The organism is Ammoniphilus oxalaticus (assembly GCF_003609605.1).
Lineage (GTDB): Bacteria > Bacillota > Bacilli > Aneurinibacillales > RAOX-1 > Ammoniphilus > Ammoniphilus oxalaticus.
Genome location: NZ_MCHY01000008.1, coordinates 574,914 through 805,599, shown reverse-complemented (window position 1 = coordinate 805,599; position 230,686 = coordinate 574,914). Strand labels below are relative to the sequence as shown.

241 protein-coding genes, 1 other RNA gene, 1 pseudogene and 3 riboswitches (2 of these 246 only partly in view) are annotated in these 230,686 nt (G+C 44.4%); of the genes and pseudogenes, 58 read left to right on the top strand and 185 right to left on the bottom strand.

From position 1 onward, the window contains the following. A protein-coding gene (locus BEP19_RS10370; protein WP_245983469.1) for an EamA family transporter crosses the window boundary here: on the bottom strand, window positions 1–716 show its 5' portion. The gene continues 199 nt to the left of window position 1, outside the view; 716 of the gene's 915 nt are visible here — the first part of the coding sequence; it begins with the start codon at window positions 714–716; its stop codon lies off the left edge, out of view. A 134-nt stretch (window positions 717–850) separates the two neighbouring features. On the opposite strand from BEP19_RS10370, the gene BEP19_RS10365 reads away from it, so the two are divergent. After that, on the top strand, window positions 851–1,132 hold the full coding sequence (locus tag BEP19_RS10365; protein ID WP_120189797.1) for a hypothetical protein: 282 nt from the start codon (window positions 851–853) through the stop codon (window positions 1,130–1,132). Further along, the gene (locus BEP19_RS10360) at window positions 1,092–1,466 is read left to right on the top strand and encodes a hypothetical protein (RefSeq protein WP_147393787.1); all 375 of its coding nucleotides are present in this window, start codon (window positions 1,092–1,094) and stop codon (window positions 1,464–1,466) included. Before BEP19_RS10365 ends, BEP19_RS10360 begins: the two co-directional genes overlap by 41 nt. A 609-nt stretch (window positions 1,467–2,075) precedes the next feature. Here the strand turns inward: BEP19_RS10360 and mnhG are convergent. The 12 genes from mnhG to BEP19_RS10300 all read right to left on the bottom strand — a co-directional run bounded on the left by mnhG (window position 2,076) and on the right by BEP19_RS10300 (window position 13,474). Next, window positions 2,076–2,453: a monovalent cation/H(+) antiporter subunit G gene (mnhG, locus tag BEP19_RS10355; protein WP_120189795.1), complete on the bottom strand. Its 378-nt coding sequence runs from the start codon at window positions 2,451–2,453 to the stop codon at window positions 2,076–2,078. Next, window positions 2,437–2,721: a Na(+)/H(+) antiporter subunit F1 gene (locus BEP19_RS10350; RefSeq protein WP_120189794.1), complete on the bottom strand. Its 285-nt coding sequence runs from the start codon at window positions 2,719–2,721 to the stop codon at window positions 2,437–2,439. The genes mnhG and BEP19_RS10350 overlap by 17 nt, the downstream gene beginning before the upstream one ends. Beyond that, window positions 2,721–3,197, bottom strand: coding sequence for a Na+/H+ antiporter subunit E (locus tag BEP19_RS10345; RefSeq protein WP_120189793.1), 477 nt, complete (start codon window positions 3,195–3,197; stop codon window positions 2,721–2,723). The genes BEP19_RS10350 and BEP19_RS10345 overlap by 1 nt, the downstream gene beginning before the upstream one ends. Window positions 3,198–3,203: 6 nt before the next feature. Continuing rightward, window positions 3,204–4,694 (bottom strand): Na+/H+ antiporter subunit D, encoded by a 1,491-nt coding sequence (locus tag BEP19_RS10340; RefSeq protein ID WP_120189792.1) that lies wholly within the window; start codon window positions 4,692–4,694, stop codon window positions 3,204–3,206. Next, complete coding sequence (locus BEP19_RS10335; protein WP_120189791.1) at window positions 4,687–5,025, bottom strand: Na(+)/H(+) antiporter subunit C; 339 nt, start codon at window positions 5,023–5,025, stop codon at window positions 4,687–4,689. Before BEP19_RS10335 ends, BEP19_RS10340 begins: the two co-directional genes overlap by 8 nt. Window positions 5,026–5,030: 5 nt before the next feature. Continuing rightward, window positions 5,031–5,456 carry a Na(+)/H(+) antiporter subunit B gene (locus BEP19_RS10330; RefSeq protein ID WP_120189790.1) on the bottom strand — a complete coding sequence of 142 codons (426 nt, stop codon included), beginning with the start codon at window positions 5,454–5,456 and terminating at the stop codon, window positions 5,031–5,033. Further along, the gene (locus BEP19_RS10325) at window positions 5,453–7,861 is read right to left on the bottom strand and encodes a Na+/H+ antiporter subunit A (protein ID WP_120189789.1); all 2,409 of its coding nucleotides are present in this window, start codon (window positions 7,859–7,861) and stop codon (window positions 5,453–5,455) included. Before BEP19_RS10325 ends, BEP19_RS10330 begins: the two co-directional genes overlap by 4 nt. A 178-nt stretch (window positions 7,862–8,039) precedes the next feature. Further along, window positions 8,040–9,236 carry an ABC transporter permease gene (locus BEP19_RS10320; RefSeq protein WP_120189788.1) on the bottom strand — a complete coding sequence of 399 codons (1,197 nt, stop codon included), beginning with the start codon at window positions 9,234–9,236 and terminating at the stop codon, window positions 8,040–8,042. After that, entirely contained in the window at window positions 9,226–10,368 is a 1,143-nt protein-coding gene (locus tag BEP19_RS10315) for an ABC transporter permease (RefSeq protein ID WP_120189787.1), read from the bottom strand. Before BEP19_RS10315 ends, BEP19_RS10320 begins: the two co-directional genes overlap by 11 nt. Continuing rightward, window positions 10,365–11,546, bottom strand: a complete 1,182-nt coding sequence (locus BEP19_RS10310; protein ID WP_120189786.1) for an HlyD family secretion protein — start codon at window positions 11,544–11,546, stop codon at window positions 10,365–10,367. The genes BEP19_RS10315 and BEP19_RS10310 overlap by 4 nt, the downstream gene beginning before the upstream one ends. Continuing rightward, entirely contained in the window at window positions 11,543–12,133 is a 591-nt protein-coding gene (locus tag BEP19_RS10305; protein WP_120189785.1) for a TetR/AcrR family transcriptional regulator, read from the bottom strand. Before BEP19_RS10305 ends, BEP19_RS10310 begins: the two co-directional genes overlap by 4 nt. A gap of 132 nt (window positions 12,134–12,265) precedes the next feature. Then, a complete protein-coding gene (locus BEP19_RS10300; RefSeq protein WP_211329334.1) occupies window positions 12,266–13,474 on the bottom strand; it encodes a cytochrome P450 in 1,209 nt (402 codons plus the stop codon). Window positions 13,475–13,721: 247 nt separating this feature from the next. Between BEP19_RS10300 and BEP19_RS10295 the strand changes: the two genes are divergently transcribed. Then, window positions 13,722–14,648 carry an AEC family transporter gene (locus BEP19_RS10295; protein ID WP_245983513.1) on the top strand — a complete coding sequence of 309 codons (927 nt, stop codon included), beginning with the start codon at window positions 13,722–13,724 and terminating at the stop codon, window positions 14,646–14,648. 1,100 nt (window positions 14,649–15,748) lie between these two features. On the opposite strand, the gene BEP19_RS18160 is transcribed toward BEP19_RS10295, so the two are convergent. The 19 genes and pseudogenes from BEP19_RS18160 to ppc form a co-directional block, all read right to left on the bottom strand. Then, window positions 15,749–15,880, bottom strand: a complete 132-nt coding sequence (locus BEP19_RS18160; protein WP_281269290.1) for a hypothetical protein — start codon at window positions 15,878–15,880, stop codon at window positions 15,749–15,751. Window positions 15,881–15,963: 83 nt separating this feature from the next. Beyond that, a complete protein-coding gene (locus tag BEP19_RS10285; RefSeq protein WP_120189782.1) occupies window positions 15,964–16,620 on the bottom strand; it encodes a Tad domain-containing protein in 657 nt (218 codons plus the stop codon). Then, the gene (locus BEP19_RS10280) at window positions 16,620–17,018 is read right to left on the bottom strand and encodes a TadE/TadG family type IV pilus assembly protein (RefSeq protein ID WP_120189781.1); all 399 of its coding nucleotides are present in this window, start codon (window positions 17,016–17,018) and stop codon (window positions 16,620–16,622) included. Before BEP19_RS10280 ends, BEP19_RS10285 begins: the two co-directional genes overlap by 1 nt. A gap of 9 nt (window positions 17,019–17,027) precedes the next feature. Then, window positions 17,028–17,714 (bottom strand): hypothetical protein, encoded by a 687-nt coding sequence (locus BEP19_RS10275; RefSeq protein WP_147393786.1) that lies wholly within the window; start codon window positions 17,712–17,714, stop codon window positions 17,028–17,030. A 15-nt stretch (window positions 17,715–17,729) separates the two neighbouring features. After that, window positions 17,730–18,557: a hypothetical protein gene (locus BEP19_RS10270; RefSeq protein WP_120189779.1), complete on the bottom strand. Its 828-nt coding sequence runs from the start codon at window positions 18,555–18,557 to the stop codon at window positions 17,730–17,732. Window positions 18,558–18,583: 26 nt separating this feature from the next. Further along, complete coding sequence (locus tag BEP19_RS10265; protein WP_120189778.1) at window positions 18,584–19,810, bottom strand: hypothetical protein; 1,227 nt, start codon at window positions 19,808–19,810, stop codon at window positions 18,584–18,586. 89 nt (window positions 19,811–19,899) lie between these two features. Further along, window positions 19,900–20,112 (bottom strand): hypothetical protein, encoded by a 213-nt coding sequence (locus BEP19_RS10260; protein WP_245983467.1) that lies wholly within the window; start codon window positions 20,110–20,112, stop codon window positions 19,900–19,902. Between the two features lie 28 nt (window positions 20,113–20,140). Further along, window positions 20,141–21,076 carry a type II secretion system F family protein gene (locus BEP19_RS10255; protein WP_120189777.1) on the bottom strand — a complete coding sequence of 312 codons (936 nt, stop codon included), beginning with the start codon at window positions 21,074–21,076 and terminating at the stop codon, window positions 20,141–20,143. Window positions 21,077–21,080: 4 nt separating this feature from the next. Next, on the bottom strand, window positions 21,081–22,007 hold the full coding sequence (locus BEP19_RS10250) for a type II secretion system F family protein (RefSeq protein ID WP_120189776.1): 927 nt from the start codon (window positions 22,005–22,007) through the stop codon (window positions 21,081–21,083). After that, window positions 22,004–23,338, bottom strand: a complete 1,335-nt coding sequence (locus tag BEP19_RS10245) for a TadA family conjugal transfer-associated ATPase (protein WP_425452748.1) — start codon at window positions 23,336–23,338, stop codon at window positions 22,004–22,006. The genes BEP19_RS10250 and BEP19_RS10245 overlap by 4 nt, the downstream gene beginning before the upstream one ends. A gap of 14 nt (window positions 23,339–23,352) precedes the next feature. Further along, a complete protein-coding gene (locus BEP19_RS10240) occupies window positions 23,353–24,498 on the bottom strand; it encodes a CpaE/TadZ family protein (protein WP_120189774.1) in 1,146 nt (381 codons plus the stop codon). A gap of 29 nt (window positions 24,499–24,527) precedes the next feature. After that, window positions 24,528–25,262 (bottom strand): Flp pilus assembly protein CpaB, encoded by a 735-nt coding sequence (cpaB, locus tag BEP19_RS10235; protein ID WP_120189773.1) that lies wholly within the window; start codon window positions 25,260–25,262, stop codon window positions 24,528–24,530. 402 nt (window positions 25,263–25,664) lie between these two features. Then, on the bottom strand, window positions 25,665–26,615 hold the full coding sequence (locus tag BEP19_RS10230) for a siderophore ABC transporter substrate-binding protein (RefSeq protein ID WP_120189772.1): 951 nt from the start codon (window positions 26,613–26,615) through the stop codon (window positions 25,665–25,667). A gap of 70 nt (window positions 26,616–26,685) precedes the next feature. Then, a complete protein-coding gene (locus BEP19_RS10225; RefSeq protein ID WP_120189771.1) occupies window positions 26,686–27,444 on the bottom strand; it encodes an iron ABC transporter ATP-binding protein in 759 nt (252 codons plus the stop codon). After that, window positions 27,441–28,388, bottom strand: coding sequence for an iron chelate uptake ABC transporter family permease subunit (locus BEP19_RS10220; RefSeq protein ID WP_120189770.1), 948 nt, complete (start codon window positions 28,386–28,388; stop codon window positions 27,441–27,443). Before BEP19_RS10220 ends, BEP19_RS10225 begins: the two co-directional genes overlap by 4 nt. Further along, window positions 28,378–29,330: pseudogene (locus BEP19_RS10215) on the bottom strand (ABC transporter permease). The gene BEP19_RS10220 and the pseudogene BEP19_RS10215 overlap by 11 nt, the downstream one beginning before the upstream one ends. Before the next feature lie 374 nt (window positions 29,331–29,704). Beyond that, window positions 29,705–30,880, bottom strand: coding sequence for a S1C family serine protease (locus BEP19_RS10210; RefSeq protein ID WP_245983465.1), 1,176 nt, complete (start codon window positions 30,878–30,880; stop codon window positions 29,705–29,707). Window positions 30,881–30,893: 13 nt separating this feature from the next. Next, window positions 30,894–32,039, bottom strand: a complete 1,146-nt coding sequence (locus BEP19_RS10205; RefSeq protein ID WP_120189769.1) for a zinc-ribbon domain-containing protein — start codon at window positions 32,037–32,039, stop codon at window positions 30,894–30,896. 484 nt (window positions 32,040–32,523) lie between these two features. Beyond that, window positions 32,524–35,289, bottom strand: coding sequence for a phosphoenolpyruvate carboxylase (gene ppc / locus BEP19_RS10200; protein WP_120189768.1), 2,766 nt, complete (start codon window positions 35,287–35,289; stop codon window positions 32,524–32,526). A 279-nt stretch (window positions 35,290–35,568) separates the two neighbouring features. Here ppc and crcB (BEP19_RS10195) point away from each other — a divergent pair, with 279 nt between their 5' ends. Both crcB (BEP19_RS10195) and crcB (BEP19_RS10190) read left to right on the top strand, forming a co-directional pair. After that, window positions 35,569–35,961 (top strand): fluoride efflux transporter CrcB, encoded by a 393-nt coding sequence (gene crcB, locus BEP19_RS10195; RefSeq protein ID WP_245983463.1) that lies wholly within the window; start codon window positions 35,569–35,571, stop codon window positions 35,959–35,961. Beyond that, window positions 35,958–36,326 (top strand): fluoride efflux transporter CrcB, encoded by a 369-nt coding sequence (gene crcB, locus BEP19_RS10190; protein ID WP_120189767.1) that lies wholly within the window; start codon window positions 35,958–35,960, stop codon window positions 36,324–36,326. Before crcB (BEP19_RS10195) ends, crcB (BEP19_RS10190) begins: the two co-directional genes overlap by 4 nt. On the opposite strand, the gene BEP19_RS10185 is transcribed toward crcB (BEP19_RS10190), so the two are convergent. After that, on the bottom strand, window positions 36,311–36,658 hold the full coding sequence (locus BEP19_RS10185; protein ID WP_170145334.1) for a DUF2512 family protein: 348 nt from the start codon (window positions 36,656–36,658) through the stop codon (window positions 36,311–36,313). The genes crcB (BEP19_RS10190) and BEP19_RS10185 overlap by 16 nt on opposite strands. A gap of 194 nt (window positions 36,659–36,852) precedes the next feature. Between BEP19_RS10185 and BEP19_RS10180 the strand changes: the two genes are divergently transcribed. Then, the gene (locus BEP19_RS10180; protein WP_120189765.1) at window positions 36,853–37,371 is read left to right on the top strand and encodes a DUF3231 family protein; all 519 of its coding nucleotides are present in this window, start codon (window positions 36,853–36,855) and stop codon (window positions 37,369–37,371) included. A gap of 52 nt (window positions 37,372–37,423) precedes the next feature. On the opposite strand, the gene BEP19_RS10175 is transcribed toward BEP19_RS10180, so the two are convergent. The 7 genes from BEP19_RS10175 to BEP19_RS10145 all read right to left on the bottom strand — a co-directional run bounded on the left by BEP19_RS10175 (window position 37,424) and on the right by BEP19_RS10145 (window position 49,151). Beyond that, entirely contained in the window at window positions 37,424–37,789 is a 366-nt protein-coding gene (locus tag BEP19_RS10175; protein ID WP_120189764.1) for a group I truncated hemoglobin, read from the bottom strand. Window positions 37,790–37,948: 159 nt separating this feature from the next. Then, window positions 37,949–38,440, bottom strand: coding sequence for a hypothetical protein (locus BEP19_RS10170; protein WP_120189763.1), 492 nt, complete (start codon window positions 38,438–38,440; stop codon window positions 37,949–37,951). A 238-nt stretch (window positions 38,441–38,678) separates the two neighbouring features. Then, complete coding sequence (locus BEP19_RS10165; RefSeq protein WP_120189762.1) at window positions 38,679–42,329, bottom strand: UvrD-helicase domain-containing protein; 3,651 nt, start codon at window positions 42,327–42,329, stop codon at window positions 38,679–38,681. Further along, entirely contained in the window at window positions 42,313–45,858 is a 3,546-nt protein-coding gene (locus BEP19_RS10160) for a PD-(D/E)XK nuclease family protein (protein WP_120189761.1), read from the bottom strand. Before BEP19_RS10160 ends, BEP19_RS10165 begins: the two co-directional genes overlap by 17 nt. A gap of 593 nt (window positions 45,859–46,451) precedes the next feature. Continuing rightward, entirely contained in the window at window positions 46,452–46,949 is a 498-nt protein-coding gene (locus BEP19_RS10155; RefSeq protein WP_120189760.1) for a hypothetical protein, read from the bottom strand. A gap of 404 nt (window positions 46,950–47,353) precedes the next feature. Then, a complete protein-coding gene (locus BEP19_RS10150; protein WP_120189759.1) occupies window positions 47,354–47,992 on the bottom strand; it encodes a hypothetical protein in 639 nt (212 codons plus the stop codon). A gap of 19 nt (window positions 47,993–48,011) precedes the next feature. Then, window positions 48,012–49,151 carry a M20 peptidase aminoacylase family protein gene (locus BEP19_RS10145; RefSeq protein ID WP_120189758.1) on the bottom strand — a complete coding sequence of 380 codons (1,140 nt, stop codon included), beginning with the start codon at window positions 49,149–49,151 and terminating at the stop codon, window positions 48,012–48,014. A gap of 170 nt (window positions 49,152–49,321) precedes the next feature. On the opposite strand from BEP19_RS10145, the gene BEP19_RS10140 reads away from it, so the two are divergent. Then, a complete protein-coding gene (locus tag BEP19_RS10140) occupies window positions 49,322–50,326 on the top strand; it encodes a DUF3231 family protein (RefSeq protein WP_120189757.1) in 1,005 nt (334 codons plus the stop codon). A gap of 40 nt (window positions 50,327–50,366) precedes the next feature. On the opposite strand, the gene BEP19_RS10135 is transcribed toward BEP19_RS10140, so the two are convergent. Beyond that, on the bottom strand, window positions 50,367–50,615 hold the full coding sequence (locus BEP19_RS10135) for a hypothetical protein (RefSeq protein WP_120189756.1): 249 nt from the start codon (window positions 50,613–50,615) through the stop codon (window positions 50,367–50,369). Between the two features lie 60 nt (window positions 50,616–50,675). Next, window positions 50,676–52,013, bottom strand: a complete 1,338-nt coding sequence (locus BEP19_RS10130) for a hypothetical protein (RefSeq protein ID WP_120189755.1) — start codon at window positions 52,011–52,013, stop codon at window positions 50,676–50,678. Window positions 52,014–52,095: 82 nt separating this feature from the next. On the opposite strand from BEP19_RS10130, the gene BEP19_RS10125 reads away from it, so the two are divergent. Together BEP19_RS10125 and BEP19_RS10120 are read left to right on the top strand one after the other, a co-directional pair. Then, entirely contained in the window at window positions 52,096–52,404 is a 309-nt protein-coding gene (locus tag BEP19_RS10125) for a hypothetical protein (protein WP_120189754.1), read from the top strand. A gap of 526 nt (window positions 52,405–52,930) precedes the next feature. Continuing rightward, on the top strand, window positions 52,931–53,560 hold the full coding sequence (locus tag BEP19_RS10120; RefSeq protein ID WP_120189753.1) for a hypothetical protein: 630 nt from the start codon (window positions 52,931–52,933) through the stop codon (window positions 53,558–53,560). Window positions 53,561–53,616: 56 nt separating this feature from the next. On the opposite strand, the gene BEP19_RS10115 is transcribed toward BEP19_RS10120, so the two are convergent. From BEP19_RS10115 to BEP19_RS10095, 6 genes are all read right to left on the bottom strand, one after another. Then, a complete protein-coding gene (locus tag BEP19_RS10115; RefSeq protein ID WP_120189752.1) occupies window positions 53,617–53,889 on the bottom strand; it encodes a hypothetical protein in 273 nt (90 codons plus the stop codon). 93 nt (window positions 53,890–53,982) lie between these two features. Then, window positions 53,983–54,669, bottom strand: a complete 687-nt coding sequence (gene rpiA / locus BEP19_RS10110; RefSeq protein WP_120189751.1) for a ribose-5-phosphate isomerase RpiA — start codon at window positions 54,667–54,669, stop codon at window positions 53,983–53,985. Between the two features lie 119 nt (window positions 54,670–54,788). Next, on the bottom strand, window positions 54,789–54,965 hold the full coding sequence (locus tag BEP19_RS17670; RefSeq protein WP_170145333.1) for a hypothetical protein: 177 nt from the start codon (window positions 54,963–54,965) through the stop codon (window positions 54,789–54,791). Window positions 54,966–55,153: 188 nt separating this feature from the next. Further along, window positions 55,154–55,873, bottom strand: coding sequence for a YebC/PmpR family DNA-binding transcriptional regulator (locus BEP19_RS10105; RefSeq protein ID WP_120189750.1), 720 nt, complete (start codon window positions 55,871–55,873; stop codon window positions 55,154–55,156). A 385-nt stretch (window positions 55,874–56,258) separates the two neighbouring features. Then, window positions 56,259–58,022, bottom strand: coding sequence for a phosphomethylpyrimidine synthase ThiC (gene thiC / locus BEP19_RS10100; RefSeq protein WP_120189749.1), 1,764 nt, complete (start codon window positions 58,020–58,022; stop codon window positions 56,259–56,261). Between the two features lie 161 nt (window positions 58,023–58,183). Continuing rightward, window positions 58,184–58,296, bottom strand: a riboswitch (TPP riboswitch). Between the two features lie 57 nt (window positions 58,297–58,353). Then, window positions 58,354–58,533 (bottom strand): H-type small acid-soluble spore protein, encoded by a 180-nt coding sequence (locus BEP19_RS10095; RefSeq protein ID WP_120189748.1) that lies wholly within the window; start codon window positions 58,531–58,533, stop codon window positions 58,354–58,356. Window positions 58,534–58,751: 218 nt separating this feature from the next. On the opposite strand from BEP19_RS10095, the gene BEP19_RS10090 reads away from it, so the two are divergent. Continuing rightward, the gene (locus BEP19_RS10090) at window positions 58,752–59,279 is read left to right on the top strand and encodes a hypothetical protein (RefSeq protein ID WP_120189747.1); all 528 of its coding nucleotides are present in this window, start codon (window positions 58,752–58,754) and stop codon (window positions 59,277–59,279) included. A 132-nt stretch (window positions 59,280–59,411) separates the two neighbouring features. Continuing rightward, the gene (locus tag BEP19_RS10085) at window positions 59,412–59,837 is read left to right on the top strand and encodes a GNAT family N-acetyltransferase (protein ID WP_120189746.1); all 426 of its coding nucleotides are present in this window, start codon (window positions 59,412–59,414) and stop codon (window positions 59,835–59,837) included. A gap of 106 nt (window positions 59,838–59,943) precedes the next feature. On the opposite strand, the gene BEP19_RS10080 is transcribed toward BEP19_RS10085, so the two are convergent. The 4 genes from BEP19_RS10080 to BEP19_RS10065 all read right to left on the bottom strand — a co-directional run bounded on the left by BEP19_RS10080 (window position 59,944) and on the right by BEP19_RS10065 (window position 63,622). After that, a complete protein-coding gene (locus BEP19_RS10080; protein WP_120189745.1) occupies window positions 59,944–60,708 on the bottom strand; it encodes an ABC transporter permease in 765 nt (254 codons plus the stop codon). A gap of 4 nt (window positions 60,709–60,712) precedes the next feature. Continuing rightward, a complete protein-coding gene (locus BEP19_RS10075; protein ID WP_120189744.1) occupies window positions 60,713–61,684 on the bottom strand; it encodes an ABC transporter substrate-binding protein in 972 nt (323 codons plus the stop codon). 26 nt (window positions 61,685–61,710) lie between these two features. Next, complete coding sequence (locus BEP19_RS10070) at window positions 61,711–62,496, bottom strand: ABC transporter ATP-binding protein (protein WP_120189743.1); 786 nt, start codon at window positions 62,494–62,496, stop codon at window positions 61,711–61,713. A gap of 64 nt (window positions 62,497–62,560) precedes the next feature. After that, window positions 62,561–63,622 carry an acyl-CoA dehydrogenase family protein gene (locus tag BEP19_RS10065; protein WP_211329333.1) on the bottom strand — a complete coding sequence of 354 codons (1,062 nt, stop codon included), beginning with the start codon at window positions 63,620–63,622 and terminating at the stop codon, window positions 62,561–62,563. Between the two features lie 526 nt (window positions 63,623–64,148). Between BEP19_RS10065 and nfsA the strand changes: the two genes are divergently transcribed. Further along, window positions 64,149–64,883, top strand: coding sequence for an oxygen-insensitive NADPH nitroreductase (gene nfsA / locus BEP19_RS10055; protein WP_120189740.1), 735 nt, complete (start codon window positions 64,149–64,151; stop codon window positions 64,881–64,883). Between the two features lie 436 nt (window positions 64,884–65,319). Here nfsA and BEP19_RS10050 read toward each other — a convergent pair whose 3' ends face one another. From BEP19_RS10050 to BEP19_RS09985, 14 genes are all read right to left on the bottom strand, one after another. Then, a complete protein-coding gene (locus BEP19_RS10050) occupies window positions 65,320–65,538 on the bottom strand; it encodes a hypothetical protein (RefSeq protein ID WP_120189739.1) in 219 nt (72 codons plus the stop codon). 113 nt (window positions 65,539–65,651) lie between these two features. Next, complete coding sequence (locus tag BEP19_RS10045; protein WP_170145332.1) at window positions 65,652–66,305, bottom strand: NUDIX hydrolase; 654 nt, start codon at window positions 66,303–66,305, stop codon at window positions 65,652–65,654. Between the two features lie 240 nt (window positions 66,306–66,545). Further along, window positions 66,546–67,253 (bottom strand): ABC transporter ATP-binding protein, encoded by a 708-nt coding sequence (locus BEP19_RS10040; protein WP_120189992.1) that lies wholly within the window; start codon window positions 67,251–67,253, stop codon window positions 66,546–66,548. Continuing rightward, the gene (locus tag BEP19_RS10035) at window positions 67,246–68,034 is read right to left on the bottom strand and encodes an ABC transporter ATP-binding protein (RefSeq protein ID WP_120189737.1); all 789 of its coding nucleotides are present in this window, start codon (window positions 68,032–68,034) and stop codon (window positions 67,246–67,248) included. Before BEP19_RS10035 ends, BEP19_RS10040 begins: the two co-directional genes overlap by 8 nt. Beyond that, window positions 68,012–68,962 carry a branched-chain amino acid ABC transporter permease gene (locus BEP19_RS10030; protein WP_120189736.1) on the bottom strand — a complete coding sequence of 317 codons (951 nt, stop codon included), beginning with the start codon at window positions 68,960–68,962 and terminating at the stop codon, window positions 68,012–68,014. The genes BEP19_RS10035 and BEP19_RS10030 overlap by 23 nt, the downstream gene beginning before the upstream one ends. A 9-nt stretch (window positions 68,963–68,971) precedes the next feature. Continuing rightward, window positions 68,972–69,847: a branched-chain amino acid ABC transporter permease gene (locus BEP19_RS10025; protein ID WP_120189735.1), complete on the bottom strand. Its 876-nt coding sequence runs from the start codon at window positions 69,845–69,847 to the stop codon at window positions 68,972–68,974. A 71-nt stretch (window positions 69,848–69,918) separates the two neighbouring features. Then, on the bottom strand, window positions 69,919–71,115 hold the full coding sequence (locus tag BEP19_RS10020; RefSeq protein ID WP_120189734.1) for an ABC transporter substrate-binding protein: 1,197 nt from the start codon (window positions 71,113–71,115) through the stop codon (window positions 69,919–69,921). Between the two features lie 344 nt (window positions 71,116–71,459). Beyond that, window positions 71,460–71,646: non-coding RNA, 6S RNA (ssrS, locus tag BEP19_RS10015), on the bottom strand. Between the two features lie 117 nt (window positions 71,647–71,763). Beyond that, window positions 71,764–73,086, bottom strand: coding sequence for an MFS transporter (locus BEP19_RS10010; RefSeq protein ID WP_120189733.1), 1,323 nt, complete (start codon window positions 73,084–73,086; stop codon window positions 71,764–71,766). Next, window positions 73,079–74,689 carry a PEP-utilizing enzyme gene (locus BEP19_RS10005; RefSeq protein WP_120189732.1) on the bottom strand — a complete coding sequence of 537 codons (1,611 nt, stop codon included), beginning with the start codon at window positions 74,687–74,689 and terminating at the stop codon, window positions 73,079–73,081. Before BEP19_RS10005 ends, BEP19_RS10010 begins: the two co-directional genes overlap by 8 nt. Window positions 74,690–74,702: 13 nt before the next feature. Next, the gene (locus tag BEP19_RS10000; RefSeq protein ID WP_170145331.1) at window positions 74,703–75,596 is read right to left on the bottom strand and encodes a PEP/pyruvate-binding domain-containing protein; all 894 of its coding nucleotides are present in this window, start codon (window positions 75,594–75,596) and stop codon (window positions 74,703–74,705) included. A 161-nt stretch (window positions 75,597–75,757) separates the two neighbouring features. Beyond that, complete coding sequence (locus tag BEP19_RS09995; RefSeq protein ID WP_120189730.1) at window positions 75,758–76,528, bottom strand: alpha/beta hydrolase family protein; 771 nt, start codon at window positions 76,526–76,528, stop codon at window positions 75,758–75,760. A gap of 70 nt (window positions 76,529–76,598) precedes the next feature. Further along, window positions 76,599–77,000, bottom strand: a complete 402-nt coding sequence (locus tag BEP19_RS09990) for a lecithin retinol acyltransferase family protein (protein WP_147393785.1) — start codon at window positions 76,998–77,000, stop codon at window positions 76,599–76,601. Between the two features lie 128 nt (window positions 77,001–77,128). Then, on the bottom strand, window positions 77,129–79,621 hold the full coding sequence (locus BEP19_RS09985; protein WP_120189728.1) for a bifunctional diguanylate cyclase/phosphodiesterase: 2,493 nt from the start codon (window positions 79,619–79,621) through the stop codon (window positions 77,129–77,131). 216 nt (window positions 79,622–79,837) lie between these two features. Here BEP19_RS09985 and BEP19_RS09980 point away from each other — a divergent pair, with 216 nt between their 5' ends. Further along, window positions 79,838–80,629: an HAD family hydrolase gene (locus BEP19_RS09980; RefSeq protein WP_120189727.1), complete on the top strand. Its 792-nt coding sequence runs from the start codon at window positions 79,838–79,840 to the stop codon at window positions 80,627–80,629. Between the two features lie 76 nt (window positions 80,630–80,705). Here BEP19_RS09980 and BEP19_RS09975 read toward each other — a convergent pair whose 3' ends face one another. Further along, window positions 80,706–80,924: an alpha/beta-type small acid-soluble spore protein gene (locus BEP19_RS09975; protein WP_120189726.1), complete on the bottom strand. Its 219-nt coding sequence runs from the start codon at window positions 80,922–80,924 to the stop codon at window positions 80,706–80,708. 115 nt (window positions 80,925–81,039) lie between these two features. Between BEP19_RS09975 and BEP19_RS09970 the strand changes: the two genes are divergently transcribed. Beyond that, window positions 81,040–81,567, top strand: coding sequence for a hypothetical protein (locus tag BEP19_RS09970; protein ID WP_120189725.1), 528 nt, complete (start codon window positions 81,040–81,042; stop codon window positions 81,565–81,567). Window positions 81,568–81,905: 338 nt separating this feature from the next. Here BEP19_RS09970 and BEP19_RS09965 read toward each other — a convergent pair whose 3' ends face one another. The 3 genes from BEP19_RS09965 to BEP19_RS09955 are packed head-to-tail and all read right to left on the bottom strand — an operon-like array spanning window position 81,906 to window position 87,284. Then, window positions 81,906–83,687 (bottom strand): acyl-CoA dehydrogenase family protein, encoded by a 1,782-nt coding sequence (locus BEP19_RS09965; RefSeq protein WP_120189724.1) that lies wholly within the window; start codon window positions 83,685–83,687, stop codon window positions 81,906–81,908. 15 nt (window positions 83,688–83,702) lie between these two features. After that, window positions 83,703–84,884, bottom strand: coding sequence for an acetyl-CoA C-acyltransferase (locus BEP19_RS09960; RefSeq protein WP_120189723.1), 1,182 nt, complete (start codon window positions 84,882–84,884; stop codon window positions 83,703–83,705). 36 nt (window positions 84,885–84,920) lie between these two features. Beyond that, window positions 84,921–87,284 (bottom strand): 3-hydroxyacyl-CoA dehydrogenase/enoyl-CoA hydratase family protein, encoded by a 2,364-nt coding sequence (locus BEP19_RS09955; protein WP_120189722.1) that lies wholly within the window; start codon window positions 87,282–87,284, stop codon window positions 84,921–84,923. Between the two features lie 202 nt (window positions 87,285–87,486). Between BEP19_RS09955 and BEP19_RS09950 the strand changes: the two genes are divergently transcribed. Beyond that, window positions 87,487–87,672: a hypothetical protein gene (locus BEP19_RS09950; protein ID WP_120189721.1), complete on the top strand. Its 186-nt coding sequence runs from the start codon at window positions 87,487–87,489 to the stop codon at window positions 87,670–87,672. A 170-nt stretch (window positions 87,673–87,842) separates the two neighbouring features. On the opposite strand, the gene rarD is transcribed toward BEP19_RS09950, so the two are convergent. From rarD to deoD, 3 genes are all read right to left on the bottom strand, one after another. After that, entirely contained in the window at window positions 87,843–88,742 is a 900-nt protein-coding gene (rarD, locus tag BEP19_RS09945) for an EamA family transporter RarD (protein WP_120189720.1), read from the bottom strand. Window positions 88,743–88,852: 110 nt separating this feature from the next. After that, window positions 88,853–89,011: a hypothetical protein gene (locus BEP19_RS17665; protein WP_170145330.1), complete on the bottom strand. Its 159-nt coding sequence runs from the start codon at window positions 89,009–89,011 to the stop codon at window positions 88,853–88,855. Window positions 89,012–89,171: 160 nt separating this feature from the next. Beyond that, a complete protein-coding gene (gene deoD, locus BEP19_RS09940; protein WP_120189719.1) occupies window positions 89,172–89,879 on the bottom strand; it encodes a purine-nucleoside phosphorylase in 708 nt (235 codons plus the stop codon). A 187-nt stretch (window positions 89,880–90,066) separates the two neighbouring features. On the opposite strand from deoD, the gene BEP19_RS09935 reads away from it, so the two are divergent. The 4 genes from BEP19_RS09935 to BEP19_RS09925 all read left to right on the top strand — a co-directional run bounded on the left by BEP19_RS09935 (window position 90,067) and on the right by BEP19_RS09925 (window position 92,673). After that, window positions 90,067–90,831 (top strand): N-acetylmuramoyl-L-alanine amidase family protein, encoded by a 765-nt coding sequence (locus BEP19_RS09935; protein WP_120189718.1) that lies wholly within the window; start codon window positions 90,067–90,069, stop codon window positions 90,829–90,831. Between the two features lie 110 nt (window positions 90,832–90,941). Further along, window positions 90,942–91,193, top strand: a complete 252-nt coding sequence (locus BEP19_RS09930; RefSeq protein WP_120189717.1) for a hypothetical protein — start codon at window positions 90,942–90,944, stop codon at window positions 91,191–91,193. A gap of 144 nt (window positions 91,194–91,337) precedes the next feature. Next, complete coding sequence (locus BEP19_RS17660) at window positions 91,338–91,487, top strand: hypothetical protein (protein WP_170145329.1); 150 nt, start codon at window positions 91,338–91,340, stop codon at window positions 91,485–91,487. Between the two features lie 166 nt (window positions 91,488–91,653). Then, complete coding sequence (locus tag BEP19_RS09925; RefSeq protein ID WP_120189716.1) at window positions 91,654–92,673, top strand: aldo/keto reductase; 1,020 nt, start codon at window positions 91,654–91,656, stop codon at window positions 92,671–92,673. Between the two features lie 48 nt (window positions 92,674–92,721). Here the strand turns inward: BEP19_RS09925 and BEP19_RS09920 are convergent, their stop codons facing one another. The 11 genes from BEP19_RS09920 to BEP19_RS09870 all read right to left on the bottom strand — a co-directional run bounded on the left by BEP19_RS09920 (window position 92,722) and on the right by BEP19_RS09870 (window position 101,654). Further along, on the bottom strand, window positions 92,722–93,279 hold the full coding sequence (locus BEP19_RS09920; RefSeq protein WP_211329332.1) for an HPP family protein: 558 nt from the start codon (window positions 93,277–93,279) through the stop codon (window positions 92,722–92,724). 40 nt (window positions 93,280–93,319) lie between these two features. Then, window positions 93,320–93,763 carry a universal stress protein gene (locus BEP19_RS09915; protein ID WP_120189715.1) on the bottom strand — a complete coding sequence of 148 codons (444 nt, stop codon included), beginning with the start codon at window positions 93,761–93,763 and terminating at the stop codon, window positions 93,320–93,322. 215 nt (window positions 93,764–93,978) lie between these two features. Next, window positions 93,979–94,515: a ribonuclease H-like YkuK family protein gene (locus BEP19_RS09910; RefSeq protein WP_120189714.1), complete on the bottom strand. Its 537-nt coding sequence runs from the start codon at window positions 94,513–94,515 to the stop codon at window positions 93,979–93,981. A gap of 381 nt (window positions 94,516–94,896) precedes the next feature. Further along, window positions 94,897–95,589: a hypothetical protein gene (locus tag BEP19_RS09905; protein ID WP_120189713.1), complete on the bottom strand. Its 693-nt coding sequence runs from the start codon at window positions 95,587–95,589 to the stop codon at window positions 94,897–94,899. Next, window positions 95,586–95,942, bottom strand: coding sequence for a FixH family protein (locus BEP19_RS09900; RefSeq protein WP_120189712.1), 357 nt, complete (start codon window positions 95,940–95,942; stop codon window positions 95,586–95,588). Before BEP19_RS09900 ends, BEP19_RS09905 begins: the two co-directional genes overlap by 4 nt. Then, the gene (locus BEP19_RS09895; protein ID WP_120189711.1) at window positions 95,939–96,607 is read right to left on the bottom strand and encodes an ABC transporter ATP-binding protein; all 669 of its coding nucleotides are present in this window, start codon (window positions 96,605–96,607) and stop codon (window positions 95,939–95,941) included. Before BEP19_RS09895 ends, BEP19_RS09900 begins: the two co-directional genes overlap by 4 nt. Further along, on the bottom strand, window positions 96,600–97,403 hold the full coding sequence (locus tag BEP19_RS09890) for a copper ABC transporter permease (RefSeq protein ID WP_245983461.1): 804 nt from the start codon (window positions 97,401–97,403) through the stop codon (window positions 96,600–96,602). The genes BEP19_RS09895 and BEP19_RS09890 overlap by 8 nt, the downstream gene beginning before the upstream one ends. Next, window positions 97,400–98,704: a nitrous oxide reductase family maturation protein NosD gene (gene nosD, locus BEP19_RS09885; RefSeq protein WP_120189710.1), complete on the bottom strand. Its 1,305-nt coding sequence runs from the start codon at window positions 98,702–98,704 to the stop codon at window positions 97,400–97,402. Before nosD ends, BEP19_RS09890 begins: the two co-directional genes overlap by 4 nt. Beyond that, window positions 98,701–99,267, bottom strand: coding sequence for a hypothetical protein (locus tag BEP19_RS09880; RefSeq protein ID WP_120189709.1), 567 nt, complete (start codon window positions 99,265–99,267; stop codon window positions 98,701–98,703). The genes nosD and BEP19_RS09880 overlap by 4 nt, the downstream gene beginning before the upstream one ends. Before the next feature lie 65 nt (window positions 99,268–99,332). Further along, window positions 99,333–101,204 (bottom strand): Sec-dependent nitrous-oxide reductase, encoded by a 1,872-nt coding sequence (gene nosZ / locus BEP19_RS09875; protein WP_120189708.1) that lies wholly within the window; start codon window positions 101,202–101,204, stop codon window positions 99,333–99,335. Window positions 101,205–101,231: 27 nt separating this feature from the next. Further along, on the bottom strand, window positions 101,232–101,654 hold the full coding sequence (locus BEP19_RS09870) for a c-type cytochrome (RefSeq protein WP_120189707.1): 423 nt from the start codon (window positions 101,652–101,654) through the stop codon (window positions 101,232–101,234). A 306-nt stretch (window positions 101,655–101,960) separates the two neighbouring features. Here BEP19_RS09870 and BEP19_RS09865 point away from each other — a divergent pair, with 306 nt between their 5' ends. Further along, complete coding sequence (locus BEP19_RS09865) at window positions 101,961–104,150, top strand: DNA topoisomerase III (RefSeq protein ID WP_120189706.1); 2,190 nt, start codon at window positions 101,961–101,963, stop codon at window positions 104,148–104,150. Between the two features lie 97 nt (window positions 104,151–104,247). Here BEP19_RS09865 and lpdD read toward each other — a convergent pair whose 3' ends face one another. Further along, a complete protein-coding gene (gene lpdD, locus BEP19_RS09860; RefSeq protein ID WP_120189705.1) occupies window positions 104,248–104,595 on the bottom strand; it encodes a prenylated flavin chaperone LpdD in 348 nt (115 codons plus the stop codon). Between the two features lie 184 nt (window positions 104,596–104,779). On the opposite strand from lpdD, the gene BEP19_RS17655 reads away from it, so the two are divergent. Continuing rightward, entirely contained in the window at window positions 104,780–104,926 is a 147-nt protein-coding gene (locus tag BEP19_RS17655; protein ID WP_170145328.1) for a hypothetical protein, read from the top strand. Window positions 104,927–105,120: 194 nt separating this feature from the next. Next, entirely contained in the window at window positions 105,121–105,471 is a 351-nt protein-coding gene (locus tag BEP19_RS09855) for a DUF1516 family protein (RefSeq protein WP_120189704.1), read from the top strand. Here the strand turns inward: BEP19_RS09855 and BEP19_RS09850 are convergent. The 5 genes from BEP19_RS09850 to BEP19_RS09825 form a co-directional block, all read right to left on the bottom strand. Next, entirely contained in the window at window positions 105,468–105,713 is a 246-nt protein-coding gene (locus BEP19_RS09850) for a hypothetical protein (RefSeq protein WP_120189703.1), read from the bottom strand. The two genes, BEP19_RS09855 and BEP19_RS09850, sit on opposite strands and share 4 nt — an antisense overlap. A gap of 40 nt (window positions 105,714–105,753) precedes the next feature. Beyond that, the gene (locus tag BEP19_RS17975; protein ID WP_245983459.1) at window positions 105,754–106,284 is read right to left on the bottom strand and encodes a hypothetical protein; all 531 of its coding nucleotides are present in this window, start codon (window positions 106,282–106,284) and stop codon (window positions 105,754–105,756) included. A gap of 635 nt (window positions 106,285–106,919) precedes the next feature. Then, window positions 106,920–107,882: a peptide-methionine (R)-S-oxide reductase MsrB gene (gene msrB / locus BEP19_RS09835; protein WP_120189989.1), complete on the bottom strand. Its 963-nt coding sequence runs from the start codon at window positions 107,880–107,882 to the stop codon at window positions 106,920–106,922. 153 nt (window positions 107,883–108,035) lie between these two features. Continuing rightward, on the bottom strand, window positions 108,036–108,947 hold the full coding sequence (locus BEP19_RS09830) for an STAS domain-containing protein (protein WP_120189702.1): 912 nt from the start codon (window positions 108,945–108,947) through the stop codon (window positions 108,036–108,038). Window positions 108,948–109,188: 241 nt separating this feature from the next. Beyond that, window positions 109,189–109,941 carry a sulfite exporter TauE/SafE family protein gene (locus BEP19_RS09825; RefSeq protein WP_120189701.1) on the bottom strand — a complete coding sequence of 251 codons (753 nt, stop codon included), beginning with the start codon at window positions 109,939–109,941 and terminating at the stop codon, window positions 109,189–109,191. A gap of 320 nt (window positions 109,942–110,261) precedes the next feature. On the opposite strand from BEP19_RS09825, the gene BEP19_RS09820 reads away from it, so the two are divergent. Then, window positions 110,262–111,674, top strand: coding sequence for a PASTA domain-containing protein (locus tag BEP19_RS09820; protein WP_170145327.1), 1,413 nt, complete (start codon window positions 110,262–110,264; stop codon window positions 111,672–111,674). Window positions 111,675–111,777: 103 nt separating this feature from the next. Here the strand turns inward: BEP19_RS09820 and mobA are convergent, their stop codons facing one another. Further along, window positions 111,778–112,368, bottom strand: coding sequence for a molybdenum cofactor guanylyltransferase (gene mobA, locus BEP19_RS09815; protein ID WP_120189699.1), 591 nt, complete (start codon window positions 112,366–112,368; stop codon window positions 111,778–111,780). Window positions 112,369–112,382: 14 nt separating this feature from the next. Beyond that, the gene (locus BEP19_RS09810) at window positions 112,383–113,189 is read right to left on the bottom strand and encodes a YihY/virulence factor BrkB family protein (RefSeq protein WP_245983458.1); all 807 of its coding nucleotides are present in this window, start codon (window positions 113,187–113,189) and stop codon (window positions 112,383–112,385) included. A 160-nt stretch (window positions 113,190–113,349) separates the two neighbouring features. On the opposite strand from BEP19_RS09810, the gene BEP19_RS09805 reads away from it, so the two are divergent. Continuing rightward, window positions 113,350–114,564, top strand: coding sequence for an aminopeptidase (locus BEP19_RS09805; RefSeq protein ID WP_120189988.1), 1,215 nt, complete (start codon window positions 113,350–113,352; stop codon window positions 114,562–114,564). Window positions 114,565–114,621: 57 nt separating this feature from the next. Here the strand turns inward: BEP19_RS09805 and BEP19_RS09800 are convergent, their stop codons facing one another. The 3 genes from BEP19_RS09800 to BEP19_RS09790 all read right to left on the bottom strand — a co-directional run bounded on the left by BEP19_RS09800 (window position 114,622) and on the right by BEP19_RS09790 (window position 115,712). After that, window positions 114,622–115,017: an ankyrin repeat domain-containing protein gene (locus tag BEP19_RS09800; RefSeq protein ID WP_120189697.1), complete on the bottom strand. Its 396-nt coding sequence runs from the start codon at window positions 115,015–115,017 to the stop codon at window positions 114,622–114,624. A 153-nt stretch (window positions 115,018–115,170) separates the two neighbouring features. After that, window positions 115,171–115,428: a DUF2621 family protein gene (locus BEP19_RS09795; protein WP_120189696.1), complete on the bottom strand. Its 258-nt coding sequence runs from the start codon at window positions 115,426–115,428 to the stop codon at window positions 115,171–115,173. A gap of 104 nt (window positions 115,429–115,532) precedes the next feature. Continuing rightward, on the bottom strand, window positions 115,533–115,712 hold the full coding sequence (locus tag BEP19_RS09790) for a hypothetical protein (protein WP_120189695.1): 180 nt from the start codon (window positions 115,710–115,712) through the stop codon (window positions 115,533–115,535). A 172-nt stretch (window positions 115,713–115,884) separates the two neighbouring features. Here BEP19_RS09790 and BEP19_RS09785 point away from each other — a divergent pair, with 172 nt between their 5' ends. Genes BEP19_RS09785 through BEP19_RS09775 form a run of 3 tightly spaced genes read left to right on the top strand, consistent with a single transcriptional unit; the run spans window position 115,885 to window position 116,795 of the window. Continuing rightward, on the top strand, window positions 115,885–116,106 hold the full coding sequence (locus BEP19_RS09785) for a hypothetical protein (RefSeq protein ID WP_120189694.1): 222 nt from the start codon (window positions 115,885–115,887) through the stop codon (window positions 116,104–116,106). Between the two features lie 20 nt (window positions 116,107–116,126). Further along, a complete protein-coding gene (locus BEP19_RS09780) occupies window positions 116,127–116,414 on the top strand; it encodes a hypothetical protein (RefSeq protein WP_120189693.1) in 288 nt (95 codons plus the stop codon). Window positions 116,415–116,468: 54 nt separating this feature from the next. After that, on the top strand, window positions 116,469–116,795 hold the full coding sequence (locus BEP19_RS09775; protein WP_120189692.1) for a YojF family protein: 327 nt from the start codon (window positions 116,469–116,471) through the stop codon (window positions 116,793–116,795). A 158-nt stretch (window positions 116,796–116,953) separates the two neighbouring features. Here BEP19_RS09775 and BEP19_RS09770 read toward each other — a convergent pair whose 3' ends face one another. Then, window positions 116,954–118,636, bottom strand: coding sequence for a formate--tetrahydrofolate ligase (locus BEP19_RS09770; protein ID WP_120189987.1), 1,683 nt, complete (start codon window positions 118,634–118,636; stop codon window positions 116,954–116,956). Window positions 118,637–118,966: 330 nt separating this feature from the next. On the opposite strand from BEP19_RS09770, the gene BEP19_RS09765 reads away from it, so the two are divergent. Both BEP19_RS09765 and aspA read left to right on the top strand, forming a co-directional pair. Next, window positions 118,967–119,425: a DUF441 domain-containing protein gene (locus BEP19_RS09765; RefSeq protein WP_120189691.1), complete on the top strand. Its 459-nt coding sequence runs from the start codon at window positions 118,967–118,969 to the stop codon at window positions 119,423–119,425. A 48-nt stretch (window positions 119,426–119,473) separates the two neighbouring features. Further along, entirely contained in the window at window positions 119,474–120,898 is a 1,425-nt protein-coding gene (gene aspA, locus BEP19_RS09760; protein WP_120189690.1) for an aspartate ammonia-lyase, read from the top strand. 134 nt (window positions 120,899–121,032) lie between these two features. On the opposite strand, the gene BEP19_RS09755 is transcribed toward aspA, so the two are convergent. Further along, entirely contained in the window at window positions 121,033–121,227 is a 195-nt protein-coding gene (locus BEP19_RS09755) for a hypothetical protein (RefSeq protein WP_120189689.1), read from the bottom strand. A gap of 350 nt (window positions 121,228–121,577) precedes the next feature. Between BEP19_RS09755 and BEP19_RS09750 the strand changes: the two genes are divergently transcribed. Next, window positions 121,578–123,335, top strand: coding sequence for a methyl-accepting chemotaxis protein (locus BEP19_RS09750; protein WP_120189986.1), 1,758 nt, complete (start codon window positions 121,578–121,580; stop codon window positions 123,333–123,335). Between the two features lie 68 nt (window positions 123,336–123,403). Here the strand turns inward: BEP19_RS09750 and BEP19_RS09745 are convergent, their stop codons facing one another. Beyond that, window positions 123,404–123,634, bottom strand: coding sequence for a DUF2249 domain-containing protein (locus BEP19_RS09745; RefSeq protein ID WP_120189688.1), 231 nt, complete (start codon window positions 123,632–123,634; stop codon window positions 123,404–123,406). A gap of 96 nt (window positions 123,635–123,730) precedes the next feature. Then, the gene (locus tag BEP19_RS09740) at window positions 123,731–124,996 is read right to left on the bottom strand and encodes a DNA polymerase IV (protein WP_120189687.1); all 1,266 of its coding nucleotides are present in this window, start codon (window positions 124,994–124,996) and stop codon (window positions 123,731–123,733) included. A 297-nt stretch (window positions 124,997–125,293) separates the two neighbouring features. Here BEP19_RS09740 and BEP19_RS09735 point away from each other — a divergent pair, with 297 nt between their 5' ends. From BEP19_RS09735 to BEP19_RS09725, 3 genes are all read left to right on the top strand, one after another. Further along, a complete protein-coding gene (locus BEP19_RS09735) occupies window positions 125,294–125,872 on the top strand; it encodes a non-ribosomal peptide synthetase module (protein WP_120189686.1) in 579 nt (192 codons plus the stop codon). 244 nt (window positions 125,873–126,116) lie between these two features. Further along, entirely contained in the window at window positions 126,117–126,329 is a 213-nt protein-coding gene (locus BEP19_RS09730) for a hypothetical protein (RefSeq protein ID WP_120189685.1), read from the top strand. 374 nt (window positions 126,330–126,703) lie between these two features. After that, window positions 126,704–126,811 (top strand): GapA-binding peptide SR1P, encoded by a 108-nt coding sequence (locus BEP19_RS09725; RefSeq protein WP_120189684.1) that lies wholly within the window; start codon window positions 126,704–126,706, stop codon window positions 126,809–126,811. Window positions 126,812–126,865: 54 nt separating this feature from the next. Here BEP19_RS09725 and BEP19_RS09720 read toward each other — a convergent pair whose 3' ends face one another. Beyond that, window positions 126,866–127,087 carry a hypothetical protein gene (locus BEP19_RS09720; RefSeq protein WP_120189683.1) on the bottom strand — a complete coding sequence of 74 codons (222 nt, stop codon included), beginning with the start codon at window positions 127,085–127,087 and terminating at the stop codon, window positions 126,866–126,868. 182 nt (window positions 127,088–127,269) lie between these two features. Here BEP19_RS09720 and BEP19_RS09715 point away from each other — a divergent pair, with 182 nt between their 5' ends. After that, window positions 127,270–127,554, top strand: coding sequence for an LSm family protein (locus BEP19_RS09715; protein ID WP_120189682.1), 285 nt, complete (start codon window positions 127,270–127,272; stop codon window positions 127,552–127,554). 301 nt (window positions 127,555–127,855) lie between these two features. Next, window positions 127,856–128,041 (top strand): hypothetical protein, encoded by a 186-nt coding sequence (locus tag BEP19_RS09710; protein ID WP_120189681.1) that lies wholly within the window; start codon window positions 127,856–127,858, stop codon window positions 128,039–128,041. Window positions 128,042–128,088: 47 nt separating this feature from the next. Here BEP19_RS09710 and BEP19_RS09705 read toward each other — a convergent pair whose 3' ends face one another. The 7 genes from BEP19_RS09705 to BEP19_RS09675 all read right to left on the bottom strand — a co-directional run bounded on the left by BEP19_RS09705 (window position 128,089) and on the right by BEP19_RS09675 (window position 133,467). Beyond that, window positions 128,089–128,736, bottom strand: coding sequence for a LytS/YhcK type 5TM receptor domain-containing protein (locus BEP19_RS09705; protein WP_120189680.1), 648 nt, complete (start codon window positions 128,734–128,736; stop codon window positions 128,089–128,091). 157 nt (window positions 128,737–128,893) lie between these two features. Continuing rightward, entirely contained in the window at window positions 128,894–129,361 is a 468-nt protein-coding gene (ribH, locus tag BEP19_RS09700; RefSeq protein WP_120189679.1) for a 6,7-dimethyl-8-ribityllumazine synthase, read from the bottom strand. 19 nt (window positions 129,362–129,380) lie between these two features. Further along, complete coding sequence (locus BEP19_RS09695; protein WP_120189678.1) at window positions 129,381–130,574, bottom strand: bifunctional 3,4-dihydroxy-2-butanone-4-phosphate synthase/GTP cyclohydrolase II; 1,194 nt, start codon at window positions 130,572–130,574, stop codon at window positions 129,381–129,383. Between the two features lie 14 nt (window positions 130,575–130,588). Further along, window positions 130,589–131,230: a riboflavin synthase gene (gene ribE / locus BEP19_RS09690; protein WP_120189677.1), complete on the bottom strand. Its 642-nt coding sequence runs from the start codon at window positions 131,228–131,230 to the stop codon at window positions 130,589–130,591. Beyond that, window positions 131,230–132,333, bottom strand: coding sequence for a bifunctional diaminohydroxyphosphoribosylaminopyrimidine deaminase/5-amino-6-(5-phosphoribosylamino)uracil reductase RibD (ribD, locus tag BEP19_RS09685; protein WP_120189676.1), 1,104 nt, complete (start codon window positions 132,331–132,333; stop codon window positions 131,230–131,232). The genes ribE and ribD overlap by 1 nt, the downstream gene beginning before the upstream one ends. Before the next feature lie 280 nt (window positions 132,334–132,613). Next, window positions 132,614–132,774, bottom strand: a riboswitch (FMN riboswitch). Between the two features lie 127 nt (window positions 132,775–132,901). Further along, window positions 132,902–133,165, bottom strand: a complete 264-nt coding sequence (locus tag BEP19_RS09680) for a hypothetical protein (protein ID WP_120189675.1) — start codon at window positions 133,163–133,165, stop codon at window positions 132,902–132,904. Window positions 133,166–133,203: 38 nt separating this feature from the next. After that, a complete protein-coding gene (locus tag BEP19_RS09675) occupies window positions 133,204–133,467 on the bottom strand; it encodes a hypothetical protein (RefSeq protein WP_120189674.1) in 264 nt (87 codons plus the stop codon). Between the two features lie 218 nt (window positions 133,468–133,685). On the opposite strand from BEP19_RS09675, the gene BEP19_RS09670 reads away from it, so the two are divergent. After that, window positions 133,686–134,036 carry a hypothetical protein gene (locus BEP19_RS09670; RefSeq protein ID WP_147393784.1) on the top strand — a complete coding sequence of 117 codons (351 nt, stop codon included), beginning with the start codon at window positions 133,686–133,688 and terminating at the stop codon, window positions 134,034–134,036. 46 nt (window positions 134,037–134,082) lie between these two features. Here BEP19_RS09670 and BEP19_RS09665 read toward each other — a convergent pair whose 3' ends face one another. The 5 genes from BEP19_RS09665 to BEP19_RS09645 all read right to left on the bottom strand — a co-directional run bounded on the left by BEP19_RS09665 (window position 134,083) and on the right by BEP19_RS09645 (window position 137,772). Next, entirely contained in the window at window positions 134,083–134,331 is a 249-nt protein-coding gene (locus tag BEP19_RS09665) for a DUF3243 domain-containing protein (RefSeq protein ID WP_120189672.1), read from the bottom strand. A 112-nt stretch (window positions 134,332–134,443) separates the two neighbouring features. Beyond that, on the bottom strand, window positions 134,444–135,361 hold the full coding sequence (locus tag BEP19_RS09660) for an HD domain-containing phosphohydrolase (RefSeq protein ID WP_120189671.1): 918 nt from the start codon (window positions 135,359–135,361) through the stop codon (window positions 134,444–134,446). A gap of 183 nt (window positions 135,362–135,544) precedes the next feature. Further along, complete coding sequence (locus tag BEP19_RS09655; protein ID WP_120189670.1) at window positions 135,545–136,909, bottom strand: MATE family efflux transporter; 1,365 nt, start codon at window positions 136,907–136,909, stop codon at window positions 135,545–135,547. Window positions 136,910–137,077: 168 nt separating this feature from the next. Further along, window positions 137,078–137,329 (bottom strand): 3D domain-containing protein, encoded by a 252-nt coding sequence (locus BEP19_RS17970; protein WP_245983455.1) that lies wholly within the window; start codon window positions 137,327–137,329, stop codon window positions 137,078–137,080. Window positions 137,330–137,448: 119 nt separating this feature from the next. Next, window positions 137,449–137,772, bottom strand: coding sequence for a coiled-coil domain-containing protein (locus BEP19_RS09645; RefSeq protein ID WP_120189668.1), 324 nt, complete (start codon window positions 137,770–137,772; stop codon window positions 137,449–137,451). A gap of 250 nt (window positions 137,773–138,022) precedes the next feature. On the opposite strand from BEP19_RS09645, the gene BEP19_RS09640 reads away from it, so the two are divergent. The 3 genes from BEP19_RS09640 to trhA all read left to right on the top strand — a co-directional run bounded on the left by BEP19_RS09640 (window position 138,023) and on the right by trhA (window position 140,905). After that, on the top strand, window positions 138,023–138,610 hold the full coding sequence (locus BEP19_RS09640) for a DNA-3-methyladenine glycosylase I (protein WP_120189667.1): 588 nt from the start codon (window positions 138,023–138,025) through the stop codon (window positions 138,608–138,610). Window positions 138,611–138,714: 104 nt separating this feature from the next. Continuing rightward, window positions 138,715–140,010 carry an aminotransferase class I/II-fold pyridoxal phosphate-dependent enzyme gene (locus tag BEP19_RS09635; protein ID WP_120189666.1) on the top strand — a complete coding sequence of 432 codons (1,296 nt, stop codon included), beginning with the start codon at window positions 138,715–138,717 and terminating at the stop codon, window positions 140,008–140,010. Window positions 140,011–140,257: 247 nt separating this feature from the next. Beyond that, the gene (gene trhA / locus BEP19_RS09630) at window positions 140,258–140,905 is read left to right on the top strand and encodes a PAQR family membrane homeostasis protein TrhA (RefSeq protein ID WP_120189665.1); all 648 of its coding nucleotides are present in this window, start codon (window positions 140,258–140,260) and stop codon (window positions 140,903–140,905) included. A gap of 18 nt (window positions 140,906–140,923) precedes the next feature. Here the strand turns inward: trhA and helD are convergent, their stop codons facing one another. From helD to BEP19_RS09605, 6 genes are all read right to left on the bottom strand, one after another. Further along, the gene (helD, locus tag BEP19_RS09625; RefSeq protein ID WP_170145326.1) at window positions 140,924–143,152 is read right to left on the bottom strand and encodes an RNA polymerase recycling motor HelD; all 2,229 of its coding nucleotides are present in this window, start codon (window positions 143,150–143,152) and stop codon (window positions 140,924–140,926) included. 220 nt (window positions 143,153–143,372) lie between these two features. Then, window positions 143,373–143,753 (bottom strand): helix-turn-helix domain-containing protein, encoded by a 381-nt coding sequence (locus BEP19_RS09620; RefSeq protein WP_170145325.1) that lies wholly within the window; start codon window positions 143,751–143,753, stop codon window positions 143,373–143,375. Window positions 143,754–143,845: 92 nt separating this feature from the next. Continuing rightward, entirely contained in the window at window positions 143,846–144,091 is a 246-nt protein-coding gene (locus tag BEP19_RS09615; RefSeq protein ID WP_120189662.1) for a hypothetical protein, read from the bottom strand. A 20-nt stretch (window positions 144,092–144,111) separates the two neighbouring features. Next, window positions 144,112–146,109 carry a PAS domain-containing sensor histidine kinase gene (locus BEP19_RS09610; RefSeq protein WP_170145324.1) on the bottom strand — a complete coding sequence of 666 codons (1,998 nt, stop codon included), beginning with the start codon at window positions 146,107–146,109 and terminating at the stop codon, window positions 144,112–144,114. Window positions 146,110–146,226: 117 nt separating this feature from the next. Further along, window positions 146,227–146,391: a hypothetical protein gene (locus BEP19_RS17650; RefSeq protein WP_170145323.1), complete on the bottom strand. Its 165-nt coding sequence runs from the start codon at window positions 146,389–146,391 to the stop codon at window positions 146,227–146,229. Window positions 146,392–146,408: 17 nt separating this feature from the next. Beyond that, a complete protein-coding gene (locus BEP19_RS09605; protein ID WP_120189660.1) occupies window positions 146,409–146,993 on the bottom strand; it encodes a superoxide dismutase family protein in 585 nt (194 codons plus the stop codon). Between the two features lie 203 nt (window positions 146,994–147,196). Here BEP19_RS09605 and BEP19_RS09600 point away from each other — a divergent pair, with 203 nt between their 5' ends. The 5 genes from BEP19_RS09600 to BEP19_RS09580 all read left to right on the top strand — a co-directional run bounded on the left by BEP19_RS09600 (window position 147,197) and on the right by BEP19_RS09580 (window position 151,426). Continuing rightward, window positions 147,197–147,529, top strand: coding sequence for a hypothetical protein (locus BEP19_RS09600; protein WP_120189659.1), 333 nt, complete (start codon window positions 147,197–147,199; stop codon window positions 147,527–147,529). Between the two features lie 98 nt (window positions 147,530–147,627). Then, entirely contained in the window at window positions 147,628–148,200 is a 573-nt protein-coding gene (locus BEP19_RS09595; protein WP_245983454.1) for a lysophospholipid acyltransferase family protein, read from the top strand. Between the two features lie 132 nt (window positions 148,201–148,332). Beyond that, window positions 148,333–150,015 (top strand): single-stranded-DNA-specific exonuclease RecJ, encoded by a 1,683-nt coding sequence (gene recJ, locus BEP19_RS09590; protein ID WP_120189657.1) that lies wholly within the window; start codon window positions 148,333–148,335, stop codon window positions 150,013–150,015. A gap of 150 nt (window positions 150,016–150,165) precedes the next feature. After that, complete coding sequence (locus BEP19_RS09585; protein ID WP_245983452.1) at window positions 150,166–150,396, top strand: stage VI sporulation protein F; 231 nt, start codon at window positions 150,166–150,168, stop codon at window positions 150,394–150,396. A 106-nt stretch (window positions 150,397–150,502) separates the two neighbouring features. Next, complete coding sequence (locus BEP19_RS09580) at window positions 150,503–151,426, top strand: S66 peptidase family protein (RefSeq protein WP_120189656.1); 924 nt, start codon at window positions 150,503–150,505, stop codon at window positions 151,424–151,426. A 383-nt stretch (window positions 151,427–151,809) separates the two neighbouring features. Here BEP19_RS09580 and BEP19_RS09570 read toward each other — a convergent pair whose 3' ends face one another. The 5 genes from BEP19_RS09570 to BEP19_RS09550 form a co-directional block, all read right to left on the bottom strand. Beyond that, window positions 151,810–152,298, bottom strand: a complete 489-nt coding sequence (locus BEP19_RS09570) for a hypothetical protein (RefSeq protein ID WP_120189654.1) — start codon at window positions 152,296–152,298, stop codon at window positions 151,810–151,812. 91 nt (window positions 152,299–152,389) lie between these two features. Then, the gene (locus BEP19_RS09565; RefSeq protein ID WP_120189653.1) at window positions 152,390–153,364 is read right to left on the bottom strand and encodes a YpdA family putative bacillithiol disulfide reductase; all 975 of its coding nucleotides are present in this window, start codon (window positions 153,362–153,364) and stop codon (window positions 152,390–152,392) included. Between the two features lie 169 nt (window positions 153,365–153,533). Further along, window positions 153,534–154,472 carry a beta-ketoacyl-ACP synthase III gene (locus BEP19_RS09560; protein ID WP_120189652.1) on the bottom strand — a complete coding sequence of 313 codons (939 nt, stop codon included), beginning with the start codon at window positions 154,470–154,472 and terminating at the stop codon, window positions 153,534–153,536. Between the two features lie 430 nt (window positions 154,473–154,902). Continuing rightward, the gene (locus BEP19_RS09555) at window positions 154,903–155,760 is read right to left on the bottom strand and encodes a C40 family peptidase (protein WP_120189651.1); all 858 of its coding nucleotides are present in this window, start codon (window positions 155,758–155,760) and stop codon (window positions 154,903–154,905) included. Window positions 155,761–155,981: 221 nt separating this feature from the next. Beyond that, the gene (locus BEP19_RS09550; protein WP_245983450.1) at window positions 155,982–156,080 is read right to left on the bottom strand and encodes a sporulation protein YjcZ; all 99 of its coding nucleotides are present in this window, start codon (window positions 156,078–156,080) and stop codon (window positions 155,982–155,984) included. 228 nt (window positions 156,081–156,308) lie between these two features. After that, a riboswitch (cyclic di-AMP (ydaO/yuaA leader) is annotated at window positions 156,309–156,480 on the top strand. Window positions 156,481–156,489: 9 nt separating this feature from the next. Between BEP19_RS09550 and BEP19_RS09545 the strand changes: the two genes are divergently transcribed. Continuing rightward, window positions 156,490–157,041 carry a C40 family peptidase gene (locus BEP19_RS09545; RefSeq protein WP_245983448.1) on the top strand — a complete coding sequence of 184 codons (552 nt, stop codon included), beginning with the start codon at window positions 156,490–156,492 and terminating at the stop codon, window positions 157,039–157,041. A gap of 48 nt (window positions 157,042–157,089) precedes the next feature. On the opposite strand, the gene BEP19_RS09540 is transcribed toward BEP19_RS09545, so the two are convergent. The 4 genes from BEP19_RS09540 to BEP19_RS09525 all read right to left on the bottom strand — a co-directional run bounded on the left by BEP19_RS09540 (window position 157,090) and on the right by BEP19_RS09525 (window position 161,772). Beyond that, window positions 157,090–159,228, bottom strand: coding sequence for an ATP-dependent helicase (locus BEP19_RS09540; RefSeq protein ID WP_120189649.1), 2,139 nt, complete (start codon window positions 159,226–159,228; stop codon window positions 157,090–157,092). Between the two features lie 16 nt (window positions 159,229–159,244). Next, window positions 159,245–159,781, bottom strand: a complete 537-nt coding sequence (locus BEP19_RS09535; protein WP_120189648.1) for a hypothetical protein — start codon at window positions 159,779–159,781, stop codon at window positions 159,245–159,247. Window positions 159,782–160,014: 233 nt separating this feature from the next. Then, a complete protein-coding gene (locus BEP19_RS09530) occupies window positions 160,015–161,262 on the bottom strand; it encodes a TolB family protein (RefSeq protein ID WP_170145322.1) in 1,248 nt (415 codons plus the stop codon). 99 nt (window positions 161,263–161,361) lie between these two features. Beyond that, window positions 161,362–161,772 (bottom strand): PH domain-containing protein, encoded by a 411-nt coding sequence (locus BEP19_RS09525; protein WP_120189646.1) that lies wholly within the window; start codon window positions 161,770–161,772, stop codon window positions 161,362–161,364. A gap of 139 nt (window positions 161,773–161,911) precedes the next feature. Here BEP19_RS09525 and BEP19_RS17390 point away from each other — a divergent pair, with 139 nt between their 5' ends. Beyond that, window positions 161,912–162,115 (top strand): hypothetical protein, encoded by a 204-nt coding sequence (locus tag BEP19_RS17390; RefSeq protein WP_147393783.1) that lies wholly within the window; start codon window positions 161,912–161,914, stop codon window positions 162,113–162,115. A gap of 330 nt (window positions 162,116–162,445) precedes the next feature. On the opposite strand, the gene BEP19_RS09520 is transcribed toward BEP19_RS17390, so the two are convergent. The 5 genes from BEP19_RS09520 to BEP19_RS09500 form a co-directional block, all read right to left on the bottom strand. Next, window positions 162,446–164,137: a methyl-accepting chemotaxis protein gene (locus tag BEP19_RS09520; protein ID WP_120189645.1), complete on the bottom strand. Its 1,692-nt coding sequence runs from the start codon at window positions 164,135–164,137 to the stop codon at window positions 162,446–162,448. A gap of 176 nt (window positions 164,138–164,313) precedes the next feature. Continuing rightward, complete coding sequence (locus tag BEP19_RS09515; RefSeq protein WP_120189644.1) at window positions 164,314–164,745, bottom strand: hypothetical protein; 432 nt, start codon at window positions 164,743–164,745, stop codon at window positions 164,314–164,316. 39 nt (window positions 164,746–164,784) lie between these two features. Continuing rightward, window positions 164,785–166,623 carry a glutamine--fructose-6-phosphate transaminase (isomerizing) gene (gene glmS / locus BEP19_RS09510; protein ID WP_120189643.1) on the bottom strand — a complete coding sequence of 613 codons (1,839 nt, stop codon included), beginning with the start codon at window positions 166,621–166,623 and terminating at the stop codon, window positions 164,785–164,787. 135 nt (window positions 166,624–166,758) lie between these two features. After that, a complete protein-coding gene (locus BEP19_RS09505) occupies window positions 166,759–167,070 on the bottom strand; it encodes a hypothetical protein (RefSeq protein WP_120189642.1) in 312 nt (103 codons plus the stop codon). Window positions 167,071–167,174: 104 nt separating this feature from the next. Further along, a complete protein-coding gene (locus BEP19_RS09500; protein ID WP_120189641.1) occupies window positions 167,175–168,080 on the bottom strand; it encodes a 50S ribosomal protein L11 methyltransferase in 906 nt (301 codons plus the stop codon). 107 nt (window positions 168,081–168,187) lie between these two features. Here BEP19_RS09500 and BEP19_RS09495 point away from each other — a divergent pair, with 107 nt between their 5' ends. Both BEP19_RS09495 and BEP19_RS09490 read left to right on the top strand, forming a co-directional pair. After that, a complete protein-coding gene (locus BEP19_RS09495) occupies window positions 168,188–169,348 on the top strand; it encodes a YheC/YheD family endospore coat-associated protein (RefSeq protein ID WP_120189640.1) in 1,161 nt (386 codons plus the stop codon). Window positions 169,349–169,438: 90 nt separating this feature from the next. After that, window positions 169,439–170,791 carry an S-layer homology domain-containing protein gene (locus BEP19_RS09490; RefSeq protein ID WP_120189639.1) on the top strand — a complete coding sequence of 451 codons (1,353 nt, stop codon included), beginning with the start codon at window positions 169,439–169,441 and terminating at the stop codon, window positions 170,789–170,791. A gap of 49 nt (window positions 170,792–170,840) precedes the next feature. Here the strand turns inward: BEP19_RS09490 and purF are convergent, their stop codons facing one another. The 3 genes from purF to BEP19_RS09475 form a co-directional block, all read right to left on the bottom strand. After that, window positions 170,841–172,220, bottom strand: coding sequence for an amidophosphoribosyltransferase (purF, locus tag BEP19_RS09485; protein WP_120189638.1), 1,380 nt, complete (start codon window positions 172,218–172,220; stop codon window positions 170,841–170,843). Between the two features lie 97 nt (window positions 172,221–172,317). After that, window positions 172,318–173,163 (bottom strand): alpha/beta fold hydrolase, encoded by an 846-nt coding sequence (locus BEP19_RS09480; RefSeq protein ID WP_120189637.1) that lies wholly within the window; start codon window positions 173,161–173,163, stop codon window positions 172,318–172,320. A gap of 12 nt (window positions 173,164–173,175) precedes the next feature. Then, on the bottom strand, window positions 173,176–173,910 hold the full coding sequence (locus tag BEP19_RS09475) for an MBL fold metallo-hydrolase (protein WP_120189636.1): 735 nt from the start codon (window positions 173,908–173,910) through the stop codon (window positions 173,176–173,178). A gap of 176 nt (window positions 173,911–174,086) precedes the next feature. Between BEP19_RS09475 and BEP19_RS09470 the strand changes: the two genes are divergently transcribed. After that, window positions 174,087–175,232 (top strand): conserved virulence factor C family protein, encoded by a 1,146-nt coding sequence (locus BEP19_RS09470; protein ID WP_120189635.1) that lies wholly within the window; start codon window positions 174,087–174,089, stop codon window positions 175,230–175,232. Window positions 175,233–175,543: 311 nt separating this feature from the next. On the opposite strand, the gene BEP19_RS09465 is transcribed toward BEP19_RS09470, so the two are convergent. Next, window positions 175,544–177,469 carry a heavy metal translocating P-type ATPase gene (locus BEP19_RS09465; protein WP_120189634.1) on the bottom strand — a complete coding sequence of 642 codons (1,926 nt, stop codon included), beginning with the start codon at window positions 177,467–177,469 and terminating at the stop codon, window positions 175,544–175,546. A 512-nt stretch (window positions 177,470–177,981) separates the two neighbouring features. Here BEP19_RS09465 and BEP19_RS09460 point away from each other — a divergent pair. The 3 genes from BEP19_RS09460 (at window position 177,982) to BEP19_RS09445 (ending at window position 180,189) form a co-directional block, all read left to right on the top strand. After that, window positions 177,982–178,362, top strand: coding sequence for a potassium channel family protein (locus tag BEP19_RS09460; protein WP_120189633.1), 381 nt, complete (start codon window positions 177,982–177,984; stop codon window positions 178,360–178,362). 341 nt (window positions 178,363–178,703) lie between these two features. Further along, a complete protein-coding gene (gene cax, locus BEP19_RS09450) occupies window positions 178,704–179,756 on the top strand; it encodes a calcium/proton exchanger (RefSeq protein ID WP_120189631.1) in 1,053 nt (350 codons plus the stop codon). Window positions 179,757–179,865: 109 nt separating this feature from the next. Beyond that, complete coding sequence (locus BEP19_RS09445) at window positions 179,866–180,189, top strand: DUF3846 domain-containing protein (RefSeq protein WP_120189630.1); 324 nt, start codon at window positions 179,866–179,868, stop codon at window positions 180,187–180,189. 51 nt (window positions 180,190–180,240) lie between these two features. Here the strand turns inward: BEP19_RS09445 and BEP19_RS09440 are convergent, their stop codons facing one another. The 5 genes from BEP19_RS09440 to argJ form a co-directional block, all read right to left on the bottom strand. Next, window positions 180,241–181,167, bottom strand: coding sequence for an MBL fold metallo-hydrolase (locus tag BEP19_RS09440; RefSeq protein WP_120189629.1), 927 nt, complete (start codon window positions 181,165–181,167; stop codon window positions 180,241–180,243). 75 nt (window positions 181,168–181,242) lie between these two features. After that, window positions 181,243–183,156, bottom strand: coding sequence for a vWA domain-containing protein (locus BEP19_RS09435; RefSeq protein ID WP_120189628.1), 1,914 nt, complete (start codon window positions 183,154–183,156; stop codon window positions 181,243–181,245). Between the two features lie 8 nt (window positions 183,157–183,164). Further along, the gene (locus BEP19_RS09430; RefSeq protein WP_120189983.1) at window positions 183,165–184,082 is read right to left on the bottom strand and encodes an ATP-binding protein; all 918 of its coding nucleotides are present in this window, start codon (window positions 184,080–184,082) and stop codon (window positions 183,165–183,167) included. A 115-nt stretch (window positions 184,083–184,197) separates the two neighbouring features. Beyond that, entirely contained in the window at window positions 184,198–184,935 is a 738-nt protein-coding gene (locus BEP19_RS09425) for a Cof-type HAD-IIB family hydrolase (protein ID WP_120189627.1), read from the bottom strand. A 128-nt stretch (window positions 184,936–185,063) separates the two neighbouring features. Next, window positions 185,064–186,278 (bottom strand): bifunctional ornithine acetyltransferase/N-acetylglutamate synthase, encoded by a 1,215-nt coding sequence (gene argJ, locus BEP19_RS09420; RefSeq protein WP_120189626.1) that lies wholly within the window; start codon window positions 186,276–186,278, stop codon window positions 185,064–185,066. 168 nt (window positions 186,279–186,446) lie between these two features. Here argJ and BEP19_RS09415 point away from each other — a divergent pair, with 168 nt between their 5' ends. The 3 genes from BEP19_RS09415 to BEP19_RS09405 all read left to right on the top strand — a co-directional run bounded on the left by BEP19_RS09415 (window position 186,447) and on the right by BEP19_RS09405 (window position 187,622). Beyond that, window positions 186,447–186,689, top strand: a complete 243-nt coding sequence (locus BEP19_RS09415) for a DUF1653 domain-containing protein (protein WP_120189625.1) — start codon at window positions 186,447–186,449, stop codon at window positions 186,687–186,689. Between the two features lie 111 nt (window positions 186,690–186,800). Continuing rightward, window positions 186,801–187,016, top strand: a complete 216-nt coding sequence (locus BEP19_RS09410) for a hypothetical protein (RefSeq protein ID WP_120189624.1) — start codon at window positions 186,801–186,803, stop codon at window positions 187,014–187,016. Window positions 187,017–187,142: 126 nt separating this feature from the next. After that, window positions 187,143–187,622 (top strand): CcdC family protein, encoded by a 480-nt coding sequence (locus tag BEP19_RS09405; protein WP_342767406.1) that lies wholly within the window; start codon window positions 187,143–187,145, stop codon window positions 187,620–187,622. A gap of 76 nt (window positions 187,623–187,698) precedes the next feature. On the opposite strand, the gene BEP19_RS09400 is transcribed toward BEP19_RS09405, so the two are convergent. The 4 genes from BEP19_RS09400 to thiD form a co-directional block, all read right to left on the bottom strand. Then, the gene (locus tag BEP19_RS09400; RefSeq protein ID WP_120189623.1) at window positions 187,699–187,899 is read right to left on the bottom strand and encodes a hypothetical protein; all 201 of its coding nucleotides are present in this window, start codon (window positions 187,897–187,899) and stop codon (window positions 187,699–187,701) included. Window positions 187,900–187,995: 96 nt separating this feature from the next. Then, window positions 187,996–188,367 carry a hypothetical protein gene (locus tag BEP19_RS09395; protein WP_120189622.1) on the bottom strand — a complete coding sequence of 124 codons (372 nt, stop codon included), beginning with the start codon at window positions 188,365–188,367 and terminating at the stop codon, window positions 187,996–187,998. 60 nt (window positions 188,368–188,427) lie between these two features. Continuing rightward, window positions 188,428–189,066, bottom strand: coding sequence for a thiamine phosphate synthase (thiE, locus tag BEP19_RS09390; protein WP_120189621.1), 639 nt, complete (start codon window positions 189,064–189,066; stop codon window positions 188,428–188,430). Next, window positions 189,063–189,857, bottom strand: a complete 795-nt coding sequence (thiD, locus tag BEP19_RS09385; RefSeq protein WP_120189620.1) for a bifunctional hydroxymethylpyrimidine kinase/phosphomethylpyrimidine kinase — start codon at window positions 189,855–189,857, stop codon at window positions 189,063–189,065. Before thiD ends, thiE begins: the two co-directional genes overlap by 4 nt. A 206-nt stretch (window positions 189,858–190,063) precedes the next feature. On the opposite strand from thiD, the gene BEP19_RS09380 reads away from it, so the two are divergent. Together BEP19_RS09380 and BEP19_RS09375 are read left to right on the top strand one after the other, a co-directional pair. After that, window positions 190,064–190,696, top strand: coding sequence for a cyclase family protein (locus BEP19_RS09380; RefSeq protein ID WP_120189619.1), 633 nt, complete (start codon window positions 190,064–190,066; stop codon window positions 190,694–190,696). A gap of 137 nt (window positions 190,697–190,833) precedes the next feature. Continuing rightward, window positions 190,834–191,325: a GNAT family N-acetyltransferase gene (locus tag BEP19_RS09375; RefSeq protein ID WP_120189618.1), complete on the top strand. Its 492-nt coding sequence runs from the start codon at window positions 190,834–190,836 to the stop codon at window positions 191,323–191,325. A 60-nt stretch (window positions 191,326–191,385) separates the two neighbouring features. Here BEP19_RS09375 and BEP19_RS09370 read toward each other — a convergent pair whose 3' ends face one another. Further along, complete coding sequence (locus BEP19_RS09370) at window positions 191,386–191,601, bottom strand: hypothetical protein (protein WP_120189617.1); 216 nt, start codon at window positions 191,599–191,601, stop codon at window positions 191,386–191,388. A 316-nt stretch (window positions 191,602–191,917) separates the two neighbouring features. Here BEP19_RS09370 and BEP19_RS09365 point away from each other — a divergent pair, with 316 nt between their 5' ends. Then, entirely contained in the window at window positions 191,918–192,097 is a 180-nt protein-coding gene (locus BEP19_RS09365; RefSeq protein WP_425452759.1) for an HTH domain-containing protein, read from the top strand. 35 nt (window positions 192,098–192,132) lie between these two features. Here BEP19_RS09365 and BEP19_RS09360 read toward each other — a convergent pair whose 3' ends face one another. The 39 genes from BEP19_RS09360 to yfmF all read right to left on the bottom strand — a co-directional run. Next, window positions 192,133–192,528: a hypothetical protein gene (locus BEP19_RS09360; RefSeq protein ID WP_120189615.1), complete on the bottom strand. Its 396-nt coding sequence runs from the start codon at window positions 192,526–192,528 to the stop codon at window positions 192,133–192,135. A gap of 138 nt (window positions 192,529–192,666) precedes the next feature. Further along, complete coding sequence (gene speD, locus BEP19_RS09355) at window positions 192,667–193,071, bottom strand: adenosylmethionine decarboxylase (RefSeq protein WP_120189614.1); 405 nt, start codon at window positions 193,069–193,071, stop codon at window positions 192,667–192,669. A 200-nt stretch (window positions 193,072–193,271) separates the two neighbouring features. Next, window positions 193,272–194,084: an NAD kinase gene (locus tag BEP19_RS09350; RefSeq protein ID WP_120189613.1), complete on the bottom strand. Its 813-nt coding sequence runs from the start codon at window positions 194,082–194,084 to the stop codon at window positions 193,272–193,274. A gap of 149 nt (window positions 194,085–194,233) precedes the next feature. Beyond that, the gene (locus tag BEP19_RS09345) at window positions 194,234–194,416 is read right to left on the bottom strand and encodes a hypothetical protein (RefSeq protein WP_120189612.1); all 183 of its coding nucleotides are present in this window, start codon (window positions 194,414–194,416) and stop codon (window positions 194,234–194,236) included. Between the two features lie 53 nt (window positions 194,417–194,469). After that, window positions 194,470–194,736, bottom strand: coding sequence for a YqkE family protein (locus BEP19_RS09340; protein ID WP_120189611.1), 267 nt, complete (start codon window positions 194,734–194,736; stop codon window positions 194,470–194,472). Between the two features lie 58 nt (window positions 194,737–194,794). Further along, entirely contained in the window at window positions 194,795–195,898 is a 1,104-nt protein-coding gene (gene ispG / locus BEP19_RS09335; protein WP_120189610.1) for a flavodoxin-dependent (E)-4-hydroxy-3-methylbut-2-enyl-diphosphate synthase, read from the bottom strand. Between the two features lie 113 nt (window positions 195,899–196,011). Beyond that, entirely contained in the window at window positions 196,012–196,812 is an 801-nt protein-coding gene (gene yjbM, locus BEP19_RS09330; protein WP_120189609.1) for a GTP diphosphokinase, read from the bottom strand. Window positions 196,813–196,960: 148 nt separating this feature from the next. Next, window positions 196,961–197,134: a hypothetical protein gene (locus BEP19_RS17645; protein ID WP_170145321.1), complete on the bottom strand. Its 174-nt coding sequence runs from the start codon at window positions 197,132–197,134 to the stop codon at window positions 196,961–196,963. A gap of 78 nt (window positions 197,135–197,212) precedes the next feature. Continuing rightward, the gene (locus BEP19_RS09325; protein WP_120189608.1) at window positions 197,213–197,521 is read right to left on the bottom strand and encodes a DUF4870 domain-containing protein; all 309 of its coding nucleotides are present in this window, start codon (window positions 197,519–197,521) and stop codon (window positions 197,213–197,215) included. Between the two features lie 150 nt (window positions 197,522–197,671). Beyond that, complete coding sequence (locus BEP19_RS09320; RefSeq protein WP_245983446.1) at window positions 197,672–198,334, bottom strand: methionine ABC transporter permease; 663 nt, start codon at window positions 198,332–198,334, stop codon at window positions 197,672–197,674. Beyond that, window positions 198,324–199,352 (bottom strand): methionine ABC transporter ATP-binding protein, encoded by a 1,029-nt coding sequence (locus tag BEP19_RS09315; protein ID WP_120189607.1) that lies wholly within the window; start codon window positions 199,350–199,352, stop codon window positions 198,324–198,326. The genes BEP19_RS09320 and BEP19_RS09315 overlap by 11 nt, the downstream gene beginning before the upstream one ends. 84 nt (window positions 199,353–199,436) lie before the next feature. Beyond that, window positions 199,437–199,670 carry an RNA chaperone Hfq gene (gene hfq / locus BEP19_RS09310; RefSeq protein WP_120189606.1) on the bottom strand — a complete coding sequence of 78 codons (234 nt, stop codon included), beginning with the start codon at window positions 199,668–199,670 and terminating at the stop codon, window positions 199,437–199,439. 46 nt (window positions 199,671–199,716) lie between these two features. Beyond that, a complete protein-coding gene (gene miaA / locus BEP19_RS09305) occupies window positions 199,717–200,652 on the bottom strand; it encodes a tRNA (adenosine(37)-N6)-dimethylallyltransferase MiaA (protein ID WP_120189605.1) in 936 nt (311 codons plus the stop codon). Between the two features lie 16 nt (window positions 200,653–200,668). Next, complete coding sequence (locus BEP19_RS09300) at window positions 200,669–201,442, bottom strand: class I SAM-dependent methyltransferase (protein WP_120189604.1); 774 nt, start codon at window positions 201,440–201,442, stop codon at window positions 200,669–200,671. A gap of 3 nt (window positions 201,443–201,445) precedes the next feature. Beyond that, window positions 201,446–203,323 (bottom strand): DNA mismatch repair endonuclease MutL, encoded by a 1,878-nt coding sequence (gene mutL / locus BEP19_RS09295; protein ID WP_120189603.1) that lies wholly within the window; start codon window positions 203,321–203,323, stop codon window positions 201,446–201,448. Between the two features lie 37 nt (window positions 203,324–203,360). Beyond that, on the bottom strand, window positions 203,361–205,991 hold the full coding sequence (mutS, locus tag BEP19_RS09290) for a DNA mismatch repair protein MutS (protein ID WP_120189602.1): 2,631 nt from the start codon (window positions 205,989–205,991) through the stop codon (window positions 203,361–203,363). Between the two features lie 37 nt (window positions 205,992–206,028). Further along, window positions 206,029–207,471 carry a putative amidoligase domain-containing protein gene (locus BEP19_RS09285; protein WP_170145320.1) on the bottom strand — a complete coding sequence of 481 codons (1,443 nt, stop codon included), beginning with the start codon at window positions 207,469–207,471 and terminating at the stop codon, window positions 206,029–206,031. Window positions 207,472–207,640: 169 nt separating this feature from the next. Continuing rightward, window positions 207,641–208,204, bottom strand: coding sequence for an outer spore coat protein CotE (gene cotE / locus BEP19_RS09280; RefSeq protein WP_120189600.1), 564 nt, complete (start codon window positions 208,202–208,204; stop codon window positions 207,641–207,643). 260 nt (window positions 208,205–208,464) lie between these two features. Further along, window positions 208,465–208,911 (bottom strand): YlbF/YmcA family competence regulator, encoded by a 447-nt coding sequence (locus BEP19_RS09275; protein ID WP_120189599.1) that lies wholly within the window; start codon window positions 208,909–208,911, stop codon window positions 208,465–208,467. 3 nt (window positions 208,912–208,914) lie between these two features. Then, the gene (gene miaB, locus BEP19_RS09270; protein WP_120189598.1) at window positions 208,915–210,432 is read right to left on the bottom strand and encodes a tRNA (N6-isopentenyl adenosine(37)-C2)-methylthiotransferase MiaB; all 1,518 of its coding nucleotides are present in this window, start codon (window positions 210,430–210,432) and stop codon (window positions 208,915–208,917) included. 228 nt (window positions 210,433–210,660) lie between these two features. Then, the gene (locus BEP19_RS17640; RefSeq protein WP_170145319.1) at window positions 210,661–210,825 is read right to left on the bottom strand and encodes a hypothetical protein; all 165 of its coding nucleotides are present in this window, start codon (window positions 210,823–210,825) and stop codon (window positions 210,661–210,663) included. A 113-nt stretch (window positions 210,826–210,938) separates the two neighbouring features. After that, window positions 210,939–211,511 (bottom strand): tRNA 5-(aminomethyl)-2-thiouridylate-methyltransferase MnmM, encoded by a 573-nt coding sequence (gene mnmM, locus BEP19_RS09265; RefSeq protein WP_120189597.1) that lies wholly within the window; start codon window positions 211,509–211,511, stop codon window positions 210,939–210,941. 173 nt (window positions 211,512–211,684) lie between these two features. Beyond that, the gene (locus BEP19_RS09260) at window positions 211,685–212,551 is read right to left on the bottom strand and encodes a 2-oxoacid:ferredoxin oxidoreductase subunit beta (protein WP_120189596.1); all 867 of its coding nucleotides are present in this window, start codon (window positions 212,549–212,551) and stop codon (window positions 211,685–211,687) included. A gap of 2 nt (window positions 212,552–212,553) precedes the next feature. Then, window positions 212,554–214,287 carry a 2-oxoacid:acceptor oxidoreductase subunit alpha gene (locus tag BEP19_RS09255; protein WP_120189595.1) on the bottom strand — a complete coding sequence of 578 codons (1,734 nt, stop codon included), beginning with the start codon at window positions 214,285–214,287 and terminating at the stop codon, window positions 212,554–212,556. 221 nt (window positions 214,288–214,508) lie between these two features. Then, complete coding sequence (locus BEP19_RS09250) at window positions 214,509–215,453, bottom strand: dipeptidase (RefSeq protein ID WP_120189594.1); 945 nt, start codon at window positions 215,451–215,453, stop codon at window positions 214,509–214,511. A gap of 150 nt (window positions 215,454–215,603) precedes the next feature. Further along, window positions 215,604–215,864: a stage V sporulation protein SpoVS gene (spoVS, locus tag BEP19_RS09245; RefSeq protein WP_120189593.1), complete on the bottom strand. Its 261-nt coding sequence runs from the start codon at window positions 215,862–215,864 to the stop codon at window positions 215,604–215,606. Window positions 215,865–215,985: 121 nt separating this feature from the next. Next, window positions 215,986–216,780, bottom strand: a complete 795-nt coding sequence (locus tag BEP19_RS09240) for a TIGR00282 family metallophosphoesterase (RefSeq protein WP_120189592.1) — start codon at window positions 216,778–216,780, stop codon at window positions 215,986–215,988. Between the two features lie 98 nt (window positions 216,781–216,878). Beyond that, window positions 216,879–218,426, bottom strand: coding sequence for a ribonuclease Y (gene rny / locus BEP19_RS09235; protein ID WP_120189591.1), 1,548 nt, complete (start codon window positions 218,424–218,426; stop codon window positions 216,879–216,881). 256 nt (window positions 218,427–218,682) lie between these two features. Further along, on the bottom strand, window positions 218,683–219,345 hold the full coding sequence (locus tag BEP19_RS09230; protein ID WP_120189589.1) for a regulatory protein RecX: 663 nt from the start codon (window positions 219,343–219,345) through the stop codon (window positions 218,683–218,685). A 102-nt stretch (window positions 219,346–219,447) separates the two neighbouring features. Beyond that, entirely contained in the window at window positions 219,448–220,506 is a 1,059-nt protein-coding gene (recA, locus tag BEP19_RS09225; RefSeq protein ID WP_120189980.1) for a recombinase RecA, read from the bottom strand. Window positions 220,507–220,708: 202 nt separating this feature from the next. Continuing rightward, a complete protein-coding gene (locus BEP19_RS09220) occupies window positions 220,709–222,295 on the bottom strand; it encodes a DEAD/DEAH box helicase (protein ID WP_120189587.1) in 1,587 nt (528 codons plus the stop codon). 23 nt (window positions 222,296–222,318) lie between these two features. Beyond that, window positions 222,319–223,557: a competence/damage-inducible protein A gene (locus BEP19_RS09215; protein ID WP_120189979.1), complete on the bottom strand. Its 1,239-nt coding sequence runs from the start codon at window positions 223,555–223,557 to the stop codon at window positions 222,319–222,321. 17 nt (window positions 223,558–223,574) lie between these two features. Further along, window positions 223,575–224,150 (bottom strand): CDP-diacylglycerol--glycerol-3-phosphate 3-phosphatidyltransferase, encoded by a 576-nt coding sequence (gene pgsA / locus BEP19_RS09210; protein WP_120189585.1) that lies wholly within the window; start codon window positions 224,148–224,150, stop codon window positions 223,575–223,577. Further along, on the bottom strand, window positions 224,151–225,494 hold the full coding sequence (gene rimO, locus BEP19_RS09205; RefSeq protein WP_120189583.1) for a 30S ribosomal protein S12 methylthiotransferase RimO: 1,344 nt from the start codon (window positions 225,492–225,494) through the stop codon (window positions 224,151–224,153). Window positions 225,495–225,611: 117 nt separating this feature from the next. Further along, window positions 225,612–226,448: a helix-turn-helix domain-containing protein gene (locus BEP19_RS09200; RefSeq protein WP_170145318.1), complete on the bottom strand. Its 837-nt coding sequence runs from the start codon at window positions 226,446–226,448 to the stop codon at window positions 225,612–225,614. Window positions 226,449–226,483: 35 nt separating this feature from the next. Then, window positions 226,484–227,266 (bottom strand): DUF3388 domain-containing protein, encoded by a 783-nt coding sequence (locus BEP19_RS09195; RefSeq protein WP_120189579.1) that lies wholly within the window; start codon window positions 227,264–227,266, stop codon window positions 226,484–226,486. Between the two features lie 263 nt (window positions 227,267–227,529). After that, complete coding sequence (gene ymfI, locus BEP19_RS09190) at window positions 227,530–228,258, bottom strand: elongation factor P 5-aminopentanone reductase (RefSeq protein WP_120189577.1); 729 nt, start codon at window positions 228,256–228,258, stop codon at window positions 227,530–227,532. Between the two features lie 85 nt (window positions 228,259–228,343). Then, window positions 228,344–229,627, bottom strand: coding sequence for an EF-P 5-aminopentanol modification-associated protein YfmH (gene yfmH / locus BEP19_RS09185; RefSeq protein ID WP_120189575.1), 1,284 nt, complete (start codon window positions 229,625–229,627; stop codon window positions 228,344–228,346). Then, on the bottom strand, window positions 229,624–230,686 hold the 3' portion of the coding sequence (gene yfmF / locus BEP19_RS09180; RefSeq protein ID WP_245983442.1) for an EF-P 5-aminopentanol modification-associated protein YfmF. 221 nt of this gene lie beyond the right edge of the window; the window shows 1,063 of its 1,284 coding nt (coding positions 222–1,284); its start codon lies off the right edge, out of view — the gene reads right to left on this strand; it ends in the stop codon at window positions 229,624–229,626. Before yfmF ends, yfmH begins: the two co-directional genes overlap by 4 nt.

Sequence of the window (230,686 nt, the reverse complement as noted above, 5' to 3'; positions counted from 1 at the left end):
AAGTGTGGGGCGCTGATCGAGAAAAGCAGCGGTGGAATGATCGAGCCGAACAATGCCGTTCCTGAGCTGTACAGCCAGACCGAACTTTTAATCATCTCCGTTGTCACAAACATCGAAGGGAAAATGACGATCGCCATGATGAGCGAACCTGAAATCATGAATGTCGTCCGCATAATCGGATCAACCTCGGGCGCCACTTTTCCATTAACATAGATAAAACCCGCATAAGTAAAACCAGAAATAAGTCCAAAAACGAGTCCTTTTACAGATAAACTCTTAAATTCGCCGCCGAGCATATTCGCCGCTAACACGACACCGAATAACGTGAGAATGAGGGATAGAAAAGTGAGTTTCGTCGGAACGCGGCGATCGAAAATCCATTCATAGAAAATTCCGATCCAAACGAATTGGAAGAGTAGAATAATCGCAAGCGAAGCAGGTAAATATTGCAAAGAAGCATAATAAAACACACCTGTCAGACCTGATAACGTGCCAGACGCCATCAGCTTAACGACCGCTAATTTCGTTAACCGACGCCAATCTGGCTTTCTAAGTAATGTAAGCATCCACAAAATGAGTGTCGACAACAGCATCTGCGAGCCGATGATTTGCCCCAGCGAACACCCCGCTAAAAAGCCAAGCTTGGAAAAAATAGGCGTAAACCCAAAACACGCCGCCCCAAAAGAGAAAATCCAGATTGATTTTTGTCTGCTCAAAGTCGGTCATCCCTATCTATTAAAGTTAGTCTACACTCTATCATAACAGATGCGGCCCTCTATTTAAAAGGAAACGAATCTTCTAAAAATAAGGAGGTTGGGAAGGAGTTGGGAGGAGTCGGGAGGGGTGATTTTTGGGAAATGAGGGACGTGGCGCCAATGTTCGGGGAGCAGCCGCTCTAACGGGAGTTGAGACCACTACAAAGGGCGGATCCGAATTAATCCCGATGCAGCGGGAGATGAGGCCGTTACAGGAGGGAGCGATGCAGCGAATTGAGGAAAGCAGCCGCTCTAACGGGAGTTGCGACCACTACAAAGGGCGGATCCGAATTAATCGCGATGTAGCGGGAGATGAGGCCGTTACAGGAGAGAGCGATGCAGCGAATGAGGGGGACAACCGCTCTAACGGGAGCTGAGACTGCTACAGAGGGCGGATCCGAATTAATCGCGATGCAGCGGGAGATGAGGCCGTTACAGGAGAGAGCGATGCAGCAAATGAGGGGAACAGCCGCTCTAACGGGAGTTGAGACCACTACAAAGGGCGGATCCGAGATAATCGCGATGCAGCGGGAGATGAGGCCGTTACAGGAGAGTGCGGGGCAGAATTTGAGGGGGACAACCGCTCTAACGGGAGTTGAGACCGCTACAGAGGGCGGATCCGAAATAATCCCGATGCAGCGGGAGATGAGGCCGTTACAGGAGGGAGCGATGCAGCGAAATGAGGAGAGCAGCCGCTCTAACGGGAGTTGAGACCACTACAAAGGGCTCATTCCCGATGATGGCCCTTCGGATGGGATTACTCACAAGACAAGGTCTTCATCCTCTAATTTCAATCCCCAGGAAACGAACGTTTCCTTTCCTTCTTCGTTCTTCTCCTTCATTGCTCCGCAAGGTGAGCATCACCAAGCGAACAACGAAATTCCGAGCTCAAACACGTCATGAGCATTGATCTGACGAGATTTTGAGCCCGACTGCCATGCGGAACCCCGTTACCAAGCAAACCAATTACAGCACACCTTTATCTTGAATAAATTTTACAGGTCGTTGATCCAGCGGAAATTGGTACCAAAAAAAGTTAGTACTTTTTTTGCTTTAAATGCCGAGTTAAACTGAATCTAACTTCATAAAAAGGGGTGAAGATTTAATTGATAAACACTTGGAGTATTATGGTTGCAGTTGTTATTTTTGTAATCGCAATCATGAAGTCGGAAAGCAATCTACTTTTTTATATCTCCATTTTCATTCTACTAATATTTTTATTCAGTATATTTCCGCAGATCAATTTTGCGCCATAAATCACCCGTTCAATCTACTGCCCTACAACCAGATGTTCGCCCGCCCACTAACCTTTCTCCCCGCCTACGAACCACCAGCCTCCCCCCTCGCCTCCGCTTGTTTCAGATCATCGATCGCCAAATCATCTTCGACGGTGCCTTCCCAAAGAGGAACGCCGGTATAATAAGCGGCGCGGCTAACGAGGTGGCCCCCGATTGGCAGTGTAACAAAGATAAACAAGATGCCGAGCAACACTTTGGCGCTTAACACGCCGTCGACCGCCCAATAGTAGATAAACACGCCAAACAGGACACTCATCGTCCCAAGTGTCGCCGCTTTCGAAGCAGCATGGGAACGATTGTAAACATCAGGCAAGCGCAACAATCCGAGTGTCGATAACAAACAGAGCGCCGCCCCAATCAGGAGCAACAGCGCAACGATCCCTTTAGCGATGGCGATCATACACAATCACCTCTCCTCTTTCTAAAAATTTGGCGAAGGAAGTCGTGCCGATAAATGACAGAATCCCAATCAGCAAAATTGTATCCAAAAAAGCGTGGGTATCAAATTTAATCGACAGGATGGCAACGAAACAGACAACATTAATTCCGATCGAATCGAGGGCAATTACCCGATCAGGCACGGACGGACCGATGAACACCCGATACGACACAGCTAAAACGGAAATAGAAATGAGCGCCAACGCAATATTGACACATAACGCAAACATTAGCGGGTCACCTCCATAATCGCTTTTTCAAACGTGTTCTGAATTTGGGCGATCGCCTCGTCCCGATCCGATAGATCCATCGCATGAATGTAAAGAGTTTGTCCATCGTCCGATACTTTTAAAGTTAGCGTGCCCGGCGTCAATGTGATAAGACTCGCCAACAACGTAATTTCGACATCGCTTTTTAATTGGGTCGGCAAGGCAAAGATGCCAGGACGCAAATCCATCTTGGGACTCAATACCACTTTAATCACACTCCACGTCGATAAAACGAGTTCTCGCATGAAAATCAACAACAGCTTCATCACCGCAATCACTTTTCGAAAGTAAAAGCCCCCTTTAAAGAAGCGACGAAAAATGTACATCATGCCTAACCCGAGCAAAAAGCCAATGATCATGGCAGTCGGGCTCCAATCGTCGTTGAGAAACATCCACACAAAAGCTAACGAAAAGTTAAGTAATATTTGTAGGGCCATGCTAATCTACTCCTTTAACACCGCATCGATATAGATATACGGGTCCAGCAACGTCCCAGCGGCCGCTTCAATGTACGGAATCATCCACTCTACGCCGAGCCCCATCACGACGGACAGTCCAATCAACACCGCGCACGGCGCCAACAGCCCTTTTAAAGCGCCGCCCCCTTGTGACTCACCCCCAATCGGACTCTCACCCGTTTCTCCCCAAAAACTGTTCATGAAGATTTTCATAACCGAATAGAGGACAAACAAACTGGACACTAAACTAATCCCGACAATCCCATACATTTGCGCTTGGATACCGCCTTGAACGAGTTGCAACTTGCCGATAAACCCGCTCAATGGGGGCACACCCGCTAAAGCAATCGCCGCGAGGAAAAATAGCCAGCCTAACAACGGATGACGTCTGATTAAACCGCCCATTCGCTTCAATTGACTCGTGCCCGCGATCCCGATCACCGCTCCTCCGAGCAAAAACAATGCCGCTTTAATGATCATGTCGTGCAACAAATAGAAAATGGCTCCTTGCAAGGAAGCGGACGTCATCGCCGCCAAGCCAAACACGATGAACCCAACCGCAATGACCACGTTGTAAACGAGGATTTGCTTCACATCCTGATAAGCGATCGCCCCGATCGCGCCCGCAATCATCGTCAGGGCCGCCATCCAAGCGATCAGCTGATGCGTAAAGCCAGGGTCATGATAAAAAATAAGCGTAAACGTTCGAAACAAGGCATAGATCCCAACTTTGGTCAGCAACGCGGCAAACACAGCGGCAATCGCCGTCGGCGGGGCGCTGTATGAACCTGGTAACCAAAAGTACAAAAACAAACCCGCTTTTAAACTGAACACGATTAAAAACAACACCGCGATCACGTTCAAGATCCCTTGTTGCCCCGCTTCCGCCACACGCAGCGACAGATCCGCCATATTCAACGTCCCTAACACCGAATATAAATAGGCGAGGGCGCACACGAATAGCGTCGATGACACCGAGTTGATCAAAATGTATTTCATTGTCTCCCGAAGCTGGATGTTCGTCCCGCCGTGCGCAATCAATACGTAAGAAGCCATCAGCATCACTTCAAAAAAAACAAACAAATTAAAAATATCGCCCGTTAAAAAGGAGCCGCACACCCCCGTCAGCAAAAATTGAAAAAGCGGATAAAAATAATAGCGCTCGCGCGGGTTTCCAATTGAGCGAAACGAAAACCATAAACAGCATAAAGCGACGATTGCGGTCGTTAACACGAGCAGCATCGCGAACATATCGGCAACGAGCGCAATCCCAAACGGCGGGAGCCAACCGCCCGCGTATAGCGTTTGAATCCCCTCCTGTTTGACCTGTTGCATCAATAAAAAGGAAATCACGATTAATACTACAACTGAAACGAGACTGAGAAAACGCTGGACAATGATTTGTTCCCGAAAAAAGATAAGGACCGCTCCCGTCAGCAAGGGAAGAACGATTGGCATCACAACGAGGTTATTCATGTTCTTCCCCCCTCAATTCGTCCATATCATCGGTTCCAAGTTCCCGATAAGAACGATAAGCCAATACAAAGAAAAATCCCGTTACGCCAAAACTGATCACGATCGATGTCAAAATCAACGCTTGCGGGAGCGGGTCGGTAAACACCGTCGCCTGTTCGCTTAGCAACGGGGCCGCCCCTCTTTTTAATCCGCCCATCGTTAAAATCAACAGGTGAGAACCGTGACTCATAATCCCTGTTCCTAAAATAATCCGCAAAATACTCCGACTTAAAATGAGGTAAGTACCGACCGAAAATAAGATTCCGATCGCGACTGACATTAATAATTCCATCTCGGTTAATCATCATCCTCCGCAATAGCCAACATAATCGTCATCGTTCCCCCCACCACCGTCAGATAAACTCCAAGATCGAACATCACCGCCGTCGCCAACTCGGTCTCGCCTAATAGCGGCAAGCGGAAGTAGCCGAATGAATGGGTTAAGAACGGAACTTGAAAAATAAACGAACCGAATCCTGTAAAAACGGCAATCGTCAAGCCGAGCGCAACCATTTTTCTAAAATCGATGGGAATCATGTTGTCAACCGTTTTCATATCAAACGCAATATAAAGTAGAACGAGCGCCGCGCTGGTCATTAAGCCCCCGATAAACCCGCCCCCTGGTTGATTGTGTCCCGCCAAGAACAAGTAAAGGGAGAAAATAAGGATGATAAAAGCGACCGCTTTCGTATACGTTTGTAAAATAACATCGTTCACCTTCATGGTTCATCCCCCTTTGCCAGCCGCAGCTTAATCAACACATACACCCCGAGCGCCGCCATCCCCAACACGACGATTTCAAACAACGTATCGAATCCCCTAAAATCGACGAGAATCACGTTGACGACGTTCAGCCCGCCCGCTTCCTTATAACTGGTTTCCAAAAAATGTGTAGAAATCGGCTCGAACCCGTTTGTCCCAAACGAAGCGAACGCGACGAGCGTCACAACGAGTCCCACACCAAGCGAGATGAGCAGATTGGTCAGTTTAAATGACAGTGACGATCCCTCTTTTTTAAGTTTAGGCAAATGGAAAAAGCAGAGTAAAAACAAAGCGACCGAAACCGTTTCCACGATCAATTGCGTTAAAGCCAAATCCGGGGCCCGAAAGAGTACGAAGAACAAAGCCATCATGTATCCGACCGAACCTGTCGCTAAAATCGCGGTCAACCGTGTTTTCGAGAAAATAACAACGCAAGCGGCAATCACCATCACGACCGCTAACACCGCCTCATACACCCCAATTGGCGCCGCGTGGTCTGTTTCAAACACAAACCCGTTTGACAAGAACAAGGTGGACCCCACGATGATGATCACAAACCCAAAGATGTACACCAAATAATCGCGAACGAGCCCTGTCATGTGTAGCCGCATCACCTGATTCGCGCGTCGTTCCAATCCGATTAACATTTGATCATAGGCTTGGTTCAGCGCGAGCTTTTGGGGAAACAGGCGATACAAGCCAATCCACTTTGGCAAGCTCAAATACAACAACGTTCCAACGGCGATTACACCGATGGTCATCCACAATTCAGGAGTGAAGCCGTGCCAAAGCGAAAGTTGCGCCTCAAAAATTTCACCAGGCGAAAGCAATTGCGGCAAAATGGAAGCCAGCGCGGGCCCGATCAAGCTGGATGCCAGCATATTAGGGAACAATCCAAAAATGACGACGAGAGCGACCAAAATGAGCGGGGCCAGCAACATCCCAAACGGCGCTTCCCGCGGCGTCTTTTCTAATTTATCAGGCTGGAATTTTCCCCTGAATGTTTTAAACACGAGGATCGCGCAATACACAAAAGTGAACACACTGCCGAGCCAGGCCAAAACTGGGAACAAAATGCCCCACGTTTGCATGTTAAACAACGAGAGCTGACTGGCCTCGAGCACACCCGTAAAAAACATCTCTTTACTCAAAAAGCCGTTTAAGGGCGGCAACCCTGCCATCGAAGCGGCGCCGAGCAAGGCAATCGTGAACGTAATCGGCATCAGGCTCATCAATCCTCCGAGCTGACGAATATCGCGCGTGCCTGTTTCGTGGTCGATAATACCGACGATCATAAACAAACTCCCTTTAAACGTGGCATGGTTAATCAGATGAAAGACAGCGGCCAACGTCGCTGTTGTATAAAGAACGTTATTCCCCTCTAGACCGAAGTAGACAGCGGCTGAGCCAAGTCCGAGCAAGCACATGATCAGGCCTAATTGGCTGATCGTGGAAAAAGCGAGAATTGCTTTTAAATCCGTTTGCTTGACCGCATTGAATGATCCCCAAAACAGGGTCGCGATTCCGAACCCAGCGACGAGCCAAAACCAAACTGCCTGTCCCGCGAAGATAGGACTAAGCCGAGCGACGAGGTAGATTCCGGCTTTGACCATCGTCGCCGAGTGCAAATAAGCGCTCACCGGTGTTGGGGCTTCCATCGCGTCCGGCAACCAAATATGGAACGGAAACTGGGCCGATTTCGTAAAGGCTCCGATTAACAGCAACACCATCGCGGGCAGGAACATCGCGTGTGTTGTGATGGAGTCCCCTTGCCCGATGATTTCACGAACACTAAACGTACCCGTGATTTGTTGTAAAAGGACGATCCCAGCCAACATCGAAAAGCCGCCGAAGACGGTAATCAATAACGATTTTTGGGCCCCATAGCGCGATTTTTCCCGATCATGCCAAAACGCAATGAGCAAGAAGGAAGCCATGCTCGTTAATTCCCAAAACACATACATGACACCCAAATTATCGGATAAAACAACACCGAGCATCGACCCCATAAACAGCAGCAAATAAACATAGAAATAATCGAGCGCTTCGGTCTCTTTTGATAAATAATAAATAGAATAGAGCACAACCAAAGCGCCGATCCCTGTAATGAGCAAACTGAACAACAAGGCCAGTCCATCAACGTATACGGTGAAATTAATCCCTAATGAAGGAATCCAAGCAAGGTCTTTTTGGACCGTCTCCCCATTCGCTATCGTCGGAATCATCCGCGCAAAAGTTGAAAACAACACAATTGGCAACATCACCACGAGCCAACCTGTATGGATTTGCCTCCCCTCTTTGTACAAAAATGGGACAAAGCCCGCGTAAATAAAGGGGGCCATGATCACCAGATGTAACAAGTCCACGTACAATCTCCCTCCCCAGCGCAAACCATTTAATCCCTAGCGTTGACGTAAAAAACATCTTCTAGACACTTCCGCATAAAATACAAAAAAGTCTGCCGCCAACGGCCCACATCCTTTCTTTTTTAAAAGAGAAAAGACGTAGACAATCAATTGGAGACAGACTTTTTATAATGGGAGATTAGATCGTACTCTGAAAAGAGTTTTCTAATTCAGGTAACTCATTGCTCGCTTCTGATTTTTTCTGCATCGCCTTCTGCCTAAATAACCGAAACGCGGTTAACGAGAATGTGACTGCGCTAATTAGCCCTAACGCAATTAAATCAGACTGAAGCGCTGCCCAGCCGTGTCCTTTCAACGCGATTTCCTGAACCCCATGCAGAAAGTACGTTAACGGCATCAACCGTCCGACAAACACGAGGGCATCCGGCATCGCGATAAACGGCCACGTATAACCTGATAAAGGAAACGATAATAACGCGATTAACATCGAAATTTGCGTCGCTTGCAATCGATCGGGCGTAAAGGCGGACACAAGCAGCCCTAACCCGAGTAAGCTAACCATGAACACGATCGATAGAACGAGCATCCAACCCGCTTGACCGACAAATGGGAAATGATATTTGTTGATTAAAAGGGCAAAGCAGAGCCCGAATTGAATGATGCCAATCAGAAAGTAGGGCATACTTTTTGCGTATAACCAGCGGACAACCCCGACCTCGCTTAACCGTTCAACAAACACACCCGCATTTCCTTTTTCACGATGTCGAACGATGCATAACGCAATCCCAAGCATCAGCGCTTGTTGAATCGCCGCGCTAACTAACCCTAATGGCATGAAAATTCCGTAATGAAGCGTCGGGTTATAGAGCATGCGGTAACCTGAACGGAGGCTAAATAGCGTATCCTGGTCGATTCCTTTCGCTTCCATCCGCTTGATCGCGATCCCGCCTGAAATCGTCTGAACAACTTCATTCGCCCCTTGCAAAGCGCTGTTTACAACAGCTAGGTTACTCCCGTCCACAAAGGTTAGCAATTGCCCCGTTTCACCGCGCCTCACTCTTTTCTCCATTCCCGATGGTAACACAATACCAAGCGTCGCTTGTCCTTGCTGAATTCGTTCGCTCAATTCCGCTTCAGAATGAACCGGCGCGACAATTTCAAACGTTTCCGACGCTTGAAAAGCTTGGATGACCTGCCGACTCAACGCCGATTGGTCTTCATCAAAATAAACGGTCGGCAATGAATGGAGTTTCCCCTCACTATAAGCGGCGCCAAACAACACGGTAAACACGAACGGAACGAGCAACAGAATCACCAACAACCGTTTATTTTTCCACAAATACACCCATTCTTCCATCATCGATTTAGACACCATACCGTTTCCGCCTTTCAACAAGCCCTGGCCCCAATGAGATGAGCAGGGTCACGCTTGCAAACAGCGCTAAGCGCGTAACATCCGCGACGATAAACGACCAGGGATTGCCCTTGATCGCCAATTCCCGAATCCCATGCAAAAAAGGAGAAATCGGCAACATCTTCCCGATGGCGCTCACCCATTGCGGCATTGAAGTAAAGGGCCATGAAAATCCAGACAAGAAAAAAGACGGATAAACGAGCAACATCGTCAGCTGGGTCGCCTGCAGTTTCGTTTGACTTACGCTGGCAACAAGGAAGCTAAACCCGATCAAACTCAACATATAAGCGACGGCTAACGGAATCAATAACCAAATCACACCGGCGAACGGAACTTGAAACACTTGCGTCAATACGGCAGCGGCGACGATCGCGTTAAACAGACCGATCAAAAAGTACGGGACCGCTTTCGCGTAAAGATATTTAAGCGATTGAACGAACGTTTTCTCAACGAAAGGACCTTGCCCTTGTTCCTTATCACCCGTTAAACTCAACGTCATTCCGAGCATCGTGACCGATTGCAAGACCGTGCCCATCAAGCCGAGCAGCAAATAGATCGAATAACTGTTGCCTGGATTAAATAACGTTCGGTAGCCCATTTGGATTGCGACGCGGCTTTGCGGATCGACCCCCTTCGCCTCCAACTTTTTCATTGTAATCCCTTGCGAATACGTCTGCGTGACTTCATTTAAGCCGCTGATGACACGGTTCGCGATAATTAAATTGCTGCCGTCGATCACCGTTAACAGCTCGCCTTGCCTATTTTGCGTCACCTTTTGCGACAGTTGATTCGGAATAATCAGACCCGCGTAGGCTTCTCCCGCCGCGACGCGATCGATCAGTTCTTGTTCAGAATGGGCTGTTCCCGCCAATGAAAATGTTTCGGAGGCCGCCAACCCTTGAATGATTTGCTCGCTTAGTCCGCTGTTATCCTGATCGATATAGAGCAGCGGGATGTTTCGAACCTTATCTTGACTGTATAAATGACCGAATAAGAACATGTACCCCAACGGCAACAGGAGCAAAATGGCGAACAACCTGCGATCTTTTAATAAATTTCTCCACTCTTGGATCACCATTTCTCCTATTTTCATTCCGGTTGATCCCCTTGCCAAACGGCCGTCATCCCCGCTAAGATTTGCTCCGTATGTTCTGTGATTTTCACCCTAACTTCAAACGAACGCACATCGGTTTCATTCAAATGGTTTGTCGCTTTTTGAACGGCAAATTGTGGAGCGGGATTCACTGATTCCACGATGCCAGACGTTTGGACCTCGATCGCTGGAACGGATAAGTTGATCTGCTGTCCTGTCTGCAACCCTTTCAACTGATTTTCAGGAACGAAAAACTTAACCGATTTTGCATCGGGTTGAGCCAACGTAATCGCGGTAAAACCCTCGCTGACCATTTCGCCCGCTTTTACATTTTTGCGAACAACAATTCCATCGACGGGCGCTCGTAATTCGGTATATGACAAATACGTTAACGTCTCTTCTAATGTCGCCTGCGCCTGGGCAAGCTGTCCTTTGGCAATCTGGATATCGTCGCTGGAAAGTTGAACTTGTCCTTTGCCACTGAGCGCCTCATGCAACGCTCCACGCGCTTGTTCCGCCTGATATGTCGCCTTGTCGAGATCTTCCTGACGAGCCCCTGCCCGGGCCATTTCCAATTCTTTTTGGGCGACTTCATATTCCGCTTTCGCTTTTTCTAAAGCGAGCTCTGTTTCATCTTTTTGCGTTTGTGGGATCGCCCCCGCTTCAAAAAGCTGTTGCATTTTTCCGAGCATCTCCTCCGCGTGACGATACCCCTTTTCCGTGGCTGTCACCTTGGCTTCCAGTTGTTTCAATTGTTCAGGCCGAACCCCATTTTTTAACGCTGTCACTTGCGCTTCCGCTGTTTTCAAGGCGGCTTGGGCCTGTTCAACTTTTGCTGCCGTCGCTTTGTCGACCACGCCGACACCTGTTACCGCCTTATTCACATTCGCTTCAGCAAGCGCAACGGCTGCCTGGGCTTGATCGACTTTGTTTTGCCATTCACCTTTTTCCAAATAACCGATTACGTCCCCTTGTTTGACGGCTTGCCCCTCCTCAACCGACAGTCCGCCGACGCGTCCGCCGATCTTGAAGCTCAATTGGTATTCCTCCTGCTCCACAATCCCGCTAAATGAGCTCGGTTGTTCCTTCGATGATGCCGCAGGTTTAAAGACAAACCCGAAAATCAATGCGACACTAAGCAACGCGCCCAAACTAATTAACCATCTTTTTAGATTCAATTTGTTTCTCCCCTTTGCAACGAACGCAAGACAATGTGTGTAATCGACGTTACTCTTGCGGGCTCATTGATCTGTTGATCGCGCAGGACCGCCCGAAACGCGGGCATCGTCACCATCCCAAAGAGCGCCCCTGACACCGTTTGTACATCTAATTCCGAATCGATAACCGAACGAAACTGGTCGTCAGCCAGAGCTTCATCCAGCTTTCGAAAATAATCTTTAAGCAATTCCTGCGGCGTGAGTTGTCCCGACAAATTCGCTGGGCCCCACACGTTTTGCATCAGCAACCGAAAGAACGAACGGTGCTCTTCAAAATAATCAAGCTGCGCTGCGACAATTTTGGCCCATTTGCTCGGTTCTCCCGCCGCTCGCTCGATCGCTTCCCCAATTTCCTCCGTTAATTTCTCAATCCCTCTCCTCATTACATAACTGAACAAGGCCTCTTTATTTTTAAAATTGTAGTAAAGCGTGCCCTTCGCGACTCCAGCCTGTTCAGCAATATCATCCATCGTCGTTTCGCTAAAACCTTTTCCCGAAAAGGCTTCAATCGCGCCATAGTAAATTAAATCCTGTGTGCTGCGCGCCATCCTATCACCTCAATCTTTATTTGTACTGGATATTCTAAAATTATACTATATAGTTCAAAAAAAGTATAGATTGTGGTTATGAAAAATGAAAAAGCTGCCAAGTTAGCAGGACGCTAATCAGCAGCTTTTAGATTAAACATAAGGATTAAAGGTCACAGGGATCGCTGGATAGCCGTACACAAACGTACTTTGCAACGGTTGAATAGTAGAAGAATCGCGCAGCGCCATCGTTGGCGCTTGTTGCAATAGCGTGTGCAACGCAACCCGCGCTTCCAAACGAGCCAAAGCCGCCCCTAAACAAAAATGAATGCCATGTCCAAAGGCGATATGTCTGTTCGGATGCCGTTTGTACATAAATTGATCGGCATTTTCAAATTGACGTTCATCCCGATTCGCCGAACCGAGCCAAATGATGACGCGATCCCCCGCCTTCAGCTGTTGGCCATTCAGAACGGTGTCCGTTGTGACGCGACGACTTAAACTTTGCACGGGGGAGCGAAATCTCAATACTTCTTCGATTGCGGTCGGTAGCAGACTGCGATCCGCGCGCAACTTTTCCATCAGTTGCGGTCGTTCTAAAAAAGTAAGCATCGCATTTCCGATTAAATTTGTCGTCGTTTCATTCCCAGCAACGAGCAATAACAAGCAAAAGCTAAGCAATGCTTGCTCATCAAGCGATTGCTCTTCAATTCGCGCCTGGAGTAAAGCGGAGATCAAATCATCTTTCGGGTGTTTGCGATGTTCTTCGACGACCGAGCCGAAATAGTGATACAAGTCCTCAGCCACTTTTTGTTTCCGTTCCAACAATTCCATCGCCGTTTGTCCTTTGGCAATATCCACATCCGCGACTAACGCATCAGACCACTTCTTAAACAACTCTCGATCTTCCGCCGGGACACCCAGCATTTCCGCAATCACTATGACAGGCAGCGGAAAAGCGAGGTCAGCGATGATATCCATTTCCCCCCGAGCAACACGGGCGCTTAACAACTCTCGGGCAATTTGTTCAATGCGCGGTTCCATCTTTTCGATCGAAATCGGTGTAAAAGCTTGGGCAACAATCGATCGGTATAACTTATGTTTTGGGGGATCCATCCCAAGTAAGCTAATCTCCCCGCCGCCCATCTGCGAAGAAAATGTTTTGTAATCCGTCAACGTTTTTTGGGCGCCTTCATAGCAGAAAACATCCCACGTCTGCCGCTCCTCGTCATAACGAACAGGAGACACTTTACGCATCTCTTTAAACCATTCATAAGCATCCGTCGCTTGCAGCAACTCTTTTGGGGGAATCATACCTCCCGTCTGTGTTCCTGTATCTTGTTCCTGATTCATCTCCATCATGCCAGCGGCCTCTCTTTCATTACCATTTTCCCCCTTAGCATCTCCAAAACATTCCTGGATAAACAAAAGAAAGTGAGTCAAGCGAGGGTAAATGAGCCTGGAGGAGGAATTGTTCAAGTATGGGAATTTCTGTTGTGAATAAGGTCTCTAGCATGTGAAGGTTTAAATGATACTTTCTAATACGGAACGCTCATGGATGTTCGTGTGTATGATGGCAACAGGAAAAGGGGGAGTTGCCTTGGATAGCATGTGGCTATTGTTTCAAGAGCTGTCGATTCTTTATGCCATTTGCTTGATTGGTTTTATCGCTAAGCGAGCCAAGTTGTTAACTCAACACGCTGACCAAGTTCTCACTCAACTGATTCTATCGATCACACTGCCGGCGCTGATCGTGTATGCCATGAACTTCTCCTTTGGCGGAGATGACTGGCTTGCTTTTGGACAATTAATCTTCTTATCGGCATACGCGCTAGGGATCGCCATTATGCTCGCTTGGCTGTTGAACAGACTCACAAGCATCGAACAGGAAAAATTGGGGATCTATCAATCGCTCATTATTTTTGGCAATCAAGGATTTATCGGGTTTGCGCTCTGCTATATTCTATTTGCTGAAATCGGAATCGCTTATGCCGCTGTGTTCAATTTAATCTACCTTATTCTTATTTGGACGTATTGTCCCTATTTAATAGGAAGAAACAAGACTACATTCACGTGGAAACACATGCTGTTCAATCCGGGGATCATCGCAACGTTCGTCGGGTTCGTCTGCTGTTTGCTGCCAGCGCCATTACCGACGCCATTGCTGTCCTTACTGGAGCAGATTGGAAAAATGACAATTCCACTGTCGATGTTGTTAATCGGCGGCCTATTGGCTAACCTTGCGTGGAAGGAATTGGGCCGCTATGCTCGCGACAAATGGATTTGGACCGCAAGTTTCGCTAAGCTGATTGTCATTCCGCTGTGCTTGTTTCCAATGTTGCTGCTGCCGTTTCCGTTTACTGTAATCGCCATCGCCACGCTAATCACCGCCAGCCCAAGCGCCCCAACCACCTCTCTTTTTGCGCAAAAATATAGCGGGGATATCTACTTCGCTTCGGCAGGTGTGTTCCTCTCAACCGCGCTGGCTGGCATCACCATTCCGCTAATTTATTTGTTGTTGCTTTGGTTGCGTTAATGAGCGCAACTGAAGAGATCGAGATCAGGCTATGACACCTTTCGCGGGAAAGTGACCAATGATATCCACTTTTATTTTACTTAGATTGATTTTGCTTGGCCAGCGCTTGTAGGATCAGTAGACGTTGACGCTTACTTATGCGATTCCAAAATCCTATACGTACCTTCACTCAATTCTCCTCCCTTTCAGAGATACCCTATTAGATGAGAGTCTCTATTGCTCATCCTTGATCGGACTTTTACTTTTCGAATGGGTTTAATTACAATGCCTATGCGCAGAACCCACTTGCGAGTATGGATGCACTTGGTGTACATTAAAGATAAACTTGATTAAGTCACACAAAACTAAAATTTCGTATTCTGTTAATTCTAGGGAGATGTAAAGATTGACGATAATTATTGATAGAGTTTATAGATCTAATATTAATAACATACACATTGATTTTAGAGTTGTTGGCAATGGTCTTAACTTAAATAGCACTACGATATTAACTTTGGATGAGTACGCAGCGAACCTGAACGGTATTGAATCCTATGTCTACAATAAAGTGTTTAGTGGCGCAACAATCAAAGATGATTTAGATTAATCGACTTTGGCGCATCTTACTACTGCGCTCGGACCCATCCCCGTCCTCACAAGAACGCCTGTTCTCATTATAACAGATAAGCATCGTATTCTGCCAATATGTTTTTAAGAGATTATGTTCAAAAGGGAACAATTAGATAAAATAGTAGGATGATTTAGAGCGGGAAAAGGCGAAACTAATTAGGACGCTCGGGCGGGGATCAGGACAGGAGCGGGCAGATTTAATCGGAAAAGGAGCCATATAATGGCACATTGTAAAAATTGCAACTTTAGATGGAGAATTAAGGAGATCCTGCCCCTTGGATTTTCAAAAGGTGGAAGAAGTTGCGTCCATTGTGGGGAACAACAATATATTCCAGCGGATACCCAACGATTGTTCACATTGGGATAGTTAAGTCTGATCTTTATTGTAATTTTTCCTTTAATTATTAAACTAAGCAATGAAAATGAATCTTTTTAGTCGTCAGTCACGGTTGATCTCAAGATTTTCTTTAAATCCCCTGTCCCTCAATTTACTAGCTAGACCTTCGCTTGATCATCATCAACACGCGCCAACCAATAAAGCCGATGAGAATAAGCGGGACAATCAGCAATGCGCCGGCTAATACATGGGGAAACACCTCATAAAGTTGACTATAATTCATCATTTTCCACCACCCTTTCCCTGCTACTTTATCATAATTTTTAACACGAAAAAAGCAGGAGAAATCATTCTCCCGCCTATCCATTCCTACAATGGCCACGTCACGTATTTGAAAAATTCCATGTGTGGGCCTTTCCCGACTTGATAAATGTTTCTCTTGTTCTCGGGCACCCAACCATCGTATTTAAACGCGCGATACTCACGCGCTGTTTTCACTTCGACTCTGTATTTATCCAACGCAATTTCCGTCTCTGTCCACTTCGCGCCCGCGGCTTCGATTAATTTTTCTGCGGCATATTTAACCTGAGACCTCTCATCCCAGAGTTTCCGCTCTATGATTTCTTTCAGGCAAATATAGTTGGGATCTTGCAGCTTGCTCGGCAATACTTCATTCACCGCGGCTCGATACAATTCCTGTTCGCTCCATTCCGCATTTGAACTGATCCCAGCGATCTGATTCTTTTTCTCCTGGATCTGTTCATTCATCGACTTTGGCCATGGCAGCAAATCTGCGCTGCAAAGCAAGCCTAAACTATCCGCCTCGTCGATTCCCTCTTTTACAATCCGATATATTTCAGCAGTGACTGCAAGACTCGCTTGCTCAGCCGCATTGGAAGCATGTTGTTTTTCTGTATACATTTTTACCAAGTTCAGCATGACGGCAAATAGCAATGTCATGACGCCCAGCAACGCTAAAGTGAACAACATCACACTGCCTTTTTCTTGTCGGAGCCGCTTCATCATTAAATCTTCCTGCCCACGACTGCATAATTGATCGGCACCGTTGGAATCGTCATCCCCAATAATTCACTTGGTAAAAATGCGAGCTTCAACTGAATCTGGACCTTCGCTTCAAAATGCCGCCCATCACTATTCGGGGCGATCGTATGATATTGCCACGCCACATTTTTTAAATTATTAACAATTTTCCCGCTGGCCTCTTTAGCCTTAAGTTCACTGCTCGTCGTCGAAAACACTTTGGCCGCTTCATTCGCCGCGGATTGCACGGTGATCGCCGCAAAGGCGCAAACGAGAAATTGCCATAGAACCAACATCATCAAAAAAACGTAAGGCACCATCCCTAAAAACTCAAGTGTCGCCGACCCTTTTTCATCTTTCAATCGTTGCTTCAATTTTAACATTTCCTACCCCTATAATCCCGCTGAGTCCTCAAGCCATTTTTGAAAATGTAACGTCATGTAAATCACTAAAAATGGGAAACACAACAAACTCACTAGCAACTGTGAACCAAGGATCGCCCCATAATTTTTCGTCACCATGGAAATCCCGACCATCGTCACGAAACCAAGCAGCCAATCCACAACGCTAATTAAAAGTACGATGCCGAGCAGCGGAAAAAACTTTTGTTTCCCCCACCGAACCGCTTCACGCCAACTTTTGCTCGCTGGTTTATCCTTAATGACCGACACGTACGGGGTTAAAAAGAAGAAAACCAGCACAATCAGGCCAGGCGCGATGAATAAAACACTGCCAAGCATCGTCGCAATCACATACAAGATTCCAAACCCGTAGATCGACAAGCCGCGTTCAAAAAATGTTAAGTAAGCGGAACGCAATTTTCTTTCCTCGCCCTCCAAATCTCCCCAAACGTAGCGAATGAATGGAATTTGGGCCAGCACGAGAATAAAAAACATGAAAAAACTGTTACTGATATCACCGAAAAAAGTAAAGGGAGTTCCTTGATAAACGCGATAGACGTAATTAGAAACCCCCACTTGAATAAACAGGAGCGGCAGTAAAATTGAAAAGGAGAGGATCATTAAATATTCAATATGGCGAGAATAAAAATGGAAGGCCGCTCGCAATGTCGTCATCATCACTCACCTCTTTTTCTATCCGTTTCTTAGCAATTTAAATAGTTCATGTTCTGTTTCATATTGCGTTTTTTCCTTATATAATGCGAGCATTTGCGCCACACCCGCTTCCCCATCGGCAAATTGATGCCGCTTGCCTTGCTTATCTTGCTCAAAGCTTTGTAAGGATTCATCAAGCGTCTTTTTGACGCTTGCATGTTGAAAAGAGACCAGCACATCGATTGCCCGCTTATGTTCGCGAACCAAAGATTTTCGCTCCTTGATGAATCGCGCAAGCGCATCCATCGACGCGTACGTTTCTTTTTGCGCTTTTCCTTGGCGATACAAAATGGACTGATACTGTTCATTCAAGGCTACAAATTGATCGACATCCCGCATCGTAATGTAGCCCCGCTTATCGCGCGCTTCGATATCGATTGCTTTCAAATCTTCAAAAATCTGGCGCAATGTTTGCTGTCCATCCAATATCAAATCGAGCATCTGAACAACCCGTTGACAGTCTTGGGCAACAGGAGTGTCTATAAAGACATCCTCCTGTTGCGTTAAGATTCGATGCAAATCGACCATCGGTTTCACATCTCGGTCTTTTTCGCGGACCAAATCGGTTCCGGCCCCTTTTGCGATATTATTGTAGTAGTTAATTGGAGCGACTACTTGTCTAGCTAACTCCCTTGACACCGCTTGGCCATCTTGGTCAACGATCAAAATGCCGGACGGCTTGTTAAAGCGCAAGTAGAGAACATGATGATAACGAGCGCCATTCAATTCAAGTTGATATGCAAAATACTCTATTTTTTCCAGTAGTTTTTTACGTCTTTCTGCTGTTTGTTCTAATTTACGCGGCATGGGACATTCCCCCTTTTAAAACAAATCTATCCTTTGCCAAATAGTCCGCCCAAAAACTTTTTAACGGGCTTCCTTCTAAAGAATTTCACGGCCGCCGCTCCAACTGAAACAATCCCGCCTGCTACGACCAATCCCGCGCCGACCGCTTGAACGGCTGGAATTGGAACAGCCATCAGCATGGCGCCGCTGCTCATTGCCATCCCCGCCGCGCTGCCAACAGCATCAATCTTCGCGTCGGTTTTAGCCTCTCCAGTTGAGTTTTTCACATTTTTCATATCGCTTATGAAATTTTTTGTCGAGAAATAGAGGCCGACAGCTCCTGTGACGGCATTCACTTTCGATAAAGTAGAAACCGTGGAAGTGGCAGCGCGCGTGACATTGCCTGCTTGGCTTAGCGAGGCAGCTTGCGATCCTGCCGCTCCTTGAGCGAGTTGCCTAAAATCGTTAAATTCTTTAATTGCGGCAACAGTGCCAGCGCTTCCAACACCAATATCACCTACATCGGCAATCGCCTGCGCTCCTTCATGTCCGGTCGTAAATACCCTGAATCCAGAGACGAGCAGACCCGCGCGAGATAGTGAATACGATCCAAGCCCTGTTCCATCCTCAGATGCCGCTAGCCCAGCGACCAAGTCAATCGTGCCCGCGCCGATGTCGTTAATGACTAATTCAGCAATATCGGAATTACTCCATGTTTCGCGCTCTGCTTGGCTTGCTGTTGCCTTTGGAGCGCCACTGATCCCAGCGACAAGTGAACCGGGCCCGTTCCCTTCGAATGAAGAACCTGTGTGGGCAAGGAAAGGCCCATTGCCTACGCCATTAAAATTTTGACCACTAAATCCATCCATGCTCCAGCCGTTATGCTGAAAGCCATTTCCTTGGAACGCTCCACCCTGAAAAGAACCACCTTGGAACGAACCGCCTTGGAATACCCCCCCTTGAAAAGAGTTGCCTTGAAAGGAGTTTCCTTGGAATCCTGACATCGTGTTGTTCCCTTGACCATTCCAATTTTGTCCATTCCAGTTTTCGCCATTCCAATTTTCAGCGTTCCAGTTTTCGCCGTTCCAACTGTCTAGCTGGTGGGGACTACCTTCCCAATCGACCCCGTTCCACGTCTCGCCTTCCCATGTCTCACCTTCCCATGTTTTGCCTGACCAAGCGTTTTGGGCAAGGGCGATCGAAGGAACAAGTTGAAGGGCCAAGAGCAACGTGGCCGCAAGCGCTGCTATGTACTTTTTGTACGTTTTAAACACACTATCTAGCTCCTCCTTCTATCTCTAGCAATAAAAAACGCAACGGCGAACCGTAGATGAAACGCCGCTGCGCGCAGAGTAAGGTCCTATTACCCAATGTTATCTAGGAATTCTGAGAATTTCTTTTTAAAATCATTACCCAGTCCCTGGTTTTTAAATGCTGTCGAAATGACACCTGTTAAAATCACAATGACTGCCGCGATACCAATCCATTCTAACGCTTGCGACCCACGCTGGTTTCTTATATAGCCCGTTGTTTTCACGTATAATTTAATCATTGAATCTCTCATTGCTACTCTCATTTTTTGTATCCCTCCACAAAAGTTAAGTTTATTTAAAAATATCCATCAAACTGTTTTCCCCGAAAAACATGTTGATAATCATGAGGCCCGCAATCATCATGATCGCGGTCGGCGCGACAACAAAAGTTGTAATTAGCGTAATCTTCGGGGATGCTTTAGCTGCTTTCTCTTTGACGAGTTCCCTGCGCAGCGTCCGCATATCATCCGCCTGAATTTTAAAAGTTGTCGCGATTGGCACACCAAGTTGCATGCCTTGAATTAACGACTTGATTAACGTCTGAAACTCTTCGTTATCATTTCTTTTCAATAACTCTCGATAGGCCTCTTCTCTGGGAACCCCTAGCTCAATTTCATGATTGAACCGCATAAACTCTTCACGCAACGGACCATCGAAATATTTCACCACCTCCCTCAACGTCGCATCCAGGCTAACTCCCGCCTTTAAACTGACGCTGACAATATCTAGAAAATCAGGTAAATCATAGCGAAGCTCATCTTGCCTTGCTTTCGCTTTTCCTTTAAGCGTTAAAATCACGCCAAAGTAACCGATTAAAGGTAGAAAGATGACACCGAAATGAGCGAGCGGCAATCCTAACACAATGGCAACAAGTCCACATCCGAAGCCAACGACCGTCGCAAAAATCTTTATGCCTTGAAATCTTTCTACCGTCAGATCATACGGATAGCCCGCTTTCCTGAGCCAGTCTTCAACTTCGTGCTTCTCGCTAAAGAAGTTAATGCGCTGCCCCAATGCAGAAAAATCATCCGCATATTTAAACAACCGTTTGAAAAGTTGGGAAAGACGCGTTTCTTCTTTTTGAAGCGTATCGATCTTAAATTCTTCTAAATCTATCAAATGCCCTGTTAACGCTTGTTTTTGGCGGCGATAATCATACCACGCTTTCAAAGCAAGGGCGCTAAACAGCCAAAACAATAATGTACTAACAATTAGCAATCCATCCATCTTATTACACCCTTATATTGGTTACCTTTCGGATCAGAAAAAACGTCAATACCGATCCCGCAAGGAACAGTCCCATTAAGATCATGCCTGGCGCCGTCGCGATCGGTTTCAAAAAGCCTTCGACAATCGTATTCATCACTAGAATCAGAAAGATCGGCAATGCAGGTAAAATATACGAAATATACCGTTGTTCAGCCGTCATCGTTTTTATCGTTTGATTTAAAATTTTTCGCTCTTCTAGTGTTTGAGACATTTCATCCAAAATCGCGTGCAGATTACCGCCAGACCGTTTTTGAATAAGCAAGGTGGCAATAAACAATTTAAAGTCACGGGATGGAATCCGGTTTTGCGTATTGATTAAGGCTCGCTCAAAATCGACGCCTAAACGCAATTCGTGAGCCAATCGTTTCAGTTCATCCCCAGCGGGATAAACCATCTCACGAGCCGCTAATTCAATTCCTTGATTGATCGTCATTCCCGCGCGCGCCGCGTTTCCAAGCAACCGACAAACTTCAGACAATTGGTCATCAAAACGTTCTTGGTACTTATTTTTTCGAATGGCGAACAACGCGAAATAAATAATGGCTATCAATCCGCCCGCAATCATGACGTTAAGCGGAAAAGCGAGCTGAAACATTGAGGTGGACACCACGGCGATCCCCATTCCGCCCACGAGCAACATGCCATAAAACTCAGACGGTGTTAATGGCAGATTGGCCTGGTGTAACTTCCCGCGCATTTTTTCCGCATACGGAGTTTGATCAAATCGATCCCCCAACACAACCAAAAAACTTTTCCGCTGATTGTTCAGCTCGTAATATTGGCCCATCGCTCGCCTCCACTCTCGTTTCTGAGAACGATAGCCGAGCAAACTATACACGCCCCAAATTGCGCACAAAATCGCTAAGCCGTAAAAGATGGCGATGATCATGCGGTACTCCCTTCTCGGAAGAACGCTTCATCGATTCCATGTCCAAAAATGGCGAGTCGTTCAATGCAGGCCGGAATGATGCCTGTCGGCTCGAAGGAACCTATCACATTCCCGTCTGCATCCATCCCAGTTCTTTTAAAGTGAAAAATTTCATTGATCTGGACTTGCTGCGCTTCATCGACCAAAACTTCCGCAATCGACACAATCCGCCGCTTCCCGTCCGTTAACCGCTCGCTCTGCACGATAAAATCGAGCGCCCCAACGATATACTCGCGGATCACATGAGAAGGCAAATCCATCCCCGCCATAATCACCATGCCCTCAACCCTGCTTAATGCATCACGGGGCGAGTTAGCGTGAACGGTTGTTAATGAACCTTCGTGACCTGTGTTCATCGCCTGCAACATATCGAATGCTTCCGCGCCGCGCACCTCGCCGACGATGATCCGATCGGGCCGCATCCGCAAGGCGTTGCGGACAAGTTGCCGAATTGTTATTTCCCCGCTGCCTTCCACGTTCGGCGGACGCGCTTCCATCCCGATCACATTGGGACGATCTAACCTTAACTCGGCGGAGTCCTCAATTGTAATCACTCGTTCAAAATCGGGAATCGCTTCTGAGACCGCATTGAGCAATGTTGTTTTCCCGCTGCCCGTTCCTCCCGAAATCAACACATTCAGCTTTGAAGCGACGACCGCTTGTAAAAATTGGGACATCGCTGGCGCCATCGAATCAAATTCAACCAAGTCTTCCATCTTAAAAGGATCCTTGCGAAATTTACGGATCGAGACGAGCGTTCCGTTCAAACTAACGGGAGGAATGACCGCGTTTACCCGACTGCCGTCAAATAAGCGGGCGTCCACCATCGGCGAACTTTCGTCAATTCTTCGCCCTAATGGGGCAACAATTCGATCAATAATGTGACGCACATGGGCCTCATCCCGAAAGTGAATGTCGGTTAACTGCAATTGACCATTCTTTTCAATATAAATTTCGTTGTGACCATTGATCAAAATTTCTGTAATCTCTTCATCGCCAAGCAGCGGCTCCAATGGACCGAATCCGATCGACTCATCGATCAGGCGGGATAACAACTTTTCTTTATCCATACGGGAAATGACAACTTTTTCTTCGAGCATGAACTGACTGATCGCCCGTTCAATCGCTAGTCGCATCTCACCGCGTGACAAGCTCGTCAACGAATCGAGATTGGATTCATTCAATAGCCTTGTTTTATAGTGAAGAGCCAATTCCTCCAGATAAGGATTGTGGGTTACTGGCTCCGTCTCCTGTTTCGGTTCATACAACACGCGACGATTGAAAAGTGACACGTTTTTCCCCCTCCTTATTCGATCACCGCAGCGACCCATTTACGAATCTCGCGCGCTAGCGGGACAAGTTTCTTTTCATTCACCTCTTTTCTAAGCGGTTCGCCCATATTCACCGCCTTTTGCACATTCCGTTCATCCCTTATTAATTCCACACTGATCGGTTGCTCGACCAAACTTTTGATGTCTTGAATCGTAATTTCGTTTTCCCGACTCTTCTTGTTGATCAAGATTTCCAACCGATCTTCCAAATGAAGATTTAAGCGAAGGAACAAGCTTTCCACAGATTTATACGTGCGTAAAGAAGGTGTATCCAAGTTCATCACATAATAAATCCGATCCGCTTCCTCCAGGGCGGCGAGGTTAATCGCGTTCATGTTGGATGGCAAATCCAAAATAATATAATCGTAACTCAGGCGACTGGCTCGCAGTAACTTGGCGACAAACTCATCATTCAATTGTTCCGCCATCTCCGCGTCACGCGGACTTAACAATACTTCTAAACCCGAATATTTCTCCGTCTGAGCCACATTGCGCAAATGCCCTTCATTCACTTCTTCGATGACGGGTTGCAGATCCGCTAAAGAACGGACACTCTCTAGACCAAGGTAATACTCGGCGCCGCCATATTGCATATTTAAATCGATCAGCAACACTCTTGCCGTTGATTCCAAACGAAGTGTTTGAGCGAACGAGGCAGCGAGTAACGTTGTGCCGCTCCCCCCTTTCCCACTATAGAAAGCGAGCACCTTACCTCTCCCTTTCTTAAAGCTCGGCACCGCCGCTTGTTCTTGTTGATTCAATAGGCGAACGGTTTTCTCTAGGGCTGATTCTAGCAACGGGTATTCGTCTGGGAGCACAAAATAATCTGCTGCCCCGACACGCATCATTTCGCGCATCCCATAAAAATCGCTCCGTTCAGAAACATAGAAAATGACGGTCGAAGGATTGAGCGTCAAAAACTGTTGGACGGTCTCGATCGCTGTTTCATGGTGAGCGCTTCCTAATATAAGAATATCGGGTTGGTTTCGTTGAATTTCTCGTAGATCTTCTTGCGCATGCTGAAAGCGAGTTTCTTCCGGAAGTCCTTCTAATAGCTGCTCTAACGATTGAGCCAACTCCGTATCTGCTGCCAATAACGCGATTGTTTTCATCGTAGCCATTAACTCTCTGTCCTTTCTCCTAGATTTCGCTAGCCTTCTGGCGCGGGATTTGGCGCGGGCGGATCAGCTGGCGGTGTTGGCGCAGCGGGCTCCCCTTCCACTTGCGTCGGTGGGGCTGCAGGCGTTTCTGCTTCAGGCGCAGTTTTACTCTCCTGATTGCCAACGTTCGATTTCAAAATTCGAATATGGTCCGCATAATTTTGCATATGAATTAATCTTGGAGCGTCATTCAACGCCACTTCCAAAGCGACTCCTTTAAACTCGCCCTCACTTTTAGCAACCATCGCCACCGAAATATCTCTCATAAAAATTTCAGATGTCGGATGTCCAGGAAACGTATGAGACACGACAACATCGACCCGATCAAGCGCCTCTAGCTCCTGATCAAAGCTGACCTTGTCCGATGTAAACAAAGACACGAGTCGGTTATTTAAGTCGCTAACTGTTGCCACCGGTTTCAACATGTTTTTAGTAATCACATCGCCGTCCGCCAACGGAACCATCGACACTTTATTCGCCAACTCTTTCGGATCGGTGATGAACGACTTGGTAACGAATTTATTCGGCATCTCCATCGTCGTTACTTTATCGGGTTGAATTAAACCGCGGGAAGGAATACTCCCCTTTGCTATGTAAACCGTCGTCGTTTCTCCAAGTTGTTCGTTAAGCGCCTTGACCTTTTGCAAAAACATCAATCCAGCCAATGCCGCCAACAAAATCGACAAACCGATAAAAATGAGCGCTCTTCGTTTTGACTCTAGCATCTGTTTGCAACCTTTCTATCATGGTGGATTTTTTACCACATTTCTCTAGTTATTTAAAAAGTTATCATGTGTGTAGATTTGATGGCAATCGGACAAAAGTTGCCTATTCTTCAGACATAGATCGTTTAACCCACCGTTTTTAAGGGGATGTCTGGCGCATTTAGTCTATTTTTGTAGTTTTAATGTGCTTAAACTGTAAAAGAGATTGAGAAGCTTTGCTTGGGTTTTTGTGGTAGTTCCAATGTTGGGAAGCGAGAAAAGATCCTAATGGAAGGGACCGCGCGTAATATGAAACATGGTGATCGAATCCGGCCCGTAACCGAGAACAGAAGGAAATACTCCGACACAACGTAAAAAAGCAAGCGCAGGAAAACTTCCCGCGCTTGCTGGCTGTCAAGATCTTTAGTCCAAAGCAACCCCGACTTCCTTGACCATTTCCGCTACGGAAATTAAGCCACCGCCAGATAAGTACCAGTAGTCAGCGTCAAGATAAACAATTTTGCCATTTTCATAGGCTTTTGTTTTCTTGACAAGTTCATTCTCTACCAATTGTTTAGCTCCAGGTGTTCCACCCGCTACAACAGCTCCCCGATCGATCACAAATAAATAATCGGGATTCTTTTCAGCGATATACTCGAACGAAATACTTTGACCGTGTGTGGAAACCTCAATTTTGGAATCAACAGGCGTAAAACCAAACACATCGTGAATAATCCCAAAACGTGAAGCAGGTCCATAGGCGCTAACATTCCCTTCGTTAGCTAAAATGATTAACGCCGTTTTGTCACTGTCCGCAACTTGATCATGCAATTCTTTAATCGCTTCCTCTACTTCTGTTAACGCCGTATCGACTTCCGCTTGTTTATCAAAAATTTGAGCTAATATATTCGCATTTTCAGTATAGGATTCCATGTACCTGTTCGTGTCCACTCCCAAGAAAATAGTAGCGCCAATCTTACTTAACTCTTCATATAAATCCTGTTGTCTACCCGAAATAATAATCAGATCTGGATCCAGCTCACTAATTGCTTCAAAGTCTGGTTCTTTTAAACTTCCCGCGTTCACATACTTGCTATCTTCATACTTTTTTAAATAAGCTGGGACCGTCGCTTGCGGAACAGCCGCGACCTCCACCCCTAAGCGGTCTAACGAATCCAACGCGCCGAAATCAAAAACAACGACCTTTTGCGGGTTTTTAACGACTTCTGTTTCTCCTAATCGGTGTTTCACTACCACGGTTTCCTGATCGGGCTCCGCTGAAGTTTCTTCCTTCCCTCCTGAAGCGCCACCGCAAGCCGCCGCAAAAACAGCAACAACTACCAACATCAATAACATCCCTAACCTTCTTCTCATCCTTTTTCACCTCATATTAAAGTTGTATTTATGTAGTTAATCCTTAGGATTCGAGTCCTATCGGTCTAACTTAAGCAAAATATAGACACACACGATTACAATCAATCTCCTGGACTTGGATGTCCATTTCATACACATCTTGCAAAACCGCGGAATGAATAATATCATCTTTCGGTCCTTGGCTAACTACCTTGCCGTCTTTTAAAGCGACAATTGAGTCGGAATAACAGGAAGCAAAATTGATATCGTGAATCACAATAATGATCGTCTTGCCTAATTCATCAACCAAGCTTCTTAAAACTTTCATAATTTGCGCGGAATGTTTCATATCAAGGTTGTTCAACGGCTCATCCAACAAAATATAGTCGGTGTCTTGGGCCAGTACCATCGCAATATACGCCCGCTGTCGCTGTCCCCCGCTCAACTGATCGAGAAATTTATGTTGAATATCGGTTAATTCCAAATACTCAATCGCTTCATCTACCTGCTGCCAATCCAACGGCGTCAGCCTGCCTTGTGAGTATGGAAAGCGTCCAAAACTGACAAGATCTCTGATTGTCAAACGAATATTCGTATGATTGGACTGTTTTAAAATAGAAATTTTCTTTGCCAACTCATTCGGATTCCAGTGAGATAGATTCTTATTCTCAATAATAATTTCCCCTTGATCCTGAGCAAACAATCGACTCATCATGCCAAGCAACGTGCTTTTTCCTGCCCCATTTGGCCCGATAAACGAAGTGATTTTCCCCTTTTCAATTTTTACAGACACATCCTCAACTACCGCCTTATTCCCATAAAATTTAGAAACGTTACGCGCTTCAATCATGACTGTCGCTCCTTTAATAAAAGATAGATGAAATAGATGCCACCGATAAAATTAATGATGACGCTCAATGGCGTTGAAAATGTAAATACCCGCTCGACGATCAACTGACCCCCGACTAAGGCTAGGATCGCAATCCAGACCGAACCCCAAATAAGGTATTTATGAAGATGCGTTTTAAGAAATTCATGCGAGACATTGACGACCAACAAACCTAAAAACATAATCGGACCCACTAACGCTGTTGAAATCGCAGTTAAAATCGAAACGATAATCAATAATTGCCGGATGACCTGATCATACTTGACGCCCAAATTGATCGCCTGATCACGACCGAGCGCCAACACGTCTAAAAATTTATAGAAACGGACGAAATAAACTCCACAACAGACGATCCCGCCGATACCCAAATACAAAATATCTGTATTTACGTTATTAAAGCTAGCGAACATCCGATCTTGCGCGATTAGAAATTCATTTGGATCGATCAACACTTGTAAAAATGTGGAGATGCTTTGAAAGAATGTGCCGAACACGATGCCAATTAAAAGGAGTAAATACAGGTTTCTTCCGTCTCCTTTAAACAACAACCTGAACAACAAACCTGTAAAAGCAACCATCAACCCGACAGACAACAAAAAATTGAATTGCTTGTTGGCGACAGCCATATGCATCGAGCCAAGCGCGAAAATAATGACAGTCTGGATCAGCATGTATAGCGAGTCGAGACCAAGAATACTTGGCGTTAAAATACGATTGTTCGTAATCGTCTGAAAAATGGTCGTAGAAAAACCGATCGCCGCGCCAGTAATGACAATTGCGAGAATCTTCATCCCCCTACGCGGGAGCGCATACCCCCAATTGGAACCTAAATTTAAAAATAGAAAACAAGTGACGAAAAGGACGGATAAAACAACAAGAATACTAATCTTTACTCTAGGATGCATATGCTTTTCCTCTCAACAACAATGTAAGAAAAATCGCGCTGCCGATCACCCCAACGGTGAGACCAATTGGTATTTCATAAGGATAAATGACCAACCGCCCCAAAATATCACACGCAAGCACGAACACTGCCCCTAGCAATGCGGTATGGGGTAAACTATTTTTTAAATGATCTCCTTGTTTTAACGTTACGAGATTCGGAATAATTAATCCCAAAAAAGAATCATGCCTACAGTCAGCAATACAACCGACGAAATAAGAGCAACAAGGGTCAACCCAATATTGACAACACGTTTATAATTTAGCCCTACGTTTTTTGAAAACTCTTCACCCATCCCCGCCACCGTAAAACGATGCGCATACAAATAGGCCACTGCCAACACGGGTAAACTGAGGTAGATCAACTCATAGCGCCCTTTCATAATCACGGAAAAATTCCCTTGCATCCAAGATGAAATATTTTGAATGAGATCATGTTTGTAAGCAAAAAAAGTAGTCACTGAATTAACAATACTGCCGTACATCAGACCAACGAGCGGAATAAAGATCGCATCCTTAAAACGGATCTTCTCCAAAATCTTCATAAAAATAAACGTTCCGCCTAAAGCAAACAGAAAGGCAATTCCCATTTTTGTTAACGGACTTGCCGATCCAAATAACAACATCGCTACGAGAATACCTAATCGGGCCGCATCATCTGTCCCCGCCGTGGTCGGGGAAACGAATTTATTTCGGCTCAAATGTTGCATGATTAAACCGCTGATACTCAAGCTAATCCCTGCGACAATAATACTAATCAAGCGGGGTAAGCGACTAATGAGCAACGTTTCTTTTTGATCCGCGGTCAATCGGAACAAATCGAAAGGCGATAACTCTTTCACCCCAATAAAGAGCGACACAATCGATAACAGAAAAAATAATAATATAAGGGTTCTTTTTTTCATCGGACTTCCTTTACGTTATTATGTAAATGATAATCACTCTCAATATTATGTTATTAATGATAATCAATATCAACCATGGTGTCAATCCCTAAAAAAACATAAGAAGGCTTCCGTTAGTAATAGAGGAAAACGCGGAGCGGCAATCAGACTTTTGATATGAGACATGCGTGTGGTACCGATTTCATAGCGCGAGGGGCCCCGCCCCTCTGCTCTTTGAGATAAGCCGTAACCTGCTAGCCAGCTTAGGCTCACAACCCATTCCGTTCAGCGCAGTTTTGGGGATAATAGACAAAAGTCCACCTATTGATAAAAATGTTGTAAAACGAGATTAAATAGATGGACTTTAGACAACTAAGCCAAATGCGTCTCTATCCTTATTGAATCTTTTTCCCTTTTCCACTTAAGATTTTGATGTTCTCATTTTCGATTCCTACGTTATAGTCAAGTTTATAATAGGTAAGTCGCTCAGCTCCATCGACATGTTCTAACGCTTCAATGATCACGGTTACTTCGGCAGTCGAGTCACTAACCGCGCGGGTATTGATGCTCTGTGTCGTGACATCCATCGTATTCAAATAGCCATTTCGAAACGTTTCGTAACTTGTTCCTGACTGCCATTTACTCCCCAATAGAGAGTAAGCGGTCACGTAATCCTTCGCTGAAATACACCCATAAAAATAATCAAGCAAATAACCTGCGTCTTCGGAAAAAGTGGTCTCTGTGTAATATGAAACCAGTTGGCCGTCCCCCGCTGCTGTGGATGATTGCGCCGCCAAATGGGTGTCGGGGCTAGCGCTCCATTTCTCAACAAGCGCCAACGCTTGATCGATCGGGATGCTGAATCCAATATTCCCGGCCCCTCTTCCCGCAGCAGAATTCACGCCAATCACCTCACCCGTTTTTTCTAAAATAAGCGGTCCACCGCTATTGCCAGGAGCGATCGGCGCTGAAGTTTGATAGACTCCGCGATAGATGCTATTTTCAATCTCCAAATCCCGGTTTAATCCACTAATGATACCGGTTGTCACTGTATTTTCCAACCCATGCGGACTGCCAAAAGCGAGCACGGCATCGCCGATTTCAATTTTTTTCTTACGCGCGATCGATAAAGGCTGTTGCTTAGCCAGACCCTCGACACGCACAACAGCTAGATCTTTTTCTTCACTCATTCCAATCAATTTCCCCTGGTGTAAACTCGTGTCGGCCCCTTTTACAACAATATTTACCGCCCCTACAACAACATGGGCATTCGTAATAATATCACCCTGATTGTTATATAAGAACCCAGACCCGATTCCTTGTCCGCCATTCATAAAATCAACTTCTAGCGAAACCACTCTCTTTTGACTGTCGTTAATGATTTGCTTAAGATCGGCAGGAAAGTCGCGTTCGTCATCGGACTGAGGGATTTCGCCAAGCAACGACGCCTGCTCGGCAACAACAGGTTTACTCATTGAACCATGTAAAAAATAGGCGCCGACCAGCCCCCCTATTAAAATAAGAACGCTAAACGTAATTGGAATGAGCATCGTATTATTGTTCTTTGACATGTTCATTCGCTCCTTAATTCAAGTTCCATTCGATTCGAGAAATGCGAACTTCAGAAATGGAATCATCTGTATAATAGGTGTTTCCGAAACTACCAACTTCCCCCCTATTTAAGTAATAGGGATCAACGTAGGAACTACCGCTATTGACAACATCACCATCTCCGTTCAAAAACTCGTAGTACATAATAATTGCTGAAATTGGAAGGGTTGCAACATTGCGAATCTCGCCATGCACAAGGTAGTTATCATATTCTGTTAGCCCATATTGTAGATCTAGCAACTCCACTGCATTTGCGCGGTTTTTAATATCTTCCTTAATCGAAGCTTCGATCGCCAGTTCAATTCGTTGCTGTTCCGCCTGTTCAAAAGCCAACTGTTCATTGCGAATGGTTTGTTTTATATTCAATAACTTTTCATTTTGATCATCAAAAACGAGCGCTTCTTCCACCGTTGTCCTCGCCGACTCAAAGTGATGGTTCTGTAAAGCTTGGGTCGCAGACTCGACAGCGATATTGACCATCTTTTTTTGAATCAACTGAATTGTTTCCGTCGCCTGTTCTGCGTATGGTTCTAATTGCGTCAGTAACGAACCGAGTTCCGCGACATTCTGTTTATTTGGAATATCACTTTCTACTTTGGCGATGACGATCCCCACACGTTCTATATCTACCTTTTCTTGTAACTGTTCATATATCTTACCGGAACGATCCGCTAACCGCTGTTCCGCTTCGTCCAACTGTTGCGTTGCCTCTACATAACGTTGATCTGACGCAAGCTTTTTTCCTGATTCCAACAAATGATCAATCGCGATTGCATCTTCAATGATTTTCTGGTTCATTCTAAGCAGCGGATGATCCGCTTTCTTCTGTAATGCTTCTTCAGTTATTTGCTTTGCTTCTGCCAATTTTCCCTCCAACGCTAATCGTTGGCTTACGTCAATCATTTGGTCCACTTGCTGATTCACGATAACGTGATACAGAAAAACGCAACCGAGTAAAATCGCCGCAATTCCAGCCGATAACGCAGGATACAACCACAACTTTTTTTGATGCGATTCGGATGCGACAACTTTTTTAGTTTCACCAGACAGCGCTTTCCCGCATTTTCCACAAAATTGAGCTTCTTTGGAAACAGGCTGGCCGCAGTGATCGCAAAACATCACAGTCTACCCCCATTCTTTCGCCAAGATATGATAGGTACATTTTACCACAGTTCAAGGGTCTTTTTGCCCACAAAAATAAGCGTAGGAAAACATCATGTTTTCCTACGCTCAATAACACTGTAACGGGAGTTGCGACCCTTACGCGCGTGAGTGACGGCGGATCCGAGCGAGTTGCCAGCTGTAACGGGAGTTTTGACCCTTACACACTGAGATCGCGGAATGCAGCCCACTGTAAAGGGAGTTGCGACCTTTACGCGCGTGAGTGACGGCCGGTCCGAGCGAGTTGCCAGCTGCAACGGGAGTTCTGACCCTTTACACACTGAGATCACGGAATGCAGCCCACTGTAAAGGGAGTTGCGACCCTTACACACTGAGATCGCGGAATGCAGCCCACTGTAAAGGGAGTTGCGACCCTTACGCGCATAGAGGTCTCCACAACTCTCTAACCACTCATCGCCACCCAGCCTCCCTTTTCAGTTTATCAACCTGTATTACGCAGTCCCGCGGCAATGCCGTTGATCGTGAGTAAAACTTCTTCCATCAGCTCATCGTCTGTTTGACCGTTTTCTTTCACTTCCCGCAACTTTGAAATCAAGTCTACTTGTAAAAAGTTTAACGGGTCCACGTACGGGTTGCGCAGATGAATCGACTCCTGAATGTTTGTCGCATGATCCAGCAACTGTCCTTGTTGCGTAATCTGCAAAATCATTGCTTTCGTTGTTTCATATTCGTCGCTGACCATTTTAAAAATACGTTGCGCCATGTCTTTGTCTGTCACTAATGTCGCGTATTCTCGAGCGGTTGTCAGATCGGCTTTCATTAACGCCATTTGTAAATTATCGATAATCAAGCTAAAGAACGGCCATCTCTGATACATGTCGCGCAGTAATGCCAGATTTCCGGGCTTTTGCGCAAACGTTTGTAAACCCGTTCCTGAAGCATACCAAGCAGGCAGTAACTGGCGACTTTGCGTCCAGGCAAACACCCACGGAATGGCTCGCAAATCTTCGAAATGCTCACTGCCTTTACGACTGATCGGTCTGGAGCCAATATTGAGTTCGCCTAACTCTGGCAACGGGGTCGCTTCATTGAAATATGTCAAGAACTGGTCATCTCGAAAAACAAGCTCTTGATATTTATCTAAAGCGATTTCTGAAATTTCATCCATCGCGCCGACCCATTCCGGCAAGCGCACATAATTGATTTCCGTTTCTTCGGAAACTTTTGCCGCCGCCGTTAAAATAGCCTTCGTCGCTTGTTCTAAACTTCGGTAAGCGATATCCGCTAACAAATAGCGCGAAGATAGCACTTCCCCTTGTTCCGTAATTTTCACGCCATCTCCGAGCGTCTCACCCGGTTGCGACAGAATGCTTCGATTTAACGGACCGCCGCCGCGTCCAAGCGAACCGCCGCGTCCATGGAAAAACTTGAGGCGTAGATCATATTTGTTAGCCATTTCATGAATTTCTAATTGCGCTTTATACAGCATCCAGTTTGCCGTAAGATTGCCGCCGTCCTTGCTGCTGTCCGAATAGCCAAGCATAATTTCTTGCAAGTTGCCTCTCGCTTCTAAATGCTTGCGATAGACATCCATTTGAAACAATCGCTCCAAAATTTTGGGTCCTTCTTTCAAATCATCAATTGTTTCAAGCAAAGGCGCGACATGCAGGTAACTGTTTAACGTACCGTCAGATTGGAAACGGAACAAGCCCACTTCCTTCGCTAACACGAGCACTTCCAATAAATCACTAACCGATTGCGTCATACTTACTAAGTAAACTTGGATCGATTCGCGACCAAATTCTTCATGGGCTCGGCGAATCATCCGAAACACGCTAATCATTTCCATTGTCGCTGGTGAGTACGTATCAAAAATTGAAATTAACGGTCGAGGGTCTTGCAACACATTTTGCAATAACGCGACCTTTTCTTCTTCGTTTAAGTTGCTATATGAATCGACCAAACCAACCCGATTAAAAATTTCTTCGATCGCCGCTTCATGTTCAGCGCTATGGTTCCGAATGTCCAATGTCGCAAGGTGAAAGCCAAATAGCTCAACTTGGCGAATCAACTTCGTCAAGATCCGCATGTCATGTCCGGCAGGTTGATGCAGTCGGATGCTACGCTGGATCATCAGCAAGTCATCCAAAAATTCGGAACAATGTCGATAACCATGTTCCCCTCTGCCGACTTGATGCAATTTTTCCAACATAATCACTAATTTATTGCGATACACTTCATTCTCGACCCGCCACTTCTTTCCATCGGGCACAATCGATTTTTCCGCTTGAATGGATTGTAACAGCTCTTCACTCACTTCCACGCGATTTGTCGCATACGTCAACAATTCCATCAATTGCAGCAATGCCGCATTATATTGACGCAACGTTAAGCCGCGTTGTCTTTCAAGCGTATTCCACGTAATTTCCGCGGTGACAAAAGGGTTCCCGTCTCGGTCCCCGCCAATCCACGAGCCAAAGCGAAGAAAATTGGGCACCTGAATCGGTTGATTGTATTTTTCTTGCAACACTTCTTGTAATTCTTGATGGACACGTGGTAATACTTCAAATAGGGTTCGATCAAAATAGTAAAGTCCATTGGATACTTCATCCATGACCGTCGGTTTATGGTCTCGTATATCGTTCGTTTGCCACAAAATGAGTATGCGGCTATGCAACGCATCTTCCACTTGCCTGCGCTCATGTCGCGTTAACGAGGATTGATCTAGCAGTTGCAACAGTTCCGCGATACGGTGGTGGTGTTGCAACAACGTCCTTCTCGTCGCTTCCGTCGGGTGCGCGGTCATTACGAGTTCAAGCGAAATATTTTGCAACGCCTGCTCGACGCTTTCTGCGGATACTTGCCCTTCTAACAAGGAATCCACAGCCTCTTCGATCGAATCGCTTTGCACAACGTCGAGTTGTTGATGATACTCCCGACGGCGGCGAATACGATGATTTTGTTCCGCGATATTGACCAACTGCAAAAAGATCGAAAAAGCTCTGATCACTTGTTGTCTCTTTGGGGGTTTCGTTTGCAAGATCTCATCTTTCAATTTTTCATACGTCGATGGATCATAATGTTCCCTGAGCGATTTTGCTAAACGTCGAATCCTTTCAACCTTATCAAATAACTCCTCGCCACATTGGTGCTTCAACACGTCACCGAGCAAGCGACCAAGAAATTTAACATCTTGGTGTAATGGATGAAAGCTATCGTTTTCTCTTTCTTTTGTCTGATTACGCATGGTTCCACCTCCAGTTTGTCTTGCTGATCACGTTTTAAAGATTTTTCCACCTATTATAGCATATCAGCATACCCTTGTCGGCGCGCCGACGCCCGTTCACTTCATTGAAGCAAAAAAGAGGAGCGCGCAGCTCCTTCTTTAAAAAACGTCTTCCCCTTGATCAAGCTAACGTCTATTATAGCAAGACAGGCTGGAGATTACAGCCTCTTTTCTCCCCTTTTTTCTCAAGCGATTCTTTTTGTTACAATATCAACATGATTAACGATAAGGAGTACACGTATGATAATAAAAATGATCGCCGTTGGCCTGGGCGGATTTTTGGGAGCCACCCTGCGCTATGGAATAAACGAGGCGCTTCCTCCGCAAACAGGATTTCCACTTGCAACGTTATGTGTAAATTTGGCAGGTTGTTTTGCGTTGGCCTTGTTTGCGACAAACATGAGGTTGGGCAAGATCGAGCATTTGCAATTGGCTGTCGGGACGGGTTTGCTTGGAGCTTTCACGACTTTTTCTACCTTTTCAACGGAAACGTTATCATTGCTGCAAAATCATCAACTGGGCGCAGCCTTGTTGTATATCCTACTTAGCGTTTGTGGCGGAATCGGGTTAGCCTACATTGGTTTTCAACGCGGCAAAGGCAATCGCCCCCAACAGCCAAAGGTGAACCGATGATCTGGCTCGTCGGTTGTGGAGGGATCCTCGGCGCGATTGCCCGCTTTTTACTTGGACAATCGATCAACAAGCGGACAGACGCTCCTTTCCCGATTGGCACATGGGTAATCAACCTTACAGGTTCGCTTTTGTTAGGCGGGCTGGTCGTCCTTCGGCTACATGATGGGCTGACGGAAACGACTTGGTCGTTTTGGGGCGTCGGTTTTTGCGGCGCGTTTACGACATTTTCGACGTTTGGCTTGGAAACGGTCCGACTGATCGATCAGCAACAAAAGCGACTGGCCCTCGTTTATGTTATTTCATCCGTTTTGCTCGGTCTACTCGCGGCCACTCTTGGGGGCGCCCTCGTTTATTCGTTTTTGTGAATCGGTTGTTCCTCTTTTTCAAGAACTCGGTGATACCCATATTCAATCAGGCCAACGATGACAACAAGGCCTAACACATGAAGCATCGGCAAAGGCCAGCCTAACTGGGCAGGAATGAGCCAAAAATAAATAAACGCGAGAAACACATCCGTCCAAGTTGCTGCTGAATCGCTGCTCAATTCCCACATAATCCGATCGCTTAACACATAGCTAAAAATAGAAAATATACCGACCGTAATCAACAGCGTCAAAAAGTTTTTATCGGTCAGCCACAACAAAAACGGAACAATGACAATGAGATATAAAAGAAGCTTACCGATCCACCTTTTCAAATTTCGTTCCCTCCTTTGTTTTATAGCTTTCTACAGAACAGATTTTCTATAAGAGACCTATCTGATGGCAATGATTGGCTTGAGTGGATCCCAGCGGATGGGGCAAATTAATTAATGGGTTTGCATCAATCTAACCCTGAAGGAGCCAGCATCGTATGGACCTATCAACTATTAAGAAAGCAGGGAGGACGATCATGGGCGTTTTAAGCGGAAATCCACAACAAGAGCCAATGCACTATGGTGAAGTTTTTGGGGTTTGGAGTTGGTTAGCTTCAACAAAAGGGCTACTCGTCGGTTATCAGACGTTGATGAATCATGCAGGTGATCAAGATTTAAAAAAATTCCTCGAGGATTCGATCCGAAGTATGAAAGGGGAAGTCGAGCAAGTTGAAGCCTTGTTAAAAGCTAATGGTGTTGAACTCGTGCCAACCCCCGCTGAAAAGCCGATTGCTGATCGAGACAGCATTCCCGTCGGGGCTCGGTTTACCGACATGGAAATCTCAGCTAGCTTAACGCGAGACTTTGCGACTGGCCTCGTTGCCTGCAGCGCGGTCATCGGTGAATGTATCCGTGAAGACATCGCAATCATGTTTGGACAATTCCATCTGACGAAAGCTCAATTTGGAGCTAGATTGTTGCGTATGAATAAGGAAAAAGGATGGTTAGTCCCTCCTCCGCTTCACAAAGAAGCTCCTGAACTTGTCCACGCTTAAACAAAAACAAGGGTTGTCCAACGCGGCAACCCTTGTTTTTTATCTTCCTTTGTTACTTATACATAATGTCTTCCCTTAGGGAGCCAACTTTCGATAGAGCTTGACCAATCTCTGCCTCGCCAACACCAAAATGAGCAAGGGCATCATGTAGATGTTTTACAATCGCGTCGAAATGTTCAGGTTGGATGTTCATCCCCTCATGCGCTTTCGCCATCGAACTTCCTGTATATGTATTCGGCCCGCCTAACGCAAAACTAATAAACTTCGTTTGGTGTTCCATTTGTTTTTTCATGTCTGTGTCTTTAAAAAAATGATTGACCGTATCGTCCTTTAAGACACCTTCATTGTAGAAATATTCAACGACTTTCTCAACTGCAGCTTCTCCGCCCACTTTTTCATAAAGCGACTGCTCTGCCATACGTAACAACTCCTCTTGTTTTATTCATCGACTAGTATCGGTTGCAAATACACATTTTATTCCAATCCATAAAAAGAAAGGCTCCTGCGTCGAAGTCGACGAGGAGCCTTGTTCCAACCGCGCTTTTTACAGACGCGAGTTATTTTCAATTAGGATAGATCAACCCATACCGCCCATTGCTTGTTGACGGTCCATCATATACAAATGAAGCAATGTTTGGGCCATAAAGAAGGTGAAGTCTGCAAGCAATGCTTCCATCCATTGCGCATCATCCACTTCATCCTCAGCTAAGCCAGCGCTTTCAATTTTAAATTTCTTATAATCAGGATTCGCGTTATTGAATAACATAACTTTATCCATTTGTTCTTGACTGTTGATAAAGCCCGCATCATCCACGAATACTTGCTGTCCGATTTCGTCAGCGTCTTGTCCAAAATACTGAATCGCTTGGTTTAATATTCCTTGTGAAACCGTTTGCTGAATTCCCAAGTTTAATTCAGTCACCTGATATTTAAAGAAGTTTCCAAATTCGGGTGTTTCATTTGGCATGCGCTTGATTTCCACTCGAAATGGTAATGTTTGCGTTTCGTGAGCATAGTTATACACGACGGTATGGCCGTCTACTGGAGTTATCGTTCTTTTATAAGACAAAATTCCAACCTCCTTGATATAATTAAAAGTTGTTTCTTATCCCTCATCTTATTCATTACCTTCAATTTAGCCGAAACAGTTCTGCTCTTACTCTACGCTTGATGCTCAAACGCGGATTCGCGTCTTTCCTCAAGTTATCTATCTGAAGCAAGGCGACCCTGCTCGCTGCCTTATTGTGTCCATCCTAACATCCATTACGACATTCCGTCAAATAAAATCACGGTTTTAACATATTTAATTATCGTTCCAGCAACGACTCATTTGTATAACGGCAAACACAACCGCTTTGCCCGCAACAAACGTAGTCCGCTTGCTCTGTTTTCATTCTTAATTCCGATAGCAAGGTGTCAATTTTTTGACGATAGACGATACGGTTTCGCTCATCTAACGGAAGGTCATATTCTTTATCTTGCTCCAAAAAAACAAACGTCATCGCTTTCACTTTGCGCTGGAGCGCCTTCTCAGCCAATTCAACATACAGGTAACCTTGTAAATGATACGGTTCGGCCGCCGATGCCACGCTCCCTTGAATCCGATTTGTTTTAAAATCAACAATTGTAATCTCTCCATCAGGGTGATAAACGATTCGATCCAGTTGACCATAGATCGGATGGCCGTCCCACAAATACGTTAAACTTTTTTCCGTCTCATATTCAGCGTTCGATTGCCTCGTCATGAAAGACTGATATGCCTGCAAATAGGGTCGGATCTCTTCGTACGCTTTAGCTGCATCGACTTGTCGCTCTAACATGGTCACAACCGCTTGACGCCAACGCTCTTCATGATCACTTTCCATAAAATCAGCGCCCGTTTGAACCTCAAGCAAATGGTGGACAAGCGCGCCCCGTTCCGCCCCAGACAAACTTTGCTCAGTCTTTGTCTCTTGGCTCGTTGGATGGATACGAGCCCCTAACAACTCATCAAGGTCATAGATCCCCGCTATATATTGAAGATAAAACTTACGTTGGCAGCTCTCGTACTGCATGAAGGCCGATGCGGATAAGCGCGGTAAATGCGCGCCTGGCTTGTTTGCCAACCACCGATAAGCTTGATCGGGCTGCGGCATTAACGGAAATTCCGGTAGATGTCGGTTCGTGATCGGTTCTGATCGTTCCAGCCATGCTTCCAATCGCGAACGGCGCTCTGATTTTTTCGGGTAGACAGGGATTTGTTGCTCATTCAAGACACTCAGCCGCCAATCCTCCGTTTCAACCGATTCCCGATCGGCTAGTTCCGACCAACCTAAATGTTCCATGAATAATCCTAGCCACGAAAAACTTGGTTTGCGCCGCGCGCTCCATTCCGTCGCAAACAATACAAGATGATCTTTCGCCCGCGTCATCGCCACGTACAGCAAGCGAATGCCTTCTTGCTTTTCACGTTCCTCTTCGTCTTCCTTCATCTTTTTAATCATGCCATGACCAGGACCATCCGCTCCCTTTCCAGAGCCGAGTTCCTTCAAACGAAGCCCTGCCCCATACCTAGGATTGTAGAAAAAACGAGTCGCCTGCCCGCCTTTTCTAAGCTGATCTTTTTCAAGTTCAGGGATAAACACAACGGAAAATTCAAGCCCTTTGGAAGCGTGGACCGACATGATCACGACCGCGTTGCCATGATCGCTAACGACCGATGCCTCCTCCTCTTGAATCTCCTCTTCTTGCAAGCGATTGAAATGTTGGACAATATCGTAAAGAGGATATCCTTTTTCATCAACGAGCCGCTGAATCAATTGCGTAAACTTATCCACATTGGCCACCTGTTGATCGCCATGCTTATCGCCGCTCAACATCATCCGATAGCCAGTTTCTTTAATAATACCTTCCAACAATTCGGCTGCTGTCTGCCAGCCCTTTTGACGACGCCAGCGGGTCACCCGTTCACGCGCTGCCAACACCCGTTTCCACTGGTCGCCCTCCATGGCTTCCGGTTTCTGCTCGCATCGATGAAATCCGTGGCGCAAAGGTGTGTTGTTACGCGTTAACCAAAACAAGGTTTCATCCGTCAGTTGGGCAAACGGTGAACGTAAAAAAGCGAGCAAACTCACTTCATCATCTTCATTTTGCAACATCCGCAGCAAGTTTAATAAATCGAGGATTTCCTGTTTTTCATAATACTGCCGACCCCCGATCACAACGTATGGAATGTCGTATTCTTGAAAAGCAAACTCGTATAAATGCATTTTTGATCGAGTTGCGAGCAACACAGCCACATCCCCATAAGAGACAGGCGTTGGTCGCTCTCCTTGCCCTCGTTCGGCCTCTCGCCAAACGAGCGGCTCCTCAGTATTGACCATCTGTTTGATGCGTCGGGCGATTAAATCCGCTTGCTCTTCAACCCCTGTCAACTCGTCCTCATCTTCAGGGCTCGCTTCCGCGTCGGTTCCATCTTTTCGCGTTGTACATAGAAATTCGATATGCGGCTCCTCTTTTTCCGTAACCCGATGCGCTTCCAATTGTTCATAACGTGTGACAAAAGCGGGTGACTCCTCCGTCCGCTGCATCGCATGTTCAAACAAGGAATTAATGTATTCAATGACACCGTGTTGCGAACGAAAATTACGGGAAAGCGACAGTTTAAGTCCCTTCTGCTCCACAATTTCTTGCTCCACGTCATAAAATACTTCGATGTCCGCGCCGCGAAAACGATAGATCGATTGCTTCCCATCCCCCACGACGAACAGCCGCATCTTTTGCCCCAAATCGGAAAGGCGGTCGAAAATACTTTTCTGCAATTCATTCGTATCCTGAAATTCATCGATCATTAAAAAGGAAATGCGCTTTTGCCACCTCTCGCAAATTTCGGGATAACGCTCAAGCAGACGCGCCGTCGCAATTTCAATGTCATGAAAATCAACAGCTTGCTCCCGCTGCTTGTATGCGGCGTAACGTTGTTCCGCTTGATCAACAAGGGTCAGTAACGCGTCTACAACACGTCGATAACGAGCAGGAAGGATGCATGCGAACAACTTATTTAATTTTTCTTGGCGCAACGTCCGCGTCAGCTCCGCGATGGCCCCTCTACCTGGCGCCCGCCAACGATTCCAATGTAAATCGACCAGCCCTTCATACAGCGTGTCGTCCGCTTCCCCATCACACACGGCGAGCGACTCGCGCAATGCGTCATAGCGGCGAATCCAATCTATGATGTCATCCATATAAGCGCGCTTTTGTTTTGCGTTTACCACTTCTTCTTTTAGTTCCTCCAGCAATCCATCGATCTCGACCAACAACGCTTCCGAGCACCGTTGAAACTCTGCTCGGCAACCGTCAATCGCGGCAATCGTCTCCTCGCGAATATCTTGCGGCGTTTTGTAATACGTCTTGAGCTGATGGTCAAGCGCCAACGCATGAGAAACAATCGCCTGAATGCTCGATAGTTCCTGATACAACATCACAAACTCGTCAGCGACAGGCTCTCGATCGAGCAGTTGGCGGATTGTTTGCGTGTAGATGTCTGATTTAATCAAATCCGCTTCGATACTATCGAACACTTGAAACTGTGGACTCAATCCCGCCTCCAATGGGTGAGTCCGCAGCAATTCCGAACAAAAGCCGTCGATCGTCGTAATGATGCTTTGTTTGAATTCTCGTTCACATTGCTCCCAATATCGTTGTTCTTCGAGCTGTTTCGCTTCACGAGCCATCTTCTGGATCGCTTGACGAATCCGCCCCTTCATCTCTCCCGCCGCTTTTCTCGTAAACGTAATGGCTACAATTTGGGCTGGCGAATACCCGCGGCTTAAAATTTCAAGATACCGTTCGGTCAGCACCCACGTTTTCCCCGAACCCGCCCCTGCGGATATGATCAGATTTTGCTCTAAATTTGTGATCGCCTCCACTTGGGCGCCCATCGGCTCTGGATTTCTATCGATTTTAATGCGCGCGCTCATTTACTTCATAGCCTCCTTTCTCTTTATGTTTCAGGTAAATCGGATCGTAGCGATAGAGGGCGTTGTCCGCGTAATACGGATTCGGACGCGTTGCGGAAGTTAAATAAAAACGACCTTCGCGCAAACGACGCAACCCTTCTTCCACTTGCAACAAATCTTCCTCTATTTTCTCCTCAATAGAATAACTTCTCGTCCGCCCATCGATCCCGAGTAATGCCTTCCGTTCTTTATCCCAAATCCCTTGTCGTTTCCCGCCATCGTTTTCACCAATACTATAGAACGCCCCGCCGATCATTTGCGGATCAGCAATCCCTTTCGTTTGTAAAAACTGTTGCATCGCTCGCAAGTAGATCGGCAATTGGAACGTCACCGCCCCGTCCGCCAATTGGAGATAGTTTTTATAGCGAGCTAAACTTGATTTATAGTCGTAAATAGCAAAGTTTCCTTGATCATCGAGGTCGATTCGATCAATCTTCCCGCGCAGTCGGAGACGCTCTTGCTCCAGCTCAATCGCGATCTCATCAGGACTTGAAGCGGGATCGACTTCATCCCAATCAGGATTCATTCCAAACGATAGTTCAAAGTAAGTCGGCAACAGTTGCGGACTCGCCTTCTCGCGACCCGTCAATTCAACTTCTAACCAATTGCCCAATGCGGTTGCTAACCGTTCTGTCTCCAACTCCCAAATGGATGACCGTTCATAAATGGTGTCTTGCGCAAAGCGACGGGCATGATCCCGTACGTGTTCCGCTAACTCCGCTTGTAACGACGCCAATTGTTCCAAGGCCAGAACCTCGCCCCGGTGTTGCATATAAAATTGCCGCAACGCTTCATGCTGAATCATCCCTTTATCTAGTGGAGATACATCAAGCCCAAACTCCTCAAGCGGATAAATGCCCAATACCCGTCTGAAAAAGAAAGTGAGCGGGCTGCTCATATATTCGTTAATTTGCGAAATACTGAAGATTGTCTTTTCCGCGGCAAATAAATCAGCAATCTTTTGAACCGCTAGTTCATTGCGAATGTAGCCATCCCACTCAGAGAAGGATCCAAACCGGCGAAGCTGTTCCATCCATGTTCCTTGTAAAATCGATGGAAACGATACAGGCAACCAGTTGTCTTCAAATAAGTCGTCACGTCCATCGCTTTCCTCTTTGCTTTTGTTCATTAACCACAATCCGTATTCTTCAGGAGAAGAAATGAGCGCCGTATCTTCCGCGTACGCCTTTTTTGACAATGCTTCAGGCCAACGTCCCGCCGCTTGTTCCAACCATTCATCTGGCAACTTCTTCAATATTGCTTCTAAAAAGGAAGAAGGCAACATGCTTTCGTTCGTTTTCGGGGAGACAAAACTGAACGTCAATGATGTCCGTGCCGCGGAAATCGCCATCACAAAAAACATTTTTTCCATATCATGATGATAATGGCTGGCGGTCAGCGCCCCATTTTCCTGCAACATCAATCGCTCCGTATCGTCAAGCAACCATTGTTCGCGATGCTTCATCGGAAACACGCCCTCATTGCACCCCAAAACATAAACATGACTGTAACTCATTCCGCGTGACCCCGTCGGCTCCAAGCAAGCGATCCGATTCGAAACGGCTTGGCCTTGATCCTCAAAGATCACTTCGTCTTGCCATTGTTCTTCCCATTCGCGCAGAAATTGCCCGAAGCTCAACTTGCGACGCTGTTCTCCAAGTTGCTCAACGGAACGTCGTAGTTGCGCTAATGAGCGACGCATGATTTTAAGACATTCGACATCCCGTTTAAACCAATCAAGCTGATACCCCTTCTTTTCTTTCAAAAAGGTGGCCAAACGTTGCGGAATCTGCCAATCATCCAAAAACTGTTCAAGCCCTGTCAGATGTTCTTGCATCGAAGCTGACTGCTGAATAAACCGCAAACTTTCCTTTAGTTCCGTAAGCCACTGGATCGATCGTTGTAAATCTGCGCGTTGCTGTTCCAGCCGCGCCAGCGCCCGCGCGCGATCAACCTCCTCATCAGTCGTTTCAGCGACCTCCCGTTGCTTCTGTTCCAATAAAATGAGATCTCGCTCCAACGCTTCATGCCACGTTCGTTCTCCTTCACGAACACCTCGTTCCTTGGCCCATCGAATAAAGGAAGCGCCTGGCGGATGAGACCACCGTTTGTAAGATCCATCAGCAATTTTGAGCAACACATCCCGACTCCAGTTAGACGATTGCAAGCGCAGAGCGGCATCAACTTGTTGGAAGAGCGGCAACTCCGTAAGGCTGCGTTCAAGACGCAGTTCCAGAGGAAGCTGTTCCTTTGTAAAAACAGGATGCAACCAAGCCGCCGCTTGTTTTTTATCGCGAACAATCACCGCAAAATCAGTTGGGGACAATGATGGATCGTTTAGTAATTTTTGTTTGATCGATTTCGCGACCCACTCCGCCTCTTTCCTTTCAGAAGCGCAGGGCATCATCGTAAAAGCGTTGTGAACAGAAGATTGCATCGGTTCCGCCGCGGTAAATGCGATTGTCGGCAAATGCCACAGTTCAGGAGAGATTGAAATTGTGGGATGCTTGTCCGCGCGCTCGTTGAGTTTACCGAGGTCCACCTCCCAATCCGCCGCAATCGTTTGCTGAATTTCATCAAAATTTTCGGACTCAAATGAAACCTCAACAAAATCCAACTCATCGCGTAAACGTTGCAATGTCTGATCTAGTAAATTCGCCAAACCGCCTTTGCGTCGGGCTGATCGTTGGGCAAACAGTTGGCTCGGTTGTTCATCATACAATTGAGGTTGATAGGGAAGATAGATTCCCGCCTGTTTGACCGTTGGCAACTGCAGCAGACTTCGCAGTAATTGAAATTGCAACGGGAAAAAATCCGTGAAGTGATCAACCCAAATTGTATCTATTTTTCGCAACCAAGGCGGCGTGGTCGATGCCCCTTCATTGAGCAACTGACTGGCCCGCTCTAATCGCGCCTCATACGTTAACCATGTGTACCCTTTTTCCATCGATAACTGACTTAATTCCTGATCGGACCGAATCAACAAACGGGCCAACGCGCGGTGTTTCGGATTGTATTTTGACGAATGGGCAATTTGTTCCGCCTGCTCCGCATTCATCCCCGAACGCTTCAATTCGCTAATCGCGCGAATAATCGCCTGCCTAACCTCATCGGCCACTCGCGAATCACGATCCTGTGGTTCAGGCGTCCACAGATCAGCGCCTGTTGTCTCTTCTAAAAACCGCCCAAAAAAGCGACGCAACTCATAGTTCGTCAACATTTTCGTAAAAGGGTCGGCATACCGCGCAACCGCATCGGCTACATCGTCAAACGCCATTAAATGGAGTTCGCTAATCCCGCCGGTCTCTTCTAGCAACTGATCACGAACACTTTTTAATAGCGTCGACGTCGGCAAAATAAACAGGAACGATTCCCCTTCACCCGCCTCGATCCGCTGTTTCGCATTTTCAATCCAAACCTCTCTTGCCATCGGTCCAAATGGACCTGTATATAATTTGCGCAACGCGCTCACCATCCGTTCTTCATCCATTACAGTTACACCGAATCTCAGTTAAATCTAGTATACTATCATTTTATCATGATCAGCAGTCGCGCGAAAATAAGAGAAACCTTCAGTTGAGGGAATTTGCGAGGGGATGAGGGCATGAGCGACCGTGGAACAAGGAATCAGGGAGAAGCCGGCACTCATCAGGCGTATGAACGACCGCGAGAACTAAATTCGTGGCGCTACAGCGTTCACCAAAGACATTAATCATAGCCACGTGATATAATGACCTTGTCGCGCTTATTTTGACATTCTTTAAAGAAAGCGAGGGCGTGCATTTAATGAGGAAAACTACCTGTTTATCCCTAATTTCAGGCGCGATTGTGACCTTGTTCGGACTACTCCCTTTCATTTTTGCCTATCCGTACAGCGATGGTCCCCATTCCGGACCTTCAAATTTATGGGAGTTGGCGCTGATGGTTGCCTATGAAGGAAAAGGATGGTACTTATTGATTGGAATCGCTCTATTTACGCCAATCATTTTCACATGTTGCAAAAGACTCTTTCACCCTCGGGAATCGTTTCCTCCATCCTAGTCACTTCAGACCCCCCGCGGGACTTAGGTCAAGTTGGCATGATTATCTTTTTTCTGCCTCGACCTTAAATTCAGTGGTTAAAGTTGGTTCATCGTATGAAAAAGTAATCGTATAATCGATGACTTCTTTTGTATCTATGTTACGTATCGCTGTTGTTACTGCTCCATCCCCTCGATAACGTAACTTACTATTATCTGCTATTTCATAGCTTTTCACACCAGCGACTTCGTTAACAGCGAAACATAAGCGTTGAATTATATCGCCGTATAAAAAAGCCAGGTTGCAATCATTATCATTCTCTTTATCATAGTAAGAAATAACCGCCTTTAATTTCGGCAGCTGTTCATCTTCCACTAAAATAAAATCTATGATTTCATAGCCTGAAGAACCTTCGCGCGCCTTAAAAGCGGCAATCACATCTTTTTTTGTATCATTTTTTGTTTCGCCTATATAATTTCCTGTCGGGAGGGCCGAATTTACGCATACCACCGATCCAAAACACATGGATGCCGCTATCCATAATCTTAAGCCCTTTTTCAATTATCTCCCCAACCCCTCTTTAAAATAAAGTGTTTCAAGCATAAAAATAATGCCGGGCCAAACGAGATCGACATCATCCCAATCTAAAAAGGTTGAAACCTCGATATCATTTATAGTGATACATACCGAGCCGTTTATTCTCAAATCCTTCGTATCCGCTAACGATTGGTTCGCTTTGATTCGAGCATTAGGAGAATCGATTGATATAAAATATTTTCCTGGATGAAATAGATCTAAATAGTAATCATTTCATGATCTAAAGCAACGTAGGTTTCAACAGATATCATGACTGCGCTCCTTTCCTTGGTTTTGTGTTCATAAACTCTATGACGACCTCTCCTACGCATTTATTAGGCACAAATTCATCCCAAAGACCAGCCCAAATTCCACGAGCAGCGCCTCACCTACTCCGCAGCCCGTGGATCACTTTCAGCAGCGATGCTGCCGTCGGCGCGATAGCCGATTACGCGTTTCGCGGGTTGATCCATCTTCTCGCGATGATCTAACACGACATACCAGACGCGAGGTCCGTCTCCTTTCGAGATTGTGGCTTCATAATTCCCTTCTTCCATCTGTACACTGACTCTGGAAATTTCATCATCGAATAGTGAGCCATACACTACCGTTACATACACTCTCTTTTCCTCCGAAGATAAGTCAACCGTTCCTTTCACCGAAGACGTTTGAAAGTAACCAAAACCACCTTGCTCCGCTGACTCTCTAGCATCTTCCTCCTTAGCTGAACTACCGCCGCGATAATGCCAACCGTCTTCCTCTTTTTCAAACTTGGCCATCCCTAACTCTCCATTCGATTGATAAAAGGAAACCGCGAAATCAACCGACTGATATGTTTCGTAAAAGTCACTTTTTGGTATATCGCTCTCCTCTATGGCCTCATCGAACGTTTTTTGATGCTCAAGCGACTCCGTTTCCAACCCGCCGCCACACCCTGTCAAGAGCAAGATGAACGCAAGTAATAACAATAAAAAACCGCCCACTAAGCCCTTCCGCCATCGCTCCCGAGCCTCAATTTTTATCTTCATATTCCTATCCACCCTTCCACTACCCATCGCCACGTTGTTCAAACGTCCGTTTGACTACCCGCGCCAGGATTTCGATACCCGCCAGCAAAGCCTCGCGATCAAAGGTCATCTGAGGATGATGCAATCCGGGCTCGAGTCCACAACCAAGTCCCAGCATCGTTGCTTTTATTTGCGGGCGTTTGATCGTGTAAAAGTGAAAATCTTCGCCGCCTGGGCTCACAACTGGTTCAACGAGCTGATCTACGCCGAGCGTGTCCTCGATGGCCTCTCCCAGCAGCTTTCTCGCTTGCTCATCGACTTCGGCGGCAGGCACGCGAGCGTGATAGCTTAAATCAATCTGCGTGTCATACAACGCGGTGATCGCTTGAATAATGCGGTCCACTTCAGCCAACAATTGATCCATCGCTTGATTCGTTTGAGCCCGTAGATCCAGCGAAAATTCAGCGTTCCCGGGGATTACGTTATGACTTTCTCCACCCGCTATAAAACGAGTCACTTTGACCGAGTACGGAATCATCGGATTGAGCCGAATCCGCTGCAACTCACGAACGAGCGCCGCCCCGACTTCAATTGCGTTAACGCCAAGGTGCGGACGAGCCCCGTGCGTATCGGCCCCGATAATTTTGCCCGAAATGAATTGACCAGAGCCATTATAGATCGCCGCCGCCGCTTGTCGATTGGCCATTTCCGTCGCCGGACGCAAATGGACCCCGTATAGAAAATCGACATCATCGACTACTTTTTTCTCGATCATTTTCAAAGCTCCTGTTCCCTTTTCTTCTGCCGGTTGGAAGATCAATTTCAACGTCCCCTTTGGAACAAATCCGACCTCCTTTAATAACAACCATGCCCCAAAGACGATCGTCATGTGGGCGTCATGTCCGCATGAGTGATTCGCTCGGAATTCTCCATCGACTTCCTGCCAGAGCGCATCAAGATCCGCCCTCAGAGCAACGATCAGTGGGAGCTCTCCCGCCCCTATTTCACCAACAACACCTGTGCAGTCTCCAAACGTCGTCACCCGACACCCGCTCTCGCGCAACAAACACGCCAAGTAAGCGGTCGTCTCCACTTCCCGCCAACTGATTTCAGGATGCGCGCGTAAATGTTCAAAAATTTCCATCACACGTGGTCGCAATGATTCAAGCGCCTGTTTCAATTTTATCCACTCTCCTCCCGCAAAAACTCAACTTTTATCCAGTGTAACACTGCTCCGTCCCCAACGGCTATAACAGCATCTTTTTTTCTTTTATGACTTTGTTCTTCCTTTTTAGGGAATCCTAAGATCGAGTTGATTTTAAAAATAGATCTTAATTTTGGAGGCTACCCATGACAGAACATCGAACACGTCTTACCGCATCGGAAGTTGCCGCGCTTTGGGGCTCATATCAGTCAAACACGATGGCAGTCTGTATTTTTAATTACTTTTTACATCACGTGGATGACTCGGAAGTGAGAGAGCTTTTGGAATATACGTTAACCATGACTGAAAATGATGTTAAGAAAATCAAACGAATAATTCAACAAGCCAACCACCCGCTGCCCATCGGTTTTACAGAGGCTGATGTTAATGTCAAAGCGCCAAGATTATATTCAAACGCCATTTATTTGTATTACATTAAAAATATGACAAAAATTGCGATCGCAACATATGGTGTGTCCTTAGCGGCAGCGGTCAATTCAGCCGTCCGTGATTTTTTAAGCAGTGGGATTATCGAGGCAACACATCTATATAACAAAGCCGCTGAATTATTATTGCAAAAAGGGTTATACATCCGTACTCCGTACATCGTAACGCCCAACACGCTTGACTTTGTGTCGGAGCAAAACTATTTAGGCGGAATCCTCAACATGAATCCTCGACCACTGAATGCAATCGAAATAACGCACTTACAAGCGAATACGCAGACGAACACGATCGGTCAATTTTTAATGATGGGTTTTAGCCAAGTGGCTGAAAATAAGAAAGTGCGCCAGTATCTTATGAGGGGTGTAGATATCTCAAAAAAACACGTTAAAGTGTTAAATTCGATCTTAGTGGAGGATAACCTGCCAGCTCCTGTCGCTTGGGATTTGGATGTATCAGACTCAACGGTTGCCCCTTTTTCAGACAAATTGATGCTCTTTCACACTACTGCCTTGATCGCTTCTGGAATCTCAAACTATGCCACTTCATCAGCAGCAAGTCTAAGATTGGACATAGCGACTACGTACACGCGGCTCACGGGCGAAATTGCTCGGTATGCGATTGACGGGACGAAGCTGATGATTGAAAACAGTTGGTTAGAAGAACCGCCTCAAAATATTGATCGAAAAGAAGTAGCCAACGTATAAAAATAAAAAAAGGGTGACCTGATACGGTCACCCTTTCTCTCTACTCAAATGTAGTCAAACTGGAAATTTCATCTTGCAACTGTCTCGTTCGTTTCGCATTTCCTTGCGCAAAGTTTTCCAAGCGATCTTTTAACACTGGATTTTGATGAATCCGCTCGGCGGTAATGATGTAGCGACGCATTAACTCTGTTTCTATTTCCATTGAATTGGAAAGCAATTCACGCAAATCTTGTTCACCCAACGCATCTTCGCGGTCACCGTCTCGGTCATAATCAAGATTATGATTCATCGCAGCCCTCACCTCTTCCTTTATGGTTCTCTGTATCATTATTTCCTTGCCCTCACTGTCCTATGTGTAGGTCAAAATAGTAAGTATCGCCAATCCAACGAAACACACAATCATGAGGAAGAAACCGTTGTCGCGTATCCCCACTTGTAAACCCGATCGATGCGTGAATCCACTAACAAGCAAATTAATTGGATTAACCGGGCTTAAAATTGATGCGGTGGCCCATGCAAGCATGATCGTCATCGCCAAAATCTCTTTGCTTGTTCCCAATAAAACAGGATCCATTTGCGTCGTTAATACAGTAACCGTCACGACTTGATGAATACCAAGGAAGGTCACGCTAACCATTGTCACTAAAATAAACAACGCTAACCAAACATAGGAACGCTGCCCGAGAGACACCATAAATCCGTTTATCCCTTCTCCAAAACTCGTCCCTCGCAATGCTTGACCAAAGAAACCCGCGCTGATATACATCATAATTTCATTGTTCATCACGGGGACAGAGTCATCGCGAAATTGAATAAGATGATGCTTTAAGGAGACCCAGTTCCGTGAAACAAGTCCCCATACAAGCGGAAATGTCAACGCGACTAAACTCACAATAACGAGCATCGACCAATGGGTCAGCCACTCCAGCGCAATCGTAATGATCATTAACAAGCAAACAATGCCAATTAATAACTGCAGTTTACGCCGTTGCTCTCCCGTCGTGGGCGGCGCCTCTTCCATTGCGTTAGCGATTGGAAGCTTTCGACTCCAGAACCAAAACAATACATTTCCGATCAATAAAAAAAGAGCAGCTATACCAAATCCATATACCATATAATCAGTCACAGACACCTTCAAGTACATCAGTGTAATCCCAACCGCCGCATAATAGGGCGACCACAAAATCGTCGAGAAAAAACCAATCAGATACGCCTTCGATAATAAAGTAGCGTTTAACCGCAGATCTTTGATCAGATCATGAACGATTCGAAGGGCCCCAAGGTTTAATATCGGTCCCAAAAAAAACAAGGCAACGGTCATACCCGCGAACATCTTACGTGGACGATTTTGAAAACGACGCAAATAAACGAAAAGCGATTCAAAAAAACCGCCCATTTTCAAGGGGATCGCCAACAAGGGAACAAGGACTAACAACGTTAACAAAGGAAGATTGGTCGTAATCCCTTGCGCCGCCAGCGCCAAGCCGTCCCCTTTGCACACCGTTAACAGCGCCCCAGCCGTAAACATAAGCAGCCCGATCATACGTGGCCCTCGTTTCGCCAACGAAACACTGCTAAAAAAAGAAAAGAGAGCCAGACAGGCTAGCGCGTAGGCAAGCCATTGGGCCCCGATAAAGTATTGGACTAAGAAAAGCAAACACATTCCTACAATTATATGACTTCTCAACGACATTTCCCCCGCATGCATTGATGACCTATATCGAATAATATAAGATAAAAGTAGTAAAAGAAAGGGGGCCGCTTTTCAAATGGATCATAATCGATTATTACACGACATCCAAGAACAGTTTGTAGCATTGGACAAGTTTTTACAAACGATCGACGGCAGACTAGGCAACATCGATTTTAGACTTCAGCGGATCAATGGTCGATTGACCGAAACTCAATTGCAACCCTCTACACAGGAAATGATTAAAATAAACTTGTTACAAAACAATGGAGATTTGAACACAGTTAAACAAGAAGTGAAAAAGATTCGAGATTATTTTCCAATAGTCGAACACGATCTTGAATGCTTACTGAAGCTAAACAACAAGAAAAACGGAAGCCCAGTATAATAAGCAAGGGAAGCCTGTCTGTTGTTTATAGTCGAGCGTTATCCAACAGTTGCCCCACTCCACTTTTGAATAGCGCTTCTCTCTCATTCCTTTCTCCTCTTTCGAACTGAGTTGGACTTATTTAAACTGCGAAACAATCGTAAAAAACGACGAATCTCGGATTCGTCGTTTTTTGTCGTATTAATCCCGAATAGTCCTTTCGACACTGGCGCAAAATAAACAAAGCATTACCAAATCACCATTACTTTTGAAGGAGAGAAGATTGTTGGCTGTAAAGCAAATATTAACTCCAAAAGAAAAAACAAAACGTTTTTTTCCTGAAGCGTGCGCGCGCTGTATTTGGCGCAAAGAAACTGTTTGCCTGTTTCCTTCATGTATAAAAAAATAAGAGATGTGCCGAAAAGCTACCTTATATTGCCAGCCTAGGTAGCTTTTTCATTGTAAAATGGGTTCATTTTGTTGACATTGATAATCGTTATCATTATAATGAACGCTAACACAGTACATAAAGTAAAGGAGAAACCCGATGAATATACGTATTCAAAACTTGACTGACACTCACTTGTCTGACTTTTTAACGTGCCCGCATTCTTTTTGGCGAAAATATATTAAAAAAAAGCGCTCATCACTGAACTGGCGCGAAAAGATGGAACAAACGATCCAGCGGAAAGTCCTCGAATTCTTCTCGCATCCAATGGGAAATAGATCCTTCATCTGGACACCGACCCAAGCGAGTAACCAAACGATTGCAAATCACCTTTTGCGCTCCTTAAAGGAGGATTGCCACCGATCGGTTCCGATTTTTGTTTATAAAAAATTTTCTATTCCAATCCCTGATTGGGATATTCACATAACGACGACAATCCCTTTAGCCTTCTGGGATGATCACGGCAACTTTACAGTCAAAAAATTTTTATTGGATGACACACCTGAAATCATGGAATCTTGGATCTTTTTATGTATCTATTTCTGTCATCTCGCATTTGATCAGATTCCCGCGCAAATAGAGTTAGTCAACCTTGTTTCTGGACAAATGACCGTCCGAACGACACACCAGACAGATATTGTCACATCCAAACAGTACCTTCACCTTTTAAAATCATCCATCACTGATCCGAGCCAATATTTTTATGACATGCAAAACATCTCACATTAACGGAAAAAACCATTTTAGAGATACCTCTAAAATGGTTTCATCCATCGAACAGTGACCTAGTCAAACATGTCACTTATATTTTTAATATCCTTCCCCCCGCCTAATAACGGTTCGAAAAAATGGATCGGAAACATAAAACTGAGCTCACCGTATTGTTCCGCCAGTTCTCTCGCTTCCTTTTGCACCGTTTTAAAAATGACGCGATTCCCTTTCATTCCGTACATCGCCACCCGGTATCTCTTTCCATCGTTCGGCATCGTAATCGTAAAGGGTCTTCCTTTGATGCTGTCAAGGTGGTCTGAAACTTGGGCGATTTCTTCTTGTGTCAAATAGATCGACCCCCTTTCAGTGGTCTCTTTTATTCATATTCATCCAAACTGGTTTCGAGTAGTATCTTGTCTCGCTTGACTGCTAATTGGACGCTACGCCTGTTTTTTGAGCTGTTGGACCCCTTGTTCAGAACCGATCAAAACCAGATCCGCCATGTTCAAAAAAAGACCCGTCTCCACCACTCCCAACACTTGCTTCAGTTCACGATGCAACGCTTGAGGATCTCGAATTGTCTGAAACGCGCAATCAAAAATATAGTTCTGATTATTGGACACAAATGGGCGGGCCCCATCCATTCTCAGCCTCGGCTCAACACCAAGCTCCCTCAACCGATTCACGGTCGTTTGCCAAGCAAAAGGCACAACCTCTACGGGTAGAGGAAACTGACCGAGCTGGAGAACCGCTTTAGAATCATCCACAATGATGATCAGCTTGTCAGCGACTTGATTCACTAGCTTCTCACGCAACAACGAACCTCCGCCGCCTTTAATCAAGTTGAGCTTCGGGTCGACTTCATCCGCTCCATCAATCGCCAAGTCTAAACGATCCGTTTTGGAAAAGTCAGTTAAAGGAATTCCCATCTCATCGGCCCATTGTTCCGTCCGCTTGGAAGATGGGATTCCTTGAATACGCAACCCATCGTGAACGCGTTCGGCTAATTTGCGGATGAACCAATACACAGTTGATCCCGAACCTAGGCCGATCAGCATTCCATCCTCGATCCACTCAACCGCTTTTTCCGCGGCGATTCGTTTTTTCTGATCTAGCTGATTTTCCAAGCGCGTCCACTCCTTTCTTTACCTTAACCCTTTTACCAGTTATGCTCTTAATTATGCTTCGTAATACTCTTTTCTAACAAAAAAATCCCCTTGTTTTTTCAAACAAGGGGATCGGGCATTCAAGATTCTATTTTTAAATTTTCTAATCTTTCATTAATGTTTTGGATTTGCTTGTAAAGATTCATTCGGTCCTGCCATGACATTTTTTCAAGCACTTGCTCTTTTAATTGTTCTTTTATGGAGGTTAGTTCCTGTTGATCGGAAATTGTGTCAAGTTCTCTATGCAATAATTCCAAGTATTACACCCTCTTTTAAACAGTAAAGTATGACTTCAAACAATAATACTAAAGTATCGTACTCAAAGTCAATCCATTTCCCACACATTTGTAAATAACTGTAAGGGATTCATTAAGAAAAAGGACGAATGAATGTTACGCATACTTTAAACTACATCCGTCCATTTATGACTCACATTTATTCACAACTAGTCATCCAAGTCTACGTTGTGGAAGACCTGCTGGACATCCTCAAGCTCATCTAAAGCTTCAATTAACTGCTCAAATTCAACCCGCGCATCTTGTGATAATTCGATATCGTTTTGAGCGAGCATTGTCAGCTCAGCTACAGTAAATTCCGTTACGCCTATTGACTTAAACGCTTCTTGCGCCGCATGAAATTGATCTGGCTCGGCGTAGATGATCACCGAGTCCCCTTCTTCAAAGATATCACACGCTTCAATATCCGCTTCCATTAACAATTCAAGTACTTCATCCGCGGTTATTCCTTCTACACCAAAAACTGCGGTTGGATCAAACATGTAGGCGACAGAACCATTGACACCCATGTTCCCCCCATTTTTATTAAATGCGGAGCGAACTTCCGCCGCTGTGCGATTTACATTATTCGTTAATGCTTCAACAATAATCATTGAGCCGTTCGGTCCAAACCCCTCATAACGAAGCTCATCATAATTTTCCTCAGCGCCGCCCTTTGCTTTTTCAATCGCGCGGTCAATGATTGCTTTAGGAACCATGTATGTTTTGGCGCGTTCGAGCACAACTTTCAGCGCCCGATTGGATTCAGGATCAGGTTCCCCTTGCTTTGCCGCGACATAAATCTCTTTACCAAATTTTGCGTAGATCCGACTTGTGTTCTTATCTTTTGTCGCTTTTTTTTCCTTAATATTATTCCATTTACGTCCCATGACCGCTCCACTCTCTTTCCATTCAAAAAAGTATACTGATCTGTTGCATAATCGTTTTTATTATACATCACTAATCGAATCGCATGCGAGTGAAAATTTTAGTGGCGAATCGGACGTAAAATGGATGTATATCCGTAGTTATAAAAAAGCTGACCAAAGAGGTCAGCTTTTTACTTAATAATAGAGACTTTCGGATTTCATACAACGCGCGCATGTACTTGTCAACTCGTTACTAACCATTTGATGGGCGCATGATGCTTGGAGCTCGAGGAGTTCTGCTTTTAAGTCTGCTATGCGAGATTCCAACTTCCTAATTTCACTCGTAATGATACCGGCATCCTTCATTGGCAAAATCCCCTCCTAGGTTTTTACATATCAATCTTCTTTAGATATAGATCTTACTACCCAGCTCTTTAAACTCCTTCGATTTCTCCTTCATGCCATCGACAGCCTCTTGGTGTTCAGCGGTGTTGCGAATATCATGGCTAATCTTCATGCTGCAGAATTTCGGTCCACACATGGAACAGAAATGAGCTGTTTTTGCCGCTTCTGCAGGCAATGTCTCATCGTGGTACTCCATCGCTCTTTCTGGATCCAACGATAGGTTAAATTGATCATGCCAGCGGAATTCGAAACGAGCTTTGGATAGAGCATCGTCACGAAGTTGAGCGCGTGGGTGACCCTTTGCTAAATCAGCGGCGTGAGCAGCGATTTTGTACGTAATGATTCCATCTCTAACGTCATCTTTGTTCGGCAGGCCTAAGTGCTCTTTCGGCGTGACATAGCACAACATCGCCGTTCCAAACCAACCGATCATCGCGGCTCCGATTGCGGATGTAATGTGGTCATACCCTGGCGCGATATCTGTGGTTAGCGGGCCTAGTGTATAGAATGGCGCTTCGTGCGTGAGTTCAAGTTGTAAGTCCATATTCTCCTTGATCTTGTTCATCGGAACGTGTCCAGGTCCTTCAATCATCACTTGCACGTCGTGTTTCCACGCAATTTTTGTTAATTCACCTAATGTTCTTAGTTCAGCAAATTGCGCTTCGTCGTTTGCGTCTGCGATCGAGCCAGGACGAAGTCCATCACCTAACGAGAAGGAAACATCGTACTCTTTCATAATTTCGCAAATTTCTTCAAAATGCGTATATAGGAAGCTTTCTTGGTGATGCGCCAAGCACCATGCGGCCATAATTGAACCACCGCGAGAAACGATACCCGTCACACGCTCAGCCGTTAATGGCACATAGCGCAACAAGACACCCGCGTGAATCGTAAAGTAGTCAACGCCTTGTTCCGCTTGTTCGATCAATGTGTCGCGGAACACTTCCCAATTCAAGTCTTCAGCAACACCGTTTACTTTTTCCAACGCTTGGTAAATTGGGACCGTGCCAACCGGAACTGGAGAGTTTCGGATAATCCACTCACGTGTTGTGTGGATATTTTTACCTGTGGATAAGTCCATGATTGTGTCAGCGCCCCAACGCGTGGCCCATGTCATTTTTTCTACTTCTTCTGAAATGGAAGAAGTTACTGCTGAGTTACCAATGTTCGCGTTAATTTTTACGTGGAAGTTACGTCCAATAATCATTGGCTCCGCTTCTGGATGGTTAATATTCGAAGGAATGATCGCTCGTCCTTCCGCAATTTCTTTACGAACAAACTCAGCTTCTACCCCTTCGCGGATCGCGACAAATTCCATTTCAGGCGTAATGATTCCCTGACGCGCATAGTGCATTTGCGTCACGTTTTTGCCCGCTTTTGCTCTTAATGGTTTACGTGTCAGGCCTGGGAACACTTGTTGGCGCTCTTCATTTGCCCCTCTTAAACCGTCGTCTTCGGGTTTCACTTCACGACCTTCATATTCTTCAACGTCACCGCGCTCTAGAATCCATTGTCTACGCAACGCGGGTAATCCCTCTTGGATATCGACGGTATAGTCTGGGTCCGTATAGATACCGCTCGTGTCATAAACGCGAAGCGGATCGTTTGGCTCTGTTGTTCCATCCATTTTCGTTGTATCGCTCAACGAAATCTCGCGCATCGGGACCTGAATACTCGGATTTGAGCCCTCAATGTACACCTTTTTACTGTTAGGGAATTGCTGGATCTCTGCTACTTGCACCAAAGTTTCTGTAGATTTTGACAAGAAAAAAACCTCCTATTTTTTCGAAAATACAAAATATTTCGAACCTTTATGGAGGCGGAAGATGACTTAATCGATCACAATAAAATCAAAAATCCGCATGAATAGATTCATGCGGATGAATAGATACTGATTGTGACCCATGTTGTAAAAAACATTAAACACAACAATGCTTGTCTAATCCCTCCGCTGGCATTATCCAGTTCAGGTTCAACGGTCGATAACAGATTAACGTTATCCTCTCAGCCTAGTTCCCTAAGCTCCCGTGTAAGGCTATTTAGTTGCTCAACAACTATATTAGCGCGCTACTAAACTTTTGACAAGCATATTTTTCCTATTGCTCAATTAAGCTGCTCAATGGCACCTCTTGTTCCTTTTCAGGCTCGCCTAGCGGATAGACGCTAGCAGTCTGCGCTTGACCATCTACTTCGCGGATGTAAACAGGCTTTCCTTCGTGCGTCACATGCGCCATGACTTCTGAAGATACGATCTCCATCGCTCGTTGTTTATCCATATTAACTAACCTCCTTAATTTTCAATACAGCCTTTATCTTTTCCAACACCCATTTTTTTATACTTTTACAACTGAGCGTCGTAAAGCCGTCCTATTTTTGCAAAAGTCCACTCTTATCTTGGTTCATGCGCCGCTTCCCATCTACCTGAAAAATAATAAAATAATCTGAGAAGTTTCTTAATATAATTGGACCAAAACGATCGGGAGGTGGCCCGGAAATGGCTCGTTCCAGAATCCTACGGCGACGTGATCGTAAGTCTATTGCGCAATGGATAAAAAAAGTTAAAAAGAATCGCTTACCGAAGGATAAATCCGAACGGTTAAAAATAATGAAGCATAAATTAGCTTTGCCGTATGAGGTCATGGGAGAAGGAAGTAAACGTCTCGTGTACGATCTAACGAAGAAGTCGGTGTTAAAAGTAGCCATCAATGAAAAGGGGTTGCGAGATAATAAGAGAGAGATCAAAATCTATCGCTCTGCCCCACGTAACTTAAAAAAACATCTGGCTAAAATCCGCGAAAATGGCGCAGGTTGGCTGATAATGGATAAGATCAATCAAATAGTCCCCGACACGAAGAAAAACAAACAAAAATTAAAGAAATTAGAAAAACGATTTAAAAAAAGAGGGATCATCACGGATGATTTGTTCAGTCGATCGAAGAAATTAAAAGGCTCGAACACCCGTTTAAATAAAAAAGGGGGAATGGTCGTCATTGATTATGGCAACTTTAAACGTAAGAAATGAATGAAATAAAGTAGTTAGCGGTCAAACAGCCCCCCCCCCTTTCAACGCGGTTGTTTGACCGCCTTTACATACACTAAAATAATCGTTTACGATAGGACAAGGCTTCTTTTTGCTAGAAAGGCAGGTTTAAAAATGGACGTCAATCGGGTAACAACGAAACAACAATTAGAAGACGCGTTTGCCATTCGAAGAACGGTATTCGTTGAAGAACAAGGCGTAGCATTGGAGGTGGAATTTGATCAACACGAGGCGGAGGCTGAGCATATCTTAGTTTATAGCGATGAAAGACAACCGATCGGGACGGGCAGAGTTCGCGCGATCAAAGACCAGGCAAAACTGGAAAGAATTTGCATCCTTGCCCCTTACCGCAAACACGGCTTGGGCAAAGTTATCATCGAAACGCTGGAACAGATCGCCCGGGAACAAGGGTTTACGAAAGCTTTAATCCATGGACAGACGCAAGCGGAAGGTTTTTACCGCAAATTAGGCTACGTTACGAACTCCGAAGTCTTCATGGAGGATGGCATTCCGCATGTGGCGCTTACAAAACAGCTGTAGACACAAGGACCTTCTCTGAGCCTGTCTTCAACAACGACAAAAACCCCCTTAGGTTCCTCTCTTCGATTACCTATGGGGGTTTTCTCATGTCAGTAGTGAAGGCGCGCTAATGCTCCGCTCTTCCCCACACGCGATTGATTCGCTTTTCCAATTGTCCAACGGCCTTATCAAGGGCAAGCCCCGCCAGACCGATCACGACGATCCCCGCCATGACTAAATCTAAGCGCATTGAGTTTCTAGAATCAATAATCAAATAGCCTAATCCCGATTGGGTACCGACCATCTCACCGGACACGAGGAAAATCCAAGCCGTTCCGACCGCAATATGCAACCCATTCGCAATCGTTGGGAAGGCGGCCGGAAAGATGATTTTACGAATCAAATCCAGCTGATTCAACTCAAAATTTTGAGCAACTTTTAAATACGTTTCGTCGACTTTCTTGACCGCGCTCACCGTTGTCATTAAAACAGGAAAGAAAGCGGCAATGAAGATCACCACGATCGCCGGCATATCTCCAATTCCAAACCACAGCACAATAAACGGCGACCAAGCAATCGGAGAAATTGGCCGAATCACTTGAGCAATCGGGTCGATGATTCCCCATAGCGCGGAAATTCTGCCTAAAATAAGCCCGAACACGATCGCCGAAGTAACGGCTAATAAATAGCCGACTAAAAAACGTCCAACACTCACCCGCAGGTGAACGAAAATACTGCCGTCTTGGATCATTTGCATTAAGCCAGCTCCTACCTTCAATGGGCTAGGAAATAACGCGGATTCGTATTGCCCGATAATAACGATGGCCTGCCATACTCCGAGCAATATGACAAAACCAAGCGCCACATTTGTAACATGTCTTGCATTACTCATGCTATCACTTCACTTGATCTATGAGACGATTATCCACGAACTCTTCAAATGTTGGCGGGTGTTCTTGTAATTTCATCTCAATTAAGTAGTCGACCAATTCGGCGTAATCTTCTTCCGTAATCTTTAAATCATCGTAACGAATCCACTGGAAGGAAAGATCCAATACATCCTTTTCCACACTCATATAGCGAGAAGACATTTCAAATGTATCTTCATCTTTTTTCTCGGCAACTTCGCCCGCTTTTAGATAGTAGTCTACAAATTCTTGGGCAATTTCGAATTCATTATCAATAAAATCATTACGTAAAACGAGCATACAGTCGATTGAATTTTCCCAGACATCATAATCTTGATAAAGCACTTTGCCTCGTTCAATCGCTACGGAGATGGCTCCGAATGGCTCTGCCACGACGTACCCCGCAATCCGACCTTCTGAAAGGGCGGCTGGCATTTCCGCTGGCGGAAGCTCAATCAGGGTGATATCGTCATACGTCATCCCGTTTTGTTTTAACATTTGGTAAAGTAAAATATTGTGGGAAGAGAATTTGTGTGGAATCGCAAAGTTCTTCCCTTTCAGATCAGCTACGTTCTCAATATCATTACCGACAACGAGCACGTTACCGTCCTTATGCCCTAAAGCAACAGCCTTTAAATCAATGCCTTGCTCCTTTGCCTTCATGGCAAGGGTGACCAGCATCGAAGCCCCGTCAATACTTCCTGTATTTAACGCATCAATTAAATCAGGCCATGCGCCAAACTTGACCAGCTCTAAATCGAAATGACTATACCCTTCTAGTTCCTTTTCAATATAAAGCGGCACGGCGTGAGTGATCGGTAAATAACCAATCTTCACTGTTCTTTTCGCGTCCCCTTCAGATAAATTAGAACTGTCTACTCCTGTATTTCCGCATGCGGATATCACTGCCATCGCCATGATGATGAACAATAGTGATATGCGTTGAATGATTTTTTTCATGGTTTCTCCTCGATCTCTATTTAATATCAAATACTGTATTCTAGCTCTATTTCTGAGCGATTAAAATGAAATTCCTCTAAAATCATTTTTCGATAATATTGAAAATCTCGGTGACTACGGTCTCTCGGTTTCTCAAGCGACACCGCAATTTCTCGATGGATGCGACCCGGATGAGGATGCATAATAAAGATGCGGTCCGATAAATAAATCGCCTCGTCAATATCATGGGTCACAATGATCATCGTTGTTTGCTCGTGTTCCTGGATGCGCAGTAACTCATCTTGTAAATAGTAGCGGTTAAATGTATCCAGGGCAGCGAACGGTTCATCCATCAAAATAAGTTCTGGTTGCATAGCGAGCGCTCGGGCGATCCCGACTCTTTGCTTCATACCGCCAGAAAGCTCATGCGGGAACAGATCTACTCTATCTAGCAAACCGACTAACGCCAAATAGTGGAGCGCTCGTTCGCGCCTTTGCCCTGCCGTGATTAGCAACTGTTCTAAACCGAGCTCTACATTTTTAAGAACAGATCTCCACGGCAACAAACCGTAATCTTGAAAAAGCATCAAGCAGTGATTACTTGGTTTTGTGACGAGATTTCCATTGAGATAAACCCCACCTTGATCCGCTTTTTCAAAGCCGCCGATAATGTTTAATAGCGTGCTCTTTCCACAGCCGCTCTCCCCCAGGATCGAAATGATCTCCCCTTTCTCAATTGTAAGCGATACATCGGAGAGAACTTGAAACACTTCGTTTTTGTTTGAAAATGTTTTATTTACCTGCTCAATTCGAATCGCTGAAGTTTGTTCCATCCTTTCACAACCCCCTTTAAACAACCCGTACTCGCGCAAAAGTCAGATGCGACGCAAAACGGAGCTATGATTGTAGTACCTTTTCCAAATGTTTAATTGTCGGTGTCAAGTTAGCAAAAAAGTACGCCTCGCGAAGCTGCCGCGATGGACCTGAGTCTTTTAAATACCCGCTACTGCCATTATGAAGCATACTTGCGTGAACAGAATCGAGCGTTAAATACGCGGTTTCCAAGCGGAGCGCAACAATCTCCTTCCAGTTTCTCTCCCCTTTTATGACCCGGTCTTCTATTCGTTGTTGCGCCTGCTTTAATTTGTTCTTTAGATCTGTTGCCTGTACATGTAAGAATTGGTTGCAGCTGTTTTGCTTCGTTTTCACCCGCTCAATATCAGCAATCGCCGCTTTCGTTACGCCGATCCCTAACGGAATTTGATACAACAGAAAAACAGGTCGAATTTGCTCGCTGAATGTATCCGCATCCTCAGTGATGAGCCACTCATCAGGGATAAAGACATCCTGAAAGGAACAAACATACGTTGCGCTTCCATTAACACCAAGATAATCGGTTCTTTCTTTTAACTCTAATCCCGCAATCGAACAAGGAACAAAGCACATGACACGTTTGTTTTCAGCTGTCTCAGCGATGACCCCAAACCAATGATCTGACCCTAAATTGGAAACCGCAGGCAACGTCCCTGATAACACAACCCCCCCTTCACTCTGTTCCGCTTTCAAAAGCAACTTTTCAAGCCCTGCATAATATTTCATTGGGTTCGAAAGGCCTGTGCCGCCTAATATTTCACCATTTTCCAAAGCGGGCAGCATTTTTTCCTTTATATGCAGACGCGGCGAATTCCGAAGAAAGGTTAATGCCGCCAGATGACACCATAAGCAAAAGGCTGTTGTCATACATACTTTTGCCACTTTTTCTACTAAACTCATTTCGTCAACGATATAAGCTTCATCTAGCTTATGGGTGGATGAGAAAAATCCGTTCTTTCCCAATGCTTTTAGAAAATCAATCGCATAGAAAGCCTCGGTATCAATCGCTTTCACCTTTGGCTTTAACTTCGTTTCAATTAAATCTAGTAACAAGGCTTCCTTATCTTTCACCTGGTTTATCATCATCAAGCCCCCTTCACCAAACGAAATAATTATTCCCATCTGTTTAGTTCACTTTCCCTTTACACCACCCTAATATATGCCACCACATAAAACAACTATAATATTTATCTATAATAGATATAATATATTCTTTAAATAAAAAAGCAATAACATTCTGAGCTTATTGCTTTTCTTAAACGCTATTTAATTATTTGATAAAATCTCGGTAATCGAATCAATTGGCGCTTTCACTGCTTCGCGGGAAATTTCCATTCCTTAAAATAGTTACAAAAAAAGGGGAAGATTTAGAGGACATCTTTAACGCGTTTATTATTTGGAGCCATACTCTTTTGGAGAAATGTTACAAAAGATCGACAGGGGATGAAGTTGACAATACATACGTCTCCAAAAGGACAGGGAAGTTGGTCTCGGAAATAGAGGTCGCGCCGATTGATAATGAATAAGCGACGTATGCCGACTTTCATGGAAGCTCTAAATGGTATAGGATAGAAGAGTAAACAAAGGAATACAATCGGAGGGAATCACACTTATGAAAGTTATCGATTTAATCACTTCGCACGCGTCGGTGCGAAGATACAAAGACGAACCGATCTCCAAAGAAACGGTTGCGGAACTCGTCCAAGCAGGGCAACACGCCGCCAGTTCACACTTTGTGCAGGCGTACTCCGTGATCCATGTAACAGATACTGAAAAACGCGGCCAATTAGCCGAATTATCTCAAAATCGTCGGCAATTTTACACCGCGGGAGCGACGCTAGTTTTTTGTATGGACTATCACCGACTCGCGCATGCGGCGAAACTAGGTGGAAAAGAAATTGATTTTAGCGTGATGGAAAATGTGCTTGTTGGATCGATTGATGTTGCCTTATTCTCTCAAAATGTTGCCCTCGCGGCTGAGTCAAAAGGGTATGGCATTTGTTATATTGGCGGCGTGCGCAATGCGATCGAAGAAATTAGCGAAATCCTTGAACTACCGAAAGGCGTCGTTCCGTTATTTGGGATGTCCATCGGTGTACCCGATGAAGCAAACCCTGTTCGACCACGTTTACCGATTGAAGCCGTATTGCACGAAAACAGCTATGACGCGACTAAATATGATGAAATCCTGCCAGCCTACGATCAAACGATGCGTGACTACTTTGCGAATCGCAACACGAACCAAAAAGACACGACCTGGTCGCAACAAATGGCTGATTTTTTAGAAACGCCACAACGAACACACATTAAAGCCTTTCTTGAAAAACAAGGTTTCTTATGTAAATAACTACACAAGCGTCAGACAGACGAACTGTCTGACGCTTTTTTAAATTGAAAGACCAACTTGTCACAAATTGATCACGATTTTGTAACCATTTCTACACGTTTATACGCCCTAAACAATCAAAATATAGGCTAAACTAGGTACTAGGAGAAGCAGTAATCTGTTGTATGACTCCTTACTCATTAGTATCCCTATCACATTTCATCTGACAAGCCGAGAAGGCTTGTTTTTTTTGCTTCTTTTAACTCTATACACGCCCGTTCTTACTGCTTCATTTGGTATGTACAAAATCAATAGGTTACCAAAGGATGACTATATTGCTAACAACAAGACAGACGAAAAAAACAAGCCATCATTGGCTTGTCTTCATTCCACTCACTTCCTACACTTGGTTCCCCTCGCTTGCGGTGTGGGTCTATTATCTGTTTGTGAACATTCGTTATTTTACGCCAAGCATGTTAATCATCGCTGTTTGCACTTGATCAACAGCTCGAACAAAGAGTTGAGCTTCCATCGCATCTAACTCCACTTTATCCTTGTCCATTTCTCTCCCATAACCATCATATGAGTCAACTAAAGAATCGAGATACGTGTGGAGGTGTTGCAACACTTCATAAAGTTCCTGACTGTCGAGTTTCGCCTTTTCCTTTACATACATAGATGATTCCTCCTATCTTCTAGCTCCTGAAACCATCGCTGATTTCAGTTTTTTATCTATAGTATACCCCCTTAAGGAGGTGTGTGACGGGAGGAATCTTGTCAAATTCATGACTAGTCAGATCGTGAAAGCGCCTTTTCAATTTGTTCAAACGTATACGTAAAATAACCATCCCAACATGCGCCTTGCGCCGCAAAATCTGCTTGATGCGCCTTGATGCGTCTTTCTTCCATCATACCGTTGGCATTATATTCATAGCCGAATGCCTCAACAGTGGAGCGTTCCCCCTTTAAAAAAGCTTGAAAAGACTGCCACTCCATTTGATACAACCCAATTAATTCACTTCGCTGAATCGTAAAATCTGAAAGTTTCCAATCTGTTTGCAAAAGATGAATATGATGAAATTCACGATCCCAGTATTCTTCTGTCAAATAAACACCTTTATGCATGCCCAAATAGACCAATTCTTTATAGTCAACTGAAATCCCAAGCTCCTCTTCTAGTTCGCGCACCCCATCCTCAACAGATTCTCCATGTAATAAATGGCCTGCCGCGGAAATATCGAGTTTATACGGAAAGGTTTTTTTCAAGGGATGTCGTCGTTGGAAAACGATATAGTTTTTACCCGCTTCTTGTAACATTACAGCGCAATGAAATGTTTGATGCCAAAAGCCCTTTTGGTGAACTTCTTCTCTCGTTGCAACCGCAATCGGTTTCATATCTTCATCCAATACATCGATATATTCAATCATCTGTCCAACATCCACCTTTCTAGTACCTCTCAAATCCAAAACGCCAAAGCAGTCCATCATCGTTTTGGAATTGTTGCAAATGACCAAGCCTTCAACTAGTGTATCATTTTTTTGCATTGCGGCAGAAGGATTAGGCGCGGGTGAGGCCGATTGAACCCGAGAATCCCTAAACTATTTTTATACCGCCATGATACGTTCACATACACTAAAAAAACCGAGAGCGCGTCCCCGTCTCTCGGTCATCCATAGCTCCTGCTATTGTCCACCTAAGTAAGCTTGCTTCACTTGCTCACTCGCTTGCAATTCCGCTGCCGTCCCCGACAACGCGATACGACCAGTCTCAATGACATAGGCTCGACTCGCGACCGAAAGAGCCATGTGAGCGTTTTGCTCCACCAATAAAATGGTCGTTCCATCGCGGTTAATTTCTTCTATAATCTGAAAGATCGTCTGTACTAAAAGCGGGGCCAAGCCCATCGAAGGTTCGTCCAACAATAACAGCTTCGGTCGAGCCATTAATGCTCGACCCATCGCCAACATTTGTTGTTCCCCTCCCGAGAGGGTGCCTGATAACTGGCCCCGTCGTTCAAGCAAACGAGGAAAGCGCTCATACACTTGTCGCATATCTTCGCGGATCCCTGCTTTATCTTTGCGCAGGTAAGCGCCCAGCTCTAAATTTTCTTGCACGGTCATGTTCGCAAACACGCGGCGCCCTTCTGGCACATGAGAGATCCCATCACGCACAATTGTCTGGGCGGGCTTGCCAACAATCGACTGACCCAAGTAATCAATCACGCCGCGCTGAGGCTTTAATAATCCGGACAACGCCTTAAGCAACGTGCTCTTGCCCGCTCCATTCGCGCCGATCAAAGTGATCACCTCGCCTTGGCGCACATCTAAAGAAACACCTTTTAGCGCTTGAATATTGCCATAAAAAACATCAAGTTCATCCACCTTAAGCATCATCGGTATCGACCTCCTCCCCGAGATAAGCTTCGATGACTTTCGGGTGATTACGAACGAAGTTTGGATCGCCTTCCGCAATTAATTGACCGTGGTCAAGCACATAGATCCGCTCACAAATTCCCATCACCAACTGCATATCGTGCTCGATCAAGATAATGGTCAGATCAAATTTTTCACGTATAAAAGCGATTAAATCCATTAGTTCCATCGTTTCTTGCGGATTCATTCCCGCAGCCGGTTCATCGAGCAAAAGCAATTTGGGTTCCGCCGCCAACGCGCGCGCGATCTCTAGGCGCCGCTGCTGTCCATACGGTAGATTTTTTGCTGTTTCATCTTTTAGTCCGTCCAAATCAAAAACACTCAAAAATTCAATCGCTTTTTGCTCCATTTCCCGCTCTTCCTTAAAATGAGAGGGGAGGCGAAAGATCGAACTAAACATCGAATGACGGGCCAAAGAGTGGTAGGCCACCTTAACATTATCCAACACCGACAATTCTTTAAACAAGCGAATGTTTTGAAATGTGCGGCTAATTCCTTTACGCGTGATTTTAAACGGAGCAAGTCCATTTAACCGTTGTCCCTCTAGACTAATTTCCCCTTCCGTTGGCATGTACACACCCGTTAGCAAGTTAAAGCAAGTCGTTTTCCCCGCGCCGTTGGGTCCGATTAACCCGATCAATTCCCCTTCATTTACTTCCATATGAACATCGGACACAGCCTTCAACCCGCCAAATTGAATGCCAGCCCCCGACACTCTAAGCAGTGGTGCGGTTGTCATTCGATTTCCCTCCTTTCTTCTTAAACCAAGACGTGATTTCGCTGGTGCCCATCAACCCTTGCGGACGGTAGAGCATAACAATGATCAACACTAAACTGTAAATAATCATTCTAGTCTCGGCATAGCCCTGCAAAAAGGTAGATACGACCGTTAATAAAATAGCGGCGATGACCGCGCCCGACATACTGCCTAGACCTCCGAGCACAACGAAAATTAAAATATCAATCGATTTAATAAAGCCAAAGTTACCTGGTTGGATAATATAGAAATTATGGGCGTACAATCCTCCAGCGACACCCGCGAAAAAGGAACCTAACGTAAAGGCGGCCACTTTATAGTACGTCGTATTGATGCCCATCGCATCCGCCGCAATTTCATCCTCACGAATCGAAATGCAGGCCCGGCCATGCGAAGAGTTCGTTAAATTAACAATAACAACAATCGTGATCACTAAGCAGACGAACGCATAGGTCCAAGTTGTCAAATGCGAAACTTGCATCCCAGCCGCGCCGCCGACATAGTCGATATTTAAAAACATAATCCGAATGATTTCGCCAAAACCTAACGTCGCAATCGCTAAATAGTCCCCTTTTAAGCGCAAGCTGGGTATCCCAACAACGAGTCCCGCTAACGCTGCTATCGTTCCGCCGACGAATAAAGCGACAAAAAAAGGGAGTTGCAGTTTCATCGTCATAATTGCTGATACATAAGCCCCGATTGCCAAAAAACCTGCATGCCCGAGTGAAAATTGACCCGTTACGCCGATCACAATGTGCAAACTAACCGCTAGAATAATGTTGATAGCTATAAACACCATCGTATTCACGTAATGATAAGGAATAATATTCATCACCATTAACAGTTGCGAAATGCCATAAAACGCAAATGCGAAAATGAGGAATCCCCAGAAACCCTTTGTATTCTTCATCAGCCTCGCCTACACTTTCTCTCTCATATTTTTGCCGAAGAGGCCTGTTGGTTTAAACAAGAGAATTAAAATCAAAATAATAAAAGCGACAGCATCCCTCCACATTGAATACCCTGCCGCGCTAACAAATGTCTCCACGACCCCGAGCAGCAAACCACCAACCATCGCTCCCGGAATGATGCCAATCCCGCCGAGCACAGCGGCTATAAACGCCTTTAGACCAGGCATAATTCCCATTAACGGCTCGATTTTTCCATAGTAAACCCCGAATATGACGCCCGCCGCCCCCGCTAATGCAGATCCAATCGCAAACGTCGCAGAAATCGTATTATCGACATTAATTCCCATCAGCTGGGCCGCTTCCGCATCATGTGATACAGCCCGCATCGCCTTGCCAATCTTCGTGCGATGCACGATGAATTGCAGCATAATCATTAATAGGATCGACACGACGAGAATAAAGATAGACTGAGAACTAATCGAAACACCGAATATTTTGAAATTTGCGCTTGGAAAAACATCAGGATAACCCTCTGGCTGAGCGCCGCGAAAATAGATCGTCACGTACTGAATAAACAACGAAACTCCGATTGCCGTCGTCAAAGCGGCAATCCGCGTTGCATGGCGTAACCGTTTGTAGGCAATCCGTTCAATAATAACCCCCAACGAGGCGCAGACAAGCATCGCCAACAGTAACGCGGGAAAAAGCCCAAGCCCGAGTCCTCTAATTGCGTAAAACCCAACGAACGCCCCAATCATGAATACTTCGCCGTGGGCAAAGTTAATCAATTTAATAATGCCGTATACCATCGTGTAACCCAGCGCGATCAATGCATAGATGCTGCCGAGAGAGATACCATTCACTAGCTGTTGGATCCATTCCATTCTTTCTATTCCCACCCTCTCATTTCAGGAAAGTAAGAAAAAGGGAGGCACCCCTCCCTCTCCCTCCCTATTTAAGGATTCACCTTTGTTTTAAATGTATGCTTACCATCCACATACTCAAGAACAGTTGCGGATTTGATCGGATTGTGTTGTTCGTCGATTGTGATAATTCCAGTAACAAGATTTAGATCCTTCGTTTGCGCCAGCGCGTCTTTCAGTTTATCAGAATCAACTGAGCCGGCCCGCTCGATTGCGTCTTTTAGTAGATAAAGCGTATCGTATCCAAGCGCATTAAAGGCATCAGGAGCTTTGTCTTTGTATTTCGTTTTAAACGCCGTAACAAATTCCTGAATTGTTTCATCAGGATCTTCAGAAGAATAGTGGTTCGTAATAAACGTATTGTTGAGCGCTTCCACCCCAGCCAGTTCGATTAGAGTCGGGGAATCCCAACCATCGGCTCCCATCAGCGGAACATCAATCCCCGCCTCGCGAGCTTGTTTCACGATCAAACCAACTTCCCCATAATAACCTGGGATGAACACGAATTCTGGATTAGCCGATTTGATGCGTGTTAATGTTCCTCGGAAATCGGTATCCTTCTCTAAGTAAAATTCCTCAGCAACAATTTGACCGCCAGCCGCTTCAAAATCTTCTTTAAACGAAGCCGCTAAACCCTTTGCGTAATCGCTGGCTCTGTCCGCGTAAATCGCCGCTGTTTTTACTCCCAATGTCTCTAACGCGAAGTTTGCGGCTACCGTCCCTTGAAATGGATCGATATAACTTGTTCTGAACACAAAATCTTTCACATTGCCATCGTCATCGGTTGTCACGTTAGGCGCTGTCGCTGATGGGCTTATAATTACAGTTTGTTTATCTGTTGCAACTTGTACTTGGGCAATTGTGTGGCCGCTTGTGGCCGCTCCAATAATCGCGTCAACTTTATCTTGACCGGTCAATTTGATCGCGCCATTGGTCGCCTCCGCAGCATCGGACTTGTTGTCGACTTTGACAAATTCGACCTGCTTTCCATCGATTCCGCCGTCGGCGTTGATTTGTTCCTTCGCTAGTTCAAGTCCATCGGCTAGTGAAGAACCGTATGAAGCGACTCCGCCTGACAGTTCCAGGTTCACTCCAATTTTAATTGCGTCCCCGCTCGTCTGTTCAGTTCCTCCGCTTGTATCGCTCCCACCGCCGCATCCGGCTAACAACCCAACAACAAGCGCGGAAGTCATCGCGATCCGCGTAACTTTTCCTGTAAACTTCTTCATTTCGGTTCCCCCTGTATGTTTTTTGTAAAATATCGCCAAAAGGCGCTATTGAAAACACGCCATTTAGCGCGATAAAGCGCGAATTAGTTTAAAAAGATAGAAAATTGACTAAAATGATTGTAAATCAAAATAGTCGTTTCGTCCAGTCCTTAATTCTGCCACAATTACATAACAGATAAACTTTATTTATACATTATATAACCTACTAATGGTGAAAACGATTCGTTTGAGCATGAATAGCGCCCGCTTACTCCTGACATTTGATTGGTTTACACTATACAACGTCAATAGAAAACAAAAAAGTCCAGACCAGAAGGTCTAGACTTTTTAGATTGATGCTATATGTACGCCCCGCTTTGCCGTCGCATGTCTGTTTTTCGAACCCGCTCTCGCAGGTGGGTCCCCTCATGTTACGTATGTTCGCAATCCCAGTCAAAAGAGTGGGCCTGGCGTCAACGAACCGATTTGAAGTCCCGAAAAAACAGTAAGGTTCAAAAACATATCACATGCTTACGCGCATCGCAGGATAATCCCAAATCGTAACGCGAACAACTGATTCGCTATTTCCTACACTTGTAACTATACCATCTTGAGCGAAAACAATCATTAGTTAATCCGATCCATCATTGGCGATAACTAGTAACTTCTTTAAGCGCTGATTTGTTCATCGATTGAACTCGTTTCCTTAATTGTAAACGAGACCAACCAACCGAGTAAGGCTAATCCGATGAAAATGTAGAAGATTTGAATAGATTGAAACAAGATGCTCACTAGCGCGGAAGCCAGCATGCTTCCCATATAACGAAAAGTAGAATAGATGCCTGAGGCCACACCAGATTTTTCCTTGACGATTGACTCTAGATTTTTTGTTTGCATCGATGGCAGTCCGATCCCTGCCCCAAGTCCGCCAATGATTAACGTTAGTAAGATCAAAAACAACGGCGTTTGCGCGGATAAGATGAGAAATAAACTGACCGAAATCCCTTGTAACAGAAACGCGAGTCCGATCAAGCGCTGATGGCTAATGACCGTCGATAATCTGCCGCCAAGCCAAGAACAGAGCGACATTGACAACGAAAAAACAAACATAAACAAACCGATTCGTTGAATGCTGATCAAAAACGTTTGTTCAAATAAGATCGGGATTATTAAAATGGTCCCATACATAATACTATTGCTCAAAAAAATTGCATAGTTTGCGCCTCGAAATGACGGTTTGCGAAACAGGCTAAATTCGATCAATGGATTTTTCAACTTCAGTTCAACCACGATAAAGAAGACAATACTGAACGCTAATAGAACAACACTCCACCAGCGAATCCATTCGGGATGGGTAATGAACAACACGATCAATGACAAACTGCTCGCAAGCGACAGCGAACCAAGCGCGTCGATCGGCGTTCTTTTGCGCTCGGTGTTCGGCAAGACGAACAGGGCGATCACAAAAGAAAGAATAAGGAAGGGAATATTCACCCAAAAGATTGATTTCCAACCCCATGAACCGATCAAAGCTGAACCGATTAATGGTCCAACAGCCGCCCCTAAGCCCATCAACAGCCCAAATAGCCCAAACGTTCGACTTAACTTTTCCCGTCCGACCGCATGCCGCAACAAAGCGGTTCCATTCGGAACAGCCAATGAGCCGCCTAACGCTTGAAAGGATCGAAAAACGATCATACTCCACAAGTTAAAGGCAAACGCGCAAGCGATCGAGCCTATAAACGAAAGGACCAACCCGAGCAAAAACATGCGCTTATAGCCAAACAAATCACCAAGCTTGCCAGCGACCGGTTGCGTGGCGGCCATCACAATCAAATAAATTGTAATAATCCACGACACTTCCGCCAACGAATGGTCGAACACCTGAGCAATTGTCGTCAAGCCGATCGTAATCATCGTCGAGTTAACAGGGACTAGAAACGTCCCTGTTAAAATCGCGGCAAGCAGTAAACGGTACTTTGTTTTACTCATGAATGATAACCAATCCTTTTGCTCCGTCGACAGTCACTGTTTGCCCATCTTGCAGCAACGAAGTCCCCACTTTCGAACCGACCACGGCGGGCAATTGATATTCGCGAGCCACCGTTGCCGCATGGCACAAAATCCCGCCCGCATCCGTCACCACCGCCCCGACAATTGAAAACAGAGCCGTCCAAGTTGGCGTTGTCGTTCGACAAACAAGCACATCGCCTTGTTCCACCGCAGAAAATTCACTCGGATCATGAATCACTTTGACCTGTCCTGTGTACGTTCCTTGAGACGCGGCATACCCTTTAAATTGATTGCCTTCCACTTCCGCTTGCTTGCCGCCGCTCATCCGCTCGGCCGCTTTATTGGACCGGGTAGGCGCTGTTCCATAGGATGGGATCGGTTTATATAGTCTGTTTGCTTCCCAGTCTTGTTTGCGCTCGACAATCCGATCCTCTATCGCAATCGGTTCAGCCAGTAAGTCGATTACTTCATCAAGGTATAAAAAACAAATATCGTTCGCTTCGCGCAAGGCGCCTGCTTCAACAAGCTTCTGGCCCACCGCAATGAAAAACAACCGTGACTTGGCGGGTAACATCGCGTCGATATAAAAGTGGTGATCCTCATCCACGCTACAAGAAGCTAACGCCCACTCATATAATTGCAAGAAACGCTGTTTTTTCTCCCCATCTGGAAAAGTGGCGACCACCGCCTCAAAAGCGTTCTCCCGTTTTTCCACTAATTTAGCAAATTCAGCATCGAAATCATACTCTTTCTGCGCATATTGGGCGACGATCGTCAGCACAGGCGTTGGATCTTCAATCCATGTTTTCGCGACAAATTCATGCGGATGGGTCGCTTGATAGCCATAGTCGTCAAGGAAGGTTGCTAGCGAAGCGAGAAAAGCGGGTCCTTGCGCTACTTCCGCTAAGCGATCTATCAACTCGGCTGGATCTGTCTCGTCAAATAAGCGGGTCAACTCAGCCGATCCTTTCACTTGATCCGCCAACTTCCACATCGCTCGATCCGTTTCAAGCGTTTTATTCATCATCCCTACCAACCACTCATAAATTACCGCCCCGTCGTCAGCTCCGCTTAATTCACAATACAACGCTTCTAGCTTGGATAATAAGGCGCCGCCCGGCATGACGATCTCAAAATGAATCTCCCAAGCCCGAAGATAGAAAAGGTAAAGCTGCTGGCACTGCTCTATCGCTTGCTCTCTCGTAAAATCTGTTTGACGGAAGGCGTCAAGCCGCGCATAGACGGGCAAAAGTTCTGTTAAGACATAATGTTCTAACAGCTCATGATTACGGCCAAAACGCTCTGCGACCGCTTCTTGATGTTCTTTCATTCGTTGTTCCATCGGACCATCATACGGTTTAACCATCTGATACAGATAGCCGCGTTCAATTTTCGTATAAAATTGTTTCATCGGCGACTTGATCGTTTCAAACGCGCGCGCCGTCCCTTCCCGCATCGCATTCGTTTGAAATGAGGCAAATAAAGGCGTCAATGGATAGGGTAAATGCAAATCATCCTGAATCCAGTACCCCTGTTGTTTATGTTCCTCCGTCAAAAATAATTGATCTCGTTCAAATTTCATTTGTTGTCTCCCCTTATGTAGTGATCGGTCGAGCTTGCAGCGCGTATAATTGACTGCCCGCAAACGCAAATTCCACGTCGACTGGACTTTTCATTTCTCGTTCTAGCTTAAATGTAAGCTCAAGCAATGCCTCCAATTGAGCCGGTTGCAAACAAAATGAATTCTGTTCTTCGGCCGTTGTCGGGACGATCTCGACACCTGACTCGTGATCCGCGATCACTTTCACTTCTTTTAAGCCAAGCTCATCCATCCATGTTCTTGTTTGTCGATCGTATAAAAATTGGTCTGGCGTTATTTCCCCGGACACTATCCCCTCGCCGAGTCCATAGGCAGCGTTGATGATGATTTGATTTTGGTCATTGGTTATCGGATTTTTGCTAAACGCGACGCCTGATACATCAGCGTCCACCATCCCTTGGACAATCACGCCAAGCCGAGCTTCCTCCAATGAAATGTTACGCATGGCCGCGTACTGTTGGACAAGCGGTGAAAAAGCGGAATACCAACAGCGCTTTACATGAAGCTGTAACGATTCAAAGTTACGAATACTTAAAAATGTTTCGAATTGCCCTGAAAAAGAGGCCGATTCTGAATCTTCAAACGCTGACGAGGAACGAACGGCTACTGCATATATTTTATGCCCCATTAAACGTTGGTAGTTCTCTTTTAGCTCTTTTCTAAGCGCAGACGGTAACGGCCGCTCAATAAACTCATCCTCCGAGATCGTCAGAAGATCGACACCCCTAAACGAATCTTGGTCTAAAAATTGCTGAAAGGCGCGCGCTGTAATAATAAAGCCATCAGGCGTTGGAAACTTTTTCGCTAGCATCGCTCCTAAATTTTTCGCCTTACCGCCAACAAGCTCCAGCCTCGCCTCAGCGGCGGCTAGTAGTGATATAATTGTCATCGTCTTCTCCCCCATTTCCCTTTATATAACCGTTACTTTAATGGAATACGATAACAAACACGCTTATATGTGTAAAGCGTTGAAAAGTAAACGAAAAGAGCTAACACTGCCTTCAGCGTTAGCCCCTCATCTTAAACTATGTATTCAATCCTAAAAATTGTTCATTCTTGCATTTGCATCCACGTAAGCATACGGTCCATCTCCACCGCTTGTTGCGCCACATTAAATAGGTGCCCCTGCTGTTCATCGATCCATAGCTGATATCTTTTACCCGCTTGGCGCAAAGCCTCGGCCAAGCGATGCGCGTGGGCCACACCCACTAACTGATCTTGTTTCCCATGGATGATTAACACAGGGCATTCAAGAGTTTTAATATCGAAAACAGGCGATCGACGCGCGTATGCTTTCCCATTTTTCCAGGGAGGGCCGCCAACGACCCGCCTTAACATCCGTCTAAGATCGACGCGCTCCTCGTAAGTCAGGTTTAGATCGCTTACGCCTCCCCAAACGGCGACAGAACAAATTTCTGGAAACTTCATCGCCGTATAAAGCGCAGGAATCGCGCCTCGCGAAAAGCCAAAAAGATGGATGCGCGCGGGATCGATGAAAGGGAGTTGTTTCAACCATGATAAAGCGTCCATGACATCGTGGCGATCGTCCCCACCGAAATCTTCTCGCCCTTCTCCGCCGCGATTTCCCCTGTAAAAAGGGGCAAAGACGACGAAACCGCGCGATACAAAATGAGCGATCCACGCCAGTTTCGTCATCCCGATATTACGCAATCCACCGCGACAATAAAGGAGCAACGGAAATGGACCCGCTCCTTTGGGCGTCGCCAAATACCCTTTGACCTTATAGCCTTGCGACCGATAAGTCACAAGATTCAGGTTGGCCGCAAAATGAAACTCTCGAATTTCTTCAAGCCGAATCACGGGCGCATCCCTCTCGCGCTATTTCCTAGGCAAGCGCAAGATTCAACAATATACAACATTTCTTTCGCTGTCACCAGAAGTCGCCTCCCCTCGCCCATCGGACAAACTCCTCGCTGCGATTGGAAAAGCCTTGCAAATTCCTTTCTCCAATTCGACTTTTACACCTTGAAATAATGATCGAGCGACTAAACATAACCGGACTGTAAATTACACGAATTCGCGCGCCTTGAGCAAAAGCTTCCAGTGTATCCTCGACAACGAATCCCGAATAGTAATTGTAGTAAATAATCCGATCATTTCCGACGTAAACCCCATGATGTGAGCTACCAAGCCGCATCACCATCAGATGATCAGCCATTTGATATTCAGGTTCTGTTACAGGTTGTTGAATCCGCGCCTCTTGTTCCTCTTGACCGTCTAATCTGTCTCGTCTGTCTGATCTCTTCCTTTTCCACCAATTCCAAACTTTCATAATTTTATTGGTCCCTGCCCACAAGCTATATTTACCCTTATTTTACCACAGATTGTCGATCATTGCTGGAATTTGACTGCTTTTATATCCCTCTAAGTTAACCTATAAAATGGGGGTTCCATCGATTGTTATTTTGGGCTGATCATAAGCCGTGAAAACTGCTGAACGAACAATTCGGGTGTGAGTGGCGGGCTAAACAAATATCCTTGAGCGCGGTAACATTGCTTACGTCGCAACGCTTCGCTCTGTTGGATGGTCTCCACTCCCTCCGCGATTACTTCTAATTGAAGATGCTCAGCCATCGAAATGATCGTAGAAACAATCGTATCGTCTCGATGATTATGCTCAAGGTCCCGAATAAAAGAGCGATCGATCTTAAGACGGTCGATTGGGAGATGTCGCAAATAATATAACGAAGAATATCCTTTGCCGAAGTCGTCTATCGCAATCTTACACCCCAGCTTTTTTAATGCCTGTAACGTCGTTTGGGCATGCTCGACATTCATCATCATACTCTCCGTAATTTCCAACTCCAAGTTTGCTGGATGAACTCCAGCCTCTTCTAAAATCTCGCCAATTGTTTCCGCTAAGTTTTGCGCATAAAATTGACGTGTCGATAAATTAACCGCGATATCGAGTGGGCCCAGTCCGCTCTCTTGCCACAATTTTGCCTGCTGACACGCGGACCTCAACACCCATTCGCCAATCGGGATCATTAATCCGGTATCTTCGGCGATCGGAATAAATTGATCAGGGGGAATCCATCCATGTTGCGGATGACGCCAACGCAATAACGCTTCAAGTCCTTCGATTCTACCCGTAATGAGGTTCACTTGCGGTTGATAAACAAGCGACAATTGATTTTGTTGCAACGCTTCAAATAGGTCGTTTTCCAAAACGAGCCGATTCAACGCTTTCCCATCCATGAACGGCTGAAAAAATTGTTTTAAGCTCTTTTTCTGTTTAGCTTCCGTCAACGCCATGTTGGCCCGTTGCAACAGCGCGCCCGCCTCTTCCCCATCTTGCGGATACAGCGCGACCCCGATTCGAACAGTCATCTTCAACAATAAATGGCGTACTTGCAGTGGCTTCGCTAACCCTTCTTCAATCTGCGCGCATATCGAAAGCGCTTTGTCGCATAACTGTTCTTTTGGTACGATCAGGGCAAATTGGTCGCCCCGCAATCTCCCAAAGAAAATAGAAGGATCCAACGATTCTTGAATTCGCTTCACTAATGACTGTAAAATTAAATCACCAGAAGAATGCCCTAACGCCTCATTCATATTACGGAAACGATCGATATCGAGCGCCAGCAAAGCAAAGGATTCGTTCGATTGCAATCGATCCGTCAATTTATCTTTAACATAGCGATGATTGGGGAGTCCTGTTAGCTCATCATAATAAGCCATATAGTGAATGCATTCTTGATCTTTTTTCTGCTGAGAAATATCACGTAACACAATGATTTTCCCCGTTATCTGATCCGCCTCGTAAAGCGGTGTTTCCACGTAAGAAACGGGAATCAATTGACCATCTTGACGGGTCACCCATCCTTCAGAGGCTTGATTGGGATCCAATGACGTTCCCCTGTTTGATGTTGCGACTGGAGAAAAGGACCGCTCCTTTTTACATAATTGAATCGCTTCAAGCGGCGGTTGTTCTTGTTGAAGCTCATGCTGGGTCCACTTCAAAATTCGTTCAGCTTCAGGGTTCATATAGGTTAATCGCCCCTCGTTATCTAGCGCGAGCAGACCTTCTCCCATATGCTCCGTAATCGCCTTTAGTTCTTCTTCCACTTTCTTTTGAGCCTGAAAGGGTTCAACGACAGCCGTGTGGTATACCGCTCGTTGCATGAAATAAAAACCACAAATTTGAAAAATATGTCCCATAAAATTCGAAATATCGTAAACTGTCTGATAAGTTGTAAATAAATAATCTGCGATAATAAGATAGACAAAAGCAACGAGCATCATAAGATGAAACATATCCTTTTTTTCCATAAAACGTCGTCCAAGAACAACAACGATAATCAACTCGATCGCGATCCCAACATATTGTAAACCGTTCTTTAACCCGGTCGTGCCCAGTCCGTTATGAACGAGATCTGGAAAAATCGGGGTCGGCAAAAAAATGAGAACGAGCCAAACGAGTGAGTAACCAAAGGCAAGCGTATATACGAGCCAACGCGGATGCGGGGTGACTTTCAATCGATCTTTCCAAACTAGAATCAGTAATAGTGAACAGACCTGGGTTAAGCGGGCGATAATAAACAACCAGGTTGCCTTATATGTTGAACTTTCCGATATGAAAAAAGGCATTCCTTTGTATGTAATGCCGTGGCCAATCTCAAGCAACGTGATCGCAAAAAAAGAAGCGCCAATCCATAAACGGAAGTTAGATAACGTATGGGGAAATATCATCCACGACTGAATCGCGATCATAAACGCCATCGTTACAATAAAGAACTCCATAATTAAGTGGAGTCCGACATATTTTTCATGTCCAAATAGTCCGTGCAGTGGCGCGCGAAAAATCATAATGACGAGTACAATCAAAATCGATCCGACAATGACTGCCACATTTTCAGACCAAAATCGCCGATTATGCGCTTTGTCCCTCATATTTAGTCCATCCCCCCAAAAATCCAATCAATCGTTCAAATTTTATCTTACACTAAAATGTTTTCAGAAAACATTGTCAAAATAACAACACTTTACCTTCTATGATTGGTTATCACTTTTTGAATTGTTTAGTCATGTCCACGGACCATTCGGGTCATGCTAAAATAGATAGAAAGAAAAGAAAGATTGATCACAGATAGGAGCTAAATTTCATTCATGATTAAAGCGATATTTTTTGACCTCGATGACACGTTACTCTGGGATGAACGCAGTGTCGAAGAAGCTTTTTCAGCCACATGCCAAAAAGCGGCGGAACAATACGAATTACAGCCTGAACAATTAGAGGAGGCCGTGCGTCAACAAGCCCGCGAGCTATACATGTCATATGAAACATATCCTTTTACAGAAAAAATCGGGATTAATCCATTCGAAGGCTTGTGGGGCGATTTTAAGGAGGGGGAACAAGCAGAATTTCACAAAATGCGTGAAATTGTACCTGCCTATCGACGCGATGCTTGGACGATGGGACTAGAACAAATCGGTGTTCACGATCCTGAACTAGGTGAAAGTTTAGCCGAACTTTTTCCCGCTGAGCGTCGCAAACGACCGATCGTCTATGAAGAAACCTATTCCGCGCTCGATCAACTAAAAGAAAAATATCCTTTATTATTGCTTACAAACGGGTCACCTGATTTGCAAAAAGAAAAACTATCCGCCGTGCCCGAACTGGCCGCTTATTTTGATCACATTGTCATTTCAGGCCAATTCGGAATTGGAAAACCAGACCACTCCATCTTTGAACATGCCCTCGAATTATTGTCTGTGGATAACAATGAGGCCATCATGGTTGGGGATAAACTTACAACCGATATCCTCGGCGCCAATCGAACAGGAATACCTTCGGCTTGGCTTAATCGGCGCGGCGTTGCCCGGGATGATGCAATCGTGCCCACATATGAAATCCACGATTTGACCGAGTTAGAAGCAGTTATTCGATCGATTGCTTAAACTCGCTCTTATAGCTGCTAAACACATAAAAAGGGAAGCCAATTTCGGCTTCCCTTTTCTTCTTTGAGAGGTCCCCTTACTTAAGCTGGTCTGGATGGTTCGCCATCTCTCTTTGAGCGAAGGCAATCATCTTTTTCACCATATTCCCACCAATTTTCCCCACTTCACGTGTGGTCATGTTGCCCCAACCTTTCTCTTGGATGTCATCATCAAGACCAAGCTCTCGCGCTGTCTCCAGTTTTAGACGATCCATTAAGTTTTCGGCTTCTGGAACAACCAGGCGGTTTCTACTCAAGTGGAATGCACCTCCAATCCTATTATCGCCGGTCTTTGTGTTTTTACCCGACCTAAAAATTTCCTTGGGTACGCGAACGGGAAAAGTCCAAACTAACAAGGGAGGTGTAGCTCATTTGAGAATTGCGCTTGTATCGATTTTAGCTCTATCGTTACTGGCGGGCTGCAACAGCGGTCCAACGCGTGATGGCATTGAAGTCAAACAACACAAACGAGAAATCAATTCGGATCGGTATATCGCGAAAGAATTCAACCATCGCCGACCTTATACTTTTAAAGAACAAAACCAAACGCAACATCCTGAGCTTGACCGTCGAATTTCTACTGAAGCAACACGCGTATACAATGTTCAAAAAGCGATCGTGCTGAGACAAGGAAAAGATATCATTATTGGCCTCACGACCAAGGCGGATCCTTGGCAGCCGCATCATGAAACGGTTGAACTGACACGAGATCGTCTACTTTCTAAAGAACCTGACCTCTACAACTATAACTTGTATTTTACGACGAACGATTTATTACAAAAACAAATGATCCGAGCCAGAAGATCCGTAGAGCAAGGCGCGACGATTAATACGACTCAACCGTATGAGCCACACTTTACGCGGATTTTAGAACAAGTTAAAGAACAACCATCCCGCTAAATGGAAAAGCAGGCATGAGGTGGAAGGCCTTCACTAATTCCCTCTGCCTGCTTTTTTGGCGCGTTTAACGAGGCGGAGTTCGGGTGAACGGGCATATTTATCGGCCCAAAATGCAACGGGAGTTTTGACCTTTACAACGCGAGATGACAACTTCCAATCGGCTGGAACGGGAGTTCTGACCCTTGCAGGCGATCAAACAGTACCCGAGCGAGGATTTCTCGGTTACAACGGGAGCTGAGACCACTACAGAACTAGATACACACCCTCACCGTCTGTAACGGGAGTTAAGACCTTTACAGCACAACGGGCCTCCTCTCCCGCCTGTTTCGCCCATCATCCTACGTGATGTATCTCTCCGCCTCAATAATTCTTTGGGCAATTTCCCTTTTTAAAGAAATAAGGTTAACAAGCGGGAAACGAACAAGTTTATTAACAATCGATAATTGCATCCGCAGCGAATCCCCTTCCGAAACAGCCGCTAAAACCCCTTTTATCTTCTGTTCTACTTTAGCAAATGATTCGTACACACAAACAGTTGTCATCTTTATTTTTTGGCTTGCTTTATTCGCTCCATCGACTTCAGTCGCTTTGCAAGCGCGAAGATAAGCGCTTTCCATCGCAAAAATTTCAATCATCATATCCGCTAGGCTTTCCAAAATCTCCTGTTCATCCTCCAACCGCTGTTGGTACACCTCCACTGCGACGCCACCCGCTAACAAAAACATTTTTTTAGCAGAATAAATCATCGCCTGCGCTATTTGCAACGGATCCCCGTTTAACGTTGGAGGAAGATACGCAATCAATTCTTCTTGCAACTGTTTTACTGCGGCAAATAGCGGAACTTCACCTTTCATCGCTTTTCTCAACAATGTGGCGGGAATCAGCAAGCGGTTGATTTCGTTGGTCCCCTCAAAAATGCGATTGATCCTAGCATCACGGTAAATACGCTCAACCAAATAATCTTCGGTGTATCCATATCCACCGTGAATTTGCACACCTTCATCCGCGATAAAATCCAAAGCTTCCGAAGCATACACTTTATTGATGGAACATTCCAACGCGTATTCTTCCAGCGTTTGAACGATCTGCTCCGTTACATCCGAATCTGACGGATCGATGCTTTGACGCGCTTGTTCCAATAAACCGCCCGTGCGAAAGACCATACTTTCCATCGCATAGGCGCGGATCGCCATCTCCGCTAGTTTTTTTTGAATGAGCGGAAATTGCGTTAAAGGACGATTGAATTGCTTGCGTTCCTTGGCGTATTTTACGGATAATTCAATCACCCACTTGCTCGTGCCAACACAACCAGCCGCAAGTTTATATCGTCCAACATTTAAAATATTAAAGGCGATGAGGTGGCCTTTGCCAATTTCCCCAAGCGTATTTTCAATGGACACTTCGGCCTCCTCTAAAATCAACGACCGAGTCGATGATCCTTTAATGCCCATCTTTCTTTCCTCTGGGCCCGTCGAAACCCCCAGTGTTTCTTTATCTACTATAAAAGCAGTAAACTTCTCGCCGTCCACTTTGGCGTATACGATAAATACATCGGCAAAACCCGCGTTTGTGATGTACTGCTTTGTTCCGTTCAACGTATAACTCTTGCCATCCGCGCTTAAAACGGCAGTCGTCTTTGCCCCAAGAGCGTCGGATCCAGAGGAGGGTTCGGTCAGACAATAGGCCGCGATTTTTTTCCCCGTGGCCAAATCAGGCAAGTATTTTTGCTTTTGCGCTTCTGTTCCGAACAACACGATTGGCAAGCTGCCAATCCCGACATGGGCTCCATGACTGAGAGCGAAGGAAGACCCGCGCGTCATATTTTCGGTGATTAACATGGCGCTAATCTGATCTAGATCTGCCCCACCGTACTCTTCAGGCACCTCAGCCCCAAGTAACCCCAACTCCCCCGCCTGCTTTAAATAATGAACGAGCATCGCAAAGTTTTGACCTTCGATTTGCTCATCTTGGGGAGAGACTTCCTTTTCAATAAATTCCGCGGTCATCGTTGCAATCATTCGTTGTTCTTCGGTCATATCCTCGGGCGTAAACACCTGCTGAGGAGTCACATCCTCCAAAACAAAACTTCCTCCTTTAACGATGTTCGGAACTTGATTCATGGCCCATTCTCCTTTCTACGGTAAAAATTCAAATACAGCCGCAGCCCCCATTCCACCGCCGATACACATGCTGACAAGTCCATAACGACTGGCTCTTTTTTGAGCCTCATACATTAAGGAGACCGTTAATTTGGTTCCTGTGCACCCTAGCGGATGCCCAAGAGCAATCGCTCCGCCATTCACATTCACTTTCTGCTCATCGATCCCTAGATGGCGAATTACATATTTGCACTGTGATGCAAACGCTTCATTAATTTCAAATAAGTCGATCTGATCTTGCGAAACGCCAGCCAGTTGCAATGCCTTCGGGATCGCCACGACAGGCCCGATGCCCATCACACTCGGTTCAACACCACCAAGCGCGAAAGAGCGAAAAATCGCCATCGGTTTAAGTCCAAGCGCTTCCGCTTTTCCCCGTTCCATGACGACTACTGCAGCCGCGCCGTCACTTCTCTGCGAGGAGTTGCCCGCTGTGACCGTTCCATTTTGTTTAAAAGCAGGTCGCAGCGACGCCAATATTTCCATATTCGTTTGCGGCCGAACCCCTTCATCTTTATCGAAAATGAGTTGACGCGTTTGCAGCTGTTCTTGTTCGTCTAAAAACGTTTCTTTAATCTCCACAGGCGTAATTTCATCTTTAAAACGACCTTTGGCAATTGCCGCAGCCGCTTTACGATGACTTTCTACCGCAAAAGCATCCTGTTCCGTCCGACTAACACCGTAACGCTCCGCCACATTTTCCGCCGTATGTCCCATCGAAATATACAACTCGGGATAATGTTCGACGAGATACGGATTGGGCAACGGGCGATAGCCTTCCATCGGAATCATACTCATGCTTTCCACGCCGCCTGCAACAATCGTATCGGCAAATCCGCACATAATCCGTTCAGCGGCTAAGGCAATCGATTGCAAACCTGAAGAACAGAAGCGATTAATCGTAAAGCCTGGCGTCGAATGCGGAAATCCCGCTCGCGCGGCAACGATTCTTCCAAGGTTGAATCCTTGTTCCCCTTCGGGCATGGCGCACCCAATAATGACATCTTCAATCTCCTCGGCGGATACGCCAGGCGCCCGACGCAAAGCTTCTTTGACAACCAAACCGCCTAAATCTTCGGGTCGCGTATTTTTTAATGATCCTCTTCCAGCTCTGCCGATAGCTGTTCTAACTCCTGAGACAAGCACGGCCTCGCGCACATCGATTCCCCCTTCAATCCATTCCTTGATTTTCGTTTAATTTCTGAGCGGTTTGTTTTTCAGCAGCATATGTTGCATTCTGGCTTGACTTTTCGGTTCCCCGCAGAGACTCAAAAAGGCTTCACGCTCCAAGTCAAGCAAATATTGTTCCGATACTTCGGTGTTTGCCGACAAAGCTCCTCCGGCCAGCACACTCGCTAACTTGCCCGCGATCTTCGCATCATGCTCAGTAATATAACCGCCTGTCTTTAACTGATAAACGCCGAGCTTCATCACCGCTAACCCCGATTCGCCAACGACCCTTATTTTACGGGCGATTGGCGGAACATAACCTGCCTTCGCCAACCCAATCACGGCTTGCTTCGCTTCGTATAATTGATGATCTTCGTTAATAGAAATTTGATCAGTCGCTCGCAAATAGCCAAGTTGTTGCGCTTCTACGGCGCTTGTCGAGACTTTAGCCATCGCAATCGTTTCAAATACGCGATTCACATACGGTTGCAAATCGACTTTGCCATCGATATCCGCGGCGGCAATTGCTCGAACGAGCATTTCTTTTGTCCCGGCCCCGCCTGGAATCAGCCCGACACCTACTTCGACTAAACCCATATATGTTTCGGCCGCCGCCTGAACGCGCGCGGCTGGCAAACAAATTTCTACACCCCCGCCTAATGTTCGAGCATATGGCGCGGCAACGATTGGTTTTTCAAAATATTTCATTTCCATGGCCATCGTTTGAAATTGCCGTACGAGCTGTTCAATCTCAAACCAATTCTCGTTTTGGGCTTCCAGTAACAACATCATCAAGTTGGCGCCGACACTAAAATTTCGAGCTTGGTTGCCAATCACCAAACCGACATAATTTTTTCGGACCTCCTCGAGTGACAAACGAACCATTTCCAATGTATCTGAACCTAACGCATTGTGTGGCGAATGAAACTCAAGGCAAGCAACTCCGTCACCTAAATCGATTAAACTTGCGCCCGCATTCTTTTGCGCTACGCGTCCTTGTTGTTTCAACTCCGATAAGCAGATCGCTCGATCGGTCCGCTGGCGCTCTTGCCATTGTCCATTCAGTTGAACATAAAGCATTTGCGCATCCTCTTGCTTATAAAACTGGGAATGACCGGCTTCCACGAGCTTCTCCACCCAGCGCGGGATCGTTTCCCCTTCTTCTTTCATTCGCCGAATCGATCGTTCCAAGCCGAGCGCATCCCATGTTTCAAATGGACCTAGTTCCCAATTAAAACCCCATTTCATCGCTTGATCGACCGCAACAATATCATCGGAAATTTCGGGGATTTTTGCTGCGGCGTACAACAACGTTCGCTTCAACACTTGCCAAACAAATTGCCCGCCAGCATCTTCCGCATAGGCAATGGTTCTGATTTTCTCAGCGAGTTGCGTTCGTTGTTTCGCCTGTTCTAAACAAGCAAACGTGGACCGTTTCGACGGCTCATATTGTTCCGTTTGTACGTTCAACTGATGGATCACTCGACCTTCGGCTGTTTTCTGTTTTTGATAGAAGCCTTTACCGGATTTTTCGCCGAAATGGCCTTGAGCGACGAGACTGGAGATGATTTTTGGCGCGGTAAAGACCGCTTTTTCGAGTGGGTCGGTAACATGCTCCCGCACATTTTCAGCCACACGCAAAAATGTGTCGAGCCCAACTAAATCCAGCGCGCGGAAGGTCGCGCTGCGCGGTCTGCCAATCGCTGTTCCCGTTAACTGATCAACGTCCGACACCGATAAACCGTAGCGATCCATTTCTTCCAGCGTCGCTAACAAACCGTACACACCGATCCGATTCGCGATAAAATTGGGTGTATCTTTGGCGATCACAACACCTTTGCCAAGCGTGAATTCACTAAAATGAATCATGGTAGAGATGATTTCCTGAGAGGTATCGGTCGTTGGGATCAGTTCTAACAACTTCATGTAGCGTGGGGGATTAAAAAAATGGGTCCCTAAAAAATGTTGTCTAAATTCATCCGAACGGCCAGCGGCCATTTTCGAAATAGAGATGCCAGACGTATTACTGCTAATAACGGAACCAGGACGCCGATGTTTTTCCACTTGAGCAAGTAGTTGTCGCTTCACTGATAGATCCTCAACTACCGCTTCAACGATCCAATCGGCTTGCCCAAGCAGCGACAAATCATCCTCAAAATTTCCGATTTGGATTCTTTCAAGAGAGGTTTTGCTGTAAAGCGGACTCGGTTTCTGTTTCGCTAACTCGGTAATAGCTGATTGCGTCAACTGATTTCGATCGTTGCTCGCCTCGCCGATTGGGCGATCAAGCAAGATAACTTTGAGCCCTACGTTGGCCAAGTGGGCCGCGATTCCCGCGCCCATCACACCCGAACCAAGCACGGCTACCTTTTTGATTTGACGTTTCATTAGATCCCTCCTGGCTGTATCGCTTTACCCGTTCACTTCTAAGCTATATGTCAAACTTTGCATGAATAGTAGAAGGATTGATAATTTCAGGCGTAAATTACACTTCCTAATTTTTGGGGTGATACGGGATTGCAAATCGGTGATGAGCTCGTGGACTTTAGGGGAACCTAAACTTTAACTATTTGAAAGGGGGAGTTTTAGGATGACAACGATCAGCGATGATCAACGATTTGAGGCATATGTTAATCTTATCGAAAATAAAGTAAACCGCCCATTAACCGAAGAAGAATTGAAGAAAGTGCGTTTTATTAGTGAAATTGAAGCGGACACGGAATTCGCGCACATTTTTGAGGATCTAGGCGATACATTAGCAGAAGATGAATCATAAGAAAACAAACAGGGCGACCCCATACGGGTCGCCCTGAGATTTATGCGAGATCTGCAAAGGTTTCTCGATTAAATGATCGCTCATAACAGCATCTATCCTGACGACGAATACCGCTCCTGCCAATCGGCATCCGTGAGCCAATTTTTCGGATAAGTCTGTCCATCCAAACGCTAAGCGGAGTCTTTCATCTTGTTTTTTTGTCCAAAAGAACCGTGGGATGTGATCGTATAGAGGGCTAACGCGAGCCATATAAAACCAAAACTAATCAAGTGAGTCCACGTAAACGTTTCTTTGTATAAAAAAATACCCAGCAACAGTGTAATCGTCGGTGAAACATATTGAATAAAACTGATCATCGTATAAGGGATTCGTTTTGCGGCCTGGGCGAACCACAAGAGAGGGACCGCCGTAATCACCCCTGAACTCGCCAGCAATAAAAAAGTTGGCAACGATATACTTGAAAGTGAGCTGGTCCCGTTCAGTTCCAACCGAAATAAATAAAAGAAAGCAACTGGAAACACCATCAGCGTTTCTAAGCCTAAGGCGATTAAAGAGTCGAGTTCGATCATTTTTTTGGTTAAGCCATAGAATGCAAAGGTTAACGCGAGTGATAAAGCGATCCAAGGGAATTTTCCGTACTCAATAGTTAAGATAGTCACCCCGACTGCCGCGAACAGCATGGAAATCGCTTGCCAGCGACGCAGTCCTTCCTTTAATACAAGCACACCTAACGCAAAACTAAACAGGGGGTTAATATAATAGCCTAAACTGGCCTCAATGACATGATCATTGTTCACGGCCCATATATAAGTGAACCAATTGGCGCTAATCAGAAAGCCGCTGCACGTTACTGTTATCCAATTTCTCCGACTCGACAGGACGGCTTTGACTTGAAAAATGCGTTTACTGATAAACAATACAACACCCACAAACAGAAAAGACCAAAAAACGCGATGAGCTAAGATCTCTCCAGCCGGAATGTCCTGCAGACTTTTCCAATAGATCGCCAAGATCCCCCATAAGATATAAGCCCCTATCGCATACCAGATCCCTTTTCGTTCCTCGCTCATCCGCGCACCTTCTATCCGACTAATATGATCAAATTAACACATTTCAAAACAAAAAGGTGACTCGTCCGTTTGAATATAATCAAACACAAGTCACCTCTAGAAATTTTTCTCTAACTGGAGTGCTTCTGACGGTCTCTAGATTTTTTCTTAATCGCTTGACCCATTTTGGAGGGCTGCTTATTTTCGGTAGTCTTTAAAAGGTGTAAGGCTTCCAAATAAGTAGCTCCATGATCCATGTGGCGCTTTAAACGGGCCTGAAAATCCTTCATCCTACCATCCCTCCTTACTGCTTATACTTCTATTATGGACCTATTTTTATGTATTTTCAAGAGGGATAAGCATCTAAAAACGACACTTTTGATTCATTGTGTCGCATTCCTGACAAGCTTACTTTAACGCTTGGCTCGGCAATAATACCGCTTCCTGTTCTTACACGCGGATAGCCGTCTCCAATGCGATATCAATCATATCCCGAAATGTTGTTTCTCGTTCAGCCGCGGTCGTTTCTTCCCCCGTAATCAAATGGTCGCTCACCGTCAAAATCGAGAGCGCTTTCCGATTGAATTTAGCCGCTAACGTATACAACGCTGATGTTTCCATCTCAACGGCCAACGTCTGGTATGCGGCTAGCCTTTGCGTCACTTCAGGATCTTCATTGTAAAAAGTATCGGTTGTAAACACACTGCCAACATGGACAATAGACCCTTTGCTTGTCGCGCTTTCATACGCCTTTTTGACTAAATCAAAATGGGCAGTCGGAGCAAAATCCAATCCTTTAAAGCGAAGCTGGTTAAAGGAGGAATCCGTTGAAGCGCTCAAGGCGATGATCACATCTCGCACTTTCACTTCCTCGCGCATTGCCCCACATGAGCCAACCCGAATTAATTGTTGGACACCGTAACTCTCCATTAATTCATGAATATAGATGGAGATCGAAGGTATTCCCATCCCTGTGCCTTGCACGGACACCGCTTGCCCTTGATACGTTCCTGTGTAACCGAGCATACCGCGCACTTCATTGTAACAAACCGCATTTTCCAAAAAATTTTCAGCAATATATTTTGCCCTAAGCGGATCGCCGGGCAATAACACCGTTGGAGCAATCGCGCCGGGTTTAGCGCCAAGATGGATACTCATTTTTGTCAATTCCCTCCTAAACATGGAATCATTTCCTCGCGCATAGTATAACATATTCTGTTATGCCAGTTTGGCAGTTTTCATCCAACTTTATACAACTAGGCAATCGTTCGCCGGCTGGTCGCCGTTTCCCCTTCCAGTAAAGGTGAATAGGATAAACGAAGCTATGAAAGGGGTGACCAAACCAATGGCGCTTATAATCTTAGATCCCGGACACGGCGGACATGATGGGGGCGCGCGCGGTTACGGGTTAGTCGAAAAAGATCTTACCTTGCGGATTGGTTTAAAGGTCCGTGATTCATTGCTGCAACGTTATCTAGTCGAAGTTAAAATGACGAGAGAGACGGATACTTTCATTAGTTTATCTGGGCGGGCAGAATTTGCGAATCGACTCAACGCCGATTACTTTGTCTCCCTTCATCATAACGCTGCTGGCGGCGAAGGTTTTGAAAGTTATGTTTATAGAGGAACAACAAATAATGTAACAATTAGACGACAACAGATCCTCCACCAAGAAATCATGAATTATCTAAGAACGCTTGGAGTACGTGATCGCGGAACAAAGCAAGCGAATTTCGCGGTTTTACGACAGACAAAAATGCCCGCCATTCTTTTGGAGAATCTATTTCTTGACCACCCGCTCGATGCCGAACTTCTCAAAAACCCTGTTGTTCTGAATCAGCTATCGCATAGTGTTGCCACAGGCATCGCTAAAGCGTTTGACCTACAAGAACGAAATCCCGCGCCGACGTTAACTCCACAGCCTCCCACACCCACACCTATTCCTCCTCCAGAACAACCAGATTCGCCTGATTGGAAAGATGAGGCTGTTGATTGGATGTTACAAGAAGGATTATTGACCCATGCGGATTGGAAGAAGTCGTTGGAAAACCCGTTGCCGTTATGGGCTTTCGCTGTTGTGTTAAAAAGATTATATGAAAAGATGGAGTAAGCGATAGAAATAGCAAAGAGCTTGCATATTAGATGACGATTTATCACACCCTATCAATCGGTTGGGATTTTTAGCTCAACACAAATAATAAAAAGGGTGTGTTCTTTCTCATGGCTAAACAACATGTTCAGCAAGCCATTTCGGCTGCTCAAGAAGCGCAACAAGCTTTGACTAACGCGCAAGCGAGCGCAAATCAACAACAGATTCAACAAGCGCAACAACAGTTGGAGCAGGCGCATCAACAACTTCAAGATGTTCAAGATCAATACGGCCAACAAACTGAAATTACGTATGAATTGCAACAATCGTTGCAAGAAGCGGAAAAATCTCTTCAAGCGATCCAACAAAACAACTTACAATAAAGGATTTTTGGGCCATCTGATAAGATTGGCCCTTTTTATTTCCATCCATTCCCAAAGTATGTTTTGTTCAATTTATCGCATCATAAAAACTATTGGGTCGAAAGACTCAATAAAAGCGATCTTAGAAAGGTGTGTTTTAAACCGATGGCAAAACGACAAGCGAAAAACAAAATGAACGAACAGAACCTAACTAAGCATGGGCAACCAGCTGCCGATCAAAAAATTGATTCCCTCTTGCAGCTAAATCGTGAAGATTGCGGTTCGTACAGCTGCGCCAAAGAAGACCAAAAATAACCTCTTGTTTCTATCCTTGAGCCGACGTCCATCGTCGGCTTCCCAACTCCCCACGCGCTCCAATACAATTATCCGAACTTACAATTATTCTTATCAAGATGACTCTCTCATGTTAATATAGTATTCACTAGATCAACTTTGGAAACAAGGGAGAGGATCTGAGCAGATGAAGTATCATGTTTTAGGAAGAACGGGGCAATCAGTATCTGCCCTTGGCTTCGGGACGATGAACCTTCCACATCAAGATTTGGATATATCGAAAAGAGCTTTAAATTACGCGTTGGATCGGGGCATTAATTACATCGATACCGCGCCAAACTATAAAAACAGCGAAGAAATTATCGGTGAATCCATTTCCCAGCGCAGACAAGAATTTTTCTTAGCGACAAAGCTGCGCCAAAGGGATTATCAGGCTGGAAAAGCGGAAATCGAGCAAAGTTTGCGGCGCTTAAAAACAGACTACATTGATTTACTGCAAATCCATTACGTCAACCACGATCATGAGTATGATCAAATTATAGGTAAAGACGGGGCGCTGAAAGCCGCCTTAGAAGCGCAACGAGCGGGTTACGTTCGTTTTCTTGGCATTTCAGGACATCGACCCGAACTTCTTGCAAAATGGATTGGATCAGATATTTATGACACTGTTCTGTTTCATATGAGCTTAGTTCAACCTTTTGCCTTGCAGGATTTAATCCCGACCTGCCAACAGTTGAACGTCGGAATGATCGGCATGAAGCCCCTATCTGGCGCCTTTGTCAAACCTGCCAGCATGGCGTTGCGTTTTTCTCACAGCACACCGATTGACGTGTTACTATCAGGGATGAAAACAGTCGACGAGGTCAAAGAAAACATCGCCGCTTTAGAGACAAGAATAGAACCGAAAGAAAAAGAGCAATTGTGGTCGCTAGCCGCCGAATTAGGGGAGCACGGTTGTAGACGTTGCAATTATTGCTCCTGTCCGATAGGTATCCGCATTCCTGATATCATGATTTCACATTTAGCTAGGGAAAAAATGGGGTTGCTCGGGCGCGGGGCGCAATTTTATGAAGAGCAAGCAGCGAAAATCCAGCAATGTCATGAATATGAGCCGTGCAGGAAAAAACCATTATGTGAACCCGCTTGTCCTTACGATTTGCCCATGCAGCAGACAATCCAACGCCAGAGCAAAGTCGGAGCAAAATAAACCATCCCCAATCGTTCTTGGGAATGGTTTATTAATGTCCACGAGCTGTTAAAACCAAAATTCTGGGTATTTCCTCTGAGAAGAGATATTGTTGACGATCACGGCTACAGCAACGAGCACAAGCGCTCCTAATCCGATGGGTGATAATACGAAAGAAAAGCTTTGCTCTGTATACACAGCGATAAAAGCGGTTGCTCCGCCTGGAGGATGTAACGTATAGGTCAAACTCATAAACAAAATGGCAAGTGAAACCCCAAGGGCAATCGTCCACCAATGCAATCCGAATGCCTGATAGACGGAAACACCAGTAATAGCCGAGATCAGGTGTCCTCCGACGACATTCCTTGGTTGAGACATCGGTGCATGACAGGCCCCGTATACTAAGACAGCGGTTGCGCCAAATGAAGGAGCGAGCAACGGGACATTATAGATGTAGTTGATAATGGCTACTAAAGCTAAGCCAACAAAACTACCCAAGGCTGTCACAAGGTAGTCTGTGTAATGCGCTCTTTGAAAACGAGGTCGATTTCCGCCTCGCATTTTTAATAAATAAGGATCAGGCCTCGTCACCTCTTCTTCCACTGTTAACTTTTTTAACGTTTCCAATTATAGCACCTCCATCGATCCAATGTCTGATTGTTAAACACTACTTTACGATCAATACGGGGCAACTCGCATGCTGCGCGACATGGTGGCTTGCGCTACCCAGGAACAGTTCCTTTAGTCCGCTGTGTCCCCTACTACCCATGATTACGATATCAGCTTGTTGTTCCGCAGCATACTCAACAATTGTTTTTCCAGGGTTCCCTTCTAATGGAAGCGTTTTAACTGGATTCGGCAGCGAACGAAGTTCTTCCTCAACAAGCTGAAGCTCTGCTTGCGCGCTTAACATGAATTCTTGGCGTAAGTATCCGATATCGATTAAAGTTATCCCCGAATGGTGAACGATATCACGCATATTGACTACAGTAATTACATCCAATTCGATCCCTGGGTCTTGTTTTAAAAAAGAAATCGCAAATTTTAACGCTTTTTTACTAAGTTCTGAACCGTCATAAGCCAAAACAATTTTTGAGCAAACTGTAATCATGCTAAGACACCCCTTTCAGAAATATCCCGCGTTTTTTTGTTTATCTTTTAGCGTATCTTTTAAGCTTAAGCTAAATTTTAAATTCACGATGTGACGCATATCACAATTTATACACTAAAATTAAAACTATATAAGCAAAATTTAGTCCAAATAAAAAAGGGTGTCGCCACCCTCATTTCACCCATAGACTTTATTGACAACTTAACAAGCCGTTTTCAGCCTAGTTTTGTATAATAATTTGCATAATGTGAGGCAACATAAGAATACGGTTTGATTTTCGGTTGGTATCCTGTCGTTTCAATCACCTTTATCATCTCCGTCACAAACATGCGCGTTTTATTTTGTATGCCGTCTCCAATATCTAAGTGACACTCTTTTGTAAAACTGGACCCTTTCGGCAACTGTTCGCGGATTATCCAATCCTTTTGTTGATCAAAAAAGCTAGCAATCAACTGGGTAAGCTGCGTTTCCATCGTTATTTTTTCCCTCAAACTTTTCCGTCCATCACGTTTGATTTTTCGATAACAAGCCCAAACCCCTTTGCCAACTCGTTGAGCAACGATCCCTGTCACAAATGTGGTATGGTTACGATAAACTTGGGAATCTGTTCCAATCATAAATCGAAATTCACGGTGCGGCTCGCTCGCAATGAATTGTAGCACACGATCGAAAACACAATGGAGGGAGAGATTTTTTTCTTGCGTATTCTGAAAACGTAAATCATGAAGAGTTACCTGTTTTACCCGAAGCATACGGATTCACCTTCACTCATCTCGATTTTTCAGGGACGTTGTAAGCTTTATCTTTCCCAATCCTAACTTGTCTATCAGCGTTAATCTTAACCAACTTGTATCATCATATTATTGGAATAGTGAGAAAAGACATTTTTTCAGCTCTTTTTGGATCATACCGATGCGCTGCATCCACTTACGGCCGAGAATTTCAAGCAAGTATGATTTACCTCACCTCGGCAGGATGGTGAGCGAGCGATGAATGACCGCAGAACTGAAACAGAAGAGAGAACGGGCGTTCATGAGCATGATGAAGACGCAAAGGGCGCCAATTTCAATCAACAAAGGTCGTCATCAATGTAACATGGGACATCAGTTGCCCCCCCTCCCTTCGATCAGCCTCTATTCCTTCAAATGAATCGTAAGTTTAATTGATTTCATCTGATCAGCGAACAGGTCTTCGTAACGTTTGCCAGTTTCGTACTTCACTTCTTCGTCCGATGCGTTCGGTTGATCCGTTCGGATATTTTTTTCCAACTCATTAATAATGCGATTTGTTAGCATCGAGGCCTCAAGATAAGGCCGCAACATCGCGTTTACTTGCTGTCGTCCAAACTCATCGATCATCGCTTTTGCCGCTTGATTACCATCTACTTTTTCCTGAAACTTGTTTACCTCGGATTCCAATTTTTCTGGCGGAATGAAAAAATGCTTCTCCCTCGCCAACAATGCCATCGCTTCCGTCTCAATTAATGTTTGTAATTGAATGTTTGATTGTTGGTATTGACTCGCCTGTCGATCCCAATACACCTGACGGTCCTCTTGCTCCACCTGAGACAACGAGCCCATTTCCGCAGCTCGGGCCCATTCTATTTTTAGCTGCTGCATTAATCCATAAAAGGCAACATCCTTGTTTGAAAAAGCCTTGCCTTCAATTTCGACAGCGAGTTGATCGGCCATCGTTTGACCTGCTTCAGATTGCTGCGGTTGCGGCTGTTCCTCAAACTTGTTCGGGGAACAGCCGCTGACAACAAACGATCCAGTCATCAGCATGACGGTGAACAGCGCAAGTAAACTCCTTCGTTGTTTCATCATTCTTTTACATCAAATGTGATCACTTCTGTCGTCTCCGATCCATCCGCCTCAGCTCGGATATCCGCGATCCATTCGCCGCCCATCGGTAATTCAACTGCTGCTCGGTATTCGCCGGCTTCTACTTCTTCAAATGTCGCCTCGATGTGTCCGTGATCCATCTTCGCCATTTCTAGTGTCGCTTCAATGACTAAACCTTCCGCGGCTTTGCCGCTTTCAGTCGCTTTCAAAATAATTTCAGATTCCACTCCATTTTTATACTCTGGCGTATTAACTACTTCGAAACCAATCTTTGCCGAGCCACACCCTGCCACCAACAACATCATACCAACTAACACAATCATCATTTTCTTCATTTTTTTGTCTCCTTCATATGAATATCCATAAAATCATTGATCTCGAATTTTTCTATTTTACCATTTTCAAGAAAAGCAACATGGGTACAGACTTTCTCAATCTCTGAAAGGTGGTGGGAAGCCATCAAGATTGTTTTATTTTCTAATGCGCGAATAATGTTCAAAATCTCTTCGCGCCCCATCGGGTCCAGCCCGCTCGTCGGTTCGTCCAAAATAATAATGTCTGAATCATAATACAGCATCACCGCAAGTCCAAGGCGTTGCAACATCCCTTTGGAATAGGTGGTGATCATATCATTGCGAGCATTGCTAAGGGAAACGCTTTCTAGTTTTTCAAGCATTTGTTCCTCATCGATCTTTTTAGGGGCGAGCGAAGCAAAAAATCGCATATTTTCTATCCCTGTAAGATGAGGATAAAGATGGAACTTTTCTGGCAGATAAGAAACGACCTTCTTCCAATCTTGCTTCCGATTAGAGATCCCTCCTAATTGAACCGTTCCTTGCTGAATCGGCAATAACCCGAGCATCAGATGAATCATCGTTGACTTCCCCGCTCCATTGCGTCCCACTAAGGCGCACCGCTCCCCTTCTTCAATATATAATTGAACCTGCTCAAGCACAGATTTTTTTCCGAATGTATGTGTCAGATTTTCGATCTTAATCATCAAACATCCCCCCATTTCGGAATAAACTAGCTAATCCAAATAATAACGCGGGCCAAAAGATCGCATTCATCGCCATCAAGATACCTAAGTCCATAAATACAAACTTTTCCATCATTCGTGACATATGCGTCAACGAGAATAACCCGAGGCCCGTTTCTAAATAAAACCGCATCGTATGGATTGGGTCTAGGAAATAAATCCATGAAAAGAAACGGATGTTATCAAACGTGACTATAGGTAAAAAATACAGAAACATAAGATCAAACAAGAATACAATCGAGAACCAGACTAAAATGTTTGCCCCGACTAACTGCATCTTCGAATTGCAGGCAACGCCGAGGAAAATTCCCAGTTGATTAAAGATCAGCAAAAATACAACAATAACGAATAAAAAACGTAAAAAGCTAACGACATGAAAGGCCAAGAAAAACTTCATAAAGATGGCCAACAACAAATACATGCCCAAAAAGAGGCTGATCAAAATGACTTGAATCGCTACCGACTTTTTCCAAAGAAACGATAGCGTAGACTCCCGCTTGGTCAGCAAAATCATCGATGTTTTTAGTTCCTTCTCTTGAAAAACAGAGAAAGAAGAAAGAAACAAAGAGAATAAAGGAAGCAAATACATGTTCATATCGAACACAGACAGCAACATTGCTTCAAAGCCAAGATCTGACGGAAAGAACCGAGCCTCCGCGATGAGAAATAAACTAGCCAGCATCAACACGCCAATCCCGAGCCAAAGCCCTTTCCCTCGCGTTTGTTCAAGACTTTCCTTCCATAAGTACATAATCATTGTTTTCTCACCGCCCTTGTTCGAAAAATAAAGACTGCTAACGCAGCGACGAATATCCATCCCGCAATGATTGCAAATGATCCTTTCCGTTCCGCCAACAGCGGATACCGATCATCAGCCATAATTTTGTTTGCGGTTAGCAATTCGTTCATTTTTTCATAAATGACGATTGCGGGGCTGGATAAAAACAAATAGGACAGCTCATTCGCTTCAATCAAGGCGCTCAATGCGGATGTATATTGAAAAGGCTCATCCCCGATCCCATCTTGATCTAAATCAAGCATCGGCGTATCCCAATAGTTTCCAACCCCATTTTTAAACCATTCGTTATTGGACTCTGCGCCAACGGTTAACGCCTGAATCCGATTATTTTGAAATTTATTCTTAAAAAATACGTGAGCGGTCGATGATGTCCACAATTCGATTCCAATTTCATTTTGAAAAAACTCATTGCTTTCAATCGTGTTGCTCGTTGATTGTTCCAAATAAAGCCCTCGTTGATTCAAGTGGAACTCATTATTCAACACATGCACATCTCGACTCGTTTGGATCAGCAATCCAAAGGAACGAGAACCTTGGTTAAATGAAAACTGGTTATGTTCAAGCAAGATGTGGTCAGAGTGCATAATCGCCGCTCCACCTACATTACCAACGAAATGATTATCCTTAAATTCATTGTAATTAGAATACATGTAATGGAGCCCATAGCGTGTTTTCGTCATCGTGTTATTCGTGACGACATTGTTATGCGAATACTCGACATACACCCCGTCCCGTGTTTTTTCAAAGTACGAGTTCGTGATGATGTTGTGGCTGGATCGCGCAATATGAATCCCATTCCCTTGATTACCGAGTTTCCCCGCTCCCTGTCCAATCACTGTCACACGATCGATCTCTGTATCCTGAATGCGGTTTAGAAAGATTCCATGAAAACTATCTTGAATGAGCAAGTCTTTCAATAAAGCCCCGTTCGCCATCACCCGCACACCGGAATATTCTTCCTGTGAACTTCGACTCATCCCACTGCCTTCGATCGTCAAATTTTCAAGTTGTACCCCTTCGCTTTGAATCTCAACTACATTATTCGTCCGATCACCACGGATCGTTACATCCCCTTTTCCTTTCAAAGTAAGAGGCTTTGTCAAGATCACATTTCCTTCATACACACCCGGTTCGAGCAATAATGTTGCGCCAATCTCTGCCGCATCAATCCGCTCTTGTAAATCCGTTACGACTTGCGCATCGGCGTATCCTCCTACTAGCCAAACGCAGAGTAGCAACGGCGCCCATTTCCAGCTCATGCTTTCTTGCGATCCTTCCAAAGCGGAAAAACTAACAGGAGGAAGACAAGGAGCAGCATGTAACCACCATAAGAAAAATAGCTATTTGTCACAAAATTCGCAATCGTGTTCTTGCCTATGATTGGCGGGATAAAAGGATCTAACGTGATCGGCGCCCGTGGATCAAGGTTCGTGCCAAATTCCTTTAACCAACGGTACATATCCAGCAAACCTACAATTCCCCCCATCGCAAATGAACCGATGAGAATATAAAGCGGCATTTTCCGTCTAATCAAAGCGACAACCAAAATAGCGATCGCGAAAGCAATGATGATATAAGGCATATATTGCAATTCTGGAAACGATTCATTACTAAATAAGGCCATCCCAATGTAGTGATTTAAACCGTTTACGATATCAATGTCACCCGCTAACCTTGTGGGGTACACGATAATATCAAGACCCTCCTGGTATTGCGGGGCGTAAAATTTCATTTGCCACCAGGGTACGAAAATGGTCATTACGGTAATCGCCGAAGCCACGAGTAAACTGATCATTGAAGCTATTGATAGCTTTCCTTTCATGCTTTCTCACCCCTATTCGATAAAAAAGGCGGAGGTGTTCTTTCCCCCGCCCTGTATTGATTCAATTATTTTGGTTCGACTAGTAAATAACCACTCATTTCTTGATGAAGGGCAGAGCAGAAGTTCGTGCAGTAAATCGGATAGACACCCGCTTTATCCGCGACAAATTCCAATGTGCTCGTTTGACCCGGTTGAACTTCAAAGTTCAGGTCATATTCGTTAATCCCGAAACCGTGCGTAATATCCTGATCCAAGTCTATATTGGTCATATGGAAGAAAACGCGGTCGCCTTGTTTCACCGTAACGGCGTCAGGCCGATCTGCTTTGGCGTCAAAAATGAATCTGGAGCGCATCGCAATACCATAAACATGAACCTCATTGCCATTGCGTTCAATGCGCGCGTCATCTTGTTTCCAGACTGAATTTGGACGCGCTTCGTCTTTCGGATACACCGTGATCGTTTTAATCTTATCGCGGTGGATGATTTGAGCGTAATGCGGTTCCGGATCGACCGGCACAGCCATAATATGTTCCATCTTATCGCCGGAAATATCATATAAATCCATAGATTCCGGGTGAGATGGGCCGACCGACAGGAAGTTATCTTTCGCAATTTTGTTTAGCGCAACAAGCCATTTACCATCTGGAGATACTGTATCTCCTTCTGTAGCGGCAGCGTGACCTGGTGAGAAGTAGGACGGTTGACGGTCAATCACTTCACCTGTGTCGACGTTCCATTTTACAACTTCAGAAGAAATGAACATCGTATTGAACGCATTGCCGCGATCATCAAATTGAGTATGAAGCGGACCCAATGCTCCAGGCGGGTCAACCTCGCGTTCCATTACATCTTCATAATTTAAGACAGGAATACCGTATTTCTCATCGGTAAACTCCCCTTTTTCAATCGCGTCAAACGCTTTCTGGAACGAAAATACAGTCATCATCGGAGCCAATTTTCCTGCTGCGATAAAGCGCGTTCCATCTGGCGTTACGTCTACACCATGCGGGGATTTCGCAACCGGCACCGCATAGATCGCGCCTTTATGTTCACGCGGATCAATCATTTTTGCTCCGTTGACATCTTTATAATTTCCTGCCGCAACTTGTTTTTCGAGCTCTTTCCAATTTAAAAGAACGATATAGTCACGGTCGTTTTGCGAAGCGTTAATTTCTAAGTTAGTCGTCGCGAATTCTGTGTTGTACGTCGTCATCACAATCCAATCGCTGGACATTTTCTTACCTGCGTCAGATAAGTCGTATGACCATGGCGGAAGCACGATTTGATACGCTAAATCAAACTTTTTCGCCTCGCGATCAAACGTCGTCATCGACACGACGCCTTTGTACTCGCTCTCATAGTCATCAAGCGGCGCAAATTGCCCGTCAAGCGGTCGAGCAAAACGAGTAGGTAAAGCAATGTACTCGGTATTTTCTGTTACAAATACCCCTGCGTGCGGACCACCCATATTAGGTAGGCTCATAATATCCACAGTATGGAATGTTTCAAGATCTACAGCGGCAACGCGGTTGTTCCCGACATCATTAGCAAATAGGAATTGCCCGTCGTAATCCCCCGCTGTTTCAGAAATGGCCGGGTGGTGAAAATCTCCCCATGTATACCCGCCTAGCATTTCTTTCGATTTTGCGTCATAACCATAACCTGTCGCTGGATCGGGTGTAAAAACAGGAACTGTTCGGATTTTACGCATGGATGGGAGTCCGTAAACAAACAATTGACCTGAGTGTCCACCTGACGCCATCATGTAGTATTCGTCCTTTTCACCGTATGGGACAAACACTTTTTCTGCTTTTGACTGGTTGGCCGAAGCGTTTTGATCGCCCTTATTCAAATCCGCAAAAAATATAAATGAGATTAATAACCCTGCGGCGGCTCCCGCTATGGCAAAAATCACTCGTTTTAACGTTGGATTCATAACTGATTTCACCCCTCTACTCTTTTTTTATTTTTCTGAAGCTAATCTGAGAGCTTCTAAAACGGCCTCTCGTTCTTCATCTGTTAAAGGATTGCCGCCAAGCACGGATGACATCACTGCCGTCGTCGGGTTGATCAGAAATTCTTCGATCGACACCCCATGCTTGTCTGGTACATTAACATAAGATTGAGAGAGATCAGGTCCGGTATTTGCTCCTTCCAAGCCAAGAGCCGAGACCGCGTGACACGAAATGCAACCGCGCGTCACTAAAATTTCTCCTTCAGACGAGTTCGCTGTATCTGTCCCCGCCTGTTCCTTAGTCGGTTCTGTTGGTTGGGTTGGTTGTTCCGTTGCCGTCTGGTCCTGATTTACGCTAGGCTTAAAAAACAAGTATCCCGCGCCAAATGCGATGGCAAATGCAAGGAAGAAAATTCCTATGTTCTTACCCATCATTGTCCTCCTTTTTCTACTTACTTTCAGTTTGCTATCATGCTTTTCTGCATCTGAAAGATCTTTTATTTTCTGATAATTCCACTATAAAACAGTCTGCGCATTTCAACCGTGATAAGCATCACTATAACACATATTATTCACAAATTCGTCACATTTCATGTCAGGAATTTCAATAAGTGTAAAAATACAGGGGCATTTTGGCATACATTTTCACTCAAGGTTCACCGCTCTCAACTGTAAATCGCGATTGGAATTCACGTATGCTATAGTTAGTTTATGGATTTCTGAAAGGATGTTTAAATGATGGCAAAAAGTGTAGTAATAGCTGAAAAACCTTCCGTTGCTCGCGACCTTGCTCGCGTGCTACGTTGTAAACAAAATGGAAATGGCTACTTGGAAGGGGATCGCTACATCGTCACCTGGGCCCTCGGCCATCTCGTCACACTGGCTGACCCTGAAAATTACGATGTCAAATATAAAACATGGAAGCTCGAAGATTTACCGATGCTGCCCGAACCGTTGAAATTAACGGTCATTCGCCAAACAGGCAGACAATTTAATGCAGTTAAAAGACAACTGCTGCGAAAAGACGTTAATGAAGTGATTATTGCGACGGATGCAGGTCGGGAAGGCGAGCTCGTCGCCCGTTGGATTCTAGAGAAAGTGAATGTGAAAAAGCCAATCAAACGACTGTGGATTTCATCCGTAACAGATAAAGCGATTAAAGAGGGGTTCGCTCGCTTAAAATCAGGCAAAGCCTATGAACATTTATACGCTTCAGCGGTAGCTCGTTCCGAAGCGGACTGGTATATCGGACTGAATGCGACACGCGCCTTAACGACACGCTTTAATGCCCAACTCAGTTGCGGTCGCGTCCAAACACCAACAGTGGCGATGATCGCTGCCCGCGAGGACGAAATCAACCATTTTAAACCGCAAACCTATTTCGGAATTGAGGCGCAAACAACCGATCAGATCAAATTGACTTGGCAAGACGCGAACGGAAACAGCCGCAGCTTTAATGAAGAAAAGATGAAGACGATCGTAAACAAAGTAGGCAAGCAAAACGCGACGGTCACAACAGTTGAAAAAAGACCGAGAAAATCGTTTGCCCCAGGCCTATATGATTTAACCGAATTACAACGCGACGCGAATCGGATTTTCGGCTATTCCGCGAAAGAAACGCTCAACATCATGCAAAGATTATATGAACAGCATAAAGTACTGACCTACCCGCGGACCGATTCGCGTTATCTTTCTTCCGATCTTGTCGAAACATTGCCTGAGCGACTGAATGCGTGCGGGATCGGGGATTACCGTTCGTTAGCCAATAAAATTTTAAAAAAGCCGATTCGAACATCAAAAGCATTTGTTGATGACAGCAAAGTGTCTGATCACCACGCGATCATTCCGACTGAAGGCTACGTCAACTTATCGGCGATGTCAAACAATGAACGCAAAATTTACGATCTGGTCATCAAGCGCTTTTTAGCGGTCCTCTTTCCTCCTTTTGAATATGAACAACTAACACTGCAAACTATGATTGGTGATGAAAAGTTCGTCGCCAGGGGAAAAAATGTGTTAGCAATGGGTTGGAAAGAAGTGTATGAAAATCGTTTTAATGAAGATGATGATGCCGATGATCTACAAGAACAGCGATTACCGAACGTCAACAAAGGGGATACGTTGCAAGTGCGTCTCATTTCCCAAACGTCAGGACAAACGAAGCCACCCGCTCGTTTTACGGAAGCGACTTTACTGTCCGCGATGGAAAACCCGACGCAATATATGGACACACAAAACAAACAATTGGCCCAAACGTTGAAATCAAGCGGCGGACTCGGCACCGTTGCCACACGCGCGGACATCATCGAGCGGCTATTCAATTCATTCTTGATTGAAAAACGCGGCAATGCGATCCATCTCACATCAAAAGGCCGTCAACTGTTAGATCTTGCGCCAGAAGAGTTGAAATCGCCAACTCTTACAGCCGAATGGGAACAAAAACTAGAGCTAATTGCTCAAGGGAAGTTGAAAAAAGAAGTATTCATCGAAGACATGAAAAACTACACGAAAAAGATCGTGGCGGAAATCAAAGCGAGCGATAAACAATTCCGACACGACAACCTGACTTCAAAAACATGTCCAGACTGCGGCAAGCGGTTGCTTGAAGTAAACGGGAAAAGAAGCAAAATGCTCGTTTGCCAGGATCGCGAATGTGGTCATCGCAAAACAGTTTCCCGCAGCACCAACGCCCGTTGTCCAAAATGTCGAAAGCGATTGGATTTAGTTGGTGAAGGCGACGGACAACGGTTTGTCTGCAGTTGTGGTCATCGTGAAAAACTGTCTTCTTTCGAAGCCAGACGCAAAAAGGAATCTGGCAATCGAGCCGATAAACGAACCGTGCAAAAGTATTTAAAGAATCAAAAGGAAGAAGCGGAACCGTTTAATAACGCATTAGCTGATGCCTTGAAAGGACTTAAACTAGATTAATTTTAACCACAATTTGAACAGGGCTATTCACTGTAACGATGAATAGCCCTGTTCCTCTTTTTAGCGATGCGCCGTGGATCCACAAAAACGCCCCTCCCTAAGAAGAAGCGTTACCTACCTTTACAAGTTGTCGATTCATTTCTTGACGGACAAAAACAATGATCGAATCGATCATCTCCCTACTTGCCTGATCCACATGGATGCCCATGACAACCGTGACCGTCACCCCTAATTGTTCCGCAGCTTGTAAAGCAAGCTCCCGCGCCAGTTCCCACTCTTTATGACGCGGCAATGCAACACCTTCAACTTGCAGCTGATCTTCATAATAATAAGCGGTGGCGCTCGCCCCGATATGGGCCTTCCCGCCTGTAATCACAAACACATAATCGTCGCCTAATTTCTGAACATCAAACACAATTTGACATGGATTCCGCTCTCCAGCCACTTTTTAAAACCACCCTTTTGTTTCCATTTGGTTTCGGCCTATAACATATCATTCTATTATATCACGATCCATCGCGCGCTAAACGACCACGGGTTGCTTTACGACGATCAGGCATAGTTTTATTTTTTTGTCATAAACATATACCAGTACACTGAACGAATACCATAATATAGGGGGAATCCGCATGTCTCTCGGAATTTTTGACTTAGATCATCGTCTTGAACAAATGAAAAGATTGCTGCGAGAAAAATTACGTTTGAAAGAGTTAATAGAAGACGATATAAGAGAATTGGAAAAAGATTTAAAAGAACTAAAAAAGATGCTGAATTGAGTAAGATAACGATCGGAAATAGCGGATTATCAAGCAAAGGAGGTTCCTCTTGGAAGGGATTTCCTTTTAAAATTGTTCACAGATATTTTGTAAATGCGCAGTTATGATCAAGCTTTATTACGCTGCTTTTGTTATAATTGAAATATATACTATGAACACAGTGTAATCATAACAATTGAATTGGAGGTCCACCGATGTACCAAATGTTTAGCCACACGCACCAAAGCGCATGGTTAATTACTGTGCTGCTATTTGCGTTAGCCGCCATTTTCACTAAAAATGGCAAACAGAAGGCTCAAAAAATCACGCATATGATTTTGCGTCTATTCTTTATTATTATGCTCGTTAGCGGTGTTGGCTCGTTGATATTCCGCAGTTTTGCCGCGCATTATGTGGTAAAAGGGATTTTAGCGGTCGCTCTTATCGGATTGATGGAAATGATTTTAGGGCGCGGCGGTAGAGGCGAAAAAACGGGAATGCTCTGGATTCCGTTTATTGTCGCGCTGCTTGCTGTCGTAGTGATGGGTTTTTCGTATCTTTTTTAGCTAATTTTCTTCAAGATGGATTCCAGTTTTCCAGACTTTAATAGAAATGGGAGCAGTTTTCTCCTCGTCGGATCGCTAACAAATTTTTTAATATGCTGGGCATACTCTCGTTTTTGTTTAGCAGTGTAGCTCTGACCAAGCGCATTTTCGAGCTGATCAATGAATTGTTTAATCGTTTGTTCATCTTGCCAACGATCTTGCGGGATATTGTCTATCATTTCTATTACTTTATGCAAATTCATCTGAAATCATCACTCCCCCTGCCAGATACGATATCTTATTCTAAAACTGGGCAAAAGGGAACATTGAATTGAAAAAGCGCAAGTCGGGATTACGCCGACTCGCGCTTTTTTTGATTTGTTGCGCGGTTGGACACTGTTCAGCATGGGCGCAACCTGAACAATTTCCTTCTTGCTTTTTTTGTAGAATCGAACCAACGTCCACCCCACATAGCCAAACACAAGCCCGCCAACTGCCATGTTCAGGATCATTGCTTTCCCCCCTTTTTAAAAGCATAGCCAACGACCCATTTGATAAAACAACAAGCAAATCAAATATGCGATCGCTAACGCATAACCAAAACCAAGTCCACTTTTTGGAGTCCGTTTCTTCGTGGATAACACTGAAGGTAGCAAGACAAGGTACATACCACAAAATAAACGTCATAAAACTGAGCGCTTGTAAAGGAGTAAAGTAAGCTGACATCAACCCTTGCAGCAACTCCGCCCTGGCGCGGCATAAATAATTGTCAACGATCAACCGCTTATGAATCATTGCCGCTGTTGAACCGCAACGATGAGAGACAAATTTCACAACGCGTTCGTTTCAATTCCGATATTCCATAATTCTTTGCTGCTCGTAAAAAGGGAGAAGGTTGCGGTGGAAGGGATTGGATAAGAGAAGGAAATAAAGGATAAGCTTTAGATTAAGCAGGCTTATTTGATCCCTTTACAGCCGTTGGCAGGAATCCATTCACACAAAAAATCCCCCGCCTTAACAAAGAAAGGCAAGGGATCTTTTTAATGCAACCTAATCTTCAGACCGTATACAGCGCTGGCCTCATTTAGCAGGAGAAACTCCTGTTAAAATGGGAGGAATATGGACCTACACGCAGTTCCCCACCAATTTACAACGACCGGACTCATTTAGCAGGAGAAACTCCTGTTAAAATGGGAGGAACATGGTTCTACACGCAGTTCCCCACCAATTTCCAACCGCTGGACTCATTTAGCAGGAGAAACTCCTGTTAAAATGGGAGGAACATGGACCTACACGCAGTTCCCCACCACATTACAACCGCCGACCTCATTTAGCAGGAGAAACTCCTGTTAAAATGGGATATAGGGTTAGTCAACATTCAATTCTCATAACCAGCCAGCCCATTCGCTTCTCTTCTGGCCCTGTCGCCACCGCTCACCTTCCCTGTTCCTCCAGCGCCCCGCTCGCCTCTAATCAAACTGTTTCGCGTACTCTCCGTATCCTTCCTTTTCCAAGTCTTCCTTCGGAATAAAACGCAGAGCGGCGGAGTTGATGCAATACCGTAGTCCCGTCGGCTCAGGTCCATCTTCGAACACATGACCTAAATGGGAATCGGCTTCCAGACTGCGCACTTCCGTTCTAACCATATTATGCGCAACATCAATCTTTTCTTTAATTTGCTCCTCTTTCAAAGGCTGCGTAAAACTCGGCCAACCGCAACCCGCGTCGAACTTGTCTTTCGAACTAAAAAGCGGCTCGCCCGAAACGATATCGACGTATATACCTTCCTCTTCATGATTCCAATACTCGTTTTGGAAAGGAGGTTCTGTCCCGTCATTTTGCGTGACTTCATACTGCATTCTCGTTAAACGCTGCTTCAAATCTTCATCTTTCTCGCGATTTCTCCACGTTTCTTTTAAAAATGCGTCTCGGCCAGAACCAACACGGTACATTTTATAACGAATCGGGTCTTTTTTATAATATTGTTGATGGTAATCTTCCGCGGGATAAAAAGTGGACGCAGCGATGATTTCTGTTACGATCGGATGCTCAAATCTCCCGCTTTCGTTTAAAGCCCGTTTTGAAAATTCAGCGGCCATCCGTTGCTCACTATCATGGTAAAAGATCACGGTACGATACGATTGGCCACGATCATTGAACTGTCCGCCAGGATCGGTTGGATCAATTTGACGCCAGAAAATATCCAAGAGCCGCGCGTAAGAAACAACGGTGGGATCATAGGTAACTTGAATTACCTCGTAATGTCCTGTTGTCTCTGAGCAAACCTCTTCATACGTTGGATTTTCCTTGTGTCCCCCGGAATAACCGGAAACAACTTTGACCACACCAGGTTCAGCCTCAAACGGCCCCTCCATACACCAAAAACATCCTCCAGCAAAGGTGGCTAGCTTTTGTCCGTTGTTCGTCCCCATGCTCAAATCGTGTCACCTCTTCTATAAATAATCATTTATTCTTTGTTACAATACTTGGCAAACTTAAGTTTACCCTTAAAAAATTAGGATCATCCACTGGAAAGTGAATGTTTAATTATAACACGAAAAGGCGATAGCAATCGCCAAAGCGCGCTACTGCCTCTTCCGTTGTACCCTTCTCAATTCTTTCGTGCTCGAAATCGGCTTTTCAGGGTGAACCGATAGACCTCCAAGACTTGCAATCGCTTGTTTAATATTCGCATGAATCACAAGCCCTTCTGGCAACGCGCCCGTCTTGATCAGTTCCCTGCCATCTTTGTAGTTCATCCCTGTTAATATTGTGTGACAGCCAATCCATTGAAATCCTTGTAATGAATGAAGAAACGATTTCAAAATAGTTGGATCGGTAAATAACAGATGATTCACGTCAACGATCAAACAATGGATCTTTAATTTCTCAATATTATCGATTGTCTCCTCTGTCCAATTTTCCAATCGAGACGCATCCATTGAACCTATCAAGGTCGATAAGGCAATCTCGTCTGTCAACGGTGTCAGCGGAACACGCGGCGTTTTCAAAGCTAATTGTTGCAAACGAGTGATCTCATTTTTTTGCCTTACATAGTTTACAGCAAAATGATAAATCGCAAAATCAATCGCTTGGTTATAATACCGCTCCAGTTCGATCAGTTCATTTGAATCCAGTTCGATTTCGGATAGTTCAATATAAGAATAAAGCGTTTTCCAAAATAAATCCCGAAATTCATGGAATAATTCTAGTGTATAGTAGATCGGAAAATCGTTCTTGGCTCGCTTACGTCCGATCTGTTCCGCCCATTTTGCAAGTTCATTTCGATTAATTTTTGGTTTTTCTCGTCCGATAATTAAGAACAAATTTTCAAATGTTTGCTGAAGGCTATTGGGAGTTGCTTTTGCGCTTTGAAAAAACTTGAATTTCCCCCCGGTATAATTCCATTCCTTCAAAATAAAATCCATATTATTGGCGATAAATTGATGTAGCGTATGTCCTTGAACATAGGTTAGATCCATAACAGCCATCTTCATCGTTCCCAGTCCCCCTCTGAGGTTAAATCGTAAGGAACCCTTCTTCTATTTATCAATCTCAGTAAACATTACATTGGCCTAACAAATAAACGTAGTTAAAAAACCTTTTTTTGTAAAAAGGATATAGACACTATATCGAATATAGATATCATACTAATTATACTCGTTATGAATCCTTAAATCTATTGGTTTTCTGCATTTTGGCGTAATGTTTTTCAACTTTTTTGGAGCTTACTCCTTATCAGCTTAAAAAGATTAATTGGATGAACAACAAAACACCGCTCGTTAGCGGCGTCGAAATCATCGCCCCTCTTAACAACGGCAGCGGCGCTTTGTTTGTAAATTTCGCCCCGATATAGGAACCTATCATCGTCCCCGAAATGACCTTTAATAGTAAGGTCCAATCTAAATAACCCGATTGACTGTATCCGACAGCTGCAAAGAAAGCGACGGGTAAAATAATTAACATGGTCGTGCCCGCCACCACACGCAAAGATTTCTTCATAATTGAGATGAGCGCCAATTGGATAAAAGGGGTGGATCCGATCCCAAAAGTTCCCGACATCCCGCCTGTCACGAGTCCGATCCCAACAATCTTCAAGCCGATGTGGTCAATGCCATCCGATTTTTTATTCGCTTGCTGGGCGCGCGTTCGATACCAAATGAGTCCACTTGAGACGATCAACATCGTCGCTGTCAATGACGTTAGCGCCTGCTCAGGTATAAGATGAGCGACTTGCGTCCCTAAATAAGAACCGACTGAGCCGAATAGGCCGATCAATGCCCCCGTTTTAAAGTCCATATTTCCTTGCTTAAAGTGACTAAAAGCTCCTGTCGCCATCGTCAAAAACATGGCGGCCATCGCTGTTGCTAAGGCGACGTGAATCTGTATAGAAAAAAAGGTGACGAGAACGGCAATGATAAAGCCAGACCCGCCCGCTCCAACAAAGCCTAAAAGCCCGCCCAATAACAGCATCGTTATGAAGATCGTCATTTTTTTCGCTCTCTTTCCATTCTATATCCGTATGATTATTTTCATTATACCGCAACTCGATTTAAAACTAGCGCGGATTTTCCAACATTCCCACTATTTTCTTCCTGAATGCAAACGTTACGAGACTCGCCATTTCGAGCAAGTTCCATTTTGAAAAAACTGGTTACTTACTAGCCAATGTTAATCTTTTGCATTAAAATAGAGTCCGGAAGTATAATCAATTACACCTTCAACTAATATGAGGAGGGAGGGGCGCTCTCCCATCGATAAAAATTCGGTTGATTCCAGATGAATAGACGTGAATGGGAGTAGATAAGAACATGTACGGCTTAAATGACGAACGCTATCAAGTGGAAGCAGAGCTGCTACCAGCTCAAGAAGGAGTATTACTGCGCGGTAAAGATCTGGCGTTGAAGCGGAATGTGTTGCTTTATCAGTTCACAAAGCTATCCGATGAAGAAGCGCTTCAACTCATTCGAAACGTAGACGGTTTTAACCATCCTCGTTTCTTTCATATATTAGATGTCAGTCACAGCGCCCGTGGCTTGTTAGTCGCGCTTGAATTGAGGGAAGGAACGATCGCTTCACAGGCGCAAAAAATAGCCCCTTTTTCTTTTGAACAGTGTTTAGAAATGACATTGGAAATCGGAAAACTAGTAGAAATTGCTTTAAGTCAAGGGATTCGTGATTTTTCTCTATCAACAGAAAACTTGTGGCTAACCGATGACGGACAACTCATGATTATTAATTTTTGGGGGAAGGAAGCAAAGCAGCATCGCGGAGCCATCGGCCTATTTCATCTTTTATACCAACTGCTTTCAAGATCAACAAATCTACCTGCTCCAACGGGACAGTGGGTTGACCATTTACAACAAATTCAGCAAGCCCATTCATTGTCTGAATTTGACTATGATATTCTGGTTCAACTATATCGTGAGGCCTTCATCCAGTCGAGCCCTTCATTTTCTTTTACATTACTGCTCTCACAGCTTATCCACAGTCGGAAGGAAACGCTCAACCCGACTTTCACTCCCCCGACAGCAGCGGAAGCGTCACATCCAGCGTCTTTGGATGTAAAAGGATGGTTGAATGCGGCGTGGACCAAGTTGGACGCGCTTCGAACAAAATGGCTGCGCAAAGAAAAATTACAAAAATTACGCTCGCCGATAGATCGGATAAGAAAAGTTCAAATTCCGAAAGACCTTCTCCAAAAGAGTAGAGAGGGACGCCGATCGAAAAAGCCGTATGTTATCATCGCGACAGCGGTGGTTGCGGCGCTGATCATTCTGCCACTCATTAAGCTTGGTTCTAAAGGGGAGCAGCCTGCTTCAATAGAAGTTGCGGAAGAAAACAACGTGAACCCCGATCAGCAGACAACGACAGAGGAGGATGCTGGGGGTGTTGAGGATCATGACACGCCGCCTGTCCGTGATGACACGCCAACACAAAACGATGAAGAAGGCTTCATGGATGAAGTGGATGAGTCGGATGAAGAACTACTTGATGAAGAGTTTGAAGAGCAAGCAGATGGAACCGTCTATGTGCCAAATCTGCGCGGACTTTCTCAGCATGAAGCAGAGCAAGCGGCAAAAAGCGCGGGGCTTTACTATAGTTTCAGGATTGTCGCAAATGAAGAAGAGCCCGCAGGTCTCGTCTTCGAACAAGATCTCGAACCTGGCGCAACCGTTGCCCCACAAACCCGCGTCACATTTTGGATCAGTCGCGGGCCGTAAATAAGCGGGATTTTTAGCGAGATGCCCAGATATCAATCGGAAAAGCGGAATACTGGTAGGCGTAGGCGAAATTTCCCCTACGCCTACTTTATTTTCGCCTCATTTATGCGCCATCCAGACCTTTTTCCACGGCCTTTTCATAGTCACTCGGGTGATTCATATTAAATAACGCATCTTCAAAATCATCCACTTGTCCTAATTCGCTCTCTTCCACGTATAGCGAGCGACTCGCGTCCAACACAGCGCCCATTTTCAATACATCGGCTTGTATATTTCGTTGAACTGTGGGCAATATCGATCGACGATACAACGCAAACAGAGGGTGCGCTCTCCCCGCGCGCATCGGAACGATACATTCATAGTCGCCTCTTCTAGCCAACAATTCCCGAGCCAACTTCCGACTTACAAACGGCATATCACAAGCTACAAGCAAATTCCAGTCATGCTTGCTGGCGACAAGCCCGGCCTCAAGCCCCGCGACAGGTCCGCGCCCCGGATAATTATCCGCGATGATTTGAACAGGCAATCCCTCATAAAGATGCGGTTCATTTGTGACCAAAATCGGATCGCTCAACAGCGGACTTAATCTTTCCAAAATACGCTCAAGTCCTGTCTGCTCGCCAACCTTAAGCAATGCCTTGTTTTGTCCCATACGGCTCGATTTTCCGCCAGCCAAAATAATTAATCCCGCCATGTTTCTCCCACCTTCTATTCATTTTTCCATTGTGGTAATAAAGCGTTGATGGTGCCTCCCATCATAATGATCAGCGCCGATAAATAAAACCAGGTCATCAAAATAATTAATCCGCCAAGACTCCCGTACGTTGCCGAAAAGTTTTCAAAACGATTCACATAAAAGGAGAAGATCACGGAAGCGAGCTGCCAACCGACCGCCGCAATCACGGCTCCCGGAACGACATCTTTACATCGGATACACGTATTTGGCGCAATGTAATAAAGAGCAATAAACGTGATCGTTACGACGATCAACGTAATCGCCCAACGGAACGTAGTAGATACGATTAAATTATTTTCAGGTATATGTAAAAAAACAAGCATAAGCGCTTGCGCTTTTTCTCCAAATACAGTTAGAACAAGCGCGGTCAAAAATACAAAAATCATCCCAACCGTGAGAATCATCGATAACAATTTAGAGCGAATGAACGATCGCTTCTCCTTCACCTGATAAGAACGATTCAACCCATAAACAACAGCATCCATTCCCCTTGAGGCTGACCACAGCGTGACTAGCAAACTTAACGATAGGGTTCCGCTCCGCTTGACATCGACAACCATTCGAATATTCTCTTCAATCAGTTCGTTCGTTTGACCAGGCATATGTTCCGAGACAAACTTTAGCACATCATCGGATGTGAATGGCAAAAAGCCAACTAAGGCGATCATGAAAATAAGAAACGGAAAAATTGAAAATAAAAAATAATAAGCGCATTGGGCGGACAAATCCAACACACGATCGTTTAACAAGCGTGATAGCAAATCCTTCATAAATTTCATCAACTAAAACTCCTTCTTCTTCTGTCCTACCTCAATTGTTTGCAGTCGAAACCTCGCTTATACGTCAAATTCTGTTCGCTATCATTTGGGACAAAGGGATTCCCGTGGTAAAATAAGGCGATTACATATAAACGAGGAGGCAGCAGATTTGTTTGAACAAATGATCAGCCAGTATGCAGAATTAGCTGTAAAAGTAGGCGTTAACATCCAAGCTGGGCAAACGTTAGTCATCATCGCCCCTTTAGCCGCTGTCGATTTCGTCAGATTGGCGGCAGAGAAAGCGTATCATGCCGGAGCCAAAAATGTCCATATCGAATGGTCTGACGATCGCATTACGAGGCTGAAATATGATTTAGCCCCACTTGAGGCATTTGAAGAATACCCTATTTGGCGGGCAAAAGGTTTTGAAGAAATGGCGGAACAAGGCGCCGCATTCCTGTCGATCGTCGCGAGCAATCCCGATCTTTTAAAAGGAGTTAACCCAGATAAAATCGCCGCCGCCAATCGAAGCGCGGGAGTTGCGATGCAAACATACCGCAATTACATTCAAGCCGATCGTGTCAGCTGGTGTGTCATTGCTGTCCCTTCACCTGAATGGGCAGCCAGAGTGTTCCCAGAAGCGCCCGCCGAAGATCAGGTGAACAAGCTGTGGCAAGCGATTTTTGAAGCGACGCGAGCTAACCTAGACAATCCAACGCAAGCATGGCAAGAACACAATAGCCAACTGGATCATAAGGTGACCATTCTGAACGAGAAGCGGTACAAAACGCTGCACTACACAGCGCCAGGCACCGCGCTAACGATTGATCTTCCTGAACGCCATCTATGGATGGGCGGCGGCAGCGTAAACCAGGACGGGACTCCGTTCGTGGCCAATATTCCAACGGAAGAGGTATTTACAACACCGCAGCGAGATGGAGTTAACGGCACCGTTCGCAGCTCGAAACCGTTAAGTTACGGGGGGAACTTGATTGAAGACTTCTCACTTACTTTTGAAAAAGGAAAAGTCGTTGCCTTTACAGCTAAAAAAGGAGCTGAAACGTTACAACGATTGCTAGACACCGATGAAGGGGCGCGTTATTTAGGGGAAGTCGCGTTAGTTCCGCATTACTCTCCGATTTCAAATATGAACCTTATTTTTTACAATACGCTTTTTGATGAAAATGCTTCTAATCACCTCGCGCTTGGCAGCGCCTATGCGTTCTGCCTTGAGGGCGGGAAGGACATGTCGAAAGAGGAATTAAAGCAAAACGGAGCAAACGACAGCCTCGTTCATGTCGACTTTATGATCGGTTGCGAAGAGATGGATATTGATGGCGAAACAGCGGACGGAAGACGGGAACCCATTTTCCGCAACGGAAATTGGGCCTTTTAAAAAAGAAACAGGCAGCAGTTTTTTAAAAAAACTGCCGCCTGCCCATCACCGTTCTACCTAGCGAATCGTGTCTGTTGCTTCTTTTCGCGCTTGTTCCTCTAATGTTCGTAGATTTTGCTTGTATGTCATCGTATGTACCAGGTTCGAACTGTCGGCTTCCTTATCGCTCGGTCTAACTACCTTTGCCCCTGATATCCATAGGTCACGCGCCATCTCAAAAAAGCCGTTAAAAATCGCTAACGTTAACGCCGATGTGCCGCGATGATTTTCATGATTGATATCCGCGCCCAGATTAATCAACTGGTCGACCAAAGAACGATAATTTAATCTTGTCGCAATTAAGAGAACGCTATCCCCTCTACCATTTACTTGGTTAATATCTTTATCTAAATGGACAATGATCTCAGAAATATTATTCCTCCGAACTAACTCCGTTAAGTGGTCCTCTTGCAAGGCGTTGCCTCCTTTTCTATGCTGTCGTTCTATATGTACGCGCGCCAATCTAGATTATGTTTAAACTAGAAACAGCAACATAAAAAGCGGGCGTAGAGAAAAGGAGTTCTTTTTTCTACGCCCGCTTTTTATGTAAGGTTGGCAACTAAAACCTTATTTCAATTCTGCTAACAATTCCTCATAAGGAGACATATCAATCTTTTTCGCTTCTAAAAGCTTGATCGCGCGCTCACGCATGCTGCCTGAGGATGCCAGTAAATAACCGCGGACTACGGCATCAACCGTAATCGTATCTGTGGCGACTTCTTTAATCTTTCTTTCAATTCCCATTCGAGCCATCGGTCTAGCAAAGATCGGAATCGGCTTCACTAGCTCGTCCAATAGTTCTTCTGCGTCTTTTTCCCAAGTCATTTTATCTTTCCTCCCAAAAAAAAAGAGCTCGCATCAAGTAAACAAGATACATACTTAGAATACCTTACCTTTCATACTAAATCAAGCTGATGCGAGCCCTCATTTTATTCGATTAATGACCAGTGAATCGACTCCCCCGTAGCCAGACCTTTAACATATTGTACATCGTGAATCGCCGTTGGTTCCATCAGCTCTTCTTCCCTTTTCCCTTTAGCAACTTGAGTTTTTCCTTTTTTTAACTTAAACTCCTTTCCGTTTACCCGCACTTTTAACTTGGCTTTCAATTACTTTCCCTCCCCGTTATCGAAGCTTGATTATAAATATGCGGCATGACGAAGCTTACAGAACAGAAAACAGACCGTCTTTACTCGCTAATCCGCTTTTGTACTGACATTTGCAAGAAGCTTTGATAAAATGAAAGAAAAACCGATCGATGTTGGGTAAGGAGTTGCTTTCTTGAAAAAATATCGTTTTCTACTTATCCGATCTGATCATCCTGATTTTGAGGAGAAAGATCATATCATTCCAGCAGAAACGCTGGACGATGCCATCCGTAAATTTGAACGGAAACACGATGTAGAAGGGCCGGCTTATTGGGACGAGCCATTTTTTGATAAAGAAATGGAAATCACCTTCAAAGGCCGCTCAGGCTACGTTTTTTATAAAATTTCCTGGTAACATTGAGAAAGGAGTCTATTATGGAAAAGGTACTATGCGAAAAGTGTAAACAAACGGAGGGACAACTTTATCACGCTTTTGAAGTAGATAGTTGGGAAACGAAACATCCGTTCACGCAAAACAAAGAGAGCTATCACCTTTGTCTTTCCTGCTTTGATCTGCTGATGAACGAAGCGATTGAAACGGAAGAGATTGCGAAAAGAAAAGAGGTCAACCGTAAAAGCCTCGAAAAAGCAATTGAAGCGGGATTGGCTTGTCCCAAGTGTAAAACGATGATTTTCGAAGAGGATCATACGTGTCTCATTTAACACACGAACATTTAGGATAGTTCCCGCTATTTTAGAAAAGGGATGGGTGAAACGATGAAGCCGATCAAAATGGAGATAGTGCAGCAGCAGTTGGATCAGTTTACAAATCAACCAATTTATCTTCACCTTGAAACAACCCAAGGAGCTTACACCGCCTTATCAGCGGGAGCCTATATCCGCAATGCGAAGATCATGTATTTGCTAGGTAAAATTACTGGTCAGGGACCCTATCGAGTTGGTTTAAAATTGGAACATGGCTGGGTATATGCGGAAGGGCTGACTGATTTCACGATCGATGAACAAGGCCGCTTGCTGCTTGCCGGGCATACCCGAGAAGGAAAGCTGAATGTTGCTCTGCAGCTTAGTCAGCAACCGTTCTAAAAACAGGACAAATCATATAAGAGGGGGTGGTCCGTTTCGGCCCACCCCCTCTTTTTTGTTTTTATTTATTACGTCTCGCCCGTCTCCGCTGAACGCTATTGATCCGCAAAAGGGGTTCCCCTGTCACTAAATATGAAGGGTTTGACGCTAAATTTAGTTTAAAACAAGCCGTAAATATTTCCTTCCTCGTCCAAGCCCATATTTAATGCGGCCGGTACTTTAGGTAATCCTGGCATTGTTAGCACGTTCCCCGTCAAAGCAACGATAAATCCGGCTCCTAATGAAGGACGGAACTCTCTCACCGTTACATGGAAGTTAGTCGGACGGCCTTTTTGCGTCGGATCATCCGAAAGAGAAAGCGGTGTCTTGGCCATACAGATCGGCAGCTTATCCCAACCGTGAGCCTCCATCTCTTGCAACTGACGTTGCGCTTGAGCCGTTAATTTAACTCCGAGCCCACCGTACACTTCAGTCACAATGCGATGAAGTTTATCTTCAACCGAATCTTCCACATCGTATAAGTATTTGAACGTGTCATGCGCGTTCCCTTCGACGATCTCGACTAATTTATGGGCCAAATCTTCTCCGCCCGCTCCGCCTTGCCCCCACACATCAGCCTCAGCAAAAGGCATTCCTCGATCCTCACAAAGCTTACTTAGCAATTCAACTTCCGCTTGCGTATCGAGTGAGAAGCGATTGATCGCCACAATAAATGGCAGTCCAAAACCGCGGAGCGTCTCGGCATGTCTTTCTAAGTTAGCAAACCCGGCTTCAAGCGCGGCTAAATTTTCTTCTCCAAGGTGTTCACGCTCAACACCGCCGTGCATCTTTAAAGCGCGGATCGTCGCAACAACGACGACAGCAGACGGCTGAAGTTCGCCTTTGCGGCATTTAATATCAATGAACTTCTCAGCGCCTAAATCAACGCCAAAGCCCGCTTCCGTTACCGCGTATTCACCCAATTTTAACGCCATACGCGTTGCAAGCAAACTATTACATCCGTGCGCGATATTAGCAAAAGGCCCGCCATGGATAATCGCAGGCGTATTCTCTAACGTCTGCACAAGGTTTGGCTTGATCGCTTCTTTTAGAACAATCGCCATCGCTCCTTGCGCCTTTAGATCACCGACATAGACAGGCTGATTATCAAATGTATACGCGATCAGCATATCCTTTAGTTTGTTTTCAAGATCTTTAAGATCTTCCGCTAAACAAAGGATCGCCATAATTTCAGACGCCGCCGTAATATCAAACCCGTCTTCGCGTGGAATCCCATGATTACGTCCGCCAAGGCCAATCGTAATATTACGCAGGGCGCGGTCGCTCATATCTAGCACCCGCTTCCAAATGATTTGGCGCGAATCGATATTCAGTTCGTTTCCTTGGAAAATGTGATTATCAATTAACGTAGCTAATAGATTGTGCGCGGTTGTGATCGCATGCAGATCACCTGTAAAATGAAGGTTAATGTCTTCCATCGGCAATACTTGCGAATAACCGCCGCCAGCCGCTCCACCCTTTAAGCCGAAGTTTGGTCCCAAAGAAGGTTCGCGAAGCGCCAATACAGTTCTCTTTCCAATGCGATTTAACGCTTGTGAAAGTCCTACACCCATCGTTGTCTTCCCCTCACCCGCGCTTGTCGGGTTAATTGCGGTGACAAGGATCAACTTTCCATCTTTTCGAGACGTATCATCCAAAACAGACAAATTGAGTTTCGCTTTATATTTTCCGTATGCATCCCAATGATCTTCATTCAAATCTAGATTACGAGCAATATCGGAAATGGGTTTCATTTCTGCCGCCTGCGCGATTTGAATATCTGATAAGCTTTCTGTAGTCATATCGATTCCCTTTCTCATAAAATACTTGTTCTCTTTTTCTTCTACGTCTACATTCATTTTACCTGCTATCATTTCAATAGAAAAGACTTAATTCAAGATTCAGTCTCTTTATCGCTTTATCGCGGCTTAAAAACAGCGATCTTAATCATCGGTGCAGCCTTGTCCCATCGGCTTTCAACGACCTTTGGAGAGGTTTAGAAACTCGCCAAATAAATTCCTTCAATTTCATTCATCAACTTTCGATCCCCTTAAATTCAAGCCCAAATTTAATGATATTCTTGTCCATTTTGACATAGAGTTAACTATACCTTCATGAAAATGGGATGATGAATGAACGGAGAAATTTTGCTTGTCTTACTCATTGTTACTGGGTTACTCGCTAAATCCAATTTGATTGCCATGGCCGCTAGTCTGTTATTAGTGATGAAACTAACATCATTGGAACGCTTCTTTCCCGCAATTGAGCGCAGAGGGCTGGAGGCGGGTGTCTTGTTATTAACGCTTGTGATCCTTGTCCCGCTCGCGAATGGAGATATCCAATGGGAAGATACGCTTCCCTTTTTTAATTCGATGCAAGGCTGGTTCAGTTTAAGCGGCGGCGCCTTGGCCGTATATCTCAATCGCTATGGCCTAGGTATATTACGTTCCCAGCCGCAATTTCTCGTAGGACTAGTCGTCGGATCCATTTTAGGCGTGATCTTCCTAGGCGGTATTCCCGTTGGTCCGCTTACAGCAGCGGGATTAACAGCCATTCTCCAATTTGGCTATCGATTGATCTTTAGAAAATGATAACATGGGTTTACCGCAAGTGAAAAATTTGTAAAAGGGGAATAGAGCATGACAGCGGATTTATTTCGGGTGGAAAAAGACTTTCTCGGTGAAAGGAAAATCCCGCTCCAGGCTTATTATGGAATACAGACCATCCGGGCCGTAGAAAACTTTCCAATCACTGGCTACAAGCTCGATGGACAATTAATCAAAGCTTTGGCCATGGTAAAAATGGCGGCGGCAAAGGCCAACCGAAAAGTGGGACGCTTAAACGAAAAAATGGAACAAGCAATCGTTCAAGCCACGCAAGAAATTATCGGCGGTCAATGGCATGACCAGTTCATTGTTGATCCAATTCAAGGCGGGGCCGGAACGTCGATTAATATGAACGCGAACGAAGTCATTGCCAATCGCTCGATCGAGCTGTTAGGCGGGAACAAAGGAGACTACTTTCAATTAAGTCCAAACACGCATGTGAATATGTCTCAATCGACAAACGACGCTTTTCCAACCGCTGTTCGAATCGCCATCCTTTCCTTGCTTGATCAACTGCTAACCGCCATGCATGAGTTAGAACAAATGTTCCATAAAAAAGCGCAAGAGTTCGATCATGTCATTAAAATGGGGCGCACCCATTTACAAGACGCCGTGCCAATTCGCTTAGGTCAAGAGTTTCAAGCTTATCGACGCGTCCTCAAGCGGGATCTTGAACGGCTGGAACGAACACGCCAACGACTCTATGAAGTCAATCTTGGAGCCACCGCGGTTGGCACCGGTCTAAATGCGGATCCCACCTATATCAATCACGTCGTTCGCCTGTTAGGCGAAATTAGCGGTTACCCGTTAACAAAAGCGACCGATCTCGTCGACGCGACACAAAACACAGACGTCTATGCCGAAGTATCTTCCGCTTTAAAAGTGTGCATGATCTCAATGTCAAAGGTTGCCAACGACCTACGTCTGATGGCTTCAGGACCACGGACTGGATTTGGCGAAATCCGACTTCCCGCCCGCCAGCCTGGCTCTTCGATCATGCCAGGGAAGGTCAATCCAGTTATGTGCGAACTGATTAACCAAGTCGCTTTTCAAGTGATGGGCAATGACCATACCGTTAGTTTGGCTGCGGCGGCCGGTCAATTGGAACTAAATGTGATGGAACCTGTGCTTGTCTTTAATTTGATGCAATCGTTAAACATCATGAGTCGCTCGTTCACTGTGTTTAATCAGTATTGTTTAGCGGGAATTGAGGCGAATATTGAACGGTGCAAACAGTATGTGGAACAAAGCGTCGGCGTGATCACTGCCCTCAATCCCCATTTAGGCTACGAGATTGCGGCAAGAATTGCCCAAGAAGCGCTTCAGACCGGTCGTTCCGCGCGGGAGCTGTGTCTCGAACACGGCGTCCTGACCGAGGAAGAATTAGATGTCATTTTAGATCCCTTTGAAATGACCTATCCAGGCATCGCTGGCGGTTCCCTGCGCGATAAGGATTAAAGCAGAACCGACCTTCTTTTCCCTGTTTAGATTACGCTAGAGGCGTCATATTAAATAGAAAAAAAAAGCGGCCACTCGTCCAATCGAGAAGCCGCTTTTTCAAATGAGTTTCGTCCCATTTATGTTTATGATAGTTAAAGTGTCGAGGCAAAACCTAAAAAAGCAAAAAAACCAATCCCGCTCAAAACCAAGGGAAAAATGGCCTTTTTTCTTTTATTTTGGGCGAGCAGAAGCACACCAAAACTAAAAAAACCACCGATCAACAACAAAGAGACAACCCCTGTCCAAAATAGACCCCAACTCAATACACTTAAATCTACGATCCCCATAATACCCCTCCCACTCTGCTAATTCTCCACAAATCTATTGATTGACAAATTAGTTCGCATCATAATTTCACATAAATTTTCAAATATATAAAACATCATAACAAATAAATAGGGACAAATCTATTCCTTTTTGTATCCGACGAGCCATGCGCGCTTTCGAATCAGACTGCCAAAAAAGAGTTGTTCTATTACACATAAATAACATATAGGTCGTTATCACTATAAAAACAACTAAAACTTTCCTCCCAAGCGCCGATACTGTTAAGTGGAGAGAGGCTTTACTCGTAATAATGGTTAAAAAGGACCACAAGTCGATCAAAGTACTATTTCAAGATAGAAAGGTGTTAGTTATGAAGAAAATGCTGTTCCAATTCAATACCATCAAGATGAAACTGATGGTCACTTCACTCGCTTTATTAGCTATTCCGCTGATCATACTCGGAATATTAGGTTACCAATCGAGCAAAAACTCCTTAGATGAGGCAGGCGCTACGAACTTAAAAAATAGTGTCGTGATGACGCTAGAATTAATCAATGCTTTAAACGAGGAAGTCGAAAAAGGGAGTCTTTCGTTAGATGAAGCGCAAGAAAAGGTGAAAGTTGCAATTTTAGGAGAAATGAACGCAGACGGCACTCGACCGATTAATAAAAATATCGACATTGGCTCAAATGGGTATTTATATGTATTGGATCATCAAGGGGTTGATGTTGCTCACCCTACTTTAGAAGGGCAGAACCTTTGGGATGTGGAAGATGTCGATGGATTCAAGTTCGTCCAAGAAAGCATTCGAGTTGGGGATCAAGGGGGCGGATTTGTTTATTACCAATGGGCCCACCCAGATGATGAGAATCGAATTGAGCCCAAAGTAACCTATTCTGAAACGGATCCCGATTGGGGCTGGGTCGTTAACGCAAGCACGTATATGAGTGATTTCAACCTAGCGGCTTATCATATCCGAAATACCGCATTAATTACAGTTGGGATTGCTCTACTAATCGGTAGCTGTATCGTTTGGGTCTTCTCCAACCGTATTGCAAACCCAATCACTGAGGTGTCAACACGCATGAATGAGTTGGCAAATGGCGATTTATCTCACTCCCCATTGGAAATCCATTCTAGCGATGAAACGGGAAAACTAGCTTTAGCGATGAATACACTGCAGGAGCAATTAAAAGGGATTATCAAGAATCTGGCGGGAACATCCCAAGAATTAAACGCTCAAAGCGAGGAAATGGCGCAAGCTGCAAATGAGGTGAGCGCAGGGGCCCAACAAATCGCGGCGACGATGGAACAGTTGTCGGCAGGTTCGGAAGAACAAGCGGGCGCATCGAGTCAAATTTCCGATCTTATCACCCATTTGAACGATCAAATAGTGGATTCCAATCGCGACGGAGAAAACTTAATTGAAGCTTCGCAACATGTGCATAAACTTTCTACTGAAGGAAAAGAGCAAATGGAACTGTCCGTACAACAAATGGATGAAATTACATACCTCGTTACAGATTCGGTTGAAAAAGTGAGTGGATTAAATGAACAATCACAGGAAATATCAAAATTAATCAATGTCATCCAAAACATTGCGGAACAAACGAATTTACTTGCATTAAACGCAGCAATCGAAGCGGCTCGGGCTGGGGAAGCTGGAAGAGGGTTTGCCGTTGTAGCAGATGAGGTTCGTAAATTAGCGGAACAAGTGCGTCATTCAGTCACCGACATTACCGAAATCATTGTTGGAATCCAAACAGAAACAAAAGCGGTCACGCTTTCCCTAGAATCTGGTTACGAAAAAGTGGCATTAGGGAACAAACAAATGAACATTAGCCGCCAAAATTTTGATTCCATTAATGAAGCAATGTCTGACATGCTAAAGCGAATTGATAACATCTCGATCAACCTAACGGAAATTGCTAAACATAGCGATCAAGTAAGTCAAGCGGGCGACAGCATTGCCGCTGCGTCGGAAGAAGCCTCCGCAGGTATTACGCAAAGCGCCGCTACTGCTCAACAGCAATGTTCTTCTATGCTAGAGATGAATGATAGCGCAGATAGTTTAGCTCAATTATCCGAGGAATTGAATATGATGGTCCGTAGCTTTAAATTGGAATAACACAATGCGGGTGAGAAGAACAACCCTCTGTTCTCTTCTCACCCGCTTTTTTATCGAACGATCTTATACTACATCTTCTTAATCGCCACGCGCCACACATCAGGACCCTCCTCTAAATAGCGCCAATCAAATTGTTCAGATCTTTCCATCATAAACGTATATCGTAGAGGGCGCGGGTCATGATCGTTCGTAAGCTCCATCTGTTGTCCCGACTGTAAGCGATCAAACGTTTCGAAAATGATAGGATGTCTTTTCTTCGGTTCATACGTTCTAACATCTACTTTGGCTTGAAATTCCATGTTGTTCCCCCTCCTCTTCTCTGTTTGTTATATCCATCTTACTATGATAGGATGACCGATTCAGTGAAGATTATCACTACCGATCGAACTACTTTGCTATCCAAAGTGTCCCCCGATTTTTTTACTTCGATCTATCGCTATGCCTTCTTCCAATAAGCTAGACGCTTTCATAATCGAAGTTGAACCAAACGCATCGCGAATTTTATCAATCGTAAACGCAAGCCTATGTTTCTGCTCCCTCTTTTCAAAATCGAACAATTCTAACTGCGCATACTGATCCGAGCATAGATTGGACAAGCTAACATACACATTGCGCGCATTGTTGCCTGGAACATGGTTCTGCTCAAAAAGTTGCAAACAAGTTTTATATACTTCATCTTCTAAATAAGTCGGGGTCGGAAGTGTGAGCGAACGTGTAAATCCCCCTGCTTCCTCTTTAGAATAACCAATAGATAAAGAGATTGTGCTGCCCATCATCCGATCCCGCCGCGCCCGACTTGTGACTTCATCAGCCAATTCGCGAATCACGACTTGGATCTCAGAAACTTTGCTGTAATCTCGCAACAAGGTAATCCCATTCCCATAGCTTTTATGCGGTTGATTGGCGGTCGGACGCACGCATGAAAAATCAATCCCCCAAGCATGGTTGTATAGTTGAACACCCATAATCCCAAATCGCTTTTCTAAACGATCACGTTCGAATTGAGCTAAATGACCGACAGAGCGAATCCCGAGCCGATGTAAATTCCGCTCCATGCGCGAACCAATCCCCCACATTTCTTTGACGGGACGCGGCCACAATTCGGCAGGCAAATCTTGATACGTCCATTCCGCAATCCCTTCCGCCGTTTTTTTTGCCCCAAGATCCAAACAAAGCTTAGCAATCAGCATATTGGGACCGATCCCGATCGCTAACGGAATGCGTAATTCCTCCCAAACCGTTTGTTTGATCTTGCTTGCCACATTCCATTTATCCCCGAACAACTTTTCTGTGCCTGTGATGTCGATCCAAGCTTCATCGACCGAGTATTGTAAAATACTATCAAAAGGAGCGAAACGTCCTAGTATTTTCGTAATTTCTACACTGACTTCTAAATACTTTCCCATTTTTGCTTTTACAATTTGAATCCTTGGATCACGCGGCAATTCAAAAAAACGAGATACATTTTTAACCCCAAAATCCCGCTTCAAGGCAGGAGACGCGGCGAGCACAATCGAGCCGCTTCGTTCAGGGTCCCCCACCACGGCCAAATACGTCGTTAACGGATCTAAACCGAGTAAAGCGCAGTGGGCGGAAGCATAAAAGCTTTTTGCGTCGATCATCAAGATCGAGCGGTTAGGCATTTGACTATAATCAAACATAATCCACCTCATCAACCAGAACATTTGTTCGCTATATATTATATGCGAACAGAGCGCGAACATTCAAGTTGAATAAAATGGAGAAAATAATGAAGTAATGAATAAATATTAAATAAAAGAGATATGTATTTAAGAGATAAAAGACGTTACCTAATGGAAAGGGGCGATTATTTATATAATTCAACATGCAACCATGCGCTATGCGAAATCCATCGTTTTTTTTCCACTTTATCGCCGAGAATTTTTTATCAATTTCTGTTATAATAATGATACTCGGTTAAAATAGGAGAGATTTTTATGATGGCTAAGAGGTTAGCCACAAATTATGAATTTTTAAAACTTCAAGTAACCCCTGTTCAAATGAAACACATCATTCAATACTTCGAACAAGAGTCCACACCGCAAGTATGTGTCCTCGATAACGGGGATACAGAGCTCTCGTTGCAAGACAAGGATCAAGTCATCCCGCTAACTTTTCAATCTTATGGTCATCGGTATGTATTAGAAGGATCTGTTATGGTCAAAGATCTAAAATTGGCTAATATGATCCGCAAAACGGTTACAGATTACAAAGGTCATGCCAAAGTCCAAAGGATTTATGAATCGTTTTCGATGCGCTACGACTATGCATACGGCATCGTCATTAAAATTCAAGAAGTGAGAAATAATAAAATACGGCTCGTTTATGAATTTGAAGATACGTTGGGAGATTTACGACGGTTGTACGAAGCGCAAGGCGTTGAAGATCAGATCGCTTGGGTTAAACTCCAAGTCGACCAACTGCTTGAACAGCGTAATAAAGGCGAGCATCTGAATGATATTGACTCAGCTTTAACAAAATTAGCCCATGAATTGTTCGTACTAGAGGCAACCTAACACGCTAAATAACGCGGAAGTCATCTCCTGGAAAAGGAGGTGACTTTTTTATTTTTCGGTCGAATGGAAACGCTATTCATCCCCTTAATTCAACCCTTTTTTATAAAGTACTCGCGCAATTGGATACACTAATTTAAAATGGGTTATGCTGATTAAAAAGGCATTATTATCATTTGAAATATGTTATGCGCTTTTGCGCGGATAGGAGCATGTCGAGATTCAAACTTTTAGGAGGGACATCTGAATGACAGACAAAACAGAAAAAAGACGGCGCGAGCATCTAAAAAAACTCAAAAAACAACGAGAAAGCTTGAAAAAACAGGCGAAACAAGGAAAAATCGTGAGCAAGCTGAGCAAAGGAAAACTGATCATCCCGAAGCGGGGAGGAAAGCCAATCTCAACTCACTCGCCAGGCGTTCGGAAAGGACCAACAGCATCCACTCCTTCTTCGACCTAACTAAATAGGACAAAAAAAGGCCCTTGTATTAGGGCCCCCTTTGGGAATCAACAAACCTCTATCTGCGCTCCCCTCTTTTACCTAAATAATATACAAACAATACAGACCCGCAATTCCAAACAACACGACGGTGCCGAGCACCCATAATAGCCTCATGCCGATCTCCTTCTCACCTCTTTTATCTCACTCTAGTATATGCGCGTCCCATCTTAACTGGATTGTACATTTGACAGGGTAAATCTACCTATTTTGATGGACTAAAAACGTCCTGCATGGGACAAAAAATGCAGTCTTCTCATCTTGAACAGTTTCAATTACAATAAAGTCATACGAATGATCCATTGTGTCATACAATTAGAAGGAGGGTGTACAAGATGACTGTACTTGTTTGCCAAGATTGCGATCAAACAATCGACTATATGACCGATGAGAAGGTAGCGGTTCTTTATGGAAAATGCCCAAAATGTAAAGATAAAAAATAATAGATAAAGAGTGTCTCCCGCCTATGGGAAACACTTTTTTTTGTTTGAATTGATTTAATAGCCAACTCTTTTCTCGGCAATGCGATACATGACCGCATCGATCTCTTCTATTAAAATAGAAACCGTTTGATTCTTCCTTTGCTTCGTTGCCAGTCTTAATTTAATCTGCGTATCATCCACATGAATCAATCTCCCAACGTAAATCTTCTTCTCCCTTTCAATTTTGACCACTCTATTTAAACACGCATGTAGACTTTTAGCATCAATCTCATCCATGTCTCCGCCTCCTTTCTATTAATTTATGCTTGACCGCTCGCACCCGTATAAACGTACTCCTATGTAAAATCATCTATTTTTTTACGTTAGCCCAGTCAACCTCCGCCTTGTTTCAATAATATGAAGCGATGGAATAATTTTTATAAAGGATAAGGAGGCTGATTCCAATCGAATCAGGAAAAATGTTTCAAGTATGTCAAGGTCATTTATACAAATATGTAAAAGTAACCATGCATGACGGAAGCGCGCACAGAGGGTACATTGTAGATGTAAACTCGGAAAAAGTCACGATGGCGATAGAAGATGAAACACGCTCAGATCGAAGCGCCCCTTTCATCTATTGGACGCTGCCTTTATTTGCAATTGCCGCGATCGCCGCCAGAAGACGACGCCGACCGTATCCATCCTATTATCCCTATGCCCCCTACCCCGCGCCTTACGGCTATCCTCCTTACTATGGATATTAATTAGAAGCAATCGGGAATCACCAGATGGGGCCAAAACGGCCCCATCAGGCGATGTACGAGGCAAAAAGTCGAGGCGGCGATACATCTTACATTGCGTCAGTCTCTCCGTTTGACACAGACCCTTGAACTCCCTCCCTTATTTTTCCAGAAACTTAAGTAGCTATTTATAATTGTTTAAGTTATAATAAACGGAACCTACTGCTATTGGTCAATAGTTCTCTAAGGTAGGCTCTGAAATAACGCTCAGTTTTCACCCTAGCTGCTTCCGTTTAGAATGTGTTATAAAGGAGGATAAGCTAGAATGACTATGGGACGAATCATTCATCCGACGAAACGTACGGTTGTTCCGCGCCATGATGTTACCGAGGAACAAGCGAACGGAGATGTCGTGAATTATCGTTTAAGTGATGAAGAATTGGCGAAATACAGGGCGTTACCAACAGATAAAGAACAGAAGAGAGTTTTCATTATTCCAATGAGACAATAAAATGGCAAACCCTATCCTATGGCTGCAGGATAGGGTTTTTTACGTGGTTAACAACGGGATCGACCTCGTTTTCGGTCTGATAAATTTCGAGCTACTTTTTCATAGGATTGGTTGGCCCAAGTAAAAATGCTGTTACTGACGCGCGCTTGCTCAATCAAATGAATAATAAATCCTATCACGGATCCATGTAAAACCAAATAAGTAAACATCGAAAACAGAGCATTTACAGGTAATCCTTCTCGAAATTGCGTATTAGCCAACATTAAAGTAGCCGTTAGTAAAGTCAAGGTGGTAGCCATCCACTTTTTTCGATTCAGCTTAGCCTCCGCATACATTGGAATAATTAGATAAGTCAACACCAAGATAACGCTATAAACAATCCAAACGTTCCAATTTCCCGCCCCTCCCAAATGGTAACGGAAGAGATACAGCGTTAGCGCTGAAAGTCCCCCGCCAAGATAACCTCCGTACAAAATTCCTATTACAAAGGGGATTGTCCGTAAATCATAAATGTAGCCGGGTAAAACTTCAAATGAAAACGACATACAAAAGATAATACAAATTGAACAGGTAAAGCCGATCCAATGTTCTCTCTTGATGGCTGGATATGGATTATAGCGGATCATACCATATAAAATGAAAAACAATACGAAAACAATGACAGTATTATAAAGTAGCGGCAGTAAACCCGTCACTTCAGATAATCCCCCCTTTATCGATCTAGTCTACCCCCATAGTAAGGCATAAAAGCCTCTTTCTGTGTGACGGAATTCACAAGATTTGGTGTCGAATCATTGAACAACCAAAAAAGACGCAGGACCATCATGGTCCCACGTCTTGAAGATTTACTATTTATTCAAATTGTTTAGATAAGTTCGCCATCTCAATCGCAGCGGCGGCCGCTTCCCAACCTTTATTGCCCGCTTTCGTTCCCGCGCGCTCAATCGCTTGTTCAATTGTATCTGTCGTCAATACACCAAAGATTGTCGGCACCCCGCTTTCTAAAGCAATAGAAGCGACTCCCTTTGCTACTTCGCTGCAAACAAAATCAAAGTGAGGCGTCGCGCCGCGAATGACTGTGCCTAGCGTGATCACCGCGTCATATTTTTTGCTGTCCGCCATTTTTTTAGCGATCAAAGATATTTCAAAAGCGCCTGGCACCCACGCGATATCCACATTTTCTTCCTCGACACCATGACGTTTTAAAGCGTCTAACGCCCCGCCAAGCAACTTAGACGTAATAAATTCATTAAAACGTCCAACAACAATCCCCACTTTTAAACCTGAGCCAACTAAATGTCCTTCAAAAATCTGAGCCATTCCTCTTTACCCCTTCCCTTTATATGTTCAGTAGATGTCCCAATTTATCTTTTTTCGCGCGTAAATACGCTTCGTTGCGTTCGTTTGAATCGATTTCAATCGGGACTCTTTCAACCACTTCTAATCCATATCCATTCAAACCTTTGATCTTACGCGGGTTATTCGTCAGCAGGCGGATTTTACCAATGCCGAGATCACGCAAGATTTGAGCGCCAATCCCATAATCGCGAAGATCCGGCGGGAAGCCAAGTTTTTCGTTCGCTTCGACCGTATCCAACCCTTCTTCTTGCAGCTTGTATGCTTTCAACTTGTTAATTAGGCCAATGCCTCGTCCTTCTTGACGCATATAAAGCAAGACGCCATTGCCTTCCTCTTCAATCATTTCCAACGCGCGGTCTAACTGAGGTCCACAGTCACAACGATGAGAGTGGAACACATCCCCTGTCAAGCATTCAGAGTGAACACGCACGAGCGTCGGACGCTCTGGATCGAGTTCTCCTTTCACCAAAGCGACATGCTCTTTGTCATTAAGCTGGTTGGAGAAAGCGATGAGACGAAAATCCCCTTTAGAAGTTGGCATAACTACATCCGCTTCACGGGCCACATGATTTTCTTTTTCAGTGCGATAGCGAATCAAATCTTCAATCGAAATGATTTTTAGATCGAATTCTTTCGCCATAACGAGTAGATCGGGAACACGCGCCATACTGCCGTCCTCTTTAATAATTTCACAGATGACACCCGCTGGATAAGCGCCGCATAATTTTGCCAGATCAACCGCCGCTTCCGTATGACCGGCTCTACGCAACACGCCACCCTCTTTGGCAACGAGCGGAAATATATGACCTGGTCGACGAAAATGTTCAGGTTTCTTATCGGGATCAATCATATCTAAAATTGTTTTCGAGCGTTCATGCGCCGAAATGCCTGTCGACGTATCAAAAGCGTCAATCGAAACGGTAAATGCCGTGCCATGCGCATCTGTGTTTTGTTGCACCATCTGGTTTAAATCTAATTGCAGAGCTCTTTCTTCCGTGATCGGCGTACAAACTAACCCTTTGCCGTGAGTAATCATAAAATTAATCACTTCGGGTGTTGTTTTTTCAGCTAGAGATACGAAATCTCCTTCATTCTCACGGTCTTCGTCATCGACCACAATGATCGGCTTGCCATCCAACAGATCTTGCAGAGCTGCTTCTATAGAATGAAACATGAACAAGCGCCTCCTTAAATAAATCCGTGTTCAGTTAAAAAATCCTTTGTCAAATTCGATGTTGGTTTTCGATGTTGAATAAACTTTTCTATATATTTACCAATCATGTCACACTCTAAGTTTACCTGATCGCCCACTTTTCGATCTTGCAAGGTTGTTTGTTCGAGCGTGTGAGGGATGATCGATACCGTAAACGACTGATTATTCACATCCAAAAGAGTTAAACTAATTCCGTCAATCGTAATCGACCCTTTCGGAATCATATAATAAAGCAATGTTTCTTCTGCCTTAATTTCGTACACAACTGCATTCCCCAATGGCTTGATCGAGGCGACCGTTCCCGTTCCATCGACATGCCCGGATACAAAGTGTCCCCCAAAACGCCCATCCGCAGCCATCGCCCGCTCTAGATTGAGCGGAGCGCCGATCGAGATCGAAGAGAGGTTTGTTTTTTCGAATGTCTCAGGCATCACATCCACCGTAAAAGATGTCGTTGTGAACGAAGTCACCGTTAGGCAGACCCCGTTCACCGCAATGCTATCGCCTAATCCAACATCTTCCAAGACGGTTGCCGCTTCAATCGTCAGAACCATCCAGTTTTCACCGCGATGAACAGCTTTGAGGACCCCTTTTTCTTCGACAATTCCTGTAAACATTAATCTCCCTCCTCCCAGATTGGATATCCATCAATCCGCAAATCGTCGCCGACTTGCCTAAATTTCATATTTTTTAAAAGAACGGCCTCGCCCATCTCCATGACTCCCTCGCCTCCGAATGAAGTTGGGGCATCCTCCCCGCCGACAAGCTTAGGAGCAATGAACGTGACGATCTTATCGATTTCTTTCGCTTTTAGGAATGAGCCATTCACTTGACTGCCCCCCTCAACGAGCAAAGATGCAATCCCCTGTTCCGCTAGATGCTTTAGCATCTTTGACAGATCTACGCTCGGTCCGCTGGACACTGGAAATACATCGATCCCATGCGCTTGAAGAAGTTCCATCTTTTCCTTTGGCGCTTGCGTCGTCGTATAAATCCACGTCGGGGCTTGTCCGTCCGTCACCAGCTTACAATCAAGCGGAGTACGCAAACGCGAATCCAAAATGACGCGAATCGGGTTTCTGCCTCCTTCAGGCAGCCGTGTCGTTAACTCAGGATTATCTTGAAGCACAGTGCCAACGCCAACAAGAATCGCGCGGGATTCATGTCTCATACGGTGCACTTCCAATCGGGATCTCGGGCCGGAGATCCAGCGGCTGCTACCCGTTTGCGTTGCCACTTTCCCATCGAGCGTTGAGGCTGTTTTGACGGTGACGAAGGGCTTTCCCGTCGTAATATATTTATTAAAAATTTCGTTCATCTGCAAGGACTGTTGTTCACAAATCCCGCTGATGACTTCAATTCCCGCCTGTTTTAGCATCTTAACACCGCGCCCAGCAACGAGCGGATTTGGATCAAGCGTCGCAATCACGACCTTTTTTATACCCGCTTGAATGACAGCTTCGGCGCAAGGCGAAGTCCTGCCGACATGGCTGCACGGTTCCAATGTGACATACAGCGTTGCTCCGTTAGCCCGCTCCCCCGCCATCCGCAACGCGTGAACCTCAGCATGAGGACCACCCGCCTTTAAATGAGCTCCGATCCCAATGATCTCATGTTCTTTAACGAGCAGCGCTCCTACTTTCGGATTCGGTTCGGTTTGTCCTCCAGGCGAATCCGCCCACTGCAACGCCTTTTGCATATAGTATTCGTGTTGATCCATTAACCAGATTCCCCCATTCCGACCCAAACAAAAAAAACCTTCTAAGATTTGACCTTAAAAGGGGCGCTCGAGAAATATAAAGAATAGCAGAAACATTTTTATCCAAAAGTCAACCCACACTACTCCGATGAAAAGGGGATGACAAATCCAACGGATTAAGCGACAACAATCCCTTACGCACCGCGTAAACCTCGTCCACACTTTTAAGCGTCATCAATAGACTCCTCTAAAAACCTGTGGCATCCGTCGGCTGAATTCAGTTAAACTGTCCAAGCTATCTTAAATCCTTCTCCCATCCAGACTTTACTGTCGGTTTTGGAATTCCACCAAATCGGCTCGCGCTAGGCAATAGATAGCATTGAGCTCACGGACTTAAGGGCGCCAAGTCAGGTTCGCCCCATCACCGCCGGTCGGGAGTTTCACCCTGCCCCGAAGGATTCGATATTCAGTTTCGCATTTAATGTAATAGTAATTTACCCAATTATAATGCAATTCTTTCATCCTGTCCATGGCTGTTTTGTCCATTCCGCAAGAATCGTGTCAAAAGATGTTCTAAACAGCGGCGATTTTAACAGGGCCCCACCTTCTTCTTTAACTTTTGCATACTGTCGGTAAGCTCTTTTAATTGCTCTTGCAGCTCAGTCAATTGCTGGTCTTCTTCGATAACTTTCGGTTGCGATTCGCTTTTGTTGACGGTTGTATCATTCACCTTAGCGGGCGGATTATTTAATCGAGCTGTTTTGTCAATGGCAAGTATAATAAAACCGATTGCAATGATCCACAAGGCGATCACCCAGACATCATCACCGCCATGATCCCCTGAATTCGACATGCTCAGCCTCCTCCCCCGCTACAAATTTGCTACATTCCCTAATTTTTCTTTGGTTCCAACTGTTTCTCTAGTTGCGTTAGCTCCTGTTGTAATTGCCAAAGGCGCATTTGTATCTGTTGTTTTTTCATTTGATTTTTATTTCGTTGCAGCTCCTCTTTAAGTAAGCTGATTTCCTGATCAGCAGAATCGGAGGAATCAGGTTCAACAACGATTGTTGCCCCGATTGCCTGCAAAAATCCACCCATTAGGGATAACCATCCACCGACTAAAGTAAGGTCATCTCCAACCTTTTTATCGTTCATTGGCATCCACCTCATTTATAGGTTCCATAAATATATTATTACGGACAGTCTGAATAGGTGATTACCTAGTTTTACGGAGTGACTTTTGTGAAATTAGCCAAAAGCTACATCCCTATTCTCGTGGACATGAAGTCACGTTTCGGATCCGTAGGATTAGCTTCTTTTCCGTTGGAAATAATAGCTACTATATAGCGGTGATTCATAGGAGGCGAATGGATTTGGTCAGAAAGAGCTTAATTATAGGCGCGCTGATCGGCTTCATCAGCGGGTGTTCCGTTCTTCCGCAACCGGAATCGCTCATTTCGGCAGAGAAGGCGGCGGAATGGATTAACACGCCCGAAGTAAAACAGGCGATTCTAGAGATCATGTCTTCACCAGAAATGAAACAAGAATTTGCAACGTTGCTATCCAGTTCGGAAATGCAGGATATGATGCTAGATGTGATGCGGACGCCAGAAATGCAACAAACGATGACACACTTGTTAAAAAGTCCAGAAATGCGAGCGGTTTTATTAGACTCCATTCGATCAATTGATCTACGCGAGCTCATTGGAAACTGGAATCGATAAACGAAAAAAGCCCCCAATTTGGGGGCTTTTCTTGTTACTTAAACCGTTATTTCTTGTCCATATACTGAACTAACACCGAAGCCAAGGCGCGTTGTTGCTCTGAATCCGCGCTTTCCCACAGATCCTTTAACAATCGCTCTTGTTCATTTTTAGGTTCGACCTTATCAGCTAGATAATCAGCCATTTGGTGAGCAATCTTAGAAATTGTAGTATCGTCAATCCCCATCGATTGCGCTTGGTCAATACGTTCGTTTAGAAAAGATCTCCAGTCATCAAAGTTTTGTAAAATAGACATATAACTTACCTCCTTGTTTTAGTGATGGAGAGCGTGTCCTTTTTACTATAACCTTGACGGGTAAATCGTATTCTTTCCTTTAGCTGGCGAACCGCTCCGAACAGGTAATTGATTAGTCTGTTCCGTCCTCATTCCATTCCTTTTGCATTACTTTTATAAAAGCGTCGACAACATCTGGATGATAATTGACGCCCCGACATCGTTTAATTTCTTCTAAAGCTTGCATCGGTGTTCTTCTTTTCTGATAAACCCGATCGGTTATCATCGCGTCGTATGAATCGACAACCGCGACGATCGCCGCTCCCATATTAATTTCATCTTTTTCGTAGCCAATCGGATATCCTTTTCCATCATATCGTTCGTGATGTTGTTCCACGATTTCAGCGGCTTTAATTAAATGAGCTTGTCCTGTTTCACGCAAAATCGCGCCGCCATACACCGTGTGAAGTTTTAGAGCTTCACGTTCTTTTTCTGTTAATGGATCTGTTTTAAGCAAGATCTGTTCGGGTATCATAATTTTACCAAGGTCATGGAAAAATGAACCAAAAGATAAAACAAACAATTCTGACTGGGTTAACCCGAGTTGTTTGCCTACTTTTAGAGAGATGTCTCGAATGCGGCTGCAATGATCATCCGTGTATCCATCTTTAAGCCCGATCGCAACCGACAATTCCCTTAGTTCTTTCACCCTGTTGCTATACGTATAAAAAATAGGTTCAGTCGTCGTATACATGAATTCGCTATCTTCCAGCGCCTCAAAAATAAGATCATCCGTTAAGGGAGAAGAACTCAAACCGTCACCCTTCACGAGAATTGTCTTTTTTTCCATGTATTCCAAAAGCAGTTTTCCAGAAAGAACATAGATTGCTTCTGTTGCCGTTCGACCTTTTTCAGGAAACAGTGACCACTGCGCGCCCTTAGGGATAAAATGATGAATCATCTCTGTGCCGCATGGCGTGGAGAGCACTAAGCTCATGTTCCCTTCAGCAAGTTTTACTTTTTCAAGCGCTTCCCCATTTTGAAGAATCACGTCAGTTCCACCTTTATTCCTATTTTAGTAGTTATTAGCATAACATATCGGTTCGTTTGGCTTCTACTTTTTTAACTGCATTGCGTCAATTTTCCCCGATTTCGGTATAATTGGCTTAATAGAAGAACTTTTATTAAAAAAGCAGGGAAGAAACAAAACGGCTTCACCTGCTATCACAACTGTTTATGCAATTAACCGCTGTTCTAATACAGCTGTTTTCTGAATACGATAGAGCCTAAAGAACAAGAATATTGCGCCAAAAGCCAACCCTGAAATTAAACCGATCCAGTAGCCATATGGACCAAGCGTTGTCATTTTAGCTAACGCAATGCCAATCGGCAAGCCTAACACCCAATAAGATACAAAGGCGACAACGGACGTCACATTGACATCTTTATAGCCACGCAAGGCCCCTTGAATCGGAGCGGCGATGCCGTCTGAAAGTTGAAAGAATATCGCATAGATTAAAAATTGGGCTGTCATCTCAAGGACGACAGGATCTGTTGTATAAATTGAAGCGACAGTTTCTCGATAAATCGTCAAGCCGACAGCGCAAAAGAGAGCCATACAAACGGCCATGCCTATTCCTAGATAACTATATTGACGAGCATCTTGATAACGCCTGCCGCCGACTTCAAAACCAACAGCGATCGTTAGAGCTAACGACATACTCATCGGAACCATGTACAAAAGCGATGAAAAATTCAAGGCCGCTTGATGGCCGGCAATCGTGACTGTGCTATAGGCGCTCATAAATAAGGTCACCGCGGCAAAGATCGCTGTTTCAAAAAAAATAGCAATCCCAATCGGAACGCCAATCCGTAACTGTTCAAACCAAGTAGCGAACGAGATATTGTGCCAAACACGAAATATTTGATATCCCGCGAACGGTTGGCGATAGTAGATCACCCCAAGCGCGATAAACAGCAAACACCAGTATGTTAATGCGGAGGCAATCCCAGCTCCGACGCCGCCCATTGCAGGTAATCCAAACTTGCCAAAAATAAAAATATAATTAAGCGCGACATTAATTGGCAGCGAGATTAGCGTAATAATCATTGTAACTTCCGTTCGCCCAAGCGCATCGATAAAACAACGCAATACGGTGTAAACGAGGATCGGGGCCAACCCGAACGAAAGCGCGATTAAATAATGAAAAGCGACTTGAGTTACCTTTGGCTCGAGCGTCATCAGGCTCAACCCCTGTTCAAGAAACAGTACGCCAAACACGATCACAAGCGCGGAAATCGCGATCGACAGCAAGATCCCTTGGAAGATTTGATAAGATACCTTGTGTTGTTGTCGGGCGCCAATCAGTTGAGCAACAATCGGCGTAATCGCGATAAGCACGCCTGTCAAGCCCGTAAAAATCGGGGTCCAAATACTCGAGCCAATCGCCACTCCAGCAAGATCCACGGGACTTGAATGACCAGACATGACTGTATCGAAAAAGTTCATCCCAAATAAGGAAAGCTGAGTAATTAAAATCGGCAGCAAAATTTTGCTTAATTGCTTTACTTTCTGGCGGATCGAGTAAGTTTGATTCATATTTTCTTTTCCCTTTTAGTTAAGTTATATTGCTCATTCCCAGTTATTTTGCGCACAGAAAGAACCACCTCAACGAATCAGGCGGTCCTAAATACACACTCCCATTATAAATCATTCACTCTGATTGTCCAACATCGGTCACTTTTTTCCAACTTTACATCTGTATTGTCACTGACGACCAACAACCCGCACCTGCACACTTTTACGCCCATTATTAATCGCTTCTTGTTGACTCCAGCAGAAAATATCGATGCGATTTCCTTTGACCGCGCCGCCCTTGTCCGCAGCTAGTTTTCGTTCGATTCGACCATCCCCGTATTTCACTTCAACGATACTGCCTAATGGAATCACAGACGGATCAACGGCAATGACTGATTCAGATACTTTTACACCGCTCGCTGTCGTTAGACCATCCCCCACGCCACCCGCGGGCGTGTACCATGTCGCCTGAAAATCTCTCCACCCGCCTGTTTGAGCCGAACGAGACGCCAGTTGCTGCGCGTTTACCTCTTTTTTTGCGCCTGGACCCGCTCGGCCAGCTAAAAATTTACTTGACTTTTCACCTCTTGGATTGATTTTTGCTGCGTATTCATTTCAGTTTGCAATCGACTCACGGTTTGTTCGTACTCTTCAATCTTCTGTTCGTATGATTCAATCACGTTTTTATAATTGGTCATATCCTCTTTGTTTTTTACAAGTTCGACCGTTAACTGCTTAATTTCTAACTCTCTATTTTCAAATTTTGTATGTAAAGCCTTTACCTCAGCGACCTGCTTCTGGTATGTGCCAATGCTAATTCCCGTCATAACAAAAAACACGATAAACGTGAAGGTCATCGTCACCCATATAAATCGATTTTCCATATTATAAAATCCTCCTTGGTTCAATCATTTCACGCAAAAGTAGTTGCGCTTATGTTACATGTCCGATTGTACCAAGCCCTCTTTGGAAAAAGTGTCGAACGATCAGCGTGCATTTTCTCTTATTTTGTATAATTCGCAGGGAATCCGGCGTTCTAACGTTCTTCTGATGTTTTAGCGGAGAATGTGCTTGTTTAAAGCAGATCTGTTATGATCAATATAACGTCTAAAATCAGGTGGGGAGGCGCGGCTAATGAAGACGCAACGCCAACGATGCAGTTGGGTCACTGCAAATCCAATGTATCAAGCCTATCACGATCATGAATGGGGGGTTCCCTGCTACGATTCATACGAATTGTTTGAACTATTGTGTTTAGAGAGCGCCCAGGCTGGTCTTTCTTGGCTGACAGTACTTAAGAAAAGAGACCACTATCGCCTCATGTTCGAAGGTTTCAATCCGAGCCTGATCGCCCAATATGGGGATGCAAAAATAGACAGGCTATTAAAAGATAAAGGCATTATTCGGCACCGCGGTAAAATCGAAGCCTTTATCGCAAACGCGCAGGCTTTTTTGGCCATGGAAGAACAAGGTGAGGATTTCGCGTCCTTCATTTGGTCGTTTGTCAACGGACAACCGCTTGTCAACCAGTGGACGGCGGATCAATCGATTCCTAGCTACACGAACCGTTCCGAAAAAATGAGCCAAGCCTTAAAACAAAGGGGCTTCAAGTTTGTAGGGAAAACGATTTGTTACGCGTTTATGCAAGCGGCCGGTTTAGTCAATGACCATGAGAGCAGCTGCTACAAACGAAAGGTGACGCGTAATCCGCCTGTTTCATAAAACTTCCCCCATTCAAAAAACTTACGTGGCATATCCGCTGATTTATTGATATTATAGTACATGGAAAAAACTGAAATCGCCTATCCATTGAAAGGAAGAGTCAGATGAATTCACTAGTCAAGCAACTGAATGAAACGATTAAAAAGGAAAATGAGCACGTCTTTGCCATGCTTTCCGAACTTGGAAAAGCAATCTATTTTCCAAGGGAAGGAATCTTAAGTCAATCTGCAGAGGCTAAATCAAAAGCGACAAAGTTTAATGCTACGATTGGAATCGCCATTGAAAATGGGCAACCGATGCACTTAGATGTAATCCAAGACACGTTATCAACTTACGATCCTCGAGATTTATACGTATACGCTCCTCCCGCGGGGAAACCTGAGCTAAGATCGATCTGGAAAGATAAAATTATCGCTCAAACCCCTTCTTTAGCGGGCAAAACGATTGGCAACCCGATCGTGACCAACGCTCTGACACACGGGCTCAGCATTGCTTCCGATCTATTTGTAGAACAAGGTGACGCGATTATTATTCCAGATAAAAATTGGGAAAACTATGAAATTACATTTGGATTGCGTCGCGGCGCTGAATTGGTTTACTACCCACTTTATAATGAAGAAATGAAATTTAACGCGGCTGGCTTAAAAGAAGCTATCTTAAGTCAAAAAGAGCGCGGTAAAGCAATTGTCGTGATGAACTTCCCGAATAATCCGACGGGTTACACCCCAAGTTTAGAGGAAGCGGATGAAATTGTCGCCGCCATTAAAGCGGGCGCCGAAGCGGGCATCAACGTCATTGTTCTGACAGACGATGCGTATTATGGCCTATTCTTTGAAGAGTCTTTCCGCGAATCGCTGTTTGGGAAATTAGCCAATCTTCATCCTCGCGTGCTTGCTGTCAAAATTGATGGAGCAACGAAAGAAGAGTACGTTTGGGGATTCCGCGTTGGATTCATTACGTATGCTTCAGAAAGCGAAGCGCTCCTGGCCGCTTTAGAACAAAAAACAACAGGGATTATTCGCGCGACGATATCCAGCGGGCCACACCCTTCACAAACGTTTGTGCTAAAGGCGCTACAAGCTCCTGACTATGAAAAACAGAAGCAAGAAAAATATGGAATTATCAAAGAAAGAGCGAACAAAGTTAAAGAAGTGCTTGATTCTGGAAAATATGATGACGCATGGGATTACTATCCGTTTAACTCCGGTTACTTTATGTGTCTAAACTTGAAAAAAGTAGAAGCTGAGACATTACGCAATCATCTGCTTGATCAATATCAGGTCGGAACCATCGCCCTAGGAAAAACCGATCTAAGGGTCGCGTTCAGCAGTGTCGAAGTGGAAGATATCGAAGAGTTGTTCGCGGACATTTACAAAGCGGTAAAAGATCTCGAGCAATAGGTATGAGGGGGTTGTCTAGAAAGTCAGTAAAACTGATTTTTCATGACACCTCCTTTTTACTTTCCAAAAAGACCTTGCAATCTGGGGAGAATGTCTAGTGTCGGCGGATTCCTAGGCATAATTTTTACATAAGTGTCAAACTTATAGCTAGAAGCATAGTCTAACGCGCTTGTACTTTTTCTGTTACAACTTTTTTATTCCTTTTTATTACGAAAAAAGTTAAAATGAAGATGGTGAGGTGACAAAAGTGAGATCCAGCTATATTTACACAAAACGTGAAGAAATTGCCAATGCTATTACACATGGTCTAGGAGCCATAGGAAGCGTGGTCGCGCTCATCTTACTCCTCAGTCATTCCGCTAAACAAGGCAGCGCCACGCACATCATCAGTTTCTCTATCTATGGATCAAGTATGCTTCTTTTGTACTTGTCCTCCACTTTGTTGCACAGTTTACGCGAAGGTAAGCTAAAAGATCTATTTGAAATTATGGATCACGCCTCAATTTACATTTTTATCGCGGGTAGCTACACACCCATTTTACTGCTCGTCGTCAAAGGTTCCTTAGGATTTACATTGCTTTGTGTTGTGTGGACCATTGCCGCGCTCGGAATTATCTTCAAAGCATTGTTTACAAAGAGATTCCTATTTTTAACGACAATGATCTATCTCGCGATGGGTTGGATGATTGTATTCGCCCTTGAACCTGTGATCAACCGTTTAGCCTTTGAGGGCCTCATCATGCTCATCGTCGGAGGCCTCTTGTATACATTCGGGACGATCTTTTACATGTGGCGACTCTTCCCTTTCCATCACGCTGTTTGGCATCTATTTGTCGTTGCCGGTAGCGCCTTCCACTTTTTCACAATGTTTTATCATGTCCTACCGATCCGCTAAACAAGGGTGACGTCTCCGTCACCCTTCTGTCGTTGGCAATAACGGAGATCGTTCTCCACTATGAAACACGCGTAAAAAATGGAGCGCTCTCGTGCAAGCCGTATATAACAGCTTCCGATCTTCATCATGCTCGTATATTGCTCTTCCCGCATTGTAAATGATTACACCGTCAAATTCCAATCCTTTTGCTAAATAAGCGGGAATAACCGTCACGCCCGTTTTAAATTCCAGTGTATCTTTTGTAATCAAGTGAATCGGTTGTTCTAGTTGATATTCTAAAGCGATAAACGCTTGCTTTGCTTCTTCCATTGTTTTACACACAATTGCGATTGATTCAGCTCCTGCGGCGCCCAGGCTGAGAACGCATTCGGCAACAAAACGCGGGAGTTCCTCTGCTGCAACCTGCTGAATGCGCGGCTGTTCGCCGTGTCTGCCAATCGCCTCGATCGGTTCCGGTTTGTTCAAGATTGAACGGGTAAAATTAACGATCTCCGCAGTGGAACGATAACTTTTCATCATTTTTCGGATCCCCACTTGTTGATCAACAAATAACCCTTCAATCTGTTCATAGCTTTGTCGATTGGCATAAAAGATCCCTTGATTTAGATCACCTAAGATCGTAAATTTGGCTCTTGGAAACAACTTGCGAATATACTCGAGTTGAAAAGGAGAATAATCCTGCGCTTCATCAATGATCACATGTCGGATCTGATTGATCGTATCCATCCCAATCATCCGTTGTTTCAAATACATATAGGGTGTAGCATCTTCAAAGAACATCTGCCCTGCACTCAACCGATCGATTGTATGTAGGCCGACTGCCGCATAATCACTCGGTAAATGTGGCGCCGTAAAGAAGCGCTGGTACATCCCCACTACATTTAAGAAATCAAGCTGGTTAGCCTGTCGACGCAACGGATCAAAAATCCGTGTCGCGCGCTGCTCGCTCTGCGTTTTCATTTCAGATTCAGTTCCCATGTAACGCGGATTTTCACGCAGTTTTCGATAGAAACGCTTTTGAATTCTGCGTTCCCATTTTTGTAATTCAGCAACGATCCACTGTTGTAATCTTGACACACGGGTCGGAAGCCAGGCCTCTTGAGCTAATTGTTCATAAAAAATCGTTTGCATTTGCTCCTCAGAGATTAACACGCGCTCTCGTAAAACGAACGGGTGAAACAACATCCCTTCCTTTGTTAACTGTTCGGCGTAATCATCCACACGTTTCATAAACGAAAGGGAAGTTTTCCATTCAATTCCTTTTAAGCGTATCTTGTAATTCGGATCGCTCTCTTTAACCCCTAATAAATATTCTAATTGATCATAATTGTCCTCTACTTGAACCACTTTCTCAAACTGTTGTTCAATATGCTCTTGAAACGTTGTTTGCAACAAATTCGCTTCCCCTAACTCAGGTAAAACATTAGAAACATAATCATTAAAAATCGAATTGGGGGAAAATAAAACCATGTTATCCGAGCGTAATGAATTTCGAAAGCGATATAACAAATAAGCGACACGTTGCAAAGCGACCGACGTTTTCCCACTGCCTGCCGCGCCCTGCACAATTAAAATATCATGTTCTTCGTCGCGAATAATTTGATTTTGCTCTTGTTGGATCGACGTGACAATGTGACTCATCTTTTCATGCGCGTTTTTCGCCAACATCATCTGGAGCATCTCATCGCCGATTTGAATGCCTGTATCAAACATGTTTTCTAATTTTCCCTGCTTAATTAAAAACTGTCTCTTTAGAGAAAGTTGACCCTTTATTTCGCCGATTGGCGTTTGGTACTGAGCAGGGCCTGGCGTAAAATCGTAGAATAGACTTGAAATCGGAGCCCGCCAATCATAAATGAGTAGCGCATGGGTATCTTCATCAACAAAGGAGCCTATCCCAATATAAATTTCTTCCTTAGACATCCCCTCTTCCGCAAAATCAACCCTAGCAAAATAAGGCGCGACCTCTAATTTAGCAAGTTTTTTCAAACCTTGTTCGGCTTGTTGATAGTGCCGCTCCTGCTCGCTTAAAATCGCCTGCTGTTGACGAATGCTCGCCGCTGTTTCCGCAATTTCTGTATAGTCGGACGTATTAACCGTGACTTCATCCCAAAAGTTTCTGCGAATTTCTAATGCTTCGCTTTGGCGATGCTCCACGACCTTTCCCAATTTTTCCATTTCTCGTTTGATTTGTTGCGCCATTTGTTCTAAGCGCTCGGTCTCCAACTCCCAAACGTGTTCATCCATCAAAATCATCCTTCCTACAGAGAGCTTCTCCCCTTATTGTGGTAGAAATAAGGGAATTTAAACAAGCAGGAAATTTAGTAAAGACATTTTCCTAATGAAAGCGTATAATTGTTGAGGTCAGACTAAACGGTTCGTTTAGGCTTGAGAGCATTGCCTCCCGATGAAGCGGGAGGTTTTTTTATTCAAAAAAGAAAAGATGAACGCTTAACTTGCGGCGCGCTCATCTTTTCTCTTTCATCTTGCGCCTGACTTGAATATAATCAAGCATCTCTGCTACTTCCTCTTTGGTTAACGCATCACCGTCATCCATTAAAATCGTATAGCGCTCGACTAACTCATGGACAGAAATTGGGCGTTCATTTTCCAATTCATGGCTTTGCTCCGGACTGTAGCGCGGTTCATCCGAGCGACCGAATAAATAATCAACTGAACAATTCAGGGCATTACTTAATCGTAACAACATCGGAGAACTAGGAGTTTGGTTCCCTGATTCATAGCCTGATATATTGGCAATCGTTGTGCTGGCCCGTTTTGCTACATCTTCTTGGGTGAACTTTAACTGCTTCCTCAACATTTTCAAGCGGATAGGTAAAACATTCATCACTATCAGACTCCGTTCTATAACTTCCTTTTTAATTTTACATCTCTCTTGATATCGGACGAAAAATATTCCATCGCGAATAGGAGCGCTTTTCATCCTTTCCCATATAGATCCTGATAGAATTCAGCAAACATCGGCGGATCAAGCAATCGCCTGGCTTCCTGCAACAACTGTCGGTGAGAAGGAATGGATAAAGATAGGTATGGCTCCGCCCTATCATAGACAAGCCCATTCGTCGAATGAATGTTATTTTCCAGTAATAATCTGTAAAATTGTTCCTGTCCATTGGCCAACGCCCAGAATTTCCAATCATTCACTCTATCCCAAATATTGTTCACGCTACCAGCGCCCTTTTCGTTTATTCGGCTTGATTAAACAATGGGAGCGCAATTTGAACAGTCGCGCCTTCTCCCAGCTCGCTAAAAAACTGAATGGTTCCACCGTGTTCATTAATAATCTTTTTACAGACCATCAATCCCAATCCGGTACCCTTTTCTTTAAGCGTGTAAAACGGTTCACCAAGTCGCGAGATGATCTCGCCGGGAATACCGCAGCCATTATCCTCTACTTCAGCCAATAAATAATCCTCTTGGCGGTAAATTTTTAACTTCATTATTCCGCCAGTCGGCATCGCTTCAATTGCATTTTTCATAATATTAACAAAGAGTTGTTTTAACTGACTCGGTTCACATTTGATTTGTGGAAGCTGTTGCTCAAATTCCGTATAAACTTGAATGTTGTTTAGTTTCATTTGCGGCGTTAGGATCGCGACCACATTCTCTATGATGGAGACGAGTGATTCTACACGGTAATGAACAACTTGTGGTTTGGCTAAAATCAGGAACTCATTCGTAATCAGCTCGATTCGGTCCAATTCGGAGCTAATGACATCCAAGTAGACAGGATCGATCTCGCCTTTCTGAAACATTTGGATGAATCCTTTTAATGTCGTCAGCGGATTTCTTATTTCATGGGCGACACCCGCCGCCAATTCGCCAACGACCGATAATTTTTCTGAAGCAAGCGCCAGTTCCTCCGCTTTCTTCCGTTCTGAGATATCTCGGCTAACGATGACGATATATTCCACATCGCCACGCGGCCCTGTCACTGGCATACAGCGCGATTCAAATTGAACCCAGTTCCCATTTTTATGTTGGCAACGAAATTCTATTTGATCAGGTTGTTGCTCTCTAATAATCTTAGCCAATTTTTCTCGAATTCGATATAGAACTTGTGGCTCAAATATAGACTTGATCTCTCCATCTAATAGATCATCCGGCGAATAGCCGAGAATCACTTGGTGCGAAGGAGAGCAGTACTTTGCCTTCCCATTCACTTGCAGCACAGTAATTAAGTCAGATGTATTCTCCGCAATTAATCGATAGTGGCGTTCGCTTTCTTCTAACGCCTGCTCCATTCTTTTTTTCTCAGTTATATCGAAGATCGATCCGACAACTTCAATGACTTGGCCACTCCGAAAGATTGGTTGCAGCATGAGTTGTAGGAAATGTCCGTTTGGCCACCGTATCTCAGAACTTGTATCCGAACCTTGCCAAGCCCGCTCATATTGGCCCAACAGTTCATCCACAATGTCAGGCTGCAATAATCTAGTCCAATCTGGCGATAGGAAAAGATCTGGATTGAGCTGACTTTTACGGATTAACTGACCGTCGCACAACGTATGGATAAAGTTCCCATCCTCTTTCTTAAATTTAAAAATAACGCCTTGTTGACCACGAAGCGTTTCTCTTAATTCTTGCTGCGATTTTTTCAATTTAGTGTTCAGTTTTGTGTATTCATTGATCAGTGAATATAATGTACTGTATCCTTCGATTAGCCAGATACTAATTGTCAAACCCATCAACAAAAAACCTGTCAATATCATCATAAATGAAAAAGGAACAGGAGCCCCTCCTCTGTATAGCCAATGCGCGGTAAAGACGAGTGTCACATATTCCAGTAACAAAATGAGAGCCCGTTGATAAGGCTTTTTCCAGAAAGATAAAGATACGAAAAATAGTGGAACAGCAATCATGAAGATTGATAGATCAACGGCTAGGTTTTCTGAAAATAGCCATTCTCCTATTAGTAACAGCGCGGCCGTGAGTAACCCCGACTTCAAACCAAAGTAAGCGCACGATATAATGAATGGAATATAGCGGATATCTAATGATAATGTCTCATTATATGGAATTGATAGATTCATTAAAATAAGTGAAATGAGCCCGGCATAGACCCCACCAAGGATCCAAGCGTGTTTAATTGGTTTGATTGGAAAATAAAAGATTCGCGTAACAACCGCTGCGCTAACTAAAAAGGAGAAAACACTAAAATTAACAAAAATTTGTTGTAACATTTCCGATCTCCCCATAAACATTGTCATTTTCTTCAATTATACAGGAAATATGACAAGAAATGTATTTAAAACAAAAAAGAGGTCGTTAATTACGACCTTTTGCTTTTTGTCATTTATTTAATCCTTGTCAGATTCCCCGCCAGACTTTTTCAATTCTTCTCTGCTTTCCTTTTGTTTCTTCTGATTCGGCGCTTCTTTATTCGTTTGCTGTTGAACAGTTTGACAACTACTCAACAAGCTGACCATCAGAAGCAAAGCGAGCCCTCTCTGCAGCTTTCTCATCGAACTTCCTCCTTTGTTTATTCGACGATGTTGCCTGCGGCGATCCGCTCGCCTGAATTCCCAGCCGGATTGCTGCGTTGATCATCTTCATCTGAGTGAATCATAATTGATCTGCCAATTAACGTATGCGGATGATCTTTTTTTAAGGTAACTTGTTCTAAAAATTCAGTCTGAACCGCTGTCCCATCGCTTTTTACTTCTAGATTATGCATGTCCCCTAGATGATGGCCTTTCGGATTTTTCAATCCGTGTTCTTTATGCGTCGGATTAAAATGTCCCCCCGCTGAATCGAAATCAGTGTCCTTAAAATTTTTCTCATGAATATGGAAGCCATGCTTACCCGGTTTTAATTTTGATACTTCTACTAAGATACGTACCCCTTTTTCTTCTTCTTTTAATGTGGCAACTCCAATTTTTTCACCTTTACTGTTGATGATCTCCACCGTTTTTGTTTCTGCCATCTCTGCTACCGCAACCGATTCTTGTTTCATCGCTTCCGCTTGCGCCCCTTCTTCTTTTGTTTGCTCCGTGGACTGAAGCGAACAGCCTGTAAGGACGGCAACGGCCAACAGGGCAGAGACGATCATTTTTTTACATTTCATTCTTCATACTCCTTTATGATTTTTATTGAGTTCTATCTACAGTTTGTCCACACATTCATTTTTAAAACCCTGTTTATAACAAGACTTGCAAAAGGGTAAAAGTCCATTTTTCGCTCGATCGGCGCAATGATCCAATCGAAATTAACGCTCGTCACATAGTGTGAAAGTGTAGTCAGTTCATCATGAGAAAGAGAGGCGCATCCATGAGTCAAAAAGCAGCTTTAAAGAAATGGATTAAAACGAATGAAAACTATTTTCGCTCTCATCCCGAGATGTTAAGAAGTATCATGAACGATCCCGCGTTTTTAGTTCGATTTAACGAGAGAATCTCAACGAGAAAAAAGCGTCTTGAACGAAAGGTAGCCCGCCTAGAGCACAGACGCCGTTCAACCAGACAACCAGCGGCAACAACAAGCTTAAAAAGTAAGCAAGGTTTTTCTTTCCCGTTCAAGCTTCCCCCCATCTCAACGATGTCGGAACGATTGAACAACGTAAACGAAATGATTGGTGTTTTCCGCGAACTATCTGGAAAATAACCCGCTTCAAACCACTTCGGTGGTTTTTTTGTTTATCTGGCTGTATAATGAACTTACTTTTACATTTGATAGACTGATAGAAAGGAAGAAGTCATTTGGTGTACCATACGATACGGGCGATTGTGAAATTTTACCTCCATCTTCGATTCCGCATCAAAATCGAAGGGATTGAACATATTCCGAAGGATTCCTGTATTCTAGCGATGAATCATACAAGTAATTACGATCCGATCCTCGTCGGCACGCACACCCCGCGCAAGATGTATATTATGGCAAAAGAAGAACTCTTTCGCATTGGTTGGTTCGGTCGCTTGATTACAGAAATGGGCGCCTTCCCTATAAAACGAGGACAAGCAGACTTAAAATCGCTTAAACACAGCTTAAAATTGCTTAAAGATGGACAGATCTTCTCTATCTTTATTGAAGGAACACGCTCAAAAAGCGGGGAAATCCAAGAGGCGAAAAAGGGAATCGGGTTTATTGCCGCTCGCAGTAAAGCTACCGTGATTCCAACATATATCCATGGCGTCAACAATGGGTGGTTTAAACCCGCTGGCGTTGTGTTTGGACCACCGATTGAGTTTCCTGACGGGCTTGGTCACGAGGAAATCGCTAACTTAATAGCGGAAGAAATTCGGAAACTAAAACAGCAACACGACAGCGACGCTTAGTTATTATTAAAACAACCCGCCACGCTGCGTTTTCCGAGGAAGTAAAGACTCATCTAAATAAGATGAAGTCTTTATTTTTTGACGAACATCATAAATTGAAACATAGTAAAAAGGAGAAAGGAGCTATTACATATGTTGTGGATGCCCTATGAATCTAGCGCGCTGCCAACGGAAATGGGCGAATGGCTACTAGCAAACCAAATCCCGCTCCTGTTCGGTTCCATTTTAAAACGACGGGGCGTGACCACTCCCGCGCAACTAGAGCAACTTTTTCACGGAACTTTAGCCGATGTGACGCCGAGCACCGCTTTCGGCCCACAAATTTTTCGGGGGGTTGAGCGATTACGGAAAGCCTTTGTAAACAAGGAAAAGGTTGTCATTGTCGGCGATTACGATGCGGATGGCACGACAGCAGCCGCCGTAATCATGACAGTGCTTAACCAATTAAAACCGCACTACGGCTTTGAGGTAGACTACTTAATCCCCGATCGTTTTACGGAAGGTTATGGCTTAAACGACAACAATCTACCGCGTCTATTAGCGATGAATCCACAGCTGGTCATCACAGTTGATTGCGGCGTCTCTAGCGATGCCCAAATCCAAAACTTGAAACAAAAAGGGATCGATACGATCGTGACAGATCACCATGAGCCGAAACAATTCTTTCCAAAACATGCCCATGCAGTGATTCACCCGATGGTTACGGATTATCCGGATCCCAACATTTGCGGCTGTACCGTTGCCTATCAATTTATGAAAGCCCTTTGGGAGTGCAATGGAAAACAGGCGCCAAAATGGGTCGAAGAAGACCTACTAGACTTAGTTGCGGTCGGCACCGTATGCGATATCATGCCGCTCCAAGGTGACAATCGGATTTTGGTCCGGATCGGCATGGAGAAAATAATGGAAGGCAAACGGTTAGCGTTTAAATTGATGAAAGAGAGACTAGGTTGGAAACAGGTCAACGCAAACACGCTCGGATTTTCGATCGGACCAAGAATCAACGCTGCCGGACGGATGAAAGAGGCTGACCCCGTGGTCCATCTGTTACTTTCGAATGATGCCGCCTACTGCGCATCTATTTTAGATGAACTGGAAACGCGCAACAATGAACGGAAAGCCGCGCAAGAGCACGTTGTTGAAATTGGGCTTAAGCAGGCGCAACAATCACCTTATCGCCACCTGCTCGCGATCATTGACGACAGTTTCCACGAAGGTGTCGTAGGGATTGCCGCTTCCAAAATTATGGACCAATATTACCGCCCAACCTTTTGCTTAGCGAAACAAGATGGCGTCGTAAAAGGATCTGCCCGTTCGATTGAAGGGGTGCATCTATTTCAATTAATGGAAAAACACCAACATTTACTTGGCAATAAATGGGGAGGTCATGCCGCTGCCGCAGGCATGACATTCGAAGATGAAAGCCTTGTTGAACCATTTTTCAAAGCATTAGATGAGGAACTAGCAACCTATCCTTCTGATGTATGGCAGCGCATCAATCGTTGGGACGCTTCCTTTTCATTGAACGAGATCGCTGACCTCAATCGCTTTTTCGAAGTGTTGACCAAATTGGAGCCATTTGGACAAGGGTTTCCTGAGATTACGTGGGCCATCCGCGGCACGTTGCTGCCAGGTCGAATGTTAAAAGAGGACCAGAAAATTGGCAAGTTGAAACACCATTCGATTGAGATTCCGTTCGCGATGTGGTCAGGGGCAAACCGCGCCGAGTTCCATCAAGAACAAACATACTACGGCCAATTCCAATATAGCGACTACTGGAAATCAATGCAGATTGTGCCCCGCTGGGTAGATTGATCAAGAAGCGAGCCTACTAATCCTCCTTTTTAAGCCGCATAATTTGATAGGCTTCTAACTCCTATGGTTATACGCATAAGCAACTTGCCTCCCTCGCTAATATACTATATTGCTGGTCTAAATCACTAGAATATAGGGAGAGTGGAGCAATTGGATAAGAAAGACGCCAAGGGTATGTTAAAAAAGATCAATGAAAAGACGAATCAAAATTGGGACTTTGACAAAATCAAATCGCTGGCCAAAGGTTTTTCTCCGGAGGACATGAAAAGCGACAAGAAGCTGAAGTCTTTGATTAAAAAAGTAGGCAAATCGTTAGGAGTAAATTTAAATAATAAAAAGATTGAAAAGGTCCAGGAGAAAGTAAAAAAGAAATTTAAGTAATCGGCGAATGAGACTTCCTTTAGTTCTTTAAGGAAGTCTTTTTACATATTAATAAAAGGTAGAGACTAAATGCCTATTCATTGTATAATAGAAGGAGGAGACAACTGTGGCCATCAGACCCCCTCGTTTGCAACGTGGCGATACGATCGGAATTGTCACCTTAGGCAGCCCCCTGGCGGCTGACACGATTAATGCAAGAATTCAAACGTTAGAAAACATGGGCTTTCGCATTGAACTCGGGAAGTACGTGTATGAATGGCAGGGATATTTAGCAAGCTCGGACCGCCAGCGCGCAGAAGACTTGATGGATATGTTTCAAAATCCCGAAGTGAAGATGATCCTTCCTACACGCGGTGGGGTGGGTGTTTCCTCTATCTTTCCTTATTTAGATCGAACAATCATTAGCCGTAACCCGAAGATTGTTTCAGGATACAGCGATATTTCTATTTTACTGAACATGTTATACCAAAACGCGAATTTGATCACTTTTCAAAGTTTGCTATTGATTGACTTTAAACCTGACACTCCTCCGTACAATTTTGATCAATTTTTTGCGGCAACATCTGTTGTTTCTCCAATGAGGCCCATTGAAAATCCCCCAGACGTCCCGCCTTTGCAGAGCTTTAATGCGGGAAATGTAACGGGGCCCATCGTCGGCGGTAATCTTACTTCGCTCGTAACTGGACTGGGAACTCCTTATGAGATAAATACAAGAGGAAAGATCTTGCTCCTTGAAGAAGTCCATGAACCCATTAATACAGTTTATCGATACTTTAATCAACTAGCTCAAGCGGGCAAATTTAGAGATTGCCTTGGGATCGTGATTGGACAATGCTCACAGTGTCCGCCTGCCTATGGAAAATCGTTCCAGGACTTAGTCGATGAATTCATTCTCCCGCTTAACAAACCGACCATAACGAATCTGCAAACCGCCCATAGTTATTACAAAGCGGCGATTCCAATCGGAGCGACGGTGAATTTAGACACGGCGCAAACCGCCTTAACCGTTATGCAACCAACCGTCCGTTAACATCGTTGACGGGTAATTTTTATTTTATAGAGAAATGATTTGCGATTCCTTTTTAAATTGTATAAAATATAATACGTTTGAAACGTAACATGAAGGAGAATCAATATGAGTTGTAAAATTTGCGATACAGGTAAACAAACTCATTCTGGAGTATGTCAGTCCTGCGGATCCTTATCCCGTTCTCCCGTACAAATGATGAAAGATACGATTAACACCCAGATTGTTAACATACTCCTCGGTTCTTTCGGGATGATGATACTCGCGATCATACTATTAGGCGCCGCTTTTTAATCAAGATAAATGAAACGCGATGACAAACACGTGGTTTCCATAAAAAGGAGGAGCCATCCCTCCTTTTGGCTAAACCAATCGATTGAGGCCGCTTAACGAGACTCTGCTAGTTGTTCTTTAAATTGTCGCATTTTCTCGCGAGCTTTCGTCGTTTTTTGGAAGCCTAATTTCATTTCCATAGCATCCGCTGTATCCATCCCACTTATTTCTAACGATAATCCATCACGATAGTCTGTCAATATTGCCTTTAGATCTTCTTTTGCCTTTCGCAATGTCTGATGTTGCGGTCGATAGTCGTTATGTAATTCGTTCCAATGGAACAAAATATCTTGTTGAACCTGCTTCATATGTTCCGTAGCCTCATGCCACTCATCCTCACTCTGCATCGCCTGCAACTGCTCTTCAAGCTCTTCTGACAACTGCAAAACGACCGCAGTTTTTGTTTCTAAAACCTTTACGAATAACTGATCCTGTTCAGCATGTTGTCCCTTGTTCCGATCGTTTTCATCGGTAAGTTGACTCCCGCAACCTGATAATATAAAAATAAAAATGAACAATAAACCTGTCGTGTACTTTAACAACTTACGCCTTTCCCCTTTCCATCTCGCTCTCTCTATCTATATGAACTTGTCCCTCTCTTCATGAAAAAAAGCCGAAACAATTTCGGCTTTTTTAACTTATTCTATTTTTAATGTGCTCGGCGATGACACCGCCATGGAATCTACCATTTTCAATAAAAATTTCATTAGCATTATTACCCGCGGCGATAACTCCCGCAATATAAATACCGGGCGCGTTCGTTTCCATTGTAGCGGGATTATGGACAGGCGCCCCTGTTTCTTCAGACAGTTCGATCCCCATCGAAAACAATAGCTTCCGATCAGGATGAAAACCAATCATTGCCAGCACCGCATCATTGTCAATCTTCTCTTGTCGCCCCCCGATGTCCACGACAATCGACCGCTCCTTAATTTCCGTAACATGTGAATTCCAATGAACCTGAACTAGGCCTTTTTCAATCATACTGTCAATTAACGGACGAATCCATGGTTTCACACTTGAAGTAAATGCCTCCCTGCGATAAATGAGAGTCACCTCAGCGCCCACTCTGACAAGCTGCATCGCCGCTTCAACCGCGGAATTTTTGCCGCCAATAATCGCCACCTTCATTCCTTGATACGGATGGGCTTCTTTGAAGTAATTCGTCACTTTAGGCAACTCTTCACCAGGCACACCCAGTCGATTCGGATTATCAAAATAACCCGTGGCTACAATCACAAAACGCGCTTGATATTCATGTTTCGTCTGAAAGCGGTCGACAGAACTTACCTTAAAGTATCCATCGCCCCGCTCTACACGTTCCACTTGCTCATAATTTCGAATGCGAAGTTCCCCGCGGTTGGCTACTTCACGATAATAATTTAATGCCTCCGCCCGTGAAGGTTTTTCATGCGCGGTCATAAACGGAATTTCCCCGATTTCCAGTAATTCAGGCGTTGTAAAGAACTGCATTTGGGTCGGATAGTGAAAAATCGAATTAACGATACACCCTTTTTCAATGATTAACGGATCAATTCCCCTTTTTTTCAACTCGACCGCAGCGGAAAGACCACAAGGACCTGCCCCAATAATGAGCGCTTGTTCCAATTCACTCCACTCCTTAGCTTGTTTTATCTTATTCTATGGACCGATTAGGCAAAAGAAAATAACGATGTAGGATATAGAATCCGGCGGACCTATAAATCCCAATATGTATGAAAATGAGAAGGGGCTGCAGCAGCGCGAACACAGGCACTGATCAACCCCTCTTTCATCTTTATTTACCCCAGCGTAGCGTGAGCGAAGCCCAAGTTAAGCCCGCCCCAAACCCAACCAACACAAGTAGGTCTCCATCCTCAATCTTACCGAGTTGGACCTCTTGAACTAAGGATAAGGGAATCGATGCCGAGGAAGTATTCCCATATTTATCAACAGTCACCGAAACTTTTTGTTCAGGGATGCCCAGCTTATCCGCCGCAGATTGAATAATGCGCGTATTCGCTTGGTGCGGAATTAGGAAATCGACTTCGCTGACCGTTAAGCCCGCTTGATCCACAACCCGTTGAATCGTGTCCGGCATTTGACGCACCGCAAATTTAAACACTTCACGACCATTCATTTGCAAATAATCATCGACGAATAGTTCATCCGCGCCGCTGCCATCGGCCCCCATCTCATAGGATAAGATCCCTCTGTCTTCTGAAACTGGCCCGAGAATGACTGCTCCTGCGCCATCACCAAATAACACAGCGGTATTTCGATCAGACCAGTCCACCATCTTCGACATTTTTTCCGCTCCGATGACTAACACACGTTGGTTTGCGCCTGTTTCAATAAACTGCTTTGCCATGACCATCGCATAAATAAAACCTGAGCAAGCGGCGCTCACGTCCATTGCTCCGACTGTTTTCGCTTTTAACTTGTTTTGCACTAAGCAAGCGACAGATGGGAATCCATGATAATCGGCTGTAGAAGTGGCGACTAAAATCAGATCGATTTCCTCTACTCCGATTCCCGCATTCTCGATCGCGGCTAAAGCGGCTTGCGTAGCTAAGTCCGACGTATCCATTTCATCCGATGCAATTCTTCGCTCGCGGATTCCAGTTCGTGTCGTAATCCATTCGTCGCTCGTATCTAACTTTTCTTCTAGATCTTTATTTGTAACAACCGTTTCCGGCACGTAATGACCAATTCCAATAATCCCAGCTCTCTTCATCCCTTGTTTCCTTCCCTACATAAGTTTTATTGTGAACCCTGATTCATTTCTCTTCCGTATAATTATATTTCAGGCTCTCGGCGCTCCAATCGCCTCATGTAAAACTTTACTTTTACTTTACAACAAGCGCTACCCTTCTTCAATCTTTTTTGCTGATTTAAACGAACGAAACAGCATCTGATAAACCTTTCCCTGTATCTTGGTAAAAGTGCGTTCGGATTATCTTCCCATTTGCTCGAATCTATAAATTTAGGTCGACAGCTTAAATAAAAAAAGACTGTTCCCCCAGGAACAGCCAAGATTATCTCTCAACGCTAAACATCTGAATGATTTAGCTTGCTTTTATTATACAAAAAACATGCCACGCAAGCATCGGCAACTATTTTCCACTTGACATCTACTACTATCAACTACATATGTATGCTCATTATTAGCGCAATACACGCTTTGCCCCATAATAGCGGTAATTGTTAAAATACCAGGTCGCATCATCAATAGAAACACTGCGTGACGCGGCATGCGCAATCCGGTTATTTCCTACATAAATACCTACGTGCGTAATCTTGCCGCTACCGTAGGAATCAAAAAACAAAAGGTCGCCTGGTTGCAGATTTGCCCGATCGACTGCGACACCAACATGAAACTGGTCTTCCGAGATACGCGGTAACTTTACGCCAAACTGCCCCATCACATGCGCTGTAAAACCGCTGCAATCAAATCCGGCAGGGCTTGTCCCACCTAATTTATAAGGGGTTCCTACCAAAGGCCTTACAACATTCTGCAGACGACTTTCAAACGGGTTGCCTGATCGTGAAACTGTCGTCACGGAAGTCCCGGCTCCTGCTTGCAAAAAATCATTGGAAACATAGCCTTTTAACCCGCCGCTTTCCACCAAAGACCATTGCGGTCCCCTTTGCAGCACATCGACAACGACGCCGCGACTAAAGCTACCTATCACCTGACCCGACAAATCACCCTTCTCTCTCACATTCAAACGATCTGCCTGAATCGTAGCCTTCGCTTGACCACTGGACACGCGATTCGATCCTACAGCCGTTTGACCAGCATTAGCGAGGGTAGCCCCTTGAGCGAGAGCGAGTGGCTGACCAATCCGGATCTGATCTGTCGCCAGGCCGTTCCATTGTTTAATTTGCTCCACTGAAGCAGAATGTTGACGAGCGATCTCATACAGGGTGTCGCCCTGTTTAACGATATATGTATTCGGATTTGCCTGGGCTACGCCAGCAATTAAAAAGGTGGATAAAAGTAGTCCCGCAATCTTTTTCATCAGATTTCCCTAACCCCCTCATTCTATCAGCAAAAGTTTGTCAACCATACTCTATTATACTATGAAAGATTCGATTTTTGTAACAATATAGTAGAATAAAAGGAATAATTTCCTAACCTTTTAGTAGAAGAGTCGCATTTTTAAACGCAAAAGGGCGGAAGCCATTTATCGGTATCCGCCTTTTGCTTGTTTATTTTTGTTACAGATCCTTACGATCTGTATTAACGGTCAAAACCCGCAAAGATAATCACTAATAAAATGAACAACACCAAAATCACTAAGAAATCGTTATCTTCAAACCATCCGCCAAAAGAACTCATACAATACATCTCTCCTTTTTGCTTTGTTGATGTATCATATGTAACCGTCTGCCTATCGGTTTGGGCGATCGCCTATCTTGTTGAATTTAGGCGTTTGTCTATTTTCCTAGACAAACGAGTAGTCATCCAGCTTGTTCATATTCTTAATTTATAGAGAATTACAGTTTGGCTTTTTTGGGCAAAACGCCCAAGTTTTTGGCATTAACTTTACCCTAATTTGTATGCTATCGTTTTAAATAGCCGAAAGTTCCCATATTAACTTTCTAGGAACGCGGGGGATTTTTAATGACACTGAGCGCGAAAAACAGCTCAATGTTTGGGGTTAATCGCAATTGCGTAGGGTTGTCTTCCTTCAATCCGCACCCGGCAACTAACCTCGTAGGCAAACAAAAAGGAGGCATTTTTACACGTGTATATTAGAAAAAAAATGGCCGTTATGTTTGCGGTCACGACAATTGGTTTAGGCTTCATCTCACCTTTTCAGGGACAAGCCAAGGCCCAAACATCCCAAACACAAACGTCTACTAGCCAAAAAGTACTTCAAGCCGGCTTGAAGTACTTAGGAACTCCTTATGAGTTTGGCTCCAACCGAAACAGCGCGCGCACACTTGATTGCTCCGACTTTACACGTAGAGCATTCCTAAATGGAGCGGGCGTGGACATAACAACGAACTCTAGAACCCAGGCAAACTACGTAAAAAAAATCGGAAAAACAACGACACAACTAACAAGCTTAAAACCAGGGGACTTGATGTTCTTTATGTCCTACCGCGGCCCAAAAGCGAGTTCTTACACCGGTACCAACAAGTTTAATCAAAGAATTACTCACGTCTCGATTTACCTAGGGAACGGAAAGATGTTACACACCTACTCCAATCAATCAGGTGGGGTGCGCGTCGACCAAATCGCAGGTACTCATTGGCAACACCGCTTTATTTTTGGAGGCAGCGCAATCAAATAGGTATACACTTTATACAGGGTCGAACGGTTTGCGTTCGACCCTCAACAGCTATACGGGTTCTAAAAGACCTCTCTTTAAACAAGTGTTAATTGATAACACTTTCTCCGTGTCTTGAAATTGAATATGCACTTGCTCATCGGTCACCCGCAAAATTGAACCGTTTCCAAAAATATGATGCTTAACGACTGCGCCGTGGAATAGTTGCTGGCGATCTTGGATTGCATTCGGATTCAGCATTCGTTGTTCTTTATTCGGTCTTTGTTCCGAACGATTGATCATCTCTTTAACTACTGTTACAAAAGACGATTCAGCCGTCTTATCATGACCAATCTGTTGATAACTGAGCAGCTGGAGGCGTGTTTTCGCCCGCGTCATCCCTACATAAAATAAACGCGCCGCTTCTTCCATAAGGGCAGCGTCGCCCTGATCGCTTGCCGAAGGCAGGATGCCGTCGAGTAAATCAATCATATACACCTGTTCAAACTCCAGTCCTTTAGCGCTATGAAGCGTAGAAAAGGTAACGACATTCTGATCTTTCCTCTTTTGCGCTCGCTTCAATTCCGTCTCCAAATACGTTAAGCGCTGGGCGAATGCTTCCATGGAAGGCAACGTAGTGGCGATCTGTTCTAACGTGTTCAAAATTCCAAATAGGTAGTCTTGATTAAAACCAAGGTGTTCACACATTCTTTCCAATGCTTTCTCATAACCAAGCTTTCCCCGAATGACATGAATTGCCTGAAGCGGCGGCATCCCTTTCATTTGTTGAAACGCATTTTTAGACGCTTTCAATCGTTTAATCTGATAATCTGGCATTTGAAAATAACGCAACAAGTTATCAAAAACAGACTTATCGTTATTGATATCCTTCAACGCTTCCATTTGCCGCTTACTTATATAACCGTTAAATTTGAGATGGATTTTCTCTAAAATATCGACGCGTTTATCTGTAAATGTCATCCGCATAAAATTCAAGATGTCCTCTACAATCCAGTGTGAAAAAAAGCGGTTGTCCGCGTCCTTCATATAAAATGGGATTCCCGCTCGGTCAAACTGATTCATAAGGGCAATGGATGACGAATGATTTCGGTACAGCACCGCCACATCAGAGAACTGACCGTGTTGTTTAATGTGTTCTACGAGGTAAGTTGTTTGCTGTCGATGATCGACAAATGATTGGATTTGAATCGGTTCTCGCGCAGGGTTTTCCGTGAACATCTTTTTATTGTAGCGCTGACGGTTCCGTTGGATAAATTGATTGGCAACATCGACGATTTGTTTGGATGAACGGTAGTTTTGTTCCATATATAGAATCGTCGCATCGGGATAAAACTCTTTGAATTGAAGCAAGTAAGCGGGTTCGGCTCCGCGCCAACTATAAATACTCTGATCATCGTCTGCTACGACACATAAATTTCCATGGGGTCTTATTAACTTTTCAATAATCGCATGTTGAACAAGCGACGTATCCTGACTTTCGTCGGTTAAAACATAGTCGAAACGTTGTTGATAGCTGCCCAGCAATTGTTCATCCGAATCAAAAATGTGATTGGCCAGCGTTAACATATCATCGTAATCTAACAATAATCGCTTGGCGTCTTTTCTTTTAAACGCTTCATAACCCCGTAAAATGCGTTCCGCTTTTGGAACGTCAATCTTTACTTCCGCCCACTTGTCCCTTGGGATTAGTTTGTTTTTCACGTAACTAATATACGTCGTCAGCTCATCCAACTGATCATCTGTAATTGACTCACCAACAATTTTCTGAAACAATTTACGCAAAATGATCCGCTTATGCAATCGCGGGTGGCCTTGTCCCGTTCCCCCTACATTTCCTTCAATAATCTGATAGCCAACACCTTGCTTTTTCAAATAATCCCGCGTTACCTCATAAGCCAAACTATGAATCGTTGAAAAATCGATGAGCGGGAGTTGCGGAAAAAAACGTCTATAGCGTTCTTGCATATCAGCTGCCGCCGCTCGACTGAACGTCACCGCTTTAATTCGTGATGGTTGGACCCCTTTTTCCTCAATCAGATAGCCGATTCTCATGATTAACGTCGTTGTTTTCCCGGATCCTGGAGCCGCCAGCAACAATAGCGCCCCATCTGTATGGGCGACAGCTTGTTTTTGCGCCTCGTTTAAAGCAACGCCCAATTCTTGTTCCTTCCGTATAAAAAAGCCTTGCATGATTGTTTAAACCTCACTATTCTTTACGAATTGGATCTCCGTTTTGATCAAAATAGTTGTATTCAAATTTGTAGGACCCTCCATCTGCTTTCGGTAGATCGATGACAGTAGCAAAAAGCTGATTGACAGGGATATCCCGCTTCATCACATGCTCATTCACCTGTACCTCAATCGCCGCAATATCATTATCTAAATTGGCGACAATTAGTAGTTTAGGCGGCTTCTCAATCCATGTAGGAATAATAAAGGAGGCAAATGAATCCTCTCTTTTTTCAATATGTCTCCACAAATAGTTCCCGTCTTTATCTTTTTCAAACTGAATATAAGCAGGGATGTTATTCGTTAGAAAAGCCACATACCGTTCATCCGCTATATCCTCAATATGAATGATTTCAATAATGCCTTGGTAACCTTCAATTGATTGAATCACCTGGGCGATCGAGTCATGATCATTCCCATACAAAGGCTGTTCCTTGTTTGTTACATAAAGACCGACCAACAAGGCAATCACAAGCGCGCTTACGATAAGTTTTCTACTGTGACGGTTAAACAACAATCACTCCTCCTATCTTCTTTCATTCTATCGAAATTTGGATAGATATGAAACTCCCTGTTTGGATGTTGAGAATATGTATATTATACAAGGATGAATTATTTGGAATTGGTTTTCTTATGAAACTAAATACATTAAGCCCTCGAAACTTTCCGAGGGCTTGTCCACAATGATTAATACACAACACTCATATTCGTAATCTTATTTTTTTACAGTTAGTTCCCAAATGAAGTCTATCTCGTTTCAAACCAACTGATCGATGATTGATCACTTACATTTTGAATCCACTTTCTCGCTGATGTTCCATCTGTTGCGGAGATCCATATATCGTTTGTTTCCCAGTTTGATCGGGTCCAGGTTAGCTTTTGACTACTTTCAAGAAACTCGGGGTTAAAATCACCGTACCCATTCGGCGGAAAACTGAGCTGCTTCTGCTCCTTATTATGAAGATCAATTTGAAATAGCTGAGGGAATACTCGTTCAGATGGTTGATTAGACCAGTCGCGTTCCGACGCGCGAGACACAATTACGTGGTTATTATTTTTCCAAGCAAAAGCGAGATCAACCATTCTATCCGGGGTCAACTCAAGCGACTTTGCAACAGTGAATTCTTGTACTTTCAGATTTTTATCTCTAAACCCAAAAACGATCCTGCCTTCTCCTTCGATGTATCCCAATTTACTTTTTGTAGGCGCCCAAGAAAATGGAAACCCCGCCGCCATCTCATCCAAGACCTCAAACGTCTTTCCATCTGCTGATAAAACACACAACAGGTTGCTGTCCATCGACCAAGACGCCGTTGGACTAACGAGAAAAGCAATCCATTTTTGATCAGGAGACCATGCAAACTTGGAGGTCCCGATTGCGGGCAACGTGATGCCCCCCTTTTTTAACGGGCTTGGAATCGTAAAATAGCGTGTTGCATTCGCGAATTCTTCGCTGGGTTGAAGGTCTTTTTCTAGCTTGATTTTATAAAGGATTGGGTTTGTCCAACCATCTGGCAAAAGATTTGCGTCTGCTGAAGCTAGAAAGCCCTTCCCATCAGGCAGCCAAGAAAAGTTGTTTACGCCTCGAGCGACATCTGCCGTTTTTCCTGGTTCATCTCCCTGTAACTCCGTTACATTAATCCCCAGTTGCGGTTGGAAAGCGAGTAGATTTTTATGTGGGGCCCATTGGAGATTTTCGCCCTGATAGTTCAAGTTAAAGTTTTTTTCCGTCTCCGAATTGTAAACCCATACAATCCCTTCGCCAAATTCCTCCGCGCTTTTAAGGTAGGCAATCCATTTCCCATCGCGCGACCAAACAGGTGACCAAACAAAACCCTCCTTTGTGATTTGAGTCTCCTGCTCCCCCTGTTTGATCCACAAATGACCGTCACGAACGAAAGCAGCTTTAAGCGTGTTTTCTGCATCGACTTGTCCACCTCCGAAAAAGCAGCAAACGAGCAGAACCATCGACATTATCCTAAATAACCTGTTCATCCGTTTCACCTCGAACGTATTATTCCCTTTAATCAAAGGATCTCTCACCATTCAGTGAATGAATGACCATTTGCGCCACTTTTCAACGAAAACGGGCGCTCATTTCTTTTTTAATTCGACCTCAATCTGCGGTTGAATATTTTGCAACAGCTCAATAAAACGCTGTTTATCTTGGGGCGAAACGAGCGCAAGATCCCCAAAACGTCCATAAATAATTTCTAGTCGATCTAGCGATAAAGCCGGGGCTGATAACGGATTTTTAGTTTCTCGGATTTTCCTAATACTCTTAATATCCACACTCTTTTTAATCGGTCCAGACTGAACAATTAGTTGATCACCATCAATCGTATAGCCCGTTGAAAACCAAATCCAACATATAAAGCCAACAATCGGCATCACGATAAGAAAAACATAAAGGTTCCATTCAATGATAAGCGGGATTACGCAAAATACATTAGATCCCCAAAGAACAAAAGCAAGCCACACATCTTTTTTTGATGGGAAATACAACCAGATCCCCTCTTTTCATTTTCTTTTTATTCATTATACTATGTTTTTAATCGCGTCCTAAAAACGCGGATTTAGTTGTCAAAAGTAAATTTAGGAACTATAGTTTTACTATTAGTAAACATTAAAGGAGGTTAGAGCCGTGTGGTCAACATTTTTATTTGTGACAGGAGTAGGCGCGCTCATTTGGTTCATCAGTCGTTTCCCCAATAAACCAAAAGTCAGCAGAAACTCGAATCGATACAGTTCCGATTATGATACTAATGGATCAAGCGGGGGCTGGTTCTCATCCGACGGCGGTTCAGATTGTAGTGGCGGAGGTGACGGCGGGGGCGGTTGTGATTAATCGCGGCTTGACGTCTAGTTATCTTGTTTAGGTAATATACGGGCGATCTTCTTCATTCTTTTATGAAAAAAAGTTTGATAATAACTATACTCTTAACTTTTTTGTAAATATTTCCAGGGGAATGACTTTTCAACTTTATGGAGGACTGGCGGCGCGATATAATTGCCTCGGCCCAAGATTTATTTGCTTCCACCTTTTAGGCATATGAACGTGAACGCAATATTCAAACACTCATGTATTCATTCTAAAGCAGTCCTCACACTTGTTGTTAACACAAACAAAGCCAAATTCTTGTCAGAAGAACATGGCTTTGTTATCTTTTTTAAAAGTTTAAAGTTTAAACCGACTCGTGAGTTTGTTTAAATTGTCAGCAATTATAGCCAAATCAGTTGACCTACCAACGATATCTTCCATCATCGCGCTAGCCTCTTGCGAGGATGCGGACGTTTGCTCTATTCCTGTAGCAGACTGCTCTGAAATTGCGGCAATCTCTTCAATGGAGCGATTCATTTCCTTACTTCTTGAAGCAATGCTCGCTAGGTTTTCAGACATGGTTCTGATATGGTCTGCCATCTCCGTTACAGCTTCCTCGATCGCATTAAATTTTGCGCCTGTTTCCTCGATTTGACTTGAGCCATCTACAATTTCTTTATACCCATTTTGCAACGATGTTGTTACAATTTCCGATTCAGTCTGGATATCAACAACAATATTTGTAATGTCAGTTACAGAATTAGATACTCCTTCGGAAAGTTGTCTAACTTCATTAGCGACAACCGCAAAACCTTTTCCATGTTCACCCGCCCTCGCAGCTTCAATCGCCGCGTTTAAAGCAAGGAGATTCGTTTGATTGGCAATATCTTGAATAACAGATACAAGCTTCGATATTTCTTGTGTTTGCTTTGCTAAACCTTGAAATTGTTGAACGGCGTTCAAAACAATTTGATCTATTTTCTGCATTTGTCGTTTAGAAGAGTCCATTAATTGACTGCCTTCGTTCGTTGCATGAATGACGTCTACAGACTTATTTCCTATGTATGCTCCGTTTTTATTGACAATTTCAACTTCTGTTACAAAGGTTTGCATCGCGTCGGATAAGTCACAGCTATGATCCGCCTGCGCATCCGCTCCAAACGCCAGTTCCTGCATCGTTGAAGCTACCTGTTCCGAACCCGTTTTAACTTCATTCGCAGATGTAGATAAATCCACACTATGATGAGATACAGTATAAGCTGCTGCTTGTATTTGATTTAGTATTTCGCGCATTTGTTCGCTCATCTCGTTGATCGCATGAACAAGTTGTCCAACCTCATCCTTCGTGTGACTTTCTAGAGGCGTCAAACTTAAATCCCCGCTCGCCATTCGTTTCATGCGTTCCATAACTGCGTAAATGGGATGAGATATTGATCTTGAACTAATATTGGCGATCACCGCGCCTATAATCACCACGAGCAGTGTAACTCCTATTGTAATCCATAGCGATAGTTTCCCTTGAGCCACAACGCTCTCTTCTTTTTCAATTATGACTGATTCATTTGCTTGTCCCATTTCCTGATACTCCGTAATTAAGGTAGAAAAATCATCGTTTGCTCGCAGTAAATTCTCAATAGCGCCTTCATGATTTCCCCTATCATATTCCCCAAACACTTGCTCTACAATGAAGGACTCCCATTGCTGTGAACGTTCGTCTAATTCTTTTATTTTGGCTGAATCCCCAATCCCTAAGGCAAGTTCAGCATATGGAATTGTTTCCTTTGTATAACGATCAAATAAATCTTTATAGAACGGATCACCGGATAGAAGATAACCGCGGATGACTCCGATTCGGTTAGCCAATGATGACTCCAGTTGATTACTTACTATTAAAAGTGGAAGGTCAGTTTCTTTAATCTCCTCAGATAATTTATTATTATTGCTAATCGTCCAATAGTTAAAAATTCCAAAGCAAACATTCAACATTAAAACAATTGAAAATCCTGCAATCAACCTCATTCGAATACTTTTAAATTTAAATACACTCATCCAAATTACCTCTTAACCATTCGTAGTTGTATTTAACCATTTAATGCTATGAACTCCAAGTATAGCGCTTAAGTAACAATTTTCAAAACTTGATTTAAAAATTGGAATATTTTTTATATGAACAATAAAAAAACAAGCGCGAAAAACGAATTCGCTTTCCACGCTTGCTCTATAGACTAAACTGAATTGCTGATTCGATCTTCAATTCGATCAAAACGCTTGTTGTTTTCATGCCAGGAAATGAGCCCAATCCCATAACTTAACGCGCCTAAAAACAATATGATGAACACCAGCGCCAAACCAGAAATCGAACTAACAATTACCCTTGGACTAAGACCATTCCCAAAAAACTGCCCAAACCCGACCAAACACCCCAACTTAACGAACGATTTGACGCCTTCGCGTATAACATTCGTCCAGTACCCTTGTTCTCTGGCCTTTTTCCATCGTTCATAAAAGCGCAATTCAAACTCTTCTTCCCGTATGACTCGGTATACAGCAGCGCCAATGATCAGTATTACGATTGGATAGAAAAAAATCGGATGATAAATACCTTCAACCAAAGCGAGACGAAAAAGCAAAATTGAACAAATCACCAGGATCGCCAAGCGCGCCTTTTTACTTTTTAAAATACGTCTCTACCTCCTTTATTCTACCGTCATACTTTTTGCTAGATTTCTGGGACGGTCAACATCGAGATCGCGCACAACGCCAGAGTAGTAGGCAAGCAATTGCAGCGGAATCGCCGCTAGAATCGGCATCAACCACGGATGGGTTTCGGGAATATACAGCACTTGATCGGCGTCTTCCGAAATCTGATGATCGCCAATCGCCGTAATACCCATCACAAACGCTCCCCTCGCCTTCACTTCTTTAATATTGTTGACCATTTTCGAAAAGACGTCTTGTTGGGTTGCTAGGGCAATGATTGGCATGCCTGGTGTAATTAACGCCATTGTGCCGTGTTTCAACTCGCCCGCTTGGTAAGCATCGGCGTGGAGATAGGATATTTCTTGCAACTTAAGAGCCGCTTCCAAAGCCAGTACGTAATCAAGTCCGCGCCCGATGACAAAAAGATGTTCTTGGTCAAAGACGACTTCAGCGAATTGGTCAATCGCATCTTGGGTCATGATCAGCGTCGACTCAACATCAACAGGTAATCGGCGTAATGCGGCAAACAATTCTGTCATTTCTTCCACATCAATCCCAACCTTTAATCGTTCAGCCAGTCCGATCGTGAGCAGCGCTAGGCAGGTTAGCTGGGTCGTGTACGCCTTTGTAGAAGCGATCGCTAACTCTGGCCCCGCCTTCATATACAAAATTTGATCGGCTTGGCGAGCAATCGTGCCGCCTCTCGTATTGGTAATCGCATACACTTTGCAATCATGCTGTTTTGCCGTTCGCAATACGGACAATGTATCCGCTGTTTCACCCGATTGACTAAGTAAAATGACGAGATGACCAGGTCCTAAAGGAGGATGATCGTCTAAAAACTCAGATGAAGAGCAAGCATCAATTGGAATCCCAAGCCAGCGATCCATCATCTTTTTCCCGATCAACCCCGCGTGATTCGATGACCCGCTGCCAACGATGAAAATGCGCTCCACACTAAAATCAGGCTCTTTCTCCCAAATTTCCGCTAGTTTTGGGAGATAAACTTCCGCCTCATCTAAATGAACTTGCAGAAGCGCTTCGATCACTCTCGGTTGTTCAAAGATCTCTTTCAACATATAGTGAGGATAATCGTTTCTCATCACATCTTGCCGCTCCCACTCAATTACTGTTGGCCGCGCTTCTAGCGCCTCGCCATCGAGCCCGCGAACTTTGACTTTCGTATCGGACAAAATAGCCATTTCACCGTTTTTGATTGGGTAAATTTCCTTTGTATGCGGGATGAGCGCGGGAATATCAGAAGCCAAAAAAGCCTCACCTCTGCCAAAACCGATCACGAGCGGATTATCTTGCGAAACAGCGATAATGGTATTGGGTTGTTCGCTGGACATAATAGCCAGCGCGAAAGATCCTCGTAACAGGGGTAAGATCACCCTTACGGTTTCTTCTAGATCGCCTGTATCACGCGTTTCCAGTAGATGCGGAATCACTTCCGTATCCGTTTCGGTCGTAAATTGGTGCCCCTGCTTCTCTAGTTCTCGCTTTAATTCCATATAATTTTCAATGATTCCGTTATGAACGACAAAGAATCGTTCGTCACACCCTGTCAGTGGATGTGAGTTGTTGTCCGTCGGCGCTCCATGCGTTGCCCACCGCGTATGACCCATTCCAATTGTTCCTTGTTGGAGAGGTTCTCGAAGCAACAGATCGCGCAATTGTTTAATTCGTCCCGTCGCTCTTCTCCATCCGAGACGCTCTCCGTCAGAAATTAAAATGCCCGCAGAATCATAGCCCCGATAGTCTAATTGATCTAGTCCATCTAACAATATCTGCTGCGCATTTCGCGTACCGACATATCCAACGATCCCGCTCACTTCGTTCACCCCATTTTACTTTGTCCTTTTATTATAGCTAAGTATTTTCGTCTGAGCGAACTTCTCAGCCTCTTGACTCAAACAAAAAACGGGTGATGATAGTCATAAATCGCCGCTATCTGTCACCCGTTGAATTTACCTTAGCCCGAACAGGCCAACAATATTTTTCATATTTTCAAACATGTCCAACGTTCTCGTTAATTGTTGTGTCGCATTCGAAATCATATCGAGATCCATCTTCGGCAATTGTATCTTTTTATTCAAGCCAATCCCTGCGCGCCGTAGACGGGTGCGATTCCCGCCTCGCTTCATAGACATGGCGTACCAACGATCAATCAGTTGTTTCATGGCTTTCGGGTTGGCAGCAACCCACTCTTCATTTTCGACGAGCCATTGTTTTAACTCAGGATTGTTGTTGACATATCGTATAAAAGTTTTTCGCTTCACACACAGCCCTCCTGTTTGTTCATACTCGTTAACAGGATACGCCACAGCAAACGCTTTTGTATGGTTCCTCGCCTACTGTGTAGCGGGATGGGCTCACACTCCCCCTACCTTGTCAAATAAACCGTCACCCATTCATCGCTCCGCAGTCGTTCTTCAATCCGATAATTAGCCTGTAGAAAAGGCGCAAGCGTTTTGTCCGCGCTCCAATCAACTAAGCCCGAGATCAAAAAATTTACCCGCGTATGATTCAGAACCCGCTGATGTTCAATAAATTGCAGCGTTTCTTCCCCGCCAATATTAATGAACAAACAATCAAAGCCATCCACCGAAAAAGTGGCGTCTTTACCCAATATGTCTTGTTGAATCACCTCGATCTCGTCCATTCCATTCAACGCGGCATTGTACAAGATTTGCTCCCGAACCGATTCAATATCAACCGCTAACACGGAAGCCGCGCCTCGCAACCGAGCAGCAATGCTTAAAATGCCCGAACCCGCTCCGAGATCGGCCACCTTTTGCCCTGTGAAATCCCGCTTTAAAATAAGCCGCAAACAATCTTGGGTCGTCCCATGCAACCCCGTTCCAAATGCCCCTTGTGGGTCAAAGTTAATTCTCTTTAACTGCGCTCCTTTCAAAGCGGTTTCTGATGGTTCCATGTCATCAGCGGGCAGACCAATCACCCAGCCGTTACCCAACTCGATCTCTTCCGCTTCGTACTCCCAGCTTTGCTCGTCCATCAGCGCGTGAGCAATCGCCTCACGCGCGATCATCAACGTCTGTTGAATCAAGACGAAATACGATTCAGGCAAGTCCGCCCCATCATCCTCTTCCGCATAAATATGTAAGGCAATTTCCGCTTCATCTCGTTCATAAAAGTCATAGCCGTATTCTGTGACCGTGACAGCAATCGGCGTTTCATAATGCGTATAATAAATTCCCGCCGCATTTAATTTTTCAATCATTGCTTCCACGTCCTGTAAGCGAACGTTGATTGTAAATTGATGTAACATAGTCGAAGCCCTTCCTTCTATATTCTATACCTTGAGATTATACCTCACCATTTGCCCGTTTTTGCATAATCTAAACAAAATGCTTAGTTGAAGGAGCTGTCTTCTTCATGACAAAACCGATTATTGGAATTTTAACTTGGCGAGAAGGCGCTAGATTTGAAGAACCAGGTTACTTAAGAAGACTGATTCAAGCCGCTGAAAAGTTAGGGGCGACTGCTTACGTATTTGCTTACCAGGATGTTCATCTCGAAAAGAGAATCATTAGAGGGTTTACCCCTGTTGCAGTTGGTAGATGGCAAACGCAAACGTATCCTTGGCCTGACGTCGTCATCGATCGTTGCCGCAAAGGGGTCGACGGCTATTTGCAGTTGCGCAAACAGAAGGAACTATTTACGTACGCGAATAGCTCCTACACGAACAAATGGAATGCGACACAACTTTTTGCGAGAGAGGAATCTCTGCAACGCTGGATCCCTAAAACGGTCGCATACTCACCGAATCAGCTTGCGGAAATGTTAAACCAATTTCGAATCGTCTACTTGAAGCCTGGCAATGGCACCGGCGGACGCAGTATTCTTAAAATAGAACAGAAAAAAGACGGCTTTCATTTACTCGGCCGCGCCAAAAATCTAACGAAAAAATCCGCTCATTTCCGCTCTAAGCGCGCTTTGCTTAACCGTCTAAAAGACTGGGTAGAACGAGAAAAGATTCGTAATGGGCCGTTCATGATCCAGCAAGGACTCGATTTATCACTCATGCCGCAACGCGTCTCCGATACGAGACTGTTAATTCAAAAAGACGAACATGGCAATTGGCAAGTGACAGGACTTGGCGCGCGGGTCGGGCCGATTGGCAGTCCAACATCTAATTTACAAGGCGGCGGGAAACCCCTCCCTTTTAAAAAATTAATGTTGAGCCGCTTCGGCCCTGAAAAGACGGAGCTAATTTACGAGGAATGTCAGGAATTGGCGATGCAAGTTGTGCAGGTGATCGAACAATATTTCGGATCAATGCTAGAATTTGGCCTAGACATAGGAATCGACGTGGGTGGAAAAATTTGGCTGATTGAGGTCAATCCAAAACCCGGTCGGGAAATTTTTAAAACATTAGGACACAAGCAGCTTTACCGTAAATCCATTGAACGTCCGATTCAATATGCGATGCATCTCGCGCAAACAAATAAAGAAACAGTCATTACATCCGATAACATCATGCCAGTCCAAAATCAAATCGACGCATCCGATTGCGAAGGTCCTACAACTCCTTAGGACCTTCGCTTCATCGTTCATATTTACGCAAATTTCCACGAAACTTCCCTAACCTTTAAACGTCAATACAACGTGAAAGGGGAGATACGATTGAATTTTAGAAAAGGATTTTTGGCCTTATCGCTCTCTACGGTTATGGTAACAGGTTTATTTGCAGGTGGCGTTAACGCTTCTGCTCAAGATACGGGAATCACAAGAGGTGAATTTGCCAAAGCCGTTGTGAAGCAACTTGACCTATCAGCGACAAATCAAAACATCACCCTACTTAGCGATGTAACGACCGACTCGCCTTACGCGGAAAGTGTAGGCATTCTCCAACAGCGAAAAGTGATTGTTGGCTATCCGGATGGAACATTTCAACCGAACAAACCGATTTCAAAACAAGAAGCGTACATTATTTTATCCAAAACGCTCGGCATTTCTATTAATCAAGCTGAGCAAATTTTTAATAAAGAATACGGAATTCAGTTTAAGAACAAAACATTGACAGATGATGAAGCGAAAAAGGCGATTCAACAAGCGCTTCAGTCTGATCCGGGAGCTTACCAATGGATGATCGATTCCGCCGAGGTTCAACTACAACAAAAATCATTTAGATCTGATTTAAAACAACAGATGAAAATGATCTTTTCGGAAAACATTCCAGAAATGAACAATCAAAATGAACTGTCGATGAATGCCGACGTAAAGATGGAGTATCATGTTGAAGACGGAATTCACCTGACGACAGTTGTTGATTTAGGACAATTAGACGGCATTGAACTGCCTGAGGAATTGGCCGATATGAAAATAGAACAATATATTACGCCCGAAGGCATGTTTATGCAAATGCCAGACCCTGAAACAGGTGAAGTGGCTTGGATCAAAATGGATGGTACAATGATGCCGTTTACGTTTGAACAATTAATGGAAATGCAAAAAGACAGTGTCGGCGTCAACCAAGCCCTGCTCGATAATAAAAATGTATTCTACCGCGATTTAGGGACGGAAGCGCTCGGTGACGCACAAACACGAAAAATTGGCTATCGTTCTCGGTTCACTTCCTTTCAAGAGTTGATGGGGATGATTGGACAATCATTACCAGATGGATTTGAAGAGCAACTTGGAGCCCAGTTAGAATCCGTTCCTGAAATGGGTGACTTGTCGCTATCAGGCGTGATGTGGATCGATGAAACATCAAAACTACCTACAAAACTATCGCAAGAAATTACATTTGAAATGGGTCAATTAGCGAATGAAGATTTACCAATTGATAAAATGCAGATTAAGCAAGAAGGAACCATGTATGACTACAATCAAGTAGAAAAAGTTGTTCTTCCAGAAGAAGCGAAAAATGCAAAAACGTTTGAGGAAATGCTGGAAGAGGCCAATGTTGAACTTGGCGACACGCCATCCGACCATGAGCTAAAGACAGACGAAGAAACGCTTGAAGACGAATCATAGGAAGTAAAAAAAAGGAGTCGCTGCTGCGGCTCCTTTTAACATTTCATTTTTAGTAAAGCTGGGTTGGATATTGACCGTTAAAACAAGCCAAACAATGATGAGAGCCTTCGGACAACCCGATGTTTAAAACATCTGACATTCCCCGCTCGCTCAAAAAGGCTAAGCTATCCGCGCCGATTGACGCGCCCATCGCTTCTTCTTCCGCCCAACGGTTGGCTAGCAATTCCTCTTTGTCCGCCATATCAATTCCATAATAACAAGGGTCTTTTACCATTGGCGAACTAATCCGAACATGCACTTCTTTCGCTCCCGCTTCACGCAACAACCCAACGATCCGTTTACTCGTCGTTCCTCTCACAATCGAATCATCGACAAGCACAATCCGCTTCCCTTCAATCACTTCGCGGACCGCGCTTAATTTTAAGCGGACAGCCAGTTCGCGCAAATCTTGCGTCGGTTCAATAAAAGTACGTCCGACATAAGGGTTTTTAATCAATCCCAATTCATAGGGGATCCCCAATTGTTCCGCGTATCCAAGCGCTGCCGGCACGCTCGATTCTGGGACAGCAACGACCATATCCGCATCAGCCGCTCTTTCTCGGGCCAAAGTCCGTCCTAATTCTTTGCGAACAGCCAACACACTTTTCCCATCAATTTTACTATCAGCCCGCGCAAAATAAACGAGTTCAAATGAGCATAACGACTTTTTCTCCGCCTCTGCAAAACGCCCTGTCTGAATACCGTCTTCATCAATTAATAACCATTCACCTGGCTCCACATCACGCCAATAAGTGGCATCGACCGCATTCAGGGCGCATGTCTCTGAAGCGACAACAATCGCATCGCCTAGTTTACCTAATGAAAGCGGTCGCAGTCCATGTCGATCCAGAGCGACAAACAATTGCTTTTCAGTCATCATTAATAAAGCGAACGATCCTTGTATCTTTTTTAACACTTCAGGGGCCGCTTCGCTAAAATGCTGTTTTGCCGAGCGGGCAAGCAAGTGGGCGATGACCTCTGTATCTGTTGCCGTTTGAAAAATACTGCCTTGTTGATGTAACAGTTCCCGTTCATAGGCCGCATTGACAAGACTTCCGTTATGGGCAACAGCAAGATCTCCTGCTCGGTATTTAAACACGAGCGGTTGGGAATTTTGCCCTCCGCTTTCACCAGCTGAACCGTACCGCACATGTCCAATAGCCATCGTTCCGCGCAGCCGATCTAAAATATCACGCGTAAAAACGTGGGTAACGAGCCCAAGCGCTTTATGAAAGTGAAACCTCTCGCCATCGCTGGCGACAATCCCCGCGCTCTCCTGGCCCCGATGCTGCAAAGCATGTAAACCGTAATACGTTAGATCCGCTGCCAATGGGTGATTAAAAACACCAAAGACGCCGCACTTTTCTCTCATTTCAGATGAAGACATCATTTTTTCTCCTTCCTAGCAAAACGACTTTCCCTTATGCCTTGGCCTAACCTAAGAAGTCCCTTTAAATACAGTGACATTGTCAGCGGCTCAGCTACATTTAGTTAAGAAATTTCAATATGAGTTCATTGACAAGCTCTGGCCTTTCCTCATGCATAAAATGCCCCGTTTTCGGAATTATGTGTAACGTCGCATGCTGCAATTGATCCGCTAGTCGCATTGAATCTTCACGGGTAATGACATGGTCATGTTCCCCCGCTAAAACTAATGTTTCATGCGATATCTGATCATAATCCGCCTTTCTTTTACCGAAATCAAATTCCCTCAATAGACGCAGAAACGAGCGTTCGACCGCTTCCCCCATAAGGGGGGCCAAATAACGATCAAGTTCCTCATCAGACAGCGCTCTCGGATTGTAAAAAGCCGCTCGCACGATATCCGCTAAGATTTGTTTCGTACAGCGTCGTCTAAGAAATGGGCGAACACCTAAACGATACGGTAAGCGGCAAACAAGTTTAATCCAGGGCGACAACCGATCACGATAACCAGAACTTCCAATCAAAACAAGCTTGTCTATGCATTGCGGAGTATCTAAACAAATGCGTAACCCGATTTCTCCGCCCATCGAACTTCCTATAAAATGTACCTTACCGAATCCGAATGCTTGAATCAACTCTTTTATTGATTGGGCGTAAGCGTCCAATGAATAGCCAGGCTTGTCCGGTTTGTCAGAAAAACCAAACCCTTTCAAATCGACCGCAATGACACGAAAACGGGACGCTAAGGCATCGATGTTATGCCTCCAAGTATAAGAGTATGAGCCCAGTCCATGCGCTAACAATATCGGTTGTCCCGTCCCCCTCTCCATATAATGCAACCGAACCCCGTCAAGTTCAATATACTTTCCTTGCCACACACAGTCAGTCGGCTTTGCTACCTGTTGCATACGATCCCCTTCCTACCACTCCCAAATCTTCATCTCTTGAGCTAGTTCAAGTTCCCCTGAAAAGACGGCCTGCGCCTGCGCGCGCAATTCCCGATGATCTCCATAATGCGGAAAGTGGGTCAGGATTAACTGCTTAACACCTGACGCCGCAGCGATTTGACCCGCTTCACGGGCTGTCAAATGACCGGGAACTTGTCCATGCTGTTCTTCATAAAGGCTTGCTTCACAGATGAGTGTATCCGCTCCTCGCGCAAATTCAATCAGTTCATCGCTCCACCCTGTATCCCCCGAGTAAACGAGCGTTCGCTTACTTCCGATAAATTTGATTGCTAGACAATAGGCCGTATGGCGTGTCGGTTGGAATTCAATCTTCCAGGGTCCGATCTTAACCGATTCTTCTGCAACAATGCGCAGTCCCTCAGTATATTGTTTATAGGTTAGTGAATGGAACTTACTATCACCCACCCCATGTCCATAGATCGGTAGCGCTTTATTTCTGTAGCCTAACTGTTTTTGGATCATCATCGCGTATTGCAAACAACCTAAATCCGCGACATGGTCATGGTGATAGTGCGATAAGATCAACGCGTCCAATTGTTCAATCGCCAGTACACGTTGCAATTGAGCGAGAACCCCACTTCCACAGTCAATCAATAGGTGGAAGTGATCTTCTTCTAAAAGGAATGAAGAATTAGCCGATCCTGCCTTCGGATAAGCTCCCCATTGCCCAAGACAAGTTAATTTCAACGATCATCTTCCTTTCCACGATTCCTTTTATTAGTATAAACGATTCTGTTCTGTTACATGAATGAGAAATATAATGTGCTTATTTACTTGTGCCTTCCAATCTATATTGTATATCATAAATAGCAGGTTCGAGCTGAAGGGCCGCGAACACGATAATAAGGAGGAAATTATCAAATATGAACATTCTCTCCGTTGAACCAACCCCTAGTCCCAATGTGATGAAATTAAATGTGGATGAACAATTGCCGGAAGGGGTCTCGAGAAACTTTACAACAGAAAAAAAGGAAAACGCTCCTGAAGCAATCCAAAAATTGCTCCAAATCAAAGGAGTCCAGGGCGTATTCCAAGTACTAGACTTCATTTCAATAGAACGCCATCCCCGCGCGGATTGGCGCGATATTCTGGCCGAAGTCGGCGCAATTTTTGGCTCCAGCTTAACTACTGCCGACCCAACTCAATCGGCGGCCGATACATTCGGGGAAATTCAAGTATCAATCCAAATGTTTAAAGGCATTCCATCGCAAGTAAAACTCGTTTCCGGCGCAGAAGAAACGAGATTCGGACTTGCTGAACGATTTAGCAAAGCCGTCATGAAACTAAGATCAACCGGGGAAAACTACATTTTGGAACGAACCTGGGAAGAGCAAGGCCCACGCTACGGGACGTTTAAAGAAATTGGCGAAGAGGTCGTCCAAGAACTCGAAGCCGCTTATGATGACGAACGGATCAAAAGCCTCTTGGCGCAAGCGTTGGGCGAAAAGCCTGAAACACCCGCTGAAACATTATCTCCAAGCGAAATGGAGAGTCTCTTGCAACATCCCGACTGGGAAAAACGATTTGCCGCCTTGGAAAAGATCGACCCAACGGTCGAAGACATCCCTCTGCTAGCCGACGCTTTGAACGATTCAAAAACATCGATTCGCAGGCTTGCCACAGTCTATTTAGGAATGATCGAAAAGCCGGAAGCATTGCCGCACCTCTACAAGGCGCTGCGGGATTCATCAGCAGCCGTCAGACGGACGGCGGGAGACGCCTTGTCTGATATTGGAGATCCCGCGGCCATTCCCGCAATGATCGAGAGTTTATCCGATTCAAACAAGCTTGTTCGCTGGAGAGCCGCTCGCTTTCTGTTTGAAGTTGGCGACGAATCTGCGCTTGAAGATTTAAAGGCAGCCCAACATGATCCTGAATTCGAAGTAAGTTTACAAGCAAGACTCGCCATGGAAAGAATCGAACGCGGCGAAGCTGCAAGTGGAACGATTTGGCAACAGATGAGCAGAAAAATGCAAGAAGATCAAAATGATTCCGACGATAGACCATAATAAAAGAAAGGCATAAATAAAGCGAACTTCATTCTCGTTTTATTTATTCAAAATTTATATTAGATGCCCTGATCTATTTATCGGGGCTCTTTTCTGTTTAAGGGGAATGAAATAGCGCGCTGATGCAAGTATTTGTTAATTTTGGACTCATTTGAGTGTTATTTGGCGCGCATTGTTGAGACTGCGTGAAGCGGAGACTTCGGGCATAAAAAAAGCCCCCTTTCCAATAAGGAAAAAAGGCTGTAACCGTCGATATATTTAACGCTTGAGGGCTAAATCACGCAACAATCTCGCCCCCGCCTGTTTGCTCTTTAACTTTTCAACAACCGCAAGCCATTCAAAATGACAAGAATCGTACTGCCCTCATGTCCGATTACCCCAAGCGGTAACGTTAGAAATTGGAAAAAGTTAGATAAGATCAGCAGAAAAATCACTGTGAGTGAAAAAACGATGTTTTGCTTGATGACTCTGCGCGCTTTTTGGCTTGTTCGAATCGCCCCTGGTAATCTTACTAAATCATCATGCACAAGCACCAGATCGGCCGTTTCCAAGGAGACGTCACTGCCTGTAATCCCCATCGCGATCCCAACCGACGCGGTCGCAAGCGCGGGGGCATCGTTTACCCCGTCGCCAAGCATCGCAACCTGACCGTATTTCTGTCTCATCTCCTTCACTTTTTCCACCTTATCTGCGGGAAGCATTTCAGCGTATACTTCATCAATGCCCGCTTCATCGGCAATCGCGCGAGCCGTTCCTTCACGATCCCCTGTTAACATCACAACCGCAATCCCCAGGTTTTTCAATTGGGCGATCGTTTCCTTTGCTTCCAACCGAATCGTATCTTTTATCGCAAACAGACCCGCTAATCCCTCATGATTTGTAAGATAGATGACTGTTTTACCCTGTTTTTCCAACTCGTTAATTCGTTCGCGCGTCTGTTCATCAAACAACTCGGATCCAACAAAGTCAGCATTCCCAACTTTCCAGTTCAATCCTTCATATTCCGCGGCGACCCCTCGCCCGGGAAAAGATTGCATTTGATTAGGACGAATCAGCTCAATCCCTTCTTCCTTCGCCTTCTCAATAAGCGCCAGACTAATTGGATGTTCCGACATCATTTCGATCGCTCCGGCAATTCGTAAAATATCGTTCCGCTCATAACCTTGATACGCATGAATATCCGTCACTTGAGGACGACCGAGGGTCAACGTACCCGTTTTATCTACCGCAATTGCTTTAATCTCCGCTAGAATCTCCAGATGGGCTCCACCTTTGAATAAAACCCCTTTCCTTGCTGAACTAGAGATTGCCGAAAGAATAACAGGCATAACGGAAGCAACGAGGGCGCAAGGCGAAGCGACAACGAGAAAGACCATTGCTCGATAAAGGGCCTCGGTCCAACTCCAGCCAAATACAAATGGTGGAATCATGATTAAAACAACGGTAATCCCAAGCACACTTTTTGCATAAGTCGATTCGAATCTTTCCATAAACTGTTGTGAAGCTGGTTTTTCACTTTGCGCTTCTTGCACCATCCGAATAATTTTGGAAAATAAGGTTGACTCACTTGAACTTGTTACCTCAATTATGAGCGAGCCTTGCCCATTCAATGTACCGGCAAAAACTTCCTCGCCTGTTGCTTTTTCAACAGGAACAGACTCACCCGTAATCATTGCTTGATCAACGAACGACACCCCATCCTTCACGATCCCATCTGCTGGAATCCGTTCACCTGGTTTGACGATGACGAGATCTTTGACTTGTAATTCCTCTATTTTTACCGCGTGTTCCTGACCGTCAATAAGACGGACAGCCATCTCTGGCTTCATATCCATCAAAGAAGCGATCTCACGATAACTTTTCGCCAACGTATAGTTTTCTAGGACACCGCTCACCGCAAAAATAAAAATCAGAACGGCCCCTTCTAACCAATAACCGATGCTTGCCGCCCCGATTGCCGCGAGCAACATCAATAGATTAACATCTAAATCGCGCTCTTTAACGAGCGTTATAATACCTTCCTTCATTTTGGCATATCCACCGATAATATAAGCCAACAAGAATAGTCCAACCGACAGCTGCGATTGACCCGACAACAACCAAGCCATCAGTGTAAGCGCCCCGCTGCCAATCACGGCGACACTCTCGCCATGTTGTTTAAACCAAGCCGCGACGTCAATCCCTTCTTCTTGACGCCGATCACGCTCCTGAACCTTTTCTTTTACGTTTGCGCTCATCGTTACATCCCCCCTCCTTGATAATGAATTTCATTTATTTCCCCCTTAAAGTACGCGTGCTGCTGTCCAAATGGACAGCAGCACCAAGGAAAAAATAATATTCACTTCTCTTATATTCAAAACAATTACAATACAACGTAATTGTAATTTGCGCTAGGGCAACTTCACTTTTAATTATAGGCTGCTTCCACCCTTTTGTAAACAAATTAGACAAAAAAAACTCTAATTGAGATTGACAATCATTTACTCATTCGCTATAATTGTAATTGATAATGATTATTAATTATAAAAGAATAGAGGTGCGCTCTATTGGACTTACAAACATTAGAAATTATTTTATTATCCGGATTACTTGTCGCCTATCCACTCATGATACATACGATAAATAAAGTTAAACCTTAAAAGGAATCCACTCGCTTGTGGGTTCCTTTTTTCTTGTCCAAACACAAAATAATATTCTTCTTATCTTCATACATATAAGTATCACTCGAAACGAAGAAAGGAGAAACCCATTGGACAAGAAAGTTTTTATTTATAACCTAGCTTCCTTATTTATACTTTATCTGAATATTGTCCTCAGTTTCTCACTTCTCTATCTGTTTTTAGACTACTTCCAACTCGGACCGATCGTCGACCATTACGCGAGCGAAACCCATCAAAACCAAGGTTTTGATCGCTTATCTCGCTCCATTTATTTCAGCGCGATTACGCTGATGTCCGTCGGTTACGGAGATGTTACTCCTTTAGGATGGTCAAAAGGAGTCGCAATTATTGAAGCGCTGCTCGGCTTCATTCTCCCGCCCGCGCTCGTCGTTAAATATATTCTATTTCCATCAAATTCACTCGAAAAATTAATGCTTAAATCATCTACAAAGGAAAATGATGGTTCCTAGCTTAAACTGGTTATACTAAACACTGAGGTGAAAAAATTGGGGAGATATATCGGTGAGTTCAAATTATCCAGATCTGATAAATTACTTTATTTCTATGAAGACGGACCCTATATAGATGTGCTTGAGTTCTTAAAACAGATGACAAATTCCGAACCTAAATACATACGCTCAACGCGAGCTTGGACAGTCCCCCTTAAAAAACTAACAAAAAAAGAACTTCAAGAACAATTGCAACAAAAAGGCTGGGAAGGAGATATTAAATAGTACGAATCTATCCAAAAAAGGACAAGTCTCCCTTTATAAACTTGTCCTTGTCGATATAGGAATGAGGTCGATTCATCATGAAAAACAAATTCTTTTTTGGATTTATTGCGATCACGACGATTGCGAGCGCGATTGCTCACTATTGGATCCCATCCATCGGCGTCAAATTTGCGATGACTTCACTGGCGATCATCGCTTTGGCCGCGTTACTCGGCAAAGCGACCGAAACCGTCGCTCATTACGCTGGCGATCGCATCGGCGGATTTTTAAATGCCACTTTCGGCAATGCCGCCGAATTGATCATCGCCATTTTCCTGATTAAAAGAGGAATGTTTGATATTGTCAAAGCGTCTATTACCGGTTCAATCATTGGAAATTTATTGCTCGTGCTCGGTTTAAGTTTGTTGGCTGGCGGACTGAAATATAAACAACAAACATTCAACCCTTTGTTAGCGCGCCAAAATGCATCGATGATGCTGCTCGGAGTCATCGCTTTGTTCGTGCCTGCTGCTTTTTCCAACGGATTAGAGGTCAAACAAATCCACACTTTTAGCTTAATCGTATCCGCAAGTTTAATCCTCGCTTATCTTTTGTGGCTTGTTTTTTCGATGATTACCCACAAAGAAGAATTAGAAAACACGGATGACGAGGAAGACTGCGAACAACCGCCAAGTTGGTCAATGCGGACCGCAATCATCATCATGATCGTCGCCACGACTTTAGTTGCCGTCGAAAGTGAATGGTTAGTGCAAAGTGTGGAAAAAGTCGCTCATAAATTAGGTTGGAGCGATTTATTTATCGGAGCCTTCGTCATTGCCATCGTTGGGAATGCCGCTGAGCACAGCGCTGCGATATTTATGGCGTTAAAGAATAAAATTGGAACATCAGTTGAAATTGCGGTGGGCAGCAGTTTGCAAATCGCGCTATTCGTCGGCCCGCTGATTGTATTTATTAGCTACTTATTTGGGACGCCAATGGATATCGTGTTTACAACGCATGAACTTGTCGCAATTGGCGTCGGCACCTTTATTGCCGTGTCTATTTCGAGCGATGGGCAAACGAATTGGTTTGAAGGGATCCTTTTGCTCGTTGTCTACATGATCTTAGGGGCTGGCTTCTATTTCGTATAATCGGAATTTGCGCGACCTAACGCTTTTTCACGAAAGAAGAACACATCTCCGCCGCGCTCCGCGTGAAAGATCGTGTATGATGGAGTAAAAAGAAGAGGTGGGCAAACAAATGATTAAAATTATGTTAAAACTTCCAGGCCAAGAACAAGCTGACCCGCGAGAAGTTAAATCGGTCCAAGATCTTGAAAAGCTGATGGAAGGGGAATTTGAATTGACGGAGGATGATCAGTTACCGGGTATTTACATTCTCGTCAATGAAGAGGCAAGGGGCGTTAAAGCGCATAACTTTACGATTCAGTCAGAAGGCGCTCATGACTGGGTATACGGTCCTTCTGTTATGCTTGCCATGCAAGACGACCAAGCTACCTCCTTAACGGAACAACAGATTGAACAGATCCATGCTTATTTTGCTAGCGCGCGCATGTATAAATAAAAAAGTCTGGCCCGCGCATTGGGTCAGACTTTTTGTCTTTTTTCTACAAAATTAATGCAACGTTAGGATTTCGCCTAATCTAAGTACTTTAAGTTTAGATTCACACAAATTCCTCCGTCGCCACTCTGCCCGCAACCGAAGTAATGCTTCCTGCGGCGTATCGTCGGCTAGTTTAAACGTATTAAAATGCATCGGCACAAACGTTTTACCCCTTAAATCGATAAAAGCCTGCACCGCTTCCTCCGGAGAGACATGTTGTCGACCCATAAACCACTCAGGTTCATACGCGCCAATTGGGACCAAAGCGAGGTCAATCTCATGGCGATTTCCGATTTCATGAAATCCGGAAAAATAGCCGCTATCCCCCATGAAATAAACCGATCGCCCGAATAGATTGTCATCGATCGCCCATCCGCCCCATAGCGAACGATTCGTATCCCACGGTGTTCTTTTCGACCAATGTTGAGTTGGCACAAATGAAAAATAAGTCTCTTTTACAAGCTGGCCTTCCCACCAATTGAATTCTTGCACGCGCGAGAATCCTTTATTCTTAAATTTCACGCCCAGGCCAGCTGGCACTAAAAAAAGCGGGTTTCCGCGCAATGCCCGAATCGATTTAAAATGAAGGTGATCATAATGACTGTGCGAAATGAGCACAACATCAATTTCAGGCATGCCTTGAATGGGTATCCCAGGCGGAGTAAGACGAAGATGCATGCCCATCCGATTCGACCAGACAGGATCTGTGACGATGTTTAATCCGCCTAATTGAATTAAAAAAGTAGAATGACCAATCCATGTTACCGTTGGCCTTTCACGATTCATATATAGAAATTGAAGATCAATTCGATCATGATGACCGATCACGAACGAATAATCTTTTGCCAAGGTCCGTCTTGACTGTTGCCAGCGAACGAAATGATCCCATGTTTTCATATTGGAAACTTGGTCTAGATTTGCAAAGCGTATTCTTTCCATCGTTCTTCCGTCCCTCCATCAAAAGCGCATACGCTTAGTATGTTCGATTAGACGGAAATAAATTTTCTTCACGTTTTAGATGCTTTTCAACAACAGTCGTTTTAATAACGCGGCAAACTGTTGCGGTAATTGCTCAATCGCGGGAATGACAAGATGCTCTTTATCGTAAATATTACGCATTGTTTTCTGATCTACTTCCGAAACAATTCCATCCGATAAAAATAGACCGATCACTTCAATTCCTTGTTTCCTTGCCTCCAGCACTGCCTCTTTTGTGTCCACGATCCCGTTTTGATGATAGCCGTCAGCCGCCGGTTCCCCATCTGAAAAAACGAGCAAAAACCGATGTTTTTCTTGTCTTTTTTGCAACTGCCGCGCGGCCACGCGGACACTCAGTCCGTCGCGGTTGTCCTCTTGCGGTTCCAACTGCATAATTTCCGCGCCGCTTTGAACGTAAATTGATTGTTCAAATTGTTGAATCATGTGAAAGTAATTTGGCTGATAACCTTTTTTTACACCGCTGCCATCTTCCCAAAAACCGATAATCGCATGCGGAATGCGCAATTTTTTTAATACCTCATGAAACATGGTAATCCCTTTTTTTGTATCCGTCATTTTGTTATGCATGGAAGCGGAACAATCCACTAACAAAGTAAACGTGGCATCCACTGTTCGCGATTCATTACGCTTTTTGTAAAAGACGCGCGGGATCGGTTCAAATACGAGCGGAAGCAATCTTTTGGAGAGCCTGCCTAACATCAATTCCCCAAGAGGATCTGTTCTCTTATGTTCAATCGTTTTTTCCACCGTTTTCGCTAAGCTTCGGATATGTCGTTCCACTTCACGCGACATTTCTTGATAAGCCGTTTGCTCCGCTTCAGTTGGTTTCCGAGCCACTTTAAAGAAAAGAGCCACATCTCTATTTTCGCGTCCATACGGTTCACGCTTGCTGTTTCCTTGTGAATCCAACTCTTGTTGCAATTGTTGTTCAGTATCCTCGTTTCCTGAGGCCGCGCTCGCTTTCCCTTGGACCGACGCCAATACTTGATCTCCCGTTTCTGTCTCCCGCGCGCTTCCCCCTAATAAAGGAATTTTCGTTCCGCTTTCCATTTCAAAAGATAGAAATGATTGATTTTGTTGATCCGCTTTCTGTTCACGGTGCCACATTGGCATCTTTTCCCTCTCCGCTTCTTCTCCTCTTGAAGGGCGATCAAGCAGATCCTCATTTTCAAGCGAACGCTTGCGTTTTAAATCGTCAATTGTCACGCCCGGGTCTGTTACGTCAAATCCACTGAACGGGGCAACAAAATATTCATTGACGCAATCCCGCTCATAATATGGCAACAAGTATGAGATAATCTTTTCAACAAGCAAAGTAACGTCCCGCGTATGTTGGGTATCGAAACTCTCATAAAGATACGGGCTGATCCATTCAAGCTGGATAGCCTGTTCTGACTGGGCTTGACGCGACAACATCGGCATTGCGCTATATAACGTCAAATATATTAGACAAAACAGCGCGTCTAATCCAAAACCACGGTTTTGATTGACGGCCAACTGACTTTCAAAATAACGATAATATTCGTCTCTGCGCGCTTGAAATAGCTTCGCTGTCCCTGGGCGATCACGCTTACAATGCTCCTCTAATCTGAGATCCTCCAATAACGTAAACAGAGCGGCGCCAAATCTTCTTAAATGGGTCTGAGCTAAAAAGCGATGCATTGTTTGAAACGAAGCATAATCTGTATGTTGTATCGTTCCGATCGCTCTAAGATAGAGGTCTGTTTTCAACCCAGCTTCCATTTGTTGTTGCGGTAAACGATCCCAGAAACGACTCGCAGTAATGACACGGTGACGTAAATCTACATAATGACCGAAATCGAATTTAAATTTTAAATCTTCGGTCCGCGACAACACACAGGCTAAATCCTGCAACTGTAAAAACAGAGCTGTGTCCACTTTTTTATCATCAAGTACAATGTATTTCATCGGCGGCCTCAGAACAGTGTCTCTGTTAAATTCGCAATAAAATTCCGCTCTTGTTCTTCATCCATCTTATCAATAATCGCCCGTTTGATCGCGCGGCTTGGTGGTATATAGGCGCATAGATCACACGCGTCAAGGAGCGCGCGAATCGAGGCCGCTTCTTCCGAAACTTGTCCTTGACTGGCGGCAAACACGAGATCTGCAGAAAACCGAACGAACAAATCAATCATCTTCTCATCTTGTAAGTTAGCGCTCGTTTGAATCAAGTTTTTCAGCTGCTCTCCGTGAATATAAGGCACTTCGATCACGATAAACCGATTTTTCAACGCTTCATTCAACGGAACCGTGCCAATGTATCCCTCATTAATCGCCGCAATCACACCAAATCCATCGACTGCGCTCACGACTTCAGATGTAAAAGGGTTCGTAATCATTCGCCGATAGTCTAACACCCCGTTTAGGAGGGGCAACGTCTCTGGTTTTGCCATATTCACTTCATCTATATATAAAAAATGCCCATTCTTCATTGCTTGAATAACAGGGCCTGGCACGAATTGGATCACTTGACGATCTTCTTGATAATCTAACGTCTTCCAGCCTAACAAACTTTCCGCGTCTAGATCGACGGAACAATTGACCATATGCATCGGCTGATGAAACAAGGCAGACAACGTCTCCGCGAATTTCGTTTTTCCCGCGCCCGTCGGACCTTTTAACAATATGTTTTTACCCAACGCCAAGGCAGTAACCGCATCGATCACGATCTCATCATTTGGAGGCGTATAACCGCTTGTTCCAATCAGATAATCAAACTCTGACGAAGCCGTCGTTATTCTTTGTTGAATTAAATCTTTCACTGTATGAGATAAATGTTTTGCAATCTCCACTTTACCACCCCTTGTTCTGCTGCTTTGGGAACTATTATACATGACAGCTTGTCCAATCAACATAGCGACTCAAAAAAAAATGCCTTCCTCAAAAAATGGAAAGCAACCCTGAAACAAATACAGTTGTCGATGGATCAATTTAGATGACTTATAAGAATTAGTCCCGTAATAATGCGCGTAACGCCGCGGCTACCCCATCCTTTGCATGGTGAACCGTTTGCCGATCAGCAACCGCTTTTACCTGATGCCGCGCATTTTCCATCGCGATCGCCATCCCCGACCAACGCATCATCGATATATCATTTAACCCGTCTCCAATCGTGACTACGCGCTCCGCTTGGATGCCTAATTGATCGCAAACTGTTTGCAACCCCGTCGCCTTTGTCACCCCATACGGATTAACCTCAATGTTGGTCGGATCAGAGCTACTCACTTCTAAATTACCGCGCGCATGCAGACGATCCCAAATTTCTTTCATTATCTTTTGATCAGAGCTTTGGTAACCAAACTTTAACCATTGATATCGACCCGCATCATCTGGGAACTGGCCCGTTTCAAACACATGATCGACAACAGAGCTCCAAAAGTGAGTCCCATATTCTTTAGCTAATTGTAACAGGTACTCGATATCCTTCGTTTCAAACAGATGACGTTCCAACAGTTGGTTAGGCGGCGCCCAAACTTCGCTGCCATTGGCGACGACATAAGGCGCCCTAATTTCCAACAGATCCAAAAAAGATTTCATCATTCTTAATGGGCGTCCTGTCGCGATCGTAACTTCGAGTCCTGATTGCTGAGCAATCTTAATCCATTTTCTATTCTCGCTCGAAATCGTTCCCGCAGGGTCAAGCAAGGTCCCGTCCAAATCTAAGGCAACCAGTTGCCATTGACTCATATTTGCTCCCCCTCTCTCATCGATTATCCGCCCAAATATTCCCTTATCATATCATATTCCCAATCGAATCAATTAAACCTGCAAAAAAAGTTCCTTTACCAAATGTAGCGCGATAAAGGAACCTTAGCTTATGTGCGATAACTCGCATTAATTTTTACATAGTCGTATGTTAAATCACATCCCCAGGCAACCGCCCCTTCAATCCCGCTATGTAAATCAATCACGATTTTTACATTTTCTTGTTCAAGGTAATCTTTAGCTAATCCTTCATCAAACGGAACAGGAAAACTCGCTTTAACCACTTGAATCTCACCGAGTAAAACGTCGACAAGATCGGGATTAATCTGGGCCCCGCTATAGCCAACCGCGCAGATGATTCGACCCCAATTGGCGTCCGCGCCATACACGGCCGTCTTCACTAAACTGGAGCCGATCACAGACTTGGCAATTTGCCTAGCTGCTTCAATAGAAGGAGCTTGCCTCACTTCAACTTCGATTAACTTTGTCGCGCCCTCGCCATCACGGGCGATTTTCTTCGCTAGATCTTGCATCACAAAACATAGGGCTTCATAGAACGCTTCCGCTTGAGGGTGTTGCTCGGTCAACATCACATTAGACGCAAGTCCGTTTGCTAACACGACAACCATATCGTTTGTGCTCGTATCTCCATCGACTGTAATCATATTAAAGCTCTCATCTGTCGCTTTTTTTAATATTTGTTGCAAAAAGACAGGCTCAATTGCCGCATCCGTTGTAATAAAAGATAGCATGGTCGCCATATTCGGATGAATCATCCCTGAACCTTTCGCTGCTCCGGCGATTGTGATCGTTTGACCATCAATTGATAATTCCACGCAAATTGTTTTTTCAACTAAGTCTGTCGTTAAAATCGCTTTAGAAAAAAGCGGTCCACTCTGTTCCGACACATGAGGCGGTAATTGGCGAATTCCAGCCTGGATCTTATCCATCGGTAAATATTCTCCAATCACACCCGTTGAAGCAACGCCAACCATTTCTGTTGGGATTGAAAAAGCTTCTCCTACCGCTTGTTGCATCGCTTGCGCGTCATTCCAGCCGCGATCCCCCGTACAAGCGTTCGCATTCCCACTGTTTACAATGACAGCTTGCAACTTTCCTTCGTTTTTCTCAATAGACTGTTTGGTAACATGTAAAGGAGCCGCTTGAAACAAGTTCGTCGTATAAACAGCGGCGGAAACAGCCGGTTGCTCGCTAATCACGACACCTAAATCTAAAGAATCAGCGCTCTCTTTAATGCCGCAATGTAATCCAGTTGCTAAAAAACCTTTGGGCTTTGCAATACTTCCTTCCACGATCTTCATCATAAAACGGTTCTCCCCTAACTTCTGAAAAAAGTAATCATATGTATATTTATACTATATTTAAAATTTTAATACAACCGCTTTCTTTTCAATTCACTTTAACGGTGTTGTGCTTTAAAGCAACAGGCTTTATACTATTGTAAATTAGATTATAAAGGTAGGAGTTCAAGTATGGTAAACAGTATCGAGAAGCCGGAAGCAGGAGATGTCTTTCAAAGTTACAAAGGCAATTTATATATGATTGTCGGCCGAGCGATCCATACGGAAACAACTGAAGAAATGGTCATCTACAAAAGTGATGGCGAAGTCGTCTTTGTTCGACCTTTATCGATGTTCATTGGTTCAGTTGAACTCGACGGGAAGAAGGTCCCTCGTTATCGAAAAGTGTGGGACCGCAGCGGGCATTCGCTCTAAAAGTGAGATCCGCTAAACAAACGCCTGGTTATCCTTTGTTTAGGAACCGATTCCTTCCAACGCCGCATATGATACATTAAAATCATGGCGGCATGCAGGGGGAACTTGCAAATGGGACAACAAAGAGAATGGATGATTGTACTACAATGTCCTTGCTCCCCGTACGATAACATTATCATCACAGACCAGGTCATGCAAGACGGATTAGTTATGGTCTGTAGTCAATGCGCCCGTCCGCTCGTCATCTTAGGGAGTGATGGTCATTTATATTTAATTGGTGATGTCATTATCGAACATGCTGTCGGTAATGATGATCCAGACGAATAACTTAGTCATTATCGGCTAAGTTATTTTACTGTGCACACATTAATTATCTTTCTAAACATACCAAGTTGATTTTTTTTGCTATAATATTAGTAGATTAGCTGATTTTCAAAGAAAGGAAAAGGTAGATTGAACATTTTTACTGTCATTGCTACGATAGGCAGTATTCTTATGGCCTTTATTGTTTTAACGATTCGATTGCGAAGAGCGAATAGACCGACCTCAATGAAGCAAATCATACTACCGCCTCTATTTATGAGCACGGGTTCGATGATGTTCCTCTATCCACCAACGAGAGTCGACGCAATCTTTGCCCTAGAATCACTTTTTATGGGAATGATCCTCTCGATACCGCTTATTCTAACCTCTAAGTTTGAATTAAGAGGCGATCAAATTTTTATGAAACGTTCCAAAGCTTTTGCATTTATTCTGATCGGATTGTTGCTCGTTCGTCTCGCTGCAAAAGTGTATGTTGGTGAACATGTCTCCCTCTTCGAAACGGGAGGGTTGTTCTACCTACTTGCTGTCGGTATGATTTTTCCTTGGAGAATTGCAATGGCTTTTCGTTATAGACAACTGCAACGCTCATTAACTGAAAAAGCAGCCTGATAGTCCTTTTTTTAAAAAAGCTTTTGTCCAGATGAAATCACACTGGACAAAAGCTTTTTAATTTACTGAAACTTTGTTAGTTTTGGATCGTTTCTAAGACTTTTTTCAATTTCCACAATTTCTCTTTGGATTGCGCTAACACTCTATATTCAGCGCTCCACATTAAAGAGTTCACCATAAATTCAATCGTGTCCGTTGCCTCTTGCAGGGATTGACGTAAGAGCTCACTTTCCTGTTTTATTTGAAGATTTTTATCCTTATTACTTTCCGCCTTCATAAAACCTTTCCCCCATTTCATCCCTTAGCATTGTGTTAAATATACATTATCATTTATAAAAATTCAACCCTTTCATAAAAAAAACGGTCAAACAATCTACCGCAAGGTTATTTCCCCCGCAAATAAATGTCTGATCCGCTCTTTCCAGGTTGTGTTATGTTTTATTGTCTTTACATTTATATTGCCATTGCTGTCTATTTCACATTGTATCGGGTATTTCCCCGGCCACTTATTTAAATAATCAGGAATTAACGCTTCCTTTACTTGCTCCGTTTGCATTGTTTCCAGCGGTTGACCTTGATGCAACACATACCACCAAGCCGCCTCTTCTACAACCGATTCTGCCATTTTTTGTTCTTGCTGTTCATCAACCCCGAAAACATCAAGCAACGCGGGGAGAAACCCTCCGATCGCGACCGCTAACAAAGCCGCGCCTAGTAACAAATTAAAAAAGGTTCCTAAGCGCATTTAACCGACACTCCTTTTAACCGCTTTCATTATCGTATGAACTCGGTACTAAGGGTGTTCCTACCGTGTTGGTTGTTTGGCTTGCGTCACTTCTTGTTTCAATCGTTGCGTCGCTTCCATTGGATTGTCCGCATTACAAATCGCGGATACGACCGCGACAGCATTGCCGCCAGCAACAATAACGGGCGCCGCGTTGCCATGCTTGATCCCGCCAATGCCAACGATAGGGAGGGTTGTTATCTTTCTAACATCTTCAATGAGCGCAGGTGTTACCGCCGCGCCTGCGTCCGCTTTTGTCGCTGTAGCATAGATTGAGCCAACGCCTAAATAATCAGCCCCATTTGCGAGCGCAATCTCTGCTTCTTTGATGCTAGAGGCGGAGATTCCGATCAGTTTATCGTTGCCTAAACTTTTTCTCGCCTCATTACCGGCTAAGTCATCTTGACCAACGTGCAGACCATCCGCGTCCAATTCGATCGCCAAATCTAGGTAGTCATTGACAATAAATGTAACCCCTTGTTCCTTGCATAGTTGCCGAATAGGTCTTGCCAGCTCTATAAATTGCGGGCGAGACAGCTCTTTTTCGCGAATTTGCACCACTTCCGCGCCACCTGCGATCGCCTCCGCGGCAATCTCATAAGCGCTTCGTTCGCGATGCCCCTTCAGGTCCATCACAAGGTACACGTTCCAGTTAATCATGATTGCTCACCTTGGTAAGCCCAATGGTTTGTCGGCCCATGCCCTTGTCCTAATCCTAATTCCTCTTTAATCGCGGCCGTAATGTACGCTTTCGCTGTTTCGACGCTCTCCACGAGGGAATTTCCTTTCGCTAATTCCGCAGTAATGCAAGCGGCAAAGGTACAGCCTGTCCCGTGCGTGTGTCTTGTTTCAATTCGTTTTCCTGGGAACGTATAAATTTCTGTTCCATCATATAAAATATCGGTCGGATCCCCTTCGAAATGCCCCCCCTTGACAATCGCCGCTTTTGCCCCAAGTTCAACAAGCGCTTTTGCCGCTTCCGTCATATCAGCAACGGTCTGAATCTTTCGCTCCAAGATGACTTCGGCCTCTGGAATATTCGGCGTTATAATCGTCGCTAGCGGAATCAATTCGGTGACCAGCGCATGAGCCGCATCATTTTCTAACAATTTCGCGCCGCCCTTCGCAATCATTACAGGGTCAACAACCAACTGTTTTACGGAATGTTCCTTTAATTTTCGAGCGACAAGCTCAATCACGGGAGCCGTCCCCATCATACCTGTCTTAACAGCGTCAACACCGAGATCCGTAATCACCATTTCAATTTGTTTCTCTATCATTTCTAAAGGAATCGGGTGAATATCCTCTACCCCAAGCGTATTTTGGGCGGTAATCGCAGTCAAGGCGCTCATCCCAAATACATTTCTAACTGTAAAGGTTTTCAGATCCGCTTGAATCCCAGCTCCCCCGCCGCTGTCAGAACCCGCAATTGTCAATGCTCTTGCAATCATTTGACCTACACTCCTTCCAAAAACAGTGTTGTTATAAGCTTCTTGTTGCTTTAATATTCATTAAACTAAGCATAGGACAAGCGCTTTAAATTTTCAATAGCCAGCGAAAAAAAGCAAATCTTTAGCTGCTTCGTCGGTCTTTCGTTTATTTTACATTAATAGGGTATTATAGGTTATATAGGGAAAATAAACCATTGGAGGTTATTATGTATAAAATCTACGATGTTTCGATGTCTATCTTCGAAGGAATGACCGTCTATAAAAATAAAGCGGAAAAGCAGCCCCGTTTTGAACGGAGCACGAATAACTATGTCAGCGAAACGAAAATTCAGCTCGATGTTCATTGCGGAACTCATGTAGACGCGCCGCTGCATATGGTTCCCGAAGGGGAAACGATTGAAAGTATCGCGCTTGAGAATTTAGTCGGTCCATGTAGAGTGCTTGACTTTACCGACGTAACAGGAGCTATTTCCCGAGAACACCTCGAGCAACACCAACCGCGCCAAGATGAATTTATTTTATTAAAGACATCCAATTCCTATCAAGAAGCATTTAACCCCGATTTTATCTATCTTGCGGAAGACGGCGCCCATTATTTAGCCGATCAAAAAGTAAGCGGCGTTGGCATTGATTCATTGGGCGTTGAACGTTCTCAGCCTGGTCACCCTACCCACAAAACATTGTTTCAGCATGAGATTATTATCATCGAAGGGCTTCGCCTAAAAGATGTCCCGGAAGGGCGGTATTTCATGGTCGCGACCCCACTTAAGCTGATTGGAACGGATGCGTCACCCGCCCGCGTCATTTTAATCGAAGGAACACTCCCGCTAGACAAGTAAATCCGCAACTACAGAATAAATTTTCTTACACACGGTCGGACAAAAGGCTAACTTGTCCAAGTTAGCCTTTTGTCCTTCTTTTTTTTTGTGTATACTTCAAGTAAATGATCCAATTAAGAAGCGGGGGGAAAGTATGAATGGTCTCTTCTCAGCAACTGTCGTACAATTGGGAAAATTTCTCCAGTAAATTTCTCCCTCTTATTCTACAACATCAAGAGGAATTGTATTCTCTAAATTTCACCCAAATGGAATTTGACCAGATGTTCTACGCGAATATAAGAAACTGGTATATGTACGGAACGATGGAACAAGATTGTCACTCCGCCTTGCTATTTAATTCACAGAAGAAGTTAATCGGCTTTTATTTATACCAAAAAAATAAAGAAACTGTTTATTTGATGCAAATGTTTGTTGTCGAAGAGTACCGTGGGCGAGGATATGGGCACATGATCCTGCGTCATTTTGAACAAGACGCGAAGCGTCTAGGGGCGACTTCATCTTTTCTGCACGCGAGCAGTATGAATGAGGTCGCTATCTCCTTCTATCAACGCAACCATTATTTCATTATGGACCAAGAAATTGAAGAAGACGGCATGCCGCGATTTCTAATGTTCAAAACATTACTTTAATCCTGTAGGCAACGCGTTAAAGTAGGGGCCCTCCCGCTCGAGCGGCGGCCCCTTTCACCTTTACTCGTCTTCATCATCGGTTACGTATATGATCGTTACACCTAATTGCCGCAACAGGCTGATCACCTGTTCGTTTAATTGACTGTCATGAACGAGCCCAATGGATTCGACTAGTTCCAATTCTTCTAAATCCCCTGTCTCGGCATCTTCAATTAATTCTAATATGTCCTCTAATTGCTTCTCTTTCAATTGATCAATGAGTTGTTCTTTGTTCATCTTCTTCCCTCCTTTCACATCATTCGATTCAAATTATACCGAATTATTCACGATGATTTCCAACATAGGGTAAATGTAGACATAAACTACAAGATATAATCATGTTTCTTTCACATCCGGAATATGATAACCTTAAGATAGAAATAAAGATGTATAGTGTCTTTCATGACAAGCTCATCCTTTGCGCTTTGCGTATGGTTGTCCTAATCAAATCAACTCGAGACTTTGGGGTAGAAGATGTAAGGGACACCTCCGTGTCTCTTACCGATGTTTTAATATCTGAAGGAGGCGTTTTTAGTTGAATCCAAGTGAGCGTATGTTAAACCGAATCAAATCGATCTACATTTACTTAAAAAAGAAAGGAAATGCAGTTGATTCTTCGGAACTGGCAGAAGAATTTGGATACACACCGAGAACGATTCAACGGGACTTGCGGACTTTAGAGTATAATAACTTAGTGAAAAATACCGGCAAAGGAAAATGGGCTGTTACTTAACGAACATAAAAATTAAAAAAATAAACCTGCTATCTTTAGCAGGTTTTTTGTTTCCAACTTTCTATGAAACTCTCTTTTTCTAGTCGCTCTTGTTTTGTTGCGCGACGCTCTAGTTTATATGAATCACAGTCTTCGGAATAATCACTCGCTTGAAAGGACAATTTCTTTTGTTTTTTCATACAAAGATTCTCTGATTTCACTAAGAAAAAGCAATGTCGACAAGAATTGACAGAACGAATCTTAGGAATCTTCTTTTCTGCTAGAACCATACGATTACGACAAAATGGACATTCTTCGATATCCAAATTTTTAGACCAACCAATGCAGTCCTTGCTTGCGCATATGCGGACGGTCAACAACTCTTCTCCAGCGACAATATTCGTTTTCAGCTGGATCCCAGGACTTTCATTTGAGTGAATGAAGTGATTCATCGTTTTACCATCACGTCCTATTCTATTTCGGATTAAACCGGAAGCGGTCCTGTGTAGGAATTATAACATGCGTAAACAATCATAAAAAGCGGTAAAAAAAGCCACCTTAGCTAAAGGTGGCTGTGTTCCATACTCATACTATTTTACAGGCGCCGTCTGTTTATCAAAGTTCGGCGTTACAACTTCCATATCGCCGACGCCCCGAATCAACTTACGAGCGTAGGTCTTTTCTGGATTTAAAACATGAACTAAATATTCAATCGCAACCTCTGGATCTACCGTCTCTCCGCACGTATAACAATCTAACGCGGCAAATCCTCTTTCTGGGTACGTATGAATCGACAAATGACTTTCCGATAAAAGAACCAGAACCGTAGCGCCTTGCGGATCAAATTGTTTCGATTGGATACTCAAAACAGTCGCCCCGCAAGCCTCTGCCGCCTCCACCATGTAATGCTGAAGCCGTTCCGCATTATTTAATAAATCAAAATCTACACCCCAAGTATCGATTGCAACATGTCTTCCGAAAGTTGAATATTCCATCTCTCGGTCCCCCCTCCTAGCATAATATAATTCTTCGATATCGCTAGGACCTACGCCATTCACTATCTTCGAGGAGAATTTCCTTGAGTGAATCCTGGTTCCTAATTTGTATCAATCATTAAAATACCATGGAATCTTGCATCTCGCAACACCTTTTTCAAACTTACAACAAAAAGAATAAAGCGCGCATTTTACCAACTTTATTCTCCTTCTGCTTGCTCCGTTTTTGGACAATCCAACGCAATAAAAGCTTCTTTTACGCGACTCCAAAAAGGAAACGATTCACACCTCAAAAACTGAATCCGTTCTGTCGCCACGGAACACGTCACTTTTTGTAAATGTTCCGTCTGAAAGGTGGCATGATCAACAGAAACTGTATACGTGTTTGGCTGTGGATGAAGCGTAAGCGTGTGCCCTTTTGGAATGACAAGCGAAGAGCCGATCGTCCGATACACACGGTTATTGATCGAGGCGATTTCACTCAGCTGGATCATCTCTAAAGAAGGGTGCACAATCGCCCCTCCTAAACTTTTATTATATCCTGTGCTTCCCGAAGGACTCGAAATACATAAGCCATCCCCTTTAAACGATTCAAACGAGCGGTTGTTAAGCTCCACATCGACCTGAACGGACCCTCTGATCCCTTTCACTGTAAAATCATTGAGAGCCAACAGACGACGCGTCTGCTGTTCTTCCGTTAACTCGACTTGTACCAAGGGATACTCAACTGTGATCAATTTGTCTTCCGTAATCGCTTTAAGTAACGCGTCAACATCATCCCATTCCGAATAAAAACCAAGGTGGCCTGTATTGTAGGCGATGAAACAAACGCGCTCAATCATCGCTTGATACGTGTGGAAAGCGCGCAACACGGTGCCATCGCCTCCAACCACAATGACCATTTGGGGGTGAGCTTGATTGTGCGTATACCCTTTTGTTGTAAGGACATCGATCACATGCCCTTTACGCTTTTCTGATAGGACATCCCCTCTGCTAATCACTGCAAAATCCATTTTATTCACCCCGATCACGATCTGCTACATCACTGTGAGCTTCTCTCGCTTTTGAAAGTTAGTTTGCCCATTCCGCTCTTAATTTAACAAACCAACCGTAAAGAGATGCTGACGCGCAAACACAGCAAGGGGTAACGACACCCGATTGATTACCACGGATCATTCATCACATTGTAGCCGACTTCCTCTAAATATTTTTCTTTATTTAAACGATCAATAAAACGATGTTCACTTAAACTCATTTCAGAATTACCCAGATAATGTTTAAAGATGCCCATCACTCCAACAAGCAAAAATGAGAGTAAACTGACTACAATCGCAAATAAGACCATGTGCTCGATCCCTCCTGCTAAACTCTATTCAGGGCGCAGGTCGATTAGTCACGCTATTTATAGTTTTTCCAATCAAGCTCTGATTCGTTTAACAATTCCTCGAATGATTTATTTTTTTCTCGCTGTTTTCGTTCAAACTCCCGTTGGGCTCGCTCTTCCTCTTGCCGTTTTACCGCTTCTTTTTGCTGTTCTTTTTTCAACTGTTTCAATTGCTCAGCCATCTTTGAATCGAGTAAATCCCCTAAACTAATCCCTTGTTCATCTTTTTTCGAATTACGATTCGAATTACGGTTTGATTTATTTCTATGGTTTCTGCTCATTTTTCGATCTCCTCTACGCTGAAATAGAAAAAAGGTCTTGACCTAAAAGGCGCAAGACTTAGTTTGCTTCATGTCTGCGGGGCAGCGAACCCGTACGTTCATAAATTTCCGCAAGATTGTCGATTTCTTTTTTTAATTCGTCAACGAGTTCATCTTCTGGTATCTTTCTAACGACCTCACCATGACGAAACAACAGTCCTTCGCCACGCGCCCCGGCTATCCCGATATCCGCCTCCCGCGCTTCGCCTGGTCCATTGACAGCGCACCCTAACACAGCGACTTTAATCGGGGCTTTGATCTTAGAAATATAGTTTTCAATATCGTTTGCGACAGAGATCAGATCGATTTCGATTCGGCCGCAAGTTGGACACGAGATAAGCGTAGCCGCATTAGAAGCCAACCCAAACGCCTTCAGCAATTCGCGACACACTTTTATTTCTTCAACAGGCTCGGCGCTTAACGAAATTCGGATCGTTGATCCGATGCCCTGCGCTAACAGAGCTCCAAGACCTGCCGCGCTTTTGACCGTCCCCGCAAAGAGCGTGCCCGCCTCCGTGATCCCAAGGTGGAGCGGATAATTAAAAGCCGCAGCGGCCTTCGTATACGCCTCTATCGTTAAGGGAACATCAGATGCTTTCAAGGAAACAATAATATCGTGAAAATCGAGATCTTCTAAAATCCGAATATGATGCAGCGCGCTCTCCACCATTGCTTCCGCAGTTGGATAACCGTACTTCTCCAACAAATGTTTTTCCAAGGAACCAGCGTTAACCCCGATTCGAATCGGCACGCCTTTTTCTTTACACGCCCTCACCACTTCTTGAACGCGCTCTTTTCGACCAATGTTTCCAGGATTAATGCGCACTTTGTCAATACCGTTTTCGATCGCTTTTAAAGCTAACTTATAATCAAAGTGAATATCGGCAACGAGTGGGATTTGGATTTGTTTTTTGATCTCTTTGATCGCTTCGGCCGCTTCCATATTGTTCACAGTCACCCTAACGATTTGACAGCCCGCTTCCTCTAATTGATGGATTTCCTCGACCGTAGCTTGTACATCGGCTGTCTTCGTCATCGTCATGCTTTGAATAACAACCTCATTATTGCCGCCAATCGTTAGATTTCCAACTTGAACAGCTCTTGTTTGCTCTCTATGATACATAATCTTTATTCGATCTCCTTTTTAAACTCATCTCGTTCTATTTTAAACGAAAACGCGAGTCGATGTATGTAAAATTTGATATGAAGCGAAAGAGCAGATCAAAATCTACTCCTTCACTCGTTAAGGGCATTTTCGATTGAAACGCGGATCCGCTGGGCTAGAAGATGTAACTGCGCTATTTTTCCAAACTCCCACAACTCTTTGAAACTTTGATAATAACGATCCGCTTCCGTCACGTGACCATACGTATATAGCCGTTGTATATCACGTAAAATATTGCTGACCATTTGAGATTTTGTTTCAAACTCTTGTTGGGCTTCGGTTACTTCATCGCGAATAAGCGACATCTCCTGATCCAATTCATAAGCAGCTTCTGCAGCGCGCACTAATCTTTCCCGGATGTGAGGCGGGATATTTTGTTCATATTTATAATTGAGCGAGTGTTCAATCGTTGCCCAAAAATTCATCGCCAAAGTCCGAATTTGAATTTCCGCTAAGATTTCCCTTTGTCCAATGGAGGTTTGCACAGGGTAACGGATAATAAAATGATAGCTTCGATAACCACTTTCCTTCTGGTTATTTACGTAATCCTTCTCATAAACGATATCCATATCTTTTTTATCACGCTGTCGGATCAATTCTTTCACTTTAGCAATATCTTCAACGAATTGGCACATAATACGAATGCCGGCAATGTCTTCAATGCCTGTATCAATCTCTTCCATTGAGACATTTAATCGCTTCGCTTTGTTAAAAATGCTCGAAAGTTTCTTCACTCTACCAGTCACAAATTCAATTGGCGAATAATCTTCCCTTTTTTTGTATTCTTTTCGGATCCCTCTAAATTTTATCTTTAATTCTTCCACCGCTTGTTCATAGGGGATCAAAAATTTATCCCAGTCTCGACTACTCACTCCGATTCCTCCCGCCAGAGTTTCACCCTAAAGTTTACCCATTTTATTGTACAAGATTTTTAGGAGAGAAGAAAGCTGTTTTGGCCTCCTTCAGTATATAGGAAGAAAGTTGAAGAAGGCCTCTCTGACTGAGAGGCCAGCTCTATTTTTAAGTAAGTGTGACTTTATCGCGCTCAGAAACAATCATCTCTTCTATGTCTTGCAACGATTGTTGCAGTTCACGAATGTCTCGATCCAACCACTCGCGCAATTGGATCTTATCCTTAAGTAATTTTCGAATTAGTTCCATCCTTTGTCTCGGATCAAAAATACTTCCACTCATCAAAAATCCCTCCGCATATCGTCGATGTCATCTAACCTTTATAACTATATGCAGAGGTCTGATAAATGTTACCACCATTTAGGATACCCAGTTACCGACGATTGGATAACGGTACGGCCGATCTTGAGCAGCGTAAACAATCCCTTTAATCGGACACCAAATCCCTACAATCCCGAAGAAGATTAACAATGGAATCCCAATCAGCACAAAGGAAAGCAAAAATGAGATAAAGATACAAAAACTAATCATAATATGAAACAGGAGCGCTTGAATCGAGAAATCCTTCACTTCTTTTTCAGTAGAGGCTAGCATAAATATAAGCGGCACCAATATTGGCGCAAAAAAAGTACTTGCATGAATGATAATTAGGGAGGCTCTTCGGTCCATTGTTATCCATTCCTTTCTGTTCAATCCCTACTACTCTATATTTACGTCAACTAAGACGTTTAGTTTCCTTATTTGTCGCTAATTTTCTAAACCTTTTGGATTGCAAGAAAAAAACTTGCCTGGTTTTAAGACAAGTCTTGTTCTTCTCAACTAATTTTTTCTTAACCTTTTGGCAATAAAGTTACCTAACGACTGGATCGATTGGACGATGATAATCAAAATAATTACTGTCCAAATCATCACATCCGACTGATAACGATGAAAACCGTAACGCAAAGCTAAGTCACCGAGTCCCCCCGCGCCGATCACCCCCGCAATCGCCGTCGCTCCAATTAAGCCAATCGTTGCAATTGTAATCGCCAATGTGATTGATGGACGCGCTTCCTTTAATAAAACTTTCGTAATAATCTGTTGTCGCGAGGCGCCCATGGCTTGAAACGCTTCAATTAAGCCTCGATCCACTTCCAATAATGCTGACTCGATTAAGCGAGCAATATAGGGGGCAGTATAGAAAACAAGCGGTGGAATCGCGCCTTTCACACCAATTTTTGTACCAACAATGACCGCCGTAATCGGAAACATGGCAACCATCAAAATGATAAACGGAATCGAACGAAGAATGTTTATGATAAAATTCAAGACCGTATAGATGAAACGATTCTCGTAAATATGCTGAGGACGGGTAACTACCAATAAAATGCCGAGCGGCAAACCGATTAGGACCGAGATCGTTAATCCAAAGGAAACCATCCACCATGTTTCTTCCAATGCCTTCAGATACAAGTCCCCGCGATCAATCAAACTATTCCACATGTTCCAGTACCTCCACGGTGAGTCCTTGTTGCTGTAGATACGCAATCCCTTGTTGAATGATGTTTGGTTCTCCGTTCACTGCGATCATCAAACTGCCAAACGTCGTTTGTTTAATTTGCGTAATATTTCCAAAGATGACGTTCGGTCGCAATCCATAACGAATCGCTAATTCCGCGATAAATGGCTCCGTCGTCGCTTCGCCGACAAACGACACGCGTAAAATAGATCCATTGACATGCTCTGTCTGTATTTTGCGCTGAATGTTTTCAGGTAGATGTATATCAAAAATATTTTTAATGAAATTTCGCGTCGTATGCGTTTGCGGGCGGGCAAAGATGTCTAGCACCGTTCCTTGTTCGACAACCGCGCCTTGCTCCATCACGGCCACACGGTCGCATATTTGCTTAATCACATACATTTCATGCGTAATGAGCATAATGGTAATATCGAATCTGCGGTTAATGTCTAGCAACAACTCCAGGATGGAATCCGTCGTTTGCGGGTCCAAAGCAGAAGTCGCTTCATCGCACAACAATATTTCGGGATCATTCGCAAGCGCCCGAGCGATTGCAACCCGTTGTTTTTGACCTCCGGATAACTGAGACGGATACGAGCCGCCTTTGTCAGCTAGTCCTACAAGCCGCAGCAACTCATTTACCTTCTCTTCTATTTGTTTCTTGGGGGCGCGCGCCAAGCGCAAGGGCGCGGCCACATTTTCAAAGACAGTGCTTGAGCTAAGTAAATTAAAATGTTGGAAAATCATCCCGATCTTGCGCCGCGCCGCCCGCAATTCAGGTTCTGTTAAACTCGTCAGTTCCAGCCCGTTCACTTGCACCAAGCCTGAAGTCGGTTTCTCCAAAAGGTTGACACAACGAATAAGCGTGCTTTTTCCCGCGCCGCTAAATCCGATCACGCCGAAGATTTCCCCTTTTTTCACTTCTATGTTCACATCTTTAACAGCCTCGACTATGCGATTCCCTTGTCGATATGTTTTTTGTAGATTTTTAATCGTAATCATTGGTGAGCCTCCGCTGTATAATTGTCTCTCAAAGAAAAGGACCTCCTTAACGCAGGAGGCCGCCTTTCTCTTCATTATACCAATTTACGATTCATTATCGGGCATCAAAGATACCGAACGTTGTGGCAAAAATGTGGAAATTGCGTGCTTATATACCAATTGTTGCTTTCCTTCACTATCGATCACAATTGTAAAATTATCAAAAGCGCGAATGAACCCGCGTAGTTGGAATCCGTTCACGAGATATATGGTAACGGGAATATTTTCCTTTCTTAATTGATTTAAAAAAGTATCTTGAATATTAATTGCATTAGCCATTGGGGTGTTACCTCCTCTATTTATATCTTAAATTTTTATATTCGTCTTATGATAGGATCTTTCCTGCCGCGTAACTGCAAATATTTTCGACAATTTTCAAGTGATCCGTTGGTTCTGTTAAGTCAATCCATTCGATCTCCTTCATCGAACGGAACCAAGTTAATTGCCGTTTAGCAAAGTTACGCGTGTTTTGTTTGAGTGATTCGATTGCCTCAGGCAAAGTGACATTGCCTTCTAAATACTCCACGATCTCTTTATACCCGATCCCTTGCATCGAAATCAAATCTCTCGTATAGCCACGCTTAAGCAACCGCTCTACCTCGTCAACCAATCCTTGTTCAATCATGAGGTCAACACGCAGGTTAATCCGTTCATACAACACAGCGCGATCCATCGTTAATCCCAGCAGGCAAAGTTCATACGGCGATTGTTTGGCCCGATTCTGATATTCCGCCATCGTCGCGCCAGTAAGTTCATAAATTTCAAGAGCTCGAATCACCCGTTTCAAGTCATTTGGATGCAGCCTTTGCGCTGTAACAGGATCGATTTGACGCAACTGTTCATGCAAGGCTTCCCGACCGCGTTCCTCCGCAAATTGTTCCATTTTGCTCCGAAATGCTTCATCTTGTCCCGCTTCTGAAAATTCATATTGATAAATAACAGATTGAACATACAAGCCTGTTCCGCCGACAATCATCGGCAAACGGTTACGCTGGTTGATCTGATGAATTAATTCAGTCGCCCTACCTTGAAATTCAGCCGCTGAAAAGGCGTGAGTCGGATCGTGAATATCAATCAAATGATGGGGAACCCCCCGCATCTCTTCGGACGTAATTTTCGCTGTCCCAATGTCCATACCGCGGTAGACTTGCATCGAATCTCCCGAAATCACTTCGCCTTGCAGTTTCAAAGCCAACTCGATACTTAATGCCGTCTTTCCCACAGCCGTTGGCCCTACGATCACGAGCAACTTCTCTTTCATGCTTTTTCTTATCCTCCTAAACCTCAAAGACCCCATAGGCTACTCCGCTGCGGTCTCTGCGCGCAACAGTAAATCCTAATCGCGCAAATTCTTCACTATGCTTCCTTTCCTTCAGAACAATACGCTTCTTGGCCACCCGCCTAGCCTCTATAATTGTCGTCTCAGAAAGAGGAGTTATGTTTGCAAACAAGCGCAAGTGTTGGGCGGACGAAGATTCCGCTACCCCTTCTCGGAACATCGGATCAAAGTAGACAACGTCGACAAAGCCGTCTGGTAAAGAACGTAAATAGGAAAGGTGATCGTCATGAATGACCCGAATCCTACGCGCCGCTTGTTCAAGTTCAGAAAAATGTTGGTCCTTCTTTAGTCCATGTTCGACTAACAAGGCGACCATCGCTTCCGATTCAACTCCGAACACGCGACCTTGTTCCCCGACGACAAACGAAGCGACGAGCGCATCCGCAGCCAAGCCAAGCGTACAATCTAAAAAAGAATCTCCTGGTTGTAATTGGCATACTTGAATCATTATATCATTATCGCCGCCGAGCAACCTCTTTATACGAACGACGGATAAACCAGGATGAAAAAAGAAAGGCCCTTCAACGCCCTTTACATACCAGTTCAACTGCTCTCGTAACACAACAAGCGCTTCATCCGTTTTTTCCTCGCGATAAATCGTTTGCAGTGAACGTTCTTTACGTCCGACATATCGGACTCCCAATCTGTTCGAAATCGAACGCGCTTCTTCAATCAACTGTTTATTCATCTTTTGAGCCGTCGTCACGATCACTGCTTACATCACTCGCTTAAACATTTTTTCAATTTCATACGTAGAGAAATGCACTATGATTGGACGACCGTGCGGACACGTATAGGGGGACGATGTGGTTCTCAATTGATTGAGTAATGCCTCCATCTCGAGTTGGCTTAGATGACGGTTCGCTTTAATCGCCGCTTTACAAGACATCGTAATCGCCGCCTCCTCGCGAATCTTGACCGTGTCAATCTTCGCTTCGCCGCGAACGATCATGTCAACCATTTCATGGATAATCGCTTCCTCTTCCCCAAGCGTGAACCAAATCGGATGAGAGCGAATCAGAAATGTTTGCTGACCAAAAGGTTCCAGATCGATACCGACTTGCTGAAATAGTTCCATTTTTTCTTCAACTTGCTGCATTTCTTTGAAAGATAAGTCAATGGAAATCGGAACGAGTAGCTCTTGCGTTTCAATTTTCTCTTGCTTTAACTTCTCCATGAAATATTCATACCAAATTCGTTCCTGAGCGGCATGTTGATCGATCATGTACATCCCTTCTTCACTTTGAGCCAATATGTAAGTCCCATGCAATTGAGCCAATGGATCAAGCAATGGGACTTTATTTTGTTCCTGTTGTTGCTCCGTTTCCATCATCTGCTCCTCGTCAGAATTAGAAGACCACTCTTCTTCTTTCGACGTCTCTATTTCAGCTGGGCTCGGGCCTGCAGTCTCGATCAGTCCTTGATCCGTATACGGTTGGCTTTGTTCAACGGTTGGCTTATTACGATCTAACGCGTCCGCGCCTGCGTCTCCAGGCTGGCCCCTTGATATTTGATCGTTCCAGGGCGTCCTCGTTTCAGCGATAGAGAACGAAGTTTGAACTGAATCCGACTTAACCACTTGGCGAGTCGGTTCGGGAATCAAACGTTGCTCCCGTAAAACACGCTTCACCTGCTCCTCAACAAAGGCAATCAATTCTTGTTCTTTACTAAAACGAGCTTCAAGCTTCGCCGGATGCACGTTGACATCAACTAATGAGGGTTCCATTGTGATCGATAAAACAACGATTGGATAACGGTGAATAGGCAACAACGTATGGTAGCCGCGTAAAATCGCTTGGATTAGGCCTGAATGACGAATGTATCGACCGTTAATTAATAGGGAGATATAGGAGCGATTCGCCCTTGTGACTTGTGGATTACCTACATACCCATGCAATTTGAAGTCCAAATCTTCTGCCTGGATTAGTTTCATTTCCTTCGCGATCGCCATTCCGTAAATCGCTGAAATCGCATGAATCAATTGTCCATCACCATAGGTCCGCAACAACGTTCGCCCATTGCTAACAAGCAAAAAGGAGATCTCGGGGAAAGAGAGCGCTAACCGATTTAGGTAATCGGATATATGACCGAGTTCGGTTGGAATCGATTTGATATATTTCAAGCGGGCAGGCGTATTAAAAAACAGATCATGTACTTTAATTTCGGTCCCCTTGGGCCGCGCCGTGGTTTCGATGTGTTGACAAGCGCCGCCTTCCAATACAAGTTTAGTCGCCGCTTGCCCTGGGGCCTGACAACTCGTCAATTCAATTCGACTCACCGCGGCAATACTCGGCAGCGCCTCTCCCCGAAAGCCAAGTGTCGCAATCTGAAACAAATCCCGCGCCCGCCTAATCTTACTCGTGGCATGACGTTCGAAACAAAGTTTGCAATCATCGGCGCTCATGCCGCGGCCATCATCCACCACTTTAATTAATTTCAAGCCAGCCTCTTCCACATGTACTTCAATTGAACGACTGCCCGCATCAACCGCATTTTCTACGAGTTCCTTAACAACAGAAGCCGGACGCTCGACGACTTCACCAGCCGCAATCATATTAGAAAGTTGCTCTTCGAGGACTTGAATGCTGTTCATTTTCGCACCACCTTTTCGCAAAACAGCGATCGTTCTTTTAGGTTAACTTTTGTTTCATTTCATACAGGAAGTTCATCGCTTGCAGCGGCGTCATATTAATTAAATCTACCTCTTTTAACGATTGAATTAACTGCTGCGTTTCTTTGTCTATCTTCTGCCTCTTTTGCTCCGGAGGCGCTGTTTCGGAAAAGAGGCCAAGTTGGAAACTTTCTTGTACGAGCTCTTCTAGTTGCGACGAATGCTTTTCTGTTGTTTCGGACGTAGAGCGGTTAGTTAAACGATATTGATTTAACAACTGCTCCGCTCGTTGAATAATTTGTTCTGGCAGCCCAGCTAATGTAGCGCAATAGATCCCGTAGCTTTCATCGGTCGCGCCTCGTTTTAACTTCCGCAAGAAAATAACGCGATCTTTTTCTTCTTGGACAGCCATGTGGTAGTTCTTCATGCCAGACAACGATTCTTCCAAAACCGCAAGCTCATGATAATGAGTAGATACTAACGCCCGACAAGCGATCTGATCGTGCACATATTCGATCACTGCCTGAGCAATCGACATCCCGTCATGCGTCGAGGTGCCGCGCCCTATCTCATCAATAATGACTAGACTATCTTTCGTTGCCCGCGCGGTCATCAGTTGAATATCGCTCATTTCTACCATAAACGTGCTCTGCCCGCCAACCAGGTCATCCGCTGCCCCGATTCGGGTAAAAATTTGATCAACGACAGATAAACGAGCCTCTTTTGCGGGCACAAAACTTCCCAATTGAGCCATCATCACGATTAAAGCCAATTGCCTCATGTACGTGCTCTTCCCCGCCATGTTCGGCCCCGTAACAAGTAACAGGCGATTTTCTTCGCCATCCATTACGGTGTCATTCGGGATAAATGGCGTGTCACGGTCCAACACCTTTTCTACGACGGGGTGTCTACCTTCCACGATAACCAATTCGGAACGAGCGCTAAACGCGGGACGAACGAGTTGACGCTCTTGAGCGACTTCAGCTAGTGACGCTAAAACGTCCAACTGCGCAATCCGATGGGCAAGAGACTGCAATCGTCTCACGTGGCTAGCGACTTGCGAACGGATCTCTATAAACAAGTTATACTCGAGCTCGGTCAATTTTTCTTCAGCTTCCAAAATGAGCCCTTCTTGCTCTTTTAATTCGGGGGTAATAAAACGTTCAGCATTGGCGAGTGTTTGCTTGCGCTCATAGCGTCCACTTGGAATCGCAGCCAAGTTCGATTTCGTCACTTCAATATAGTATCCGAATATTCTGTTGTAACCGACCTTCAACGAACGGATTCCGGTTGCTTCCCGCTCTTCTTTCTCCAAATTCGCAATCCACTGCTTTCCGTCTCGACTGACTGTTTTCAATTTATCCAAATGGTCATGATACCCCTCTTTAATCAAACCGCCCTCTTTCAAGGAAAGCGGCGGATCATCAACGATTGATTTTCCAATCAAGGCGACGATGTCTGGGCACGAATCCAATTCCGCAACATTTTCGCTCACACCCTGTGGCAAATTCGTTTCCGCCTCAAAAATTTGTTTGATTTTCGGAACCACTTCCAACGATTGTTTTAAATGGATCAAATCTTTTGCATTGGCGTTACCAAACGAAATGCGCCCTGACATTCTTTCCAAGTCATAAATCAACTTTAAAAAATCGCGTAATTGTTCGCGAACAAACAACTGCGTTGTAAAAAAACCAACTGAGTCCAGCCTTTTTTCAATATCATTTCGGTTTAAGAGCGGCTTGTCCACCCACATTCTTAACATGCGGGCCCCCATCGCAGTGACGGTTTGATCTAAATACCACAACAACGAGCCTTGCTTCTTCTTCTCGATTAACGACTCTGTGATCTCCAAGTTCCGCTTTGAATATGGGTCAATTAACATGTACTGTTGCGCCGCGTAAATTTCAATTTCCTGGATGTGCTCTAAGGTGGAGCGTTGCGTCTCTCTTAAATACGCTATCAACAATCCTGCCGTATTTCGTAAAAGGGGCTTGTCAATTGAAACGCTGAATTGTTGCTCCGCCAGCTGTCCATACGTTTCTCGCTCTGTTTCTGAAACACGTTCGATCATCTGAACGCCAAGGTTCGAACACTGTTTGCTGATCTCCTCGCTTTGCGCCAGTTCGGGCACCAGTACCTCTTTGGGTTGATACGAAGCAATTTCGCCAACGAGTTGCTCAATTGAATCGAACCAGGCGCCATAAAAGTGACCTGTCGTAATATCGCAGGCGGCGAGCGCGTACTGCTGTTGCTCTCCCCAAGCAGCAACGAGATAATTGTGCTCGCGGTCAGTTAACAGCTTACCTTCCATCACTGTGCCAGGCGTTAGGACGCGAACAACTTCCCTTTTCACCACTCCTTTTGCATCTTTTGGATCTTCCACCTGCTCGCAAATCGCAATTTTATACCCCTTTTTCAGGAGCGCTTCATAATAAGCATCAACGGAATGGTAAGGAACGCCGCACATTGGGATCCGTTCCTCCGTTCCTCCACCCCGTCCTGTTAACGTAATTTCTAATTCTCTTGCGGCTAACACCGCATCTTCGAAAAATAGTTCATAGAAATCCCCTAATCGAAAAAAAAGAAAGGCATCGGGATAATCTGCCTTAATCGATAAATATTGTTCTATCATTGGGGTGTATTTTGCCATGTTTGTTCCTCTCCTAGTACAAGCCTCAACAACCCCATTATATCATATTACTAATTGTTCTTTTTGCGGAAAATGGTCGGATCTTCCACGCCTGACGGATGTCCCCGAATTCATTCCATTCCTCCTGATTGAAGATCATCTCCCGTAACGGTTCAATATATTTTTTATATGTTCGATAGTCATCCAATTTCTCGAGATGAACCCAATTCGCTTTAACAGCTTGTAAAATCTTTCTTTTGTTCCCCTTATAAAAAGCTTCTTGAATCGATGAATAGTAAGTGGGCAACAAATTTAAACGAGGATAGGATTCAGCGATTAATTTAGCCAGAGCAAGCGTTCCCTTCGTCACTCTCGGCGAAACGAGCCAACTCGGCAACGGACGGTATTCAAATCCGCCATGAAATTGGTTGCGATAATCCCCTAGAAATCCATATTTCGGTCTTCTACCCAACGAATGTTGATTTTCGATAATCATCAGCGGCAAACATAAGTACGAATCAAGCGCCCGTAAAAAGTGTGAGTTTACTTTCGTTTGACTAAAGTGGATGTGTCCCCCGATCGGATAGCCTTTCATCGGCATCCCCCCGGCTAACCATTCGATCGACGCATTGTCAATTTTTTTCTCGGCTAACAGCATCGTTCGATATAGATTTAACGTTAACTGACGCGGTTCACTTGCAGGCTCGGGTCGCAATTCGGCGAGCGGTAACTTTTGTCTCGTTTGGTCGCCTCTTAGCCAGATCTGGTCGCAACCAACCGGTCCTTTTCTGCCAAAAAAACGGGACGCTAAGACCATTTTACCTGTTGATTTATTGCGCAATACAAATTCTGGATCAGCGCCCATCACGACGGGACTTGGAGCTGGGTCCTTATATCGCCTTACATACTGTTCAAACGCTTTTCCAAATTTTTCAGCAAGCGATTGATTTAATTTCGGTGTTGGCGTTACATCGATTACATTGAGCGTTCCATTCAAACCGATTCCGATTAAAACACCGCCGAAATCAAGCCCTAAACAATACACACTACGGACTGCTAGTTGCAGAATTCTTCGAATTTCGCGAATCGATCGCGTGATTTCAATTTCTTCATACGTATCAGATGAATGGCTTGAGAGTTCATTCGTCAACCAAACCTTTTTACCCTGGGAGCGGAACAAGGCAAGTTCTTGCTGTTGAAAAACGGGAATAAAATATCTTCGGATCGTCGATATCTTTGAAGCTGATGTTTCTTCATGAATCGTTTGAATTCCATTCCATCTTAATATCTCAAGCATCATTTTACGATTTGAAACATTGTGTAGCCCCTCTTCACCGTTCAAAACGTGGATATTTGGATCCTGGGCCGACAATTGCGCAATTCCCCATTGAATAACAATTTGAGGATGATCGCTAGACAATGTGGACCCGGTCGGAATATTTAGGTGAGACAGCAACGGATGGGGTGGGCTTTGCTTTGAATATAAAAGGAATGCAGACATTATACTCTTCCTCTCTCCATTGCAAAGACTCTCTTGATCCTTTGCAACTTGCTCCATACAGCATATGCGCCTAGATTCAGAGCGTGTCACGAAACAGCGTCGCCGATCAAAGTAAAAAAGGGAGGAATGTTTTCCTCCCTTTTATATCAATGATGCCTCGGCGAAGCTTTTAGTCTAAGTCGTCGATAAAGTCTTCATCGAACTCAAGCTCATCAAATTCTTCAACATCGTCTAAACCGCCGAAATCAAAGTCTTTTTCATCATCATCACAACTATCGCAGATGACAACACACAACTTCGTTTCGCCTACGACCTCTACAGCGTATTCTGTTTCAACCTTTACCACAACTCTGCCGTCGCCGACCAACTTCGCTTCTAAACAATTGGGTTGTTGGGTCGCCTGGGCATACACCTCAAGCTTGCCGCGGCAATTGTCATCATAGAAAGAAAGCGGAACACTCTCAACAAAAGTGACCGTCTCTTTAATCACGGCTGTATCCGTATTGTCATTGTAAGAAACCCAAATTTGCACATCATATGAACCCGTAACTTCAATCACATCACCCACTTTATCGGCTTCATATTTGTGATTGATGATCCAGCAACCCAAAACTTCGGAAGGGGGTTGCTTAGGGGTGATGGTATGGCTACGTCCAGAAAACTTTCGACCTTTTCCACAGACCGCTCTTGTAATTATCTCACGGCACTGCATTTCTTTATCTGTACTCGGCATACTTTACCTCCTCCATGCTGCTTTTCAGTACATTTGTATGCAGGGCATTCGTCTACGGTGCGAGAATCATCCCACAAAATTTAACAAACAAATGTACTTGCAAAACCTAGATGTTTATCTACGTTTACTTACAGCCTATGCAGGGCGTTTGACTATGGTGAAGCAAAATGCCGAGTTCTCCATCAACGCAAAAAAAGGAGCGTCTAATAGACACTCCTTTTCTTTTGTTAAGCGACACGCGCTTAACATGAACTTGGGCCTCAGCCACCACCTGTATTCGCGCCTGTTCTTGCAACCGGATAACCGGTATCTCCTGATAGCGGATCACCGCCGGTTGAGACAATAATTCTTTCCGAAACCGTGTTAGCAATCACGTTTGTCACCATCTGCAGCAAATCGTTAATTTCCATTTGCGTTTGCTTGAATTGTGTGACAAGTGGAATTTGGTCGAGTTGTTCATGTAATTCATCCATTTCTTGCTCGACCTTTTTAATCAGCTCCGCGCGCCCTAACGCTTCTAAGGCAACCGCTTCTTTTTGCTTATTTCGAATCTGCCCAATTAACTCTTGCACTTTATCGTTCGCTTTAATTTGCTCTTCCGCTTTTTTATAAAAATCAACCTCATTGGAATTAGAAATCATGTCAGCTAATTCTTTCGCCTTCTGAACGATAACGCTATGATTGACAACCGTTTGTTCGTTTCCCATCCCCTAAACCTCCACTCTGGTCATTAATTCCCCTTTTAAAGCCCATGTCTGTGGCTCAGTTATTTTAACATGGACAAACTTACCGATACAATCCTTTGGCCCAACGAAGTGAACCAATTTATTTCCGCGCGTTCTGCCTGACAATACATCAGGATTATTTTTGGACTCGCCTTCGACAAGCACCTCAACAATTTCTCCGCGTAGCGCTTCATTTTTCTCCCGAGAAATACGATTTACTACACTCATTAAACGTTGTAGCCGTTCTTTTTTCACTTCTTCGGGAATGTCATCTTCCATTCCTTCCGCAGGCGTGCCATGACGCGGCGAATAAATAAACGTATAGGCCGAATCATAGCGCACTTCTTCCATCAACGACAGCGTGTCCTGAAACTGCTCTTCTGTCTCTCCAGGAAAACCAACAATAATGTCGGTCGTCAGCACCGCGTTTGGAATCGCGCGCTTGATCTTATCGACCAGCTCTAAATATTCTTCTCTTGAATATTTTCGGGACATTTTTCTCAAAACTTCGGTGTTGCCTGATTGAACCGGTAAATGGATATGCTCAACTAAGTTGCCGCCCTTCGCTAACACCTCTACTAAATGGTCGTCAAAGTCGCGTGGATGACTCGTTGTAAACCGAATTCTCGGAATATCAATTTTAGAAATGTCATCCATTAAGTCGCCGAACAAATAGTCGCGATCTTCAAGGTCTTTGCCGTAGGCGTTTACGTTTTGTCCGAGCAATGTAATTTCTTGGTACCCTTGTCTCGCCAACTCGCGCACTTCCGCAATAACATCTTCAGGTAAACGACTTCGTTCCTTCCCGCGTGTATAAGGAACGATGCAGTACGTACAAAACTTGTCGCAACCATAAATGATATTGACCCACGCCTTTAATCCGCCTTCGCGAATTTTCGGCATATTCTCGATAACGTCTCCTTCTTTAGCCCATACTTCAACAACCATCTCTTTACTGTAATAAGCGTCTCGCAGCAGAATCGGCAAGCGATGAATATTGTGGGTCCCAAAAATTAAATCAACATGCTGGTACGTCGTCAAGATGCGATTAACAACCGATTCATCTTGCGACATGCAACCGCACACACCGAGAATCATATCCGGCCTTTCCAACTTCACTGCTTTTAGCGCGCCTAAATGCCCGAACACCCGATCTTCCGCATTTTCCCGAATCGCGCATGTGTTGTAGAGGACAACATCTGCTTCCCGTTCATTCGTTGTTGCTGTATAACCCATATCCTCTAAAATGCCGGCAATTGTTTCACTGTCATGTTCATTCATCTGGCAACCAAACGTGACGATACAATACGTTCGTTCTCGGCCAAGACATTTTAATTCATCGGGAATCGGGTCAAAATTAACAACCATCACTTCTTCCTTGCCCCGTCGCTTCCCTTCTTGTTGCGAATAGCCGACATCCTCGGCTGTTTTTGGTCTTTTGCGATTACCGTCGGGTTCATATGTACTTTGGAAGTACTGACCGTAATCTTTTTTATCAGACATTGTTCTTCACTCCTTGTCCATCATGTTTGAGCTATCTATCGTAAAGAAATGGATCATTGTATTAGTGTTGGCGTTTTAACCACTCTATTATAACAAAATCAAATCGTTTTAAAAAATCGGATGGTAGATACGCAAACAAAAAAGAGGCTGACCCGGCATGAAAGGGAGAGTGGCCCCTCCGATTTATTTCCTTGCGTGTGTCGGATAAGGGCCCTCCTCCCTGCTTCTTTACAGGTCAGCCTTTTCTCTTACTTCTACGATACGTCGCAGACCATTTTTTTCATTGACATCTTGTTCAGCGCGTTTGCGCGCCTCTTCCCTATTGTTTGCCAACATGTGGCCTGTGATTTTTTTTCCTTCCGTTGTTTCAAATAAGATTTGATATCTAGCCATCTTTTATTAATCTCCTGCGCTTTTTTTAATTCCTTATCTATTCTAATGGGTAAGGCAGATTGTTGTCCATCCCTATTTGACTGATTACGCAGCTTGTTGCTAATTTATTTCAATTAATCTACGGTTGGACGACGCCGACGCTCGATTGCCAATACAAACGGCGGCTGATTCAACGGGTTCATATATTGATACCGCAACACCATAAACTCAGGAAATGGTAGCCCTTCTACAAATTGCTCAACTGCTTGCTTTTCAATTTTTCCTTGCTCATGTCCCCAATAGACAACCACTACGATTAATCCACCGACTTTCAGAAAGCGAAGCGCCCTTTTTATGGACTCAATCGTCGTTTCTGCTTGCGTAGTAATTGTTTTATCTGAACGCGGCAAATAACCCAAGTTGAAAACAACCGCATCGATACTTTCCGCTGGAAAGTCCATCATGGCATGAGATTGAAGAAACAACCTGGCCCTCTGCTCCAGATGGCGCTTAACTAACAATTGCCGTGTTGAATCGAGCGCCTGTTGTTGAATATCGAAACTGTATACCTTGCCTGTCTCGCCTACTTGTTGAGCTAAAAATACCGTGTCATGGCCATTTCCCATCGTCGCGTCAATCACATGAGCGCCTGGCTGAATCCGTTGCTCTAATAATTGATGGGCATAGTCTGTAATTCGTGGAAACATCGTTACCCCCGCAAACTTGATTTTTGTCTATCATACAACATTGATGATCGGCTGAGCGAATCGGGGAGGTGTGGTAGGGCGCGGTAAGAAATAAGCGGAGATAATTCGACTAAAGTGGCTGATAAAACGAACTCGGGGCGCCCCCGTCGCAAAAGGGGGCGCCCCTTACTAATCTACATAAATTCCGCGCACAATTGCTCAAACTTATCTTGTTCAAGTTTTAAATCGGCCTTAGCCAAACCTTCTTCCTTGAATCCGTGAATTAAAGATTGGTAATCGCTTGCATTTGTATTATGATAAATTAGTCCGTTTACCAAATCGTCGTGTTCCATTAACGCCTGCATGGCCATGATTCGATCGTGTGGGTCATAGCCTTCAATTTCATTTAGGCTTTTCACATTTTCGCGGAACCAATCGTACGTATTGATTTTATTAAACGTGACGCACGGGCTAAATACGTTCACAAAAGAAAACCCTTTGTGTTGAATCGCTTTTTGGATCAAATCCGTCATCCCTCGCAAATCGCTTGACATCGTTTGAGCGACGAACGTTGCTCCAACAGTTAGCGCCAGCTGCATCGGGGAAACGGCTGACTCAATCGAGCCGCGCGGCGTGCTTTTCGTTACAAACCCGGCGCTGCTGCGTGGAGAGGTTTGGCCTTTCGTTAATCCGTATACTTGGTTATCCATTACAATGTACGTTATATCGACATTTCTGCGCATCGCGTGAATCGTATGCCCCATTCCGATCGCAAATCCATCGCCATCCCCGCCGGAAGCGATTACGGTTAGTTCGCGGTTCGCCATTTTCACCCCTTGCGCAATTGGCAATGCTCGTCCGTGTATGCCATGGAATCCATAAGAATTAATATAGCCCGAGATTCGCCCTGAACAGCCAATACCCGAGACGACGACAAGTTCCTCTGGTTCTAACCCCTCATTCGCCGCCGCGCGCTGGATTGCAGCCTGAACGGCGAAGTCGCCGCAACCTGGGCACCAATTCGGTTTTACATTGTTACGGAAGTCTTTAAATGTTGCCATCGTTATAACAACTCCTTACATTCTTGGTATACAATCGAAGGCAAAAATGGATTTCCGTCATACTTGAGTACTTTTTTTACTTTTTCATGTCCGCTAAAGTGAAGCTTCATTAAATCTGCCAACTGACCAGTCGCATTGTTTTCGACGACAATCACTCGTTTCGCATTTTCGAAATAAGACCTCAACTCTCGTTCAGGAAATGGCCAGATTAATCGAATAATAGCCGTATTAATTTTCATTCCATCCGCCGCTAAGCGTTGAGCGGCTTCCTCGATCGCGCCCCGCGTCGCGCCCATGCCAACCACCAACGCATCGGGCTTCTCATGCTGCTCATCTATTACGACACTTGTTGGAAGCGTAAATCCATCTAACTTTCTTAATCTTTTGTCCATCATTTTCCGCCGATTTAGCGCATCTTCCGAAGGACGCCCCACCTCATTATGTTCAACCCCTGTCACATGGTGAATCCCATTTTTGACACCAGGGATGACACGCGGAGAAACACCGCTTTCCGTAAATTCATACCGCTTAAACATCCCGCTTTCCGTTTCTGGCTGGTCCGAATTATTTAATTTACCGCGGCGAATTTCAATTTTATCGTATTGCAACGGTTCAACCGTTTGTTTTCCTAATGAAAGCTGTAAATCAGTTAACAAAATGACGGGCACTTGGTATTCCTCCGCAATATTAAGCGCTTCGATTGCGTCGTAGAAAGCTTCTTCGGGTGTGCTCGGAGCCAACACAACTTTTGGAATTTCACCATGTGTCCCATAAATCATCGCATTGATATCGCTTTGCTCTTGTTTCGTTGGCAAGCCTGTAGAAGGTCCGCCGCGCTGCGTGTTGATAATCACTAACGGCGTCTCCGTCATTCCCGCCAAACCAATTGCTTCCATCATCAGCGACAACCCTGGTCCTGCGGATGCTGTAAACGCTCGCGCCCCTGTGTAGTTGGCGCCAATCGCCATCGTCACAGCGGCAATTTCATCTTCGGTTTGAATAACAGCGCCGCCGAATAAAGGCAATTTTTTAATTAAATATTCCATAATTTCCGAGGCGGGCGTAATCGGATAGGCTGGCATGAACCGAGCGCCGCCCGCAAGCAAACCTAATGCGATGGCGTCATTTCCAATCATATACATTCGCTTCTTCCCATCCGCTGATTCTAATTGAAAATCAGGGATACTGCCGCCCGCTTCTTTATAAATGTATTCAGCGCCTTTCGAAATGGCTTCCATATTTCGATCGACGACATTTTGTCCTTTCCTCGTGAACAACTCCGTGACGACTTCTTTGAACATCTCAACAGGCAAACCGAGAGCAGCGGAAGAAGCGCCAACGGCAACCATATTTTTCATTAGTGTAGTCCCTAGTTCTTGAGCGATTTCCGTAAAAGGAACGGAGAATAAGCGGACATCCATTTCCGTCGGCGCTTTCGGCGAAAACTTACTGTCAGCAATAATAATGCCGCCCGCGCGCAGTTCATGGGCATTGACGTTAATCGTATCCTGATCAAAAGCAACCAACACATCTAAATCATCCGAGAGGGCGCTGATCGGCTTTGTGCTCACCCGAATTTTATTATTCGTGTGTCCCCCTTTTATTCTGGATGAAAAGTGACGATAAGCATATAAGTAATAACCTTGACGGTTTAAAGCAATTGCAAAAATTTCGCCGGTACTGTCGATTCCCTCCCCTTGCTGCCCTCCAACCTTCCATGAAAGTTGATTTAACATGAAACCACCCTTTCAGATTTGACATTTACCAAGTCAACCTAGTGAACCGATCAATTCTATAATTTTTCCTTATTATAAAGCATGATTTTAAAAAGGAAGCGCTTACGGCGCGTTCAATTTACGGTAATAAGGTAATCAACCATCCCTGACCCGATTGTATTCCTAACATTACCAAATTGCAAGGGTCGCTTGGTAAACCTGAATGACTCGTGTTTGTAAGCTCACGGCAGCACGGTCGAAAAGAGGCGCCGCCAATTGCCATGCAACCATTTTTTGACCTGCTCTTCTGGATAACGCTTCACTAATTCATTCACCACTAAATAATAGTACCCTGTATGTTCCAAATCGGACATCGTTCGGCTAATCCCATCAAAATCAGAACCAAACGCGAGATGATTCTCTCCGCCTATGCTTAACACATGATCAACATGCGCCAGCAAATCTTTTATTTTCACCCTTGCTCTACGATGAATGAACTGTGGGACAAAGGTGAGTCCAATCACCCCTTGTTTTGATATGATGGCTCGCAATTGCTCATCCGTTAAATTTCGTTGGTGATCATAAACCTTTTTACAATTGGAATGAGAAGCTAAAATAGGAGCTTCAGACCGCTCAATTACATCCCAAAATCCCTTTTCAGACAAATGGGATACATCAAGCAAAATCCCTAATCGATTTGCTTCGCGCAACAAAGAACGACCAAATTGAGAAAGTCCGCTCGGATTTGGCTCTTCCACCCCGTCAGCCGCCTCATTACGGTGATTCCAGGTGAAGCCTAAGGCGCGTAAACCTAATCGGTGTAAGATACGCAAGTTTACAAGCTCTCCTTGTAAAGCCTCCGCTCCTTCCAAACTCAACATCCCGCCGCGGTGACGGGTTGACGATTCAAATAACCGATCGATATCGTCTGTCGAATAAATAGGCGCTATCTTTCCAGGCTTGACGATCCGTTCGTAAAACGCGTCGATCATTTTTAAGGTGAATTGAAAACGAGCTGAGATTGGAATCGATGGGGGTGTATACAAGGCAAATACTTGTAGGATCACATCCGATCGTTCCATGTAATCAAATTGCGTCTGGAGCTGTTCATCCCCACGATAAAAAGACAAGGATTCATTCTGAGTCATCTTCATCAACGTATCGCAATGGGCATCGATAATTTTCACTGTGGTTCCCTCTTTCACAGATTGATCAATAAAAGTGAAAAGAGGCTGCCCCAAAAAGAAGGAGCCGATCCCATACCGCATCTTATAGCAGTACCAAAAACTGTGGGATCAAGCCCTATTGGGTAACCTCTTTATTGTATGTTTTACGCGCTATCTTGGTTCTACAATCAATTTAATTGCTGTCCGTTCTTCCCCATCAATTGTAATGTCCGTGAAAGCTGGAACGCATATCAAGTCAACACCGCTAGGAGCTACAAATCCTCTTGCAATAGCTACCGCTTTGACCGCCTGGTTTAACGCGCCTGCGCCAATCGCTTGTATCTCAGCTGCTCCACGTTCCCGCAAAACACCTGCCAGGGCGCCTGCTACAGAGTTTGGGTTGGATTTTGCTGAAACTTTTAATACATCCATGATCCAGTACCTCCTTGAATATTTTATATGATGATCCCATTGCTACTATATTCAAGGATTTTCCCAAACATTCCAGATATTATTGTACAACCCTTAAAAATTCGCGCGGTCTATCTTTGTTTTATTCAGACAGAGGATGTTCGTCGTCAATCCGAATCGTTTCAATCTGACGCGCTTTCCCAGATGTCGGATCTACCTCGATCACAACAGCATTGAATTGGGTTCGTCCAGAAGCGACTTCGAATCGGGCGGGAAGCTGGGTAATAAATCGGTTCAGCACCGCCTCTTTTTCCATCCCTAGGATCGAGTCATAAGGTCCAACCATCCCAACATCAGTCAAATAGGCTGTTCCCTGCGGTAAAATGCGGGCGTCTCCTGTTTGAACATGGGTATGCGTCCCGACAACAGCGGACACTTTGCCATCTAAAAACCAACCGATCGCTTGCTTTTCAGATGTTGCCTCCGCATGAAAGTCGACAAAAATATAGGGGGTTCGTTTTCGGATCGTTGCCACAAGCTCTTCCACCGTTCGAAACGGACAGTCAAGCGCAGGCAGAAAGGTGCGACCCATCAAATTGATCACAGCGAGCTCGAGTTCATTTGAGCGTATATATGTATAACCAATTCCTGGCGCGCCTGGCGGATAATTCGCAGGTCTGACTAATTTTTTCTCATCATCTATAAAATCGAATATTGCTCGATTGTCCCACGTATGGTTTCCCATCGTAATTGTCTGCACGCCCGCCTCATAAAAACTTTTTGCAATCTGTGGGGTAATGCCGCGACCGCCAGCAGCATTCTCCCCATTGACAATCGTAAATGTCGGTTGATATTTTCTCCTAAGGGTTGGTAACATAGACAACAGGGTCTCTCTGCCAGGCCTGCCGACTACGTCGCCCACAAACAAAATCCTCATCATTTCACCTCATTCATATACTTAACCGAGCTTGTTTTTGTTTATACCCTGTCGCTGGTTTACTAAAAAAGAAAAAAGTGGCTTTACGCCACTTTAATTTATTTTGCATACTCTACAGATCTTGTTTCACGAATAACCGTAACTTTAATATGTCCAGGGTAATCCAATTCACTCTCTATTTGCTTTGTGATTGATCTAGCTAAGCGATGCGCTTCTAAATCATCAATGACTTCTGGTTTGACCATAATACGCACTTCACGTCCTGCTTGGATTGCATATGATTTTTCCACGCCTTCAAAGGACTCGGAAATTTCTTCAAGTTTTTCTAATCGTTTAATATATGTTTCCAACGTTTCTCTTCTCGCTCCCGGTCTCGCAGCAGATAACGCATCCGCCGCGGCGACGAGCATCGCGATGACATTATTGGGTTCCACATCGCCATGATGCGATGCAATCGCATTGATGACATGAGGATGCTCATTGTATTTTTTCGCCAATTCTACGCCAATTTCAACGTGTGAGCCTTCTACTTCGTGATCAATCGCTTTCCCAATATCATGAAGTAATCCCGCTCGTTTAGCCAGAATGACGTCTTCGCCAATTTCAGCAGCCATTAAGCCACAAAGATGAGCGACTTCAATCGAATGTTTCAACACGTTTTGTCCGTAACTCGTACGATATTTCAAACGTCCGAGAATCTTAATCACATCCGGATGAAGTCCGTGGACACCTGTTTCAAAGGTCGCCTGTTCCCCACATTCACGAATCCGCTCATCAACTTCGCGTCGGGATCGTTCGACCATTTCTTCAATTCGAGCCGGATGAATCCGTCCGTCCGCAACTAACTTTTCGAGCGCTGCTTTCGCAATTTCCCTACGAATCGGATCAAAACCTGACAAAATTACCGCTTCTGGCGTATCATCGATAATCAGATCGATTCCTGTCAATGTTTCAATCGCTCGAATATTTCGTCCTTCCCTTCCGATAATCCGACCTTTCATTTCATCGTTGGGAAGATCGACAACCGATACGGTTGTCTCGGCCACATGATCCGCAGCGCATCGTTGAATGGCTGTTGAAATGATTTCTCTTGCCTTCTTCTCGCCGTCTTCCTTAGCCCGTTGTTCGATCTCTTTAATTAGCATCGCGCTTTCGTGTCTGATTTCATTTTCCACTTGGGCAAGAATGATTGATTTGGCATCCTCTTTCGTTAAACCGGAAATTCTCTCCAGCTCTGCCTTTTGCTTATTATATAAATCTTCCACTTGGCTCTGCTGATCCGCGATCCGCTTCTCTTTGCGTTCCAGCTCGGCTACTTTTCTTTCGTGATTTTCTAATTTGCGGTCAAGGCTTTCTTCCTTTTGCAGGACTCGTTTTTCTAACCGTTGCGCTTCGTTGCGCCGTTCACGATTTTCCTTTTCCGCATCCATTCTCAGCTTATGCGCTTCATCTTTCGCTTCTAAGACTTTCTCCTTTTTCAGCGCTTCCGCTTCTCGGTCGGCTTTCTCGATAATTTGCTTTGCGGCTTCTTCAGCGCTTGAAATCTTCGCTTCCGCAATAGACTTACGAACGAGATAACCGATACCAAAAAAAGCGACTCCGACCGCTACGGATACAAGTAGGACCGTTCCTATTCCTACCAACATTGTCGTCACCTCCTTGCATCTGCAGGTCGTGAAGTCCTCGTATTTAGATGGTTTTTGTTCTTTCCTTGCATTTGTTTGTCAAATGATGATTATTCCTTGGACATCATAATCATTTTCCACTGTTTCCTCATAAATTGTTGCTTAAACGTTTTTTTGATTGAACAGTTAAGATGAATATACCTTCTTATTTTACTGATAGAAAGGGATTATTGTCAAGATTTAGCCCGATAAAAGACAATTAAGAATACAAAAGTTGTTATTCCCCCTCATTTTGCTCAATAAATGCGGGTCCTCGACGTTCAACCGCCGCTGAAATGGGTCCCATTGAAAACCCTTTTCGCTGAAGATAAGGGATTATTTTCTTCTTTGCTTCATACAAGTTCGGAAACGTTTTGTTTCGCCATTTTTTATCGATCAATTCAACGATCATTTCTTGCTCATCCTCATCTGAGACGTGGCTAACAACGACCGTATCAATCAAGTCTTTCGCAATCCCGCGTTGCGACAACTCTTGCTTTAACAAGTAGCGTCCTCTCGGCCTCATTCTCTTCCGCTCTTCCACCCAGCGCCTCGCATAATCTTCATCGTCAATATAATTCTTCTCTTGAAACGATTCGATCACCGCTTCGCAGTCTTCCGATTCGAACCCTTTCTTTGCTAGATAATCACGCAGCTGGGACGCGGTGCGGGCTCGATAACCTAAGTAACGCAGCGCATATTGCTCCGCTCGATGTCTCTCTTCCGCCTTTAACAAATCGAGCATTGCCCCATCATCTAGCTCCATCCCTTTCGCCAAAGAAAACTTCACAAGAATATCTTCGTGAATTGCGAAGGCATACTCTTCATTCATGTAAATATTATATCTCGGACGATTTTTCTGCCTTTGAATCGACGAGATGATCTTATGTTCCACTTCCATCTCCTTCTCCTTCTCCACAATACTTTATATAGAAAAAAGAGTAGTCTCCGAGCCGTTCCTAGCAAACATGAACTAGCGGTGAAGACTACCCATTCTATTCATTTACTCGAATTCCATTTCCAATTCTTCTAGATCAAGCTCTTCATCGTCATTTTCCGGTTCCGCCACACTTCCATCCAAGTTGTAATGCTCCCGCACTTGCGCTTCAATGACCTCCGCAAGCTCCGGGTGATCCCGCAAAAATTGTTTTGCATTCTCTCGACCTTGTCCTAGCCGATCGTCATGATAGGAATACCATGCTCCGCTCTTTGTCACGACGTCAATTTCTGAAGCAATATCGAGGAGACTGCCTTCATGCGAGATTCCTTCACCGTACATGATATCGACCTCGCACTGTTTGAATGGAGGGGCTACTTTATTTTTGACAACACGAATTCGCGTGCGGTTACCAACCATTTCATTTCCTTGTTTAATCGTTTCGATTCGACGCACATCTAAACGAACACTGGAATAGAACTTAAGAGCGCGTCCGCCAGGGGTTGTTTCCGGACTTCCAAACATCACTCCAACTTTTTCCCTCAACTGATTAATAAATACAGCGATCGTTTTCGACCGATTAATCGCTCCGGCTAATTTCCTTAAAGCTTGCGACATCAAACGAGCCTGTAATCCGACGTGCGAATCACCCATGTCCCCTTCAATTTCAGCCTTCGGCACGAGGGCGGCTACGGAGTCAATCACGACAATATCAACGGCCCCGCTGCGCACAAGCGCTTCCGCAATCTCCAACGCTTGTTCTCCCGTGTCTGGTTGGGATAACAATAATTCATCAATATTTACTCCTAAGTTACGAGCGTATGCAGGGTCAAGCGCATGTTCGGCGTCAATAAAAGCGGCTGTTCCGCCTGTTTTTTGAACAGACGCAATCGCATGCAAGGCAACCGTTGTCTTACCGGATGACTCAGGTCCATAAATTTCAATGACTCGACCTCGCGGATACCCGCCAATTCCTAAACTAATATCTAAAGCGATCGATCCGCTCGGCACAGTAGAAATGGTCGTTGAGGCGCCCATCTCCCCCAGCTTCATAATCGATCCTTTACCAAATTGTTTCTCTATTTGACGTAATGCCATGTCTAAAGCGGCTTTTCTATCAGACAAAAAAATCTCCCCTTCCATGCCATATCAGTATAAGGCGTCTTACATCCTCTACCTTCCTTCATGATACATAATTTTAATGGTCTTGCCAACAACTTTTTTGCAAACAAACGTTCGATTTACAACAACTGTTGCTTTCAGGCTGAAAGGGGCAAAAAATAAGAGAAACAGGGTACTACGCAATGCGCAGCGCCCTGTTTCCAGTTTATGATCTAGCCCCTCTTGGTTTGGCTGGCTCAACATTCACACGCGCTCCTTTAATGCGCGATTGTCGCAAAGCCTCATAAACAAATGGAGCAACATCTTCCGTTACTTCAAAAAATGTAAATCGTTCAAAAATGTCAATTCGCCCGACCGTTTTCGGTGGAATCCCAACCATTTCGGAAATTTCTTTCACAAAATCTTGCGGTTTAATGTCAACATTCCGCCCTACATTCATGAAGAAGCGAACCATCCCTTTGCTCGCCCCTGTTTCTCCAAAATTATAAACTTCTTCGTCTCCCGCCCCTTGGAAGGACGAAGAGAAAGCAACATGCAGGGCAGCCGCTGTAATTTTATCCAATGGGAATCTCTCTTTCAATTCTTCAACAACCGATAAAAATAAAGAGAGATCGACATCTTCTTCAAGCAGGGAAACAATTTGATCTTTCCACAACAATTGTTGACGTTCAGCAACTTCTTCCAATGTCGGAATCGGTCGTGGCATAAGTGACGTTTTCGTAACCTTTTCAATCGTCATTAGCTGCTTCATTTCACGCGGCGTAACGAGTGTCAAGGCGATCCCTTTGCGTCCCGCCCGACCTGTGCGACCAATTCGGTGCACGTAGCTTTCCGGGTCCTGCGGGATATCGTAGTTGATCACATGCGTCACATTCCCAACGTCAATTCCTCTCGCGGCAACGTCCGTCGCAACAAGCAACTCAATAGTAGAGTCGCGAAACCCCTTCATTACACGGTCTCTTTGGGCCTGACTTAGATCTCCATGCAATCCATCTGCTAGATAGCCGCGTTCCTGTAAGGCGTCGGTCAGTTCGTCTACACCTCGTTTTGTGCGACAAAAAACAATCCCCAAGCCGATCTCTTCACTGTCTAAAATTCGGCACAAGCTTTCTAATTTATTTCGTTCCAACACTTTATAATACACTTGATCAATCAGCGGAGCGGTCACTTCTTTGCGATTGACCTGAACCGTCTGTGGATTCTGCATATAACGACGCGTCAATTCTTTAATTTCATAAGGCATCGTCGCCGAGAATAACATCGTCTGTCGCGTATTCGGCGTATGAGATAAAATTTCTCTAATATCTTCAATAAAACCCATATCCAACATTTCATCCGCTTCATCCAGCACAACCATACTCACGTCTTGTAAGCGTAATGTCCGTCTGCGCAAATGATCCAAAATCCGACCTGGCGTTCCAATCACAACTTGGACCCCTTGACGAAGCGTTCGAATCTGGTGTCCGATCGATTGGCCGCCATAGATTGGCAACGTCCGTGTTCGTTTGTGTTTCGCGATTTTTCTTAATTCGCCCGAAACTTGAATCGCCAGTTCCCTCGTCGGCGTTAGAACGAGCGCTTGCACGCGTGGCTCACTCGTGACTCGTTCAATAATCGGAATCCCAAACGCGGCTGTCTTTCCTGTACCTGTTTGAGCCTGACCTAACACATCGTTACCTTCTAAAATTAAAGGAATCGCTTCCGCTTGAATAGGGGACGGCTCTTCAAATCCCATATCGTTAATTGAAAGCAGCACATTCCTATTTAAATTAAAATCTTCAAACTTTATCATTCCATAACCACCTTACATTTCCATTAAAGTCTATTTAACCATTCATAAACGTAAAACAAAGCATATTTTGCCGCTCTTAGTTGTATATTTTGTCTGCTCCCTGATAATCGGGGCGCAAAGACCTCTACCCCCTGCTTCGTAGACACACCAATAAAAACAACGCCAACCGCTTTATTCTCGGTCGGTTCTGGGCCAGCAACACCTGTCACAGATACACCAATATCCGCAGAGAATAGCTTTCGAGCCTGAATAGCCATTGTTCTCGCAGTCTGTTCGCTAACTGTTCCATATTGCTCGATAAGATCAGCATCAACGCCCAGCGCATTCATTTTAGCATCAGCCGAATAACTAACGATCCCACCCGCAAATACTTCGGAAGCGCCGGGCAACTCTGTGAACGACTGACTAATCGCCCCGCCCGAACAACTTTCCGCTGCAGCTAACGACCATGACTTTTGCTTTAGCAAATGTGAAACAACGCTCGCTAAACTATCATCGTCATACCCGTAGATCGAATCCCCAACCCTTGCTTGTAATTCAGCTTCCAGCGTAGCGATCCGTTCGTTTGCTTCGTCTAAATCCTTAGCCTTTGCCGTCAAACGGACAGAAACTTCCGCCTCACTTGCCAACAATGCGATCGTCGGATTCGTTTGTTGATCAATTAAATCGATCAACTTTTCTTCGAGCATGGATTCGCCTATTCCAAAAAAACGAAGCGTTTTTGAATGAACAGTGTATTTCTCTTGAAAAAGAGATTGTAAGTAAGGAATCGTATAGCGATCATACATCGGATGGAGTTCTCTCGGGGGACCAGGAAGCAATAAATAATGAATGTCGTTCACTTCAATCGCCATGCCGGGAGCCATACCATGATCATTCGGAAAGACAACGCTACCTTCAATTATCTCAGATTGCTTACGATTATTCGCCGTCATTTCAATCCCGCGTTGCTTAAAATAATTATGTATCCGATCCATGGCTTGTTTATGTTCGACTCTAGTTTTACCAAGATGGGCGGCAAGCGTTTCTTTTGTTAAATCATCTTTTGTAGGACCCAATCCACCGGTAAAAATAATGATATTAGAGCGTTGCTCGGCGCTTCGAACGACGTTAAGCAATCGGGTTGGGTTATCACCAACCGCGGTATGATAAAAAACGTTGATCCCTATTTCGGCAAGTCTCTTAGATAGAAACTGAGCATTCGTATTGCAAATCTGACCAAGCAGCAATTCAGTGCCTACTGAAATGATCTCTGCTTCCACATTCCCCACATCCCTTTTCAACCAAAGTCAATCACATGCTTATTCTTCAAGAAATAATCTAGACCTGAAAATAGTGTAATAAGGACAGCTAACCACACAGCTATGCTTGAAAAAGGAATGCCAATATAAGAAAATGGGAAATTGTTGATCATTAGTGAACAGACGGCAACAATTTGAATAACTGTTTTAAGTTTCCCTAAGTTACTCGCTGCAATGACTTGTCCTTCGGCAACTGCGACTAACCGCAGACCAGTTACGGCAAATTCGCGACTAATGATCAGAATCGCGACCCAAGCATCTAAACGGTGCATTTCTACTAGTGAAATGAGCGCCGCCGAAATAAGCAGCTTATCTGCAAGCGGATCAAGAAATTTCCCTAAATTTGTAATCATCTTTTTCTTGCGGGCTATATACCCATCAAGTCCATCTGTGCTCGCCGCGATAATAAATATTAATGTTGCAATGATTTCGCTGTAGGTAATCTTAAATTCGCCAACACTTACAACACCAAAATCAAAGCGTACCAGTAGGAATAACATCACTACTGGTACAAGAAAAATGCGCGCCAAGGTAATTCTGTTGGGCAGATTCACCTAGACTACCTCCCCCGATAAATCGTAATCATAGGAATGAGTAATCTTCACTTGAACCTTCTCGCCAAGCGGTCCGTCATAACCGGTCACAAACACCTCGCCATCAATTTCTCTAGCGTCAAACGGTGTTCTTCCGATATAAATATCATTCTTTCCATCATATTTTTCAATGAGAACGTCTAACGTTTGTCCAACAAATCGACCGTTTTGTTCGGCGGCGATTTCTCTTTGAATCTCCATGAGTATGTTTGCTCGTCTCTCTTTTGTCTCTTGATCCAATTGGTCTGGGAGGCGATTAGCTGCCGTTCCCTCTTCTTGAGAATAGGTAAAGACGCCGAGACGATCGAATTTTACCTCTTTAATGAAATCACACAACCGTTCAAATTCCTCTTCCGTTTCTCCAGGGAATCCGACAATAATTGAAGTCCGAATCGCGACTTGTCCAATACGGTCTCTAATTTTTGCGATCAATTCACGCGTATCTCGCTGTCTGCCTGGTCTTCTCATCCTCTTTAGGATAGCATCTTCACTATGCTGTAAAGGCATATCGATGTATTTGCAAACTTTGGGGTTGGAGGCAATCGTTTCTATTAGTTCATCAGAAAAATAACCTGGGTAAGCGTAATGAATTCGAATCCATTCAATCCCCGGAACTTTCGAAATTTCATCAAGTAAGTTAGCTAAACGGCGCTCTCCATAAAGATCAAACCCATAATTTGTAAGATCCTGGGCAATCAAGCTAATCTCTTTAATTCCTTGATCCGCCAGTTGTTGCGCCTCACGAACAACCGATTCGATACTGCGCGAACGAAACTTCCCGCGTAAATCGGGAATAATGCAAAAGGTGCATGTGTTATCGCATCCTTCCGCAATCTTCAAATAAGCGGTATAAGTGCCTTCCTCGACTTTTCTGCGCGAAACATCCTCATAAGAGAAAACAGGATTTCCGACGTAAACAGGTCTTTCTCCGATTAAAGACTTTTCGATAATATCCGTAATCTTATCAAAGTCCCCTGTTCCTACAATACCGTCAATTTCAGGCATTTCATTCATCAATTCTTCTTTGTAGCGTTGTGTCAAACAGCCCGCGACGATCAGCGACTTCACTTTCCCCGTGTCTTTTAAATCAGCCATGTCTAATATCGTATTGACCGACTCTTCTTTTGCGGCATCAATAAATCCGCACGTATTGACGACGATTACCGTCGCTTCATCCGGGTTGCTAACTAATTCATATCCTTTTTTATCAATGAGATCAGACATGATGTCTGAATCGACTAAATTTTTTTCGCATCCAAGTGTGACGATGGCCACCTTTTCCTTGGCTTCTGTTTTCGTAGTCATTTCCTTGTCCTCACTTTTCCTCTAAACTGCTACAATGGACTTTTTTGGCCTATTACAGTATAATACATTGGTTTACCACTGTCAAAAACAAGACCCTGCTAAAAGAAGCAGGGTGCTTTATTGTTTTAAGATGATGGAAATGTTTTGCGCTGAACTTCCCATAATACTCGTATCAAGCGCCTGCCCGTTCACTTCAATCTTCACATTTTGCGGCGCCCCAATCCGTAGCCATGCCGCCGAAGTTCCAGACATTGTCCACTGTTTTACGCTGCCCGCAGCCATTTCAACAGACTCTACTTTCTCTCCATTCTGTCCATCCTTGCTTAAGCTAAACCAGCACCTTTCTGAAGCCGTCATCGATAGTTCGATCTGTTCCACGCCCGTCAATTCATACTTGTAAGCATTCCCCTCACGAGCAAGATAGGACAAAACGGGTTTGTTTGACGCTTCCGGCTCAGGCGTTTCCTCGGGTTCCTGCGATGGTTGCTCTGGATTATTCGGCTCCGTTTGATCATCGTCAACTACTCCTTGTGGTTGCTGAGCGCTTTCTCCATCACTTTGGGACTTACTTAACTGACCAACGCCAATTACAATAACACAAATAATAAGCGCCGCAAATAAACCGAGCAATACCCGAGATAGCCATTTGCTTGGCTGAAACAAGGTTTTCTCTTGCTTCATCCTGCGTAAGGGAACCTTAGGTTCCTCCATCTGAGGCTGGGCAAACGGTGTATCTTTTATCTGTTCTAAAACAACATCTGGATCAAGACCAACCGCTTCCGCGTAACTTTTCACAAAAGCTCTCGCGTAAAAATGTCCAGGCAAAATTTCAAGGTTGCCTTCCTCAATCGCTTCTAAGTATCGTTTTTGAATCTTAGTTATGTTCTGAATATCTTCGAGCTGTAAACCTTTTTTAAGTCTAGCATCTTTTAATGTATTACCTAATTCGCTCATCCCTTCACCCCCCATGATCGTCCAACCTCTCTTGCTTATGTGATGTCAAAATTGGAAATACTCGCATTGACAACCTCATAAGTAATTTCTTCATCTGGATGATTCCTCAATTCGATAATATAGTCAAAGTCGGCCAGGCTTCCGCCCGTTTCGCGCGCAAAGATGTCGGGGTGTTCAATTACTTTCGTCGCTTCCAAAGCCAACACTTTTTCCATAAGTTTACGATGTTTGTTCGTTCCCCGTAATGTAGAAACAACGCCATCAATGATATAAACGCTCTCCCCCGCCCATTCATTCATCGCCAATTGGTTGCGCGCGGTTTGGCGAAGTAACGTGGAGGAAACCAACGTCCAGCGTTTATTTGCGGATACACTCGCGGCGATCATCGCCTCTGTCTTTCCGACTCGCGGCATTCCCCTCACACCGATTAGTTGGTGTCCATTCTTTTTAAATATTTCTCCCATAAATTCAACGAGCAAGCCAATCTCATCTCGCGCAAATCGAAATATTTTCTCTTCTCTTGTGTCTTGAACACTATATTTTCCATGTCGAACAGCTAACGTATCCATGACCGTGGATTTACGTAACGCTGTAACCGTAATATCTTCAAGCGCGTCTAGTACACTTTTTAACAAGTTTATTTTCTCATCATCATCCGTCTGAATTAACATGCCTCGTTTACAAGGCTCAACCCCGTTGATTGTTTGAATATTAATCGTTAACATACCGAGGACAGCAGCAATATCACCAAGTAATCCAGGGTTGTTTCGGTGAATTTCCCACTCTAAATACCAATTAGACGCTACCAACTGTCTCATCCCCTACTTATATCGGTATAAGTATATCATAATTCTCTTTTTCACTCTTCATTTTAGTTGTTTATAGTAACTGATTTCAACTATTCAAGACAATTCGCGCCCGATAAAACAAAAATGCCCTGAAAAGGGCATTTTTGTTTTATCGACACATACTCTCCCTACATCATACAGCAAGAGGCAAAAATGCCCGCTTACTACTTGTTATTATGGATTTTTTCAGATCTTCTTATCCCTGTTTTTCTTAATTTGCTACCTGTATTCGCTTATGTATGCCAACCACCGTTCGGACTTAATTCCTGGCCTGTAATATAGGCTGCTTCATCGCTAATCAAAAAGCAGACAAGTGAGGCAATCTCACTCGGTTGTCCTAACCGCCCCATTGGGATTTCGGCCGCAATTTCCTCTAATTCGTTCGCGCTGAATTGGCGATTTAAAAGAGGACCCGCAACCGCCCCAGGCGCAACCGCATTAACCGTAATTCCACTTGGCGCCACTTCTTTGGCCAGCGCCTTTGTAAAAGATAACAGGGCGCCTTTCGTCATGGAATACAACACTTCGCATGACGCGCCTGTCGTTCCCCAAATTGAAGAAATATTGACGATTCTTCCAAAGCCCCGTTTGATCATCGACGGGACGAATAACTGCGCGAGTAAAAAAGCCGCTCGCGCGTTCACCGCGTATAACAAATCAATTTCTTCCATGCTCGTATCTGTAAATATACCGTAGTGGGTTAGCCCTGCATTATTAATTAAGACATCTGGCGAACGCGGCATGCGCTCACGCAAACACTCAATCTCTTCCACCCTCGCCAAATTTGCCTGAATCGGGATCGCGCAACTCCCTTTTTGTTCACATTCAATCACTAACTTATCAATCTGCGCTTCTCCGCTATAATAATGAAGATACAAGTCATACCCCTTGTTGGCTAAAGCGACGGCAATCGCCGCGCCAATTCCTCCGCTTGCTCCCGTTACGAGCGCCCATTTTTCCACTGTTCCTCACCATACACTTCCTATTCTCAATATGAAAAGAGGAGGATCATAACCATCCACCTCTTTGTAAATTTATATGTTAACCCTAACTGATTGGCTTAATCATTGATACGCTTAATTGTTCTGGCTGAATATGTTCCGCTAATCTATGATTCACATCTTCGAGCGTCAACTGTTCCAGCGTTGGAGCGATTTCAAACAGGTCCGTTTCATTGAACTCGTACTTCGTAAATGAATTCGCAATAAACTCGATTGAATTTAATGAACGGAGAAAAGAACCGATTTTCTTCTTTTTGTTTAATTCAAACTGCTCCTTCGTAATCCCGTTCACTTTTGCCGCTTCCAAACCGGCTGTTACCCGCTCAACCAACTGCTCAGCGTCAGGTGTATCTCCGCCGATCGCTGAAAATCCATAATGTGGCTCTCCGCTATAGTCAGTTCCAAATGTATCATTAATTAAGCCCGCTTCATACAATTGCTGATACAAATCTGAACTTTGCCCTAGCAGTATATCTAACACAAGTTGGGTAGCTAGTTCCCTTTTTAGCAGCTCATTTCCGCTTAGCCCCACGGTTTTATCCTTATAACCAAACATCACTTTTGGCATAGCGACAGTCATTTCTCTTATTGATTGCTCCTTTGCCACATGAGTAGGTTCATCTTCAAAGTAACGAATGATTTCCGCTTGCCGCTCATATGACTTAGCTGCTTGATTTTCTCGAACTGTTTGAATAATCTCCTGCGGATTAACTGCGCCCACGATAAATAGAAGCATATTGCTTGGGTGATAAAACGTCTCATAACACGTGTACAACATTTCTTTCGTAATCTCTGTTATAGAGGGGATCGTTCCTGCAATATCAATTTTTACAGGATGATGGTGATACATATTTTCAATAAGGCCAAAATAAACCCGCCAATCAGCGTTATCATCGTACATTTTAATTTCTTGCCCAATAATCCCCTTTTCCTTCTCCACATTTTCATCTGTAAAGTAAGGTTTCTGTACAAAATTCAATAAAGTAGTCAAGTTTTCTTTGACATTTCCTGTGCTAGAAAATAAATAGGCGGTGCGATCAAAGCTTGTAAAAGCGTTCGCGGATGCGCCGTAATTAGCAAATTGATTGAACACATCGCCATCCTCTTCCTCGAACATTTTATGTTCCAGAAAATGAGCAATTCCATCTGGCACCTTCACTTTTTCCTTACCTGGAACTTGGAAGTGATTGTCGATCGAACCGTATTTAGTTGTAAAAGTGGCGTACGTTTTACTAAACCCATGTTTTGGTAAGATATAGACGTCGAGTCCATTTTCTAATTTTTCATAATACAACGTTTCATTTAACTGTTCATACCTTATTTCTTTCATTCTTCCCCCTCCTTATCCCGCAAAAAGTAGATTGTATCGATTTCAATTTTTTTGGCGATCGCAACGACAGCGTCTACGGTAACTTGATTAATTTTATCTATAAACTGTTTCAGCGTCTTTTTCGTATCGCTTAACTGACCATTGTAGGCAAAATCAATCATCGTTCGCGCATTATCTTTCGTTTCTAATAACTGATTGATCAGACTGGCTTTCGTCTGTTGCATTTCTGTGTCGCTAATCTCACCGTCCTGCATCATCTTCAATTGTTCCTTCATAATCTCAACAGCTTGCTCATAGCGATCAATTTCAATACCGGACATCATAATGAGCATCCCTTTATGGCTCTCTAACCGAGAAACCGCATAGTAAGCCAAACTCGCCTTTTCCCGCACATTCACGAACAATTTTGAATGCGGAAAACCGCCAAGGATGCCGTTATAAATCAACAGCGTTTCATAATCCTCATCTTGTAGTGTTGTATGCGTACGGCAGCCGATATTCAATTTTCCTTGACCAATCTCAAGTTCTTCGATCACAACTTGCTCCTCAACACGTTCTTTTTGAACGGGATTAAACGATAGCTGACGCGTGTTCGTACGCTCGATCTGAAACGAACGCTCGACCCCTTGTTGAACATCCGTCGGTTGGACATCCCCCACAACATAAATGTCGATCGGGTTCTCCGCTAGCAGCTTAAGGTAATACTGATAAAGAGCAGTTGGATCAACTTGTTCCAATTCTTCCGTTTTCCCATAGGACAATAGGCGATACGGTTCTTCTTTGCACATTTCCTCCACAACGCGCTGATTTGCGTAACGAATTTTATCGTCGATTAAACTTAAAATCCGCTTCTTTAGAAGCCCGCTTTCAGTTTCAACGATTTTCTTATTAAATCCACCATTTTCAACAAGCGGACGTGAAATCACTTCTCCTAAAAACTCAATTCCTTTTTGTAACAATGGACTTGTATCAGACAAGTACTTTTCGTTAGCAATTTCCAGTTGGATTTGGATGATCTGCTTCTCGCCCTTCTTTACAATATCCGCATGAAAAACCGCC

Coding starts and splice junctions, on each gene's coding strand:
- BEP19_RS10360 (WP_147393787.1), top strand. CDS start 1,092: ATGCAGCGAATGAGGGGGACAACCGCTCTAACGGGAGCTGAGACTGCT.
- mnhG (WP_120189795.1), bottom strand. CDS start 2,453: ATGATCGCCATCGCTAAAGGGATCGTTGCGCTGTTGCTCCTGATTGGG.
- BEP19_RS10350 (WP_120189794.1), bottom strand. CDS start 2,721: ATGTTTGCGTTATGTGTCAATATTGCGTTGGCGCTCATTTCTATTTCC.
- BEP19_RS10345 (WP_120189793.1), bottom strand. CDS start 3,197: ATGGCCCTACAAATATTACTTAACTTTTCGTTAGCTTTTGTGTGGATG.
- BEP19_RS10340 (WP_120189792.1), bottom strand. CDS start 4,694: ATGAATAACCTCGTTGTGATGCCAATCGTTCTTCCCTTGCTGACGGGA.
- BEP19_RS10335 (WP_120189791.1), bottom strand. CDS start 5,025: ATGGAATTATTAATGTCAGTCGCGATCGGAATCTTATTTTCGGTCGGT.
- BEP19_RS10330 (WP_120189790.1), bottom strand. CDS start 5,456: ATGAAGGTGAACGATGTTATTTTACAAACGTATACGAAAGCGGTCGCT.
- BEP19_RS10320 (WP_120189788.1), bottom strand. CDS start 9,236: ATGGTGTCTAAATCGATGATGGAAGAATGGGTGTATTTGTGGAAAAAT.
- BEP19_RS10315 (WP_120189787.1), bottom strand. CDS start 10,368: ATGAAAATAGGAGAAATGGTGATCCAAGAGTGGAGAAATTTATTAAAA.
- BEP19_RS10305 (WP_120189785.1), bottom strand. CDS start 12,133: ATGGCGCGCAGCACACAGGATTTAATTTACTATGGCGCGATTGAAGCC.
- BEP19_RS10300 (WP_211329334.1), bottom strand. CDS start 13,474: ATGATGGAGATGAATCAGGAACAAGATACAGGAACACAGACGGGAGGT.
- BEP19_RS10295 (WP_245983513.1), top strand. CDS start 13,722: ATGTGGCTATTGTTTCAAGAGCTGTCGATTCTTTATGCCATTTGCTTG.
- BEP19_RS18160 (WP_281269290.1), bottom strand. CDS start 15,880: ATGATGAATTATAGTCAACTTTATGAGGTGTTTCCCCATGTATTAGCC.
- BEP19_RS10285 (WP_120189782.1), bottom strand. CDS start 16,620: ATGATGAAGCGGCTCCGACAAGAAAAAGGCAGTGTGATGTTGTTCACT.
- BEP19_RS10280 (WP_120189781.1), bottom strand. CDS start 17,018: ATGTTAAAATTGAAGCAACGATTGAAAGATGAAAAAGGGTCGGCGACA.
- BEP19_RS10275 (WP_147393786.1), bottom strand. CDS start 17,714: ATGATGACGACATTGCGAGCGGCCTTCCATTTTTATTCTCGCCATATT.
- BEP19_RS10270 (WP_120189779.1), bottom strand. CDS start 18,557: ATGCCGCGTAAATTAGAACAAACAGCAGAAAGACGTAAAAAACTACTG.
- BEP19_RS10260 (WP_245983467.1), bottom strand. CDS start 20,112: ATGAGAGTAGCAATGAGAGATTCAATGATTAAATTATACGTGAAAACA.
- BEP19_RS10255 (WP_120189777.1), bottom strand. CDS start 21,076: ATGGATGGATTGCTAATTGTTAGTACATTATTGTTTTGGCTGTTTAGC.
- BEP19_RS10250 (WP_120189776.1), bottom strand. CDS start 22,007: ATGATCATCGCCATCTTTTACGGCTTAGCGATTTTGTGCGCAATTTGG.
- BEP19_RS10240 (WP_120189774.1), bottom strand. CDS start 24,498: ATGGCTACGATGAAAACAATCGCGTTATTGGCAGCAGATACGGAGTTG.
- cpaB (WP_120189773.1), bottom strand. CDS start 25,262: ATGCTAGAGTCAAAACGAAGAGCGCTCATTTTTATCGGTTTGTCGATT.
- BEP19_RS10230 (WP_120189772.1), bottom strand. CDS start 26,615: ATGAGAAGAAGGTTAGGGATGTTATTGATGTTGGTAGTTGTTGCTGTT.
- BEP19_RS10225 (WP_120189771.1), bottom strand. CDS start 27,444: ATGATTGAAGCGCGTAACGTTTCTAAATTTTATGGGAATAAGGCGGTA.
- BEP19_RS10220 (WP_120189770.1), bottom strand. CDS start 28,388: ATGCATCCTAGAGTAAAGATTAGTATTCTTGTTGTTTTATCCGTCCTT.
- BEP19_RS10210 (WP_245983465.1), bottom strand. CDS start 30,880: ATGTCAAAGAACAATAATACGATGCTCATTCCAATTACGTTTAGCGTT.
- BEP19_RS10205 (WP_120189769.1), bottom strand. CDS start 32,039: ATGTTTTGCGATCACTGCGGCCAGCCTGTTTCCAAAGAAGCTCAATTT.
- ppc (WP_120189768.1), bottom strand. CDS start 35,289: ATGCGTAATCAGACAAAAGAAAGAGAAAACGATAGCTTTCATCCATTA.
- crcB (WP_245983463.1), top strand. CDS start 35,569: ATGATAATAAAAATGATCGCCGTTGGCCTGGGCGGATTTTTGGGAGCC.
- crcB (WP_120189767.1), top strand. CDS start 35,958: ATGATCTGGCTCGTCGGTTGTGGAGGGATCCTCGGCGCGATTGCCCGC.
- BEP19_RS10180 (WP_120189765.1), top strand. CDS start 36,853: ATGGGCGTTTTAAGCGGAAATCCACAACAAGAGCCAATGCACTATGGT.
- BEP19_RS10175 (WP_120189764.1), bottom strand. CDS start 37,789: ATGGCAGAGCAGTCGCTTTATGAAAAAGTGGGCGGAGAAGCTGCAGTT.
- BEP19_RS10165 (WP_120189762.1), bottom strand. CDS start 42,329: ATGAGCGCGCGCATTAAAATCGATAGAAATCCAGAGCCGATGGGCGCC.
- BEP19_RS10160 (WP_120189761.1), bottom strand. CDS start 45,858: ATGGATGAAGAACGGATGGTGAGCGCGTTGCGCAAATTATATACAGGT.
- BEP19_RS10150 (WP_120189759.1), bottom strand. CDS start 47,992: ATGAAGATAAAAATTGAGGCTCGGGAGCGATGGCGGAAGGGCTTAGTG.
- BEP19_RS10140 (WP_120189757.1), top strand. CDS start 49,322: ATGACAGAACATCGAACACGTCTTACCGCATCGGAAGTTGCCGCGCTT.
- BEP19_RS10135 (WP_120189756.1), bottom strand. CDS start 50,615: ATGAATCATAATCTTGATTATGACCGAGACGGTGACCGCGAAGATGCG.
- BEP19_RS10125 (WP_120189754.1), top strand. CDS start 52,096: ATGGATCATAATCGATTATTACACGACATCCAAGAACAGTTTGTAGCA.
- BEP19_RS10120 (WP_120189753.1), top strand. CDS start 52,931: ATGAATATACGTATTCAAAACTTGACTGACACTCACTTGTCTGACTTT.
- BEP19_RS10105 (WP_120189750.1), bottom strand. CDS start 55,873: ATGGGACGTAAATGGAATAATATTAAGGAAAAAAAAGCGACAAAAGAT.
- BEP19_RS10095 (WP_120189748.1), bottom strand. CDS start 58,533: ATGGATAAACAACGAGCGATGGAGATCGTATCTTCAGAAGTCATGGCG.
- BEP19_RS10090 (WP_120189747.1), top strand. CDS start 58,752: ATGGCTCGTTCCAGAATCCTACGGCGACGTGATCGTAAGTCTATTGCG.
- BEP19_RS10085 (WP_120189746.1), top strand. CDS start 59,412: ATGGACGTCAATCGGGTAACAACGAAACAACAATTAGAAGACGCGTTT.
- BEP19_RS10080 (WP_120189745.1), bottom strand. CDS start 60,708: ATGAGTAATGCAAGACATGTTACAAATGTGGCGCTTGGTTTTGTCATA.
- BEP19_RS10075 (WP_120189744.1), bottom strand. CDS start 61,684: ATGAAAAAAATCATTCAACGCATATCACTATTGTTCATCATCATGGCG.
- BEP19_RS10070 (WP_120189743.1), bottom strand. CDS start 62,496: ATGGAACAAACTTCAGCGATTCGAATTGAGCAGGTAAATAAAACATTT.
- BEP19_RS10065 (WP_211329333.1), bottom strand. CDS start 63,622: ATGATGATAAACCAGGTGAAAGATAAGGAAGCCTTGTTACTAGATTTA.
- nfsA (WP_120189740.1), top strand. CDS start 64,149: ATGAAAGTTATCGATTTAATCACTTCGCACGCGTCGGTGCGAAGATAC.
- BEP19_RS10050 (WP_120189739.1), bottom strand. CDS start 65,538: ATGTATGTAAAGGAAAAGGCGAAACTCGACAGTCAGGAACTTTATGAA.
- BEP19_RS10040 (WP_120189992.1), bottom strand. CDS start 67,253: ATGCTTAAGGTGGATGAACTTGATGTTTTTTATGGCAATATTCAAGCG.
- BEP19_RS10035 (WP_120189737.1), bottom strand. CDS start 68,034: ATGACAACCGCACCACTGCTTAGAGTGTCGGGGGCTGGCATTCAATTT.
- BEP19_RS10030 (WP_120189736.1), bottom strand. CDS start 68,962: ATGAAGAATACAAAGGGTTTCTGGGGATTCCTCATTTTCGCATTTGCG.
- BEP19_RS10025 (WP_120189735.1), bottom strand. CDS start 69,847: ATGGAATGGATCCAACAGCTAGTGAATGGTATCTCTCTCGGCAGCATC.
- BEP19_RS10020 (WP_120189734.1), bottom strand. CDS start 71,115: ATGAAGAAGTTTACAGGAAAAGTTACGCGGATCGCGATGACTTCCGCG.
- BEP19_RS10010 (WP_120189733.1), bottom strand. CDS start 73,086: ATGAGTAAAACAAAGTACCGTTTACTGCTTGCCGCGATTTTAACAGGG.
- BEP19_RS10005 (WP_120189732.1), bottom strand. CDS start 74,689: ATGAAATTTGAACGAGATCAATTATTTTTGACGGAGGAACATAAACAA.
- BEP19_RS10000 (WP_170145331.1), bottom strand. CDS start 75,596: ATGACAATTATATCACTACTAGCCGCCGCTGAGGCGAGGCTGGAGCTT.
- BEP19_RS09990 (WP_147393785.1), bottom strand. CDS start 77,000: ATGAAAGTTTGGAATTGGTGGAAAAGGAAGAGATCAGACAGACGAGAC.
- BEP19_RS09985 (WP_120189728.1), bottom strand. CDS start 79,621: ATGAGGGACAAAGCGCATAATCGGCGATTTTGGTCTGAAAATGTGGCA.
- BEP19_RS09980 (WP_120189727.1), top strand. CDS start 79,838: ATGATTAAAGCGATATTTTTTGACCTCGATGACACGTTACTCTGGGAT.
- BEP19_RS09965 (WP_120189724.1), bottom strand. CDS start 83,687: ATGAATCAAGTTCCGAACATCGTTAAAGGAGGAAGTTTTGTTTTGGAG.
- BEP19_RS09955 (WP_120189722.1), bottom strand. CDS start 87,284: ATGAAACGTCAAATCAAAAAGGTAGCCGTGCTTGGTTCGGGTGTGATG.
- BEP19_RS09950 (WP_120189721.1), top strand. CDS start 87,487: ATGACAACGATCAGCGATGATCAACGATTTGAGGCATATGTTAATCTT.
- rarD (WP_120189720.1), bottom strand. CDS start 88,742: ATGAGCGAGGAACGAAAAGGGATCTGGTATGCGATAGGGGCTTATATC.
- BEP19_RS17665 (WP_170145330.1), bottom strand. CDS start 89,011: ATGAAGGATTTTCAGGCCCGTTTAAAGCGCCACATGGATCATGGAGCT.
- deoD (WP_120189719.1), bottom strand. CDS start 89,879: ATGAGTATCCATCTTGGCGCTAAACCCGGCGCGATTGCTCCAACGGTG.
- BEP19_RS09935 (WP_120189718.1), top strand. CDS start 90,067: ATGGCGCTTATAATCTTAGATCCCGGACACGGCGGACATGATGGGGGC.
- BEP19_RS09930 (WP_120189717.1), top strand. CDS start 90,942: ATGGCTAAACAACATGTTCAGCAAGCCATTTCGGCTGCTCAAGAAGCG.
- BEP19_RS17660 (WP_170145329.1), top strand. CDS start 91,338: ATGGCAAAACGACAAGCGAAAAACAAAATGAACGAACAGAACCTAACT.
- BEP19_RS09925 (WP_120189716.1), top strand. CDS start 91,654: ATGAAGTATCATGTTTTAGGAAGAACGGGGCAATCAGTATCTGCCCTT.
- BEP19_RS09915 (WP_120189715.1), bottom strand. CDS start 93,763: ATGATTACAGTTTGCTCAAAAATTGTTTTGGCTTATGACGGTTCAGAA.
- BEP19_RS09910 (WP_120189714.1), bottom strand. CDS start 94,515: ATGCTTCGGGTAAAACAGGTAACTCTTCATGATTTACGTTTTCAGAAT.
- BEP19_RS09905 (WP_120189713.1), bottom strand. CDS start 95,589: ATGATGAAACAACGAAGGAGTTTACTTGCGCTGTTCACCGTCATGCTG.
- BEP19_RS09900 (WP_120189712.1), bottom strand. CDS start 95,942: ATGAAGAAAATGATGATTGTGTTAGTTGGTATGATGTTGTTGGTGGCA.
- BEP19_RS09895 (WP_120189711.1), bottom strand. CDS start 96,607: ATGATTAAGATCGAAAATCTGACACATACATTCGGAAAAAAATCTGTG.
- BEP19_RS09890 (WP_245983461.1), bottom strand. CDS start 97,403: ATGATTATGTACTTATGGAAGGAAAGTCTTGAACAAACGCGAGGGAAA.
- nosD (WP_120189710.1), bottom strand. CDS start 98,704: ATGAGCTGGAAATGGGCGCCGTTGCTACTCTGCGTTTGGCTAGTAGGA.
- BEP19_RS09880 (WP_120189709.1), bottom strand. CDS start 99,267: ATGAAAGGAAAGCTATCAATAGCTTCAATGATCAGTTTACTCGTGGCT.
- nosZ (WP_120189708.1), bottom strand. CDS start 101,204: ATGAATCCAACGTTAAAACGAGTGATTTTTGCCATAGCGGGAGCCGCC.
- BEP19_RS09870 (WP_120189707.1), bottom strand. CDS start 101,654: ATGGGTAAGAACATAGGAATTTTCTTCCTTGCATTTGCCATCGCATTT.
- BEP19_RS09865 (WP_120189706.1), top strand. CDS start 101,961: ATGGCAAAAAGTGTAGTAATAGCTGAAAAACCTTCCGTTGCTCGCGAC.
- BEP19_RS17655 (WP_170145328.1), top strand. CDS start 104,780: ATGTCTCTCGGAATTTTTGACTTAGATCATCGTCTTGAACAAATGAAA.
- BEP19_RS09855 (WP_120189704.1), top strand. CDS start 105,121: ATGTACCAAATGTTTAGCCACACGCACCAAAGCGCATGGTTAATTACT.
- BEP19_RS09850 (WP_120189703.1), bottom strand. CDS start 105,713: ATGAATTTGCATAAAGTAATAGAAATGATAGACAATATCCCGCAAGAT.
- msrB (WP_120189989.1), bottom strand. CDS start 107,882: ATGGGGACGAACAACGGACAAAAGCTAGCCACCTTTGCTGGAGGATGT.
- BEP19_RS09830 (WP_120189702.1), bottom strand. CDS start 108,947: ATGAAGATGGCTGTTATGGATCTAACCTATGTTCAAGGACATACGCTA.
- BEP19_RS09825 (WP_120189701.1), bottom strand. CDS start 109,941: ATGACGATCTTCATAACGATGCTGTTATTGGGCGGGCTTTTAGGCTTT.
- BEP19_RS09820 (WP_170145327.1), top strand. CDS start 110,262: ATGTACGGCTTAAATGACGAACGCTATCAAGTGGAAGCAGAGCTGCTA.
- mobA (WP_120189699.1), bottom strand. CDS start 112,368: ATGGCGGGATTAATTATTTTGGCTGGCGGAAAATCGAGCCGTATGGGA.
- BEP19_RS09810 (WP_245983458.1), bottom strand. CDS start 113,189: ATGAAATTTATGAAGGATTTGCTATCACGCTTGTTAAACGATCGTGTG.
- BEP19_RS09805 (WP_120189988.1), top strand. CDS start 113,350: ATGATCAGCCAGTATGCAGAATTAGCTGTAAAAGTAGGCGTTAACATC.
- BEP19_RS09795 (WP_120189696.1), bottom strand. CDS start 115,428: ATGACTTGGGAAAAAGACGCAGAAGAACTATTGGACGAGCTAGTGAAG.
- BEP19_RS09780 (WP_120189693.1), top strand. CDS start 116,127: ATGGAAAAGGTACTATGCGAAAAGTGTAAACAAACGGAGGGACAACTT.
- BEP19_RS09775 (WP_120189692.1), top strand. CDS start 116,469: ATGAAGCCGATCAAAATGGAGATAGTGCAGCAGCAGTTGGATCAGTTT.
- BEP19_RS09770 (WP_120189987.1), bottom strand. CDS start 118,636: ATGACTACAGAAAGCTTATCAGATATTCAAATCGCGCAGGCGGCAGAA.
- BEP19_RS09765 (WP_120189691.1), top strand. CDS start 118,967: ATGAACGGAGAAATTTTGCTTGTCTTACTCATTGTTACTGGGTTACTC.
- aspA (WP_120189690.1), top strand. CDS start 119,474: ATGACAGCGGATTTATTTCGGGTGGAAAAAGACTTTCTCGGTGAAAGG.
- BEP19_RS09755 (WP_120189689.1), bottom strand. CDS start 121,227: ATGGGGATCGTAGATTTAAGTGTATTGAGTTGGGGTCTATTTTGGACA.
- BEP19_RS09750 (WP_120189986.1), top strand. CDS start 121,578: ATGAAGAAAATGCTGTTCCAATTCAATACCATCAAGATGAAACTGATG.
- BEP19_RS09745 (WP_120189688.1), bottom strand. CDS start 123,634: ATGGAATTTCAAGCCAAAGTAGATGTTAGAACGTATGAACCGAAGAAA.
- BEP19_RS09740 (WP_120189687.1), bottom strand. CDS start 124,996: ATGTTTGATTATAGTCAAATGCCTAACCGCTCGATCTTGATGATCGAC.
- BEP19_RS09735 (WP_120189686.1), top strand. CDS start 125,294: ATGATGGCTAAGAGGTTAGCCACAAATTATGAATTTTTAAAACTTCAA.
- BEP19_RS09730 (WP_120189685.1), top strand. CDS start 126,117: ATGACAGACAAAACAGAAAAAAGACGGCGCGAGCATCTAAAAAAACTC.
- BEP19_RS09725 (WP_120189684.1), top strand. CDS start 126,704: ATGACTGTACTTGTTTGCCAAGATTGCGATCAAACAATCGACTATATG.
- BEP19_RS09720 (WP_120189683.1), bottom strand. CDS start 127,087: ATGGATGAGATTGATGCTAAAAGTCTACATGCGTGTTTAAATAGAGTG.
- BEP19_RS09715 (WP_120189682.1), top strand. CDS start 127,270: ATGTTTCAAGTATGTCAAGGTCATTTATACAAATATGTAAAAGTAACC.
- BEP19_RS09710 (WP_120189681.1), top strand. CDS start 127,856: ATGACTATGGGACGAATCATTCATCCGACGAAACGTACGGTTGTTCCG.
- ribH (WP_120189679.1), bottom strand. CDS start 129,361: ATGGCTCAGATTTTTGAAGGACATTTAGTTGGCTCAGGTTTAAAAGTG.
- BEP19_RS09695 (WP_120189678.1), bottom strand. CDS start 130,574: ATGTTTCATTCTATAGAAGCAGCTCTGCAAGATCTGTTGGATGGCAAG.
- ribE (WP_120189677.1), bottom strand. CDS start 131,230: ATGTTTACAGGAATTGTCGAAGAAAAAGGGGTCCTCAAAGCTGTTCAT.
- ribD (WP_120189676.1), bottom strand. CDS start 132,333: ATGGATCAACACGAATACTATATGCAAAAGGCGTTGCAGTGGGCGGAT.
- BEP19_RS09680 (WP_120189675.1), bottom strand. CDS start 133,165: ATGTCGAATTCAGGGGATCATGGCGGTGATGATGTCTGGGTGATCGCC.
- BEP19_RS09675 (WP_120189674.1), bottom strand. CDS start 133,467: ATGAACGATAAAAAGGTTGGAGATGACCTTACTTTAGTCGGTGGATGG.
- BEP19_RS09665 (WP_120189672.1), bottom strand. CDS start 134,331: ATGTCTATTTTACAAAACTTTGATGACTGGAGATCTTTTCTAAACGAA.
- BEP19_RS09655 (WP_120189670.1), bottom strand. CDS start 136,909: ATGAATCAAACTTACTCGATCCGCCAGAAAGTAAAGCAATTAAGCAAA.
- BEP19_RS09645 (WP_120189668.1), bottom strand. CDS start 137,772: ATGGAAAATCGATTTATATGGGTGACGATGACCTTCACGTTTATCGTG.
- BEP19_RS09640 (WP_120189667.1), top strand. CDS start 138,023: ATGAAGACGCAACGCCAACGATGCAGTTGGGTCACTGCAAATCCAATG.
- BEP19_RS09635 (WP_120189666.1), top strand. CDS start 138,715: ATGAATTCACTAGTCAAGCAACTGAATGAAACGATTAAAAAGGAAAAT.
- helD (WP_170145326.1), bottom strand. CDS start 143,152: ATGGATGAACACGTTTGGGAGTTGGAGACCGAGCGCTTAGAACAAATG.
- BEP19_RS09620 (WP_170145325.1), bottom strand. CDS start 143,753: ATGAATGTTTTACCTATCCGCTTGAAAATGTTGAGGAAGCAGTTAAAG.
- BEP19_RS09610 (WP_170145324.1), bottom strand. CDS start 146,109: ATGTTACAACAAATTTTTGTTAATTTTAGTGTTTTCTCCTTTTTAGTT.
- BEP19_RS17650 (WP_170145323.1), bottom strand. CDS start 146,391: ATGAGAAAGCTGCAGAGAGGGCTCGCTTTGCTTCTGATGGTCAGCTTG.
- BEP19_RS09605 (WP_120189660.1), bottom strand. CDS start 146,993: ATGAAATGTAAAAAAATGATCGTCTCTGCCCTGTTGGCCGTTGCCGTC.
- BEP19_RS09600 (WP_120189659.1), top strand. CDS start 147,197: ATGAGTCAAAAAGCAGCTTTAAAGAAATGGATTAAAACGAATGAAAAC.
- recJ (WP_120189657.1), top strand. CDS start 148,333: ATGTTGTGGATGCCCTATGAATCTAGCGCGCTGCCAACGGAAATGGGC.
- BEP19_RS09560 (WP_120189652.1), bottom strand. CDS start 154,472: ATGAAGAGAGCTGGGATTATTGGAATTGGTCATTACGTGCCGGAAACG.
- BEP19_RS09555 (WP_120189651.1), bottom strand. CDS start 155,760: ATGAAAAAGATTGCGGGACTACTTTTATCCACCTTTTTAATTGCTGGC.
- BEP19_RS09550 (WP_245983450.1), bottom strand. CDS start 156,080: ATGAGTTCTTTTGGCGGATGGTTTGAAGATAACGATTTCTTAGTGATT.
- BEP19_RS09540 (WP_120189649.1), bottom strand. CDS start 159,228: ATGCAAGGCTTTTTTATACGGAAGGAACAAGAATTGGGCGTTGCTTTA.
- BEP19_RS09530 (WP_170145322.1), bottom strand. CDS start 161,262: ATGAACAGGTTATTTAGGATAATGTCGATGGTTCTGCTCGTTTGCTGC.
- BEP19_RS09520 (WP_120189645.1), bottom strand. CDS start 164,137: ATGAGTGTATTTAAATTTAAAAGTATTCGAATGAGGTTGATTGCAGGA.
- BEP19_RS09500 (WP_120189641.1), bottom strand. CDS start 168,080: ATGTTACATCAATTTACAATCAACGTTCGCTTACAGGACGTGGAAGCA.
- BEP19_RS09495 (WP_120189640.1), top strand. CDS start 168,188: ATGACAAAACCGATTATTGGAATTTTAACTTGGCGAGAAGGCGCTAGA.
- purF (WP_120189638.1), bottom strand. CDS start 172,220: ATGATGTCTTCATCTGAAATGAGAGAAAAGTGCGGCGTCTTTGGTGTT.
- BEP19_RS09480 (WP_120189637.1), bottom strand. CDS start 173,163: ATGCAACAGGTAGCAAAGCCGACTGACTGTGTGTGGCAAGGAAAGTAT.
- BEP19_RS09470 (WP_120189635.1), top strand. CDS start 174,087: ATGAACATTCTCTCCGTTGAACCAACCCCTAGTCCCAATGTGATGAAA.
- BEP19_RS09465 (WP_120189634.1), bottom strand. CDS start 177,469: ATGAGCGCAAACGTAAAAGAAAAGGTTCAGGAGCGTGATCGGCGTCAA.
- cax (WP_120189631.1), top strand. CDS start 178,704: ATGAAAAACAAATTCTTTTTTGGATTTATTGCGATCACGACGATTGCG.
- BEP19_RS09445 (WP_120189630.1), top strand. CDS start 179,866: ATGATTAAAATTATGTTAAAACTTCCAGGCCAAGAACAAGCTGACCCG.
- BEP19_RS09440 (WP_120189629.1), bottom strand. CDS start 181,167: ATGGAAAGAATACGCTTTGCAAATCTAGACCAAGTTTCCAATATGAAA.
- BEP19_RS09435 (WP_120189628.1), bottom strand. CDS start 183,156: ATGAAATACATTGTACTTGATGATAAAAAAGTGGACACAGCTCTGTTT.
- BEP19_RS09430 (WP_120189983.1), bottom strand. CDS start 184,082: ATGTATAATAGTTCCCAAAGCAGCAGAACAAGGGGTGGTAAAGTGGAG.
- BEP19_RS09425 (WP_120189627.1), bottom strand. CDS start 184,935: ATGAGTCAATGGCAACTGGTTGCCTTAGATTTGGACGGGACCTTGCTT.
- argJ (WP_120189626.1), bottom strand. CDS start 186,278: ATGATGAAGATCGTGGAAGGAAGTATTGCAAAGCCCAAAGGTTTTTTA.
- BEP19_RS09415 (WP_120189625.1), top strand. CDS start 186,447: ATGGTAAACAGTATCGAGAAGCCGGAAGCAGGAGATGTCTTTCAAAGT.
- BEP19_RS09410 (WP_120189624.1), top strand. CDS start 186,801: ATGGGACAACAAAGAGAATGGATGATTGTACTACAATGTCCTTGCTCC.
- BEP19_RS09400 (WP_120189623.1), bottom strand. CDS start 187,899: ATGAAGGCGGAAAGTAATAAGGATAAAAATCTTCAAATAAAACAGGAA.
- BEP19_RS09395 (WP_120189622.1), bottom strand. CDS start 188,367: ATGCGCTTAGGAACCTTTTTTAATTTGTTACTAGGCGCGGCTTTGTTA.
- thiE (WP_120189621.1), bottom strand. CDS start 189,066: ATGATTAACTGGAACGTGTACCTTGTGATGGACCTGAAGGGGCATCGC.
- thiD (WP_120189620.1), bottom strand. CDS start 189,857: ATGATTGCAAGAGCATTGACAATTGCGGGTTCTGACAGCGGCGGGGGA.
- BEP19_RS09380 (WP_120189619.1), top strand. CDS start 190,064: ATGTATAAAATCTACGATGTTTCGATGTCTATCTTCGAAGGAATGACC.
- BEP19_RS09375 (WP_120189618.1), top strand. CDS start 190,834: ATGGTCTCTTCTCAGCAACTGTCGTACAATTGGGAAAATTTCTCCAGT.
- BEP19_RS09370 (WP_120189617.1), bottom strand. CDS start 191,601: ATGAACAAAGAACAACTCATTGATCAATTGAAAGAGAAGCAATTAGAG.
- BEP19_RS09365 (WP_425452759.1), top strand. CDS start 191,918: ATGTTAAACCGAATCAAATCGATCTACATTTACTTAAAAAAGAAAGGA.
- BEP19_RS09360 (WP_120189615.1), bottom strand. CDS start 192,528: ATGAATCACTTCATTCACTCAAATGAAAGTCCTGGGATCCAGCTGAAA.
- speD (WP_120189614.1), bottom strand. CDS start 193,071: ATGGAATATTCAACTTTCGGAAGACATGTTGCAATCGATACTTGGGGT.
- BEP19_RS09350 (WP_120189613.1), bottom strand. CDS start 194,084: ATGGATTTTGCAGTGATTAGCAGAGGGGATGTCCTATCAGAAAAGCGT.
- BEP19_RS09345 (WP_120189612.1), bottom strand. CDS start 194,416: ATGGTCTTATTTGCGATTGTAGTCAGTTTACTCTCATTTTTGCTTGTT.
- BEP19_RS09340 (WP_120189611.1), bottom strand. CDS start 194,736: ATGAGCAGAAACCATAGAAATAAATCAAACCGTAATTCGAATCGTAAT.
- ispG (WP_120189610.1), bottom strand. CDS start 195,898: ATGTATCATAGAGAGCAAACAAGAGCTGTTCAAGTTGGAAATCTAACG.
- BEP19_RS17645 (WP_170145321.1), bottom strand. CDS start 197,134: ATGAGTGGAAGTATTTTTGATCCGAGACAAAGGATGGAACTAATTCGA.
- BEP19_RS09325 (WP_120189608.1), bottom strand. CDS start 197,521: ATGGACCGAAGAGCCTCCCTAATTATCATTCATGCAAGTACTTTTTTT.
- BEP19_RS09320 (WP_245983446.1), bottom strand. CDS start 198,334: ATGTGGAATAGTTTGATTGATCGCGGGGACTTGTATCTGAAGGCATTG.
- BEP19_RS09315 (WP_120189607.1), bottom strand. CDS start 199,352: ATGATTACGATTAAAAATCTACAAAAAACATATCGACAAGGGAATCGC.
- hfq (WP_120189606.1), bottom strand. CDS start 199,670: ATGGCTAATGCAATTAATATTCAAGATACTTTTTTAAATCAATTAAGA.
- miaA (WP_120189605.1), bottom strand. CDS start 200,652: ATGAAAGAGAAGTTGCTCGTGATCGTAGGGCCAACGGCTGTGGGAAAG.
- mutL (WP_120189603.1), bottom strand. CDS start 203,323: ATGAACAGCATTCAAGTCCTCGAAGAGCAACTTTCTAATATGATTGCG.
- mutS (WP_120189602.1), bottom strand. CDS start 205,991: ATGGCAAAATACACCCCAATGATAGAACAATATTTATCGATTAAGGCA.
- BEP19_RS09285 (WP_170145320.1), bottom strand. CDS start 207,471: ATGTCTGCATTCCTTTTATATTCAAAGCAAAGCCCACCCCATCCGTTG.
- cotE (WP_120189600.1), bottom strand. CDS start 208,204: ATGCCGAGTACAGATAAAGAAATGCAGTGCCGTGAGATAATTACAAGA.
- BEP19_RS09275 (WP_120189599.1), bottom strand. CDS start 208,911: ATGGGAAACGAACAAACGGTTGTCAATCATAGCGTTATCGTTCAGAAG.
- miaB (WP_120189598.1), bottom strand. CDS start 210,432: ATGTCTGATAAAAAAGATTACGGTCAGTACTTCCAAAGTACATATGAA.
- BEP19_RS17640 (WP_170145319.1), bottom strand. CDS start 210,825: ATGGCTAGATATCAAATCTTATTTGAAACAACGGAAGGAAAAAAAATC.
- mnmM (WP_120189597.1), bottom strand. CDS start 211,511: ATGTTTCCACGAATTACAGACTATGCCCATCAATTATTAGAGCAACGG.
- BEP19_RS09260 (WP_120189596.1), bottom strand. CDS start 212,551: ATGGCAACATTTAAAGACTTCCGTAACAATGTAAAACCGAATTGGTGC.
- BEP19_RS09255 (WP_120189595.1), bottom strand. CDS start 214,287: ATGTTAAATCAACTTTCATGGAAGGTTGGAGGGCAGCAAGGGGAGGGA.
- spoVS (WP_120189593.1), bottom strand. CDS start 215,864: ATGGATGTATTAAAAGTTTCAGCAAAATCCAACCCAAACTCTGTAGCA.
- BEP19_RS09240 (WP_120189592.1), bottom strand. CDS start 216,780: ATGAGGATTTTGTTTGTGGGCGACGTAGTCGGCAGGCCTGGCAGAGAG.
- rny (WP_120189591.1), bottom strand. CDS start 218,426: ATGTTGGTAGGAATAGGAACGGTCCTACTTGTATCCGTAGCGGTCGGA.
- BEP19_RS09230 (WP_120189589.1), bottom strand. CDS start 219,345: ATGGAAGTGGAACATAAGATCATCTCGTCGATTCAAAGGCAGAAAAAT.
- BEP19_RS09220 (WP_120189587.1), bottom strand. CDS start 222,295: ATGATAAAGTTTGAAGATTTTAATTTAAATAGGAATGTGCTGCTTTCA.
- rimO (WP_120189583.1), bottom strand. CDS start 225,494: ATGACTACGAAAACAGAAGCCAAGGAAAAGGTGGCCATCGTCACACTT.
- BEP19_RS09200 (WP_170145318.1), bottom strand. CDS start 226,448: ATGAGCGAATTAGGTAATACATTAAAAGATGCTAGACTTAAAAAAGGT.
- BEP19_RS09195 (WP_120189579.1), bottom strand. CDS start 227,266: ATGAGACAGTTGGTAGCGTCTAATTGGTATTTAGAGTGGGAAATTCAC.
- yfmH (WP_120189575.1), bottom strand. CDS start 229,627: ATGAAAGAAATAAGGTATGAACAGTTAAATGAAACGTTGTATTATGAA.